This is a genomic window from Agrobacterium sp. S7/73, assembly GCF_019355535.1.
Classification (GTDB): domain Bacteria; phylum Pseudomonadota; class Alphaproteobacteria; order Rhizobiales; family Rhizobiaceae; genus Agrobacterium; species Agrobacterium tumefaciens.
Genome location: NZ_CP072138.1, coordinates 115,343 through 339,232, shown reverse-complemented (window position 1 = coordinate 339,232; position 223,890 = coordinate 115,343). Strand labels below are relative to the sequence as shown.

Genomic DNA, 223,890 nt, shown 5'->3' with positions numbered 1-223,890 from the left:
ATGTGCATCAAATGTATCGTCTGAGTCTGACAGTGTGAGGACAAGTGGCCCATCCGCGAGCGCGAACTGGATCGATGTCAGTGTTTTTGGCACCGAAAACGGTGAGGCAGAGCCACCATCCTTGTAGAGTTTTTCCATCGCCTCAGAGACGACCGGCTTCGAAGATAATCGATTGTCGCTAAAGAGAGCGTTCACGATCTTGGCGACGCCAAGAATCTCCACCGCCGCCGGATTGTCCGAACTATCACCAATGTTCCAAAACTCTTGGTCCAGATTGAGTGACAAAATGGTGGCGTCAGCAAGACTGTCTGTCTTGCCCCCCGTAGCGGTTAGAAAATCGACAACACCATCTTTTGGTTGAAGCGCGCCACCCTCATAGTTGTGATAGTTCACCTTGTCGAATGCTAGCGTTGCAGCAAATTGCACGATAATCTCCGAGATGCCCCGGGCAGAGGCCTCAAGAAGACCGGATTTTTTATCCGAAGCGACTACTGAACCGAGTGCGTCTGCGTCATTGAACAGGGCGCGGATCGCAGAGTTGCCGAAAACGTAACCAAAATTCGCCTCATCCTCAGCGGAGTTTCTGTCCAGGACCGAGTAGGCGATGGCGGTCAGCATCTTATCCGCGGCGCTGTAGTGGCCTCCACTATCTTCCGGCAGGAATTTCGCTGCCAAAGCGATTTCATTACTGAACAGCGACGTCAGCAGATCGTTGGCAACAGAAGACCACGCAAGGTGTGATTTTTCCTGAGCGTATTTAAGCGTGACAAGCAATGCCTGGCTGTGGCGCGAAGTATCAAATATTGGGAGAGCATCCCAATTGTGGGTGTCCAGCATTGTTTTGGGAATAAACTGCTCTGCGCCCGTTTGCCCTGCTGCAATCCCGGCACCCAAAGAACTGAACAGCGGACTTCCCGTGATAAAAGCGAGAACGTTAAACAGGTTCATCGCGATCGAGCCATCACGAAGTCCAACATTCACTTCGCCTTCGACAAAGTATCCCGTAAAACTCCCAAAGCTGGGAATATGCATTTCCATAAGTTCGAGCAGTTCGGGTGTTACCGTATCAATATCTGGATCAAACAGGCCGGTGCGCCGCGCCAACTCTGTGGCAATCGCCGCCATAGCTCCCTCGCCAAACGGCATATGATCGAAACCGACACCAGTAGCACCGGAGATAAACGACACAAACCCCGCGAGACCACCGCCCAGCGAATGTCCCGTGAGGATTGGCTGCGCCCCCGTATCGTCAAACGCAGAGTGCTCCATTACCTGCTTGTAAAAATCCAGTGCCAGGGTTGCCTGAGAGCCCGCGCCATAACCGCCCCCGAGGGTCCATCCGTTCCAGAGGTCGTTCTCACTGTCTAAAATGTTCTTGTTGTCCGTGCCCCGGTAAGAAATTACCGTTTCCGTACCCCATTTATAGGCGATCGCGTAAAAACCGGCATCTACACCTGGAGTGCCTGTAAGGGTATCACTTTGTAGAGTCACTGTGGCGGTGCCAATTGACGATCCGACACCGCCTAACCCGCCATCCACCACGCCTCTGTTGTAACCACGATTGTATGCGTCCATAGACAGGATCGCCAAAAATAATTCATCAGAAAACGGTTTTAGGGAGGTCATTAATTTTTCTCCGTATCGAAGCTGCCCGCGCTCAGCGAATTGGCAAAGCGGTTAATTGCGTAAATTGTCTCAAAACGATTGCTATCGAGCATCTTGTCGTAATATTCGTTCAACCAAGGCAGGACCTTTTCGACCTTACCTTTCGTCACCCGATCTCGGGTAATCGATAAGGTGATTGAGGTCAGTGAAGTGCCTTGACCGAAAAAATCTTTCAGATCGTCGGGATTTACTTTCTTCACCGTCTTCGGATCGTTGATATCAGTGAAAGCCACCAACAACGGATAGTCGGATCTAGTGAGCGTGGCCGTTGCCGGTTTTGACATGCGTTCCAATTTCGGAGCAACGTCGAGAGGAGCTTCTCCTGGGAAAAAAAGCCCATAGGGTCTCCGCAGATCCGTCAGCAGGACAAATAAATACTTACCCGGCACGACCTCCAAAACAACTGCTTCACCTTGAAGCTTGAAAAATGCGCCACTGGCTTCTCGAGGTATAAACGGTCCACCCTTACTGTGCTCCAAGCTGGCCTTCATCACGCTCGACGCAGATTTAGCCCCTGCCGGGGTCTCAACCGTAACCGTCAGCTTTTGATGCCACGACCAACTGTCATCGCAACCGCCAAGCAACAACAGAACGAATAAAAACGGAATTTTCCATAGAATTCCAAATAGCTGCATCGGATAACAGTTCCGCAGAATAAATGCTGGCCAAGGAAACTCGGCCTCCGAGCCAAACTTCAGATCAAAATAAATGTGGCATTCCCGCAGATTTAAAGTCGCGTGCGAACACGAAGAGGCATTCAGAAATCAGTTGACGGGCTGATCGGCTGGGAGCGTGTTTTTGTCATCAGGTGTTGCAATAAGGCTGCGTAAAACGTCGCTATCAACCAGACGTCCGATAATAGGATGAACCTTTATCTGGTTCTGCTTGGCAATTGTGTTGAAATTCGACAGCACGGAGGTAGCAAGCTCTCGCGTCGGTGCGATAACATCCAGCAACCACACGATTTCACCACTGTTCCAATCAGCAGGCTTTAAGCGTACTGGAAAAACCCCCGCCTTAATCTGCTCTACGATCTTTGCATCAACATCTGCACTCACGCTTGCCCAAATTGCGATAGCGTTTGGTGCCAAAACCGCCTGCTCAGCTCCATCTTCCATTTTTTTCGATACAATTACGATGCGGTCGTGGCTGATCGGATCGATGACCAAATGACCGAGGTCGGCGAGGCTCTGGCTGCGATAGCGGGGAACGGAACTAAGTCCGAATACGACTTGCCCAAAAACAGAAAAAATTTGCCCTTTTGCTTGTGAAAGTTTTTGGATCACATCGTCGTTTATTGCATCGGATGTAGCCTTCTGCTGAGACTCGTCCTTAAAAAAAACCGTCATACTGCCCCCGCAATACCGCCCACAAAGCGTTGATACCCTTCACAACTTCGGAAGTTATCAGATCAAATTTCGATTTCAAGTTGTATGTTTATCACCAAGCGGGATTGCAATGACGGTTGTTGATTGAGGCGATCCAAGTATGGAAGCGTCCAACTGTGCGCGCTTTGGATAAATATTTAAAAGCGGCTGGAGAAGCTCCTAATTTCTCCCGCCCTTTCAGCATCTCTTCGCGCCGGGCGACCACTAGGGACCAGAACAAGATTAGTGCGAAATCGTACGTTTGGCCGCAAAAGTGATGCTCGAGATCAATTTTTCGCCCCAAAACGGGGTCGTAGATAGCATTTCACCCTAAAACTTCATATTCAGCGCATGCGTCAAACCACGGAAAACATACGCGAATTTCGGTTAGCGTACGATTTCGCACTAATCTTGTTCTGCCCCCGATCATGCACGCCTGCGGACACGACGGTCATACGGCCATGCTTCTCGGTGCTGCGAAGCTTTTGGCCGAGGAAGGCGGTTTCGATGGTACCGTCCGCTTCATCTTCCAGCCTGCGGAGGAATGGGGAAAAGGTGCGCTGTCAATGATGTCGGATGGCCTCTTCGAAAAGTTCCCGTTCGATGAGATCTATGGCATCCACAACATGCCGGGTCTGCCTGTGGGCGTGTTCGAAACGAAACCCGATGCCATCATGTCGGCCGAGGACAATTTCGAAATCACGCTCAGGGGCATCGGCGGTCATGCTGCCCGACCGCATTCAGGCAATGAGGTGCTTGTTGCCGCCTGCGCACTTGTTACCAACCTCCAGACGATCGTCGCACGCCGTCTCGACCCTGCCGATATCGCAGTGGTGTCGGTCACCGAACTCATCACCGACGGGACGAGGAACGCGCTTCCAGGAACTGCACGCATCCTTGGTGATGCCCGAAGCTTCCGAAATGAGGTAAGCGCCGACATCGAGAAGCAGATGCGTATTATCGCGCAAGGTACCGCCCTCACCTACAATGTCGAGGCGCATGTCGACTATACGCGGGAATTTATTCCGCTCGTCAACGATGTCGCGTTGGCAAAAGAAGCGATTGACGTGGCGCGAGATCTCGTTGGTGCCGCCAAAGTTCGGGTCAGCGCGAAGCCGATGACGGCGTCGGAAGACTTCGCCCAGTTCCTTACCAGGGTGCCGGGGTGCTTCATATTCCTTGGTAATGGAGAGAAGTCTGCGCCGCTGCACAATCCGAACTATGATTTCAATGACGATGGACTGGTTCACGGCTTGCGGTTTCACGCGGGGATCGTGCAGCGGCGTTTGGCTATGTCTAATGGAGCGGAGACAAACCCTGGAGCCGCCGGAACGTAAACCGTTATCATCATCCGTCCAGGTGGCAGCAGTCCGTCATTTCAAGTCTTGAAGAGAACCGTACCTTGGCGTTGACCACAAGTATTTTCAGCCATTTGGCGATCCAGTGGCACCCACGATTTTCTGGCACTTTACGAACAGAATGTCCAGACCTCGGCAGGTCCGAGGACAGAGCAAGCCGGTCGGCTGTTGTTTTAGCCATGCGGCGTCGAGGTGGCGCTCGCCATCCCTCACCCTGCTGCTATCCGCGCGAGAGTTCATCGACTTGCGCCTGCGTAAGGGGCGAGACGTTAAGGCCTCTGACCAACAGATAGAGCCTTGCAGTCTCTTCCAACTCTTCAGCTGCATATTGCGCGTCGAGCAACGATTTTCCAGATACAACCGGCCCGTGATTGGCAAGGAGCACGGCACGCGCATGACTGATCTTGAGTTGGACGGCCGCTGCTAACCTCGTATCGCCCGGTGGGAAATAATCGACAATCGGAAGCCTTCCGACACGCATGACATAATAGGCGGTAAGCGGCGGAAGAGCGTCGGCGCGATTGATTTCCGGCAGGATGCTGAGTGCAACCGCGTGAGTTGAATGAAGATGAACGACAGCATTGGCGGCCTTACGATTGCAGTAGACGCACTGATGCAGAAAGGCTTCTTTTGTCGGCTTGTCGCCCTCGAGATGAACGCCTTCTGCAGAAAATCTAGAGATGCGGTTGGCATCAAGCGTTCCCAACGATGCGTTCGTCGGGGTCATGAGAACCTCCCCGGACGATAGCCGGACGCTGATGTTTCCGGTCGAGCCTGGAGAAAGACCACGATCGAAAAGCGATCTGCCAACCGATGCAATCTCGTCCCGGACTTTCGTCTCTTCAGATATGATGGCGATCACTGGCACATTCTCCTGGCTTTTTCAAAGAAGTCCGGCGCGCCGAAATTTCCGGACTTCAAGGCAAGCGCCGGTCCTCCAGCGTCTGGCGCTCTCGTCCACGGCACACCCGGATCAATCTCGGGCCCAATCTCCAGGGCGCTCACAGACAGAGCTGCGGAAACCGCTCCTGAGGTTTCTCCACCGGCCACGATAAATCTGCTGAAACCAGCCGATCGTAAGATGGCTGCCAGTTCACCGAGGAAGTCTTCGACCAATGCCCCGGCCTCGTCGCGGCCCAACACCTCCTGGGCCTTGAGAACATCCGCAGGATCGGAACTGGAGTAGATGACGGGTGGCCAACCCTGCGACGCCTCTGCCCATTCCGCAACAGAAGCCACGTCAAGTGTGCCAGAAGCGATTGCGATCGGATCGATTTTGGTTGCTGGATAGCCAAGCCCGATAACGTGGTTCACTTGGGCTCGGGTCGCAACCGAGCAGGAGCCGGCAAGAACCACCGTTCGGCCTTGCGGCCAAACGAATTCTGCACTTCTGCGTTCGCCATGAATTGCTGCAGCATGGTTACGAGCAAGCGCTCCACCAATCCCGGCGGCGCCAGTTACCAGCATTCGGTCACTGCAGGCTTTGCCAATTGCGTTCAAATCCTCCGCTGTCGCTGCATCGGCAATCAAGATGCGGAGGTTCTGTTTCGCCGCTTCCCTTATCCGTGCCGCCACCCTCTCCTGCCCCGCTCGGACATCGGCAGTCGCGAGGAGGCCAACAGAAAAGGCCGTCTGCCTCTGCAGTACCCTGATGAGGTTAGAATCCGTCATCGGGGTGAGAGGATGATCTCTCATCGAACTCTCGGACAATAACTTGTCCCCGACAAACAGATGTCCTTGAAACACCGTCCGGCCATTTTCCGGAAAAGTTGGGCAGGCGATCGTGATGGTCTCTCCCAGTTCCTCAAGCAGCGCTTCGATAACCGGCCCGATATTGCCGGCGTCCGTCGAGTCAAAGGTGGAGCAGTATTTAAAAACGACTTGTTGGACGTCGCGAGCTCGCAGCCATGTCACGGCACGCCTTGACAGCAAGACGGCTTCGGAAGCCGGGATCGTCCTCGACTTCAAGGCGATGACGACGGCATCCGCGTTCTGCTCGAAAGGGCCATCGTCTGGAATTCCATTGACCTGCACAGTGCGCAAGCCCTCTCGGGCGAATGCGAGTGCAATGTCAGTTGCTCCTGTCAAATCATCGGCAATTGCGCCTAACAGCATTGTTATCTCCTCAACGTGGGTTAGCCTGCGAGCGCTTCCCGCATCGCTAGCACCGACGCCTCGGGTGCGCTCAAGACCGGAGTGGCTGTTTGTGAACGCAGAAGGTCCGCAGCACGAGACGTGGAAAAATGTGCAAGCATGATTGCGTCAAAGCCGGAAAGACTGGCGCCTTTCTCGGCAACCAGCCGATTATGCGTTCCCGCATCGCCCCTTCTCAAAGCGGCCATGGCGTCCGGAAGCACAAAGGTCTCAAGCGTCGCTGAGGAGCCTTGTGCCCTCGCCTGCTCGGCAAACTCCTGCTCCATCGTTACCACCGCCGGTGCGAAGGTCGCGATCATCGCGATCCGTTGCCCTTGCCTGATGGCTGCATCAAACATCGGTGCATTCGGCTTCAATACCGGAATTGAGATCTCCGACGCTGCCTGCTCGATTGCAGGGCCGAAGGCTGAGCAAGTAACCAGGATGCCATCCGCCGAAAGGCTGGCACCATAGTGGCACAATGAAACGAACCGGCTTTGCAGATTAGGCCTCAATTCATCAGCCTTTGCCCGATCGATTGTGAGTGCGTCATCAAGCAGGTTTACGGCTTCAGCCTCTGGCCATAGCTTGCGAAACGCTGCATGGATTGGGTCAACGGCGACCATTGTCGCGTGGAGCAACACGATTCGAGAGCGTTGAGCCATCACATGGATCCCCCGTAGTTGCGCATCCAACCGAAGCTCTCTTCGGTAGACGTCGATGGATGATATTCGCAACCCACATGGCCGCTGTAGCCGACATCGTTGAGAACCTGGAACACCCTTGCAAAATCAACGATTGAAGAACCGGGCTCATGTCGCCCGGGATAGTCAGCGATCTGGACATGACCCATCATCGCATGGTGCTTTTTGATGAACGCCAGTGGTTCTGTGCCAAGGCTGATTGCATGATAGACGTCCATCAGAAGCTTAACATTGGATCGGCTTGTCGCTTTGATGGCTTCGATTGCAATGTCAGGGTCGGCAATGAAATAATTCGCAATCGATCCCGGCCCTATGGGTTCGACGATGACGTCGATATCGTAAGCCCTTGCGGCATCCGCCGCATATGCCAGGTTCTCCAAATATTCAGCCCACAGGACAGATCTTGTCGCCCCCGCAGGCACGACTCCAGCCATCGCATGCACCATCTTGCATCCAATTTCGCTGGCATAATCCAGAGTTGGAGCTATGTTTTCCCGAAACTGGGCGCGCTTCTCAGGAAGCGACGCAAAGCCCTTCTCCCCTTTAGAGGCGTCGCCTGCCGGAAAGCCGGTCTGCACATAATGAAGACCGGCATCGTCCAGATATTTTCGGACAGTCGCCGCTGGCGTTTCGAACGGGCTCGGATGCTCCACGGCTGTAAAACCACGTTTACGGGCGGCAGCAAACCGTGCACCAAATGGCAACTCGCCGAATAGAAACCCGATGTGGGCACTGAACCGCAGGGTCCAGGGATTATCCTCGCTCATGCTCTGTCTCCCTTGCGAAGTAAGCGAGTTTGGCCGGCGACAGGCCGGCCAAACGTCTCATGCATGGGCGGCAACGATGCTCTTGAGGTCATCGATGATCGCAACGTGGTCGGCGACTGGCAGCCTGTCGATGGTCATCTGCAACTGACCGAGCCGGTCGACACGGCTGTCGTCGATCGCCTGTCCTATATTGACGGCCGCCGCAAGGACCTCGGTCTCGAACGTGCCATTGAAGTGTTTCAGCAGTTGAGGACCAATATCTTTCCGGATAGCGGAGAGAGCCGCCAGAAGACCATAAGCTCCCCAGTTCGCGACGCCTGACACGATCAGGAAATCCGAACCGGTCTTGGCGGCAATGAGCGAACCGTTGGGGATGTCCTTCTCGACGATATCGAGGGGAAGGACGCCCATGCCGATTTCATTGCCGCCGTCACCGATGCCGATCGTCTTCCATGGCGCCTGCCACCCGTGATCTTCGAAAAGATAGTCCAAAGGTGCGGTATCGCCAGAGATATCCCAACCGTGTTCGCGGTGCGGCTTTCCATCGGAGCCCAGCGAGCAACGCTCGATGGCGATAAGGTGTGTAAGCGGCGTCTCGGATTGCTCGATGTTCTTGCGAAGATTGCGCACAGCGGTCGCATCAACGGAAACCACCTCCAGTCCGACCTCGTGGGGTAGCACTTTCGTGACCGCCCAAACCGCCTTCGCACATGGTGCGTCGGTGATCACTGTCACCTTGATTCCGGCCTCGGTGAGCCCTGCAGCGAGTTGGGCCATCCCATTCAGGCCGTCCGTCTCGGGAGATGGCGGTTCCGCATGCCGAACGAAGAAGCCACAAATGATCCCCACATGCGGAGCGGGATGCTCACCAATCGACCTGGCTGCCTTTTCAATATTACCGTTGGCGAATGCGACCAGTCGCGAGATATCGCGACGGACCATGCGGCCAACAGATGCTTCCACTGCTTCAAAAACCGACGACATGGAACCTCCATTTGCATTAATATATCTCACATATATTATCATGAAATAAGCTCGTCAATCTTTGAGGTGCAAAAAACGATAGGGTCTCCACCTCGACAAATTGCCCGCAAAACTGCATGTTCGCGATCAGACTTGCAAAACACGCCGCAAAGGCGGTGGAGCGTTGGATACTTGGGATATTTTTTAAAGGTGCACCCGTGACTCAGAATGAAGAAGTGAAGCTCGCATCACAAACAGATGCCGCTCTCGATCTTATTCGATCGCATATCATCGATATGGGACTGGAGCCTGGAAGCAGGATCGACGAGCGAATTCTCGTGGATCGGTTTCAGCTCGGCCGCACACCGGCGAGAGAGGCGATCAATCGCCTGGTGGCTGAAGGCTTCGTCAAAATCATGCCGCAGCGGGGTGGAACCTATGTCCGCAAGCTCGATATGGACGAGATGGGCGAGGTCATCGTAGCGCATCAGCTCGCCGAATCCGTAGCCGGGCAGATGTGCAAACTTGACGATCCAACGCTTCTGCCAGACCTTCGGGCCATTCAGCGCCGTTATACAGAAAGCGTTAAAAACAGGGAGTTCCTAGCGATTACGCAGCTCAATCAGGAATTTCACTTGCGCATTCATAAGACCATTGGCAACGGCCTGTTCTACGACTTCGCAGAAAGCACTCACCGACACGTCCGCAGGCTGAACGTCTACATCTACAAAGCAGAGGTTGCCGATCCGGACTATCAATCCGGGCAGTTTGCCGCCAACCTCGACCAACACAACCAGATCATCGAAGCTATAGAAAGACGCGACAGGGCCGAGCTGATAACATTCCTGCCGGAACACGCTCGATACACCCAGCGCCGCCTTCTCCGACTGCTTGAGAACAAGACGGTGGGCTCTCTTACCCTTGATGTCGAAGACATAGAGTAAGCGTACGCCTCCACAAACTGTGGCTTACACACGTCAGATATGGCTCCGTCGATAATCTCGTCGGGGCCATATATATTTTGTATCAGACGGCGGTGAGAAGGACCTGTCCTTTGACTGCATTGCGCCGAAAAAAGCAGCATAGAGTGTTTATTTCATGGGCCTTGTGCGCATTCTGACGCCAATTTGGTCACGAACCCAATCTGCTGAAAAAACATTCTTGACAGCATAATATACGTGATGGATATTTGCTCATCAGCCAACCCAATACGGGCACTCTATTGGAGGGGACAGTGGCAATTCCTAAGATCAGATTGATGAGCACTCTTGGCGTCCTCGCTCCCCTCCGGGAGAGGATTCTTCCCGAGTACGAACGAAGCCGAGGCATCTCTCTCGACGTCATTTTCAACCCTACAAACGTCCTGGCTGATCGCGTTGATGCCGGAGAACGGGCCGACGTTATCATCGCTATATCTGACATGGTGAGAGGGCTAGCCAACAACGGCATCCTTTCGATGGGAAGCATTCGCGATCTCGCGTCGACGACCGTTGGCCTGGCGAAAATTGCCGGCTCGCCGGACGTTACCATCAACTCAGAGCAGGAGTTCATCTCGTGCATGCTTACCGCAAGATCGGTCGTCTTTTCCCAAACAGGCGCCAGCGGTGTTTTCTTCCGCACCTTGATCGAACGGCTCGGCATTGCCGAACAGGTGCTCGCAAAAGCCAAGATTATCCCGCAAGGCCTGACGGCCGAGCATATTCTAACGGGTGAGGTTGAATTCGCTGTTCAGCAAATGAGCGAACTGCTTGCCGTGTCCGGCGTAGACGTCATCGGGCCTTTTCCGGCTGAGCTCAATCATACAACGATCTTCACGGCCTCAGCCTTTGCTGAGCAGCAGGACTCTGAAGTTGTCGCCGATTTCCTTGAGTTCATAACAAGCAATTTCGCTCGGAAATCATATCTGGCCGGGGGTCTTGATGTGCCCGGGGGCGTAGTTGGCGCAGGAGCAGTTTAATGGGAGAACTCGACTTTTCGTTTCTCAACGAGTACATGGGCCAGATACTCGGCGGCATCGTTTCAACGTTGCTGATGACGGTCCTCGCACTCATCCCCGGAGCAATTCTCGGCGTCGTCTGCGCGTTGGCGCGGGTCCATGGTTCACGTAATGCTGATCGAATTGCCGGCTTTTACGTCGAGATTATCCGCAACACGCCATCTCTGATTCAGGCATTCTGGCTGTTTTTTGGTCTCGCGTCGCTTGGTATCCGTCTGAGCCCATTCACAGCGGCAGTCATCGCGTTGATCGTGAACTTCGGAGCTTATACCGGTGAGATCATCCGAGCCGGCCTCGAAGCAACTCCAAAGGGTCAGATCGAAGCTGCGGACTGTCTTGCTCTGTCCCCACTGCAGCGCATCCTTTACATCGAGCTGCCGCAGGCTTTCGAGCGCGTCTATCCGGCGCTGGTTGGACAGTCCATCCTGATGATGCTTTCGACCGCGATCATGTACCAGATCTCCGCCCAGGAATTGACCGGTGTTGCCTGGCTCATCCAGTCGTTCACGTTTCGCAGCTTCGAAATCTATCTCGTCGTCGCGGTCATCTACATCATCATAACGGCGCTGATGCGCGGCCTTCTCAACGGCGCAGGCCTTCTCGCCTTTGCCCGCCTGAGAAGGCTTCGGACACCATTGTGAGGACGCCATGCTCGGTTTGACCATACAACAATACGGCGCGCTCCTGAATGGCGCAGGGTGGACCATTGTCCTTTCATTACTCGGCTTTCTGGGCGGCACCATTCTAGGCTTTCCGCTGGCGCTGCTATTGATCTCAAAGTCAACGATCTCCCGTTTGATCTCATCGATTGTCATCATCATCGTGCAAGGCATTCCCCTTCCAATCTTGATGTTTGCAGTCTATTTCGGCGCTGGTTTGACAGGGTATGACCCTGCAACACTGACAGCCGCGGGACTTTCCATGGCGATCTACTCTGCAGCATTTCTCGCGGAAATCTGGAAAGGAAGCCTGCGGGCTGTGCCGAGCACGCAGTGGGAGGCCGCCGACTGCCTCGCTTTGACCAAGACGGATATCCTCTTCCGCATCATAATACCCCAGGCCATACGCATCGCCACACCTCCGACCATCGGCTTCTTCGTTCAGGTCGTGAAGAATACTTCTTATGCAATCGTGCTGGCTTTCGCGGAGCTCACCTACACGGCCCGCGTGGTTAACAATACGAGCAATGAACCCTTTGTGATCTTCACAATTGCGGGGGTGATCTACTTCGTCATCTGCTTCCCGCTTTCGATTCTCAGCCGGCGCCTTGAACGGGCGACCGGGAAATACAGAAAGGCGTCTTCGTGATGGCTGCCGCAATCGTATCCTTCAAGGAAGTTCACAAGAAATTTGGCGATCTTGAAGTGCTGAAAGGCATTTCGCTCGATATCGATGAAGGCAAGGTCGTCGCAATCCTCGGGCGATCAGGCTCAGGAAAGAGCACCGCCTTGCGCTGTATAAACGGCCTCGAAAAGATCAATGGCGGAGCGCTTTCGGTCTGTGGCTTTGAGATCGATGACAAACAGATCGATCTTCGCAAGCTGCGGCAGGACGTCGGAATCGTCTTCCAGAGCTACAACCTTTTCCCGCATCTGACGGTCGCCGAGAATGTTACAATAGCGCCCCGTCGTGTCCTTGGTGTACCTAAGCACAAGTGCCGCGAATTGGCAGAAGAGGTTCTGTCGAAAGTGGGCCTCGGCGAAAAGATCGACAACTACCCGGAGCAGCTTTCCGGTGGCCAGCAGCAGCGTGTCGCCATTGCGCGATCACTCGCGATGCGACCCCGCGTGCTGTTGCTCGACGAGGTCACGTCCGCGCTTGACCCTGAGCTGACCGGAGAGGTCCTTCGCGTTATCGAGAACCTCGCAAAAGAAAAAATGACGATGATCCTCGTCACGCACGAAATGGCATTTGCCCGCAAAGTCGCAGACCAGATCGTGTTCATGCATCACGGCAAGATTTGGGAGGTGGGAGATCGCTCGCTTCTTGATTTGCCCCAGACGCCCGAACTCAAGCAGTTCGTTGCCAGCGGTCTTTGATCGCGAAACCAACACTAATCACAACAAAAAGGAGAACAGCATGCTCAGCTCGCATTTCGCTATCGGAATTTTGACTGCCGTAATGACTGCGGCAACCTCTTTTTCGGCTTCGGCCGCAAGTCTCGAAGAGATCAAAAGCCGCGGCAGCATCATCGTCGGCATCGACTTTTCGCACCCTCCCTTCGCCGGCGTGAATGCAAAAAATGAGCAGGAAGGTTCGGATCTCGAAACGGCACAGCTCCTCGCGAAGGATCTCGGCGTGAAACTGGAGACAGTCAACGTTTCAGGACCGAACCGAATTCCATTCCTCCTCAGCAACAAGGTCGACATAGTCGTCGCCGCGATCTCCATTACCAAGGATCGCCTCAAGGTGATCGACATCTCGACACCTTATGGTGTTGTGCCGCTTAACATTTCCGCGCCGAAGGAGGAGAATGTCAAAGGGCCGGCGGACCTCGCCGGCAAATCAGTTGCGGTTGCCAGCGGCGTGACAGCCGACATCGAACTTGTACGTTCGACGAAGGACGTTCCCGGCGTTGAGATCGTGCGCTATGCGGACGAGTCCACCACCCGGACGGCAATCCTTACCGGCCAGCAGAAATATCTGGCGTCCACATTGTCGGACCTTGGCGAAATCAAGAAGCAGAAGGCCGATCTCGACCTGGAGCTCAAGTTCACGCTCAAGACCTACCCGATGGGTATCGGCATCAAAAAGAACTCACCTGAGCTCCTGGATTGGACCAACAAATGGGTCGAGGCCAATGTCCAGAACGGCAAGCTGAACGACATATTCGTGAAGTGGTTCGGTCAGCCTCTCCCCGCCGATATGAAAAGCCTCGATATCAACTAACCCCCAAAGGAGGCTCGCAGATGAGCAATCAATCGAACCACCAACCCAGCACACGGGTCAAACCCGTGGTCGTTCACAACGGAGTTGCCCACGTCAGTGGGCAACTGCCACGAGAGAATGGCGTCCTGGCGTTGCGTGGAAAAGTCGGAGCCGAGGTCAGTGTTGTGCAAGCGCAGTCAGCCGCTGCACTGTCAATCAATGCCTGCCTGGAACAGCTCCGGAATGCGATCGGTCCAGAAGGACGAATAGAGCGCATCATCAAGATTACAGGATTTGTTGCGTCAGCACCGGGGTTTAACCAGCAAGGAGCGGTCATCGATGCCGCTTCTGATATTCTGCTGGACCAGTTCGGCCCAAGCGGCGCCCATGCAAGAAGCGCCGTTGGCGTCGCCGAACTTCCTCACGGTGCCCCGGTGGAAATCGAAATGATCGCGGCCGTCACGATCTGACCAGCGACCGGTATCCCGATAATTGGAAAACAAGCATGCGTAAGGGAGAACACCCATGACAGCTTACCTGGACCAGAACGGTCAGAAACTTCCGCCGAGGTTCGTGAACTCAGACGGCATCCGTTTTCACCATCTGCGCACCGGTACAGGCCCGACCGTTGTATTGATCGCTGGATTTCCGCAGAGCGTTTATGCGTGGCGTCGGGTCATCCCGCTCCTCGCGAAGGATTTCGATGTGATCGCTCTGGACCTTCCGGGCCAAGGTGACTCTGACAAGCCGATCGGCGGTTATGACACGGCAACCACAGCCAAAAGGGTCAACGCCTTCCTCAAGACGATTGGCGTCGGACGTCACTTTCTGGTGGGACACGATGTCGGATCCTGGGTCGCCTATCCATACGCGCACGAGTTTGCCAGCGATCTGGACGGTATCGTCTTCCTCGATGCAAACATCCCCGGGGTGACATTGCAGCCCTACATCAATGTCGCCGACCCGGACTACTGGCGGAACTGGCACTTCCTGTTCAATATCATTGAGGACCTTCCGGAGGCGCTGTTGAAAGACAGGGAACGGATCCTCATTGAGTGGTTTTTCAACAAGAAGACAGCAAACGCAATGGCGACCTTCAGCAAGGACGATATCGACGAGTATGTGCGCGCCTACAGCAGCCTTGGCGGCATGCGAGGCATGCTCGGTTACTATCGAGCCGTCATCCAGGACATGGAATACAACAAGCGGCTATTCGCGACGAAAATCTCTGTGCCGGTCCTCGCGCTGGGTGGGGATGTAGGGAGCGCTCCGGGAATATTCGAGGCTATGAAACCGCTTGCCGAGAACATCCAAGGGGGCGTGATCGCCAATAGTGGGCACTATATTCCCGAGGAACAGCCGGAAGAACTTGTGTCAGCCTTGCAGGAATTTTTCTCGAACATACAGGCTCGCTGATGTCTTCCCTGAGGTTTAGGGGCTACTGCTGGACATTGAAATTGCTCTTGAGCAGCAATAGCCCCCACCTCCCGGATGCTGCACATCATCACTCGATGTCTGGATCGACACGAACCTGCAACAAGCCTTCTGTCGGTATATACACGATCATCGAAAGGTTGGTGGACCCCTCAACGGTCAATGCAGCATGTCGATAGGTCTGAGGACCGTGGACAGGGTGGCGGATCGTTTTCAGGCCCTCGCCAATCGGAAGGACTTCCTGTCGCTCCCACATTTGCCGAAATTCAACGCTCAGCGACTTGAGATCCGCCACGAGTGCTTCAAACATCGGATCTTCGTTTGCGCGGGCATAATCCAGGCGAAATTTGGCGACGGTTCGACGTGCATCGCCCTCCCAATCGAGCATCGACTGTCGCATGTCCGGTGACGTGAATACCAGTTGCAAAAGATTGACGTGACCAAGGTCGGACTTGGTAAAGTCAGGAAATATCTCCCCCGCTAAAGGGTTCCACGCCAGGACATCCCACCTGTTGTTCTTAATATAGGCGGGGTGCGGGAGCGTATTCAGCAAGGCAGTAACGGTTTCAGGAATACCCTGCGGAGGCTGACTGATTGCGGGGGGAAGCCGATGCTGCGCCAGCATGAAAAGATGACTGCGCTCCGCTGAGGAGAGCCGAAAGGCACGAGAGATCCTCTCAAGGAAATCTGACGAAACGCTGATGTCTCTTCCCTGCTCGAACCACGTGTACCAGGTTACACCGACCCCTGCCAGATAAGCCACTTCCTCACGCCGTAAACCGGGCGTTCGTCGCCTTGGCGACGTAGGTAAGCCCACGTCCGCTGGCTTGCTTCTCGACCGAAGGCTACGGACGAACCCAGCCAGTGCCAGCCTATGGTCGACGCGATCCAACTTTCCCATCTGTCACCTTTGGTAATAGGATAAAATGCTATCTGGTACATATATAACTATCACATATCCTGTCTCAGTTAACATTCAAAGGATGCAAGATGAGTAGGATTGCCGGCAAAGTGGTGGTTATAACCGGAGCGAGCAGCGGAATTGGCGCGGCGACGGCGCGATATTTGGCTAAGGAAGGAGCAAAAGTCGTCGCAGCCGCCAGGCGAAAAGACGAACTTGACGCCTTGGTCGCCGAACTGATTGAAAATGGCGGTCAGGCGCTAGCCGTTCAGGCAGATGTTACCCGTCGCGAAGACGTATCCCGTCTGGTCGATGGTGCCAAAGCCCATTACGGCACTGTTGATGTTTTTATCAACAATGCGGGTATTGGCCCGATCTCTCCGCTCGATGATCTGCGCGTAGATGAATGGGAACGGATGGTCGACGTGAACGTCAAGGGCGTCCTGTTCGGGATCGCGGCCTCACTACCCGTCTTTCGCGCGCAGCGCTCCGGCCATTTCATCGCAGTCGCGTCGACTGCTGGTATGAAAACTGTGCCAACGCAAACAGTTTATTCTGGGACGAAATTTGCAGTCAGAGCAATTTGTGAAGGCTTGAGGCAGGAAGCTGGTCCTGACTTAAGAGTTACGGTAATTTCACCGGGAGCGGTCAACACGCCGTTCGTTGAAGATATAGCCAACATGGACGTTCGGGCGAAATATATCGGCTTGAGAGATGACATGGCGATAGAACCTTCGGCCATAGCCCGCGCCATCGGATTTGCCATCGAGCAACCAAGCGAGGTTGACATCGGCGAGATAGTCGTTCGCCCCACGGCACAGAGTTAGCACTAAACCTCTCAGTTAATCGACGCATTTGCTCGTACAGGCCCTAACTCCGGCGACCATGCTGTCGCCGGAACGCGCACGACACCGCGAAGTTGTGCGGCATGAATGATATTGCGCTTGCAATTGATTGCTACCTAGTTAGCCAAAAAAATTGCCAGCGGGCGGCCTATGTCTCACCTTGAGATCCCATCAGGGGTGAGTAGCGGCCTGCACCATGGCAGAGTGAGGTCGCTAGAAAACTCTCTGGAGGCCAATCATGCCGATAACAGCAGATCAAACTCAATCGCAGATCACTACTCCCGTCGATCTTGGCGCAATATTCGTCTCGTTGGAATTGAGTAAATCGACCTGGCTGGTGACAACTCTGTCCCCTGGCAGCGAGAAGATGTCTCGCCACTCCGTTACTGGAGGGGATATTGCCGGCTTGTTTGCATGCTTTGCAGCGCTTCGTCAGAAAGCCACTCGGCGAAAGAACATAGTTTACCCACTGGTGGTGATCCAGGAGGCCGGGCTGGATGGCTTCTGGCTGGGACGAGTGCTCAGCAAGGAGGCTTGGATCGAGAGCCACATTGTAGAAGCCGCATCAATTGCCATGCCGCGCCGGCATCGCCGGGCGAAGACCGACCGTATCGACGGCGAAACGCTGATCCGCGCATTGATGGCATGGAAACGTGGCGAACCTCGCGCGTGCTCAATGGTCAAACTTCTCTCACCCGAGGAAGACGACAATCGACGGATTGGACGGGAGCGGAAAACTCTGATTGCGGAACGTGTCTTCCACGTCAACCGCATAAAGGGGCTGCTCTTCACGCAAGGAATTCGGGATTACCAACCTGTCAATCGAGATCGCCGCCAACGCCTGGAAGAACTTCGGACTGGCGATGGTCGGCCACTCTCAAAGCATTTGAAAGGGGAAATCTGCAGAGAACTCGATCGCCTCGAATTGTTGCTCACACAAATCAAGGCTGTTGAAGCCGAGCGAGATGCCTTGATTGTTCAGGAGACGCCGGAAACGCCGAAAGAGGCGGCCGCGCTTTTAGGCATTAAAGGAATAGGCCCAGAGTTCGCTACGGTACTTTACACGGAAGGCTTGTTCCGACACTTCGACAATCGGCGGCAAATCGCATCCTATGCGGGCCTTGCGCCCTCCCCTTGGCAAAGCGGCAACGTCAATCGTGAACAAGGGGTCTCGAAAGCGGGAAATCCGCGATTGCGGGCAACGATGGTCGAACTCGCCTGGCTATGGCTGCGACACCAACCGAAATCGACTTTAACGCTATGGTTTAAGGAACGCATCGCTCGGAACGCCGGCCGTTTAAAGACGCCGATGATCGTTGCGCTCGCGCGTAAGCTGCTCGTGGCCCTCTGGAAGTATGTGAGCTCCGGCGTCGTCATCGAAGGTGCCATCATGAAAACCGCCTGAAAGACAAACTGCTGCGAAACACAGTTTCTAATCCTCAGGGCCTGATCAGCCCTGACGGATCCAGGTGAACGGACCGGGTATCCTTTTGGCTTCAAACGCCGACCTTGAGTTTGGTCCCGTTCTCCTGCGACGATCAAAGCCTTGGTTCCGGATCCCGGCGGCTTTAAGTCCGGGCGGCACTTCGCCGCGTGGGTGGGACTGACCCCCAGGCCTCATTCCAGCGGAGGCAAAGAGCGATTGGGTAGAATCTCGAAAATGGGGAATCCCGAACTCCGTGTTCTCCTGGTCCTCGGAGCGACAGCCGTTCTGCGGATTGCCCGGAACGATGAAAAGGCACGACCTTGGTTAAAAGCACTGCTTGCCAGACGTCCATTCAAGGTGGCCGCTGTCGCGTTGGCCAACAAAATGGCTCGCATCATCTGGGCCCTCTTGAATAAGGGCGGATTTTACGATCCTCCGGAACCATCCCCAAATTTAGCGACAATCTGAAGAGTATCAGGACTTACAACTGATCTGACCGGCGTCGGCCGACAGATGCAAGGTGCAACAGCAAACGATGAAGCCATGGGACGAAATTCCGGAACGAGCGAAGCCGCCAACCTCAGTGCACTCCAAAGTGCGTGGATGTGATTCAGCTCCTCGTTTCGCGGATCTCATCGAGGCCAGCGGTCATGCACCGCCCTCACAGGCCGTACATATGAACGCACCGTCCTCGTGGGTGAAATCAACTGGAAGCCTCTTGCACCGCGGGCCGTTCCACATATGAGGTTGTATAGGCCCGAGAACCGGGCCGGTAATTGCTATGGGCTCAGACCGTGGATCCGCCTACGAAGGAGAAATTCGATGCCACTCGAATGAACAATTGACAAAAATCCTGATGTGATAGGATACGAACCTACGACCCGTGAAACATGAAGACATTAGCTGCACTCAACAGGTCGTAGATTTCCGCACCAAATGGTGCTATACGAGCTACTCATTTACGGGGGCTGGAACATGCGATCAACCATAAATATCGACGACAATCTTATGGAACGGGCCAAGTCCCTCACGGGCACCAAGGAAACAGCAGCTCTCGTGCGGCAAGCGCTGGAGACACTCGTGCGTGTGGAATCCGGCAAACGGCTGATCGCGCTTGGCGGCTCTATGCCTGAGGCTGAAGCGTCGCCTCGCCGACGGAGCGACGTGGCAAAGTGATCCTGGTAGACACCTCGATCTGGATAGATCATTTTCGATACGATGACTCAGAACTACGAAAAATCATCAATGATGACCAGCTGCTCTGCCACCCATTCGTTGTAGGCGAATTGGCGCTCGGCAGCTTAAGAGAGCGGGCTGCAGTTTTAGAATTCCTAGCAGCTCAACGCGAGGCGCTAATCGCGACCCATGCAGAAGTAATGACGATCATTGATCGTCATTCGATATTCAGCATGGGGATTGGTTACACAGATGCGCATTTACTTACTTCAACGTTGCTCGACCGGCGATCAAGCTTGTGGACAAGAGATAAGCGCCTAGCGGCCGCAGCGCAAAAAGTTGGTGCGGCACTTTACCCGCACGCGCACGCCTCTCATTAGAACAATAACACAAGGACCGCTCAGCAATATTGAGGCTCTTGAACCGATATGAACGGGCGACCAGGAATTGGTTCAGAAGGCCTTGTTTGCCAAGATATTAGATGCTCACCTGAAAGAAATTAAAAAGGAAGGCCCGTGACTCCAGAGGCCGTCTTCAACGCCGAACCTCAACGGCAGCGCTTGTAAAGCACTGGCTTGCCCGTCCCGAACCCTTCGGGATTGTAGATCATCTGATCCTTGTCGGCCGCATATTCGAAGTTGTCGACGTTCCCCTCCTCCACATAATGGATCGCCCCGTAGCCACGTGGGCTTTCTTTGGGTGCAAAGTACACCGCATCGGGCTTATTCCCCTTGTACTGGAGCGTGCCAGCGGTGATGGTCACCGTCAGACCGCTGCATTTACCGCCTTCAGCCCACACTCCCTGCGCTGCTTTTGGAACTTTTGCGTCCTCTGCGAAAGCATCGCTCGAGACGAAGACCAGGTTGAGCAGTCCGGCGATGATGAAGATGCGTGGCATGTTCTACTCCTGTGTAAGGTGGGATGGATGAATACGACCTGATATCAAGGTCAGGTCGGGATGGGACGTATCGGTCGGCGCTGGGCACGTGATCAATATTCGTCAAGTGCTTCGAGCACCAGTTCCGCGGTCAGGCCGCTGCTATACTGCTGCTGCCCGGTGATCAGCCGTCCATCGCGGATGGCGAACGGCTCATTGGCACTGCGGCAGAGGAAGCTCGTGCCTTCGATGCGTGCCGCCGCGCTCTGGATAGTGTAGTCGTTCAGCGTCATGCCGAAGGCGCTGTTGACCTCTTCTTCCTCCTCGTCGGTGAAGCCCGTCCATTTCTTGCCGTCGGCCAACAGCTTGCCGTCGGACAGGCGGGTCCAGAGCAACAGCGAGGAGCCGTGGCAGATCAGCGTGACGATCTTGCCTTTCTCATAGAAGGACGCGATCAGCGCGTGCAGCTCGGTGTCGTCCCTGAAGGTCAGCAGCGGACCGCCGCCGCCGGCGACCCAGACCGCGTCATAGTCGTCCACCGACACGGCGCTGATCGGCAGAGTGTTCTTCAGCATCGCTCCGAACCTGGCGTGGTTCACGAAGCCGAGGCTGATGAGATCGTCGGCATAGGTGCCGCCGGGCGTGCGCGGGTCGCTATGGGTGTCGAACATCACCTCACCGCCTTTCGGCGAGGCGAGATCGACCTGGTGCCCGGCCTCGGTGAACATCAGGAAGGCGCGCGTCATTTCCTCGGCGAAGAATCCGACCGGAAAGCCCTTGAGCTCAGCCGTGTTGGAGACAATCGACAGGATGCGTCGCGGCTTGCGCTTCACGCCGATCCGGGTTTCGATTTTCAGGTCCGATGCTGGCACGTGCTGATTGCTCCTTGTTGTTGGTGTCGTAGCCTGGAGCATCCAGTTGAGCTCCTTGCGGCGAGGCGTGGATGGCGAGGCCTCACCCCTGGAAGCCGCCTCCCTTGAGATAGGCGTTCTCTTCAGCGGTAGTGGTCCGGCCGAGAATGGGATTGCGATGCGGAAAGCGGCCGAAGCGGCGGATGATGTCGCGATGGCCCTCGGCATGTTCCAGCCAGGGCTGGCCCAATCCGGTGTTGAGGCGGACCGACATCTCCTGATCGGCCATCTCCTCCGAATGCGCGAAGGGCAGGCAGAAGAACAGCCGCAGATCCGGCTCGACACGCGCCATATGCCTTGCGTCGAGCACCTGCCGGGCAAAGTGGCGGGCGAGCGGATCGGTGGCGAACATATGCGCAGTGCCCCGAAAGGCGTTGCGCGGAAACTGATCGGTCAGGATCAACAGCGCCAGTGCTCCATGCGGCGTCTTCGTCCAGTCATCATGCTGGCGCGCAGCGACGGCCATGTGCAGAGCGAGGAAGCGGTCACGGAACTTCTCGTCGAATGCTGCGTCCTTTTCGAACCAATGCCCGAAGGACATTTTCCAGAACGCCACGACATCGTCGGCCGTGCCTTGCCGACCGGCATCAGGCCGCCAGCCTCCGAACGCTCGCATTGCCCCGGTCCTCAATGTGTCGCCTGCGGCCTGGCTGTCTTGCGGCGCTTGCGCACCAGCCGCCCTTCCCAGAAGCCCGTCGCCAACATGACGATCGTCGTCAGCCAGCCCATGGTCAGCAGATCGACAAATGGCGCGACGGGAAAGAGCGCCAGAAGTGCTGCGACGCCCGCCATGTGCGAAACCGGTAGCACGCCGTAGACGACCTTCTTGTAGACGGCGCTGCCGAGCAGATAGATCGCCGGGCCGCCCGACAGCATCAGCGCATAGGCGACTTTGAGCCCGTCGTGGGGATGGGCGAGCACCAGATCGTTGCCGACCGCGGTCGCAATAATCCCCGCGACGAGGATGGCGTGAACGTAGTGGAAATACGCACCGATCCGGCCGGGATCGTCAGAATGCGTGATGGCGTCGGTCGCATCCTTGCTCGATGTGCCGAAATAGAGCCACCACATGGCGAGCGTGCCGAGGAAGGTTGCGAGCAACGCCGAGAGGATGGATACGTCCCAGCTTTCCGCGCGCGCCATGGTGGCGCCGGTCGCCAACAGCGTCTCGCCGAGCGCCACGATGCAGAAAAGCTGGCAACGTTCCGCGAGATGTGCACCTTCGATCGTCCAGTCGCTCGTCTTCGAGCGCCCGAGGCCCGGTATCGGGAATCCGAACATCGGCGAAACATATTCGCAGAGGACGGCTATAGCCCAGAACGCCATGCGTGCCTCATGCTCGACGAAGGCGCCGGCGATCCAGAAGATGGCGGCGATCGACACCCAGCCCAGCATGCGCCGGTAGTTGGCCGAAAGCGGATGATCCGAGCCCAACTCCCAGACAATATAGGCCGTGCGCCCGACCTGGATCGCCACATAGGCGAGCGCGAAGACCCAGCCGCGTTCGCCGAAGGCGCCGGGGATCGCCGAGGCCATGAGGAGGCCGGCCAGCATGACAGCGAAGATCAGGCCGCGAATGCGCGGTGTTTCCGGGTCGAACCAGTTGGTGACCCAGCAGGTATATTGCCAGCCGAGCCAGACCCCGAACCAGAGGATCAGCGTCTCGATGACGCCGGTGAGGTTCAGATTGGTCAGCAGTTCGTGGCTGAGCTGCGTCACCGCAAAGACGTAGACGAGATCGAAGAACAGCTCCTCAAAGGTGACGCGCGCATGATGACCGTCGCGGCGCCTCAGAAGCGGATGACTGTGCGGAGTATTGCTGTTGCCAGACGTGTTGGTCATGCGTTTATCCATCCTCAGGAGCGTGAAATCTGCCAGATCACCACGACCGCCAGGATCGCGGGCACAGTGAAGACGACAAGGAGGATCGGCAACTCGTCGCGCACCGAGTAGCCAGCGTAGCTGACACCAACCCAGAGATTGGCGATCGATACAACGAGCCAGGCGGGAATGAAGAGTTTCGCCGCCATTGCAAGACCGGTGGCATCACCACCCCAGAGCTTTCCAAACAGCAGGAACACGCCGAGCTGAACGACGCCTCCCGCAATAACCATCAGCATGTGCATTTCGTTTCCCCTATCCGTTGGTCGTCATCATCACACAGGTGCATTCGCCGCCGTTGCCTCCGGTGGACGCAATGGCATCGCTGCCGCTGCAGCATCTGTCGCCGTCGCTGTTCCGGAACGGACGGTGACGGCGTTGGAAGCAAGCGAGAGCCCTGCGGCCTTGAAGGCAGAAAGCAGCCGCTTCATGCCCTCGCGCTTCAGGATACTCGGATTGCCAGGGCGGGACGTGAATTTGAACCGAACGACCATTGATGTTTCCGTGACAGTCTGAATCCCCTGCATTTTGAGGGGGACCAGGAACTCAGGCCCAAACTCCGGATCTTCCAGCATGGCGAGCCCGACCTTCTTGGCCGTCTTGCGGATCAGCTCCGCATCTGCGTCCCGCTCGAAGCGCAGTTCGAATTTGATCGTGCCCCAGTCGCGGCTGTAATTCGTCACCGAACCGATCTGGCCGAACGGGATGGTGTGGACAGGACCATTGTGGTGGCGCAGTCGAATGGAGCGGAGCGAAATGTGCTCCACGGTGCCCATGAGCCCCCCGGTGTCTATGTACTCGCCAATGCGAAACGCATCGTCGGCAATGAAGAAGATGCCGGACACCACATCCTTGACCAGCGTTTGCGAGCCGAACGACAACGCCAGGCCGAGAACACCAAAACCGGCAAGCAGCGGCGCGACGTTGATGCCGGTTGACGACAGCACCAGAAGAGCAGCTATTGCGAGAACCGCGCCCAGCGTCAGATTGCGGATAACGGGCATGACCGTGGACATGCGGCTGGCCGGTTGCTTGTGCGCATCGTCCTCCTCCTGTCCGGGAAGGGCAATGGCAGCCGTCGGTGCGATCGTATCAAAATACCGCCAGAGGCCGCTACACAGCGTCCAGCTTGCGACGACTGCGAGGCCGAGACGTTCAAGCCAGACGAACCAGCCTGTCACAACAGCCGTTTCGCCGGACATCAGCGGTTGCCAGAGAGCGACGATCAGATGCAACCCGATGAGCCAGACCGCACCTGAAACAGCGGTGCGAAGTCCCCACAGGAGGGTGGAATGCAGTCCGGCCTCACGGTTGCGGGCAAAATGTCCGAGAAGCGACCATGAACCCAGCGCGATGACCGGAACAGCGATCAGAACGATCTGCGTTGTTCCCGCCGCAAAGCTCCACGCCGCGCTGTTGGGCGTTCCGGCAACCAGAAAGCCAGCGAGCCAGATCGCCAGCGCCGAAATCGCGTAGAAGTCCGGCAGGATATATCCGGCCATCCGCCGGACAGCACCCGCATCGGTTCCGGTAAACGCATCTCTGATATCGCGCCGTCCGGCGATAAACCACCAGAGTTTCAGCAAGGTCAGAACGGTCGTCCCGATCAGGAACCAGCCTTCGATGGCACCCTTGTCCAGGGCGCGTGCATCGGCGAGCCTGACAGTTTCACCAACGAGCGAGCCGATGGCGCCATATGCGATCAACATTGCAAGATGCCATTGCCGCCGCGCAATTCTGATGAGCGGCTCGCCATCAGAAAGCGGTGCGAGGAAGACTCTCCCAGATGCAGCGTAAAGCGCCGTCACCGTAGCGATCGTCACCAGACCTGCCGCAATCTGAAAGGACAATGTTCCCTCTTCCAGCAAAAGGCGGAGACCAACATTGGAAACTGAGACCAGTATCCCCACGGACACCAGATCCAATGCAAAACGGGTGATGGCGACCTTCATTCGTCCGGGAAGCGCCAGCCGGTCATCGCGCCGCTGGAATTTTCCCGGAAAGATGCGTCGGAACGAAAAGGCACCGAGTACGCCCGCCGCTATGGCGAGGACAGCAATCCCCACGACGGTAAAGCCATTTCGTCCTTCGCCAGCGAGCGCCTTTTCCGTATCTGAAAAAACCTCTTCGATCCCTGACAACCCATTGAGAGCCAGCTTCGCTCCCCGGACGAAAGCGCGCGAAACCCCGGCCAGAGGCCCAGCCTCCGGTTCCATATCGGCCGTCGAAACCGGGACGGCAGCCTCGGAAGCTTGAGCTTCCTTTGCATCTTGCCATACGACAGCAACGGGTCGCCCGGTTTGCGCGGCAGCGCCGAGCAACCGGCCGATCTCCGCATCGCTCTGACCCTGCCGCAGAATAACCGTGATCGGTGGTTCCTGCGCGGACGCGCCCGTCACAGCAACCAGAAGCGCGATTATCCCAGCGCAGGCTACAAAGATAGCCCTCCAGCGTGGATCTCGCCGTTGCGGGCGAAACATCCCTTGACGTTCGCCGGATAAATACCCGGCCGCTGCAACAGTAAGTACTCCTCCCTTGCTCATGAAACCACGCTCATATTTTTGGCGATGTCCTTGTGGGCATTGGGAGGGAAGACGATCCGCCAGACACAGCTCGTGGTCGAGTTTCTGAGGAGCTGCACGCAATCGGCCGCGAATAGCGATTGGAAACGGTTTTTCATTGCGGACTCCATCGAAACGAGCGGTGGCGAACGGATGCGGCCGGGACCAGTCCCGGCCGCAACGCGAATTACTTGGTAGTGTAGCCGCCGTTGACGAGGATGGTCTGGCCGGTCATCCACCAACCGTCCGAGACGAGGAAGCGGATGAACGGGACGATGTCGTCGATGTCGGTCAAGCCGGTCTTCGAGAAATTCGATAGCGCAGCCGCCGTCTTGTGATAGGCGACCGCATCGGCGCCCTCGGCCGGATAGAAGAACGGCGTGTCCATTGGACCCGGACCGATCGCCGTCACCGAGATGCCGCGCTCGCCGAACTCTTTGGATGCCGCCCGCGTAAAATGTTCCACCGGCGCCTTGGTACCGGCATAGGCCGCGTAGAACGGGGTAAAGGCACCCAGCAGCGATGTCACGACGTTGCAGATCTTGCCGTTGTCGTTGAGATGCTTGCCTGCTTCCTTGATGAAGAAGAAGGCAGACTTCGAGTTCACCGCAGTCATCTCGTCATATTCAGCTTCCGAGATCTCGACCATCGGCTTCTTCAGCACTTTGCCGACCGTGTTTATGGCGATGTCGATGCCGCCCATCGCCGCCTTGGCGTCTGCAAACAGCTTTTCGTTCGCGCCGGCTGTGGTGAGGTCGGCCTGGAAGGCAAATGCTTCCGCGCCGGCGGCCTTGATCGCAGCCACCGTTTCGTCAGCGGCCGGTTTCGTGGCGCTGGTGTTGTAGTGGACAGCCACCGCCTTGGCGCCCGCTCCGGCGAGATCGCGCGCGATCAGCCCGCCGAGGTTCTTCGCGCCGCCGGCGATGAGAACCGTTTTTCCCTTGATGCTATGATCGGTCATTTGTGTTGCCTCCTTCGGGCTTGCCTTGCGGTCACCTGCGCGACCGCTTCCTGAAATGCACAATATCGTCTATAGATTCGTCATAAAGTCATTCATTCTGACATCACCTGTCAGAGATTCCGACCAATCAAACAGACAAAAGCCCTTGGACCGTATCGATCTCTTCCGCGTATTTGCTCGCGTTGTCGAATGCGCCAGCTTCACCCGCGCCGCCGATACGCTCGGGCTGCCACGTTCGTCCGTCTCGGCCGCCGTGATCGAACTCGAAGCGCGTGTTGGCGCCCGCCTGCTTCACCGCACCACTCGAAAAGTTTCTCCTACCCAGGACGGCAAAGCCTTCTATGAACGCTGCCTGCGGTTGATTGCCGATGTCGATGAAACGGAGGGGCTGTTCCGGCAGACGTCTGTCGGTCCAACGGGCAAACTGCGGATCGACGTGCCGGGCCGGATCGGTCGGCTGATCATCGCGCCTGCCCTGCCGGAGTTCCTGGATCGTCATCCCCAACTCGACATCGAACTTCGCGTCACCGACCGGGCCGTCAACCTCGTGGAGGACAGCATCGACTGCGTGCTGCGTGTCGGACCACTCGGGGACTCCGGCCTGATCGCACGCAAGATCGGTGACCTGCCGCTGATCAATGTCGCCAGTCCCGGCTACCTCGCTCAATACGGCACGCCGAGCGCGCCGGACGATCTCGGGGAACACCTCGCCGTCAACTATGCGTCACCATCGACCGGCCGAGTCGAAGACTGGGAATGGATCGAGGATGGCGAGATGCGAACGCGGCCGATGCGCAGCCGAGTCACCGTCAACAGCGCCGAAGCCTATATTGCCTGCTGCCTCGCCGGCCTCGGGCTTATCCAGATCCCGGCTTACGACGTCGGGGGCCATATTGAGGCTAACGAGCTCGTCGAGGTAATGCCGCTACATCGGGCAGAGCCCATGCCGATGACGCTGCTCTATCCGAACCGTCAGCATCTTTCCCGGAGGCTTCAGGTTTTTGCCGATTGGCTTGAGCTGCTCTTGAAGCGGGAGCTCCTGTAATCAACGCAGGGTAAGAGCTGGTAGGAGCCGAACGGGCAGCACGGCAGATGAGGTTCTCTTTTTGTGGAACGGGTGCAGCTTCGAGGTATACGAATTCGTCGCCACGGAATGGCTCGACTGGTTTAATCTTCGAGGCTCATGGAGGCCGGCGGGGAACCGTGCCGGCAGCCGAAACCGCGTGGATCTTGTGACTGCTGGACGAACCAGACATGGCTGCGTAACCTAAACCGAGCTGTCTCCGGCAAAACCGGCATCTCATCATGTATGCTCGATCGAAAAAAGGGACAGAAATGGAAGCTCTGCCAACTCATGCTGAATATTTTGGGCATGTGCGCACGATTATTGGCATGGTACTCGGCCTGAGCCTTGCCAGGCTGGTCAACGGTATGACACGCTTCGTGCAGCACCCGGGGACTATCAAGGTCTATCTCGTCCACCTTGGCTGGGTCATATTCCTCTTCATTACGATCGTGCATTTTTGGTGGTACGAGTTTCACTTGTCCCTGGTCCCCGTCTGGACCTTTCCGCTGTACGCCTTCTTGATTTTCTACACGATGGTGTTTGCAGCGCTCACTGCCCTGTTGTTTCCCGATCAGATGACTGACTACAAGGGGTTCGAGGACTATTTCGAACAGCGGAAATGCTGGTTCTTTGGGCTCATCGCTTTCTCCTCCCTTCTCGATGCCGGGGATACACTGATCAAGGGAACCGATTACCTGCGATCACTTGGCCTTGAATATCCGATCCGTCAGGCGGCGTTCGTCCTTTTGTCCATCGCCGCAATGTTCATCAACTCCAGGCGGGTGCAGTTGGGCTTGGTACTTGCTGCAATAACTTATCAAATTAGCTGGATAGTTAGGCTTTATGATATTCTCTGACGAACGAGTCACCAGCGTCGGTCAAGTCGCCTTGAGTTTTCACTTGAAGAACTGAACACCTTTATGAGGTCTGACCTGCCACTGAACTTTCATCCAGTGGCGATTAGAGCCCCGGCGGTTTTGAATACGCCAAGTGGCGCGGTGTGAGCAACCGGCGGAAACGCGAAGCTTTCATTTTGCGCAGCGTTGGAGCCGGTTGCGGCGATGGACCCGGCATAGTCGGCCGGGGTCTGATATCCGAGCGATGAGTGCGGCCGGAAATTGTTGTAATCTTCGGCCCATTCAGCGATGGCGCTTCGGGCATGATCGAGGCCGAAGAACAGGCTTTCGTTGAGCAATTCGTCACGCATTCGCCCGTTGATGGGGAAGACGGCCCCGCTCCGAACCGGTTGGTCGTATAGTGACGAGCCAACTCAAACAGGAGCCTTTGATATGATTGCCAGCACAATAGGCCTCGATCTGGCCAAGCATAACTTTCACGTCCATGCGGTGGATGCCGGGGGCTCAGTGGTTAAAACCGCCGCGCTCCGCCGAAGCGAGATGATCAAGTTCTTTCAGGATGCCAAGCCATGCCTTGTTGGTATGGAAGCTTGCGCCACAGCGCATCATTGGGCTCGCGAGTTGATGAAGCTCGGCCACGAAGTTAGATTAATCCCTCCTTCGTACGTTAAGCCGTATGTGCGGCGTGGCGCGAAGAATGACGCCGCCGACGCCGCAGCCATCTGTGAGGCTGTCCGTCGGCCTCACATGCGCTTCGTTCCGATCAAATCTGTTTAGCGGCAATCTCGATGAGAATCAGCGTCATTCAGGATGCTTCTACACCTGCCACGTATGGAACGCCACGGGTTGGAAAAGTCTGTTAAAAACGGACCAGCACTTGCTGGGCATGGTGCCGAAGCGGTCCGCGATGCGATCGCCGATACCATCATGGAACTACCGACGCACCTGCGCCGATCCTTGACTTGGGATCAGGGTGCCGAGATGGCTCAGCACGCACAGCTTCGGATCGACACTGGCCTCGATATCTACTTCTGCGACCCTCAGAGCCCCTGGCAGCGCGGGAGCAACGAAAACACCAACGGTCTGCTGCGACAATACTTTCCCAAGGGTACGGACCTGAGCAGGCATGGGGCAAATGAACTCAGAGCTGTCGCACATGCGCTCAACAGCAGGCCCCGCAAGACGCTGGACTGGCGCACCCCTGCAGAGGCTCTCGACGGACTGCTCAAATCAGATATCATCGAGGGTGTTGCTGTGACCGGTTGAATCTGCCTTGAACGCCTCTGTCCGAGTGATGCACGAGGCCGCCGCCATGAGCGGGACGCCGATCATGAAGCGCCTGCTCAAGGGCATCGAGGACAAAACTTGCATGTGCCGTCCGGCTCACCCGCCAGCCAACGATGCGACGAGCGAAGACGTCGATGACAAAGGCCACGTAGACGAAACCCTGCCAGGTGGCGACATAGGTGAAATCCGAAACCCACAACCTGTTTGGCGCAGGGGCTTTGAACTGGCGATTCACCCGGTCGAGCGGGCTCGGGGCCGACTTGTCCGGGAATGTCGTGCGGACCGGCTTTCCCCGAATGATGCCCTGCAGGCTCATTGACCTCATAAGCCTGGCGACACTGCAGCGGGCGACGTCAAAGCCTTCACGCTTCAATTGCCGCCAGACCTTGCGAACGCCATAGACGCGGAAGTTCTGTTCGAAGACACGCCGTATCTCGATCTTCAGGCCGATATCGCTGCGGGCGCGGATCGACAGGCGATCCACGTCCAGACGTTTGGCGACATTCTCGTAGTAGGTTGACGGGGCGATCGGCAGCAGTCTGCAGATCGGCTCGACCCCAAACACACCACGGTGTTCGTCGATGAACGAAATCATCGCTTGAAGGGGCGGTCGAGCTCCGCCATGGCGAAATAGGCCGAAGCTTTGCGCAAAATCTCGTTGGCCTGACGAAGCTCGCGGTTCTCCCGCTCGAGAGCCTTCATCTTCTCGGCGACATCGCTCGGCAGGCCTGCTCGTTTGCCGCTGTCGACCTCGGTCTTCTGATGGCCCTATTTTTTTGCCTGCTAGTCGACCGACTTGTGGAAGCCGCATCAAGAACCATCTAGTTTCGAGGCGGGTACAGATAAAACACTCGCTGGAATCAACTGAGATCGCAGCCGCTTACAACCTGGTATCGTCGCCACTTGCCAGTGGACAGCGGTCGCGTTATTCCATCTACGGAATATCGCTTGAAATATTCCACAGATGGAATACATTTGGAGCATCGATGAGTTGGAGCGTTGAATATACCGATGAGTTTGGTGAGTGGTACGCGACGTTGGTCGAAGCCATTCAGGACGATATTGTAAGGGTGGTCGGGCTTCTCGAAGCCAAAGGACCACAACTCCCCTTCCCGTACTCATCCGGCATCGAAGGCTCCAGGCACGAACATATGCGGGAATTGCGGATTCAGAGCGCCGGTGAACCCTACCGGGTATTCTACGCTTTCGATCCGCGTCGCACCGCTATTTTGCTGGTCGGTGGAAATAAAACCGGCGACGACCGCTTTTACGAGATCATGATTCCGGTCGCTGATCGCCTATATGACAATTACCTGATCGAGATCGGGAAGGAAGGGTTGATATGACTGGACATCGCTCGTTTAACGACCTGCGCAAGAGTATGGCGCCTGAACGTCGCGCCCGCAATGATGAAGCAACCAAGGCAATTCTCGAGGAAATGGCGTTGCATGAGCTGCGTCAAGCGCGTGAAAAGACCCAGCAGGATGTAGCACGCGCACTCCACGTGAAGCAGCCAGCTGTAGCAAAGCTGGAGCAGCGTGCCGATATTTATGTCAGCAACCTGCGACGTTACATCGAAGCTCTTGGCGGGACGCTGGAGATCACAGCAAAGTTCCCCGACGCCTCAGTCAGCATCAAGAATTTCAGCGAATTGGCCACCGAAAAATAACATTTTCGCCTTGAAAGGTTTCGAACAGACGGCCAGTCAATTTCATTCATCTATTCATAGAAACGAGGATCCGGCGGGCAGTTTCAGGCATTCATCTGTAAATGCCTCGGGAAGGCCAGACTCTCCTGAAGTGAGGCTTAGGCTGCGGCTAGCATTTCCCTCATTGTCGCGATGACGCGGCCGTGATCGTACGGTTTGCTGAAAAATTTTCCCTCAACCGGTAAAAGCCTGTCGCTCAATTGACGGTGGCCAGAAGCCACGATGATCTTGACCGGAGGCCATCTGTCGCGAACAGCAGCAGCCAGCTTCAGGCCGTCCATGCTGCCCGGCATGTCGATATCGGTGAACATCAATCGGATCTCCGGATGGGCGTTGAGAAGGTCGATGGCCTCGTCGGCATTTGAGGCCTCGATCACAATGAACCCCTCGTCCTCGAGCGACATAACTATATCCAGCCGGACGAGGGACTCGTCCTCAACAACAATCACCGTGGTCCCCTTTTGCGTCATCCTTCACACTCTCTGCAATTGACGCTCGCGCATGTGTCTTTTTTTAATATGTGAACCTGATGAACGCGCAGAAAGACAGATCGATCCAAAGAGAACTGTTTTATCTCTCAAGGTGTTATGGAAGGGCGATTTCAATCCATGATTGACGGATCTCGGAAACTGTTGTCGTGCTATAACGCAAGTCAGCGACCCGCTCACCGACAAACGAAAGCCACCTGGCGCGAAGATAATTTCCGGAACCGTGCCGAATAGTGATCCCAGGGCGGAGCGCACATATCGCGTACCATAACCCTGCCGCGTCGGTTCTTGGACAGACGGTCCCCCGACTTCCGTCCAGCTCAGAGAGAGCTCGGAATTGCAATTTGTGGCAAAAGACCACAGAAGTTCAACGTGCCCATCCGGGTGCGAAAGCGCGCCATATTATATGGCGTTCGTGATCAGCTCGTGCAGGTACAGTGCGATCGTTGTGCCGGCGTCCCGGCTAGGCTGCCGTCGACAGTATCTACACCGGGCTGATGTTGCGGGGAACCGACGAGTGGACCGAGGTTTTCGTCAAAGAGAAGGCGAGCAATTTCGTCACAAGCCTCATGACATCGTTCACATACGATCGGGTCTAAAGCGCTGTAGCGCCCGCGAATAACCTCGGCGGCCTGTTTTCTGTCTGACGAGAATATTGCGCGTGCCAGCGCCATTGTTTTCGGACCAGGAGTGTTGAGGGATGTGGTCCGCGAGCCGAGTGTTCTCCATCCAACCCATGGCCTGAGCGTAATCCAATCCCCGATCCGTCACCCGGACGGTCTGTTGAGCTAACACCATGTAGCAAATGGGATTTACGCTCGAAACTGCCAAAAAATTTGTCGAGAAATGCGTTGACTTGCTGATCGGAAGCTTTCAAATAAATAGCGGGCGAGAGGGCTTTCAATGCACAATCACGGTCCGGCCACCCCCAATCACGGCTCGATGGCTGACATTATTCGCAACCACGACTGGGCAAGCACCAGTCTCGGACCCATGTCGTCGTGGCCGCCGCAATTGAAGTGTGCGGTTGACATTGCCATTCCGTCGGGTGCCCAGATCGTTATGTTTTGCGGTCATGATTTCACTGCCATCTATAATGATGCCTACGCCCCGACCATCGGCGCCAAACACCCGAACGCGCTAGGGAGACCGGCGAAAGAAAACTGGGCCGAGCTTTGGGACGACCTGGAACCGCTTTTGCTGAAAGTTCGAGAAGGTGGCGAGACCGTTGTTGCCAAGGACAGGCCGTTTTATATCGAGCGGCATGGCGTACCGGAGACAGTCTACTTCGACATTTCCTACTCACCCGTTTCTGACGAACAGGGCCAGGTGCTTGCCGTGCTTTGCATCGTCAACGAAACGACGGAACGGGTTGGGTACGAGGCGAAGCTCAAGCGCCTGGCGTCAATCATCGCCTCGTCGGAAGATGCAATTCTCGGAATCGACCTCGCCATGACGGTTACCGATTGGAATAGCGGCGCCGAAAAGCTCTATGGATTTTGCGCCGACGAAATCGTGGGTCGGTCGGTCACCCTTCTCGTTCCAGATGACCGTATCGACGAGGAGGCTCGCATCATCGCCCGCATCAAGGCAGGAGAGCGAGTGGAAACCCATGAGACCGTCCGGCGACATAGCAGCGGACGGCTCCTGGACGTGTCTTTGACTGTTTCACCAATCTATGACGCAGACGGCAGGATCGTCGGGGCTTCAAAGATTGCCCGCGATATCACAGCCCGAAAAGAAGCTGAGCGCGTTCAGGACCTTCTGATCGGCGAACTGAACCATCGTGTCAAGAATATCCTTGCGACGGTCGCCGCGATTGCTCGTCAAACTTTTGCCGGCGTGCCGGACATCGAACCAGCAAGGACAGCCTTTGACGCCCGCTTGCAAAGCCTGGCCAGAGCGCACGACCTGCTGACGAGAGGAAGTTGGGAAGCTGCCAGCCTTCGCGCGGCGGTTACCGAGGCGCTGTCTCCCTATCCGCCCGAACAGTTCGAGTTCAGTGGGCCCGATGTCGACGTCTCGCCCAAGGCCGTTGTCGCCCTAACGCTGATATTGCACGAGCTTGCCACGAATGCCGCAAAATACGGTGCCTTGGCAGTGAGCTCCGGAAAGGTGACAGTGTTATGGGACGTCTCGGCCACAGAGGCGCAACTCACTCTGTCGTGGAAAGAAACCGGGGGGCCACAAGTCCAGCCTCCGAGCCGCAAAGGCTTCGGATCCCGGTTGATCGAAGCCCTGTCATCTGGTCATCTTCGGGGTCACGCCGATCTCAACTATGATGTTTTGGGCGTCCACTGCATGATCGCCGCACCGCTCGACACGGAATGGAGCGACCAAGACCATATTCATTAGCAGATTTGACGCTATGGCACTTGCCCCGTCAGGATCGTCGCAATCGCTTGATGCGCTCGACAAGCTGTTGGGGGTGATAGGGATGATCCAGCGGACCGTCTTCGCAAAGGTCGCCCGCGATCTTGGCCGTTCTCTCGGCCGAGTGTGTCACCACCACCTTGAGATTTGGTCGAATTTCTCTGGCTTTAGCGGAAAGCTGAAACCCGGACTCATCCCGTAAAGCAATGTCTGTCACCAAAATCTCGATACCTTGATGGGACATGGCAGTGATTGCCTCTGCAGCATCAGTCGCTTCAATGACCCTGTATCCACAGTCCCTCAAATATTGGCCGACCGTCGAGCGCTGGAGAGGATCGGCATCGACCAGAAGGATCGTTTCGGATGCTATCGCCTCAGTCATCGATGTTGCCTGCCAGCGGAGATAACGCGCTTACGATGTTCGGAACAGGCTTTTGCAGAAACAGGTCAAACAGATTTCGGTCATCATCGGATGGTCGATACTGTCCTGACATGACGGCAACCTTGATGTGCCGATAGGACTGTTTCACCATCCTTGCCAGGTCGAGGCCCGTGTGGGAACCGGGCATATGAACATCGGTCAGCACCATTTCGAACTGTTGAGCGCGCCAGAACGGCAAGAGCGTCGTCCGCCGTTCCCGTTTCTACGACCTCCCAGCCTTGCTCACGAAGCGTGTCTGCGATGTCCATCCGGATAAGGATTTCATCCTCGGCGATCAACACGCGCCGTCTTGATTCCGAAGCTTGGGGGAGGTTCAAATTGTCTGCTGAAATCACCATCGCCCCTTTTGCGCGCGAATGTGTCGCGATTGGACATACACGCAAGGGTGCGAAATTGTTCCCTTGCCGCTTTATTTGATCATCGCAAAGCAGCGACGTAAGATTTCAGTACCCTAGTGATTACCCGACAAGTGGGTCCCTGAACTGGGAGGCGCGTTTCCTTCGACCGAGGAAGAATGTCACCGAGCCAACGCGAAACATCTTCGGCTCAGCGCCCATCAAGTTCGACAAGGGCTGACTGGACCTCGTCGATCGGGACAGGCTCTGGCGTTCCGGGCAATTGCCGAAGCGCCGGCTCCGAGTCGACCGCATAGAAATCAGATGCCCATGCGGCAAGGATGGTCCGTTTATCATCGATCGACAGAGATGACGCTTTCACAACATCGATCGGCCGTCGAAGCTGCATGCCTCGCATCAGAACCGTCGGCCCCATTGTCACTGCACTGTCGACCACCTGCTGCAACCGGATGTCTCTCACTGAGACCACCTCAATGCACGTGGGGACCGCGGTCGCCCCGCATGTGAGAAGCCGCGATCGCGGGCGTCTCAGGGGCGAGAATCTCATGTTTTTCCGCGAAGGCTGCGAACAGGCCGCGCGCGGTCTCCGCTTCGATCTCGCCGCGAAGCGCCGCCTGGCATGCTTTCATGGCAACGGTGTGTACCGTGTCTCTGAACGAGGCCGGCCACTCGACAAGGTGTCGGTAGGCGTCCATGACACTGTGAACTTCCGCCGGGAAGCCCAGGCCAACAAGAATGGTGACAGGTTTTCTGAACATATCGGGTTTCATTGCTCTCTCCTTTCCAACCCCGAATGTTGACGGGCGCCGTACCAGGGGCACCCTGATTTTGCGGATCATTGTAGATATCAAGCCGCCTTTTGCTCCTCGATCTGCGCTGGAGCGACCGAGGTCAAAACGGGTGTGCTCTGGATCGTGATCTTCCGCGGTTTCAAAGCCTCAGGGATCTCACGGATCAGCTCGATCGACAGGAGCCCGTTGTTCAGATCCGCCCCATTCACGCGGACATGGTCGGCAAGCTCGAAGCGGTGCTCGAACGGACGCCCGGCAATGCCACGATGCAGGTAGCCATCCGTTGGAGTCTCCTGCTTCTTGCCGGTGACAGTCAGCAGATTGGACTGGAAGGTGATGTCGAGATCGTCCTGGGAAAAGCCAGCCACCGCAATGGAAATCCGGTAGCTGTCATTGCCGGTCTTGACGATGTCATAGGGCGGCCAGTCGCTGATCGAGCGCGCGCGCTGGGCGTTTTCCAGAAGATTGAAGACCCGGTCGAAGCCGACGCTGGCCCGGAAGAGAGGTGCGTAGTCGTAAGATGTTGCCATAGCCATATCCTCCTTGAAGCAACATGGGTATAGAAGCGCCGAAAGCGGCCCTTCCAGCGAGGCCAGCCCTTCGTCAGCGGCTGGCGGCATTCGATTTGGTTTTAAGGAATTTCGGATTCAAGAGCCGCGACAGAAAAAATTCACACCCTTTTCGAAGCCGTACCAGTGCTTCAACATTCTATCGCGCGGCAAGGTCAAAGTGGCGTTTTTACCACTCGCTCGCTATTGGCGCCGTGAACGCATGATCTCCAGGTACCGATGAGAAGAGCCCCCATCTACGACATAGCGATCGCCTTTGGCCAGGCGCTTGCATGATTGGTGCGAAGCCTGAGAAGTCCATCCGCCTGGTGCCTCGATTTAATGGATTGACCGACTGAGAATCCGATGAGGGTAGGCAGCTTTGAACTGCGATATCATGGCGCAGGCCTGCTGCAGGACACGCTCGGCCGCCTCCGGATTGTCACGTGCAAGTTCGTCTGCATTGACCCGTATTGCTTCTGCCATGTTCGCAGACATCACGGCAAAGCGTCCTTCGCCATAGACGAGCGCTTCCTGTGAGGCGGTCTCAAGCCACCGGGCGAAATCCACGATGATCTCCTCCCTTTCCGGGACGCTCGCACTCTTGATGATTTTGATGTTCTCTTCCATTCGGGTCTCACTCCATACAGACGTGGTCAAGCGACCGGGCTCGTCAAGCCCCGATCGCCGGGTGAGCTAGGAAGTGGCAAAATCAGATTCAAGCCTCAGTGCAGCTTGAATTCACCATCGACACACCGCCATTCGTTCGGCCCGATCAGCCGCTGATGACTGTAGCGAACCGAATGCAGCGGCCCATCCAGGGACGACTGCCAGAAATCGAGGAATTTGCGCATTTCAGGGAAATCCGGAGCGAGGTCGTAGTCCTGCCAGACATAGGTCTGGAGGACGGTTTCGAAGTCGGGAATGCGATAGAGGATATGCGCTGTGGTAAGGCCATAACCGTTGAGCTGCCGCTCAAGATCCGACGAAAACTGCATGCTTCATCTCCTTTTCATGACAGGCATAAGAATGACGCAGCTCTGCTGCGGCATCAATCATTTTTCAACTTCGAATGCCGTTTATTGTTCCTTTACAGCATGTTAGCAGCCGCCGGACGCGAGTGCTAATTTTTCTGCGGAACCCTCTTGAAATCGGAAAATCTCGAAAATAAATTTTTCGCGCGAAACGCTCAAGGAGGTTTCGCATCCTGCCGGATGCGGCAATCCGATCCGGCCAGGAGAGCTAAGTCACCATTGTTTGTCCATGGAGGAAAACATGTCGTTTAGACCGCTACATGATCGCATTCTCGTCCGCCGGGTCGAATCCGAAGAAAAGACCAAGGGCGGGATTATCATCCCTGATACCGCCAAGGAAAAGCCGCAGGAAGGTGAAGTCATCGCCGTCGGCTCCGGCGCCCGGAACGACGTTGGCCAGGTCCAGGCGCTCGACGTCAAGGCCGGCGATCGCATCCTGTTTGGCAAATGGTCCGGTACCGAGATCAAGATCAACGGCGAAGACCTGCTGATCATGAAGGAAAGTGACGTGATGGGTATCATCGAAGCCCAGGCCGAGCAGAAGCGGGCCGCGTAAGGCCGCGCGTACATCAGTCAAAAAGCTGCCTATTGAAGGAGTGAACAAATGGCTGCGAAAGAAGTCAAATTCAACACCGATGCCCGTGAACGCATGCTGCGTGGGGTCGACGTTCTCGCCAACGCCGTGAAGGTCACGCTTGGCCCCAAGGGCCGCAACGTCGTAATCGACAAGTCGTTCGGCGCGCCGCGCATTACCAAGGACGGTGTGTCGGTTGCCAAGGAAATCGAGCTGGAAGACAAGTTCGAGAACATGGGCGCCCAGATGCTGCGCGAAGTGGCATCGAAGACCAATGACCTTGCCGGCGACGGCACCACCACGGCGACTGTTCTTGCCCAGGCGATCGTCAAAGAAGGTGCCAAGGCTGTTGCCTCCGGCATGAACCCGATGGACCTGAAGCGCGGGATCGACATTGCCGTCGATGCGGTGGTCAAGGAACTGAAGGCCAACGCCCGCAAGATCACCAGCAACTCCGAAATCGCCCAGGTCGGAACCATCTCGGCCAATGGCGACGAGGAGATCGGCAAGTATCTGGCCGAAGCGATGGAAAAGGTCGGCAACGAAGGCGTCATCACTGTCGAGGAAGCCAAGACCGCCGAAACCGAACTCGAAGTCGTCGAAGGCATGCAGTTTGACCGCGGTTATCTAAGCCCCTATTTCGTCACCAACCAGGACAAGATGCGGGTCGAACTCGAAGAGCCGTATATCCTCGTCCATGAGAAAAAGCTCTCCAATCTCCAGGCAATGCTGCCGGTGCTGGAAGCCGTGGTGAAGTCCGGCAAGCCTCTGCTGATAATTGCTGAAGACGTCGAAGGCGAAGCGCTCGCGACCCTCGTCGTCAACAAGCTTCGTGGCGGCCTGAAGATCGCCGCCGTCAAGGCTCCTGGCTTCGGCGACCGCCGCAAGGCCATGCTGGAAGACATCGCCATCCTCACCGGCGGCACGGTGATTTCCGAAGACGTCGGCATCAAGCTCGAAAATGTCACTCTCGAGATGCTTGGTCGCGCCAAGAAGGTAGCGATCGAGAAGGAAAACACCACCATCATCGATGGGGTCGGCTCCAAGGGCGAGATCGATAGCCGCGTCGCGCAAATCCGCGCCCAGATCGAGGAGACCACCTCAGACTACGACCGTGAAAAGCTGCAGGAACGTCTTGCCAAGCTCGCCGGCGGCGTTGCTGTCATCCGTGTCGGCGGATCGACCGAAGTCGAGGTGAAGGAGAAGAAAGATCGCGTCGATGACGCCCTACATGCGACCCGTGCCGCTGTCGAGGAAGGAATCCTGCCGGGCGGCGGTGTTGCCCTGCTGCGCGCGGTGAAGGCCTTGGACGGTCTGCCGACAGCCAACGACGATCAGCGGGTTGGGATCGACATCGTCCGCCGGGCGATCGAGGCGCCCGTTCGCCAGATCGCCGAGAATGCAGGGGCCGAAGGTTCGATCGTCGTCGGCAAGCTGCGCGAAAAGACTGACCTTTCCTTCGGCTGGAACGCCCAGACAGGTGAGTATGGTGATCTCTACGCTCAGGGCGTCATTGACCCGGCCAAGGTGGTGCGAACCGCACTGCAGGACGCTGCCTCGGTCGCCGGCCTGCTGGTCACGACAGAAGCGATGATCGCAGAGAAGCCGAAGAAGGACGCCGCTCCAGCCCTGCCCACCGGCCCGGGCATGGACTTCTAAAAAGACGAGCGCGGCCCGTCCCATCCACCGGGGCGGGCCATTTCTGGAGGATAAAATGACGTCTGGACCGATTTCGAAGGAAAGTGCGCGTCGGTGTGCTGGCGTGGTCAAGGAGGTCGCTCGTGCAAAGGGTCTCGTCAAAGACCCGGCCGCGATCGTTTAAAAGAAGGGCGCCGCCGAGAGCATCTTTCCTGCTTGCCGAGCGGTCACAGGAAGGACGCCATTTAAGCCGCTCCAGCAATCAGACCACCTTCAGCATGGTCTGGACGCCACGATTGAGAGAATTCGCTACAGTGCAGATCGACCAGGCTTTATCGATCAAGGTTTTTGGATCGGACCCATCCAATGTCGTGCATTTCACGGAAAGGACGGCGCTGGTGGCGACAAGAGGCACACCGTCCAGTTCCAGGTTTACCGTCACGGCTATTTCTCCGATCTCGACGCCGAGATCATGGGCAACATATCGAAGGTCGTTACAGTAGCAACCGCCGACCGCCAAAGCGAGTAACTGCCCTCCGTTGAAGCCGAGGCCCGAACCACCGGCCTTGCCTTCCGGCCTATCGACCACGATGGTATGGCCTCCGGCCCAACCAACTGCGGCTTCCGTCCCCACGACATTCCGCAATTCGACGATCGACTGAACCATGCCTTCACTCCCTTCGTATGGTTTCATCGCAGGCTCATGGGGTAAGCGGACCATGTCGAGCAGGATCATCATTGACCGGTGCTGCTGTCGCGACCTTCCTTATCGTCTTGAACCCCAGGAGCTTGAAACCGGTCATATTTCGGGGATACTCTCAGCAATCGTCCACCAACCTTGTTCATCAGGCAATGTTCGAAGCAAACGCTGTACAGCTCAGAGTTTCCATCGATGAGATGGAGCCGGACATCTGGCGCCGTCTTATCCTGCCGGTCCATTGGAACCTGGAGCAACTTCATTTAGGCATTCAGGCCGCATTCAATTGGTGGAACTATCATCTCTATGAGTTCCGAATTGGTGGCCTGCGGTACGGCGAAGTTGAGATACTGACAGAGGATGCGACCGACGACGATCCTCGGGTCTTCGATCGAAGAGAGGTTCGATTGCTGGACTTCGAGCAAGGTTCTGTCTTCAGCTACCACTACGATTTCGGTGATGGCTGGCGGCACACCGTCGCCGTCGAGGAGTTCCTGACGCTCGCTACCTCACCCAGGAACGGGACCTGCGTCGCCGGCGAGAGAGCGCGACCGCCCGAGGATGTTGGTGGGGTTTCAGGATATGAGCGGTTCCTGGAGACCATCGCCGACCGAGAGGATCCTGAATACGCCGAAACCATTCGGTGGTGCGGCGGCTATTTTGATCCGGAATGGTTCAACCTATCGATCGTGGACAAGGATGTTCGCAATGCTCTGCGCTCGAATGCCAAAAGGCGGTTGTATCAACCGAAGCCCAAAGCCTTCCCGATGAAATGAGTTGGCTAAATTCAAGGTGCGCCTTGAAAAGAATCGACCGTTAATCCTGGTACCGCAAAGCTCTCGCCTTCAAAAGTTACCATGTGCACCAGCGGGTGTCTGCTAGTTCAACGACGTTGGGTCCATATTCCGGCGCCTGACTTAGTTCTTGCCGGAGCCCGGTTCGGCCATCTTTGCATGTTGATGGGCCAGCATGCTCGCCGGCGTTACGTTGGCGACTGCGGCTTGCAACTTGTTCTTCCAACCGCTGACAACGTCGCCTTCGCCATCCATCATCGCGTCATAGCCAACCTTGGCAACGTCGGCCGGGTCATCCTTCTTTGCCTGAGCGACGGAAGTGTCCGTCATGTTAGCCCGTTGAAAAAACTCAGTCTCCGTCGGACCCGGCATCAGACAGCTAACCGTAATGCCGCTGTCTTTCAGCTCTTCGCGCAACGCGAAGGAGAAGCTGTTGATGAAAGCCTTGGTACCATTGTAGACGGCCTGATAAGATCCGGGCATGAAGCCGGCAATCGAACCGGTGAGCAGAATGCGGCCTTGACCGCAGCTGCGCATCAAATTTCCGACCTGCTGGACGAGGTAGATGGTGCCGACAATGTTTGTGTCTACGACCTTTCGGGCCTCAGCGAAGTCCTGATCGAGGAAGCCCTTACCAAGCCCCCTGCCGGCGTTGGCCATCAGCAGGTCAACGGAGCGGCCAGATGCCTCGATGTTTTCGAGAAGGCGGTCGACGCCTTCCTCCGTTGACAGGTCGGTCTCGATGGCATCCACCGAAGTGCCGAATTCCCTGAGGCTGGCTGCAGCCTGTTTGAGGCGGGGCTCATCGGCTGCAATGATCAGATCATAGCCATCCTTGGCGGCACATTTGGCTAGTTCGTACCCAATACCCGTCGATGCACCCGTGACGACGGCAAGGCCTTTTCCCGTTTCAATCGCCATGCTGTATCTCCTTACGGTTTGAGAACGACTTTGACGCAGCCGTCCTTCTTTTCGAGGAAGGTCTTGTACAGGTCCGGTCCGTCTTCCAGGCTTCCCGTATGCGTGATGATGAAGGAGGGGTCGATTTCACCGTTCTGAATTCGGTCCATCAGGATCGGCAGATAGTGCTGGACCGGTGTCTGGGCCATTTTGAACGTCAGGCCGCGATTGATCGCCGATCCCATCGGGATCTTGTCCAGGAAACCGCCGTAGACGCCGACGATCGAGACTGTGCCGAAATTTCGGCAGCAATGGATCGCTTGGCGCAGGACGTGCGGGCGGTCCGTGCCCATGAAGGTTGCGACTTTGATGCGGTCGATCCGGGCATCCCAGCTCGCGGATGGATCAGATTCGGTTCCAACGGCATCGATGCAGGCATCAGCCCCGCGGCCATTGGTCAGTTCCATGATCCGATCATAAATATCCTTGTCCATATAATCGAGGGTGATGGCTCCCGACTTTTCAGCAAGCGCCAGCCTCTCTGGAACAGTGTCGATCGCAATAACCCGCTCCGCCCCCAGAATGAATGCGGACTTGATTGCCATCTGGCCAACGGGGCCACAGCCCCAGATAGCGATCGTGTCGCCCGGCTGGATGTTGCAGAAATCGGCGGCCATATAACCTGTCGGGAAAATGTCGGAGAGGAAAAGAACCTGCTCATCGGTCAAGCCGTCCGGCACCTTGATGGGACCGACGTCGGCGTAGGGAACCCTTAGATATTCGGCCTGGCCGCCGCTGAACCCGCCCAAAAGATGAGTATATCCGAGCAGGCCAGCGGGCGAATTGCCCCACATTTTGGTGACCTTTTCCGGTTTTGGATTCGAGCGTTCGCAGCCGGAGAAAAAACCGCGTTTGCAGAAAAAGCACTCGCCGCAGGCGATCGTAAAGGGCACGACCACCCGGTCGCCGACCTTCAGCTTCTTGTTGTCCTTGCCGACTTCGATGACCTCGCCCATGGTTTCGTGACCCATGATGTCACCACTGTGCATGTCGGGCATGACGCCATTGTAGAGATGAAGGTCCGATCCGCAGATCGCGCAGGCCGTGACCTTGATGATGGCATCGCGACCGTCCTCAATCCGGGGGTCGGGGACGCTGTCGCAGCGGATATCATGCTTGCCATGCCAGGTCAGTGCTTTCATCTATTTGCTCCAAGGTCGTGTCTTCTTTGTACGAGCGTCTTGGCTGCAAACGACAGGTCATAAAATTTGTTCCTTGACGATGTGGCCTGTACCGAAGCGCACGGAAGACCACAATTCTCGCAAAAGACCCAACCTGCGGACATGGCGAAGGAACTTTGACGGTCGAGATGTCGTTTTCTTTGCTTCATCGAAGCAAGAGGAGATGTTCCATGCCTCAGGGTGACAAATCCGCATATACCGACAAGCAGAAGCGCAAGGCCGAGCATATCGAGGAAGGCTACGAGGACCGAGGTGTTTCCGAAAAGGAAGCCGAACGCCGAGCCTGGGCCACCGTCAACAAGGAAAGCGGCGGCGGCAAGAAGTCAGGCTCAGGCCGCGGCCAAGCTGAAAACCACGCCTCTTCCGAAAAGGGCGGTCGCAAGGGCGGCGCGGCTGCCGCGTCGCGCACCAAGGAAGAGCGCTCGGCCTCCGCCAAGAAAGCTGCAGCCACGCGCAAGCGCAACGAGCAGCATGCGCATCATTGATGGGACACGGCGTCACGACAGTGGCGCCGTTTCTTCTATGGAGGAACGTTCATGCCGAAGAAGAAATCCAAACAGAAGTGGTCGCAGGATGTCACCGACAACAGCGATGCGATGGACCTGAAAGGCGGCGTCTTCAAACAGCGCAGCGCCAAGAAGATCGCCGACTCACTGAAGGCATCTGCCGAACACAGCGACTGCCGCAAGGCCAGCCCTTTCCAGTCCGCTATGTCGATGCTGACTTTTTATATCAATCGTGCTGGCAAGCAGCGTTCGAAGTCGAGGTTGGCGACGCTCGAAAGGGCCAAGGACGAGTTGCGCAAGGATTTTGGCAAGGATCCGACACACTGATCATCGGGCGGCATCGCCAATAGCCCGGCTACCGCCAAGCGATCCGCCGACAGATGAATCGGCGCATTGCCTGGCGATTCGTTTCAAAACTTATTCTCGAGCTTAGAGGAGACCGATTATGCAAGCAGTCCGTATCCATCGCTTCGGCGGCCCGGAAGTCATGGCAATCGAGGAAATCGATCGGCCAACGCCTGCCGCCGATGAAGTCGTCATCAAGGTGTTTGCTGCAAGCGTCAATCCGGTTGACGCGAAGGCTCGGCCTGCCGACGCAATGCCGCCAAGTCCTTCGCTTGTCCAAACGGCGCGACGAACGCCGGCGGCAGGCGGGCTACCGGCTTTGCGGACCCTGCAACCACCAACTATTCCTCTTCTCCCGGATACTGCGATTGTTGCAGCAAACCGGCGAGGTGTGCAGCGTTTCGCGCAAGCATCGATACCATCGTCTGAACGGCTTCGGGCGTCTCTTTCAGATCGACAAAGTTCGTTGAACCCATCGCCTCGCCGACCCAATAGGCCACCGCGTTCGCTGGGATGGTGAAGCCGACGTCGTTAAGCGCCTGGAACAACTCTGCTGAGACATGATGAGCACCATCCTCGTTTCCGACCACTGCGACGGCCGCGACCTTGCCATAAGAAACCATCCGGTCTTGATCGTCGGTCTTTTCCAGGAAAGCGTCCATCCGTTCGAGCGCCCGCTTGCACACACTTGCAGGCTGACCGAGCCAGATCGGTGTTCCCGTCAGCAAGATATCGGCTTCGAGCACTTTTGCACGGATCGCAGGCCATCCGTCTCCCTCGCCTTCATCCGACGTCACGCCCGGCTTGATGTTGTGGTCAGCCAGCCGGATCGTTTCGGTTTCAACGCCGTACTTCTTGAATTCCTCTCTTCACGCCAGCAGGGCCGTTCTTGGGAAATTTAAACCCAATTCTTGACGGAAATACTGAGGGCACGAGTGAAAGTTCCGCTCGGCGTTCGCCCGCCAGCCTAGTACGATGCGCGCGCCCGTTCCTTATGAGCTGGTCTTGCGCGCTTTTCGCTCGGCGTGCGTCCTCTTCAGGATGGCTTGCGAACGCTTGGCCGATTTTTCACAACGAAGATGAAGTGCTTCGAGTTCAGCGTCGGTCAACTTCTCAATCCCGATGAATTCATTCTCGGCGTCAGAGGAGAGTATGATCTCGTCGAGCTTGGTCTGAAGGGCAGTCCCATCCCGATTTTGGGTGTTCTGGATTAAGAACACCATTAGAAATGTGATAATGGTTGTGCCGGTATTGATCACCAGCTGCCACGTTTCCGAAAACCCGAAAAATGGCCCGGATACTGCCCAGATAACCACAGCGGCGACACAGAGAATAAAGGCGATCGGACTACCGGTTGCCCGGGCCGTTGCATTAGCGAATTTTGCAAACAGGCGATCCATGAACACTCCTCCGACGATCAAGGTAAACACGTGGTCGATACGACCTGGCGAAGTCGGCCGAGGTCGCCAACAGATTCCCGCCGCAGCGCCCCTACTTCTCAGAACTCGGCGTCTCGCAACAGAGGTCAGCCACAACGGCGGCGGGACCTGGCCGGTAATAAGCACCATTCAGGACGCTCGTAGAGACGCGTTTTAAAGCTGGCACTTGAGACATGGTCAACCTGTAAAGTTGGCTTGATCAACCGACCCCTTTGCTGAGGGTGACAACCGTCCCGACCAATACACATGCGACGAGGCTGGCTCGTCACAGCCGTGGCAAAGAAACACACCCTTCGCTCTCACAACGCAAACCACGATGAAGGAAATCCGATCAACTGCCTGTTTCGGAATGCGGCGCCGCAACGGGCTTGGATTCAGGCGATCCCCGGAAACGCAGGAATATCGAAAGCACCACGATCACCGCCGTCGACAGGAATTCCGATTGCCAGTTCTGAAATGATTCGAACCAGAACTGCGTGCTGCCGAGATGCTCGATCATCGATTGCGCCGGCTGGCCGTGCATGCCGGCTTCCGCGTTTTCGGCTACAGCACTGTAGCGGAGGTGAAGAATGAAACTTGCGAGGAATAGCAAGGCGAGCGCTATGCCCAGAGAATAGGAATAGAACGTCCGCATCGTGCGTCCCGCTCGCACGGCCCAGGGAGCGTCCGACTTCTGACTTTGGATCGCCGGATCCTCGTCCTGGGACGCGGGGTGGTCGGGATCCTTCGATTCCGCAGAACCACGCTGAAACAGGACCGCCGTCAACATCACATATGCTGACATCTGCAGGAACTCGCTCTCCCAGTTTTCGAAGATTGCCGAGAGGAAATGTCCAGACAGCGCGTAGCTCGCAAGCGAGAGTGGCACGCCGCCGTGCTGGATGACTTCCTCGTTGTTAACCTGCCATCCCGTCAAGAGCATCCCGGTTACGGTCGCGATGGTCAGCACCAACAGAACGATCGTCAGCCCATTGTCTTTCAGTACCCGCATTCATTGTGCCTCCCACTACGCTTGACGTCGTGAAAACGTCATGACCGGAAGTAGGGTTCCAGGACGGCGCTCCGTGAGCATCAACAGGCTAAATCTGTTGCTCCTAGCTGCGCTGAGAATCGAACTTGCGGAACCCAGAACGCCCTTCAGGGTTTATCGCGCAGTCCCCAAAAGGAGATTGTATGATGGAAGACACTCGATACCCTACGCCGCCATATCCTGAACAGCAGCAGGAGCCGCCAGGCAAGACTGCGGAAATGGAACCTGTCCCCGATCATGGTGAGAAGTCCTACAAGGGTGACGGCAAGCTCACAGGCAAAGTCGCCCTCATCACCGGAGCCGACTCCGGGATTGGCAAGGCCGTCGCTATCGCGTTTGCCCGCGAAGGCGCCGACATCGTCGTTTCCTACCTGAACGAGGATGACGACGCCCGCGATACCGCAAAGTGGATCGAGGAAGCGGGACGCAAGGCTCTTGTCGTTCCGGGCGACATCAAGTCCGAGGAACATTGCAAGGATCTCGTACAGCGCGCCGTTAACGAACTTGGTGGCATAGACATCCTCGTCAACAACGCAGCTTTCCAGCGGACCTATGGCGACATCGCCGACATCACGGCCGAGGAATGGGACGAAACCTTCCGCACCAATATCTACGCACCATTCTTTCTGTCCAAGGCGGCCGCTCCTCACATGAAGCCCGGCAGCTCGATCATTAACACGACCTCGATCCAGTCGCGGCAGCCGTCGCCTCAGCTTCTCGCATACGCGTCCACGAAAGGCGCGATTTCGAACTTCACGGCGGGTCTCGCCGAGATGCTTGCGGAAAAAGGCATCCGCGTGAATGCGGTCGCGCCGGGGCCGATCTGGACGCCGCTCATCCCTTCGACGATGCCAGCGGAAAAGGCTGCCAAGTTCGGGGAAAATACCCTTATCGGCCGGGCCGGACAGCCAGGAGAACTGGCGGGTGCCTACGTCCTGCTCGCTTCCGATCTGGGAAGCTACATGACGGGAGCCGTCATTCCGGTAACCGGCGGCGAGATCATGAGCTGATACGCACCTGGCCGGCGGCCAACTGGGTCGGCCGTCACTGTCAACATCTTGGTAGTGTGGCATAACAGGACTATCTCCTAGGCTTGCAGTAAGGTCCGACCAAGCCAAAGGATAATAGCCTTGTGATGTCGAGCACTCCGGCCTGGATGGCTGCCTCAACCACTTGGTGCATAGGAAGCCACAATGACGTTCATCAATGACAACCCGCAGGGTGCGTTCTCCGACACTCGCCGCGACTGCTGGCTTATCCAGATTTTGCTGCCCCAACGAGATGATGCTGGGGCGCCGTTCGAGGCCAATGTCTATGAACAAGTTCGCCACCGCCTAACACAGAAGTTTGGGGGAATGACCTTCTATCGACACGCTCCAGCCGAGGGGACATGGCAGGCAAGCTCCAACACCGAACATGATGAGATCGTTCTCGCCGAAATTATGGTAGCTGATCTAGATGAAGACTGGTGGTCTGCTTACAGGAGCGAACTCGAGAAGCGGTTCCATCAGAGCGAAATTGTCGTCCGAGCGATCCCGATCCGGCGGCTATAGCTGAGTTGTTTCTGTCCGTTGACGCATGAACAGCACCAGATCCAAGGTGAACGTCCGCAGCCACATGACGAGGAAAAGCCTGTGGTCGACTTCTTCAATGACTTCTCTGAACGGCTCGTACCTACCTCGCATGGCGAGATCCGTGTGCGGCATGGCGGGTCCGGCTTTCCCATCCTCCTTCTGCACGGGCATCCGAGAACGCATACTACTTGGTTCAGGGTGGCTCCCCAACTCGCGCACCAGTTCTCCGTCGTTTGTGCAGACATGCCCGGGTTCGGGCGGAGCTATCAGCCCGTAACTCTGGCGGGTAGTTCGGGGAAGGCGAAGGCGGCTGCATTACACGAGTGTATGGCTATGCTCGGCCATGACAGGTTTGGTGTCGCTGGCCACGACCGTGGCTCATATCGCGCGTTCCGACTGGCGATGGATTTCCCCGAAAGCGTCTCCGGCCTTGTCGTCATGGACGGTGTTCCGATCTACGAGGCTCTGAACCGCGCAGACTGGCGCTTCGCCAAGAGTTGGTGGCACTGGTTCTTCTTTGCGCAAAGCGACAAGGCAGAAGCTGCGATCCAGGGCAATCCAGACCTCTGGTATCCCGCGGAAGCAGCCGTTGGTGCCGAAAATAAGCTGGATTATCTCGCTGCCACCCGAAATCCTGACGTGGTGCGGGGCATGCTTGCTGATTATCGCGCAGGGCTTGAGTTCGACTACGATGATGACAAACGCGACAAGGTTGCAGGGCGACAGCTACAATGTCCTTTAGGAGTTCTTTGGTCACTGCGGGACGACATGGAAAACCTTTACGGCGACCCTGTTAGTCCTTGGTCGGAGTGGAGCGACCAGATCATGCTGCGGCATAGTATCGAAAGTGGACATCACATGGCCGAAGAAGCCCCTAATGACGTTGCCGACCAGATCGCGGCCTTCTTCGCGAAATTATGAAATAGAGCTTGAACTTGATGGGGCCGAGCTACCGGACGCGACCCAACATTCGATCGCGTTGACGCAGATTGGTCTGCAAGCTCCGGCTTCTCCAAGGTCTTGGTGAGAATCGAAGGCGCGGCACGGCAAAGTATCCCAGCATGCGGCGCACCGTCGCGGTTGAGGACTTCCTGACGCTTCTACGCCCTAACGCGGGAGCTGCGTCGCCGGCGAAAGAGCGCGACCGCCCGAAGGTGTTGGTGGGTTTTCAGGATATGAACGGTTCATGGACACCATCGCCGACCGGGAGGATCCTGAATACGCCGAAACCATTCGGTGGTGCGGCGGCTATTTTGATCCGGAATGGTTCGACCTGTCGATCGTGGACTAGGATGTTCGCAATGCTCTGCGCTCGAATGCCAAAAGGCGGTTGTATCAACCGAAGCCCAAAGCCTTCCCGATGAAATGAGTTGGCTAAATTCAAGGTGCGCCTTGAGCGGATACGAACCTACGCCCCGCTCACTCTTCGCCACCACATCTATTATTTATCAAGAACTTACAGATCCGGGTGACGGTTGACGTCCTTGTAGAGCAGGTAGCGGAAACGGCCCGGGCCGCCGGCATAGCAAGCCTGCGGGCAGTAGGCGCGCAGCCACATGTAATCGCCGGCTTCGACCTCGACCCAGTCCTCGTTCAGCCGGTAGACGGCCTTGCCTTCCAGCACATAGAGCCCGTGCTCCATAATATGGGTTTCCATGAACGGAATGCTGGCGCCTGGCTCGAACGTCACGATATTCAGATGGAAATCATAACGAACATCGTTCGGATCGAGAAAGCGGGTCGTGCCCCAGAACTCGTTGGTATCTGGCATCCAGTCGAGCGTGCATTCGTCCTCATGGATGAAGACCGCCGGCGGTGCCTTAAGACCTTCGACGATCTTGAACACTTTGCGTACCCAGTGGAAACGAAGCGGCGCAGCACTGTCATTTTTCAGCATCCATTGACCGCCAGCCGGGATATAAGCAAAGGAGCCGGTGCGTAGCGGCCGGTCCTTGCCGTCGTAAGTAATCGTGCCTTCGCCCTCGACCACGAAGATCGCGGCCTGCGCGCGGGCATCCGGCTCCGGCTTCATGCTGCCGCCGCCTGGCGCCACTTCCACGATATATTGCGCGAAGGTCTCGGCAAAGCCGCTCAAGGGGCGCGAGATGATCCAGGCGCGCGTCTTTTCCCAATGCGGCAGGACACTGGTGACGATGTCGCTCATCACGGTCTTCGGGATTACCGCATAGGCGGTGGTGAACACGGCCTTGCTGGTAAGCGTCTGCGTCTGTGGCGGCAAGCCGCCGACCTGCGAGAAATACCGGCCATTTGTCATTCGGCAGCTGCCTTTGAACCGCCCTGACGGTTTTCCCATTCCTGTGGCGTCAACGTCTTTATGTCGAACTGATCGCGGGTGCGGGTATAGGTATGTCCGCCCATACGACCGACGGCATCCATGAGTTGCTGGTCGATATGCAGGTTCGACGCGTTGACGGCATCACTGCGAACGAACACGCCGACGACTTCACCAAGAATGATCTCGCGTGCCGGACCGACCTGAAGCGTTGTGTGGCGACGGCATTCCAGGGCGGCAGGCGCGGCCAGAATGCGCGGGCTTTTCACCATCTGGCCCGGTACGGTTGCAAGGCCTGCTTCTTCCATCTCGTCCACTTCAGGGCCGAACTTGATGGCGCAGACTTCCATCTGGTCGACCAGCGCATTGTCGCAGATGTGGACGGTGAACTCGCCGGTCTCGCGGATATTGCGGGCGGTGTCCTTGAAGCGCATGTCGGAATAATTCTCGACGCCGATCGCGACGACTGCCGGATCATGGGTCAGCACATTGAAGAAACTGAAGGGTCCGGCGTTCGGTTGCCCGTCCTTGCTGACGGTCGTCTCCAGCGCGATCGGCCGTGGGATGACTGTGCCGATCAAGATCTTGTAGCGTTCGCGCTCGGTGAGCTTGGCGAAATCGAAATGGGTATGGTCGATCATTTCAGGCCTCAACAGCGATACGGTGGGTTTCAAGCGGGGTGTGGCGCGACAGGTTCTCGAACCCGTCTCTGGTGACGACATACATGTCGCCGACATTACAGCCGGCCGACAGCGGTTCCAGCCACTGCGTGTGCAGCACGAACACCATGCCCTCCTCCATACGGTCATAGTTGTGGGAAGAGATGTTGAAGCTGTTTTGCCCGCCGGCCATGCCGACGGAATGACCGAGATTGGGGTTATGCGGCCCATGGGTCGCCGGATAGACATGCATCAAGGTGCGGCCCTGGGCTTCCCAGTCGATGTTCTTCACATACTGACGCGGGATCAGGCGAGCGCTGCCATCGTCCATCGGAGCCCAGTTATAGGGCATGGTGCGCGCCTCAGGGGAAGACAGCATGCCGCGCTCGATCATCGGCTCGAAAGCGGCATTGTTGACGTCTCGCATCAACGCACCCGGCCGGATCAGCTTTTCGGCGCGCTTGACGCCCTCGGTGCAGGCGGCCAGCACCTCTTCCTGCCGCTTGGTGATCTCGCCGACGGCAATCATGCGGGCGGTTTGTGCGGTATAGCCGCGATAGGTGATGTTGGACACATAGAGATTGATCAGGTTTCCCGGTCGCACGACATGGCCGTATGGCTTGCCGCAATGGGTGCCGAATTCGTTGATACCGATCTGGTAACCGTCACCTGTCTCGCCGCCGAAGGAGAGTTGCGCCTGGGTGAAGGCAGCATAGATCTCGTAGTCAGTGACGCCCGGTTTTGCCACATGATAGGCTGCCTGCGTGGCGATGCTGACCAGTTGAGCGGCAGCGCGGAACATGTCGATCTCGCGCGGCGAGCGCACCTTCTGCATCCGGTCGAGAATGGCGTTGTCGGCAACGAATTTCACCTTCGGCATCAACTCATCTAGCCCCGCCCAGAAGGTCAGTGAGGTCCGGTCGCCGATTCGCCCGATCTGCGCCTTGGAAAGCCCCATTCCGGCCAGCAGTTCGGCGCATTTTTCCGCCGTCTTGATGACGCTGTCGCCCGGACGATCCGCATATTCACGACCGATCGGGCCGATCTGCCAGATATCCTCGACCAGCACCGGCTCGCCGCCCGGTGGCAGAAGCACGGACTGGGTGAAGAAGGACAGAAGCGTCAGCGGCTTGTCGGCGTCCGTCGGGATGATCAACACGCCCTCGCGCATCCAGTCGCAGATATAACGCAGATAATGGTTGGACGTGTGGAACCAGCCCACCCCACCGGTATGGACGATCAGCGCATCATGTCCGGCCTCGACCGCCTGACGGCGGATACGGCGCAGCCGATCCTCAAATTCCTTGACCGGGAGTGGCAGCGGGGCGGCAAAATCGAAATCCGGCTGGAAATCGGCAAGCAGCGATCCGACGCGGTAGGCTCCTGCCTTGGTGGCATTCATGTTCATTGGGGGTATTCCTTCCAGGATTATTTTTGCATCAGGCTTGTCGTGAGGGCGCCAGCACCCGCCTTGCCACCAGCATCACCACCAGGGTCAGGCCGATCAGCAGCCCCGACATGGCGGCGACGCGCACATCAAGCGATTCCTCGATCAGCGCGAACATCCTGAGCGGCAGGACTGTCGTCTGCGCATCGGCGAGGAAGAGCGAGACGGAAACGTTGTCGAGCGACTGGATGAAGACGAGGAATGCGCCGGCGAGAATGCCGGGGGTCAGCAAGGGCAGGATCACGCGCCTGAGCGTCGTTACCCAGGTCGCCCCCATCACCGTCGAGGCTTCAGCCAGCGAGGGATTGATGCCTTGCGCAACGACAGAGGCGGCGCGATACATCAGCGGCCCGAACACCACGACATGGCCAACGACGGTGAGCCAGAGCGACGGCTGAAAGCCGACGAAATTGGCGACGATCAGAGCTGCGAGACCATAAACGAGGCTCGGCAGCACCAGCGGGGCGAGAAGCAGCGGTTCGATCGTGTTGACTGAACGGCGCCGCATCCGTGCCATGCCGATCGTGGCGGGCACGGCAACGAGCAACGAGCCGAGGACCGCAAGGCCCGCGATCTTCAGCGAATTGCCGGCCGCGATATGTTCCGTCCCGGAGCGGAGCGGGTCGAGCAGCGCCTCGTACCAGCGTAGCGAGAACCCTTCCGGTGGATATTTCAGCGTCTGCCCTGAAGTAAACGACATGGTGATCGCGATGACGATCGGGGCGACCAGATAGATGAGGCTCAAGCCGCCGAAACCGAAGACGAATACCTTGTAGAGAAAAGCGGGGAGCGGGTTTTCGGATTGGTTACGCATGGCCGACGAGCCTCCGGTGACGAGAAATCATGGTCATGGCGACAAGCAGGATGCCGGTCGACAACAGGAGCACCACGGCGATCGCCGAGGCCATCGGCCAGTCGAACAGCGTACCAACCTCGCGGTAGATCAGTTGCGGTACATAGACATTGCGAGCACCGCCGATGACGGCCTGGGTGACGAAGGACGCGCTGGTGCTGGCGAAGACAAGGACCCATCCCGCCAAAAGGCCGGGCAGCATCATCGGCAACAGAACCGTGACGAGAATGCGCCAGGGGCCGGCACCCGAAACCTGCGCGGCCTCGGTATAGGTGACCGGGATGCGCGACAAGATGGCGACCAGCGGCAGGATGATCAGCGGCAGGTCGATCTGACACATGGCCATTACGAGGCCAAGTTCGGTGGACATCAGCGAGAACGGACGCTCGGCAAGTCCAAGCGCCACGAATGTCTCGCTGATCGGTCCCTGCCGCCCGAGGATGACGATCCAGGCAAAGGTGCGCACCACATTGCTCGTCAGCATCGGGATCAGCGTCAGGAAAATGATGATCTGGCGGGCGGTCCTGCCGCTGTGCCAATAGAAAAGCGCAATCGGAATACCGAGCAAAGTCGTGCTGGCGATGGTCTGGAGACCGAGCTTGGCGGTATTGACCAGAACACGGTAATTGAACGCATCGCCGAAAAAGCGCGCGTAATTGTGGAGAGACAGGCCGTCGGGCCCTAGGAAGCTGAACCCGACGAGAACGGCGAGCGGCGTCGCAAAGAACGCCACCGACAGCAGAAGCATCGGGATAACGTATGGGAAGCCGCTCGCTTTCATGGCTCTACCTCAACCGGCGACGAGGGCGTCGAACTGGCGGATCCATTCCGCACGGTTCTTGTTGATCGCGGCCCAGTCCGGATAGACGAGCGAGGCCAGCTGTTCGCGCTTTACATAGGCTTCGATGCCTGGCGTCAGTTCTACGTCCTTGTTGGTCGGGAACATTTCGCGTGGCGGCATCTTCAACTGGTCCTGCGCAGCCTTGGAGATCGCGGCATCCATATAGGCATAGGCTGCATCGACATTCTTGGCACCCTTGGTCAGATGGATATTGACGGGCGCTGCCGGCGAGCCGGTTTCAGGCTGAACGAACTCCGCCTTGAGCCCAAGAGCCTTGAGCTTGGCGACATTGCCCGTCGAGCACATGAAGACGGCGATCTCGCCCTGCTGGAACAGTGTCATCTGGTGGTTGGTGCTGGCAACGACACCCTTGATGTGTTCCGGATGGTCTTTGAACAGCTTGAAGACGGCATCCATGTCGGTCGGGCCGGAGCCAAAAATCTTGGCGATCTCGGTATAGGCCATCACGCCGGTATTGGAGGCAAAGCCGGTCCACGAAACGAGGCCTTTGTAGGCCGGGTTTTCGAAGAGATCGCGATAACCTTTGGGTGCCGGAACGAGATCGGGGTTGTAGGCAATGCCGTTGACTTCGACCGTCACGGTCGGGCCGTACTCGCCCTGGAATGCCGGATCGAGCATGCCCCAGTTCTTCAGCTTCGACGGGTCGATCTTCTGGATAAGGTCGTTCTCGACGGCGACAGCCATCTGGCCGGGCGACATCAGCAGCGTGTCGTAAGGCGGGTTGCCGGGGCTTGCCATGACCTTGGCAAGCTGATCCTGCGCCATGGCCGGGGCAACTGTCAGATCGAAACCGGCCGCCTTGACGAGCGGCGTCAGCACGCTGCGATAACCGTCTTCCCAATTAGCCGGAAAGGTCGCGGCAACAGCAGTGCCACCGGCCGCGCGGGCAGCAAAAGGAACGGTCGCGGCTGCAGCCGCACCGGCGGCAAGCAGTCCGAAATGACGTCGTGTGATGTTGAAGTCTTGCATCTGTTCACCTCTGTTGTTGTTATTCACGGAATGCTTCCGGTTCGCTCGGAAAGGCGTGACACCTCATGGTGTCGATCTCGGCAAAGAGCTGTGCTCCCGGCTCGGGAATGAAGGTCGAAGGTCCGCGGACCTCCGAGGCACGAAGGTTGGTCCCGTCTTCGAGAAGGAGATCATGGACAAGGGTGGGTCCAAGCGGCACTGACACGGTCAGCCTCGCCGGCAGCGCCGATGCGCTCGGCGTCGCAGACAGGCGAACGTCCTCCGGACGGAAGGTAATCGTGACCGTGGAGCCCGTGGTAAAATTCAGGCGGCGCGGCAGAACGAGAGCCTTGCCATTGGTAAGCGCGATCGTGGTTGCCTCAGCCTCCAGGCGGTCCACTTTCCCATGCAGCACATTGGCCTGTCCGATGAACGTATTGACGAACAACGTTTTCGGCCGGTCATATACGGCCATCGGCGTGTCGATCTGTTCGACATTGCCTTTGTTCATCAGCACGAGACGGCCGGCGAGGCTCTGCGCCTCTTCCTGGTCATGGGTAACGATCAGCGTGGTAATGCCGAGCGTCTTCTGCAGATGAAGCAGTTCGACCTGCAGGTCGAAACGCAGCGCCCGGTCCAAGGCACCGAAGGGCTCGTCGAGAAGCAGAAGCGAAGGGCGGCCTGCGATCGCGCGGGCCACCGCCACGCGCTGCTGCTGGCCGCCGGAAAGCTCGCGCGGCAGCCGGTTGCCAAAACCCTTCAACTGCACAAGCGAGAGCATTTCTTCCACCCGCTCACGACGCTCGGTGCGCGCCACCTTTTGGCAGGCGAGCGGATAGGCGATGTTCTCGGCCACCGTCAGGTGTGGGAACAGCGCGTAGTTCTGGAACACCATGCCGATACCACGCGCACGGGCCGAGACATTGGCAAGATCCTGGCCGCCAAGCTGGATCAACCCGCTTTTCGGCTGGATTAGGCCCGCAATGGCGCGCAGCACCGTCGACTTGCCGCACCCGCTCGGCCCCAGAAGCGCAACGATCTCGCCCGCCTTTATATCGAAAGAAATGTCGCTGATCGCATTCTGCCCGCCATAACTATGGGTCAGGCCACGAACGCTTAGCTCTCTGCCTTCTGCTGCATTCGAAGCCTGCGGCATGAATATCCCCTCGGGTTGCGCCTGACCTGACGAGAGCATCGCGCTCGCCGGCATCAGGCGGAGATGTGATCGATCGGCAAATTTGAGTTCGCTCTGGGTCATGGCAAAGGATTTGCAAGCAACGTGCCAACTCTACAATGAGCGCGGTCGAACATGGATCAACCAATTGATTAACATATTAAATTTTTGGTTTATCTAGTTTCGTATATCCATAATTACGGATCGGCGGCATAACGTAACAATCTATAAATTGTGCATCATTAGCGGCCGAACGATGATTTGATGTGCACCGATTTCGGCTTGTCAGCGTAGAAATCGGGCCGTTTCACCGCTTTGCGCCACTTGCGCGGATGTGCCATCGATCTCGGGTATGCAAAGGATGAAGAGTAAAATCAGTAAATTAGCTAGCGCCAACCGAGTCCGGTCGGCGCTGCGGTAGCTTAAAGGTCATTTTTTCATCAAAGTATGTTCGCACGGATATGCGAAAATTGGTTCGAATTCACTGGAATATTTTAGATGAGAAAATATCACATGAAAAACAACAGCATACAGATGCTAGATCCAAGGTGGCATGGTGATTGCATCGAACTATCCTGAAAATTCACGACGTAGAAATGTGAAAAGGGGTTCCGCATGCATAGCTTCAAGAAAACTCTCACAGCCGGTCTTGCAGGCATCGCGTTCGCGCTCATCGCATCGACTGCACAGGCCGCGGAAGGCGCGCCCGTCAAGATGGTGCCGGATGCGGACGTGGCCAAGCTTCCGGGCATCGCCTTTAATCAGAAACTGGCCGACAGCCTGCCTGCCGCCATCAAGGGCAAGAAGGTCATCAAGGTTGCGACGGACCTGACGCCGCCGATCAGTTTTCAGGATGAAGCCGGCAAGCTCGTCGGCATCGATGCGGACCTTGCCGCGGCGCTGGGCGTCATTCTCGGCGTCGATATGCAGATGACCAATGTCGGCGCGGGCGCGGCAATCGTTCCGGCCGTGTTGTCCAAGCGTTTCGACATGACGCTCTCCGGCATCAATGACGACGTGGAGCTGGAAAAGCAGGTCGATGTGATTGACTACATGTATGATGCGACGACCATCATGACGACCAAGGGCAATCCCCTCGGAATCAAGAGCATGGAAGACCTCTGCGGCAAGAAGGTTGCCGTGCCGGTCGGCACTTTTCAGAACAGGCTGGTCGTCGCCGCATCGGCAAAATGCACGACGGCGCCGATCGAGATCATGTCCATCCCGAAAATGCCGGACGTCCTGCAGGCGGTGCGCACGGGCCGCGCCGATGCAACCGTCAACGGCTACGCAACCAGCGTCTACACGACCGAAAAGCAAACCGGCAAGGGTGTCGGCCTGCAGGCGCTACCGGATGTACGACTTGCCGTCGGTTATCTCGGCATGTTGGTCTCCAAAGACAATCCGGAACTGCGCGATACGGTGGTCGCCTCACTCCAACATATGGTCGATAGCGGCGCCTATCAGGCGATCATGGAAAAATGGAGCCTCGGCCCGCTCGCCGTGAAGACCGTCAAGTTCAACGACGCTGCCTCGATGCCGGTGGACTGAGCAATGTCTTTCGCCCAACAGTCTCTCAGCATGCCAATGGCTCCTCCGATCGGCAAGACAGTCCGGTTCGGGCAGCTCGTGACTGGTGCCGTCGCGATCATCGCGCTGGCTCTCATGCTTCTGGTCATTGGGCGGAATCAAAGCGTTCAATGGAGTGAAATCCCGCGCTACATGATCGACCCCGTCATTCTCGACGGCGTCGTCCTCACGCTCGAACTAACGGCCGGCGCCATGGTCGCCGGCATCGTTATCGGTTGCCTCGTCGCCATCATGGCGACCAGCCAGAACGTTGTTCTGAAGGCGATCGCCGTCGCCTTCGTCTGGTGGTTTCGCGGCGTACCGCTGATCGTCCAGATCTTCTTCTGGTTCAACATCGCGCTCTTCATTCCTGAGATCGGCTTCGGTTCTTGGTCCGTCTCGGTCAACGACATTGTGACACCCGCCCTTGCAGGCTTTCTGGCGCTCGGCCTGCACGAGGCGGCTAATATGAGCGAGATCATCCGTAGCGGTCTGACAGCCGTGGATCGGGGACAGCGCGAAGCCGCATCCTCTTTGGGCCTCAGACCCCTCCAGACCCTGCGGACTGTCGTCCTCCCGCAGGCAATCCGTCTCATCGTCCCGCCGACCGGCAACCAGGCGATCGGCATGCTGAAGGCGAGTGCCATCGTGTCGGTTATCGGCATGCAGGATCTGCTGACACAGGCACAGGCTATCTATGCCCGCAACTTCCTGGTCATTGAACTCCTCTGCGTCGCATCACTCTGGTACCTCGGCATCACCACAATCGCCTCGGTGGGCCAGCATTATCTGGAACGGAAACTGGCACCGAAAGGCCGCTCCAACAGCAATGAGAAGTGACCATCCGCAGGCCTAAGCGCCGGCGGCAGCTTCAAGAAAATCTAACAAGCAGGGATCGCCATCGCAGCGCATCCCGTCAGGAAACACTAAGGAGACCATCATGAGACTGGGTATCGATAGCCAAAAACTTCCCGAGTTCCTGAAGCGCGGGCCGCTGGCAAGCCTCGACCATGTCAAGGAGCTTGGTCTTGGTGGCCTGTTCTTCCCGACCGTTCTCGACATGAGCCCGACGCTCGACAAGGGTGCGCTTCGCGACATCCGGGCGAAAGCCGACGAGCTTGGGCTTTACCTCGAAAGCGGTGTCGGCAAGATCAATCCCTATTGCAGCGCCGAGGCTCCGGAATTCCGGGCGATCGGCGACGGCGACATCATTCTGGGCTTCACCCGGATGATCGAGGCGAGCGCCGCGATCGGATGCCTCGAACTGTGGATCTCACCGGGCAATTTCAAATCGGAATACCGTGGCAGGTTGGCCAATGACCGCTTTCGCACCGATGTCACCTGGGACGAGCAGTTGCTGGCCATCGAAAAGATCTTGTTGAAGCTTGCTCCCGTCGCGCGCGCCAATGGCGTCCACCTCAACATGGAAACCCATGATGAAATCACCTCTTTTGAAATCCTCCGGCTGATCGAGAAAGTTGGCGATGACTGTATCGGCGTCGTGTTCGACACGGCCAACGGCCTGCAGCGTGGGGAACATCCGGTGTTTGCGGCAAAGCGCGTCGCGCCTTACGTCCGCCAGACGCATATCAAAGACGCCTATGTCGGCCGAGCATTCGGAGGTCTCGATTTCCAGACCCGACCGGTCGGCAAGGGTATCGTGGATTTTCCCACGATCCTTCCCATCCTTGCCAAGGCAAATCCGGATCTAAACCTTTCGCTGGAAGTCGCAGCCTCTGTCGAAGACAAGCCGCGCAAGGCGAACCCGCGCCAATGCATCCAGATCGATGACCCGATCTGGCGCGCCGCGCATCCGGACCTGAACGCCGAAGAACTGGAGGTCTACATGGCTACGGTGGACACCTTCGAAGCGCGCGTGAAATCCGGCGAGATCCCGGATTGGGAAGCGTATGAGGCGAGCCAGTACGGCTATCCGACCTACGAGCGCCAATCCTACGGCTATGGTGAGACAGTGACCTTCATCAAGAACTCGGCTCGTTACATCGAGAGGCTATGCGCGGAGAAGGGCATCGCGCTTTCCCCGTCGACTGCCAAGCGCCACGCTGCATAAACCGGCACTCACCCAGTCTGTGGCGGTACTAGCCGCCATAGACATCTGATAACCTCTTGACCGGGTGGATTTCTGGCAGACGGCGATATACGCAACAATATTTCTATGAACATAATTAGATCGAGCGGCTTGGGCCGCCATGCATCTGGAGTACCACATGAAAAGGACGCGCCGTCAAACGACGAAGGCAGCGCCGAAGGCCAACGCCTCGGCTGATGCGGCTGAAAGCGCCAATGACGACGTCTCCGAGCGGATTCGCACAACGCTCGCCAATGCCATAGGCGAAGGCGCTCTGAAGCCGGGGACGAAAATCCTCGAAGATGCGATCGCCGACCACTTTGGCGTAAGCCGCACCGTCGTTCGCGGCGCCCTCGGCGTCTTGGAGAGTGATCATCTGCTGGAGCGCAAGCGAAACCGCGGCACCTTCGTCGCCGAACCAGGCATCGAAGAAGCAAAGGCCCTGTTTGAGTCACGGCGCAAGATCGAACACGCGATCCTCGAGCTCGCCATGGCCCGTGCCACCACTGAACAACTGGACGCGCTCGAAAAACTGACCGACGAGGAAGAGCATATCCACCATCACGGCGATGAGAAGTCGAAGACGGTGCTCTCCGGCAAGTTCCACATCGTTCTGGCCGAACTCGGCGGCAACGCGGTTATGACCGAAATGCTCTCGAAGATCGTCGCTCGCCTGTCTCTGGTCATGGCCCTTTATGAGGAAGAAAAACAGGACGATTGCGGCGCTGACCACCACCGCCAGATCGTTACGGCGCTGAAGGCCCAAGATCTGGCAAAAGCACAGCAGTTAATGGACCACCACCTCGCCGATATAGAAGGTCGGGTGCGCTTGACCGAGGGCCAGGGTGATCGTCATACCTTCTTGGCTGTGCTGGAGAACTTTTCCTGACCATTCAGGTCTTGACAGGATCTGAACTCACGACAACCGACAAAATGAAGATATTATCCAGCGAAATCAACTTATTGGAGCAACCATTAAACCATCGGACGAATGACTGCGCAATTGGCCAGTTTCCTTCGAAAAGATCCAGCAATCGCTATCCGCCTATCAAGCATTTGGATGGGGTAATCGGTGGCGACAAGCGGATGCAGACAGTAATAACATTTGTCGCGATTGATGAATCGCGGTCAATATCCGACCTGCACACCTTTCCAGAAAGCCACCCGGTCTTTGATCTCATTGGCGGCCGGTTTGGGTTCGACATAGAACCAGGCTGCGTCCGCGTTTTTCTGGCCGTCGACCTCCAGCGTATAGTAGCTGGCTTGCCCTTTCCACGGACAGCTCGACTTGGTCTCGCTCGACCTCAAATATTCATTTTTGACAGAGCCAATCGGAAAATAGTGGTTGCCCTCAACGATGACCGTATCGTCGCTCTCAGCAATTATCGCCCCGTTCCATGTCGCTTTCATAACCGAAATCTCCTCTGTGTGGGTCCAAATATAGGAACGTACCAAAATCGTAGCCGCCTCCGACAGTCAAGGTGCCAGAGTTTGTATTGATCTGAACTGCGATCAGCAGAAAACGATTGGTGTTCGATCTAGACGCACGGACCTTCGTCCGTATCAGCCTAAATGATGTAAAAATGGGGAACTGCTTCGTCTTCCAATGCGAGACATCGGCAAAGGCACAGCGCTCGATGTGTCGGCCAGGTGGTCATCGATTGCATCAGATGCAACGCGCGGACTAAATTTGGGGCGGAGTTTCATGCCGCCATGACCAAGGCGCTGCCAACGGGCCGGTACGCGACTTCGAGGTTTCCAATTTCTGTCAATTTCTGATTGACAAATACAAAGAATTTTAAAGTACACTTGATATTCACTTTGAACTCGTGCGATAATGTCTATTATGAATGAACATTTGCCGTCAAAGCTAAAGCATCTCATACAATCGGTTCCGCCGGGCTTCCTCGTCGATTCGGCTTGGACAGCACGCCATGCGATCTCACGGCAATCCGTATCGGCTTATATCAAGCAGGGTTGGCTTGAGCGGATCGCGACAGGCGTCTACCGACGACCATTTTCGGCAAGAGAGACGGTGCAAGCCCTCACGGGCTGGAAAATTCCCTTGTTATCCGCGCAGTGGATCATGGGACATGTTTTCCACGTAGGAGGTTGGACCGCACTTGGGTTGCGCGGACATTCCCACTACCTGCAGCTCGGCGGCGATACACGCGTCTACCTCTACGGCTCCGATATACCTGATTGGCTGATGAAGTTGCCAACCGATGCCAGGTTTGTCCGGCGAGGTCATGGACTGTTCACCGACGAGAACAACGGCGTCGAGGACAGCGAATTCAGCCTCTCCGATAATCCAGATGAGGAACTGGCCATGAGCCCGTGGCGCTGGCCTATCAAAATGTCGTCTGCGGAACGGGCGATACTGGAGGTTCTCGATGAACTTCCGAAGAACGAAAGCTTTCACAACATCGACATGGTATTTGAAGGAATGGTCAATCTGCGCCCGAAAATGTTGACGACGCTGTTGACCCGGTGCCGCAGTGTAAAGGTGAAACGCCTTTTCTTCGTCTATGCCGACAAGCACGCGCATGCGTGGCTCAAGCATATCGACAAATCGCAAATCGATATGGGACGCGGCGACCGGTCACTTGTCCCCGGCGGCCGGCTTCACCCGATTTATCGCGTAACGGTCCCTGCAGACCTGTTGCCAAAGGAGATTATCGATGGCGCGTGATCGCTATATGCGGCAGGTCGAGCTGCTCGTTCGGACGTTGCCCTATATCGCGCGGCAGGATGTCTTCGCCCTCAAGGGGGGAACGGCCATCAACCTGTTCTACAGGGATATGCCTCGTTTGTCGGTCGATATCGACCTCACCTACCTTCCCATCCAGGATCGGGAAACGACGCTCAGCGGTATCGACGCCGCGCTTGACCGCATTCGCGAGGACCTGCTGAAAAATCTGCGCGGCGTCGACGTCCAGCGTATCGCCGGTGGCGGCAACAATGACACGCGGGTGCTCGTGAGGCAGGGCACCACCGAAATCAAGATCGAGACCTCGCCGGTCGCGCGTGGAACGGTGCATCCTCCGGAACTGCGGACGGTCACGGATGGCGTGGCCGAGGCGTTCGGCTTTGCCGAAATGCAGGTCGTGTCATTCGAGGATCTATTTGGTGGCAAGCTTCATGCCGCCGTGGACCGCCAGCACCCGCGCGATCTCTTCGACGTGAAGCTGCTCTACGATAACGAAGGGCTCACCGATGCGTTGTTTCGGACCTTCCTCATCTACGTCGCAAGCTCGGGCCGCCCGCCGCATGAGTTGATCAGGCCGTCATTGTCCGAAATCGATGACGCCTTCGTGAAAGAATTCGAAGGCATGACCATCGAACCCGTCAGCCTGATCGAACTGAAAAACGCACGGGCACAGCTGACAGATGACCTTCGAACCCGCCTCGATGATAAAGCGATGCGGTTCCTGCTTACTCTCCATGATACGGAGCCGGATTTCGACGCAATCGGGTTGCCACAGGCAGCGGCACTACCGGCAGTACGATGGAAATTGATCAACCTTGCCAAGCTAAAACAGCAAAACCCCGATAAACACGCCATCCAACGTGCGGAGATTGAAAATATGTTTGCGTAAGCTTCCGCAGGCACGTGCGGCCGGCAGTCATTTGCCGAACGTTGAGGTACAACGGTTAGGCGCTTCCTTGAAGCGTAGGAGCGGAACGGAACGCTTGAAGCGCGGGGATTGCATCGCCTTTCGCAAAGGCTTCCAATCCCACAGGTCCGCGATAACCCAACGATTTCCGAAGGACGATGGAGAAGCCTGGACATGATGAACTCCAACTGTTTTATCAGACGAGACCAACCCTGACGGCGGCGGCTTTCAACGCATCGAGGCCGAGCGACTGGTACTGGAAGGAATTGCGAACGGCTGGATCCTGCTCGGCTTCGATGACGATCCAGCCGTCGTAGCCGGCATCTTTCAGGATTTTTAGCAGCGGTTCGAACTCCACCCCGCCCTCCTCGTCTCGCGGTACGGTGAACACGCCGGCCCGAACTCCGTCCATGAAGCTCATCGCATCGTCGCGCACCCGCTGCATCACGACAGGGCGAACGCTCTTTGCATGGAAATGGCCCACACGATCAATATGGCGGGTGAGCACCGGGGCCGGACACGGCCGTTCTTTAATACTGTTATTCGAAGTGCTCCCCGATCATCTCTTCGCTCTTAATCCAAAGGGCCTTGGCCCGCTCGGCATCGAGCGCATAGGCGCAGACATCTTCGCTGATGCGGCTTGCCGGGTTCTCCGTTACGGTCGCGACACGGCAATTGTGGCAATAGAGACCACCGACCTCGTCAGCAGCGGCAACAAAGCCAGCCCATAACGAGGTGGCGGCTCCCTGCGGGATCGACTTCAATTCGAAAGGCGACTTACCTTGGGCTGCGAGTTCCTTGTTGACCTTGTCGATCATCGCCTCAAACGCTCCGTCTCCCAAGTGGCGGGTGAGCTCCGTGCGGATACCGCCTGGATGTACCGCCGTTGCGCGAACCCCGCGCGCCTTGTGCCGTCGGTCGAATTCGACAGCGAACAGAATATTGGCAGTCTTGGAGCGCCCGTAAGCAATCCAGGGATCGTAAGCCGTGTGTTCAAAATTTGGATCTTCAAGATCGACATCGGCGTAGCGGTGGCCGGACGATGCCAGGTTCACCAACCGCCCGCCGGGTGCAATCAGGGACGCGATGCGATTGACGAAGGTGAAATGGCCGAGATGGTTGGTGCCAAACTGCGTCTCGAACCCATCGGCCGTATGACCGAAGGGAGCCGCCATGACACCGGCATTGGCAATGACGACATCGAAGGTACGACCATCCTTGAGCAGAGCGTCCGCGCAGGCGCGCACGCTTGCCAGCGATGCCAGATCGAACTGGATCAGTTCGAGGCTACCGCCATTGGCAGCCTCGGCAAGGACAGTCGCCGTTGCGCTTTCGGCCTTGGCCAGATCGCGGGCAGCGCCTACGACATTTGCTCCGTGGGCTACCAGCGCCCGCGCAGTTTCGACGCCAAGCCCAGCGGATACACCGGTGACGAGCACGCGTCTGCCGCTAAGGTCGATGCCGGAAAGCACGTCTTCGGTGGTGGATTTGGCTCCGAAACCATTTGTCATCGAATAATCTCCTTGTGTTTTGCACATTTAGGCAGTGGTGTTGGACAGACGACTGATCGAGTTACGGATGAGTTGGCGCGCTCGGCGCGGTCGCGGATGGGTATCAGAAACCTCAAAATGCGGGGGCGTACAGCCAGCCGACACGTCGTGGCTTGTTGTTTAACATGCGGGATCACCGATGTTTTCAGTGCGCTCCCGACTGCCAGCATCGTGCTGGCGTTACGCGAACTGTGGCAACTCGTCGTGTATCTCGTACCACTCGGCTTTCGAGGCGACAAAATAATGTGCTGTCGGCGACGTCGGCAGCGGCGTATCGAGCGTCCCCAGCCGTAAGCGGACGACATCTGGCATCTCGTCGCGGCGACTTATGATCGCCGACCCGCAATTGGAACAGAAGAAGCGATGAACGCCTGGCGAAGAATCGAACGCCTTCAGCGCAGCTTCGCCCTCAATGATCACGAAGTCACTGGCTACAACAGACGCATTGGTCGCAAACGCGGTTGCGCTTGCTTTGCGACAACGTGAACAGTGGCAATAGATTGCTTTACCAAGCTCTCCACGAACTTCGTATTTTACCGTGCTGCAGAGGCAACTGCCTTTATACATAGTAGCTCCTATGGCCGAGGTAGCGCTTTGCGCATATTTGGCAGGACGGAAGTTGATTGCGTTGCTGTTGTTTTCCACGCAGAACTGAGCCGGTTAGGCAGATAATTTCCACTGAGAATTGAGCCATGTGACCTTCCCCCGAACGCGGTCAGCGACGGGGGCAACGGAGTGATCCACATGGGACTTTTAAACATCATCCGGCGAATGAAGCTGCGCGAGAAGCAGTCGATCCGCGAGATCAGTCGGCATACTGGTTTGTGGATGGCATGGGAAAGCGTGGCACGCAGCCATTGTCCAATTTTCAGGATGTCCGGCATGACTGTCTCAGTCTCTTTCCGATTTCGACGCCACAGCCATCTCGTTCTCTAGCAACAACCTAGCGGCATCGCGATTGGCTTCGACAATTCCCTCGCTCGGAATGGATTGAGCTATGACGAAAGATCCCTGAACCAGCGATAGGACCTGGATAACGGCTCGCTCAGGTTTCTTCAAACCCAGCGGCTCAATGAGCCGCGTAACTAATTCATGTAATTCTTTGTAATAGTCGGCAATGGTCGCCTGTACTTCCGGTGTGTTTGCCTCGGGTCCAAATTCTGCCAGCCCTCTCGAAAACGAACAACCACGGAATGTAGGCGCACGGAGAGGTTCATCAATTGCATCGAAGATTGTAAGCACGCGCTCTATGGCTGACAGGCCAGGCTTTTCCGCCGCCGCTGCAAACATCTCAAAACCAATGGTTTTTTTATCACGGAGATACGTCGCGATCAGGGAGGCCTTTGACGGGAAGTGCTTGTAAAAAGTCATCTTCGCCACGTCACTCTCTGCAATGATGCGATCTATCCCGACAGAGTGAACGCTGAGCCGATAAAACAGATCTGAGGCAGTCTTTAATATCCGCTCTCTTGGGGGAAGGCCCTCGAGCGACTGGCGCTCCAACTCCACGATTTCAGGCATGCTGCCCTTTTGCATTTGGCATCTCCTATTCATCATCTCAAGGTGGACAGACTATTCTGTATTTTTCCCTATTGCAAGTACATACAGGTCTGTATATTGAAGGGACGTCATATTCAAAAAAGAGAGTTTTGCGATGAGCGGGAAAGTTGTGGTTGTGACGGGTGCGAGCAGCGGCTTCGGGAACCTTACGGTGCTCGAGTTGGCAAGACGGGGGCATACGGTGGTTGCGACCATGCGAGACGTCGAGGGGCGAAACGCTCGGGTGCGCAAGGATCTCATTGACGCTGCGGCAACTGAAGGACATGTACTGCACGTTCTGGAGATGGATGTTGCCGACGACGTTTCCGTCAATTCAACGATCGATAAGGTCGTGAGAGAGCACGGAAAGATCGATGTCCTCGTCAACAATGCCGGATTGATGCCTGTCGGGATCACCGAAGCCTACACGGTTGCTGACATCGAACGGCTGTTTGCGGTCAATTTCTTTGGCGCCGTACGCGCGGACCGGGCCGTTCTTCCTCATATGCGGGCTGCTGGCAGCGGGCTCCTTGTCCACGTCACATCCCTGATGGGCCGGGTGGTGTTCCCCTTTTTTGGAACCTACTCAGCAAGCAAGTTCGCGCTGGAGGCACTTGCCGAGGCATATCGTTACGAGCTGAAGGGCTTTGGTATTGACTCCGTCATTGTCGAGCCCGGGCCATTCCCGAGCAACCTCATCTCTTCGAGCCCTGAGCCATCGGACCATGCTGTTATTGCATCCTACGGTGAGATCGCGGCAATCCCAGGCCAAATCAAGGCGCACGCTAACGACGGAGACGATGCCAACCCACCCCGTCCTCAGCGCGTTGCCGTTTCCATCGCAGAGTTGATCGAAGCGACTGAACGACGCCCGTTGCGAACCGTCGTTATGCCTGAAGGCCTGGACTTTGGTATCCATCAACTGAATGAGGCGGTCCGCCCCATTCAGAACAGTATGCTCACCTCGTTCGGCATGTCGGACATGCTCTGACCACGGTGGCCTGCGGCTCTCGCCGCCCTTCGGAACACCCTTCAAAAATTTCGCAAATCCCGCGAATGAACAGGAACAAGGAAAAATCATGAAAATCGGAATTATCGGAGCAGGAATGGTCGGCGCAAATCTCGCACGGATCTTGGCAAAGGCCGGCCATGACGTGAAGCTGGCCAACTCGAAGGGACCGGAAACCCTCAAAGGCATCGTTGACGGCACGGCAATTGCTGCTGTCACGCGTGACGAAGCGGTCAAGGATGTGGAGGTAATTATCCTTTCCGTACCATTTGATCGAAATCCGGAACTCGCACCTGTGCTTGCCGCTGTTCCCGCAGGCGTCATCGTCGTCGATACGTCCAACTACTATCCAATGCGGGACGGCATGATTAAAGAGGTACAAGAAGGAAAACTGGAAACCGTCTGGGCCAGCGAGCAGATCGGAAAGCCTCTCGTGAAAGCCTGGAACGCGCTCCTGTCTTTCACTCTCGCCGACTGCGGCGCGAAACGTGGCGCGGCTTCCAGATTGGCCATACCGATCGCTGGAGATGATGCCGCTGCTAAAGCTGTGGTATCGGGTCTCGTTAATGACACTGGCTTCGATGTCGTGGATGCCGGCCCGCTATCGGATTCCTGGCGTTTCCAGCCGGGAAGCCCCGCCTATTGCACGGAACTCGATGCAGCCGGTCTGACGAAAGCACTTTCGTCTGTCGACAAGACCCGCCTTCCTCACAACCTTGAACTCATCACGCAAGGGATTGTCGATGGAAGCGTTGCATTCGAACGCGAAGCCATGGTCGCCAGCATTCGCAAAATCACAAGCTGAACGTAAGCCATAGAACCGAGCGTTCTATAACGGCAAACAACATATAAGACCGCAGAGGCGCAGAGTGTTTCCGCCTCTGCTTAGGCGCCATACGAGAGGTAGGTCGCAAACATGGGGTCGCATGTTAACGGTCGTTTCATGACACCCATTTCGTCGCTGACTACATCCCATTCCCGGCAGGGAGCTGTCGATCAACTTGATGAGGCGGCAATACAATTGTGGGTCGCCTCATGATGTCGCAAATGGACGTGGTGCTCAGCCAATCCTCGCGTATGCCGCATGTCATCGGTAATTGTTTGCGGCGCCGATTGTTAATGCGGGAGTCGCGTGCCACTCCCCCAGAGACTTCATTACTCGGCGAGTTCGCGCATGACCTTGATCAGGTCGGATTTGCCTTCGAAGCCGATGCCCGGCAGTTCCGGCATTGTGATGTGGCCGTCGATAACCTTGACGCCGTCCGGGAAGCCGCCATAGGGCTGGAAGAGATCCGGATAGCTCTCGTTACCGCCCAGCCCAAGGCCGGCGGCAATATTGAGCGACATCTGGTGGCCGCCGTGGGGGATACAACGCGACGGTGACCAACCGAACTGGCGCAGCACGTCCAGCGTGCGCAGGTACTCGACGAGACCGTAGGACAGGGCGCAGTCAAACTGCAGGAAGTCGCGGTCAGAACGCATGCCGCCGTAGCGCAGCAGGTTACGGGCATCCTGATGGGAGAAGAGGTTCTCTCCGGTCGCCATCGGGGCATCGTAGAATTCCGAGATCGCCGCCTGCAGAGCATAGTCGAGGGGATCGCCGATTTCCTCGTACCAGAACAGAGGGTAATCGCGTAGCATCTTGGCGTAGGCGATCCCGTTCTCCAGATCGAAGCGACCGTTGGCGTCGACGGCCAGACGTGCCTCGGAACCGATCTCTTCCAGCACGGACTCGATACGGCCCCGGTCTTCGTCAATCGAGGCTCCCCCGATCTTCATCTTGACGACATTGTAGCCTCGGTCGAGATAGCTTCGCATCTCCTTGCGCAGCGCGCTATTGTCCTTGCCGGGATAATAGTAGCCGCCTGCCGCGTAAACGAAGACCTTCGAGTTCGCTTCACGGCCCTTCATATCGGCCAACATGCGGAACAGAGGTTTGCCTTCGACCTTCGCGACCGCATCCCAGATCGCCATATCGAGCGTTCCGACGGCGACCGAGCGCTCTCCATGACCGCCGGGCTTTTCATTCATCATCATAGTCGACCAGATCTTGTGCGGATCGAGGTTGGTGCCCTCATCGTTGATCAGGCTGTTCGGGTCTGCCTGCAGGATGCGGTCCTTGAACCGCTCGCGGATCAAGCCGCCCTGGCCATAACGGCCGTTCGAGTTGAAACCATAGCCAACGACCCGACGGCCGTCCTTCACAACATCGGTGACAACGGCGACGAGGCTCGCCGTCATCTTCGAGAAGTCGATATAGGCGTTGCGGATGGGCGAAGCGATTGGTTTGGTGACTTCGCAGACGTCGATGATACGCATTTTAACCTCTGTTTTAGTTTAAAATAGATAGCGAATGGTGGCGCTCCGCCGCAACTTCGTAGCGATCAGACGACCGGACTGTTGCCTCCTTGGTAGCCAGCCGCGGCTGCAAATTCCAATGCTCTGACGATTTATATTGATGCCATTTCGGCATTGCCATTTGCAACAAGGCGGCCGAAGACTTTGCTGAGAACTTCAGATTACTCGAGGTTAATGGCTCTGTTCACCTTCACGGGATCGCATATTCCAATGCAAATTCAGCTTCATGGCTCTGTTGCTGGCACATTCAGTGCTACAGCAATGCATATTACCCGAGAGTGTCCGCAACGGCCTTTCCGCACGTTACGGTATCCGCGTCTCCGCCGAGATCGCGCGTCCGAAGCCGCTCGTCTGCCAGAACGGTCTCGATCCCCGCCATGACCGCGGCGCTGGCTTCGTGCTCTCCCAGATGTTCAAGCATCATCGCTGCCGACCATATCTGGCCGATCGGGTTCGCAATCCCGACCCCGGCAATGTCAGGGGCCGATCCGTGGACGGGCTCGAACAAGGAGGGGAATTTCCGCTCCGGGTTGATATTTCCCGAAGGCGCGATGCCGATCGTGCCGGTGCAAGCCGGCCCCAGGTCCGAGAGGATGTCACCAAACAAGTTCGACGCGACAACGACGTCGAAGCGGTCCGGGTTCAGCACGAAATGGGCGCAGAGAATATCGATATGATATTTGTCCCAGGCGATATCCGGATAGGACTTCGCCATCTCTTCCACCCGCTCATCCCAATAGGGCATCGAGATGGAGATGCCGTTCGACTTGGTCGCGGAGGTGAGCCGTTTCCGCGGCCGGGTCTGGGCGAGATCGAAGGCGAACTTCAGGATCCGATCGACGCCGATCCTCGTCATTACCGTTTCCTGGAGAACCGTTTCCCGCTCCGTGCCCGGAAAGATGCGCCCGCCGACCGAAGAATATTCGCCCTCAGTGTTCTCGCGCACGACGTAGAAGTCGATATCGCCGGGTCCTCTGCCGGCGAGCGGTGAGGTCACGCCGGGCATCAGCCGCACAGGCCTCAGACTGACATACTGGTCGAATTCCCGCCGGAACTGGATGAGCGAGCCCCAGAGCGAGATATGATCTGGGACGACCTCCGGCCAGCCGACCGCCCCGAAGAAAATGGCGTCATAACCGCCGATCTGCGCCTTCCAGTCCTCCGGCATCATTTGGCCGTGCTTCATGTAGTAATCGCAGGAGGCGAAGTCGAAGGTGTCTATCCGGAGTTCGAAGCCGAATTTCTTCGATGCCGCTTCGAGAACCCTGATGCCTTCGGGAACGACCTCCTTGCCGATTCCGTCACCGGCGATGGAGGCAATCTTGTGTACGCGGTTGGTTCTGTTTTCCAAGGCTATGCTCCTGTTCGATCAGTCTTCCTCGACGAAGACCTGATTGCGACGTCTCGCGATGTTGGGGAGAAAGGCGACGACCAGCACGATGAGTGCAACCGTCAGGAGACCTGCGCTGATTGGCCGGGTGACGAAGACGGAGATGTCGCCGTGAGAAATCGTCATCGCCCGTCGCAAATGCTCTTCCAGCAGGGGCCCGAGCACGAAGCCCAGCAGCATGGGCGCAGGCTCGAAATCCAGTTTCGACAAAGCGTAGCCGAACACGCCGAACGCCGCCATCACGTAGAGATCGAACGTGTTGGAGTTCACGCTGTAAACGCCGATCGAGGCGAAGGCGAGGATCGCCGGAAAAAGCACCGTGTAGGGAACCGTCAGGAGCTTCACCCACAGACCGATCAACGGCAGGTTGAGGATTACGAGAAGCAGGTTGCCGATCCACATCGAGGCGATGAGGCCCCAGAACAGGACGGGTTGCTCAGTCGCGACCTGCGGGCCGGGCACGATACCCTGGATGATCATGGCGCCGATCATCAGCGCCATGACGGGATTGGCAGGCACGCCGAGGGTCAGCATCGGTATGAACGACGTCTGCGCCCCGGCGTTGTTGGCGGCCTCTGGTCCCGCCACACCCTCGATCGCGCCATTGCCGAAGCGCTCCGGCGTCTTGGAGATTTTCTTCTCCAGAGCATAGGATGCGAAGGACGCCAGGATGGCACCGCCTCCCGGAAGAACGCCAAGCGCAGATCCCAACAGCGTGCCGCGGCATGCCGGCCCGATCATCGCCTTGAAATCTGCACGGCTCGGCCAGAGGCCTGCAACGCGGCTGACGACGGCGGTTCGCTCGATCGTCGTTTCGAGATTGCGCAGGATTTCGGCAATGCCGAAGAGGCCAACGGCGACGGCGACGAAGTTCAGACCGTCCGCCAGTTCCGGTCGGCCAAGCGTGAAACGCATCGCCCCCGTATTAATGTCCGTTCCGACAAGCCCAAAAACGAGGCCCATTGAGACCATTGCGATCGTCTTCAGCACCGATCCGCGCGCCAGAACGATGGAGGCAGCGAGCCCGAGCACCATCAGACCGAAATACTCCGGCGACCCGAACTTCAGCGCGATCATTGTCAAGGGCGGCGCAAGAGCGGCCACGATGACGGTCGCGATGGTGCCGGCAAAGAAGGAACTGAGAGCCGCAGCTGCAAGCGCCGGCCCTGCCCTGCCCTGCCGGGCCATCTGGTATCCATCTAGAGCTGTCACGGCCGACGAGGATTCGCCCGGCAGATTGATCAGGATCGCGGTCGTCGAGCCGCCATACTGCGCGCCGTAGTAGATGCCCGCAAGCATGATCAGGGATGTCTCGGGCGAAAGAGACAAGGTGATCGGCAGCAGCATGGCAATCGTCGCCGTCGGGCCGATGCCCGGGAGAACGCCGACCAGCGTTCCGAGCAGTGTGCCAACGAAACAGAAGAGAATATTGTAGGGCGTCAGAGCCGCGCTTAGGCCCATCCCTAGATTTCCGATAAGGTCCATCATAGCTTAAGCTCCCAACCAAGGGCCGATAAGACGGACGGGAAGCCCGAGGCCATAATAGAACACAGCCAGACAGAAGACGGTGATGCCGAGCGTGATGGCGAGAACGACGAGCCGTCTCTGCCCGGTCGCCGCGGTTGCCGCAGACAATGAAGTGAGCGCCACTGCCGGCACAAACCCCAGTCCTCTAACAGTCAGGCCGAACAGGATAGGCGCAACGATAATGGCGATGAGAGCCCGCAAGGGTGCGATCTGCGGGTGAAAGGCTTCAGTGTCCCTCAGAGCCTTGATTCCGATAACGACGCCGATCACGGTAATGACGATCGACAGGATCAGAGGGAAATAGCCGGGGCCCATTCTGAGCGCGGATCCGACATCCATTGTAAATATGGATGAAATGCCGAACCCGATCCCGACAGCCAGCAGCGTGCCGGAGGCGACAATATTCTTGATATCCATAGAAGCCCTCCGTTCGACTGCGGGCTTTACTCCGCAGCCGAACCATCATCGTTAATCTGCGAACTGTCCGGCAGCTTTGATGATGGGATCCCATCGCTTGATTTCGCTATCGAGCTTGGTACGGAGCGCGGCTTGGGTCGCCTGCTCTTTGGTTGCAGGCATAGTGGCGATCTGCGCGAAGCGTTCTTTCAAGGTAGCGTCTTCCATTGCGGCCTGGAGTGCCGTCGTCAGCTTGTCCAGGACGTTTTTCGGAGTGCCCTTGGGGGCGTATACGCCATGCCAGACGCCGACTTTGAATTCGGGCAACCCGGCCTCTGTGGTCGTTGGCACATCGGGCAGCGTTTCAGCACGCGCCTCACTGGTGATTGCGTATGCCTTCACCTGTTTTTGCGTGATCGGACCAACAGTGTTCGTCGCCTGGTCACAGGTCATATCGATCTGGCCGCCCAGCAGGTCGGTCATGATCGGGCCATTTCCCTTGTAGGGAACGGTCGTCATTTGCGTACCGATGGTTGACATGAACAACGTGCCGCACAGGTGGGACGCGGCTCCAATTCCGGCATGGGCATAGGTTACCTTGTTACCGTTCTGCTTGATGTAGGCGACGAGTTCCTGAAACGTCGAAGCCGGGAACTCGTTGCGCGCGATCACCGTCATCGCAGCGTCGCTGACGAGGCCAATCGGCTCAAAGGCTTCCGTGGGTTTATAGGGCAACTGCCGATAAAGTGCGGGAGCCGTGGCCATCCCGATGTGGTGGACGAGGATCGTATAACCGTCTGGATCCGCGTCTGCCACACGCCGGGCGCCAATCGTTCCACCCGCGCCCGCAACATTCTCGACGACGATCTGCTTGCCGAGCGACTTTGACATCGCGTCTGCGGTAAGCCGGGCGATGGTATCGGTCGGTCCGCCCGCTGCGTATGGGACCACCATGAATATATTGCGTTCGGGGTAGTCTGCAGCAAAAACCGGGGTGACGGATAGTGTAAATACAGCTATGATCGAAAGTAACTTCATTGTCTTCCTCCCATTTGCCGTCGTCTCCAACAACGGCTGTCCTCAAGGCGACATTCGCGAACAAGCGATTGACGGTCCAATGCCGTTTCGGCTTCAAATGATGCCGTAAGTGATGAGGATGAGATGGATACTGCCTGGCTTTTAGATCTGCGAGCACTCGCCGACACTCTCAATTTTTCGAGGGCTGCGGAGATGCGCAACATTACCCAGCCCGCTTTCGGTCGACGGATAAAGGCCTTTGAGGACTGGAGCGGGTCCGTTCTGGTCGACCGATCGACGCACCGCATCAGGATTACGCCTGCCGGTGAAATCATGCTGGATGCCGCAAATGATATTCTTCAAAGGATAGAGAGGGCAGTCCAGGACTTGAGCCAGGAACGGTCAGCCACTGCGACCCTCACCTTTGCGGCCACGCACGCCTTGTCGTTCACCTTTTTTCCAGGTTGGGTTCAGAGTCTGGGGTCTTCGGTGGCGATTGTCCCGATCCGGCTCCTTTCGGATAATATGAACGAGTGTGAAAGGATGATGGCGGAAGGCCGAGCGCAGTTTCTGCTCTGCCATTTCCATCCAAACAGCGAAATCCGCTTGCATGAATCGGATTTCAGGCACGTGGAACTCGCCACGGACGTTCTTCTTCCAGTCGCGAGCAAAGGTGAGGATGGCTTGCCGATCCATAGATTACCCGGCACGTCTGAGGCTCCCGTTCCTCACGTGTCATTCGACGAGAAGTCAGGCATGGGTCGGATACTTGCCGCCAACCTGCCACACACCGAATTGCATCTCGTTCGCGTGTTCACATCTCATTTGGCCATGGTTTTGAAAGCGCTGGCACTCGAGGGCAAAGGCGTCGCCTGGATACCACGCAGCCTTGCCAATTCCGAGTTGGAGCCACAAGGAAAGCTTGCGATCGCGGGTGACGAGACGTGGGTGGTCCCGGTCAAGATCGTGCTGATCCGACCCAGGAACCGGATGACTGAATTGGCCGAGAAATTCTGGACAACGGTCGAAAGCGCGTCGAAACGAAAGCCAGTTTGATGAAGGACGCTTCGCTCGAAGTTGGGACGATCCGCAAGTCTTTGGGAGAGTACGACGATCTGGAAACTCGAAGCCCTTTCGAAGATTCCGTCGCGGTCAAATTACACATCGTTAATTTTACGCTTTACCGAAATTCAGTTAGGGGAGGAACGATTAGAGTCGGGTTCCGTGTATCCCAAACAGCAAGAGCCGCAAAAAGCGGCCCTCGCGCCGCAGGATCAAGCGCATTGTTCCTTCCTGTGTTTTGAACTTTGAGGAATCCAGCACTTATTCAAGGAGAATTGACCATGAGGCATGCCCCCCTACTCATCGGCACATTAATGTTAGGAGTATCGATGCTGACGACCAGCCTTGCCCAGGCCGATGATAAAACGTCGCTTCCCGGCTACGCAGAGGGTGCGCAGGTCGTTCGCGTCGAGAAAACACAAGGCCAGATCGATCAAATCAGTGGTGTAGTGTTTACGCAGATCAAGCAGGTTCGTGCCGTTACTCAGCTTGAAATGTCCTTGCTTGTGCCGCGAACAAAAGATCTGAAACCGGCAATCGTCTATTTCCCGGGCGGCGGTTTCATCTCAGCTGATCATGAAAAGTTCATTGATCTTCGCATGGCGCTCGCTCAGGCGGGTTTCGTGGTCGCAGCCGCGCAGTACCGGACGGTCCCGAACAAATATCCGGCGCTTGTCGAGGACGGCAAGGCGGCGATCCGCTACCTCCGTGAACATGCCGACGAATATGGCATCGACCCGACCCGCATCGGTGTGCTCGGCGATTCCGCCGGCGGATACGTATCGCAGATGATGGGCATGACGAGCGGCGAAAAGGGCTTCGACAAGGGTCAGTTTCTCGATAAATCCTCCGACGTTCAGGCAGCTGTGACAATGTACGGCATCTCCAATCTGCTTGAAATCGGCGACGGGTTTCCGGAAGCGATCGCCAAGGTGCATACGTCTCCTGCTGTGACTGAAGCGCTGCTAGTGAATGGCACGGCTTTTGCGGATTTTCCCGGCGCATCGATCGGTAGCAATCCCGAAAAGGCGTTGCAAGCAAGCCCCATGGGTCATGTTGCCGGCAACAAGCCACCGTTCCTCATCATGCATGGAAGCGCCGATACGCTCGTGTCGCCTCGTCAAAGCGTGCAGCTCTACGAAGCATTGAAGAGCAAGGGCGACAAGGTCGAATACGTTCTCGTAGAGGGTGCCGGTCATGGCGATCTCACCTGGTATCAGCCGCCGATCATCGATCGGGTGGTCGACTGGTTCACGGCTACATTGGGTGGTCCGATCAAGAGTAATAAAAGCGAACCGGCTTCCAACGCTGGCAATCTTTAGAGGCCTCGCCACAGCGGCCTTAAGTTTGCGGTCGCGCATGGACAGCCTTTGATCAGCCGTTGATCCAGCATTTACGGCGCATGCGCGACTCGAGCAATCATCCGACATTTTAAGCCGACATGGAGCACCGGCGTCATGTCGACCCCGTGACGCAGCGCTTGAAGCGTCATGTCAGGTTCTCAACGGCCGCTTCGGCCAACGCGAATAGAAAGTTGCCCCAAACTGCCAGTTGCTACTTTGGTTGTAGCCAGCCATCTCGCAGGACATCGCGGAGCACGTGTCGTGTATCCTCCTTCGCGACCATAGACCCGCTTGCCCAGGCAATTGCCAATGCGCCCAGAAAGACGTCCCTGCCGGTCACTGTTCTTCGTGCTGATCCCTCTTGCTGTGCAGCATTCAGTATTCGTTCGGTCGTCGCAATGACCGTGTCGCAAGTCGGGGTAAGGGGCGAGTCTTTGCTGCAAGCAGCCCGGAGCGGCTCGGCCAAGCCTTCATAAGCCACCATCCAGTCTCCCAACGCATCAATCCAGCGCTCCAGTACGCGCGCTGGATTCGACTCCTGTTCTTCGATCTCGACGCGACGAATGTCCAGTGCCTCATAGTGATCGACGAGCAGCGCGGCCAGTAAAGCGTCCTTGTTCGGGAAATGGCGATAGAGCGTGCCCGGTCCCACCCCTGCCAGCTTCGCCACAGCATCCATGGAAACATCAACACCATCGCTACCGAAGGCCTGTCGCGCCACATTGAGAATATGCGCTCTGTTCTGCTGTACGTCTCTCCCGCGCCGCGGCGGTTTTGGCAAATCTTGCATTCTGACTTTCGACCCTTGAACATCGGAGAGCCTCTCCGTATATGCAGATAATATCGGAGACACTCTCCACATATATGTTCTGTCGGGCCGCTTTAACAGATGGTTTCCGTCAGGGAAAAGAGAATACGATGAGCAAACAGATGATAATTGGCATGCATCTGGGCAACGGATACGGGAACCTGCCGGGAGCCTGGCGTGCCACGACGGTCGATCCCAGGAGTTACACCAGTTTCGATGCGAAGGTACGACACGCCCAGGCGGCCGAACGCGGAAAGCTTCAGTTCCTCTTCCTGCCGGATGGTCCGACACATGTCGGCGACATCGAGAACGAGCCACCCAATTTCAATCTCGACGTCATTGTCACCCTGGCGGCTGTCGCGTGCGCGACCGACCGGATCGCCCTTGTCGCAACGGGATCGACCACGTTTAACGAACCCTTCAACCTCGCCCGCCAGTTCAAGGCGCTGGACGTCTTGAGCCATGGACGGACGGGTTGGAACGCCGTCACGTCAAGTGGAGAAGATGTCGCAGCGAATTACGGCCGTCGCCTGCCGTCCAGCAAAGACCGGTACGGAAGGGCGCATGAGACAGTGCAGCTCGTCCAGGCACTCTGGGGCAGCTGGGGTCAGGATGCCTGGTTACACGATCAGGCAGCTGGACGTTTCGCAAACGCCGAACAGATTGCTCCCATCAAAATGGGCGGCTCGTTCGTCGCCTCGCGTGGGCCCTTGTACATCCCCCCGTCCGAACAGGGACAACCGGTCATCTTCCACGCTGGCGGCAGTCCAAACGCCCTTGAACTCGCCGGTCGTTATGCCAACGGCGTCATTGGTGCCACATTCACAATCGAAGACGCACGTCGGCAGCGCACAGCGTTTCGTGACGCGGCTGAACGTGCTGGGCGCAGCCCGGACGAGATCAAATTTTTTGCCGGCCTTATGACGACGATCGCCAGCGATCGACGGGAAGGGCTCGATCGCCGGATCGCGTTAAGCGAGAGGACATTTCCTCAACGCGCGGCATATCTCGGGCAGATGCTTGGCCTGCGCCTCGATCCTTCCCGGCTCGACGTGCCGTTATCGCCGGACCAACTGGCCAAAGCTCGCCCATCACCGGGTGATCCGCGCTCAGAGCACGCGCTTAAAATCGCACGCGAAGGCTGGACACTTCGCGACGTGCTTGCCCACGGCGTGATCGATTATCACCCTGTTATTGTCGGCCCCGCAGTTGAGGCTGCCGACCACATGCAGGAATGGTTCGAGGCAGACGCTGTCGATGGCTTCTGGGTGTCGCCGGACATCTACGAGGACGGAATCGACGCTTTCGTTGACGGCGTCGTGCCTATCCTCCAGGAGCGCGGGCTGTTTCACCGGGACTATGAAGGTGCCACGCTTCGCGATCATCTCGGCGCTCCCGCCCAGTACGGGGTCGATCCACGCGTAATTCAATGACCTCAATCCACCATCGATGAGCAAACAACAACTGGAAGGAAATCACATGAAAATCGGTATCATCGGCGCAGGAAACATTGGCGCCACGATCGCACGAAAGCTGGCAGCAGCTGGACATACCGTCAAGCTGGCGGGTTCTAAGGGTCCTGACGACATCCGCGACAAGGCGGGGGAAGTGGGTGCTGTCCCAGTCGCAGCGCAGGACGCGGTCAAGGATGTCGAGGCGGTCATCCTCTCGATCCCGTTCGCGGAGATCCCCAAGGTAGCCGGCATCTTCGCGGACGTGCCGTCGAACGTGGTCGTGATCGACACCGGCAACTATTATCCCTTCCGCGACGGGAACATCGCGGAGGTCGATGGCGGCAAGCCGGAAAGCGTTTGGTCGAGCGAGCAACTGGGCCGACCTGTGGTCAAGGCGTTCAATGCGCTTCTCGCCGAAACGCTGGCGAATGGCGGCACTGCGGCGGGCACGACAGGCCGGATTGCGATCCCCGTCGCGGGCGACGACGCGCAGGCAAAGGCGATCGCGCGGCAACTGGTCGACGAGGCCGGTTTCGACACGCTGGATGCCGGCGGTCTGGCTCACTCCTGGCGTCAGCAGCCGGGCACGCCGGCCTACTGCACCGAACTGACGTTGCCCGAACTCAGAGACGCACTTTCCAAAGCCGACAAGGAGCGTGCACCGAAGGACCGTGACGCGCTCATCAAGAGCTTCATGGCGGAGACCTCACCCCTCAGCCACCAGCAGATCGTCACCCGCAATCGCGAAGTCACTGCTCCAAAGTAATCGCCAACGCGGATCGGGGTGCAGCGAGCACTGCTGCCTCCCGATTGTGTCCAAAAGGAAGGAAGAGATATGAGAATCGGAATTCTAGGCTCCGGCCACATCGGCAGAACTCTTGCTCGAAAGCTGGCCGCAGCCGGCCATGAGGTAAAAGTCGCCAACTCGCGCGGACCCGACACGGTCGATGCAGATGCTCTCTCCACAGGCGCCCAGGCGGTCACCAGGGAGGAGGCCATCATCGGCATCGAGGTTTTGATCCTCTCTATCCCCTTCATCGGCATCCCCGCGATCGCGCCGCTGGTCGCCGACCTTCCCGCCGAAACGGTTGTCATCGACACGTCGAACTATATCCCCGCGCGCGACGACAGGATCGCTGAGATCGAGAACGGGATGGCCGACAGCGTATGGGTGACGGCGCAACTCGGCCGTCCGATCGCCAAGGCGTGGAACTCAATCTATTCGGTCACGCTGGCGGAAAAGGGCAGACCCGCCGGCGACCCCGACCGGATCGCGGCCCCGGTCGCGGCCGATCGCCCCCGCGACCGCGACGTGACGATGGCGCTGGTCGAGGACACCGGCTTCGACGGCTATGATGCCGGGCCGATCGCGGAATCGTGGCGGCAGCAAACCGGCTCGCCATCCTATTGCACCGAGGTCACGCTCGCCGAACTGCCGGACGCGCTGGCATCGGCGGATCTCGCCCGATCGCGCAGGCGGTCGGACCTGGCCTCCAAGGTTTACCTCGAGCGCTTCGAAGCCGGTCACAACCCCGGCCGGGACTTCATCGTCCAGCTCTCGCGGCTGCTGTACGCGGTTTGAATGGGCCCGGGAACGCGGCAGGACCACGGGGTGAACGCCAGTGCGGCGATGCCGCACCCTCATAGGTGATCGAAAAGGAACGAGACGAATGAACAAAATTCTGGAAGGCAAGGTCGCCCTCATCACGGGTGCAGGATCCGGTATTGCTGCTGCGGCAGCAAGGCTGTTTCACAGGGAGGGCGCCTGCGTAGTGCTTGCGGATGTCAGTGGGAAAGAGGTGGAACTTGCCGCCGGACTTGGCGAGCGCGCGGTGGCTTGCCGGGCCGACGTCAGCAAGAGTAGCGATGTCCAGGCGATGATCGACATGGCCATCACCGAGTTCGGGCAACTGGACATTCTGTGCAACGTCGCAGGTATTACAGGCCCACAGGGTTCGCTGGAAGATGCGCGCGAGGACGACTTTGACAAAGTCATTGCGGTCAACATCCGCGGCTTGCTGCTTTCCATGAAATACGCACTTCCCCATCTCGTCGCGGGGAATGGCGGTGTCATCGTCAATATCTCGTCCGCCACGGCGCTCGTTGGAATGCCGGGCCTTGCCGTCTATTCAGCGACGAAGGGCGCTATTATCGCCGCAACCCGCGTCATCGCCGCCGAATATGCGAGCAAGGGCGTTCGCGCCAATGTGATCTGCCCAGGTGGGATCGAGACACCGATCTATCTGGAGCATCTGGCCAAGGACCCGGCGTCGGTGAACAAGACCGTAAGCCTCATCCCGGCAGGGCGCGTCGGGAAGCCCGAGGAAATCGCACAGGCCATGCTGTTCCTCGCGTCGGACGCATCCTCCTACATGACCGGTGCAGTCGTTCCCGTCGATGGCGGCCAGACGGCCGTCTGAACACCGGGCCACTCTAACGCCTGCCTATACATCTCGTGTTTACCGCGACGCCCCGCCGAGACCGCTCGCTCCCAGTGCGGGCGTTCTCGGATGCTGGAACATGCAGAATTACGAATCACCACTCTCGAAGGAAAGAAAAGATTTATGAAAATCAGCATCATCGGAACTGGGTTGATCGGAGCCAATCTCGCGAAGAAATGGGTGGCCGCAGGTCACTCTGTCCGTATCGCGAACGACTTCGATCCTGGTGCACTTGACAATCTGGTTCGCGAGACCGGTGCGCAGGCTGTGCCAGTAGCGGACGCTGTGCAGGATGTCGAGGTGATCGTCACCACGATCCCGCTCCACGCCATACCCTCGCTGCCCGACGGCCTTTTCGACGCCGTACCCGACGACGTCATTCTCGTCGATACCTCGAACTATTTCCCGGGACGCGACAGAACCATCCCTGCCATCGAGGAAGGCATGGTGGAAAGCCAGTGGGTTGAGCAGCAGATGGGGCGTCCGATCATCAAGGCGTTTAACAATCAGCTGGCCTACACCCAGGCGCATGAGGGAAAGCCGGCGGGCACGCCTGGCCGCATTGCGATGTCGGTTTACGGCGAGGATGTGGACGCTAAAACGAAGGTCGTCGGCTTGATCGACGATCTGGGCTTCGACGGAATTGACGCGGGTCCCATGGCAGAATCCTGGCGGCAGCAGCCTGGAACGCCTGCTTACTGCACCGAACTGACTGCATCAGAGTTGAAGGCGGCGCTAAGCAGGGCTGTCAAGCGTAGATCACCCAAACTTAGGGATCTCTCACTCAAGCATCTTGAGGCCTTTGGCGAGGGGTTTCTAACATCCCTTGGAAAGGGCGAATACACCCTCGGGTACACAAGCAAAGACGTTGTGGAATTGTATCGCAGGCTCGAGTCGCAAGACATCTGAAATAGGATTTGAAACCGTGCTCGGTAGAGGAGATGCTCGGGGGAAATGGATCTGCCAGTCATGACCTCGATCATCCGACCGTCGCTTGTGTTGACCATACTAGCAGCCGTGGCGATCTTCAGTCTCCGGATGTCCGTGATTACGGCACTTCTGATCTCGGCGGGCCTTGGCGTCGCGGGGACGTTCGCGGCTGCATGACTCGCATAAGAGACCCGCGTTTGTTGCCTTTATGAGATCCGAACTCGTGACCTGTGCCTTCCGGTTAATCTTACCAGCACACACCAATATTCGAATGAACCTACTGCTCACGATCTCGGAAGCATAATCTTCCTAGAATCTACAAGCCGGCTTCAGCTTCGGCCATCAGAAACGAGCCGAGAAGTTGAGCAGTCGTAATCCACAGGCGAGTACGTTGCTCCTCGCTGTTGGCGGGCGCGATGGGCGTCAACGATCCGGCATTTTTAACGGAGACGTAAAGGCCAGTTTTGACGCCAAATTCAGGATCGGTCGCGAGCCGCGCGATGATCCCAGCACCGCGGGCTGGATTTCCGATCCCCAGCCAGTTCAAGACCCAGGCGAGCGAGCCCGAGAATCCGAGCTCGCGACCGAGACTTGTTACGTTGAACCCTGGATCCAGACAGTTGACTGTTACCCCCGTACCGTCGAGCTGTCGTGCAAGCTCGATCGATAACATGATATCCAGCAGCTTGGTGCGACCGTATATCTTTGAGGATCCACGGGTCGTGAACGGTGCGGTATCCAGGAGATCCTTCTCGATGTTCAGTGCGCCGCTCCGACGTGACGCCTCCGAGGCAACGGTGACGATACGAGCAGGAGCCGATCTCACCAGAGTGTCTCGCAGTACCGATGACAGAAGCCATGGCGCAAAATAGTTCACGGCCATCATTTCGGCAAAACCGTCCTTTGTGATGCGCTGCTTGAACGCATGCAGACCCGCATTGTTGATCAGCACGTCGATACGCGGATGCCGGTCGGCGATGGCTCTGCCGACCGCAACCACGGTTCGAAGATCGGAGAAGTCCGCGTAGAACACATCGACGGCTGCGCCTGGTGCGGCGGCCTCGATCAGCGCGCGCGTGGCGTTCGCCTTCGATTGGCTTCTCGCCGTCAGGATAAGATCGGCACCCCGGCGCGCCAGCTCGATTGCTGCGAGCTGACCGATACCGTCAGTGGCACCTGTTATGAGAACTTTCGTACGCTGAGGCATTTGCAAGACCGCGCTTGGTTGATATATATCCACTATGTGCATTTAGTTGACATATGTCCACCATATATGCTGAGGTGATTATGGAAAAGGCGCGCGTCGAACACCTAAGGGAGCTTGGACTCGAGCTCAATGCGCTGCTCGCTGCCTCACGCGCGATAACCGCCGCATCGGCGGAACGGTTCCACCCGAAGCTTCAGCCGGCTGCCTACCAGATTGCCACGATCCTGTCGGCGCGGGATGCTGCAACAGGCAGACAGCTTTCGGAACAGCTCGATATGGACAAGAGTGCGGTCAGCAGGCTGTTGAAGTCACTCTGCGACCTGGGGCTGGCAGAATCAGTGACCGACCCCGACGACCGACGTTCGGCGATCTATCGGTTGACGCAGGAAGGACGATTGAGGCTTGAGGCATCCATCGAGGTGAAGGCCGGAGCGTTCCACTCACGCACTGATGGATGGAGCGAAGCCGAGCTTATCCAGTTCACAGGATTGCTCCGGAAATTCAATCGACCCGAACAAGCGACCGACGTGGCCGTCAAACGGACCGAGGTAGCGGGACTTCGAGCCCAACCTTGATCCGATCCATTGCCACGAATGTCCGGAAACGCTTGACGTTATTGTTGCCGAAAAACAGCCGACGGGTCAGCGCCTCATAATCCGCCATCGACGGGACGATAACGACCAGCAAAAAATCCGCCTCGCCAGTCACGTAGAAGCATTGCTGGATCTCAGGCGTAGCCGCGAACGCCTGCTTGGCGCTTTCAATCTGCTCGGATGTTTCGCTGATCACCTCCACTTCCACGAAGATTGTGATCGGATGTCCTAAGACTGCGGGATCAACGACGGCAACATTGGCGGTGATAATTCCGGCTTCAGTCATTTTCTTGATCCGGCGCTGAACGGCAGGAGCGGAAAGGTTGACCGCCTCACCAATCGTTCTTTGCGGCGTCAGATTATTCTTCTGAAGGATGCCGAGGATTTTGCGGTCGAAATCATCAAGGGTCACGAGATAGTCGTCTCCAGCAGTGCGCAAACGAAACAAACTTGCAAATCAAGCCGCGATATTCAGCGCTCAGTGCGCGTCCAATGCAATATGGTTTCGCGACGTATATCGGAGCCAATCATGTTTTTGCCAAACACACTTTCGGAATACAGATCTCCACTTGATGCTCCTGACGCCAAAACGCTCGGCAAAGACGCCGCCAGGGAGGTCGAACGATATCTGACATACCGCGAAGACAATGCTGCCACACCGCTGGTCGCGCTCCCAGGTCTTGCCGCCGAGCTAGGCGTGTCGAGCATCAACGTGAAGGATGAGGGTTTCCGTCTCGGCCTTGGCAGCTTCAAGGCATTGGGTGGTTCTTATGCCGTAATAAGGGTTGTCCTCGAAGAGGCCTCCAGGCAGCTGTCGCGGCAGATCGACATCACCGAACTTCACTCCCCCGAAGTCAGAGCCATCGCGAGCACCATGACCGTCACCTGCGCCACCGATGGCAACCACGGGCGATCCGTGGCCCAGGGAGCAAAAATCGTCGGCGCACGGGCCGCGATATTCGTTCACGCCGGCGTCAGCGACGAACGGGTCGCGGCCATTGCCCGGTTCGGAGCGGACATGATCCGGGTCGAGGGCTCGTACGATGACTCCGTCAGGGAGGCAGCCAGGGTTTCTGCCAAAGAGAACTGGACCGTCGTATCTGACACGTCATGGCCCGGCTATGAGCGCATTCCCGGCCTCGTCATGCAAGGCTATACCGCACTCGTCCGCGAGGCGCTCAGACACCTCGCCGAACCTCCAACCCATGTCTTCGTGCAGTCTGGCGTCGGCGGCATTGCCGCTGCGGTGGCTGGCTATCTTTCGATAGCCATGGGTGAGAAGCGGCCGATGTTCATCGTTGTCGATCCGAAAAGAGCGGCCTGCATTGTCGAGAGCGCAAGGGTGGGACATCCGGTTGTCGTTCCACATGGGGAGTCCACCGTGATGGCGATGCTCGAATGCTACGAACCATCGCTGGTCGCCTGGCGTATTCTTTCGCGCGCCGCTGACGCCTTCATGACGGTGGACGAGCAGGATGCGATCGATGTCATGAGGAGATTGGCCCGCCCCGCTCGTGGGGATCATGCAATCGTCGCAGGCGAGAGCGGCGGTGTTGGACTGGCTGGACTGATCAAGGCTCTTGCGGATCAGGGTATCAAGCAGACACTCAAACTCGGCGACCGGTCTCGTATTCTCCTCATCAACACCGAAGGGGCAACCGATCCTGTCAGGTACGAAGAACTCGTTGGCGAGACACCCGCATCGGTTCTGGCGAGAGCAGCGAAGGCGAAGGTATGACTGGAGAAGCAAAGGCAGCACCAGTGAGTGACATAGGCCAGTTGATCGCAGAAATGACGGCGTGGCGCCAGCACCTCCATGCCCACCCGGAGTTCGGTTTCGAGGAGCGCGCCACTGCCGCCTTCGTCGCCTCCAAACTCAGGGAATTTGGCCTCGATGATGTAACGGAGAACATTGGTGGCACCGGCGTCGTCGGCACTTTGAAGCGGGGAAGCGGTAATCGTGTCGTCGCCCTGCGGGCCGATATGGATGCGTTGCGGATTACCGAGAATGGCAGCGCGGACTACAAATCCACAAACGAGGGGATCATGCACGCCTGCGGACACGACGGTCATACGGCCATGCTTCTCGGTGCTGCGAAGCTTTTGGCCGAGGAAGGCGGTTTCGATGGTACCGTCCGCTTCATCTTCCAGCCTGCGGAGGAATGGGGAAAAGGTGCGCTGTCAATGATGTCGGATGGCCTCTTCGAAAAGTTCCCGTTCGATGAGATCTATGGCATCCACAACATGCCGGGTCTGCCTGTGGGCGTGTTCGAAACGAAACCCGATGCCATCATGTCGGCCGAGGACAATTTCGAAATCACGCTCAGGGGCATCGGCGGTCATGCTGCCCGACCGCATTCAGGCAATGAGGTGCTTGTTGCCGCCTGCGCACTTGTTACCAACCTCCAGACGATCGTCGCACGCCGTCTCGACCCTGCCGATATCGCAGTGGTGTCGGTCACCGAACTCATCACCGACGGGACGAGGAACGCGCTTCCAGGAACTGCACGCATCCTTGGTGATGCCCGAAGCTTCCGAAATGAGGTAAGCGCCGACATCGAGAAGCAGATGCGTATTATCGCGCAAGGTACCGCCCTCACCTACAATGTCGAGGCGCATGTCGACTATACGCGGGAATTTATTCCGCTCGTCAACGATGTCACCCTAGCAAATGAAGTGATTGACGTAGCGCGAGATCTCTTTGGTGCCGCCAAAGTTCGGGTCAGCTCGAAACCGATGACGGCGTCGGAAGACTTCGCCCAGTTCCTCACCAAAGTTCCGGGGTGCTTCGTATTTCTTGGCAACGGAGAGAAGTCTGCGCCGCTTCACAATCCGAACTATGATTTCAGTGATGAGGGGCTGGTTCACGGCTTGCGGTTTCACGCGGGGATAGCGCGGCGTCGTTTGGCCATGTCTAATGGAGCGGAGACAACCCCTGGAGCCGCCGAAACGTAAACCGCTATCACCATCCGTCGAGGTGGCAGCAGTCCGTCATTTCAAGTCTTGAAGAGAACCGTACCTTGGCGTTGACCACAAGTATTTTCAGCCACCTCCCAGATGCTGCGCATCATCCCTCGACGTCTGGATCGACACGAACCTGCAATAAAGCATCTGTCGGCATATACACAATGCTCGCGCCGGTTACGTGCCCCTAGGATAAATCCAAGGCGGTCGCCTTGGATTTTGATGTCTCGATCATCTCGCGGGCATGCGCAACCGAGAGCGTTCGTTTGAGGCTGATCATTTCGGTATCCGATTTTCGGGTGGCCGACCGCCGTCTGTTGGCGGCCATCCACGATGCTGAATGATCAGGCTGCCCGGACACGGGTCTGGCGCAGGGCGGTGAGCAGCGCTTCGGCGGCCTCACCGGAAGATCCCGGGTTCTGGCCGGTGATGAGCTGGCCATCCACGACCGTATGAACACCCCAGTCCTTCACCTTGGAGAACACGGCTCCTTGGGCGATGAGCACGTCCTCGACCAGGAAAGGGACCACCTTGGTCAGCCCAACGCCTTCTTCTTCGGTATTGGTGAAACCTGTGAGGTAGCGTCCCTGAGCAAACGGCGAGCCATTAGCATTCTTGACATGGCGCAGTACACCCGGAGCGTGGCAGACCAACGCGATGGTCTTGCCGGCGGCGATGAAGGATTCGATGAGCGCGATGGAATTCTTGTCTTCAGCCAGATCCCACATCGGGCCGTGACCGCCGGGATAAAACACCGTGTCGAAATTCTTCTGGTCGACGCTGTCGAGGCGCACCGTCTGGGCGAGCTGCGCGTTGGCGTCGGCGTCTGCCTTGAAACGAGCCGTCAGCGCGGTCTGAAACATCGGTTCGTCGCTCTTTGGGTCGAGCGGCGGCTGGCCGCCCTTGGGCGAAGCAAGCGTGATCTCGGCGCCTGCGTCCTTGAAGACGTAATAGGGAGCTGCCAGTTCCTCCAGCCAGAACCCGGTCTTGCGGCCGGTGTCGCCGAGCGTATCGTGGGAAGTCAGTACCATCAGAATTTTCATCGTCTTATCCTTTGTTGGTCGCGGCCGGACCGGCCTGGATTTTCGATCAGCGCTGCTGGCCTTTCGATGAAGTGATCATGTCAGCTGGAGAGATATTTGAGAAATTTACTTGTTGGATTTTAGATATTCACGTGCGATTACATCTGGATGAAATACGATCTGAACCTTCTGCCCGTCTTCCTTGCTCTCATGGAGGAGCGGAGCGTCACCCGCGCTGCCAGCCGTCTTGGCATCACGCAGCCTGCGCTGTCGAATTCGCTTAATCGGCTTCGCGACATGCTGAAAGATCCGCTGTTCATCCGCGAGCGCTACGGCATTAGACCGACACAGCTTGCCGAGGAGATTGCGCCGACGATCGAGGCCGCATTGGCGCAGCTCGACGATCTCATCGTCCATCAGCAGGATTTCGATCCGGCAAGCGCGGAGCGGCTGTTCCTGATCGCTCCGAACAGCTACGTCGAACTGGTGTTGATGCCAGCGCTGGTGGCAAGGCTGCGAGAGCAAGCTCCGGGGATCAAACTTCGCATGACCCCATTCGGCAACGATCTGGCGGATACTGGCGTGATCTCAGGGACGACTGCAATAGTGCTGGGCAGGGTCATCGATCCGCCTGACAACCTGGTCGTCCAGCATCTGATGGACGACGGCCTTGCCTGTATCGTCCGTCGCGACCATCCGGACGTCGGCGCCAGCCTGACGCGAGACCTTTACGAGAGCCTGAAACACGTCAACGTCCTACCGCCAGGCCGAATTCGCGCAGGCGTGTTCCAGGCCTTAGGGCAACAGAACCTCAAGCGCGACGTTGCCGTCTCCGTCACGCATTTCCTGTCAGTTCCCGAGATGGTCGCGGTCACTGACTACTGCGCAACCCTTCCCCGGCTGATCTGTCGCAGCCTCGAGCGCGATCCTCGGCTCAAGGTCGTTGAAGCACCTGTCGACCTCGGAACGTTCCCGGTCGAGATGGCTTGGCACGTGCGCTATCGCCACGATCCAGCACATCGATGGCTCAGGGGCGTCGTCAGCGAACTCGCCAAAGACCTGGTAGTGACATAGAAAGCGACGCTGCGTTTCACTAAAGAGCGCGATAGCGTTCACCTTGAACGGAATCGAACCGTAAGCACTGTTCGTTGGGAACAGCATTGCGGCACGATCCCAACTGGTGCGCGGATTTGACCCGTCATCGGGGACCGATATACTCCCCTTCGACTCTTACGGCCAGTATGCAACACCAATCGTGCGAAGCGGCAAGAATGCACCCCGCGCTATGTCACCGCGATTCGTTGAACAAAATCCAGAAAAGCCCGCACCTTGGCCGGCGGCATGTGGCGTGACGGATGATAGGCGTAAAGTGGAAACCGCTCGCCCGACCATTCCGTGAGGATCGTCGTGAGCGCCCCGCTCTCAAGCCACTCGTCGAGGCCGATGGCAAAACTCTGGAATATGCCTTGCCCTGCGAGACAGGCCGCGACCGCAGCGGAGGGATCGTCCATGACCACCCGCCCGGCCACCTTGATCTCGATGGCGCCGTTATCCCCCTGGAATTCCCAGGTGAACGGTCGCCCGGTCTGCGGGTCGCGAAAGAGAATACAATCGTGGCGCATCAGGTCGTGGGGCGTGACTGGAACTCCGTGACGGTCGAGATAGCATGGGGCGGCACAGGTCAGCACCGGTACGTCCAGCAGTTTGCGCGCGATCAGCGAGGATTCGTCCGGCGGGCCAAAACGCACGGCGACATCAGCGCCGCTCATCATCTCTTCGCGGTAGTTGCTGGTCGTCAGATCGAGAGTCAGGGCGGGATAGAGCGCTAGAAACTCACCGATCCTCGGCGCCAGCACCATGCGCGCAAACCAGGGATCGATCGAAACCCTGATCCGCCCGCCGACGAACGCCGCCGAACCGGCTGCTTCGGAGGCCGCCTCCTCCAGCCCAGCCAGCAACGGCATGATCCTGGCATGGAAGCGGACGCCCTCTTCCGTCAGCGTAACCTTACGCGGGCTGCGGTCGAACAACCTGACGCCGACGCGTTGCTCGAGTCGCGCTACCGCACGACTGACCCCCGATGGCGTGAGGCCGAGAACATCCGCAGCCCGCACAAAATTGCCCGCTTCCATCACCGCCCCGAAAACGCCGACCCCGGTCAGCAGCCGCGTGTCGAAACTCATGCACCCTCTCCGCCGCAAGGTCAGACTTCGCCGACCGTCTCGCCATGATGATTTGACGTCATCTTAGCTTCGATTTTAATGCGCGTGAATCATCTTTCTTCGTCCCGTAAATAGTTCCTCAGCGCCCGGACGGCGCCAGCGGCATGCCGGAACCGTGGAAATCTCCGGCCTTGCAGAGAAGGACTTCATCCATGAATGCGATCTCACGCAGAAGCCTGTTGGCACGCGGCGGCCTCTTGCTGGCAGCCGGCACAGCCGCTGCGAATACGCCGGTTCATGCGCTGGCAGCCAAACCGCAAGCGCGGTCCGGAAAGTTCAAACCGATCGACATGGCGATGGAGCAGGCCGTTCGCGACGGGACCGTCGCCGGAGTCGTCGCCACAGCCGCGGGACCGGACGGCATGATCTACGAAGGGACCTTCGGAAAGGCCAATACCGTGACCGGAGCGACAATGCGCGCCGATACGGTGTTCTGGCTGTTATCGATGACGAAGGCCTTCACCGCCACGGCCTGCATGCAACTCATCGAGCAGGGTAAGATTGATCCCGAGGACGATGCGGCGAAACATTTGCCGGAACTCGCCAATCCCATGGTGTTGGAGGGTTTCGACGGCGATGGCCAGCCGCGCCTGCGCCCGGCCAAGCGGGCCATCAAGGTGCGGCACCTGCTCACCCACACCTCCGGCTATACCTATTCGATCTGGAGCGATGCGCTGACCCGCTATCAGCAGGTTACAGGAATGCCGGACATAGCAACCTGCAAAAACGGTGCTTTCCTGGCACCGCTCGAGTTCGATCCCGGCGATCGCTGGCAATACGGCATCAGCATGGACTGGATCGGAAAGCTGGTGGAGGCGGTCAGCGACCAGTCGCTGGAGGTCTATTTCCGCGAAAACATCTTCGATCCGCTCGGCATGACCGATTCAGGCTTCCTGATCGGCAGCAAGCAGAAGGCCAGGGTCGCCACCTTCCACAACAGGAACGCGCACGGCGGACTGACGGCCGCGCCCTTCGAGATGCCACAACGGCCGGAATTCTTCATGGGCGGCGGCGGCGCCTTCAGCACGCCACGCGACTACATGGCCTTCCTGCGGATGCTGTTGAACGGCGGCTCCCATAAGGGCGAGCGCGTGCTGAAGCCGGAAACGGTCGCGTCGATGATGCGAAACCAAATCGGCGACCTCGACGTGCGCGCCATGACGACGGCCCAACCCGCCTATTCGCAGAGCTTCGACCAGTTTCCCGGTGAACCCCACAAATGGGGATACTCGTTCGACATCAATACGCTGCCCGGTCCGAACGGTCGGTCGGTCGGCAGCATTTCCTGGGCTGGCCTGCTCAACTGCTATTTCTGGCTCGACCCGGCCCGGCAGGTGACCGGCGCCATCTTCATCCAGCTTCTCCCATTCTACGACGAAAAGGTCGTGAAACTCTACGGCACATTCGAGCGCGGCCTCTACGACGGCCTCGCCTGATCCATTCCCGACCTCAAAACCAGGAGACATATCATGTATGCGATTACAGGAATTACCGGCAAGGTCGGCGGCGCGCTGGCGAAAGCCCTGATCGAAGCTGGAGAACCGGTCCGTGCGGTGCTGCGCGATCCCGCCAAGGCGGAAATCTGGCGCAAGCGCGGTTGCGAAATCGCCTTTGCCGACATGGGCGACGCAACAAAGCTCGCCAACGCGTTCAAGGGCGCCAAGGGCGTCTTCATCCTGCCGCCGTCGGAGTTCGATCCGGCGCCCGGCTATCCGGAAGCGGCAAAGCAGAATGAGGCGCTGACGACCGCTCTCCTTGCTGCCCGCCCGGAAAGGGTCGTCTGCCTCTCGACCATCGGCGCCGACGCGGAAGTCGACAATCTGTTGAGCCAGCGGACGATGCTGGAAAAAGCCCTCGGCGACCTCGATCTTCACGTCACCTTCCTGCGGCCCGGCTGGTTCATGGAAAATGCGGCCTGGGACGTCGCCTCGGCCCGCGACGAAGGCGTGCTCCACAGCTTCCTCCAGCCTGCCGACAAGACCTTCGCCATGGTGGCGACACAGGATATCGGCCGGCTTGCCGCAGATCTGATCCGTGAGCAGTGGATCGGCAAGCGGGTGGTGGAACTGGAAGGCCCGGCACGGGTCTCCCCCAACGATCTCGCCAATGCCTTCGCGTCGGTGCTCGGGCATCCGGTTCGGGTGCAGATCGTCCTGCGGGAAAGCTGGGAGGGCCTGTTCCGTGCACAGGGCACGCATAACCCGCAGCCGCGCATGCGTATGCTCGACGGTTTCAACGAAGGCTGGATCGACTTCAAAGCCGACGGCGGAAACCGTGTCAGGGGCAAGACGTCGCTTGCGCAGGTGATCGAAGCGCTGGTCCGGCAAGCAGCGGCGAGCGAGACCGCGTGAACGCGCCGGGAGAACGGGCGGCGGACGGCTTCTGCCTCTGCCGTCGCGTCCCTCGCAACTCGAAAGGTTTGATCATGGAAACGATTGAGACTCACGGTGTCGCTATACCCCGGTTAGGACTGGGGACTTTCAGGATGCCGGGCGATGCCGCCCGACCGGTGATCGAAAGTGCGCTTGAACTCGGCTTTCGCCACGTCGATACCGCCGCCATGTATGACAATGAAGCCTCCGTCGGCGCGGCGCTCACGGCCTCCGGCATAAACCGCGCTGACCTCTTCGTCACCACCAAGGTCTGGCACGACAAGCTCTCCCCCGATGCCCTTCGACGGTCCTTCGACACGAGCCTCGGCAAGCTTCGCCTCGACCATATCGATCTCTTCCTCGTGCATTGGCCAGCAGCGAACATGAACATGAGCGCAACGCTGGACGCGATCACCAAACTGAAGGAGGAAGGGCTGGCGCGGGCCATCGGCGTCTGCAACTTCAACCTGCCCATGATCCGGCATGCGGTCGAGGATATCGGCACCCCCATCGCCGTTCATCAAGTGGAATATCATCCGTTCCTGTCGTGGAGTTGCCCCTTAAAAACCGGACAAGATCAGGTTTGTGTTTGACGGTTTAAGAACTCACGAGGCGAGCAATACCCCAATGCCTTATGCGGGTGAAGGGTGTTGTAGTGTTCGAACCATGAGGGCAGTTGCGCGATGACGGTCATGGCGTCTGGCAAGGGGTTGACCGAGACGTAATCGCGCTTGAAGGTTTTGACGAAGGCTTCGGCCATTCCGTTGGACTGGGGGCTGCGAACGGGCGTTGAACACGGCTCCATGCCGATATCGATGAGCAGCGACCTGGTATCCTTTGCGATGAAGCAGGAGCCGTTGTCCGTCAGCCATTCGATTGGCTTTGGAAGGGTGTTGATGAGACCAAAGCGGTTCTCAACAGCCGTGATGACAAGGTTCTGGACGTCCTCGCTCTTGATGCCCTCGGTGGTCGCGACATGGGCGATGGCCTCGCGATCACAGCAATCGAGAGCGAAGGCAACGCGCACCTTCTCCTTATTGTCGCATCCGATTTCGAAGCCGTCTGAACACCATCGCAGGTTCGATTGCTCAACAGACACGCGACCATCGTGACGGCGCGTATCGATTGCACCGGTGTGGCGCTGAAGGAGCATGCCGTGAACCTTCATCACGCGGTAGACGCGCTTGGCATTCGGCCAGGGACGGTTTTCGCTGCGGGCTTTACGGCGCAGGATCGCGTGGACCCGGCGATATCCGTAGGTCGGCATGTCATCGATGATCGTCTTGATCTCATCCATCAGTTCCTGATCGGCGAGCGGCGGCCGCCCCCGGGTTCTGGAAGGACGTTGCCTCACACGTTCCGCTATGTTGGATCGGGCGACACCCAAGGTCTCGCACACCGCCGTCATCGCGAACCGTCCTTCGGCAACGAGAGCGAGCGCAACAGGTGTTTTTTTGACCCTGATGCGATCTCAAGCGCTTCCTTCAGGATTTCGCCTTCCATCGTCTTTTTGCCGAGGAGGCGCTGCAACTCTTTCACCTGGTTCTGAAGTGCCCTGTATTCGGATGCCGGGACGACCTCTTCCTGCGATGCCGTCGCCGTCAATGCACCCTGCGCCGCTAGTTTGCGCCAAGCAAACAACTGGTTTGGCTGAATGCCGTGCCGTCGGGCAACGATGCTGACCGTGACATCAGGCTCGTAGGTCTCCTGGACTATCGCAAGCTTCTCCGCTGTCGACCAGCGACGGCGGCGCTCAGGGCCGGACAACACTTCTATCTTAGGTATGTGACTGGTCATAATGGGCACATTACTCCTAACACTTAACAAGTGGGAGATCGTGTCCGGGGATTTAGGGGGCCACTACATGTCGCAGACGCCGATGCTGGACTACCTTCGCCGCAAGGGTATTCCGATGACCGCCTATGCGCCGCTTGCGCAAGGCCGGGCGGCAAAGGATCCCGTTCTCGCTAGGATCGGTGAGAAGCACAGCGCCACCGCAGCCCAGATCGCCATAGCCTGGCTTCTGGATCAGGAAAACGTCATCGCTATCCCCAAAGCCGCTCGCCCCTCCAGCCAGCGAGCCAATCTCGATGCACTCAACATTCACCTCGACGAGAAGGACCGCGCGGCTATCGCGGCTCTGCCGAAGGACGTACGCTACGTTGATCCTCCTTTTGCTCCAGACTGGGAGGCTGCAACGCTCTGAAATGGGGGGGTCCTTAATCTCGGGCTACGCTCAGGATACCTCTCGATCTAGCCGAGCAACGTGCGCTGGTTGGAGCCAAGACTATTGGCAGGAACGACCGAAATGGGGCGTGCATAGCTGCCTAAGCCTTCGCAGATTGTAATGCTGTCGCCTTGATGAGATTCGCACTTACGACCAATATGTTATAAATTCGGCGAAGTGGTTGGTTAGAAAGAATCTCCCGCCCAATCTTCATGGCCGTGCCGTATGCGGATGACGAATACGCTCCCGTCTTCAATGATGCGGTACACGACAGGGTGAGCCTTGAAAGGATGGATCCTGACAGGAGGAGAAATCTCATGGCGTTCGCGTGCCATTCTTGGGTTGGTGGCGATGAGTTCGAGCAAGGCAAAAAGCTCATCGTGATATTGTCTGGCGACTAGTGCTCCGAAGATGCGGATGCCTTCTTCTGCAATGGAAATAATATCGTCTTCCGCTTGGACAGATAGGCTAAATGGCATTAAGCGCGTCCGCGGCTGATGTCAGCTCGAGAAGTGGCTAAAGCAAACAACTCTTCCGTTGAACGGCTCCCAACTCCGCTTCTGATCCCGTCGTCGACAAATCGCTGCATCTCGGCAATCTTGTCCGTACGCGCTTGGTCTCTGCGGATCAGGTCCCGGACATAATCGCTCGCATTCGAGTACCGACCTGTCTTTGCTTGTGCTTATATGCTCAGCGTGGAGGGGTTCGTTGGCGACAAATAGGTTCCATCATCGCTTTACGGCAACACATTTCACCTCAGCGAGGAGCCCCTGGTGCGCGAGCTCAGAGACACCTATCCGGGTCCACGCATAGGTTCCCTTCGGAAACACCTCGTTTTTGACAGTCCGGAACACGTCCATGTGCTTGGACATTTCGACGTGATAGCTTGTCATTTCCACGATGTCATCGAACGTACATTGAGCGGCTTCGAGGACAATTCGTAAATTGTCCCACATAGCTCTGAATTGCTCTGAAGGATCGCGAATAATATTGAGATCCTTGGTCCGCCCAACTTGGCCGACGACGTAGATTGTGTCTCCGACTTTAACCGCGGGAGCATAGCCGGCTCGGCTGACGATCTCCTGCATCTCGTCGGGTATAATGATCTCTCGATCCATAGTGGTCCTCGCAATCTTTGCTGGTTGCTAGCGGCACTGATACAAGCGTCGCGAAGTTTCAAGCACCGTTGGATGAAAAAGTACAAACGCCAGCGATGTCGGACAGTCCTTGACTTCGCCCGCCGGCACGGCTCTTTCCCGGGCGCCGGTACGTGTCTCAAAAATGCTGCATCACGTCCCGGACGTGACGCAGCTAGCAAGTTGATCGAGACACGCGCCTTTTGCATAATGCATGCCGCCGCTATTTGGCAGCTTTGGCTGCTTCCTCGATAACCTTTGCGACTGCAGCCGCCTGAGAGATGTAGATAGCGTGGCTGCCCTCTACCTCTGTCACCGTTGAACCGGCACGCTTGTACATCCAGCGCTCCAGGTCGGGGTTTATCGTCATATCGTCCTTCGCTACAATTGCGTAGCTGGGCTTCTCGTGCCAAGCTGCGGCCGAAACCGGTGTATCGGTGGCGACGACGGCGACAGGCATTTGCGACCGGGCCATGAACTCGGCTTGATCCTTGGGCAGATCTGCCCCGAAATCCGCAGCGAACTTTGACCGGTCTATAAGAAGGAACCCATCCTTCGACGGCTTAATATCCTTGGTGGGTGACGGCATAGACTGGAGCAATTGTGCTGTGCTTTCACCTTTTTCAGGTTGGAGCGCTGCGACATAAACAAGTGCCTTGACCTTAGGATCATCACCTGCTGCCGTGATGATCGTGCCTCCGTAGCTGTGACCGACGAGAACGACATCTCCGTCCTGCTGATCGACCACGCGCATCGTGGCTGCAATGTCCTGGTCGAGGCTTGTCAGTGGCTGCTGGACAATGCTGACATTGTAGCCGTCGCGGGTCAGGATGTCATAAACGCCGCGCCAGCCCGAACCATCCACGAGCGCGCCATGGACAAGGACGATGTTGCGCGCGTCCGCTAAGGCTGGGGCTGTTACGGCTACGGAAGACAAAAGCGCGGCAACGAGGCAAACGGCCACTTTACTGAAGTTCGACATGGTCGGTAGTTCCTTGAGTTTTGTGCGTGGATTAACTGAGGCTTTGAAATCGCCTGAAGGACATGTCTCTCCTCTATCCAGGGAGAGACGGTGGTGATAGCTTGCGCTTACTGCTTGACGACAATTGGCGCCTTGATCGGCACACGCTCATAGAGGTCGATAATGTCCTGGTTGAGCAGGCGCACACAGCCTGACGAAACGGCCTTGCCAATCGAGCGCCATTGCGGATTGCCGTGCAGACGATAGAGCGTGTCCCGGCCGCCGGCGAAGATGTAGAGCGCTCGCGCACCGAGCGGATTTTTCAGGCCCGGCTCCATGCCACCATTCTCGATCGAATACTTCGCCAGTTCCGGCTGACGCGCGACCATCTCGTTCGGCGGCTTCCAGCGGGGCCATTTCTGACGCCACTGAATGATGCCGTTGCCCTGCCAGGCAAAGCCATCGCGCCCGATCCCGACACCATACCGCATCGCGGTCCCACCCGGCTGGACGAGATAGAGAAAGCGTGAGGGGGTATCGACGACGACGGTGCCAGGCGCCTCGCCAGTTGGGTCGAGGACCTGCTGGCGATAGTAGCGCGAATCAATCTGTTTGTAGGGAACCGCCGGGATCAGAAAGCCGCCATCCTCGATAGGACCGTACATGACAGCCAATTCGGCATCTGTCGGTACAGCTGCGATGTGGACAGGGCCGATCGGATCCGGGAGCGGCGTCGACTGTCGCCCCACCATCCAACCGGTGCCAGCGGTGGAGGCGCACCCCGCCAGAGCGGAGGCCGCAGCCATCGCCGAAAGCGACAGGAGGCTGCGGCGGGATAACGTGGTATCGAAGCTCACGCTCATTTCTCGTCCTGCCACCTGCGCAGATCCGTTTGGTCATGATAGGCCATGCGATCGGGCGTTGTGATAAACTCAATCATCGTGCCCCACGGCGTGCGGCAATAGCAGACCTTGTTTCCGTCCCCTTTTTCGGTTGCGTACGGAATAGCGCGTGGCGCCGTAAGGGGGGTTCCGCCGGCCTTCTCAAAGCGCTCTACCGATGCGTCGATGTCGTCGGTATAGACACCAAAATGGGTAATGCCGAAGTCGCTCGGTGTAACCGGTTGCGCTTGCTTGGGACCGTGCATTTCGAAGAGCTCGATGTCAGGCCCGGTACCGATCTTGACCATCGCCTGCGCACGCACGACCGTTCCGGGGTAAGCACCAGTGGCCCGCTCGAACTCGGGTCCCTCCCTGGCCGGATCCTGCGGCCCGAACGATTGGTAGATCACCTGGCCGCCAAAAGCTTCCACCAGGAACGATTTTGCTGCCTCGATATCGGGCACTGTGATGCCGATGTGATTGACGCCACGAATTTGAGGTGCAGTCATGACAGTTTTCCTTTCTCGTTGAATCGATGAACGCGATCGGGCTCAATGTGCCCGGATCGCAGAGTTCACTTGGCCTTGAGGAAATCGATGAGAGCAGCGGCCACTTCACCCGGGCGCTCGTCCGCCACATAGTGACTACAGCGGGCAATCGAGCCGCCCGTAACATCTGTGGCGAACTCATTGAGCATCGGGACCATATGAGCACCGAAACGCTGCTCCCCGCCGAGACCTAAAACCGGAATCCGGAGCGGTCGCTTCTTGTATTCCAGCGCGGCCGCATGGTCGGCGGTCAGTGTGCGGTACCATTCCATGCCACCGCGCGTGCGGCCAGGGAGGGCCATGGCTTTCGCATAGATGTCGATGTCTTCAGGATTAAAGGTGCTGTGATCGTAAAACCGCTCCGCCATGAAGGCCGAAACATAGTCATATTCGCGGCCATAAATCAGGCGTTCCGGCAGATCCCGATTAGCATGGAACGCGAAGTGCCAGATCTTTGCCGTCGTCGCCTCCCACTGGCTCCAGCCAGGAAGCGGAACATCGAGGACAGCAAGGTGAGTAACCGAATCTCGATAGATAGCGGCCTGCGGCAATGCGACCATTCCGCCAATGTCATGGCCACACACGGCATAGCGATTATGCCCAAGGGCGAGCATTACTTCGTGCGCGTCGCGCGCCATCGTCGCCTTGTCATAGCCGTCAAGCGGGCAGTCGGAAAAACCCGCACCGCGCAGATCAATCGCCACCACGCTAAAATTTTCGACCAGCAGCGGCATGACGTGGTGCCATTCCCACCAGGTTTCCGGCCAACCGTGAAGCAGGAGGATCGGCGGGCCGGAGCCCCCCGTGACGGCATTGATCTTGATGCCATTGACCGGCACCAGCTGCTGGGCAAACCCTTCCAATGTTGGGATCATAACTCTTTCCCGTCGATGTTGATGTTAAAGAGAGCTAACGATCAGCTCAGGGTTGATCAAAATCGGTCGCGATCGAGATGTCGCGCCAGGTGTCGATATCACGGCGAAACGAAGCCAACTTCCGCTCAGCGATCGAATGCGCGACCGGGCCGAGCGGCATATGAAGCGGAGCGTCATCCGCATCGACCGCCTTCAGGATCGCTGCAACCGCCTTGTCGGGATCGCCTGCCTGGTTGCCGTTATTGGTTTCGCGATAATGCCTGCGCGAACTTGCGGCGTATTCCGGCATCTCGTTGGCCGCCATCGTGATCGAACGGCCGAGGAAATCGGTGCGAAACGGGCCAGGCTCGACGATCAGCACACGGACGCCGAACGGCTTCAGCTCACCGGCGAGCGCCTCGGAAACCCCTTCAACCGCAAACTTGGCGGCATTGTAGTATGCTGCGCCGCCACTGCCCGCGATCCCTGCGCCAGAAGACATGTTGACGATCACTCCGCCCGAACGTCGCAGTGCAGGCAAGGCTGCCCTGGTTGTTTCGATCAGACCGAAAACGTTCACCTCGAACATCGGTCGATATTCTTCGGGCGTGCCCTCCTCGAGCGCCCCAAACAGTCCGTAGCCGGCATTGTTCACCAGCACATCAAAACCGCCAAATGTCTCGACGGCCTTTGCGACCGCGGTATTGGCCGCCGTCGCATCTGTCACGTCGAGCGGCAAGGTGATCATTCGGCCGTCGAATGGCCGAGCCATTTCTTCGATCGAGTTGACGTTTCGGGCAGTAGCGATAACCTGATCGCCTCGCTGTGCCGCGGCGAGCGCAAGCCGCTGGCCGAAGCCGCTTGAGCAGCCTGTGATGAACCATGTTTTCATAACGTTTCTCCGCTTGGTTTCGAACATGACTTGAATCTAGATGTTTAGATCTGTACTTGAAGTGACAGTTTTGTATTTTCACCGTTCACTTTTGTAAGGGCTTGGGCCGTGGAATGGAGCGACGTAAAAATCTTCCTTGCGATTGCGCGATCCGGCACGCTCGGCGGTGCTGCGCGTGCTCTTCATACAAGCCATCCGACCGTCGGCAGACGGCTGCGTGCCCTTGAGGATGCCATCGGCCACACACTCTTCCAGCGGACCGCGGACGGTCTCGTGTTGACCGAGGAGGGCCATGGGATCATCGCCCTGGCAGAGCAGATGGAAGAAGGCGCGCTGGCCATGGAGCGCCGGCTCGCCGGGCAGGAGCAAAACCTCAAAGGCAATCTGCGCATCTCATCGGCAGACTGGTTCGGGGCCTATGTCCTGCCTCCCATCGTGGCGGATTTCTCGAAAGCCTACCCCAATGTAGACGTCGAGATCCTGACGGGCACTCGCCTGTTCAACCTCGCCCAAAGAGAGGCCGACGTTGCCTTTCGCATCGTTCCGTTCGACACTGCCGATGTCATTCAGCGGCGGCTCTTCAGGCTCGAATACGGCGTCTACATCGCCGAGGAGTCGCCTGACCCTAAATATGGCGACGGGACTGGTTTCCGTCTGATCACCCACGAGACTTCGACAGGGCAATTTCCCGACATAGCCTGGCTCGCCGAGAGTTTTCCGAACGCGAGACCTGTGCTGCGATCAAACAACCGAAACGTCCAGGGGCGAATGTGCAGGCAAGGCGTTGGGATCGCCGTCCTGCCCCGCGCAGTAGGCAATCAAATCCCGGGTATCCGCAGACTAGAACTACCCAAGCACCCGCCGGCGCGAGACATCTGGATGGGATATCACCGCGACCTGCGACGTCTTCAGCGTCTTCGGGCGTTTATCTCGGCCGTCTCGGACCACATCACAAATGCCCCTGCATGGTAAGCCGCGCGAAGAAGATCGATTCTCCCCGCCGATCCCCGGCTGCGGTAGGACAGCCGCCACAGACAACTTACTTGCTGGCCGCAATCTCCCTGTGCCGCTCCACCACAGCGCCCACGATCATTGTCATCAGCCCTTCGACGAAGTGCCGACTGAGGCCAACGTCATTGGCGATACTCATCACTCGATCCAATTGGCGTCGCTCTCGCTCATTATCGACCGCCGGCAACGCCTGTTCGGCTTTCAAGTGGCCGACATGCTCGGTACAGCGAAAGCGTTCGGCCAGAATATAGAGGAGAGCGGAATCCAAATTGTCGATGGTCCTCCGGTAGGAAGCGAGTTGCTGTGCCACATCATCTGTCATCATTTGAATATCTTCCAAGTCGTTTCGTAGGCGCGAGGTAGAGCTTATGAGATGGGATGCATACTGCGACGCGACAGGGCGATCGTCAGCCAAATTGCCGAAACCAGGAAGTAGAATGCGCCGACGCCAGCGTAGCCCGCAACCGTGGCGATAGAAGGCTCCTGAGGCCTTTGCGCCTGAAAGATGAAGAGAGCACCGGCCACAGAGGATTGGGCTCCGCTCAAAATCATCACCCACTGACCTCCACTCGTTCTCCAGCGCCGCACGGCAGTTCCAAGCTGCAACAGGCCTGAAAAGATCGCCCATAGACCGAAAGCGCCGAGAACCCAGTTCATGTTCATTGTCAGCGCCAGGATCACGGCTATCGTCATAACCGAGCTCGCGGCGACGTTGATCGCTTGGCTCCGGTTGGCGGCAAGACCGCCGCTCCTCGCGGCATCGATAACGTTGGCGACTGCATCCCAAGCGGGGTAAATGATCAGCAGAGCGGCAGCCACCGCAAAGGAATGTTGTCCGGCCGTCAACGCAGTCGCGACCCACAGCGATGAGAAGGCCGCTCTGGTAAAGTAATACTGCTTGAGCCACTGGTCGTTGCCGCGCGCGGCACGGGAGGTCTGGTTGTTCGACATCGTTTTCTTTCACTTTCTGAACTAGTTGTTTAATGGTTCGCGCAAGCGTCGTCAGATGAAGGCGAAACGCTTGCCCAAGAGGGTGTTCTCCTCCCATTCAGTACGGCGGATCCGATCGCTTTGCCGGAGAGTTTCCCGGCTGACATTTCGGGACTATCGAGGTCCTGGCCGTCGCGAGAAGAAACCGTCGTCCCGCCGCCGTGGGCAACCCTTGATGCCCATGCCTTTCCGAAGGCTCATGGATTGTTTTCCTGTGGTTCACCATTTCGATTACCTCAGATGCCGGCGTACCACTCGTAGCCACGGTCTTCCCAATAGCCGCCGTTCCCACCCCACAGCCCGGCGAAGCTGTCGACCAGTTCGATGCGCATGATGTACTTGGCCTGTTTGTACCCCAGTTGCCGCTCGACCCTGAGACGCAAGGGCGCGCCGTGACCGACGCTAAGGTCCTCGCCGTTCATCTCGTAGGCGAGGATGGTTTGCGGATGAACCGCGTCGATGAGATCAATGCTCTCATAGTAACGACCGCTTCCGTCGAGCGTCTTTTCGAGTTCGTCGGCACAATGCAATACGACGTAGCGCGCCGTTGGCTTGACCCCGGTGAGGCGCAACAAGTGGGAGAGCGGGACGCCTTTCCATTTACCGATCGCACTCCAGCCTTCGACGCAGTCATGGCGGGTAATCTGGGTGCGGGAAGGAAGCGCCTTCAGATCAGCGAGTGAAAACGTCTGAGGTCGTTCAACAAGACCGTCGATCTTCAGTCGCCAGTTTGCGAACTTGCCTTCCAGCAGCTCCGCATATTCATCGCTGTCGGGAGCACTCGTTCCATTGACACGGAAGGAAGGGGAAATGTCCTTTTCGTCAAACTCGCGCGCCAGTGCATCGCGCCCCTGAAGCAGTCTTTGGGCTTTCATGGTCAGATGCTCAGCTGAGCGAAGGACTTTTGCGACGTCTGCGTTCTGGTCCAAGAGGTCGCAACCCGAGAGAGTAAGGGCGCTGGCCCCGAGCGTGCCGCCGATGAGAAAGCGGCGTCGGGTGAAAAGCTTGCTCATGATTTCTGGCCTTTCTCCTGGATCGCATAGCGTCCGGTGATCATCGAGCGGATGTTGTTCCAAGTCCCGGAAAGGACCACCATTGCCACGTGCACGATGACGAAGATGACAAGCGCCGACGCTGTGATGAAATGGATCGTGCGCGCGGACTGGCGTCCGCCGAAAATATCGACAAGGGACGGCAGAGCGGCATCGACGCCCGGCGACATTGTCAAACCTGTGAGCACCATCAGCGGCAGCAGAACGACAATGACCGCCAGATAAGTGAGCTTTTGAAGCGCGTTGTAGTGCCTGGCCTCCTCCCCTTCTGGAAAGCGGAGCCGAGCGTGGTCGAGGATTTCGCGGCCGAGGTGGCGCGGCGAGATCTCATGGGGCTTTGGCGCCAGGTCTTTGCGGAAATGTCCGCTGAGCACGCTGAAGCCGAGATAGACAATGCCGTTGATCACAAGCAGCCAGGCGAAGAAGAAATGCCAGCGACGTCCGGCGGCAAGATCCTGGAATGAAGGGATGGTTGCCCAGGAGGGAAAAGCGCGTGAGACCTGTTCGCCATCAGCCTGAGAAACGCCAAGCACGCCCGTCGTGGGGATCTTCAACCCGGCAACACGTACGAAACCGCGCGGCTGACGGCCGCCGTCATCGGAGCCTATTGTCAGGATGGCGGGATCGCCGTTCGCGCCATAATGACCCCAATAAAGCTCTGGGTGGGCATTGAAGATCTGCAGCCCGCTCAAAAGAAGGAAACTCAGGCAAAGCACGTTCAGCCAGTGCGTGAGCCGAGTCACAACGGAGTGGCGGCGGATAAAGATCGTCCGAGGGTATTGAACATTGTCATTGGAAGCGTCTGCGCTCATCTCAGCGTCTTTCATCTGTGCATTAGCGGCTGCACACCAAGCAGCGTCGATCTGTAGTCACTGGCCGAAGCAGTAAGGCGGCTGGTCCGGCCAGTGACGGCGTGGTCTTCACATGGGTGGAACCACGCCATTCTTGCCGACGACCACCTGATGGGCGATAGGGCCTGTTGCAGTCTTTTCGGCGGTGATGAAGACAACGGCGCCAGGAACGAGATCATCATTGGTGGCCGCGGCGATGGTCACGACAGGTGTCCCATCCGGAATAGCGATCTTCTTTTCCTTGCCATGATAGGTCACGGTGACAGTCCGGCCATCGACGCCTTTAACGGCATCCGCGACCGTCGCATTGGTCATCCTGCTGTCGGGCTTCAGATCCCAACCGTAGCTCCCCTCGCCTGTGCCTTTCATTGCCGGCGGGAAAATCAGGACCTCAAGCGCACCATCGCCGCCGTCGGCCTTTGGCAATGATGCGATACCCACAAAATCGCCCGGCTTGATGTCGGTGACCTCTGCGTTGGCAACGCTGGCGACTTTCCAGTCGTTGGCTAGGGCGACGTCGACGGTCTCGCCTTCGCGCGTCTTCACTCTGAGCGTTGACGCCTGGTAGTCGACGATGCTGCCGCGGACATGGATCGGCGCGGCTTTCTTATCTTCGGCAGATGCGGGTGCCGAAAGGACAGTTACAGAAAGGATGCTGGTCAGCCCGAGGGCCAAGGCTGGGAAAGTATTTCTCATTTTTATCTTCCTACTAGTTGGTAGTTTCGATTGACGCGATTGACCCGAGTAGCCTTGCCACGCAGGATTAGTGAGAAACCGTCGGCGCGAGACGATTGAGGGCAGGTTCGAGTATCATTGAGAACACTTCCGGCTTCCCATTGGCTCTCGCCGAAAGCATTGCCCCGTAGACGGTTGCCAGAAATGTTTCGGCTTCGACATGCGGCGCACTGGTAAGACTCAGTTCGCCCTGCTTGGAACCTCGCTCCATGACCGAAGCCAGCCACGAGGAGATGAAGCGAAAAAAGTTCGTAACCTCGGTTGCGACTTCCGTGGGGAGGGATGGCAGTTCACTGGCAAGCATAGCACAGACACAGTAGGGTCTGCTGGCATCCTCAATGCATGCAGCCCAGTGGTTTGCATAAGCCTTGAGGATGTCCAGAGCATTCGGAACCTTCTGCTCAAGGACTGCCACGCTTGCCTGGCCATCCTCCCGATAACGCTTGACCAGCTCACGCACCAGATCGACCTTGCTGGGAAAATGATGATGAATGCTTGCTTTGCGGATACCGACAATCTCCGAGATATCGGCGTAGCTGAAGCCATTGTAGCCGCCGCTTATCAGAAGGTGTCGGGTGGACGCCAGAATATCGTCCGAGGTGGTCGAAAGATTGCTCATGCAGCTTGTCTACCTTCTAGTAGGCAGATCGTCAACAGCAAATTTTGGGTGTGCGTTAGCCGTCCGTGGAGACAGTCACGCCCTTCCAAGCTTCGATTTCCTGGGTCAGGCGTTCGATCCGCGCCGTTACATGTTTGAGCGCATCGCTGCCAAGGAGAAGTTGCGGCGGGGGATTGTCAGATTCGATGAGGGTCAGCACCGCGTCGGCGAGCTTTTGCGGATTTCCAAGTTGCTTGCCGCTCACTGCCTGACGCGCCTCGCGGATCGGGTCAAACAGGGTATCATAGTCAGCAATGGAACGCTCTGTGCGGACCATGGAACGGCCTGCCCAGTCCGTCCGAAAAGAGCCGGGGCAAAGGGTTGTTACGTGCACACCGAACGGCTTCATTTCCGAACGCATGACCTCTGAAATACCCTGCAACGCGAACTTGCTGCCGCAGTAATAGGCGATGCCGGGCATGGTGATCATGCCGCCCATCGACGTGACGTTGACGATAAAGCCGCTTCGGCGCTCACGGAACCTTGGCAGAAACGCCTTGGCGACTGCAACGGCGCCAAACACGTTCACGTCGAACTGGCGGCGCATCTCTTCAAGTGGCGATTCCTCGAGCACGCCCTCGTGACCGTATCCGGCATTGTTGATCAGCACGTCGACTGGCCCGTGTTCGCCCTCCGCTTGCTGAACGACGTCAGGGATGCGATCGAATTCGGTTACGTCGCAGAGGACCGGGCGCAGTTCCGGGAGGGTCTTTGCCAGCGCTTCGCGCGAGGCTTCGGAGCGGACGGTCCCGATGACGGTGTGACCGGCTTCGATTGCGGCAGTGGCGATCGCCAATCCAAAGCCCGAGTTCGCCCCTGTTATGAAAAACGTTTTGCTCGACATGTCTGAAACTCCTTGATTACCCGTTGATGTGACAGATAATCTGGAGACAACGCGGGTTCGATTGCGAATCCTCTTAGAGTTTTGCCAATTCCTATGAACTGTAAAATGCCGCCCTCTACACATGACCAGTGTGCCGCCTTGGCCGGACAACTCGCTCCTCGTCTTGGCTACAACCAGACCGGGCTCGGTTGTATTCGTATCCTACGCACGGAAGCAGTGCTGAATGACATTCCGGTTCTTTATAAGCCGGGTGCCGTGTTCGTATTGCAGGGGAGCAAACACGGCATTCTGGACGGGGAAATCTACCTCTACGACGAAGACCACTATCTTGCCGTTTCGGTGCCCGTCCCCTTCCGGATGACATCTACAGCCAGTGCACGGCGGCCACTGCTCGCGGTCTATTTAGAGTTCGATATGCAGATGGCGGCCGAGATCGCCACGCAGCTCGAAAATCTCGCCGGTCCTGCAAGCGTCAAGCCAAAAGGGCTCTTCTCGAGCAGGATGGATAGCAGTATCGAAGACGTCCTGCTGCGCTTGCTGACGGTGCTTGGCAGTCCGGTTGAGGTCGCCGTCCTTGGCGGCTCCATCCTGCGTGAGCTGCATTACCGGGTCATGTCAGGGCCGCAAGGCGGCGCAGTGATCGCCGCCCTGCAGCGGAAAGGGACGTCGGGAAAACTGGTCGAGAGCCTGGCATGGCTGCGCAAAAACTACGGCTCTGAAATCACCGTCGCGGACCTTGCCAGAGCGGTGGGCATGAGCGTTCCTTCCTACCATGTCCATTTCAAGGAGCTGACAGGCTCAAGTCCGATGCAATATGTGAAGGCGATGCGGCTCCATGAAGCGAGACTGATGATCGCCCGCCAGACTGGAACAATTGCAGAGGTGGCGGCGTCAGTGGGCTATGTCAGCCCGGCGCAATTCAGCCGCGACTTCAGACGGCATTTCGGGCGTACCGCATCGGAAGAAGCGAAGTGGGTCCGGCATCACCTGGGCGAACAGGTTTGACCATTGCCCCTCATCGTTCTCACAATCGATCGACCGTCAGAACACAACATGTCATTGTACAGCAGCTTGAAGGGCGGCTTTGCAATGAATGAGGGTCGTGTCGAAGACGGGAACGCCTACGTTATCCTGGTTTAACAGCATACCCACCTCGGTACAGCCAAGGATAAGACAGTCGCAGCCTTTGTCGACCAGACGCTGCGCAATCCTTTCATAGGTCAAGCGGCTCTCCTCGCGAACGATGTCGCGGCACAGCTCTTCATAGATAATACGATGGGTTTCAGCTCGATCATCAGCTTCAGGGATCGTTGGCGACAGCCCCTGAGCGATGAGGCGGTCGGTGTAGAAGGTCTGCTCCATGGTGAAGGCGGTTGCCATCAAACCCGGTCTCCGGAAACCGCGGTCGAGGATAGCGGTTGCAGTTGCGTCCGCGATGTGCACGAAGGGAATCGACACCCCGCCCACGATCTTGTCCGCCACCTTGTGCATGGTGTTTGTCGCAAGGATGAGGAGGTCGGCGCCGCCGCGCTGCAGCGCGATAGCATGTTCATTGAGGATTCGGCCCGCGGCGTCCCAGTCAGAGGATGCCTGCAACTTTTCGATTTCGTCGAAGTCGACAGACCTTATGAGAAGCTCGGGAGAATGAAGTCCTCCCAGGCTCTCGCGGGTAAGCCTGCAGAGTTCTCGGTAATAAATCTGGGTTGACGTCGCGGACATTCCGCCAAGTATGCCGATGGTCTTCAAATGTTTCTCCATGTTCATACGTTAGGTCTGTTACCGCTCAACGGGCGCTTGCGCAGAAACCAGGCCACCCATATTTGCTACCTTGGTACGATTGCAACTCAGGAAAACCACCAACGGAGTGGAGAAATTCCTGGATGATGGCCGCCGCCCGCTTCGCCAAATTTACGCGCACAGTGCAGCGGAGGGAACTCCGCAGTCCATGCGCGCCGAAATTCCGCGTTATCACCTGCAGGACAGAGCGGCGAGGCACCGCCTCGTATCAATGCTCAGGCACTGATGCCGCCATCGACCAGAATGCCTGAGCCGGTGATGTAGGCTGCACCGGGCCCCGCGAGAAAGGCGACGGCCTCAGCGACTTCTCTGGTTTTACCATATCGAGCAATCGACAGGTTTGGCAGAATGGCGGCTGCAAGTGCGCCATCGGCAGGGTTCATGTCAGTATCAATCGGACCTGGTCGAACCAGATTGACGATAATTTCCCGAGAGCCCAGCTCACGTGCGAGACCGCGCGTGAAGCTTTCCAGCGCAGACTTGGTCGCGGCATAGACCGCGATCCCCGCGAACGGGACAGCCAGACCCGCATTGCTGCCGGTACTGATGATGCGACCTCCGTTGGGGATGTATTTCAGCGCTGCCTGGGTGATCAGAAAGACGCCGCGAACATTGACGTTCAGCTGAAGATCAATCTCCTCAAGTGGCTGCGTGGAGAAATCACTTGCGAAAAGGACACCGGCATTATTGACCAGAATATCAAGGCCGCCGAGCTCAGCGACAGTTTGTTCGACGGTAGCCATCGCGGCTGCTATGTTCGCGGCATCGGCATGGATGGCGATCGCATTTCGACCCATGGCGCGGATCTTGGCAACGAGAGCTTCCGCTTTCTCGACCGACTTCTCATAGGTGATCGCAACGTCGGCACCATCCACGGCCAGTTTTAGCGCAATTGCCGCACCGATACCGCGTGCCGCACCTGTGACCAGCGCGCGCTTGCCGGAAAGAGGTAGTGTGGAGATGTTGTTCATGGAGAGTACCTCTGAATGTCTCTGTTTTGCTCTGGAATTTCACGCCGTTTCCGCGCGATCGGCTGATGATGCGCTGCTATGGGGCCGCTCATCGACGCAACGGTTGTGTCGATGTCAGGCTGACGGAAAGCCATCCCGCGACGAGAAGACAAATGGCAATTGCAACGGCTGCAACGCTGTATGCTCGGCCAATGGATTGAACGTCTGTGGCCGACCCCAAGATCGAGAAGAACAACCCGCCAACGATTGCGGCTGCCAACGCACCGCCAATCTGAAACATCGAATTGACCAGACCAGAGGCCAATCCTGACTGCGTCCGGTCCACCCTTTGCACGATGCTCTTCACGAGGTTTGGAAGGGCGATCCCCTGCCCCGCACCGATAAGAAAAAGCGCAGCAAAGAGGAATTGCGGAAGGCCATTCGAAATCAAGGCCGCCGTTCCAAACAACCCTGCAGCTTGCAGCACCATGCCGGCGCCTGCGGAAAATCTTCCGAAGACGCGGAGGATGCGCTCACTTGCAAAAGGACCAAGGACGAAGCCGACGGCCGCAGGAAGGATCGCCAGCCCGGCCTCGAAAGGCGTCAGGCCAAGGCCACCCTGCTGATAGACCGAGAATATCAGCCAGAAGGCCGCAAGCGCGTAGAAGAACAATGCAGCCAGTAGCCCGCGCATTAGTCCACGGTTTTGCAGCAGGCTAGGTGCAAGAATCGGATCTCTCCCCGTCGACTCCAGGTGTTTCTCATGCCGCCAGAACAGGAGGAAAAACGGGAGGGACATGGCAAGCATCAGGATTAGCCAGATCGGCCACCCCTGCTCCCGCCCCTCGATCAGCGGCGCAATCAGCGCAGATAGCGCAATCGCGATCAACAATGCTCCGCCAAGATCCAGTTTGCTTGGGCGCTCAGATCGGGTTTCCCGCAACATGATGAAGGCCGACGGCGCAGCGACCGCGATAACCGGCAGGTTGATGAGGAAGATGGCTCTCCATCCAAGTCCAAGGATATCAAGCGCAATCAACGCACCACCGAGAAACAGACCAACCATCGATGCCACCCCGAATGTCAGGGCATAAAAGCTGAGGGCTTTTGATTTTTCGTGGTCTGGGAAAATCGCATTGATGGAAGCCAAGGCTTGCGGCGCCATGATTGCCGCTGCAAACCCCTGAAGGATACGGCCGGCGACCAACGCGGCTGGAGACCAGGCAAACCCGCATAAGGCAGATGCGGCTGCAAACCCGACCATTCCAGCCAGAAAGACATTTCGTCGACCATAGAGATCTCCAAGCCTGCCCCCAGTGATCAGCATCACAGCATAGGTGGTGGCGTAACCGGAGATAATCAGTTGCATCGTTGACGCAGAGGCCCTGAAATCCTCCCGGATCGAGGGCAGCGCCACATTGACGATGAAGAAGTCGAGCGGTGGCAAAAAGGCGCCGGTCAAAAGGATGACCAGTGCCATCCATCGACGTGGATCGAGTTTGTCATCGGGATTGCTGGTGTCTCTCATAAGTCTCTCCACATCGACCAAAAAATCGATCGACGGTTTGCAATGTTAAGTATTTGGGACTATTTGGTTCCAAATTTGGGTCAGCCAAGTGCCTTCAGTGCCAGTTCGACCATGGCCCTCGTCTCAGCGCGATCCGCTCCTGCCTTGGCCAGGACCCGCATGCCCTGAATCTGACACACGAGGAACCTGGCGAGCGTTCGTTCATCCAGCCCTGGATCGATTTCGCCCAAGGCCTGGGCCCTTATGATCGCCGCCGCATAAAGATCTTGCAACCGTCTGAACAGCTGGAAAATACGTGGTGCGACCTCTTTATCCTCTGGCAGCATTTCGACAGCTGCAAAGATGACAAAACATCCACGCAGACCTTCCGTTCCCGATGCTTGATCCACTTGTTGAGAAAAAGCTTCTAAAATTGCAGCTTTAGGCGACGGATTGGAATGCAGCGTTTCACCGACCGAGCGAACGGCGTCCTCGATGTAAGCGTCGAGGGCACGCAGATAGACGCCTCGCTTGTCGACGAAAGCCTTATAAAAGCTGCCCCTGGAAAGCTCCATACCGTCAAGCAGGTCGGGAAGTGATGCATCGTGATATCCACGATCCCAAAATACTTGCATTGCTTTTCGAACTGCTTCATCGAGTTCAAATTCTCGAGGGCGACCAACGGACGCGGATATTTGAGTGCGCTTGACCATGAAGTCAATATGGAACCATTCAGTCCACAATACAAGCGATATTTTCGGAATGTTGCGCCAAGCGTTCGGCACCCAAGTTAGTTATCGACGCCGATCAACAGGATAATCCCGAGAGAATTCCCTGACGGCCATCAAAATCGGGACAAGCCCGTGGCCTGCTGAACTCAGCGAGTATTCGACTCGAGGAGGCTGCTCTTGAAAGTCGTGTCGGCTTATGAGGCCGTCATTTTCCAGTTCCCTGAGATGTTGCGTTAGCATCTTCTGGGATATCCCAGGTATGTCTCTCATGAACTGCGATGCCCGCAATGATGGTTCGGCGAACAATCGGAAAAGGATCGGCAGTTTCCAACGTCCTGTGATCATCCGAAGCACCCTGCTGACATGAGAGACAGATCCGTCGGCTCCGAGGCATGTCGCCCTGTCCTCGACAGGCACTTTAAAGTGCGTAATTGCCTGTTTCATCAACGAACCTCATATCTGCAGGAGACGATAACACGGATGGAATATCATGGACTTACAACTCCAAAACAAGGTTGCACTGGTCACGGGAAGCAGTAAGGGGATTGGCGAGGGCGTGGCCAGAGGCCTCGCAAAGGAAGGGGCAACCGTTCTTGTCCACGGTCGCGACAGAATGAAAACAGAGGAGGTCGCCCATGATATCATATCCTCTGGAGGTCATGCTTTCGCGGTATTCGGCGATCTGACAGTGCCGGATCAGGTTGATCGTCTGGTTCGTGATTCAAAGGCTGCAGCAGGCTCGATCGACATCCTGGTCAACAATGCCGGCGGATCTGCCCCGGCGGAGGATTGGACCTCGACAAGCTCTGAAACGTGGGCCGCTGTCTATGACAGGAATGTGCTCGCATCTGTGAGGATCATCGCGCTCGTTCTGCCCACAATGAAAGCGTCGCGGTGGGGTCGGATTATAAACATCTCAAGCCTGGCGGCCCTGATGCCGCCTGCAAGTCGACCGGACTACTCTGCCGCCAAAGCAGCCATGATCGCGATGACGGCGTCGCTCGCAAAAGACGTTGCTGCACACGGCATCACCGCAAACACCGTTTCGCCTGGAACGGTGCATAGCATCAGTTTGGATACCGCATTCCGTAAGAAAGCCATTGAGAGGGGGATGGCCATTGACGCCCCCTGGAATGACATAGAGAGAGAAATCCTGCCAATGTTTGCTCAGGTGCCCCTTGGAAGGGTCGGAACCCTTGAGGAGATTGCGGATGCGATTGCATTTCTCTCGAGCCCCCGTGCCGGCTATATCACAGGAGCAAACCTCCGACTTGACGGAGGAATGTGGCCAGGGATGTAGCAGGACAACAGAGGGGCGGCGCCAAACCTGTGTGGGTTTCCGGCCTTAGTTCCAGTTTGCCATGACGAACCGGTGGATTTCCGCTTCGAGTTCCTGGTCTTCCGGTGTCCCACCCATGAAGCCACCATGGGGCATGGCTTCAAAGACGTGCAATTCTGTTTCTACGCCAGCTTTTCGCAAGGCTCGATGCATCCTCACCGTGTTCGATAGGAACAGGTCACGCGTGCCGGTCTGCAAAAATGTCGGCGGAAGGCCCGCCAAATCGCCGAAGAGCGGCGATAGATAGGGATTGGAAAGATCTGCACCACCAGCATAGAGCAGGTTGTTTGATCTGAGCGGGCGCGGCAACACGAGATCAATCATCTGGTTTGTTTGGAAACTGTCGCCCGATTCGGTGAGGTCAACCTGTGGCGAAAGCAAGACTAATCTGCCGGGCATTGGCATGCCTTCATCTCTCGCCCGCAGCAGCATGGCGGTCGCCAGATTGCCGCCTGCCGATCGACCCAAGATGACCACCTTGTCGGGCGAATGACCAGTCAAGACATGGCGATACGTGGCCAGGCAGTCATCAAGAGCGGCCGGATAGGGATGCTCAGGCGGCATCCGGTAATCGACGCCGTAGCATCGAACGACATGCTGGTGCGCCTGGCGACGCGCACTGACACGGCAGGCCTCACCGCCTCCGAACACCAATGCGCCGCCATGCAGGTCGATCAGTGCGCCACGATCATCAAATTGCCCGTGCGGCGTCGAGACATGGATCGTTGCTTGTTCGACTACAATTGTCTCGACTGTGGAGTGCAAACTCCCCGCAAGATCTTTTGCCGCGGCGGCGTAATGCGCATCTACTGCGGCTTTTATATTCATCCAGCCGGAGAAGTCCTCCGGAGAGGGCATTTCATACTGCGCATTGATGGGACTGCCGTCCTTGTCGACCAGGCGCGACAGTGACGCTTGCGCTTCGACGCTAATGGACTGTGGGGGGTGAATTGTCCGTGAAGGGATGGCTGCGCTGCGTGTGAAATCGCTCATTTCTTGCTCTGTCATTGGTCGAATATCGACATGTCTGTGTTTCGGCATGGAATATTGACGGTTCTGGCGGGGTGGGATGCGGACGAAACTTGGACCACCAGGAGGTAGTTCATGTATTCTTATTCCGACAGACCTCGATCCTAAACCGAAAAATGGCGTCCTAGCCCCTCAACCCCTACAACAATGTGGAGTAGCAATCGCCACCCGATCACGTCTAGAATATCCGTTCAGAAGAATCGATGGTGAGGCTATGAAAACGGATATCGGACATCTTCCGCAGACGAAGCAGCGCGAACTGGAAAGGGTCGTCCGGATCATCCACGAAGAGTTCGCCGGCATTGTGGAGCGCTCGAAGTCCGAAGCCAAGAAAGACGGGCGGATTTATAAAATCATCCTGTTCGGTTCTTACGCTCGTGGCACCTGGGTGGACGAGCCGCACACATCGAAAGGCTACCGATCAGATTTCGACATCCTCGTCATCGTCAGCAACAAGGAACTGGCTGACCCGAAATACTGGGACAAGGCGACCGACCGGCTAATGTGGGACAAGGAGATTGAAACACCCGTCGGTCTGATAATGCATGGCGCCCGCGAGATCAGCAACTTCTTGCATGACGGCCAGGCCTTCTTCGTGGATATCGCTCGCGAGGGTATTGTTCTCTACGAATTCGATGACAGGCCATTGGCTGAGCCAAAGCCGCTCAGCCCTGAAAATGCGCTCAGAGTGGCCGAAGAGCATTTTAGTATCCAGCTTAACAGCGCCAAATTCTTTCGTGAGCTCGCGCTATATTCGATCACCCACAATCAAGCTAATCACGCCGCATTCAATTTCCATCAGGCGGTCGAAACGGCCTACAACTGCTATCTCCTGACACTGACCAACTATTCGCCTGCGTCTCACAACCTTAAATTCCTGCGCGGGCTTTCGGAGGATCGGGATCGCCGCCTTGTCGACATATGGCCGAGGGACCATCAGCGGTTTACCGCATGGTACAACATTCTCAATGAGGCCTACGTCAAAGCGCGCTATTCGAAGCGTTTCGAAATTTCCGAAGAGGCACTCGCCTGGCTTCAGGAGCGAACCGCAGAACTTCACGACCTTATCGAGGCGCTCTGCCGCGAGCACATAAACAAACTGCAGCAGGTAGCGAAGTCCTGACGGCGGTGATGCAACGGCTGCCGGGACCGCACAACCGCCTGGTTTTGGCCGGTTTCGCTCTTGAATGGAGTCGAACCACCGGCATGCTATTATTTCGGATGCGTGCCGGCAGATAGTCGGGGCAAATCAAGCATCTGGTTCATTCATAATGTTCGGAGCGGGCGCCGTGTGGGGACTATCCGATTACAGAGTGCCGAACGGCGAACGCAGACATTTGGTGCTGCTGTCCGAGTTCGGCCCGAAGCAGACTTACGCTCGCTTGCCTCGAAAGGTGAAGTCGCGGTAGCCGATCGCGGTCGGAGCGAGCCTAGATTGCTTATCCTTCACCTGGGTCTTGGCGTGACGGGATCGCAGAATGGCAGCGTGCTTGCGCGCCGGATCGCTTGCGCCAGGCGGTCGTTCGTTTCCCCCACGGTGGGGACCTGTCCATATTTCACCGCGCCTCGGCTGATGGTCTCATCGACGATGCGCATTGCTGCGGCGACCGTGGCGGCGCAGAGCATGACGTCATAATCCTGCGGCGAAAGGTCGAGTCGACTGGCTATGACCTCAGCCATCGTCTCCTCCGTGTTTCGCGTCGACATGTGCCACGGGCCGAGAAGCGCTGGCTCCTCATCGAGACGAGCGATGAGATGGATGACGAGCCCGGTGTCCTTTATTTCCTGTTCGTCCATCTTGCTCATGTCGTAGGTCGCCTCCAGAAACTGCTCTACCGAGGTGTCGCTTGGCCAGCTACGAAGCCTCGCCGCAAGGCGCTGTGACGCAAGCGCGAAAAGCGGTTCGACGCAGCTTTCCTTGGTGCGGAAATAACGCCAGAGCGTCCGTTTCGAGATCCCTGCAGCCTCGGCGATCTCGTCGCCTGTCGTGTCGGCAACGCCTTTTTGAAGAAACAAGCGGGCGGCACTTCGCGCCACTTCAATATGGGCATTTTCCGCTATCGTTCTGCTCATCCATCGCCCCCCGATATCGCTATTGGTACAAATATAAGTGATATTCAATGACTTATCCATAGGAAAGCCGATCAAGTCGGCCCGCTCCACTTCCCTGCGCAAGGTCACAATAATGACACTTAGTGCCATTATTAATTTTTGCATGAACGATATTCATCCTGTCTTTATCGGAGTTGCAAATGCGAACCCCTACAGCCGCCATCGCCCTTCTTCTCGCTTGCGTGGATGCTCATTCCGCTGACCCTATGGCCGGCGAGGTGCCGAAACCCTCCTATCCGGAAACTAGGCGTGTTGATGTGACCGAACAGCATTTCGGTCGGACGATCGTCGACCCCTATCGTTGGCTGGAAAACAAGGCGTCCGAGGATTCCGATGTTCAATCCTGGATCAAGGCGCAGAACGTCGTGACGCGATCCTATCTCGACGCGCTTCCAGGGCGCGACCACTTGCGCAAGCGGATGACTGAGTTGCTGGATTACGATCGCTACACCGTTCCGCGCAAGCGGGGAGACCGCTACTTCTTCAATGTCATCAAGGGCAATGAGAACCAGCCATCGCTCTATGTGCGAGAAGGTGTCTTCGGGGACAGCCGTGTTCTCATCGATCCGAAAATCTTGTCGGAAGACGGGAACGAGGCGCTGGGCGGATGGAGCGCGTCAGACGATGGTCGCCTCGTGGCATTCGCGACGCAGAAAGGTGGTACCGACTGGCGGACCATACGGGTGCTTGATGTCGACACCGGCAAGATACGTGACGATGTCGTTGAATGGGGACGTTTTACGGGCATCACCTGGGCGCCCGATGGATCGGGCTTCTTCTACTCCCGCGTTCCAAAGCCAGAGGGTGATGCGGGTCTTGCTGTTGTCGCCAACCACGCCGTCTATTTCCACCGCATTGGAACGGACCAGACAGATGATCGGCTGATCTATGCCACTCCAGAGCGCCCCGAACTGTTGCACGGGGCGGACAGAGTTTCGGGCGGGCGCTACCTCACCATCTCATCGACGCCAGGGACCAATGAAAGCGCCCTGACCGTTGTCGATCTTGCCTCCGAGAAATGGACGCCGCGCACTGTCATCACGGACATGGATTCGGCTTGGTTTGTGATCGGCAATCATGGGCAAAGGTTGTTGCTCGCCACGACGCAAGGGGCCGAGCGCGTGCGCATCGTCTCGCTCGATCTTGCCCAGGACAATCCCAAGCCAAAGGAGGTTATCGCCGAGGCTGCCGATGGCGCGGTCGTGGACAGCGCGGTTCTTGCCGGAGACAGATTGCTGGTGAATTATCGGATCGACGTCAAGTCAGACGTGCGACGCTTCACCCTCGATGGACGGCCGGATGGCACCGTGAAGCTGCCAGGTCCCGGAAGCGCCCGATTTCTGGAAGGCAATGCCGGGCAGGCCTTCTTCGTCTTTACCAGCTACGACGCGCCAATCTCGATCTATCACTACGACCTGGCCTCCAGGGCAGTGACACCCTGGGCGGAGCCGAAAGTGCCCATCGACCTCAGCAACGTCCGTGTGGAGCAACGCTTCTATCGTTCAAAGGACAACACGGAAGTGCCGATGTTCATAATCCGGCGCAAGGATGTGACCCGACCGGCGCCCACCCTTCTCTATGGCTATGGAGGGTTCGGCATCAGTCAGACTCCTTTTTACAACCCCTTGCAACTTTCGTGGGTGGAGCAGGGCGGGGTGCTGGCGATCGCCAATATCCGCGGGGGCGGAGAATATGGCCAGGCCTGGCACCGCGCGGGTCAACTTAAAAACAAGCAGAACGCCTTCGACGACTTCATTGCCGCCGCCGAGTTTTTGAAGCGATCAGGCATCACAACACCGAAGGGACTGGCCATCCAGGGCGAATCCGCCGGTGGCCTGCTTGTCGGCGCGGTCACCAACCAGCGCCCGGACCTGTTCGATGTTGCGCTGCCGGGGGTGGGGGTCATGGATATGCTCCGCTATGACAAGTTTACCGGCGGGGCGCTGTGGAGAGGCGAATATGGCGACCCCGCGGACGAGGCATCTTTTCGCAACCTCCTGACCTACTCGCCCTATCACACGATCAGGACGGGCCAGAACTATCCCGCGATCCTCGCCACCACGGCGGATGCCGACGATCGCGTCGTTCCCGCTCACACCTTCAAATACATCGCAGCGCTGCAGGCGGCCGACCTCGGTCCCAAGCCGCGCCTGGTGCGCATCGAAACGCGTGCAGGGCATGGGAGCGGGCTGCCGGTCGACAAGCTGATCGCGCAGACTGCCGACCTTTATTCATTTGCCGCCTATTGGACAGGCTTGACACTCAAGCCCGCGAAATGACCGATCAACTGGAGAAGGACAAGATGACGATACCCAACACATCCATGCTCAAGGCGCTCGCCACGACCTGTGGAGGCGGATTTCTATTACTGATCGTTGCAGGATGCACATCCCCTCAAGACCAGCACTTTGAGGACAGTCGTGCCTGCCACGGCTCGCGGCACTATGCCGGGTGCATGAACCAGCAACAATTCGATAGCGATCGTCAACAACTGATGAACCAGGAAAGAGCCCTGATCAATGCGCAGCAGGCGCGTGAAAATCTCAGAATGCTCCGGGAGATCAGACGAAAGCGGGGCGAATACTAGAAGTTCTGCTTTACAAACGAGGAAAATGCTCGGGACAACCGGAATGTTACAAGAGGGAAGGAAAGACCAAATGGCGATAGACGAGAAGCCGAACAGGTTTGGCACGGCCGAGGGCGCACGCAAGCTTGCACTCGATACGGTTATCCGGGCTCTGGTAGAGCATGCAAGCCAGACGGATTCAGGTCTCAGGGACCGAGCAATGGCGGGGATCGAGGACTACATCACGCGCCTCAATCCCCAATCGGAGCTGGAGCTCGACTTTGCCGAAAGAACGCGAGGCTTTGCAGCCAAGCTTGTTCAGCCGCCGGGATCGTGATCGACCAATTGTGAGACCTTACTGGCGTTTTCGGGTAGTAAAACGGCAACATCGCTTTCCATCGAGCCAGTTAGCGCGGCGTTGGTGCGGGGATCAGCAAGCACGCGGAAGTCTGTCTTTGATAGGCCGGTTATTTGGCTGCTGCCGTTAAGACTTGGCAACGAACGGATTTCGGGCGTCCACAGGCAAGCATTCGGTTGAGGGTGGCCACGCCGATCGCGGCTTCAGTCTGTTGAGCGAGGAATGATCGAGCGCGGAGCCGCGGACCGATCACGCCCTTGTATCGACCCATCGCGGTTTCAACCAAAGCTCTTTTGCCATAGCTGGTGGATGCCTGCCATTTCAGCCGACCAGCTGCCTGCATGGATGCGATGTGATCGTGTCTCTGGCAGGACTCCCGTGCGTTGGGCGTTTCAACCGCATTCGAGCGCGGTGGAACGACTACCCTTGCGCCTGGGCTGTGACGCAGGACAACGTCATAGGTGGGAGCGCCATCATAGGCTCCATCCGCAGTGAACTGGCTGATCTCATCGCCGATCTGATCCAGCAATTGCTCCAGTTGCGAGGCATCCCCTGTTTCCTGATCTGTCAGACAATGTGCAAGGATTTCGCCGCTGTCGGCGTCAACGGCCAAGTGCAGTTTTCGCCAGCCACGCCGGGTCTTTACGCCATGCTTTTCTTCCAGCCATTGGCCGGCGCCATAGACCTTGAGCCCAGTACTGTCGACCAGAACATGAATGGGTCCGTCCGCCACATGCGGCCGGTCGTTGCCTCTGCCCGATGGCTTCCAGGTTCTGGCGCGTCGGCTCAGCGTGGTGTGATCGGGCACAGGCAAATTCAATCCCATCATGTCCAGCACCGAACTCAGCAGGCCTTCGCTCTGGCGCAAACGCAGCCCAAACACCATGCCCAGCATCAGAGTAGTTTCGATCGCCAGATCCGAATAGAGAGGCTGGCCACCACGCGTCTTGCGACGTGGGGCTGCCCAGCCCGCCAGAGCATCCGGCGTTATCCAAAGATCCATGCTGCCACGGCGGCGAAGGCCCGCCTCATACTCCGCCCAGTTCGTCACTTTGAACTTCATCTTACCGATGTGATGGCGGCGGGAGGCGTTATGTTTGTGCGGCATGCTGGATCAATCAAGCTGGTTTCGACCGCAATCGGATAAGCAGAAATCGTTGAATTATAATTCATGCACCAACGCTACGTCGAACAGATGGCTCCAATCGGCGTCGGTGATGTCGCCGAAGGCCTTGCTCTCGTAGATGCCGAGATTGTTGACGAGGATATCGGTCGACGGTTCGGCCTTCGCGATGATCGCCGCACCCGAGGCGATGGCGGCGTCCGCAAGAATTCCGGAGATATCCGATCCGCCCGATGCCTTGACGGAAGCGATCGCGCTGTCGAGCTTGGCGCGGTTCCGGCCCGTGATGACGACGCGCGCTCCTTCTGTGGCGAGCGTACGGGCGATTTCGAGGCCAATGCCGGCAGTGGCACCGGTCACGAGGGCAGTCTTTCCGTTCAGTTGAAGGTCCATTGCGTGTCTCCAGATTGATGCTGAAGACAATTTATGATTTGAAAGTCGGACGTACTATTGCCCACAGAAGACATGCACCTGTGAATGAGGATCATCAATGCCGCGCATCCTGATGGAACGTTCGGGAGAAATGGAAGTGTTTACCCGCGTCGTTCAGGACGGAGGATTCTCCGCCGCGGCTCGCAACCTCGACATCACGCCATCGGCGGTCAGCAAGTTGATCGCACGCCTGGAAACGAGGCTCGGAACTCGCCTGCTGGTGCGAACCACCCGTGCCCTGACACTCACGGAAGAAGGCGAGGCCTATCATCATGCCGCGCTTCGGATTCTGCAGGAACTGAACGAGGCGGACCAGGAAGCAGCAGGTGGCGCAGTCCGTGGGCGGCTGCGGATCAACACCACAATACCGTTCGGCACGATGTTCGTTGCACCGGCCATCCCGGAATTCATCGCCCGAAATCCTGACCTGATCGTTGACCTCTCCTTCACCGACGGGATTGTCGATCTGGTGGCGGAAAAGACCGATGTCGCCATTCGCATGGGCAATCTGCCGGACAGCGGCCTGATCGCCCGCAAACTGGGGCAGAGCAGGCGCGTGATCTGCGCTTCACCCGACTATCTGACGCGCAGGGGTTCGCCTGAAACGCCGGCGGATCTTGGACAACACGACTGCCTGACGTTCAACTTCCGACGCGCACGGCCCTCCTGGCCGTTTCGCGCAGACGGTCGAGACGTCGCTCAGCCGGTCCAAGGCAGTATCGTCGTCAACAACGGCGAGACCATGAAGCAGATGGTGCTGGCTGGCGCCGGCATTGCCCGGGTGGGCCTGTTTCACGTCGCGGACGACATTGCGGCGGGACGGTTGGTCCCGTTGCTCGAAGACTTCAATCCAGGCGATCTTGAACTGGTACATGCCGTCTATGTCGGCGGAGGTCCCCTGCCCCACCGCGTTCGTGCCTTCATCGAACATATGGTCGTGACACTGGGTGATTCAGCGCAACTGAAAGGGACGTCCTGACCCGGACGGAATATGGGAAAGGCGAATGCCAAACCTTTCGCCTTTTCCTATTCCATCAATCGCGATACTCTGGCGCCTGCCGGTCGAGGACCCGCCGGATGCTCTCCAGATGCATCCTGGCACTTTCCGGGTCCCCTTCGCGCATCTGCCGCGCCGCTTCAGCCGCGACAGCAGGCACGACCGGCAGAAGTTTGCGGCCCGAGCCCATTGCCTTCAACTGAACTTCGGCAGCACGCTCGAGATAGTAGAGATCGTCCCAGGCTTCGGCGATGTTGGGTGCACAGACCATGACGCCATGGTTTTTCATGAACAGGATGTCCTTGTCGCCGAGGACGGAGGCGATCCTATCGCCTTCGCTTTCGTCCAGAGCAAGACCATTATAGTTCTCGTCAACAGCCACGCGGCCATAGAACTTGAGTGCCGTCTGGCCTGCCCAGACCAATGGCTCACCCTCCACCATGCTGAGAGCGGTTGCATTCGGCATATGAGTGTGAAACGCAGCCCCCACCCGAGGTGCCATCTTGTGCAGGCGCGCATGGATGTAAAAAGCGGTTGCTTCCGGAACGCCATCCCCGGCAACCACATTGCCCTCGAAATCGCAGATCAGCAATGAAGAGGCAGTCGCCTCCAGAAACGCCCATCCGAGGCGGTTGACGATGAAGAGGTCGGGATGGCCGGGCACGACGGCCGAGAAATGATTGCAGATTCCCTCTTCAAGACCCAGGCGAGCAGCCATGCGAAGGCAGGCGGCAAGATCGACACGTGCCTGCCATATCTCGTCAGTATCCAGCGGGAGATTGTGCCGAAGAGTCTGGTTTGTCTTCGAAACATTCAGCTCATGCGCCATGTTGGTCTCCTTATCGCTCCATCCAGCCTGCTGCGGCAAGGATGGCTGGTACCTTGTCGAGCGTCGGGACGATTTCATTCGGGTGATAGTCAGCGAGTGGTTTGCGGCCCGTGCCACGATCGATCCAGACAGTACGAAAGCCAAGCTCACGCGCTGCGGCAAGATCAAGATGCGGGCTGGCGCAGATATGCACCAGATCCTCCATGCTGATGCCGAGGCTTTCCCAGGCATGATGGAAGATCTGGCTGGATGGCTTATAGGCACCGGCCTGTTCCGCAGTGATGACGCGGTCGATGTGGCCACCAAGTTGGGCCACGTTTCCAGCAATGATGGCATCATCAGTATTGGAGATGATCGCCAGGCGGAAACCTGCATCTTTCAACTTTCCAAGGGTTGTCACGACCTCCGGAAACGGCGGCATCTGGCCGATCGATGAGGTCAGGATTTCGGCATCCGCTACCTCAAACGGTAGGCCGAATTCAATCATCGCCCGTTCCAGCGCAAGCGCGCTGACCTCGGCAAACGTGCGGTGCGGACGCTCCTCCTCCAGCGCATGCTCATGGTGGTCGTAGATCGAGATGAAGGCCTTCTGGTCGATATCGCCACCTTTTGCGGACAGTATTCTGTCCATTGCAGCAAGCAGCCCTTCGTCCCACTGAATCAGGGTTCCATAGCAATCAAAGGTCAGCCAGGTCGGCTTGGGTCCAGTCAGGGTCATGTGTCTTCTCCTTGATTTTCCCGAGCTTGACAAAACCTGGATGGATTGAGAAATTAAATCTTCTCATCATCATCATCGAGAAATCAAATGGGCTTCGGCTTCGATCTGGATCTTCTGAAAACCTTTGCTGCAGTCGTCGATTGCAGCGGCTTTACCAAGGCGGCCGAACGGGTACACCTGACGCAATCGACGGTGAGCCAGCAGATCAAGAAGCTGGAGGTCAATTTGGGCACCTCGTTGCTGCGTCGGGACAAGTCGACCGGAACTGTTGAAACGACTGAGGCCGGCGAGTTGCTGCTGAGCTATGCGCGTAAATTACTCGCCGTGGCGGATGAGGCCGCCGAGGTCATGCGGAGGCCTTCAGCTCCGCGCACTGTCCGTCTTGGCGTGCCGGAAGATTTTGCCGGGCGGCGGCTTATCGATCTGCTGTCGGGATTTTCTGCGGCGTCTCCACATATCAGGCTCGACACGGTCAGCGGCTGGAGCACCGAGCTTCGACGCCTGCTGGATATGGGCGAGATCGATCTGGCGCTGATCAAGCGCGAGCCTGGCGATGGGGCATGTCTGGCGAGTTGGAAGGAGGAGCTGATCTGGGTGGAAAGCACCACCCGTCCAGTCGAGACGGATCCGGTCCCACTTGCGGTGTTTCCCGTCGGCTGCATTTACCGGGATCGTGCCATCCGTGCGATCGAGCGCAGTGGTCGCCGCTGGCGGATCGCCTATACTAGCCAGGGTCTGATGGGTGTGCAGGCAGCGGTCGCTTCCGGTCTCGGGATCAGTCTGTTGCCTTCCGATGCGGTGCTTCCCGAACACCGGAAGCTCGGCCCGCTGGATGGGTTTGGTGATCAGCCCGCGTCCGAGATGGCGCTGGTGAAAGGACGGGCGAGCCTCTCTGCAGAAGCCCAGTCCGTCGGCCAATTTCTGGCGGATAGCCTCGGGTCGTAGTCTTCTCAAAGGTGCGCTTTGACCTCGCCAACGTCTCAGGTAAGACGAAGCGCTGCCTTCAAGCCTGCGATCTGGAGATCGAGCCCAAACGCAAAACGTTGATCGGCATTGGCTCCGGCAATCTCACGCATCGCTATTGCAGCCAGAGGAAATCTTGCTGCCCGGGAGTTCTCCTCCTGACCTGCTGGTTCCTTTTTGCCCCCAAGACTCTGTTCCTCGATAACGAAGCCAATCACAAAATAGACCAGTGTGAATGCACCCCAGCTTGCGCTGCGGTCGTCAGTACCGGCTTGCTGGAGAGAGCCGATCAGAAGCGAGCCGACGCGCAGCACGTTATCGGATAAGGGATAGGTGCCGGCGAAAACACGTGCCGCATCGCGGCGCGACAGCAGGGCGTCGCGCACTTCGGAGGCCACGCGCCCAAGCCTCGCGTCCCATGCCTCGCCTTCCGGATTGCTTACGGCGACCGGCTCCATCAGCGCATCCGCCATTCCCTCGAGCAAGGCATCCTTGTTGGCAAAATGCCAGTAGAGCGACGGCGCCTGAATGTTCAAGGCGTCTGCCAGCTTACGCATCGTCAACCCCTCCATGCCGACCTCATCGAGCAGCTTGAGAGCCGTCGCGATGACTTCGGTTTTCACAATGCGCATGTCCGTCTCCAGTATTACTGTTGACTCTCTAACACTGTTAGGCAAATCTAGCAACGTTAGATTGGAGCGCTTCTGATGAAAATGGATTATGATGTTGTTGTTGTCGGCGCAGGCCCTGTCGGCCTGTGGCTGGCATGCGAACTGAAGCTTGCCGGTGTGGATGTCGCCGTTCTCGAGCGGCGAACGGAGCGGACGGCGCAGTCGCGTGCGCTCACCATCCATGGGCGTTCACTGGAGGTATTTGCCCTGCGTGGCCTTGCCGATCGCTTCCTGAGCGCCGGCAAGCCGATCCCGACCGGCCACTATGGGGTCCTCGATACGCGGCTGGATTTCTCACCCTTCGACACCCGCTTCCCTTACACGCTGTTTATTCCGCAGGCCGTGACCGAGGAGCGTCTGGAAGAACGTGCGATTGAACTAGGTGTCGTCATCGTGCGGGGCGTGACAGCAACCGGAATTCTGGACGACGGAAACCGCGTGCACATCTCTACCGACGGCGGAGAGTTTTTCGGCTCCTATGTGGTGGGAGCGGATGGCGCTCGCAGCATCGTGCGGGAACAGGCTGGCATCTCATATGAGGGAGCAGAAGCCCGCAATTCACTCATGCTCGCAGACGTAGTTCTTGCCTCGCCACCGGCAAAACCCGTCGTGTCGGTCACCAATGAGCATGGCTCGGTGATGATCGCGCCTCTCGGTGACGGCAAACACCACCGCATCGTGCTCGTGGATCCGCAGAGGACCCATGTGCCGCGAACCGAACCGGTCACTCTGGAAGAGGTAGCGGGACCGACCGCGCGCATTATCGGCGAGGACTATCAGCCTCGCGACCCGATCTGGCTTTCGCGTTTCGCCGATGAGACGCGCCTTGCCGGAACCTATCGCAAGGGCCGCATCCTGCTCGCCGGCGATGCCGCCCATATCCACGCCCCCATGGGCGGACAGGGCATGAATGTCGGACTGCAGGACGCATTGAACCTCGGCTGGAAACTGGCCGCAGTCGTGAAGGGCGAAGCGTCCGACAAACTGCTTGATACCTATGACGAGGAACGGCGTCCGATAGGACAAATTCTCTACACCAATACCCTGGGGCAGGTCGCGCTCGTCACCCGGTTCGATCCGGCGACCCTTGCCTTGCGCGAGACGCTGAACGAACTCCTGAAAATTCCCGCGGTCAATCATCGTCTTGCCGGCGAGCTTTCCGGCTTTGACGTCGCCTATGGCCACTATGCAAAGGCGGCCGTTGCTGCCGGACGATTGGCAGCAGGAGTGCGCGTTCCCGATATCGAACTTGTCGGCAAGGACGGCGCATCGATGTCGCTCTACAGCCTGCTGGTCGAAGGACGTTGGCTTCACATTTCCTTCAAACCAGGCGCATCGGTTGCCGGCCCGGAATGGTTGCGATCCAGCAGCGTCAAATCCCTGTCGGCAAATCCATCCGACCATGCGGCCCTTCGCGGCGTCCGGGCGCTGTTGGTCAGGCCCGACGGTTATGCCGCGGCTATCGATCAGGAATAAGGGAGAGCATCGATGGAGACTCTTAACCCTTCCTCCCTGACCGATGCCTTCTCGCACCTGATCGCACAAATCGCCATAACCCCGCCCGGCGCGCGTCTTGCCGCCGTCTCGGGCCAGGTCGCGGTCGACAGGGCAGGTCAACTCATTGGTGGAAACGATCACTCCGCCCAGGCAAGGCAATGCTTCGGGAATGTCCTCGACGCCCTCGCGGCCATAAAAGCGCATCCGAAAGACATCTTGCAAATGAGGCTCTACGTGGTCCGGCATACTCCGGATCTCGTTCCGGCGCTCTTCGGTGCGGGCTCAGACATATTCGGCGACAAATGGCCCGTTTGTGCAAGTACCTGGATCGGTGTTGAAGCACTTGCCATGCCCGAATGGCTTGTCGAAATAGAGGTTCTGGTCGCCCTGCCATAACGCATAAGGCATTCTGAGACGCGGAGCGTCCGGGACGCCGGACGCCTGCGTCTCATTCCATGAACGCCGGGCAGATCGTGCGACCACCACGCCTTGAAGGGATAAGACCCAACAACCCGCCTCTCGACAACGGAAATCACTGAAAATTTCTACTTTTCACCTTCAACGTATCGATATGCCCATTCCATCAGAGCATTCCGAAGGTGCATGAAGTAGGCTTTAGCCTTAGGAGCGTGGCAACGTGTGTCCATCGTCGCATCCTCATTTAAGCTCCTGCACTCCTGCTGTTATCGGTTTTACTAACCGCTTATCACCAGCCCGTGTAATCGAATGGTCTTAACAACTTACGCGGAGGCACGCCGTGCCGGCGCGCCGGCGCGTAGTCCTTCCATAACAAAGTCCATCAGCCAACCCAACCGGGGTTTCCACTCATCGTTGAAGTTGATCTGCCAAATACCGGCAATGGCCAGAAAAAAGTCATCAGCGGTGATGCCGGGGCGAATCGTGCCCGCCTTCTCATTTGCATCAAGTAAGGACTGGGCTGCAGCGACCACCGGGGCATAACTCTCCTTTCCTGCACAGTCCCCCAAACTCGACATCTCGCGTATTGCATCGGCCAGGCCAGCCTTGGTCATGGCGTACTCGGCAAGACGAGCCATCCACTCACGCAAAGCTAGGTCAGGCGGGCGGCTCTGAAGCAGATGTTCGGCGTATTTTGCAACCTGCAACATCTCATAGCGATAGACCTCCATCACCAGTGCCTCTCGCGTCGGAAAGTGTCGATAGAAGGTCCCTTGTCCTACGCCAGCCTTCCTAGCGATCACGCTTAGGGGAACGTCTGCAGAATAAGGCAGCTCCGCCAACGCGACCTCCAAGATGCGCTCGCGGTTCAGTAATGCGTCAGCACGCGAACGACGCTCAACCTTTTGTGACTCTTCCATTTCTGCTCCTTCTCGAAGCGTATCTTGCTAAGTGGACAACTGTCCGTTAATATCACGGCTTGCGGACAATTGTCCGTTTCAATTTTACCCGCCCCAACAATCTGGAGAAGCACATGAAGCGGTCTGGCAATACCATCCTTATCACCGGTTCCACCGCGGGCATAGGACTTGGTCTAGCGCTGCGATTTCACGAGGCGGGCAACAAGGTTGTCGTCGCCGGGCGGCGCAAAGCGTTGCTGGAGCAGATCGCGGCCAATCATCCGGGCATCGAGGCTATTGAGCTCGATGTAGCCGATGCTACGTCCATTGCCCGGGCAAGTGAGTTATTAGCCGCGCGTTATCCCGACCTAAATGTCGTGATTAACAACGCGGGCATCATGCTGCGCGAAGATGCGATGACTCCCGGTTCACTTAGGGCTGCAGAAGAGACCGTCGCGATCAACCTCTTAGGCACCATTCGGATGAGCTACGCTTTCTTGCCGCAACTTGCAAAACAGAAAGACAGTGTCCTCATCAATGTCAGCTCAGCATTGGCATTTGTTCCATTCCCCATAGCGATGACATATAGCGCCACCAAGGCAGCGGTTCACTCGTTCACCGAAGGCTTGCGCGTGCAACTCGCCAACACCTCCGTACGCGTGGTTGAACTGGCGCCGCCTGGTGTACAAACGACGTTGTTCGGCGATGAAATCGACGAGCATGCTATGCCTCTGGAAGACTTCCTCAACGAGACGCTCGAGCTTTTGCATGGTGAACCCACACCCCGGGAAATAATTGTGGAGCGGGCCAAATATCTCCGCAATGCCGAAGCTGCTGGTAACTACGAAGCAGCCTTGGCAATGCTGTCCGCCTGGCAGGACCCGAGTTAAAGCATTGGGTAATGGAGCTGGTCACTGCAAGCAATAAAATTGACCACACCGACCGGTGGCTGGTCCGGCTGAGGTGCCGGGCCTCGCGAAGTTTCGCGAACGGCTCACGGATCAGTTCACCCAAACGGCAAGATGCCGCGAACAGGGGCAGTCGGGAATCGCCATGACTAGGCAAATGATCATTGGGATGGTTTTGAATGCCGGTTACGGCACGCAACCTGGCGCATGGCGGATGCCGGGTGTGGACCCGAGGAATTACACGAGTTTCGACAGTCAGGTGCGGTACGCTCAAGCTGCTGAACGGGGTAAGTTTCAATTCCTGTTCGCCCCGGATTTTCCTGCGTGGCAAAACGCTCTCGAGAATGAGGCTCCGTTGAATATCAACGAACCGCTTTTGACGTTCGCTGCCGTGGCGCGCGAGACCCAGCGGATCGGGTTGGTTGCCACCGGGTCCTCTACGTTCAACGAACCCTTCAATTTGGCTCGACAATTCAAAGCGCTCGACCTGATGAGCCACGGCCGAGTCGGATGGAATGCCGTACCCTCCAGCGATTCTAATGTCGCAGCCCTCTACGGACAAGCCCTGCCCCCACGACACGAGAAGTATGAACGACTGCATGAATTCATTCAGCTTGTACAGGCATTATGGGGCAGCTGGGGATTGGACGCGTGGCTGCACGATAAAGTATCCGGCCGGTTCGCTGATTCCAACAAGCTCCGTCCGATCAATCTGAAAGGGCGCCATGTGGCCGCTGGCGGACTGCTTCCGCTCCCGCCTTCGGAACAGGGCCAGCCGGTGATTTTCCAAGCCGGCGGCGGCGCTCAGGGGATGGAGGTTGCGGGCCGCTATGCCAGCGGCGTGATCGGCGCCGTCTTCACAATCGAGGATGCACGCGCTCAGCGAAGCGCCCTTCGGAACGCCGCCGAAAAAGCTGGGAGGAACCCTGACGAAGTCAAGTTCTTCGCTGGTTTGATGACGACAATCGCGCCTAATCGACGCGAAGGCTTGGACCGACGAATTGCGCTGAGCTGGCAGACGTTTCCGCAACGCGTCCTGTATCTAGGTCAAATGTTGGGCCTGCGGCTCGACCCACGCCATCTGGACGCACCGCTTACATCGGAGCAATTGGCCTCCGCTCGTCCGTCGCCCGGCGACCCTCGTTCGGCGCACGCCCTCAAGATCGCACGTGAAGGCTGGATCCTGCGCGACGTTCTCGCCCATGGCGTGATCGATTATCACCCAGCGATCGTCGGCCCGGCCGTTGAAGCCGCCGATCATATGCAGGAATGGTTCGAAGCCGGCGCCGCTGATGGCTTCTGGCTGTCGCCTGACGTGTTTGAGGACGGAATCGATGCGTTCGTCGACGGCGTGGTTCCGATACTCCAGGAGCGCGGACTTTTTCATTGGGATTATGAGGGCACGACGCTGCGAGATCATCTCGACGCGCCCGCTCAATACGGGCTCGACCCGCGGGTCATTGGCTGAAAGATCTTTCCGGAGCTAGGAGGCGCATGACTACCTAAAAAGAATCCTCGAAATGCAATAGCGATGACTTCATCGCGCTGTTCATGGAGAACCAAAGTGTCCGAACCCGCACTTTTTCACGACGTTGTTCGTAATCGCCATTCCGTCCGCAGTTTCCTACCCTTGCCTGTGCCCGACGCGCTGATCCGGGCGGTGGTCGAAGATGCGCAGCATGCGCCGTCGAACTGCAACACGCAACCATGGCAGGTCCACATCGTTTCCGGTGCAAAGCGCGATGCGCTGAGCAGGGCAATCCTTGCCGATGACGATGCCGGCCGCTACACGCCCGATTTCGGCTTTGCCATCGATGACTATCCAGGCGCCTACTGGCAGCGGGCCCGGGATCAGGGCGCGGCGTACTATCAGGCGCTTGGTGTCTCGCGCGAAGCGTACGAGGAGCGGCGCACCGTGGCGCGGTTCAATCTTGGATTTTTCGGGGCGCCGCATGTCGCCCTGCTTTTCATGCCCGATGTGGGCGACAACGTGCGCGTCGCCGGTGACGTCGGCATGTATGGGCAGACATTCCTGCTGTCACTGACCGCCCATGGACTCGGCGGGATCCCGCAGACGATGCTTGGCCTTTATGCCGGGACGATCCGGCATGTGCTGGGCATCAATCCTGCGTCGAAACTGCTATTCGGCATGTCGTTCGGCTATCCCGATGCCGACGCCGCCGCCAACCGCTACCGGATCGGCAAGGCCGCCATCGAGGAAAGCACCACCTTTCACGCCTAAGCCCGGCGCCGAGCGTCGATAAGCACTGAAAACGGAGAAGTTATCATGAAAATAGGAATTCTAGGGACGGGCAATATCGGAAAGACGCTCGTCCGCGAACTGGCAAAAGCCGGCCATGACATCAAGATCGCAAATTCACGGGGCCCGGAATCCATCGAGACCGAAATAGTGGCTTCCGGTGCCAGGCCCGTCACGGCCGAGGAAGCAATGAGGGATGTCGATGTGATCATTCTATCGATTCCGTTTGCAAAGCACTCAGACATCAAATCGCTTCTAACCGAGGTCCCAACGGACACGGTAGTGATCGACACTGCCAACTATTACCCCATCCGAGACAACAAGATCGACGCCATCGAGGCTGGTCAGGTGGAAAGCCTGTGGGTCGCCGAGGAACTGGGCCGACCGATCGCTAAGGCGTGGAACGCCGTCGGAGCGCGGGCCTTTTCGGAACTCGGGAAGCCGCCGGGCAGCCCCGACCGTATCGCGATTCCCGTCGCCGCGGACCGGGACATTGACCGGGACGTGGCCATGCGTCTGGTCGATGAAACCGGTTTTGACCCGTTCGACGCCGGATCGCTTGCAGATTCTTGGCGTCAACAGCCTGGTTCCCCGGTTTACTGCACCAGTCTGAAAAGGGAACAAATGGCAACCGCCTTGGCATCAGCCGAAAAGGAGCGTCTTTCCCAGCGCCGCGACCTGGTTTCCCAGATCGTGCAGGAGCGTTTCGGCATGGCTCAGCTCTCGAATTCGGACGCCGATTTCCTCACAAAGCTTAACCGGATCGTCTACATGTAAGTGAAGACGCCGGCTGTCCTTAGGGAGCCGGCGTTCACCCGCCTCTTTCGGGCGGACTATCGCCTGTGAGATTCGTCCGTGTAGGCCAGGTGATGAAGCCCACCGCAGCGCGCTGAATTTGTCCGGCCCAGTGCGGCAGGCTCTGCAGCAGGCACAGGCGGCCGTGTTGATGGCGGACGCATTCGATCCGGCCGCCGAGCAACGCACATTCCGGTTGGGACTTTCCAGCGAGGTGGAACTGCTATTGCTTCCCTATCTGACGGCGCGGTTGCGGGATATCGCGCCGGGCATCCGTATTCTCGCCCGCGGTGGTGATGCGCAGGAGGTCGACGCGATGCTGGATGCGGGCGTCATCGATATTTCCCTGGGGTGCAGTTACCTGCCGGACACACGGCACCATAGCGAGCCGCTGTATCAGTCCAGCGTATTGTGCTGTTTCAATCCCCAATTTCTGAAGCTCGCCAATCCGGTGGATCTTGATGCCTATATGGCCGCACAACATGCGGTGATCTCGCAGACGGACAGCCTGCATGGCTGCGTCAAGGATGCGCTGGAGCATGCAGGTGCAGAACTGGAAGTCGTGGCGGCAGCTCCCGATTTCATGTCGATATTGGCCACCGCGCGTTCATCTGCGGTGATTGCCACCGTATCTTCGCGCATTGCGCTTCGTAATGGCCCGCTATTGGGACTTGAGGTCAGCCCGGTGCCATTGGCGCTTTCTTTTCCACCCGTGGCAATGGTCTGGCCGCTTCAGATGGACAGCGATCTTGGCTGCGCATGGTTGCGGCAGCAAATCCGTGAGGCGATGCTGAGGACGAACGAAAGCAACGTCGCGGATATTGCAGCCTGATGTCTCGTAAGTGATCCGTGTGTGTTCCGGGGCCTCGCCTTGAAAGGATGTGAACCAACGACCCCTTCATCGGAACAGTGCTAACGCCCTGAAATCAGCGGGGACGTCGGCTTTTCTTCTGCGGTGCGAATGATACGTGGCAGTTTTCGAGTTCCCAGCCGTAGTGTAGAAGATGCCAAAAAGCGGACGTTGGTTCATGTAGTTCAGAGAGCCATTGCGGCGGGCATCATCGCGACTCTAGGTCAATAGAAACGGTCATAGTCGCCGCCGAAATCACCCAGCTCGGCCAACTCGGCCAGCACGGTAATGGTTAGTTTGAGCAAGCGGCGCATGCGGGCCGGATCGTCCCACTGGTCATGACCGTGTTTGCCGCCATGGAAAAGATTGTTCCGCACGGCTTTCGCGTAGGCCACGACCTTGTCGAGGTCGGCAGTGTTCGGGGAAAAGGAGAGATCCTCGAAGCCATGTTCCGGGTCGCCGACGATCTGGCGCCGGGGCTTTTCTGCAAGGAGCGCATGCGCGGCAGATGATGCGATGTAAGCGGCGCGATGGACTTTAACGAACTTGTCCCAACTGGGATCGGCACGCGCACCGATGACCTCGTTCTTCAGGAAACGCTTTTCCTTCAGCGCGAACTCGAAGCGGGAAAACCAGTAGAAGAAGTCAAAGGCCAGATCGCGCATGTCCTGACCGATGTCATCGTGGCGCATCGCTCTTTCGGCTCCTTATTAAGGCACCTGCCAGATCACATTCCAAGGTAGGTAAATGGATGCGGCCATGGACCTTATGATCAGATGCATCGCCGATCGTTGCAAGAAATATTATTTTATGCAATATATGCAAAATGCGTGGTCGACCAAAACGAGAAGATGCATCAGAGCTTTGCGCTGCCATCGAGCAGAAACGGCTTCACTTGAACTTGTCGATGCGACAGGTCGCGCGCGAAATTAACGTTCATCCTTCGAGTCTTGGCAGAGCCTTGCACGCAAACGCGATGTCCGGAGACATGGCGGCAGCAGCGACGCATTTTCTAGAAAGCTACACTCCATCATGGCCTGCTACAAGAAAACGGGAACTGAAACACGCGTTGCATTTATTGCATGAATTAAATCGGGTGGCGCCGGGGCTGCAAGCAGCACTTGAAAATTTGCTCGACGGCAGCGACGCTGTAAAATAGGAGGAAGGCATGACGGCCACCAAGCATTTAATAGGAATGATCCAGAGCCACGCATCCGGAGACGATGATCGTTTCCTGGCGATCGCGGAGACCATTGCCTCAGATGCTGATCGTTCGGGTCACGTGAGAGTGGCCGGCGAGATTCGAAGTGTGGTCGAGCGTGTTCGCCGCGATAAAAGTTCTTCGTCCGCAAAGGCTCCGATTCCCCTCGCCTCTCCACGCGGCGAACTGGCCGGACTGGTGCGCGCGAGCTATCCCGAGACCGGTTTGCCCGACCTCGTTCTGGGTCCCGACCTGACACGTCGGATCAAAGGGATCGTACGCGAACACAAAGAGCGTCATCTGCTCGAAGCACGGGAGCTCAGCCCGCGCAGAAAATTCCTGTTCTCGGGCCCTCCGGGCACCGGCAAGGGAATGACGGCCGCGGCCATCGCGGGTGAACTAGGACTTCCATTGTTCACGATTCTTCTGGATGGCGTTATTACGAAGTTTATGGGCGAAACGGCGTCCAAGCTGCGTCTGGTTTTCGATTCCATGAGCGCCAGTCGAGGGGTGTACTTTTTCGATGAAGTTGATGCGCTCGCATCCCGCAGAGATTCGGAGAACGACGTCGGCGAGGCACGCCGGATGCTTAATTCGTTTCTGCAGTTTCTTGAGGACGATAAGTCGGGCAGCGTTATAGTCGCTGCGACCAATCATAAGACTTTGCTGGACCCGGCGATTTTCCGACGTTTTCACGCGGCGTTCTCCTACGCGCGACCAAATGCCGATGAAGCTCAGAGGGTACTTTGCAATCACCTGAGACAATTTGACGTAAAGAAGGTCCATTGGACCAAATTGATGTCCGAGATTGATGGCCTCAGTCAAGCCGATCTCGTAGCCGTCGCTGATGACGCCTCACGGGATGCCGTGCTTGATCACGATGGGCGGATGTCGACCGAAATCCTCTCCCAAGCAATCAAGGATCGAAAAGCGTTGCACAACGAGTAAGCGAGTGTTGACATTGCGTTGCTACCATCGCATCTCTTTGAAAACTAACGCTCAAGATGGTTAAGATGGCTCTTTTACCTCACTTGCTTGCCCGTAATATCGGTGTCGCTTCGCAGGAATACCGCGCTGTGGGCAGGGGTGGGAATAAAGAGCCGAAATCAGTCGAAAACAGGCGCGAGCATGCGCAAGCGCTGAAGGAGAACCTTCGCGCCCTGGGTTCAGAACTAGATGAAATTCGCAAAGAACAAGGGACGGCAGGCGTTCCTGCAAAGCTCCGAGGTATGGCGATCACGGTAGAAAGCCGTGAGGACGTTCCTCTTTTCGTGAGCCATTCCGCGCGTTCAACCACCAGGGGACTTAAACTCCTTACCCATCAGGCAAACCTATCCAAGGAAAACCTGGGCAATGAGCCCGGCGTTGAGCTAGCAAACTTCTTCGTGTCGAAATCTTCGCTAAAGTCACTGTCAGAAGCACTGACCAAATACGAAGAGTGGGACGACAATGGATACGCTGATCTCCTTGGTGACAACGATGAAGAAGACACACGCCGCCCGACAAATTTCAAGCTCTTTGAAAGCGCCGCGTTAATTCGGCCCGCAAACCTTCGCGACTTCTGGACCGATAACATCGACAGTTTCCCACGAAAAAAGGATCAAGTTAAGTGGGAGGTCTGGACCAGAAATGACTATGAAGACGCCTTCCGATCAGTCTTAGGATCCCTGGATATCGATATCCAAAGCAATCGTACGATGTTCATAGAGACAGCAGTTCGGAACCTGATTGCCACTCCTGAAGATATGTTGAGTTTGATGCGCAGAAGCGGTGCGGTCGTCGAGCTACGCAGCGCTTCTTCGTTTGTTTCCGACTACATGACGGCCACACCAGAAGGTCAACATGACTTAATCGGTTCACTTGCTGGGCGGGTAGTGCCTGCACCAGCCTCGGCACCTCGCGTTGCCGTCCTTGACACAGGAGTTAATGCTGCCAACCCACTGCTAACGGCCTCCCTGCCGAGATCTAGATGCTATTCTGTCAGCGACGACTGGGCCATTTCCGACCATAATGGCCACGGGACGAAGATGGCGGGAGTTGCACTGTTTCGCGATCTAGGTGATGTACCATCTGGACGTGGCCAAATAGCTCTTTCAACTGCATTGGAATCGGTCGTTGTAACCGCCCCTTTAGGTGGACAAGACGTCCCAGCACACGACGCTATTAGTAGAGCCGTTGAACTCGTAGAAAGTGAGCCGGCTGCGCGAGTATTTTGCCTCGCACAGACTGCAGTGGGCGAACCCGAAGATGGACGGCCTTCATCCACCTCCGCAGCATTGGACAGATTGGCCTACGGAGATGGCATCTCTTCCCGTCTTTTTTGCGTGGCAGTCGGTAACGTTGATACCACAGATGACGAACCTTATCAGGTCGCCGACTACATCGACAGGAACCGTCGACACGGAATTCAGTCACCAGCTCAAGCTTTGAATGCGCTGTCGGTTGGCGCCTTCACAGAAAAAACCAATGGACGCGCGTCGTTGGTCGCCTCGCGCGGCGATCTTTCGCCGACATCGCGCACCTCACAAGAATGGCTTGTTCGCGGTGCTCGCAAGCCGGACATCGTGATGGAGGGTGGTAACCACGAAATCGACGACGATGAAATCTTCTCCAGCCCGTCCCCACTGAACCTCGTTCTAACAACTTCTCGGGATGTGAGGTCCAATCCTCTGGCTATGACCGGCCAGACCAGCGCCGGTACCGCTGCGGCCGCTCACCTTGCCGCCCGACTGATGGCACGCTACCCTAGCTTAAGGATGGAGACGATCCGCGGTATGCTAGTTCATTCTGCTGAGTGGACACCAGCGATGTTGAATCAGCTTGGCGAGCTCAGAGGTTCGCACCTGACGACTGATCCCTGGGGAACAATGCTCAGCAGATATGGTTGGGGTACTCCGAACGAAGAGAGGTTGTTCGCGAGTACCGAAAGCGAAATGACCTTGATTATCGAGGACAACCTTGATCCTTACGAGATTGGTGACAGCAACCAACTTCGTTTGAAGGAGATGAAGTATTTCAAACTGCCGTGGCCAAGTTCGGAGTTGGCGGCGTTGAATCAAACCGATGTCGAAATGCGCTGTACTCTCTCCTACTTTGTGGAGCCCGATCCACATGCGATCGCTCGCAATCGGTATGATAGATACCCGTCACACCGGCTGAAGTTCGACCTTCGTCGATTTGGCGAGAGTGACGTCAAAGCCCAATCACGATTCAACGCTCTTGAAGAGGACGCAGGCTTTGGGGGAACCGACGATGGCTGGATAGCCGGAAAGCGTCTTAGCGGCACGGGTACGCTTCAGCATGACATATGGAAGGGGCCAGCCTACGAACTGGCTGAGCGAGATGGAATTTCGGTTGCACCGGTGAAGGGCTGGTGGGCGGATCTGCGTCAGAGTGGACGCTTCCAACGTCAGGTTCACTTCTCTCTGATCGTGTCTATTCGTGTCCCAGACGGCGCTGCAAACATCTATCAGCCCGTGCGCGCCGCCATCCGGAATCTAGTCACGGTGTAGTTCTGCGAAGTGTATCCTTGGATGCTCTGGCCATCACATCGCCATACAGCACATACGCAAAAGGGGTCGATGAGCTATTTTTTGAGGCCGCTCTCGACTTGCGCAACGCTTCAGCAATAGTCTCACCCTTCAGCAAAAATTGCTCAATCGTGTCCGTCACGAGATTGCTCGCGTGCTGATCCGCCACGCGCCATAAGGGTGTCAACACGCCCCCGAACCCACGTGCAGTGAGCGCGGTCGCCCACCCCGTCGGCATGTTCAATTCAACAATCTCAGTTCCCATTTCGCAGGCATTCAACACAACGAGACTGCGGTCACGCTGTCCCAACTTAACCCGGCCTTGGTCGATTTCTTCCAATGTCACTTTCTCGCCGTCCGACATCTCCAACAGGGCGGAACTTTCTGATTTTGCGCAAGCGCCGTGCCCGGCGAAGTGAACTAGTCTGATTTTAGTTTCGGGAGGCGTCTCAAGAAGTGCCAAAAGCCCCGCTCGGGTGGCGTTTTGCTCTATTGCACTAACGTTCTCACAAAGCCACTGGAGCTCCTTCCGAGCGAACGGCAGATCCCTAGGGCCGTAACTAGGTACGAAACTTACTACATCCCCGTCAGCAAATACTGAGGCTGGCGAGGACTTGTAAGTTTGAGGCCACCGGGCGATTGGGTGGGTTATGAATAGATGTTCTCCTGGTATATCGTTGACCTCAGGGCACATAATCTCCCAAGGCACGAAGCGCTCATCGGTGAAGAACTGTATCGGAAAATCACAGCCGTGTTCCTTCACAAGGTCTAGGTAATGCTTTCGGAAATTCGGTGGTGTCGCCCCCCAGACTTTTTCACCAATTCCCTGCATGACCCTACCATGGTCACCTGGTCGTAGAGTCGGACAGGTGTGAAGAAGCTTCTCCGCAAAGCTTCGAGCGTCGCCGATGTTGAAATGATCGCTGGTAACTTGCCTGCCCACACCCTGGATGCCGGACATTGTGACCCAAGTGTAACTACCCGCGTCGGCATTGCTTTGTCGAAAGATAGCGACCACAAGAGTTGACGCTTCTGCGGCTGAATCTATTGACGACGGCGCTGAAAAATTCAGCGCCTCTGCAGGATCATCCGAAGTGGCCGGGGCCGTGGGGGCTGTCCACTCTCTTTCCGTAGTCGCCAATTGGAACGTGCGCCTCGCAAATCCGCATTGGCGTTTTTGGTAGAGAAGTTGAATATTCAACTGCACCGAGCCAGTTTTAGTGGCGCTGTCGGCGACCTTTGCACGTATGAGAGCAGGCTGGCACCCCTTGCCACGTCGGAGCTTCACGGAAGCAATATCGTCCTCGTCATCGAGGACCAGTTCGGCCGAATGAATTAGGACGTCTACGCTAAACTTGGACCAATTCGCACTGACGTTGGTAATTTGCGTAGGTTCTTCAGCCGTAAACTCATCGGGCTCCTCATTGAGGTAGACAGCGATAACTACGTCTTCGCCGACGCGCAATTCCCCCGCGATCGACACATGCGGGTACCGCAATAGGGTGATTGGCACATCACCGCCATCGAATGCGACCGCACTCTGCAAACGCTCAAACGCGGCATCGTTAGGGTCACGTTCGGCCGAGCGAAATGGCGCTTTAACCACCAATTCCTCGTTCACCCGTTGAACTTTTGGATGCCGGCTAACCAGGTCCAAAAGATGAGCCTTAGCTTTTTCGGAGGCTATCTCGCCTTTGACTTCAGCGACGCCGCCGGAAAAGTTGATGACTAGAGATATTAAAGAGTTCTCATAGCGCCCATTGAACGCGTCCACTAGATACTGCCAGTCTGTGTCCGGCAGCGTTATATCGGGCTCCCCGTAGTTGGGCTCTCTTCCTGTGGGATCGGACATCAGCCGCTCACTCCGTCCGTGTCAACCACCGCGAACACGTCACCTACAGGTTCAAGCCCCGCTTCTTCGATAGTCACCCTGTATAAACCGGGGTTCAAATGGATTGAGCACGTATACATCTCGTCCATGGGATACATATCCACGCGGATTGGCTGAGCTTCGACATCTGCTCGTCTGAACTCAGCAGTTAGCTTTTGACGATACTGTTTTATGGTGGCTTGAACGACCACGGGCTCGCCGGCGGAGTAGAGATCGCTCACATCCAGACCGATGCCGGATGAGTCGCCAGGACCACGGAACAGAGAGAGGTCTATTGAGCTTCCGGACAACACGCCTTTCAAATGCATCATACACGGGCGAGCATTAGGAAGAAATGCGTGGGTGTTGGCAAAGAATACCCCATTTCCATCTGTGAGCTGCGCAGAGACGCGGGGAACCGTTCCATCGCCGCCCAGATTTTTGCCGCTGTGTGCGCGCAGCATTTGAACCTTACCTTCAGGCATCAACCGCGCGGATTGGTAGGTGGGTTGATCGATCCCAACGATCGACGAAACCGAGAACTGCGAACGTTGGTAGTCAGGGCTCAGGAGATTTTTTTCATGTGCATCATTGATCTCGTCGTGAAACCGTCGTGCCTGCAATGCACGATTTATATCCAGATTCGGTAAGATGACCTCAGTTACGCGTCTCAGTCCCTCTTCATGATCCTTGATCGATGGGTATATCGGTAGCAGCTGATACAAAGATTGAAATGATCGAAATGCTCGGCTGGCGTCCGCGAGTACAACCGGCCCAACAGATTTTGTAAGGCCATTACAAATTCCATTGACGGCATCCAATGATCCGCGATGAGGAGTTCCTAGCGTGATCAAGTTTTTGGTCGTCTTCCAACCTTCCAGGCATTCCACGTAGTACCGGGAAACCAATCCTCCCATGGAATGTGCAACAAGAATTACCCTAGCTTCGCTGCTGCCGCTTTCCTTTCGCCAGGACGCAAGCTTCTCATCACAAAAACGTGCTAGCTTTTTCGCTGAAACGCGATTGTCGCGTCGCCAGTCGTAGGCAAATTCATAGTAATTCCTGTTCTTCACCAGCCCGAGGCCACCCTGAAGAAAGTTTGAAACGATCGAGTAACCGTCCAGCTTGATGAGACCTGGCACGATCGTGACATTAGAAATTAGCTCCGAAGCGACGATCCCGTCATCTAGATCCTCGTCGCCGCTATCATCGCCGTTGATTTCAAGCAGGTCCAATCCGTTGTTTACGACGGAGTTCCAGAAGACTGTAGGCGAATAACCCCACAACACCTGTCGGTCCTTCATAAGAACCGAGCCAGTGATGCCAGGCAAAAATATAACAAGGTCTGGGTGCATTTTGCTCACGCTAAAAATCGGTTCCCCATGTTTATTCTGTTTGCTTGATACCGTAAAAACAACCAGCTGTTGTCAAAAAAGCGATCAAAACCAGAACAAAAGCGGTGAAGTTTTTACGTCCTGTCTCAGGGATGTTCTTGGCGGGTTCCAAAGTGCATCCGAGCGGAGATCGCCGGGTAGCTGGCAGTGTTCGCTTTAGATCACGCCCCACGCCCGAACTTCTCACCCTCCCCGTCATTCCCTCAAGCCCAGTTAAAGAAGATCCACCGCGTCGCCTGCGGCGTGACGTCGAGCGCTTTCGCCACCATCCCGGCCGACACAAACGGCTTCGGCATCACCAATTCCATCAATTTCAGGCAGTTTCGAGGATGTCCGCCGCCCTCCAGCTTCCGCTCGAACATTTTTCGCGCGAGCACCAGCCGGTCACGTTCTTTCATGCCGATCTCGGCGGCCGCCAAAAAACTGTGAGCGATGGCGAGCAGCCGGGTTTCCTGGTCGCGATGCCGACGCCGATCCACCTGATGGCTTTGAGGCCACCGTTGTCAATCAGTCTGCCGTCATCAAGCGTTCGATGAAGGTGGTGATCGAGATCGGTCGTGCAATAACATGCGCGGTTAAGATCGACGACAAGCCGCACGATGATGATGCGTCGATCACCGTCGAACCCGATCTCGATATGGGACAGTTTTTTGAAGCCAGTGACGATGAGCCACAATTTATTGCTGTGAAAAACCAAGCTTGGCCAATATCATGGCGTCAGCGGAGCGCAGTTTGCGTAGGGGGGTCTATGGCGGTTGTTCGCAAACTTGAGATCAGAAACTTCAGGTCTATTAGACAGTTGGACTGGTCGCCAACCGACGGGATGAACTGCCTCATCGGAGCCGGCGATGCCGGCAAGAGCAGCATCCTCGATGCAATCGACTTTTGCCTCGGTGCCAGGCGCTCATTGACGCTCAGCGACTCCGACTTCCACAATCTCGATGTTGAGAATGAGATCTCCATCACGCTTGTTCTAGGACGATTGGGCGAAAGTTTACGTAACTACGAGGCATATGGCGACTTCCTCTCTGGCTTACGGTCCGATGGGCGCGTCGAAGAGGAGCCAGGACATGGTCTCGAAACGGTTTTGCGGCTTAACCTCACCGTATCCGGCGACCTTGAACCTCGGTGGCGCTTGTTGTCCAAGCGGGCACTGGATAGGGGTGTCGACAGAGGGTTAAATTGGGCAGACCGTCTGGCACTTTCCCCTACGCGGCTAGGAGACTGGGCTGAAAATAACTTGGCGTGGCGGCGGGGATCAGTTCTTAATCGCTTAAGTGAGGAGAAGCCCGATGCTTCCAAAGCGCTCTCAAATGCAGCGAGAGAGGCCCGAAAGACGTTTGGCGCAGAAGCTGAAAAGCAGCTCGGGGGAGCATTGGCGATCGTCAACAAGGCTGCACGGGAGCTGGGAGTACCCGTCGGCTCGTCCGCAAAGGCTCTGCTTGACACCCACTCGGTTTCCGTCAGCGGGGGGACGATCGCCCTCCACAACGATATGGGCGTGCCTCTTCGGGGCCTAGGTCTCGGTTCCACAAGGCTCCTGATTGCTGGACTTCAGCGTGAGGTCGCAGAGAAATCTTCGATCCTCCTTGTCGACGAAGTTGAACATGGCCTCGAACCGCATCGTATCATGCGTCTGATCGGATCGCTCGGGGCTAAAACAATACCGACGCCACAGCAGGTTTTCGCGACTTCCCATTCTCCAGTGGTTCTTAAAGAACTGGGTCATCACCAGTTGTTTGTGCTTAGGAAAAACAGGGATGGCTCGCATCATCCGTATGCGATTCCAGCAGACACTCAAGGAACACTACGCGCGTTCCCGGAAGCGTTTCTTGCCCCGTCGGTTTTGCTATGTGAGGGTGCAACGGAGGTCGGCTTTATTCGCGGTTTTGATCAATACTGTGTTGCACAAGGTCAAACATCGATGCAGGCCGCCGGGCTTGCTCTAGTTGACTGTGGAGGTGGCCATGCCGATCGCCCATATCAACGTGCCAAGGCGCTCATCGCACTGGGATACCGCACGGCAGTATTTCGCGATGACGACGTGAAACCCTCGCAAGCTTTTCAGACCGAAGTGGCGTCTCTCGGTGGCAGGACTTTCACATGGTACGATGGGCAAGATATCGAAAGCGCGATTGTGTTCAACGTCAACGATCACATCCTTTTGCAGATGGTGGATTATGCTATTTCTATCCACGGTAACGATCCGATCGCGGCACATGTTTCTTCTGCATCCAACGGGTCAGACAACCTTCAAAACATCCGCAACGTCCTTTTTTCACAGCAACATTTGAGCTCTCCTGCACAGCGAAACATCCTCGCTCGTGCGTGTGGTGGAAAAAACGCCTGGTTTAAATCGGTCACACACATGGAGCATGTCGCGCTCCACATCCTTGCCCCGAACCAGGGGGGTATCAGCCCGGCACTAACAATCAAAATCAACGACTTGCTAGGTTGGGCACAAACGAGCCATGGATGAGCGAAGTATTCTCAATTGCCAGAGAGGTAGTCTCGCAGCGCCAGCGGGATGCGGCAAGACGCATATCATTGCGACCAGCCTTCTTGCCCACGGTTCCGCCAAGCCGGTTCTGATACTCACGCACACGAATGCTGGCGTCGCAGCTCTCCGTTCACGTCTGGACGCAGCCGGAGTCCCCCGTGCTAGATATCGAATCACGACGATAGACGGCTGGGCATTACGGCTTGTTGGGACGTTTCCCGGACGCAGCGGCCAAGACCCCCAAATTCTTTCCCTGAAATTCCCGGCAAATGACTATCCTGCAGTGAGGCAAGGTACCCTCAACGTCTTGGAGGGTGGTCACCTGACCGATGTTTTGCACGCGACCTATTCGAGGGTAATCGTCGACGAGTATCAAGATTGCATTACTCAGCAGCATCAAATGGTTTGCCGACTGGCTGATATTTTGCCCACCTGTGTACTCGGCGACGACATGCAAGCGATCTTCGGGTGGGGGACAAACGTACTGGTCGGATGGGCCGAGGTTGAACGTGCTTTTCCCCCACTACCCCCGATGAGCACCCCTTGGCGCTGGAACAATGCAGGATGTTCGGCTTTCGGCCAATGGCTCCTGTGGGTTCGAGGGGCACTGACACGGGGAGAGCCTGTCGATCTGCGGCTCGCGCCGAGTGAGGTATCATGGGTGCCAATTACGGGGCCGGATGACGTTCAGGCCCTCACGGGTGCCGCATACTCGTCGTCGCCAGTCAATGGCGGAGGTGCGTTGATTGTCTGCGATAGCCGTGTCCCGCGGAGGCACAGGGATATTGCGAGCAGGGTGAAAGGAGCGGTCGTCGTTGAAAATGCAGATCTGTCCGATTTCATAAGGTTCGCGGAATACTTTGACTTCGCCGCCCCGGGAGCTGCGAATGCTTTGATCGATTTTGCCGGTGAGATGCTTACCGGTGTTGGGCCAGCACAATTCAAGCAGCGTCTCACCACATTGCTCGCAGGCCGATCCCATAAGGCGCCAACAGATGCCGAAACGGCTGCCGTCTCTTTTTCGAACAATCCGAACCCAAAGTCGGCTGTAGATTTCCTTGTAGAGATCAATCGACAAGCGGGGGTATCGCAGCTTCGACCAGCAATCTTGCGAGCGTGTATTCGAGCTCTTAACGCCTCCAGATCAGCTGCGGAATTTCATGATATGGCGGTGCGCGCTCGCGAGCAGTCAAGAGTTCTCGGAAGAAGTGTTCCCAACCGAGCCGTCGGCAGCACTCTTTTGTTAAAGGGTCTCGAGGCCGACGTATCCATCGTAATCGACACCGACGCGCTCGATGCTCGTAATCTCTACGTCGCGATGACACGTGGCTCACGACGTCTTGTGATCTGTTCGACCAACCCTATTCTCACCCGTTTTATGTAGCAGGATACAGCTTATCGATCGCATGGCATCGCATCCAGGCAGATTGAATAGGACGACAATGACAGTTCCGATACAGCTCGTGACCGCAGTTGAAAATCTCTGGCGAATGACGCCGCCCGGACCGGCTAATCTTACAAAAGCGCCGGCTTTCATCAAACTCACGGAGGTGTGCGGCGAAATTTACGGTTTCCCGCATGCCGACTCCGCACTTTCGAATGCGCTACGGTCACTAGGAGCCCCGTTCAATCTTCCAAAAGACAATCGAGATAGGGCGCTCGATCCGGAATTGGCTGCGCTCAAACTGCATGAAGCAATGACAAACCAAATGGTTCGCCGCCGGCACTTGTGTCCTCTCGATTTGTGCGATCAACTTCCGTCAATCCGGTTCGGAAACAGCGTGGTTGGAGAATTTAGCGAACCAGAACTGGCGGAGTTTTTGGACGTGGCCAGGCTCGCGCGGTTCTATCCCACCTATAAACCGCCGGTGCGCCAACTGGCACAATTTCGCTGGCTGGTCGTCGAGGAGAATGTCGCAGTTGATCCAAGGCCGGAAGCGCGGGCCCTGCCCATCCTATTTGTCGATCTAAGCCAAGACTTCGGCGAGATCGATCCCCATATCGGACGCTTTCCGCCAGTTGTCGAGGCTGCGATTTTTTTTCTTCTGCTTGCACCATGGGAAGATTGGGCGGTGTACTCCGAAGTAAACTGGCGCGCCTTCCGTCTTCCGTGGCTTCATACCGTTGACGATGATCTTTTTGTGAGGCCGATGGCGCCCCCAAGCCCCGACACCCTCTCCGTGCAGCCAGATATCGCTTACGACCAATATGGCGATGAGGTCGAAATAGAGCGGCCGACCGTCAACAACTTGGAAGACGAGGCACGGACTGATTTCAACCAACTGAACGAGAGCTTCTGGCAAAGTGTCCTGGACGCCCGCGCTGGCGCCTTGTTCGAGACGCCGATCGTGCATTTCATCGTGCGAGCTTTCCTGGCTGACGGTATGGATGAAGTCATGGCGCATATGACCGCCATTGAGGCGGGGCTAGGATTGGAGATGGATCATAGGAGAGGGCTACGCCCCAAACCGGATGCCCACAGGAACGTCTCCGCTTCTGATAGAACTGCAGCACGTTTGGCTGCTCTCCTGAGCGACGCAGCCACAGCTGTTGCTTATCGCGAGCTGTTTGAGCTCCGCAGCAGCTTCGTTCATGGAAGGGCCGGCCTTGCTTCGCTTGAGCGCCAGGCGTCTCGCACGGAAAATGGCGGAGGCGCTCGTAGCTCAATCGGCGATGAAACCCGGTTTGCGTGTCCATGTTCTCAGCGACCTGCTAGATCGAGGGGCGCCACTTCTGTGATTTCTTTACCTTCAAGTGCAGGAAGACCATCAGTAAAGCGGCGACTGCAATGTTTATAGAAACCTCGGGAGTCGTCACTGCCCAGTTTACAGCACTCCCCATGCCCGAAACCTCCCCCTCCCCGTCATCTCTCTGAGGCCCAGCTCCAGAACAATCCGCCGCGCCGCCTGCGGCGTGACCTCGAGCGTCTTGGCCACCATCCCAGCCGACACGAGCGGCCTTGCCATCACCAGCTCGACCAGCTCCGGCAGTTTTGAAGACGTTCGTCTCCCCGTTAATTTGCGTTCCATCATCTGCCGAGCCAATGCCAGCCTGTCATGCTCTTTCATTCCGATCTCGGCGGCCGCCAAAAATCCGTGGGCGATTGCCAGCAACCGGGTCTCCCGATCACGATGGCGGCGCCGATCGACGGGGATGGTTTTCAGACCGAGATTTATGGCGGCCAGATGGGCACCTGACGTAACGCCGGCCTGGCGCACGATCGCGGCGGCAAACAGCCGGCCGAGCCAGGGCGCGTGCTGAAGGACGGAAAGCTCATTCCAGGCATCGAGGGCAACAATCGCCCGCAGCACCGCCGGCAGGTTTTCTGCCTGCCGCAGCACGCCGCGCCATTCATCGAGCCGGGCATCCTCGTCCCAGTCGAGATCATAGATCATCGGATCCTTGTCCTGGCCGCTGCGACGGCTTGGCCGTGTGGCACTCTCAATCGCGGCTTCCGATCGGGCCAGCACCGCATCGATGGCGGCATAATCGACGCCAGGGATATTTTCGACGTGATCACTGTCCTCCGCCTCCCCTTCCGGATCGATCGCCACCGCGCGGCGGACGGCAGGTGCCGTCCCGGTCTCCTCAGAGCTTGTTGACGTGATCTCGGAGGTTCTTCTGAGCGTGCGGACGCCGTCGGCGGACAGCGCCCAGTCTGAGCGTTGCCCGGCGATGCGCCGGCGGGTGCGCAAGACGTCGCGGGCGATGGTCAGTTCGTGGGTTGGCGTTCGAATATCTCTGACATGGTCATGGAGCACGAGGTCTTCGAGATGCACAAGTTCGCCGTCGATCCAGAGTGAGGCGCAGGCGTCGGCGAAATGGGTGCGCTCGATCCATCCCAGCCCGACCGGTGAACGGGCGATCCGCTCGTCCAGGCGCGCGAGAGCAATACCGGCGTCGAAAGCCGGCCCCATCAGCCCCATCAAGGGTGCCATGCTGATTTCTGCGAAATCGTAAACCATTGAAATCATGGTAAATGATTTGCTAAAGGAACTCTATATGAATATTAAAGTTCCTCACATCATATGATTGGCGGTTGGGCTTCTCACCATCGATAATAATCAAGTATCGATAGTGATGGATTTTGCGTCCTAGATTGGATAAGGTGGGGTCAAACGTCACCCGCAGCGACCTGAACGGGATGGAAATGACTGGCGACAGAGAGGCGGGAGGACTTTCCTCCGCCACACCGCAACTATTCGCTTCGGGCCGTCGCGCGATGACGTTGCGCACGCGCCTGCTCAACAAACCGGCGCTTGACCTCATCAAACAGGGCCGGTGGCAAGGGCCTGTAGTAGCCCGTTTCGCTATCGACCGGCCTGACGTCGGGTCCCGGCCAGACAAACCGATTGCTTTCCGTCACAACGATCCAGGAGCGTTCGTCGTCAAGACCCAGACGCCGCTTGGTGGCAGCCGGGATTTCGACGGCGTCTTGCGGGTCGGATGGCGGCGAACGCGTGACAGGCAAAACTCTCACGGCCGGCGTTCCGTCTTCCAGTGTAGCGACGATCGCCAGGACAAGCACCGGACGGTCCTTGTCTGCCTCCTCCCGTCCTTCAAGATGCTGCCAATGCCAGAGATACGAATATCGGAAGAGCCAGCCGACCTTTGGTTCAGTCGGCAGCATGCTTTTCCGTCAACAGTTCGGCATTGAGATGATCAAGGCCCGGCTCCATCCGCGAAGCTTCAATGGCTGCGAGTTCATCGTCACCAAGGGCTGCCGAGAGTTCAACCCGGCGATCCCGTTTCGCCAGCCGGAGATAATCCTCATAAGCTATCAATACCGTGCGCGGGCGGCCGTTCTTGGTGATGATCACCGGCTCACGGACAGCGGCATCCTGATAGGCCCCGAAATTTTTCGACACCGCCGCAGCGGTTACTGTGGATGTCATAACAAAACTCCCTTGTTCCGTAATATACGGGATTCACGGAATATATGCAAACAACTCGTTCTACGGATTATGCAAAGATGAAGCTAACGTCACCGACCCTGGCTGCAACTGACGAGTCAGTGCTGAAGCGCGCCGAGGAACTGGATGCTCTGGACGCCATCCTTCCGTTTGACCGTCGCGACCAGCTTGCTGAACTTCTGACCGACGAGGACGTCGCCACGCTGAAACATCTCGCCAGCGAGGGCATGGGCGACAACACCATGCGGGCACTGGCGTCGGATATCGCCTACCTTGAAGCGTGGTGTTCTGTGGCTACCGGCACCCCCCTGCCCTGGCCGGCGCCTGAAAGCCTGCTCCTGAAATTCGTTGCCCACCATCTGTGGAATCCGATCGAACGCGAAACCAATCCCGATCATGGCATGCCCGAAGACGTCTCGATCACACTGCGTGCCAAGGGCCTCCTGAGAAGTAGCGGCCCGCATGCGCCCGCGACCGTTCGCCGCCGGTTGACCAGCTGGTCGATCCTCACACGCTGGCGTGGCCTGACTGGATCGTTTTCGGCGCCATCGCTGAAGAGTGCCCTCCGCCTTGCGGTCCGTGCCAGCAATCGTCCTCGGCAGAGGAAAAGCAGGAAGGCCGTCACCGGCGACATTCTCGCAAAGTTGCTGGCAGTATGCGCCGGTGACAGGCTGGTCGACCTGCGTGACCGGGCGCTTCTGCTGATGGCTTTCGCATCCGGTGGTCGTCGGCGTTCCGAAGTGGCGGGACTGCACGTCGAGGATCTGGTAGACGAGGAACCCGTTCGTGCCAATCCTGCCGATGAGTCCTCCCCTCTCCTCCCCTGCCTGACGATCCATCTCGGCCGTACCAAGACCACATCGGCCGATGACGACGAGCATGTCGTGCTGATCGGTCGACCGGTAACGGCGCTCAAGCATTGGCTGGGTGAGGCAAAGATCGAGGCAGGACCGGTTTTCCGTCGTATCGACCAGTGGGGCAATCTCGATCGGCGGGCGATGACACCCCAATCGGTCAATCTGATCCTGAAAACCCGCATCAAACAAGCCGGACTCGACCCCGCACAGTTTTCTGCCCATGGGCTTCGTTCCGGCTACCTCACCGAAGCTGCCAACCGCGGCATTCCACTGCCTGAAGCCATGCAGCAATCCATGCACAAATCAGTCGTTCAAGCTTCCGGCTATTATAACAACAGTGAGCGAAAGATGGGACGGGCGGCGCGTCTGGTTCTGTAGTCAACAACAAAGCTCCATCTCCTAAACCGGTCCTTTGCTCTGGCCCCTTGCATCAAAGTTCGTTACGGCGCGGCGGTTGTGAGCTGCTGCAACAGCTTGACGAAGCGGCTAGTCCTGACGGCCTTCGCGTTCTGGGCCAGGTCTACCGTTTGCACGACGACCAGCTGCTTTGACGGCACAATGGCAATCGCTTGGCCGCCGTAACCGGAGGCGAGCGCCGCGCCGGGACCGAATACATTGGGATTCAACGTCCACCACAGATAGCCGTATCCCATGCTCCCGCGATCGGTCATGGAGTATGTAGTGGTGGATGCTTTGACCCATGCCGCTGGAATGACCTGCCGGCCGCTCCAGCGCCCTCCGTCGAGATAGAGCTGGCCAAACCGGGCTGCGTCTCTGGCACTGAGGCGAAACGGATAGGCGGGATGTTTAGACTGGCGTTCGGTCACATATCCACCGTCCCGCGCCTTGAAATCTTCCATGCCAATGGGTTCAGCGATGCGGTCCGCGAAGCTTTGAAAAATATCCTCGCCGGTCTGCTGGCGATAAATCGTTCCCAGTGCGTTGAAATCCCAGTTGTTGTAGAACCAGAAGGTACCGGGCGCATCGCTTCCCCGCTCCGGGCGCTTCTGGCGAATGTCGGCGGTTTCGTAAGCTGCGGCATGATAGATGCCCGATCGCGCCATGAGCAGATCGCGGACAGTGGCCTGCTTTTCTGCCCCGGTCAGGACTGGAGGTTTGTCGTCAATGCCGAGATCGGCAAGAGTGCTGCCGAGATCGATGCGACCTTCTGAAACCGCAATACCGTAAAGTGCGCCGAGCAGGCTTTTGCGCACGGAAGCGACACTCACTTTGCGTGACACTTCACCCCAACTAGCAATCACCTCGCCCTTCTGCACGACCATAACCGCCGTCGGCTTCAAGCTGGCGGCATAGTCCTCCGCCGCCTTCAGCTGTTCGACGGACCAGCCTGCAGGCGCAGGGTCAACGCTTTTCCAGGGCTGCGCATTCGCCTCACCACCAAAGGCGATCGTGACAACGGAAATGAAAGCAAAAACAATCGGACGCATGAAATGACCTTGGGACTGTGAAATGTTCTACCCAGCATGACAGTTTAGTTCTCACACCACCTCGAATGTCATGAGTTCTGCAACGGCAATGCCGTCTCGACCAACCGCATCCAGTAGGCCATGCCATAAGGAATCGCTGCGTCGTTGAAATCATAGTTGGGGTCATGCAGCCCGGCCGTGCTTCCGTTACCTAGAAGCGCGATGTTGCCGGGCCGCTGTTCAAGCATGAAAGCGAAGTCTTCTGAGCCCATAAGCTGCGAGTGGTCGGGATCCACGCCCATCAACGCACTCGCGACCTCAACAGCCAGCGCGGTTTCCGACGGAGAATTGACGACTACCGGATACAGGTTTCTGAAGGTGACCGTCGCCGTCGCTCCGTAGGACGACGCGATACCCTCCGAGATGTCGACAATGCGACGAGCCATGGTGTCTCGCACCTCCGGCTCAAACCAGCGTGCCAAGCCACGCAGCTCACTCGATTCAACGAAGGTACTACCCGGTTTTCCGCCTTGAAACGATCCGAAGGAGATCACTCCGCTCTTCAGCGGATGGACGTTCCGAGCGATGATGGTCTGCAGGGCGATAAGGATGTTAGCGGCGGGAAGCAGCGCATCAACGCCAGCCTGAGGGCTGGCGGCATGCGCACTTTTCCCATCGACTGTTATCTTGAAACTCGCCACGGCCGCACCGAACGGGCCTGTGCGGGTGGCGAAACGGCCAACGTCCAGACCCGGTTCGTTATGAAGGGCAAACACCCGCTCAATGCCCCAGCGCGTCATCAGGCCGTCATCGCACATTGCTTTAGCACCGCCCTGCCCCTCCTCCGCCGGCTGGAAAATCACAACGGCTGTGCCATCAAAGTTGCGTGTTCCGCCAAAGCTTTTGCAGCACCCAACAGCATCGCCGTGTGCCCATCGTGTCCGCAAGCATGCATCCGGCCCTCGGTGGTGGAGGCGTAAGGCAATCCGGTCGTCTCCTGAATGGGCAGTGCATCCATATCGGCACGCAGACCGATCACCTTACCGGAAGCGTCATTCCGGCCCCGAATAACGCCAACAACGCCGCTCCGGCCAATACCTTCGGCAACCTCATCGCAGCCAAAAACCCGCAGCTTGTCGGCTACGAAGGAGGCGGTACGAGGAAGCTCGTAGCCCAGCTCCGGGTTGGCGTGGAGATCACGACGCCAGGCGATGATTTCATCGTGCATAAACGCGGTCCAATGTTTGTGTCACTGGACCGCATGCTACTGCTGCGGAGCGCATAAATCTCCTACTTCGGGAAGATTTATGCGACAGCTTTGGGACGGCCAGAGCCCATCATCTCAATCAGTCTCTTGAGTCGCTCCACCACGTCACTGGTCTCCAAGAGTTGCTGCTTCTGCTCGATACCGGCCGAGAGTAACGTGGCAACTGTGTCGGCCAATTGGCTTGCGTCACCGACCGAAGGCAGGCTGAAACGGGCCTTGGATCCTGGTGGAAGTGCGGAAAAGTCCACCTCGGCATAGGACTGGTACGCATCGAGAACCGCGCTCGACAGATCAGCTGCCTCCTTCGATTGCGCGCCCTGCTCCCCGACGGCTTTGACTTTCGCCTCCAGGAACTCGCCATCGATGATGCCCACGATGCCTGCTCGCTGAAGTCCGCAGACGGTAACCTTGAGAGCTCCGTCCACCTGTGTCTGACGATCAACCACGTTTGCCATAACGCCAACCGAATGGAGGGCATCAGCGGTGCTTGGACGATCGTATGTGCCACTCCTCTGGGCGACCACGAGAACGCGACGGTCGCCGGCGAGAGCCTGTTCCACGGCCTGCCGGGTTTTGTCGCGCGCCACGAAAATCCGCGAAACCATGTGCGGAAAGAGGACCATATCTCGCATGGGGACGACGGGAATTTTCGCGTCGGCCGAGATACGCGTGTTAGCCTGCGCCGAGGTCGCAGGTATTTCAGTTGACTGGATCCTCGCGGCCAATACGTTCCAGTCTCTAAAGCCAAGAATTCGGGCAACAAGCTCCTGGCTTTCGCTGGTGGACAGTGCGAGGGATTTGGCGCTGAGCGCTTCACGTAGCGTTTTCGCCATAGCTTTGGCATCGCGGAAATCACGCATGAGATGATCCTTTGCAAAAACGAACGGAGAGCGTCAGGAGCTTGCGTTGCTGACCCGTTCGTCCGGGCAAAGGGAGCCATAAGTGGCTCGATACATTCACCGTACCCCAAAGGGGCGTAAGCAGCAGGCTGTATCTACCGATCGTTAATTCTGCGCAGAAGGTTTGTTCTCTGTCAACGCCAGCTTGGGCGAAACCGCCGCTGTTCTCTCGCGGGAATTCTGGACGACTCACCGGTCGGGACTTGGCTCATCGGCAATTCACTCGGCGAGGTGTCGTAGGAGGACGTCGGAGCTTGTAGATCAAAAAGGAGTGGGTCCGAGGCGGCGCGCGGAACTTCATCCTAAGATCGGTGAAGGAAGATATGCGCGCAGCATCGTGACAATGAGCCCGTGAGGTTCGCGAACACACAAGCATTGCGGCGGCCGTGAGCATAGAGAATGCCGAATTGCGCCATCGCGAAAGCCATGACGAAATGCGCTAGAGCCGATAGCACCAGCTTTGAGGCTATCGTCTCCCTCTGCAGCGCCGTCTCCAACACAAATCCGAACACCCGAGAAACAGCGACTCTGGCATTTGGGTGATGGATCTGACGTCGACAGCGCATCATTCTATCCTTGCTTAAGGGCTGCGAGGCGCTCCTTCGTCGCTTTAGCTCCCGTTTCGAAACCTTAAGCTGTCCAGCACATTTTCGTAATTCTAACATCATGCATTCAAATCTCCTATGACAGAAGACACTATTGCAGCTGAGCGTACGGCCGATTGATCGACACGGTCTGGTGCCGAATTCCTTTGAGATGGTTTCTGAAATCACAAGCCGAAATCGAGATCTGAAAGCCGGCACCGAAGATGAGACCCGCGATCAGCACGCGCCCTGAACGCAGGTTGGAGGGACGAAGTGTGACGCTCGGGTCGCTCATTTGACAGCCGTGCAGAATGCGCCTTCCCCTTGTAGAAACAAACAGTTACAGGCTGAGAGAACTCACTTCGAGGAGGCCGCACCGCGCGTTAAGGTTCTGTTAACCAAAAAGAGTTTGCCGAACAGGTAGAATCGCACGTATTAATAACGCTTATTGGAAAGCATCAGAGCTAAAAGCGTTATTCTGGATTTGGCTGAATGAACATGGCAATCAACATCGAGGCGTCTGATTTTGATCAGGAGATTCTCCAGCAAGGAGAACTGATCTCTGACAATCTGAACATGCTTCGATTGGAGCAATATCCACCGGATGCTGAAAAAGGTCTACGCTCCTTTTCGCTGGCCGAAGTTGCGGACTATCTTGGCGTCACGCAAAATCACATCAAGAAGCTACACCTCGAAGGAAAGGGTCCGGTTCCCGCAACGACCTCATCGGGACGCAGGACTTACACCGCAGAGCAAATGCTCGAACTTCGTCATTTCCTTGACAAGAACGGCCGCAGCGACTTTAAGCGTTACGTTCCCCATAGAAGGCCAGGGGAGCCATTGCAGATTGTCTCGGTCGTCAATTTCAAGGGCGGCTCTGGCAAGACGACGACCACGGCTCATCTCGCGCAGTATCTCGCACTCACGGGTCATCGTGTTCTTGCTATCGACCTCGACCCTCAGGCGTCGCTGACCGCGCTTCACGGTATCCAGCCCGAGCTCGACAAAAATCCGTCATTGTTCGAGACGCTGCGCTATGACGATCAGCGCAAGTCGATTACCGAGATTATCCAGCCGACAAATTTTCCTGGTCTGGACATTGTCCCGGCCAATCTCGAGCTTCAAGAATACGAGTACCAAACGCCGCTCGCAGCTTCGAACAGGTCCTCTCCGGAGGGACGGCTGTTCTTCACGCGTATCTCCAACGCCCTAAAGGAAGTCGAAGATCGCTACGATGTGGTAGTCATCGACTGCCCGCCGCAGCTCGGCTACCTCACGCTGACTGCACTGACCGCGTCGACGTCAGTTCTAATCACTGTGCACCCGCAGATGCTGGACATCATGTCGATGAGCCAGTTCCTACTTATGCTCGGCGGCATTCTGGAATCGATCAAGGGTGCCGGTGCCCGGGTAAAATTGAACTGGTTCCGCTACCTCGTGACGCGCTATGAACCGACCGACGGCCCCCAGGCTCAAATGGTCGGGTTCATGCAAGCGATGTTTTCGAAGCGAATGCTGCAGAACCATATGCTGAAATCCACCGCAATCAGCGATGCCGGGATCACGAAGCAGACCCTTTATGAGGTAGAGAAGAACCAATTCACCCGGACAACATACGATCGGGCGCTTGACTGCCTGAACGCCGTCAATGGTGAAATCACCGGGCTCATCCATAAAGCTTGGGGTCGCAAATGAATGCAGTTTTTGACAGCCGTGCAAATTCACGAAATCTTTCGCTAAATCACGGACTTGAAACAGCACGCGGAGGGAAATGATGGCCAGAAACCATTCTTTGGCAAAATTCGTACAGCCGTCCGCGGAAGAACATCAAAAAACTGCGGACACTCGCGCAGAGTATACCCGCCGGGGTGCTTCGCGCTCGATGATGCAGTCCCTCGACGAACTGGCCGAGACGTCAATCCGCATGCTCGAAGGCGAGACGGTGGTCTCACTCGATCCTGAGCTGCTCGAAGGCTCATTTGTTGCCGACCGCATCGGCGACGACCAAGAAGACTATGTTCAGCTTCGCGAAGCAATCCGACAGTCGGGTCAGTCGACACCGATCCTCGTTCGCCCCCACCCCGATGCCGAAGGACGGTACATGATCGTCTTCGGGCATCGCCGTGCACGAGCCGCGCGAGACCTTCAGATTCAAGTGCGGGCAGTAATCAAGCCTCTCGAGGACCTCGCCCACGTAATCGCTCAGGGCCAAGAAAACACCGCGCGATCCGACCTGACCTTCATAGAGAAGGCGCTCTTTGCCAAGAAGCTTCTTGCTAACGGCATGAGCAAGGATGTCGTGAAGATCGCCCTGACAATCGACGACACGCTTCTTTCGAGAATGCTCGCGGTTGCCGACGCCGTTCCCGAGGCTGTCCTTGACGCTGTCGGCGCCGCAAAAGGCGTAGGACGCGATCGCTGGGAGGAATTGAAAAAGCTCGTTCTGATACCAGCCAATGCTCAGAAAGCGTGCGAATTCGTGGGTGCGAGTGATTTTCGCCAAACGGCAGAAGGGGAGCGTTTCAATGTTCTTCTGGCCGAACTAAAAGCCGCAAAGACGCTGAAGAAAAAACAGACCGCATCTCCGTCAGTTCGACAGTTTGACGTCGCCGCCAAATCCGTTGCCGTGACGACCAAATCGTCCGGGAAAACATTTACGCTCGCGCTGACATCGAAAGATGCGTCCAAATTCGGAGCATTTCTGTCCGAACAGTTGGAGTCGCTTTACCAGGCATTCCAGCGAGAAACACAGACTAAACCAGGAGATTAACCGCAAAAGAAAAAGGCCCCCGTAACGTTGCCGTCGTGGAAGCCTTCCTCTGTATGTCGCAATCAGAGAATCGCATTTTCACGAATCCTCGTCAAGAGTGTTGGCACCGAATTTGGTGAGCGGATTTCTTTTGCCTTTTGAAAGGTGAAGAAATGGAACGTGGACATGGGACGACGCCCTTTGGGCGGCGGTCGATGACGTTCGCCTTATTGGCAAGGCAGCGACAAATCGACGAGGCACCACCGGAAACCAGGCGCAACAAGTGGAAACTCTTCAGGGCTGTCTGCGAAGCCCGAAAGGAATTGAACGTGTCGGACCGCTCTCTATCGGTTCTCGACGCTCTCCTGTCGTTCTACCCATCGGATGATCTTGCCCTCGAGGACGGTTTGATCGTCTTTCCGTCGAACGCACAGCTTTCAATACGCGCAAGGGGAATGACACCAGCGACGTTGCGACGGCATCTGGCCGCTCTTGTCAACGCTGGCCTCATCCTTCGCAAAGATAGTGCCAACGGCAAGCGCTTTGCCCGGCGGAGCAGGGCAGGGGAGATCAATGAAGCTTTCGGCTTCAATTTGGCCCCGCTGTTGTCCCGCGCAAAAGAGATTGAAGACATCGCGGCCAAGATAACCGCCGACCGGGAGCTTTTCCACGCGACACGGGAACGGATCAGCCTCTGCCGCCGCGACATAACCAAACTAATCCAGCTGGCAATAGACGGATGTGTAGAAGGCGAATGGAGCCAACTTCACGACCGATTCCGCGCCTTCCTCGCGTCTTTGCCCCGTCAGCCGTCACTCGATGAACTCCAGTTCCTACTCAGCCGCTTGATAGACCTCCGCACGACTATCGTCAAGCTTTTGGAAGAACACGATAAAATGGAAAATATGTGCGCCAGAGAGTCTCAAAATGAGCGCCACATACAGGATTCACAAACACAATCCTGTTATGAATCTGAAGCAGAGCAAGAAGCACCAACTGCCGAAACTTTCAGCGAGCCGGCCACCACGCAATCCGCTAAAGAAAAGCACCGGGCCATCAAACAGACTCTGGTAGAACCGATCCAATCTTTAAAACCCGCTGTCGCCCTGGACACTGTGCTACGCGCCTGCGGTGAAATTCACCCATATGGGCCTGATGGATCGATCAGATCGTGGCGAGATCTGCTCGCAGCGACAGCCGTCCTGCGATCAATGCTTCAAATAAGCCCATCGGCCTTCCATCAAGCATGCCTTGTCATGGGGCCAGAAAATGCTGGCGCTGCCATAGCTTGTATCTTCGAAAAGGGAGGGCAGATTAATTCTGCAGGTGCATACCTGCGCGATCTCACCAGACGAGCGACGCAGCGCCAATTCACGATCAAACCAATGGTCTCGGCCCTGCTAAGGTCCAAGGCAGGCCAATCGTGAAATGAAGCAACCGCTGCCGCCAGGGACTAGGAGCAATCGGCATCAGCAGCTATGCGGAGCGGTTGCGAACAACTGGTTCGTCATGCGTCAAGCACGGATAATGGGACGGACAGGCTTAAATTCGTATGGCTGATATCGCAATGGCATGTGGACCAGCAGCGCGATATTCGGTATCCGCAGGACTTGTTGCGATGCTGAAACAGCGCCGAAGACACCCAAGGCCTCTCAAAGTGAAAAAAGTTCAACGCAGCTTTACCGTCGAGTACAGATCGGGTCGGCGAAAACTCAACCCCAAACCGAATTCGATCTGGGGAGACATGGATCTCAAGTCCGTTGCACAGGATCTGCAGGACGAGGCAATGCCATTCCTTCCGGAGACTTCCGAGGTCAGCAGAACCGGAACGTCTTTCGCAAGAAAACAACAGGCCGCGGCGTTGTTGACACCGCCAATTGAGCAAGAGACAAATGCATGGGCTTTACAGGAGACCACAATGGCCGACGAAAACGATACGATGACTGATGCTGACACGCCGGCCGCAGCGGCGCTGGATGTGGTGAAGAAGGAACGCAAACCTCGCGCCAAGAAGGCCGCCAGCGAAACGGTCTCAGCGGCAGTTTCGGCGCAACCGGCAGCGGCATCGAATGCCGCAGCGGTCAAGCCGAAGAGAGGACGCAAGGCAGCAAAGTCCGACGAGGCTGCGACTAGCGCCAAACGTGCGCCTGTCAAACGCGCTACGAAGGCCGTGCAGGCGGCTACCACTCCGTCGGTGGCAGCAGTTGACGAGTTTGCGGATCTTCTGCAGCTGGAAGAGGAAAACCAAAGATTGCGCAAGCTGCTGGCCGAGAAGCTGCGTGCGGAAAACGCTGATCTGCGAAAGCGGCTCAACCTCGCTTGATCGGCAGCAGCCTATCGAGCGCCGGCCGCATTCACGAGGCTATATCGAAACGAACATGTTGGCGGCAGTTAAACCTCCCGCCAGCGCTTTCGCCGACTGCCTCCGTGCGGGGTAGAATACGAGGTCGAATAAATGGCGTCTCCGTGGAAACTTCTTGCTCGGCTGGTGTCACCGCGACGTCAGCAGCGCCAGGAACATGGCTCGACCGATGATGTGAAGCCGGACATGTTGGCCATCGCCAACCCTACTGAAACGGCTGGCGATATCGGATTGAACACCGCAGCGCCTCCGGTCGACGAAAAGCCGGTCGCCGACGAACAATCGGAGGCGGTGTCAGCGGACCCGGATCATTCCGACGAAACCGCAAGCAGTATCCATGGCACGGCCGATAGCGAGGACGCTAGGCGCGCGGAGGCGGCTGATCCGGCCTTGTCCGATGAGCCCGGTACGGTCGCACGCGAAGCACCAAAACCCTCCCAGACTGGCGAAGGTGTTACGCGAAAGCGCAGGAAACTGACCAAGTCAGGGGAGCCGGTTGAAGCTGTTTTGCCGCCCTCTACAGCCGCTCCCTCCGATTCTGACGACACGATCAGCCTTGACGAAGAAATCAAGCTGCTCCGGAACCAACTCGCGCGCAAGCTTCAGCTGCAAAATGCACAACTCAAGAGGATGCTGGAGCGGTTCGAGCGCTGAACGTATCATTCAATAAATGGGCGACTCTTCGTTTGCTCGCGAGAGTGTCACACTGCCCCCTTTCCAATAGCGTTCGGCTGCTGACATTCACCGTGACCCGAGGGTGTTCGTGACTCCCCCGGCGTCGATGCGCTTCGACCTGCAGCTAAGCCAGAGTTCCTCGTATGGGTTTCCGGAGCCGTGGGATGTGCTTAGCTCACCAGCCTGATTGCCGTCACAGCTCAGACAATGCTCTGTGCTCGGCCGCAGCTGCCTTCAGCTTTTCGATTGTTCGGTTTCCCTCGCGAAACAGGTTGAGCATCACAGCTGCCGCAAGCTCGACATCCGGATTGTCCTTTGCAAAACCGCGTTGCGCCCTCCATTCCTCCAGCACAACGTCCAAAATTTCCAGCTCGTCCGGCCCAAAGGTCGTTTCCAGAAACTGATGCATACTCGAATGACCTCTTCACAAGTGACAGCCGCAATGTGGGGAGGGAACGGCGCGGATCAAGGGCGAATTCGCATGGGGAGCGGTTGCAGAGAGGAAGAGGAGGGAAGGGGAGCTGTGACGGATTGAGAGGGTTGGAGAGAGGCTCCGGCCGGTCCGTCACGGAGAAACGGACATGGCACAAGCCATCCAGAAAATCACCCTCAGTGCAGCCCGGGATATTCCCTTCAACAAGCTGGTGCTCAGCCAGCAGAACGTCCGCAAGATCAAGGCGGGCGTCTCGATCGAGGACCTGGCGGAAGATATCGCCCATCGCGGTCTGCTGACCAGCCTCAATGTCCGCCCAGAACTCGACGGCGATGGCAACGAGACCGGCATCTATCGCATCCCCGCCGGCGGGCGCCGTTATCGTGCCCTCGAACGCCTGGTAGCGCAGAAGCGGCTGGCCAAAACCGCCGGTGTTCCCTGCATCGTCAGCAAGGGCGAGACGCTGGAGGTCGAGGATTCGCTCGCCGAGAACGTTCAGCGCGTCAGCCTTCATCCGCTCGATCAGTTCCGCGCATTCCAAACTCTCCGGGAGCAGGGGCTTGGCGAGGAGGAGATCGCGGCGCGCTTCTTCGTCTCGGTTGCCACCGTCAAGCAGCGCCTGCGGCTGGCCTCCGTCTCGCCGCGGCTTCTCGATCTTTATGCCGAAGACGAGATGACGCTCGAGCAGATCATGGCCTTCTCGATCACCAACGACCATGTTCGCCAGGAGCAGGTCTGGGATACGGTGTCGCGTTCGCATAGCCGTGAACCTTATTATGTTCGCCGGCTGCTGACAGAGACCGCCATCCGCGCTAGCGACCGCCGCGCCGTCTATGTCGGTATCGAGGCCTATGAAGCGGCCGGTGGCGTGACCATGCGCGATCTGTTCGACCAGGATCAGGGCGGCTGGCTGCAGGATCCGGCACTGCTCGAGCAACTCGTGATGGAGAAGCTGAAGGCTGACGCCGAGGCGGTCCGCGTGAGCGAAGGCTGGAAGTGGGTCGAAGCCGCTTTTGATTTCCCCTACGGTCACACGTCCGGTCTGCGCCGCTTTTATGGCGAGCAGGCCGAAATGACAGAAGACGAACTGGCCCGCTATGATGCCACCCGCGCCGAATACGACAAGCTCGACGCAGAATATGCGGAGGCAGACGAGTACTCGGAAGCGACCGAACAGAAACTGGAGGAGCTTGGAAGCGAACTCGATCAGCTCATTGACAGGCCATATGTGTTCGATCCGGAGCAGGTCGCCCGCGGGGGTGTTTTTGTGTCGCTCGGCGCCGGTGGCGAGCTCAAGATTGAGCGGGGCTTCGTGCGACCTGAGGATGAACCGAAGGATGAGGCCGATCCGTCAGCTGATGCCAACGGTGGTGCCGATTATGGCAGTAGTCTTCCGGCAACCGGGGACGCCGACGGCGAGAGCACCCAACCGGACGACGAGGACGAAACGATCAAGCCGCTTCCCGATCGCCTGATCCTCGATCTGACGGCGACGCGCACAATTGCTTTGCGCAATGCGCTCGCGAACGATCCTGTGATCGCCTTCCTCGCGGTCCTGCATGCTTTCGTCCTGAAGACCTTCTACCTCTACGGCTCGGATTCATGCTTGGAGGTGACGCTGCAAAGCGCCCGCTTCAGCCAGACGCCGGGGCTCGGCGACACGGTCTGGGCGAAGGAGATCGATCAGCGGCACGAAGGCTGGGGACAGGATCTGCCTAAGGATCCGAACGATCTCTGGGATTTCCTGATCACGCTCGACGAGGTCAGCCGGCAGGCGTTGTTTGCGCATTGCGCCTCGCTTTCGGTCAACGCGGTGATCGAACCCTGGAACAAGCGCACCCGCGCGATTGCGCATGCCGATCAGCTGGCCCGCTCGATCGGTTTCGACATGGTCGAAGCCGGCTGGACACCGACTGCCGACAACTATCTCGGCCGTGTCACCAAGGCGCACATTCTGCAGGCGGTCCGGGAGGCCAAGGGCGATCAGGCGGCAGAGCTGATCGGCCACCTCAAGAAGACCGACATGGCCCGCGAGGCCGAACGGTTAATGGCCGGTAGTGGTTGGCGTCCGGAGCCTCTCCGTCTCGTTACAGATGTCGCTTCCGTCGGCGACGCGACGTGCGAAAACGCAGAGATTCTGAGCGGTGATGCAGCCGGGAGCGGCAATTCCGATCTCCCAGCGTTCCTGACTGATAACGGGGGCTGCGACTGACGAAGTCAACGAAGAACGGCATCTCGACGCCGCCGAATAACTGTCTTCCCAGTTCAACCAACGGCCCGGCTCCGAAAGGAGACCGGGCCGCTTCCATATTCAGGAGCATTTCAATGCCCGACTTTACGATCGAATCCACCTATCACCTGCCGGTTTTTCGGCATGGAACTTATGCGGCTGACACGCTCGAGGCCGCCTGCCGGGCCGCCGTCGACGACGACAATTGGGATCTCGCCGAGAAAGACTACGATTCCTCCGGCGAGGTTCATATCACCGGCGTCTGGGAAGGCGCCGATAGCGCCTACAACGGGCCGTCAGTCCCGGTGCCCTCGCAATTCGATGAAGCTGTCCAGCGGCGTGCACGTCATTTCGAGATCCTGCTCGGCCTGTTGAAGATCTTCTTCGACGACGCGCGAGCAGCACGGCCTCCGTCGCCCGACTGGCTTGCCCGCTCGGCCTGGGAGATAGCGCGTGGTGAGGCCATCCTTGGCAACGCTCCGGATCCCGATGAGCCTGTGGGTCCGCCAAAGGCGACCCATGTTCTCGGCCGGCTGCAGGAAGAGCAGGTTCGTAATGCGATCGCCGCCGTACTGGAGGTCGATGACAATTTCCGAGCGCTTTCGCCGGCGGCCGTAACCGACGACGAGATCCGCACCGCCTGCCTCACGATCGCGACGACGATGGATGTCTCGGACTTCGTCGGCAATGCCGAATTCCAGGCAGCGCTTGCGGCGATCCGGGCAGCGCATCAGCGCCTCCATCCTGCCTGATCGACCATCAGCCATTTCACTTCCCCAACCCAGCCCGGTCACAGCGCCGGGCGCTTGTTTTTTCAGGAGACTCCCATGAACACTTTAACACACGATGCCCGGTCCGCTTCCTCGGGCTTCAGGGTCGACATCTCCCGCGGCGAACGCATCGGCCGCGTCTCTTCGGAATGGTTTTCGCGCCCCGATGACGAACGCTTCCTGTCGCTGACTGATTTGTACGATACCGTCCGGTCCCGAGCCGAGCGGGCCTATGCCCGAACGATCGAAAGCGCTGCGATCCGCGTCGAGGCCACACGCGACAATGCCGAGCGGCTTGAGGTTCTCGTTCCAGGTCAGCGTCAGGCGATCGCGCCGACCCATTGGAGTTACGGCCAGCTTTGCAGCCTGGTCGGCGCCCCCGCCACCTATATGCGGCAACTGCCGGCGCCGCTCGCCGCGATCAATCTGCAGCATGGTCTGCTCAATCACCGTGCCGAGCTCATCAAGACGCTCGAGATGGACGACGGTCGCCTGGAACTGCGGGCCGTCACCGGACCGGAATATGGCCGCATCTGGGATCACGAACTGGTCTCGGCGGTCATGAAGATCGCCGGAAATGGCACTGGCGACACCATGTGGAAAGTACCTGGTGTGCTGGATTGGGCGACGATGACCCACAATCCGTTCGTCGACATCACCAAGGACACGACCACCCTCTATGCCAGCGACCGGGACGTCTTCCTGTTCCTGGTCGACGATACCCATCCGATCGAAGCCGGGCGATTGCCGAACGGCGAGCCTGATCTCTACTTCCGCGGGTTTTACGCCTGGAACTCCGAGGTCGGATCGAAGACGCTCGGCATCGCCTCCTTTTATTTGCGGGCGGTCTGCGCCAACAGAAATTTGTGGGGCACGGAGAATTTCGAGGAGATCACCATCCGGCACTCGAAGTTCGCCGCCCAGCGCTTTGCGCATGAGGCGGCACCCGCGCTGACCAGCTTCGCCAATTCCTCGCCGGCGCCATTCATCGCCGGCATCAAGGCGGCGCGCGAGCGGATCGTCGCGCGCAAGGACGACGACCGCGAAACCTTCCTGCGTCGGCGAGGCCTCTCGAAAGGCGAGACCGTCAAGGTCATCGAGATGGTTCTGTCGGAGGAGGGGAGGCCGCCGGAATCGATCTTCGATTTCGTGCAGGGCATCACCGCGCTGGCGCGCACGAAAACCAACCAGGACACGCGCCTCGAACTCGAACGCAAAGCGAAGAAGCTGCTGGAGAGCGCCTCCTGACATGTTCATGCGCGCTTGGCTCGGGCCCCCCGCATCCGCGAATCGCATCGTTGTCATCCGAGAGCCGGTCAGACGCCGGGTCTCTTTCTGTCTGGAGCACCCCAATGGCTATCCCCGATCATGCCCGCACAAACTTCGACACGCTGCTGCGCGCCGCGTCCGATGGCAATCTTGCTCTCATGGAATGCCTCGATGCCGCCACACGCGAGCCGCGTTACGTGCTCTGCGCCGTCGGCCGCAGTGACGGCGAATACGTCTTCACGCCGTTCGGCCATCTTGCCGACTGCAATCCATACGACGCCTACCTGCCGCCCGATCCCGACGATCCCACCAGTTTCATTGTTAGCCCGGCAACCTGAGCACTGATGATCGCCGACAATTTCGGCCGGCGATTCCCGATTCTTCCCTGGCTGCCCAGATTTTCGCTCCTCCGACCCTTCGGCAGGGCGCTGGGCTCGGCCGTTCTTTCCTCACTCCTGGAGCATCCTTCGATGAATATCATCTCACATTCTCAAACCGTTTCCGCCTCTCCGCGCCTTGAGACCAAAACCGGCGCTGAGGCACTTCTCAAAGCCGCCGAACAAATCGCCTCTCGTCTGGAGCATGGTAAAGCCGTCACTTCGGGCGACCTGCGACAGCTCATGATGGAGGCTCTTGGCGGGAGCGACGCCGAGGGCCTCTGGCTCTGGAAGGACGCCTACGAAGCAGCAGAGGCCGCTCAGGTCCTGTTCCTGCGCAAATTCCGCTCAATTGTCTCCCGGGGCCAATCGCCTCGATCGACGCTCGCGATGTTGACGAGGCTGGCAACCCTTGTGCCGACCCACAGCCGACGGTCCGAGGAGAGCCAGGCTCTGCAGCAATTCTCGACACCGATCCCGCTTGCCTATGTCGCTTCCCGTGCTGCTGGCATCACGGCCGCTGACACGGTTCTCGAACCGTCGGCTGGAACCGGTCTGCTGGCGATCTTTGCGGAGCTCGCGGGCGCGCGCCTGGCGCTTAACGACTATGCGGCTGTCCGGCGCTCGCTGTTGGCGCAGCTTTTTCCTCGCGTTCCGGTATCGCAACACGACGCCGCGCGTATCGACGATTACCTCGAGCGTTCCGTCCGACCAACGGTCGTACTGATGAACCCGCCATTCTCCGCCGGTGTTCATGTCGAAGGTCGTGTCGCCGACGCCGCCTGGCGGCATCTGACCTCCTCCTTCGCTCGCCTTGCCCCCGGCGGTCGGTTGGTCGCGATCACGGGGTCCAGTCTTTCTCCCGATAATTCCGTATGGCGCGATGCTTTCGTTCGCCTTCAGGGGCAGGGGACGCTGCTGTTCACTGCGGCGATCGACGGCAGCATCTACGCCCGGCATGGCACGACGATGGAAACGCGCCTGATCGTCATCGACAAGATCCCGGCCGACGATCCGTCGAAGCTCGCAACGTCGAGAGGCACCGCGTCCGATCTGGAAACGCTACTGACCTGGATCCATGACCTCCCAACGCGTGCGCCCCTGACGACGCTGAACTTCAATGGAGCACCCCGCAGCCGTATCCTGCGCGCGGACACAACGCGTCGAGCAGCAAGCGCCACGTTGCATCGCCACGAGGTCGGAGGGCGGGCTCAGCCTGCAGCAACGGTGCGTCCCATACCTGCCGATGATGAAATCATCGAACTGTCATACGAGCTGCGGGACGCTCAGCCCAAGGATGAGACCAATGGCGCTGAGGGCATCTACGAGGCCTATCGGCTGCAATCGATCCACATCCCCAATGCAAAACCGCATCCCGACAGGCTGGTCGAATCCGTTGCCATGGCATCCGTCGCGCCGCCGAAGCCGAGTTATCGCCCGCACCTGCCGAAGCGCATCGTCACCAGCGGGGATCTATCCGACGCTCAGCTGGAGAGCGTTGTCTATGCGGGGGAAGCTCATTCCGGCTATCTCACCGGACACTGGAGCGTCGATGCATCCTTTGACAATCTTAAGGCGGTCGCATCGGATGCAGAACATGCTGTCCGGTTCCGTCGCGGCTGGTTCCTCGGCGACGGAACAGGCGCCGGCAAGGGCCGCCAGGCGGCCGGCATCATTTTGGACAACTGGCTGAAGGGCCGCCGGCGGCATGTCTGGATCTCAAAATCCGACAAGCTGATCGAGGACGCCCAGCGCGACTGGAGCGCGTTGGGCCAAGAAAAGCTGCTGGTGACACCGCTGTCGCGTTTTCGGCAGGCCAAGCCGATCAGGCTGGAGGAGGGCATCCTCTTCACGACCTTTGCGACGCTGCGCAGCGACGAGCGTGAGGGTAAGCGATCGCGCGTGCAGCAGATCGTCGACTGGCTCGGTCAAGAGGCGGGAAGCGGCGAAGCCGCGACTGGGAATGCAATAAGCTTCGATGGCATTATCATCTTCGATGAAGGCCACGCCATGGCCAATGCCGCCGGCGGCAAGACCGAGCGTGGCGATAAGGTGGCATCGCAACAGGGCAGGGCAGGGCTCCGCCTGCAGCGTGCCCTGCCGGATGCCCGTGTCGTCTATGTCTCGGCAACCGGCGCATCGGAAGTGGAGTCGCTTGCCTATGCCGAGCGCCTCGGTCTTTGGGGTAGCAGCGACTTTCCCTTCCCGACCCGTTCCGAGTTCATCGCGGCGATCGAGGATGGCGGTGTGGCGGCGATGGAAGTGCTCGCCCGCGACCTCAAGGCCATGGGGCTTTATGCCTCGCGTTCGCTCTCCTTCGAAGGCGTCGAATACGAGGTCCTCGAACACGAGCTGACCGAGGAACAGGTCCGCATCTACGACGCCTATGCCGAGGCGTTCCAGGTGATCCACAATCATCTCGATGCTGCGATGGAGGCGTCCGGAATAACCGGCAAAACTGGAACGTTGAACAAAAACGCCAAGGCGGCTGCTCGCTCGGCATTCGAAAGCTCGAAGCAGCGTTTCTTCAATCACCTTCTGACCTCGATGAAGACGCCGGCCCTGCTCAAGGCAACCGCTGCAGATCTGGACGATGGTCATGCTGCCATCATCCAGCTCGTCTCGACGGGAGCGGCTTTGACAGAGCGCCGGTTGGCGCAGGTCCCGACCGAGGAATGGGGCGATCTGCAGGTCGACGTAACGCCGCGGGAATATGTCATCGATTACCTCATGCACTCCTTCCCGGTGCAGCTCTTCGAGGAATTCTCCGACGCCGAGGGCAGTCTGAGTTCCCGCCCGGTCCACGACGCGGATGGTAACCCTGTCATCTGCCGGGAGGCCGAACGTCGGCGTGACGAGCTCGTTGAAACCTTAGGCAGCCTGCCGGCGATCCCGACGGCCCTTGACCAGATCGTCCAGCACTTCGGAACCGAGAAGGTAGCCGAGATCACCGGCCGCTCCCGCCGCATCGTCTCCCGCGAGGACAGCAGCTCTATTGCCCGCTATGCCGTGCAGAACCGGCCGGGCAGCGCCAATCTCGATGAGGCCCGCGCCTTCATGGATGACGAGAAGGGCATTCTTGTCTTCAGCGATGCCGGCGGAACCGGCAGATCCTATCACGCGGATCTTGCCGCCAAAAATCAGCGCCTGCGTCTTCACAACCTTCTGGAAGCGGGCTGGCGTGCCGACGTGGCGATCCAGGGGCTTGGGCGCAGCCATCGTACCAACCAGAAACAGCCGCCCCGGTTTCGGATGATCGCCACCAACGTCAAGGCGGAGCGGCGCTTCCTCTCGACCATCGCACGCCGTCTCGACACGCTCGGCGCCATCACCCGCGGTCAGCGCGAGACCGGCGGGCAGGGGATGTTCCGGTCCGAAGACAATCTCGAATCCCAATATGCCCGCGACGCCTTGCGGCAATTCTACGGGTTGTTGCATGCCGGCCGGATCGACGGCTGCTCGCTCGACATGTTTGAAACCATCACCGGCCTGTCGCTGACATCGGACGAGGGCGGATTGAAGGACGAGCTGCCGCCGATCCAGACCTTCCTCAATCGCATGCTGGCGCTGACGATCGCCATGCAAAATGTGCTGTTGGAGGCCTTCGAGCAGCTGTTGGCCGCTCGTATCGAAGGCGCGATTGCCGCCGGCATTTATGATAAAGGACTTGAGACAATTACCGCCGATAGCATGACGGTCACCGACCGCCGGCTAATCTACACCCATCCCGTCACCGGCGCGCAATCGCACCTCTTGACCATCGAACGACGGGATCGCAATGCATCGATGCGGCTCGAGGAGGTTCAGAGCCTTGTGCAGCAGGATCCTCGTGCCAAGCTGATGATCAATGGCAAGTCGGGCCGGCCGGCGGTGATGGTCCCGACCCGCTCGATCATGCTGGACGACGGCTCTATTCAGCCGCGCGTGTCGCTGATCCGGCCGATGGACGAGCTCCGCTTCGAAGTCCGGCAGCTCGAAGAGACGAGCTGGGAAGAAGCCGACGAAAGGGTCTTCTCAGATGCCTGGGATGCCGAGGTGGCTGCGGTGCCCGAATTCTCGACCTCGACGATGCATATCGTCAGTGGGCTGTTGCTGCCGATCTGGAAACTCCTGCCCCAGGATTTCTGCCGCGTGCGGCGTCTGCAGACAGATGACGGCGAACGGATCGTCGGCCGTGTTATCGCTCCGGATCGGCTGGCCGGGCTTTGCCGCAACTTCGGGATCGATCAAACCATGGTGATCTCGCCGGATCAGGCCTGGGCATCGCTGGTCGACGGATCCTCGATCGTCGGGCTCGCCGGCGATATGACGCTGCGGCGGGTGCGGGTGATGAACGACTACCGCGTCGAGCTCACCGGCTTCACCGACGGCATGCGCGACTGGTTGCGGTCGATCGGCCTGTTCTCCGAGATGATCAATTGGAAGCTGCGCTTCTTCGTGCCTGTCACAGACGAGGGTGCGGTGATCCTGTCGAAATTGATGCAGCGTCATCGCCTCATCGACATCGCGCGCCGGTCGTGACGGAGGTTTGTCATGGTCTCCGCCGCCGACCTGGCAGGCCATCTCGCGCAGCATGCCGAGGCGGTCTGCCGCCACTATCTCTCCGCCGGTCGCCGCGCAGGCAACTACTGGCTCGTCGGCGATGTCGCCAACAACAAGGGCCGGTCCCTCTATGTGCATCTGGTCGGCCAGCGCGTCGGCCGATGGACGGATGCGGCGACGGGCCAGTTTGGTGATCTGCTTGATCTGATCCGCGAGACCTGCGGCCTCGTCGATTTCCGCGACGTTGCCGAAGAGGCGCGCCAGTTCCTCAGCCTGCCTCGACCGCAGCCTGTATCGTCTTGCAGAAGGGATACCCGAAATTCTGCGACGGTCGAGCAGCCGGCGTCTGAGCGAGCCAGGCGTCTGTTTCGGATGACACAGCCGCTGGCTGACACATTGGCCGACTCCTATCTGCGCGAGCGCGGCATCCTGCGAGCATCCGCGCATACGGCGCTGCGGTTCCATCCGTCCTGCTACTATCGCGATCTCGTCACCGGCCACACGACAAGCTATCCGGCTCTGATCGCTGCCGTGACCGACACAGCTGGAGCGATAACCGGTGTGCATCGCAGCTGGCTCGATCCCGACGGCGCTGGCAAGGCCAAGGTAGACGATCCCCGTCGCGCGCTTGGCGGTCTTCTCGGCAATGCCGTCCGCTTTCGATTTCCGACCAACGATCTTGTGCCGGTCATGGCGGCAGGGGAGGGCCTCGAAACCATGCTGTCGCTATCGCATGTGATGCCCAGCATGCCGATGGTCGCCGCTTTGACGGCCAATCATCTCGCGGCCTTCAACTTTCCACCTGGATGCCGGCGCCTCTACATCGCCGCCGATGCGGATGCCGCCGGCCGGCACGGGATCGCGGGATTGAGCCGCAGGGCACAGGAAAGCGGGATCCTGCCGCTGGTTCTGTCGCCGGAGCTCGGCGACTTCAATGAGGATCTGCGCTGGCTGGGTTCCGACCGACTGACGGCGAGCCTTCGGGCTCAGTTGGTCCCTGAAGACGCGATGGCATGTCTGCCCGCATGAGGGCGGCGGGGCGGGGCAGGGGCGGAGCCGGCGAGGGCGGGAGGACGGTCCGCGGTGCCGGCTCCCCGAGTGGGCGCGCCCGCGGGTCTGCCGAGAGGCGACCCTTACCACGCGGGCCTCCGGCCTTCAGCGGGTCGGTCAGGTTTCTTCCCCTGCCAGACCGCGGCGCGGTCCGTCATTCCTCGCGGACCAAGAAACCCTCCCTCCGCCGCCCGGCGCTTCGCTGGGCCGCTTCGCTTCGCTTGCGGTTCCGGCCTCGACCCACGTGACCGGGTCCGCCGTCAGGCCGCGAGAGGCGCGGCCCACCAAACGGAGACCACCATGGACCTGATCCTTCACCCCGACGACACCTTCGAGCCCCACCACGCATCCTCCCCGACCGACCGCTTCATCTACGAGATGCAGATCTTCGGCTATCGTCCCTTCCAGGACGAGCCCGATCCGCGGCCATTGCCGGAGGAACCACAGGTCCAGTCGTCGATCACCGCCATTTTCGATGCCTTCGCCGAGATGCTCGGTGACACCCGCCTCGAGCCAGATCTCGAAGACCTGTTCTGGTCGATCCCCAATCTCTTCCATCGCGCCGGAGAGCGCATCCAGCGCGAACTCGATCGCAACGAGGAGGCACAGCGCACCGGCCAGCGCGAGCAGGACGGCTCGGAGGTGAAGAGCGTCGAACTCGAACGCCTCATCGCCGAAGGCATCACGCTTTTGGAGCGTAGAAATAGCTTCGAGTTCATGCGCGACTACGCGGCCGATCTGTTCGAGGCGCAGACCGGTTCGTCTTGGCGACCGCGCACCGGCTCCAAGGTCAACCACGCCAACATGACGGCGGCGATGATCGATAGCCGGGACTTTCTCTCCGCTCGACGCCACGCCGAGACCGAGGTGCTGATCCCGGCCGGCACCAAAATCGCATTTGCCGGGGGCATGGACTATAACGATCATGAGCGGATCTGGGCCAGGCTCGATCAGGCGCATGCCAAGCATCCCGACATGGTGCTGTTGCACGGCGGTTCGCCGAAGGGCGCCGAACGGATCGCCGCCTGCTGGGCTGAAGCCCGCAAGGTGACGCAGATCACCTTCAAGCCAAACTGGACCAGGCACGCCAAGGCCGCGCCGTTCCGGCGCAACGACGACATGCTCTCGGCCATGCCCGCGGGATTGATCGTCTTTCCCGGGAATGGGATCACCGGCAATCTTGCCGACAAGGCGCGTCGGCTCGGCATCCCGGTCTGGCAGGCTTCTGGAGACGGCGCATGAGCGCCGTTTCCGAAGATCGAAAAATATGGAAAACATGGGAAAATTGGATTATATGGAGAAAGGTACTGGAGATCGACAGCGATGAAGCAGTTCACGACAGGCGACTTGAATAAACAAATTGGCGATATCACCGATGCCGCGAGCCGCGAGCCGGTCATGCTCACCCGGCACAAGAAGCCGCGTTTCGTGCTGATGAGCTACGAACACTATGAGCGCATGCGCACCGGCGGTGATCCCCGCCGTGCCTATCATATCTCGGAGATGCCCGCCGAGCATGCGGAACTATTCAACGAGGCGCTCGATCGGCTGGCGCGCGGCGAAGGCTACGACGATGAGCCATGAATTCCGGCCCGGCGAGGTCATCTCCTATCCCTACCTTTGGGCCTGGCAGCAGCAGCGCGGCGAAACCGAGGGCCGCAAGCAGCGGCCTGTCTGCGTCGTCATCGCCATCCGAAGTGCCGCCGATGGCAACACGCATCTGGCCCTTCTCGCTATTACCACTCAACCGCCGCAGACGGGCCGGATCGCTCTGGAGATCCCCGAAATCGAGCGCAAGCGTGCGGGCTTGAGCGATCTTAAGCAGTGCTGGATCATGGCCGACGAATACAATTACGATATCGTCGAACGCTCCTGGTACATCGAGCCCGATCAGGACATCCTCGGCCGCTTCAGCAAACCGTTCATGGTGAAGATCGCCAGACTGTTTGCCGAGGCGCGTGGCCGAACCGGGCGGGTCAACAGACTCGATTGAGGCGACAAATCGAAGCGGTCATCGTTCGGGACATCTCCGGCGATCGGATCGTCGGCGCAATGCCGACTTGTTTCGGCAGGTTTCCCTTTCCTGATCATTACCGGCGCGAGAGCGACGCTCCGCAATCAAACCGCAGTTGTGATCTCACTTCACCCGAGCTGCAGTCGCACCAGAGCGCATGGCATATCAGGTGCCACACCGACCGAAGCCTTCTATGATAATGACGATGGGACTGGAACGGTGCTGATCGCTCGCGCCGTGTCCACCTGGTTGAAGGCCTGCATTCGTTGTCCCGGACACCCACCGACGCAAGCGACGAGCGCGGCACTCATCGGGTCCGCAAAGGTAGCCAAGGCGAGGTCTCCTGCCGACGTCGCAATCCAGGACCATTCCCGTTCTTTATGTCGCCTTTCTAAGGGACCGGCCGCCATCAGCGTCAACCCCGCAAGGGGGTTCCCCTTCGCTTAAGCTCCGGTGACGCCTGCGGCGCGGCCCCTTCTTCGGGCGCCATCGGGAATGGTCCCGATGCAACAAAGGAGACAATCTCATGGCTACCACGATCGCAACCCTTACCGAAAAGACCGACGGCACTCTCGAAGGCGTCTTCGCCACCATCCGGGTCAATGCCCCGATCGCCCTCATCCCGAACGCCAGCAAGGCGAGCGAAGAAGCCCCCGACTACCGCATCATCCATCGCAAGACCGGCTTTGAGATCGGCGCAGGCTGGAACCGCATCTCCCGCCAGACCGGCGAGGAATACATCTCCACGAAGCTCGAAGCGCCCGAGATCGGCGTGATCTTCGGTAACGTCGCCCCGGCGCCCGGTGGCGAACCCGGCAAGAAGGTCATCCTCTGGAACAGCCCGGCCTGAACCGGATCGCCGGCCCCGCAATCGGGGCCGGCATCCCCAATTCCAAAGGAGGCCGCCATGAGCCGCTACACGATTACCGTCACCAGGACCGCATCCCGCCATTCCGATCCGGATGCCATCATCGGCTACGACCGTCCGCTTCAGACGTTCTTCCTCCAAGCGTTTCCGGACGCCGAGGGCGAGGAACTTGAACTCTGGCTGGGTACGGATTACCGGGAGTTCGAAACACTGTCGCAACTGCGCAGCGCAGCAATCGCACGCAGTTTCGACTTCATCCCGTTGGCATCCGGCATTCTTCACAAGCTGCTGGATGACCATGCCCGCGAAGCCCTTCACGCAGTCAGCGACACGATCATCCAGGATGTTCTTGAGCGGACATCCGCCCGCTGACGCACACCGAAAACGAAAATAGCCCGGCACGGCGCCGGGCTATTTTTTTGCTTGGCCAGCAAGATTACTTGTTCAGCGCATCCTTCAGTGCCTTCGCCGGCGTAAAGGCCAGCTTCTTGGCCGCGGCAACCTTGATCGTTGCACCGGTACCCGGGTTGCGCGCCTCACGCTCCGGCGTGTGCTTGACCTTGAATTTTCCGAAGCCGGGTAGGCTAGTTTCGTTGCCGGCAACGGCAGCATCCGTGATCGAAGCGATCACCGCCTCGACGATTGACTTGGCCAGCACCTTGGTAAGGCTGTGTTCTGCCGCGATCTTGTCGGCAATTTCGTTGGTTGTGGTCATTTTCTTCTCCGCATTGTGTCAGATGCAGAATCCCTGCCATTGCCGACCGGACCTGTCATCGACACGCGGTGGCAAATCGTTCGCAAAACCCCGGATCTCCACAGATATTCACGTAGGCGGGCGACAGATGACCCGAAGACGGGCATCGAGCCCATCTCCGCGTTTGGGTGCGGTACGGAGAGGTAATGTCTGCTCAGTCCGTCCGAGGATGTCACGGGCGCATGACGGCCTCAAGGACGAGCGGTGCCCCCAATTTTGCCTGCGCTCCGGTTCCCTGCACTCCGACAAAATCGGCACCCCCACTCGCCGCCGCCGGCGGTCGCGTTCCGCGATCCCTGATCCCGCCACGCCCCCATGACCGCATGCATCGTCTTTCACAAACGTCAAGGAGACGACGACGATGCTTCTGGAACAACACATTGAAGAGCTGCGGGCCGAATTGCGAAATGCCGTATACCCCGGCGAACGCCGCGAGATCGAGGTCGAGCTGGAACTCGCCTGTGCCGAGCTGGCGGTGATCATGGCCGAACAGGAGGGTGTCATCGACGTCGAGCCGCCCTTCTGAGGCGGCTTTTGCCATGTCGCCGGGCCCGACGCGCCGGGTCGACCGACGCTTCACGCCCGAAGCTTCACTTGGCCATCAAGAGCTGTAAGATCATGCGGCGTTCCTTTGGAAAGGCGGCTGCCCGTGGACACCACTCCTGTTTCGATCCCATGCCATCGACACGAGGATGGCGTCGGCTTCCACGGTGCTCCTTGGCTAATGATCAGCCGGACTATCCTGGCGGATCTGCGGTTTCGGCCTATATCCGCGCGACCGTTTCTTTCGCAGAAGCTGAAGGAACAGCCTGACCGCCTCTTCCTCCCGCGCGAAATGATGCTCCCGCCTTTGGCCGGTGGCGCCGATACGACCCCATCGGCGGACGAGACAGGCCTCGCCGAACAGGTTGGGCTCGATCGACATGGCATAATACCGGGCCATATTTTTCTTGGCGTCGATGCGTTCGACATAAAGCTGGTAGCGTTGCGCAATCATGAAACGGAGAATCGGGTAAGACCGACTCGGCGTCCAACGACATATTTGAATCGGTCGGTCCCGATTGATTCATACTGATGATGGGTTGTCGCCGGATGATCCGGGCAAGCCGCCTGCGGCGGACGGTGCTATTCGCCGTCGCTCACGGAGCCCGCAAGCGGTCTCCGCCCATTCGGGTCACGCCCCTCTCGCGGCTTCCGCACCGGGCGCGAAGTTTCCGCGACCACGGCCGAGGATCGAGCGCATGGCCGGCTGAACGCCGGATACGGACACGGCGCCCGCCGGCGCCGTGGTCTATCTCTCTCTGACGTCGCATTGTGCACCCGCCACTCCGGCATCAAGGACTGCGCGGCCCCTCCGATTTTCAGCCGCCGTCCCTTCGGGCCATCGCCAGAAAATCGGTTCCTCCGCTTGCCGCCGCTGGCGGTCGCGTTCCGCGATCCCTGACCCCTCGCGGCTACGGTGCGGCCTCCTTTCGTCAGCGACAGAAAGGAGACACTGATATGTCCGATGACTGGTACTACGTCCATCAACTCGCAGTGCTTGCGGGTTTCAGGCTTATCGTCCTTGCCAATCGCATCGGCTGCGCGGACCAATTCTTATTGGAACTGCATGACAGGCTCGCCGAGGAGCTGGCATGTGCAACGGCGCGCGTTCGATCCATCATGGCGCTGGAGCGCCAGCTCGCCAATGACACGGACGAAGAAGGCCTCGCCACCGTCCAGCGTCATGGCGAAGAGGAATGCCTTGCGCGTTTCCGGATCGCGCTGCTCGATGATCTCGAAATCGACTTCGACACTCACGAGTACCGTGTGAACGGCGGCGAATGGCATAATGCGCTCTCCGCTGATTGCGACGGCATCGAGGTCAGCTATCCGCGCCTTGTAGCCCTCGCGGATGACGAGTTGGGCACGCTCGCCCCGATCGCGCGCTCCATTCGTAATGAGGCGGGCATCGCCATCAGCATCGCACGCGTCGTCTATGATTGACGCGAGACGAGAGGCGGCTCTTGCCGTCTCTCGTCTATTCTGCGAGCTTGACCGCTTACCGGCATCGAGCCAGCCCGGCGGTCTTGAGGGGAGAGACTTGCCGCCTCTCCCCTCAAACCCCCCTCTCCTTACGGTGCGGGTCGAGACCCGCCCGGCCTTTCGGGCCGCTAAATGGACGCTGCCGCGACTTCCCCAAACAACACGGAGAGGAGGATCACCTTACGCTGCGCCCTCATGCTTCAGGCATTCGCTTCAGGTGATTCTCCTCTCCTGCAGTGCGCTCGCCGTCTCATCGCTCGTGCGCCATCGACGTCCGTTCTCTTCGGTCACGGCCATCCCGGCGTCTCGCGACAACGGCTCGCTTCAGCATCTCTCACCAAACCGGTCTGTCCACCGCGCTATTCCTCCGGCGCGGATCACAGGCCTGAGCCTGTGATCGCTGTTGCTTTGTCTGATGACCCGCAACAGCTTGGGCGCTTCGGGCACGGCGGTCAGACCGGTTTGGTGAGAGATGGCAGGATAGGCTATTGGTATACCAATAGCCGTTTCGCCCGAAGGGCGATTGTCGCCAAGGCGATCGAGCACTGCCAAAAAACTGACTTTCCCACTCGGTCAGAACACGAAACAGGACATGGGATGGACAGGTGCCGGGCCGGTAGGAGGAGGGGCGTGGCTGGTTTGTGGCAGGGAGCGCCAGCGTCTCCGGCCGCAGCGGGAAGGGGCCTGCATTCTGGTGAATGAGAGATTCCGCAGATCAGGGTATAAGCCAATCGGCGAATAGGTGAATGGGCGGATGCGCCTATGCGCCTATGAGCAAATCAGTGCTTTCGTGTTTGCGCCAATGGGGCGTTTCGGCGAATGAGTGGTTTGGTGAATAGGCGAATGAGCGCCCAGGCGCATCTGCCAATCGGTGCTTGCGTTCATGCGCGAATAAGCATTTCCGTGTATGCGCGGATAGGTGAATAAGTGGATATGCGGGTGGTCGATCGAGAGGTTCGGCGCCTCGGCGTATGAGCGCATGGACGAATAGGCAGATCAGTGGACCTGCAATTGCGCGATTGGGTAAACGGGCGCGTCGGCAGAGCCGCATTTGACGACGCGACGATTGCTGACCGCGGTGCGGTTCGAGCAGTGCTTGCTGTCGGCAAGGGAAGCCGATGGCCGAACGGATGGTGAAGCCCTGCGGTTGCAGGATTGCAAGTCTGTTGGGGCGAGGGCAGAACCCGTCTGCTCTAGCGGCGCTTTCTGCGAAACGGGGTAATCAACCGGTCCGCGTTCTTCAACAGATCATCCGCCGGCTTTGTCGTCAGAATGACGGCGGCGAGAATGACTACCGACTGAACCGTCAGGATCACGACAAGGACTGCGATAATGACAACGAGAAAAAAGGGCATGGCATTCCAGAAGAGGGCGACAAGGAGCCAATAGAACGCAACCCATCCGATCGTTACGAGAACTTCCACATATCGCCTCATCAGGAATGGATCGGTTTTTCGGTTCCATGGAAGGGAGTAACGCGGCCCTTCGATTGCCTCCCGCTCTTTTCTTGCCGCGGCCTCGGCCCCGCGTTGTCTTTCCCGCTCGAGATAGGCTTCATATTCAGCCCTAGGACCGAGTAGGGCGCGCTGGTGCGCATATCGACGTATCCGCTTTCCAATGACCAGGGCGTCGGCAAGCGGCATGACGGTACGGCCAATCGTGCATAGCGCACCATTTCCGGTATCGCCAAGGCTGACGACGACCACGAGGACTCCCCAAATCACCGTGATGACCGAGAACAGGTTACGCCATACGATGATCGTGCTGGCATCGTAGATTTCCTCCCGGATAGCAAGCCCATGTCAGCACCACGTTCGCAACGATCAGAAGAGGCCACCCGAAGAGCAAGCCTGTGTATTTGTAGGTCAGTCTCTCCGGTGTTAGCCGGATCCGATTTCTCATATGTTCGTCGCTAATTTACGGGTCATTTTCGATCTGCCGTGCCCAAACGTTGGTTGTGGATCGCAGGTTGCCGCGGTTTTGGATGCAATGCGGCGGTCGGCTACCCTATTTCGGTGGCCGTCTTCGCGATTGCGTCGATTGCATCTGGCTGACAAAATTACACTAGAGTATAATAAATAGTCGACAAAGGTCGAAATTGTCGATCAAGATTTCTCATAGGTCTTCGGTCTCTGCTGACAGCGAAGCGAAATCAATCAGAAACCCCGGGTGCTCATCTGACAAGCTGTCGATCCCTACTGACGAAGGAAGGGTACAAGGTTCCGGTCTGCGTCGATTGCCCGGACTGCGGTGCGCAGACCCGCTCCGCCGGCATCGTTGTCGGGCCGTCGAGCTTGGTTGGGGCGGCCGGGGTTCTGGCTGATAGCGATGAACTGAACAAGCCATGGGCGCAGTTCGGTGCGTCTGCGTTTGTCGAGTCGTTCGGTGGTCGCACCGAGAATATCAAGCGCTTCGTCGTCGATCGTTTTCACAACGCGTTCGCCGTGCGGAGCGACCAGCTGGTGTCGATTTGTGAGCATTGCGAGGAGAGCCTTGTGCCGCACCTGATACGCTCGGCTGTCATGAATGGCTTCGTGCGTCTCGGACGGCGGCGGCTATTGGTCAACGAGCGCCTGCTGCTGTTTTCTGCGGCCGCGACGCTGACGGAATTTCATGGCGGCACCTTGATCGAAGACAGCGACCTGCCGCATCCGGATTACGTGATGATGCTCGTCTGCGACACGGAAAGCCGTGGCGGCGAAACGGGAACCCTCGAATTGTGGCACAGCATTGCGCGCAACGACTATGCGATCGTCGTCAAGGGACATGAGGGGCGCGAGATGTTTCGTGACAGTCTTAACGCCGATCTGGGGGAGGTTGTTGCGACCATTGCCGGCCTCGGGCTGGTGCTGACCGGGCTGCACATGGCGCAGGCCTCGTCACCCTATTGCAGGCTGGCCAGCGATCTCTTTCTCGTAGCCCTCGAACAGGCCGGATATCAGCAGGAAACCAGGAGGTGAACCGTGCGCATTTCGACAGCATTGTTGGGACCGTTGGCAATCGCAATCCCCCTGTCCGCATGTGGACAGCTAAAGCAGGCGCCGCGCCCCCTACCGCCCGCGCCGTTCGCCTATCTCAGCCTCACCGCCTGCAGGAACTATCCGGGCGATATCGTCGAGTGCCAGCTGGAACATGGCACCGAGTTCGGACGCAATCGTCTCGGCCCCGTGCAGCAGGTCTCACGTGATCTGGCGACAGGTTCTGGTGGCTATCGCTATCAGGTTTATACGTGCTGGCCGGCGCCCAGGGCTCAGCGGGAATTGCCGAATTTCACATGCCGAATCTATGGCAGCCGGTCCGGGGCCGAAGCCGGTTCGGTGCTGGTGAAAGGTGGTACAGCTGTACGGCTGGCGCGCATTCTCGGCGACCGTGAGCAGATCGAGTATCGATGGAAGCCTGACCCATGGTCGCGTCTACACGATTGAATCTCTTGCAAAATTTCTGGTGGGCGTTACCGGTGCTTTCGAAAATTATACTCCAGTGATATTTTGTGGTTGATTTTCAAGCCGCAATGCAGTTCAAAATCTTATACCGAAGTATAATTTTGGACTGGTTCGGATATGGATCACAGCCCGACATCTTCTGTGAAGAAACCACGACTCCGGCGACCGCGAAGCGTCGCCTGGCCTGCCGTGACATCCGCGCTTCTGGTCACCGGGTTCGCGACCAACGCCGCCGACAGCAGCCTCCCCGCAGGGACAGAAATTGTCGATCCGACCGACTTGTCTTCAGGTTCCGCCGATCGATGGCCGGAAAAGACGGCGTTGCTGCCGACAATCAACCTGGCCAGTTTCAACGAACGCTTCGGGGCAACCCCGGACGTGGGGATGATCACGGCAAAGCTGTCCCTGATCGATCCGGCAGGGGCGGAATTTGCCGACGACAATTCAAGCCTCCCGGGAGAAGCGGCCGGTAGGGCGAGAGCTCGGCGGGAACGCGCCGTGCTCTCGCCCATCAGCGCCTTCTCCTTCGATCCAGGCTCAGCCCGTCCGCTCATCGATCCGGCAACCGTACCGTCTGCCGATGTCGGACGGTCGTCAGGTGTACCGCGGCCCGACCTTCTTTCAGGCGTGCCAGAAGACTATGCGAAGCTCGCCGTGGCGATCGCGGCCGAGGAGGAGGTGGATCCGAACTGGGTTCTGTCGATCATGCGGGCGGAGAACGCCAGCTTCGATCCCGGGTTGGTCAGCCCTGCCGGAGCCGTCGGCCTGATGCAGGTGATGCCGAAGATCGGGGAAGCCTTCGGTGTAAAGGATCTGGCGGACCCCGAGCAGAATATCTGCGCCGGTGTCCGGTTCCTTCGTATCCTCATCGACAAATATCGCAACCCGGTGCTCATCGCGTCGGCCTACAACGCCGGCGAGCCCCGGGTCGATATCCATCGGTCCCTGCCGCTGATCCGGGAAACTGCGGACTATGTGACGCGTGTCGTAGGCTATTACACCGGCGCGGTGCCAATCTCCCCGACCCCAGGGGACGGACCGTCATCCCGGCCCGAGCCCGACCGTCCACGCCGCACAGGCCCTGCCGACCGGGCGAAATCCCCGATGCTTGTCTTCTCAGTACCGGACCCGCTCTCGCCGGACGCTCGCCTTCACCAAACGGAGAAGGCGGCCCAATTCGGCGGCGCAGTCAAAATCGTCAAGGAAGAGGTGGTTCAATGAACACGATCGCAGTGGCAGTCCTTTACGGCAGCATCGTCTGCCGTTCCCTGATCAAGCGCAGATGGATTGCCCACGTCTGGATGTTGCTGCTTGCGACCATGGTCGTGTTCGTCAGTCAATACGAACCGGCCGCCGCGCAGAGCCTGAAGGCCCTGGAACAGGGTGCCGACAGGCTGGTGCAGTTCTTTACCGGCTCGTTTGGCCGCTCGATTGGGGCGATCGCCTTTATCGGCATGTTCATGGCCGCAGCCTTTGGATTCTGGTCCTGGGGCGCTCTCCTTCGCGTTGCGGGATGCCTTGCCGGCATGTTTGCCGCCGCCGAGCTTGTCGACTTCGTTGCCGGCGGGGGGACGTGATCATGGCGACGCCCGGTAACAATGCCGAGAGAGGAGATGAGTATATCGATTCCTTCCCGGTCATTCTGGCCCTGACGCGCCCGCCGACGGTGATGGGAATCCCCTACACCTACTTCCTGGCGGAATGCTTCGTCTCGCTGATGGTGTTCATGGTGCTGGGATCGATCCTGTGGTTTCCCGTCTCCTTCGTCGTCCTGCACGGCATTCTCTATGTGCTGACGGTCAAGCTCGACCTCTGGTTTTTCGACATCGTCGGGCGCCTCAGCCTGTGCGGCGTCAATCCCCTCGGCCGCAGGTTGGGTGGGGGCATTCGGACCTACGGAGCTTGACCAATGGGTACCACGGCACGATCGCTGAAGGGAAGCTTGTCGAAGGGCTGGCAGATCTTTGCCGATCGCGGCATCTCGACCCATGTTCCTTTCTATGTCCCGATTGAAAACGGCATTATCCGGCTGAAGAACGATTGCCTGGTTTCGACTATCAAGTTGACGGGCTTCTCGTTCGAAACGGCTGATATCGAAACCATCAACATGCTACAGCGGCAGCGCAATGCCGCCTTCCGCGCCATTTCGTCGATCGGTAATTTCGCGCTCTACACCCATGTTATCAGGCGCAAGGTGACACCATCCTTGCCAGGCACATTTACCGATCCCTTCATCCAGCGCCTTGATGACGTCTATCAGGCGAGCATTTCCAGGAACGAGATGTTCGTCAACGACACCTATGTCTCGCTCGTCGTGCGCCCGTTGTTCAAAAAGGGTTCAGCGCTTTCCCGCATCATGGGCATCGGCGGCAATGTCGTACGCAAGGAGCAGTTCCGTTCGATGCGCGACAGGCTGGTCGAAGCCACCAAGGCGCTCGAAAAGTCGCTAGCCGCCTATGGCCCGAAGGTGCTGCGCGATGTGCAGCGTGTCCAGGTGGACCTTGGCAACGGAAAGACGATTTTTCGCGAATTTTCCGAAACCATGGTGCTCGACGAAACCACCCGGAAAATCTGGTTCTCAGAGCAATGCGAGTTCTTCTACACGCTGCTGAACGGCGGCCGGGTCCGGCCGATCCGGCTCGGCAACATTCCGATCGACGAGATGCTGCCGGCGCGGCGCACGTCGATCGGCAACCGCACCATCCATCTTGAGGGTGATACCGCCGGGGATGACCGCTATGCCGCAATGGTGTCGCTGAAGGAGTATCCACCCGAAACCGGCGCCGGCATGCTCGACTACATCTTGAAGCTGCCTTTCGAGATGGTCCTGACCCAGTCGATGTCCTTCATCGACGACATGGCAGCCCGCAGCCGGATCGAACGGCTCGACCGGCAGATGTCAAAGGCCGACGAGGGCGGCTCCAGCGTCCAGGCCAATCTCGATATTGCCCGCGACGAGCTGGCGAGGAAGCGCGTCGCTTTCGCTGAGCACCACCTGACCGTGATGCCGATTGCCAGGACGACGGCGCAACTCGACGATGGCGTCGCGCTTATTGGAAATGAATTGGGCGCGCTCGGAGCCTCCTATGTCCGTGAGGATTTGAACGCCGAGCCGGCCTATTGGTCGCAGCTTCCCGGCAATCAGGTCTATATCGCCCGGCGCGCCGTGATTTCGACCCTCAACTGCGCGGGCCTCAGCAGTTTCCATGCCTATCCCTATGGCAAGCCGGACGGCAATCACTGGGGACCGGCGATCACCATCTTCGAGACGACGTCGGGCACGCCGTTCTTCTTCAATTTCCACCAGGGCGACGTCGGACACACGACGGTGTTCGGGCCGACCGGCTCCGGCAAGACCGTGATCATGGCCTTCCTGATTTTGCAGGCCTACCGCGTCAGTCCGCAGCTGAAGACGATCGTCTTCGACAAGGATCGCGGCCTCGACATCATGGTGCGCGCCGCCGGCGGAACCTACATGACGCTCGAACCCGGCGAGCCATCGGGCTGGAATCCTTTGCTTCTCGACGACACCGAGGATAACCGGGTTTTCCTCTACGGCCTTTTGAGCTTCATGCTGAAGCCCTCAAGGGAAGGCGAGAGCCTGACGCCGCAGGAAGAGGCGATCATCCGCAACGCGATCAAGTCGGTCCTGAAGACGAAGGACCGGTCGTATCGCCGCCTGTCGTCGCTGCGCGCGCTTCTCGCCGGAAGCGAAAGGACCGAAGGAAGCCTGATTGCCCGGCTCGACAAATGGGTCGATCACGGCCCCTATGCCTGGCTGTTCGACAATGCCGAGGACAATCTCGATATCTCCCGGCCGATGATCGCCTTCGACATGACTTCGATCCTCGACGATCCGCCCGTGCGCACCGCAGCACTCCTTTACATGTTCCACCGGCTGGATGCGATCTATGACGGCAAGGCGCCGATCATCAACCTGATGGACGAGGCCTGGAAGCTGCTCGACGACGAGGAGTTCAAGCGCACGATGAAGGATTATTTCAAGACCATCAGAAAGAGAAATGGTCTGGTGATCTTCGGCACGCAGTCGGCCGATGACGTGGTGCAATCGAGCGTCAGCCGGACGATCATCGAGCAGACGTCCACCAACATCTTCTTTGCCAATCCGAAGGCCGACGAAAACTCTTACATGGATCATTTCGGCCTCTCCAGGGCCGAGTTCGATTGGGTGAAAAATGGCGACCCGAGTTCGCGCTTCATGCTGATCAAGCAGGCGAAGAGCAGCGTGATCGCGCGCGTCAACATGTCCCACATGCCCGAGTTCATCAAGGTCCTGTCCGGCCGGGAGGAGACCGTCCGCGAAGTCGAGATGCTGCTCGACGAATATGGCGACGATCCGAAGAACTGGCTGTCGAAATTCTGCGACTGGGAAGGGGGAGCGTCCGATGAAGACCGCAAGGCTTCCTGATCTGGCGACCGTCAGCGCGCTTGCGCTCGCCACCCTGTTCGCGCCCGCGCCTGTCTTCGCGCAGGTGCCGGTGATCGACAATGCCCGCCGGGACATCCAGCGCGCGACCGAGCACTGGTACAAAACCTATCAGGCGGACACGCAAGCGGTGAAGGGCGCGTCGGGCGGAACGACGGACAGCGTGGCGCCCGGGCAGGGTTCGGGTATGCCACTCGACTGCTCGACTGACGGCATGGCCAGCGATACCGTTCCCGCCGGGCCATCGAAGCGGACCCATAGCCAGCAGGAAGTCGCCCGCATGGTCGCGGACGAGGCGATCCGCCAGGGTGTCGATCCGAATTTCGCGCTGGCGATCGCCGAGCAGGAATCGCGCTTTCGCCAATCCGCACGCTCTCCGGTCGGCGCCACCGGCGTCATGCAGCTGATGCCGGGAACCGCCGCTGGTCTCGGCGTCAATCCCTACGACACGCGCGACAACATCCGCGGGGGCGTCAAATACATCAAGCAGCTGCAGGGGATGTTCGGCAATCGTTATGACCTGATTGCCGCCGGCTACAATGCCGGACCCCATCGCCAATCCCTGCAGAACGGCCGGATTCCCAACATTCCCGAGACCCAGGACTACGTCAAAAAGGTCTCCGCCTATTACAGCCGTAACAAGGCGCAGAACGGCGACCGCACACCGGCAGGCGGTGCTGCCGAGCCCGAAGCCGTGAGCGACAACCAGGGATGCGGCGAACAGCTGAAGAAGGCCGTCGATCGCAACACAGAGGCTCAAGTTCAGCGTGGCAAGGTGTGGAACGAGTTCGTCCGCAAATCGACCGAGGCGAACCGGCAATATCTCCAGCGGCTTCAGGCCGGGCTGCGCTCGTCGTCGGCGAACCTGCGCGGATCGGGCGGCGGCAATGCCAGGGAGCATGATGGGTCGCTGGTGATGGCTGAGGTGCAGTGCCCGTCGACGATCATCGACACCGGCAGCACCCGCTGCTTCGCCGTGCCGTCGACCGCCACCACGGATCAGATCCAGCGCTGGCTCGAGGATCTCCAGGAACTGGCGCGCGCCAATGGCACTGTCGCGACCTTCTCGGCGATGGACGATCCAACGCTCGGGCTGGTCACGGTCGTCGATGCCAGGCCGACGGCGAATTGAACAGGTAAAGAGAGGACAGGCAGATGAGAAAATTCGTTGTCGCAACAGCCATCAGCTTGGCTGCCATATCGCAGGCCGCTGCTCAGGTGCCGGTCAAGGATTCGGCCAATATCTCGATAAGCCAGGAGATCGAACGGCTTTCGAAGCAGATCCAGGAAGATACATCGGTCGTCAAGGACAACACGACCAAGACGCTGCAGGCGATCACCGGCGACCGGACGCAGGACGCCAGCCAGTTCGCAAAACTTGCGACCGGCAATGGATTCAGTATGGGGCAGGCCCCTGATTTCAACAGCATCCTGTCGGGAAACCAGGCGCTGTTCGGCGGGATCGGCGGCGAGTTCCAGAACACGGCGGCCAGGCTGATCAACGGGCTGAACCTGGTTAAGATGGTCGTCGATACGGTCAAGGGCGGTGAGATGTCCGGCGCAAACCAGGCCTATTCGCAAGGCATCAACGCGCTGACGACCATGACGGCGCTGACCGAGGCGATGAACAGCGCCACTAAGGACCGGCAGGATTCCTTCACGGCGGCAACGCAGCAGATCGGCACGGCGCACGACCTGAAGGGGGCGCTGGAGCAGAACACCCAGATGGTGCTTCAGGGCAACCAGACCGCCAATGAGGCCGTCGGCTCGCTCAACAACCAGGTCATGCTTTTGAATCAGCAATACAAGGCAGCACTCGCAACCTCGTCCCAGAATCTCAAAACCTTCGCGACGCTGCCCGACAGCGTCATGCGCGGCGGCGGGGCCGGCGGGCAGGGCGTCTCGGTTCGCGACCAGTTGCAGGCGTTCGAGGAGCAGAACCAGTGAGGGTTTTGCTCATGTTGATGCTCAGCGGTGCAGCGCTTTCCGGCTGCGGCGGCAAGGTCGAGCAACTGGCGAAATGCTCGGCTGACGAAAACCCCGTGCCCGCACTTGGCTACAACAGAGAACAGGCTCCGACGCCGCCGGAACAGGCGCTGGTGGCCGCGACCGATGATTGCGGCCCGATGCGGCCGGTCAATCCATTTTAAGGGGGCGAGATGGATCCAGTCAGCTACGCGGTCAATTTCTATGGCGATGCACTCAGCTATTTCGACAAGATCAACGAAGCGTCCATGGAAAGAGCCTGGGGGCTGTTTGCCGAAAACGGCAATCTGATCTCGACTATCCTGGCGCTGTTTCTCATCCTCTATTTTCTCTGGGGTGCACTGGGCCTCTCGAGCATCTCCTTGCAGGATATGGCTATCACCGCCTCGAAGCTTGCGCTCGCCTATGCGCTGGTCATGTCCTGGGCCACCTTCTACGACAATATCGGCCAGTTCGTGCTGTCGTCGCCGCAGGACCTTGGTGCGGCCATCTCCTCGGAGATGGGCGGGGGATCCGCCGGCTCCGATCTCGCCAGCCAGGTCGCCAGTATGGCGCGCAAGGTCTACGACTTTGCCATGCAGCTCTTCAATTCCTACGAATCCGGATGGCTGCCGAATGTCACCGGCGCCGTGGTGGTCTTTATCGTGCTCGTCTTCGGCCTCCTGCCGATGCTGCTCATTCTGACCGGTGTGACGCTGTTCGCGAAGATGATTACCGCCGTCATGCTGGCGATCGGGCCGATCGCCATTCTTTCCTATTTCTTCGGCATCTCCCGCTTCGTCTTCGACGCCTGGGTGAGGGGTATCGCCTACGGCATGTTCATGCTGCTCTTCACCTACATCATGGCCGGGCTGTCGTTCGGGTTCCTGATCGGCATGATGGATACGATCAATGGCGACATGGCGACGAGGGAAAACGCGCTCGCCATCGTGCTTGCCATGGTGCTCTACCTGGCGCTCATCTCCTATTTCATTTTCCAGGTTCCGGACTTCGCCCGCACCTTCGCCTACGGCACGATGACCTCGGCTGTTCCGGGCGGTGGTGGTGTCCCCGGGATCTATGGCGCCGCCCGTTCAGGGCTCGCATCCAGCAATTCCAGGGCCGGGCAAACCGCCGCCGCCGCACTTGGCCTGCTCGCCGGACCGAAAGGCGCGGTGGCGGCGAGTGGTCTTGCCGCGCGCGGCGCAATGGCTGGCACAATTGCCGGTACGGGCGCGCTCGGCCGAATGCTCACGAACCGCCGCCGCAACGGCGAGTGACCGGAACAATGGCGCAGATGACTTCAGGTTTTTGACGACCGAGATTTCGAGGACAGCACTTGGCATTGTTCAAAAGGCAATTGAAAGCCGCCCCGACCGATCATGTTTCTGGCCCACAGGAGATCTACGATCAGCATTTGTCCTGGGGCGAAAAGAACCGCTCGCTTCGGACCCTGGTCGGCCTGATCCTGCTGGTTTTCGCCGTGGCAGGCTGGGCCGTCGCCGGCGTGCTGTCGTTTTCGGTGGCACAGCTCTTTCCGCTTGTCCGAACCGAGGTCGTGCCGCTGATCGTCGACAGGAACACCGGCTACATGGAGACGGTGACCACGCTCGAAAAGGACCGCACAGGCGTCTCGGAGAACCAGGCCGTTCGCGCAGCCTTCGCCGGCAATTACGTGATCCGGCGCGAAACCTACGATCCCCGCTATCTGTCGGATAATTTCGACATGATCGCCCTTTGGTCCGAACCGGGCTCTCAAGCGTTCAAGGATTATGAGGCGTGGATGAACCCCTCCAATCCGCAGGGGCCGGTCAAGATGCTTGGCGCCACCGGCGAGATCCGCCCGGAAATCCTGTCGGTCAATCCGCTCAATCCCTCGACGATGGCTGTCCGCTTCGAGACGCGGGAACGGCAGCGCGGCGGCGAGGTCGTCAATCGCTGGTCGGCGACCGTGCGCTACCGGCAGATCAATCTGCCCGCCAGCAACAGGGTTCGTCTCTACAACCCACTCGGCTTCGTCGTCACCGAATATGCGAAGGTCCCCGAAACCATGCCGTCGGGGATTACTCCATGATGCGGCGGACGGCGGCGATATCCCTTTTGATGCTGCTCGCGCCGACGGTAGCCCACGCCGAACTGGTCGCCCGGCCGGGACGGCTTGACCCGAGAATCCGGTCGCTTCCCTATTCGGCGGAACAGGTGTTTCTGGTGACGGGCACCTACGGCCTGGTGACGACGATCCTCTTCGGAGCGGACGAGGAGATTACCCAGGTCGTGGCTGGCGACACCGTTTCCTGGCAGATCCTGACCTCGGCCGACCGGCGTTCTCTGACCTTGAAGCCGATGGAAAAGGACGCGGCGACCAATCTTTCGGTCGTGACGACGAAGCGAACCTATTCCTTCGATCTGCGCATCAACGACAGCAAGGCGATGCACAACCAGACTTTCAAGCTGCGGTTCATCTATCCCGAGGACGCCGGCCTCAAGGGAACGGCCGAACTCTGGAGGCAGGCGCAGGAGGCCGAGCGCAATCCGAACATCAAAAACATCCGTCGCGACAAGGTGAACTACGATTACGGCTTCAAGGGAAGCGACGGCGCCAAGCCGCTCTGGGTTTTCGATGACGGGTTGAAGACCTTCATGAAGTTCACCGGCGACGTTCCGGCAATCTTCATCGTCGATGGCAATCGGCGGGAGAGCCTCGTCAATTACCGTCGCGAAGCCGATTACATCGTCATCGACAAGGTCTCACGGCAGTGGACGCTGCGCTATGGGACAGAGCTCGAGACCTGCCTCTTTAATCTCCGGACCACGCCCGCCGATATCCCGGCGCCGATCGAAGGTGCGGTAGCGCCGAAACGGATCGGCGGCGGAGCCACGCATCAACAATCGACGTCACGATAGGAGACGCGCCATGTCCGATCCCAACTACCATTCGATCGACACCGATACCGCCATCGGCGGAGAGGTCAGGCGATCGGGAATAGGGCTGATGCGCCCGATCGCGGTTGTCGCCGGGATCGCCGGTGTTGGTGTCGTCCTCTACTTTCTACTTGCCGGCGGCGAGCAGGAACCGGCAATCGACACGACGCCACGTGAGGAGTTCCGGCCGGTGCAGACGCCGCGCAGCGAGGGCTTCCGGACGCCTTCGCCGCCACCGCTGCCCACGGTGGAGGTGCCTGTGGCTCCGCCGCCTCCACCCCCGCCGCCAGCCCCGCTCGTGCCGGCCGCCGTCCCGGTCGCACCGCCGGTGGAAGTGGATTGCTCCAGGGGCAACAATGCCGATCACCCCCGCTGCATCGAACTTGCGAGGGAGGCGAAACTGCTGGAGCGTGTACGGTCTTCGGCCATGGTTTTCGACCAGTCGGACCAGGCGAACGGTGCGGCGCGGGCATCCGCCGATGCCACAGGCGCGGGAGCCTTCGGTGGCGATGCTTCGTCGTCCGCTCAGGCATCGGCCGGTTCGGAAGGGGCAACTGTCGACAACGATCGCGCCTTTCTGAAGACAATCGGCGGGCAGGGGGTCGAGGTGTCGGTCGCGACAGAAAACCGCCGCGCGGACGCCTGGATTCCACAGGGCACGATGATCCGCGGGACGCTGGAGACGGCCATCAATTCCGACCTCGCCGGCATGGTCAAGGGAATTGTCCGCGCGGACGTCTATTCCTTTGACGGCCGCCGCATCCTCATCCCCGCCGGTTCCTCGCTGATCGGCGACTACAAGTCCGGCGTCGAACGCGGGCAGGAGCGGGTCCTGATCGTCTGGACCCGAATGATCCGCGGCGACGGCGTCTCGGTGCAGCTCGGCTCCTATGGCACCGACCGGCTTGGGCGTTCGGGCATGACCGGCATCGTCGACCGGAAATATTGGGAACGGTTCGGGCCGCCGGCACTGATGACGCTGATCGGCGGCGCGACGCAATACATCGCCCAGCTCGGCCAGAGGCAAGACCGCTACATCACCATCGTCAACGACAATGGCAGCGTCACCCGCATCCCGCAAGACAATGGCGAAACATCGCAGGATCGTGCCCGCGAGATTGCTGCCGAGACCATTGCCGCGGGGATTCAGCAACTGGGTAATGAAGCCTTTCAGGACAGCCGCAATATCCGGCCGACAATCCATATTCCGCAAGGGTCCGATATCAACGTCTTCGTGACGCGCGACCTCGACTTCGCCGGGCTTTATCCCGATCCGGTGCGCGAGGAATTCGAGCGGCTGCGCAAGGTAAGATACGGCAAATGAACGCACGTCCCGCGATTTCCGCCGAACAGCATTTTCTGGCCGAGGCGCTGGAGCCAATCCGCGTATTCCTCGACGATCCTGCCGTGGTCGAGATCTCTTGCCAGCGCAGCAACGAGATCTGGCTGGAAAAGATCGGCCAGCTTCGGATGGTGCGGCAGGAGATCGTTGGACTGGACCAGGAGGCGATCCGCCACATGGCGTCACGCGCCGCGTCCTTCACCAAGCAGACGATCAACGCCGAAAATCCGCTTCTGTCGGCGACGCTTGACGGCGGCGAGCGCGTCCAGTTCGTCTTGAACCCGACGTCGGCAACCGGGCACGCCTTCTCGATCCGCAAGCAGTTCATCCGCCACTTCGACCTCAACGACTATGAGAAGGCAGGCGCCTTCCGTTTCACCAAGGTGACGGGCGACGACTATATTGATGACGTCGACGTTGAGCTCTCGCGTCTGCTGCGGACCGGACAGGTGAGGCCATTCCTGGAGCTGGCCGCCGTCAATCACCGCAGCATGCTGATCTCGGGAGGTACCTCGACCGGCAAGACGACATTCCTCAATACGATGCTGACCGCCATCCCGAAGCATGAGCGCTTCATCCTGATGCAGGATACTGCCGAGCTGGAGCCGTTACAGGAAAATGTCGTTTCGCTGCTCGTCTCGAAAGGCGGCCAGGGGGAGGCGAGGGTGACGATGGCCGATCTCCTGGCCACCGCACTACGTCTTCGCCCCGACCGCATTTTCATGGGTGAGTTGCGCGGCGACGAGGCCTTCGACTTCCTCAACGCCATCAACACCGGCCATCCGGGCTCGATGTCGACCATCCACGCGAACTCGCCCCATCACGCCTTCAACAGGCTGTCGACGCTGGTGCTCAACAGCAATGTCCGCATGGAGCGCGACGACATCATCCGCTACATCCGCTCGATCGTCCCGATTGTGGTCCAGTTGAAGAAAAGTGATGCCGCCGGCGGCCGCGGCGTCAGCGAGATCTATTTTGCCGACGAGGTTGATGAACATGGCCAGCGCGTACACGGACGAAGAGACTGATCGCCCGAAATGGTCGGGCCTTCAGAAATTGTCTTTCCTGACATTGCCTGTCGCCCTCCTGGGCGCCGGCGCCGTGTGGCTCGTCTTTTTTACGCTGATCTACGATGCCTATCTCACGTCGTTCGGATCGGCGTCATATTTCGACTATGTGGGACAGGTGCGCTTCACCGAGGCCGCCCGCTACACCTGGTCGATCATTCACACCCGCAATACGGTTGGATTGTCACTTCTGGCATTTGCTCTTGCCTCGCCGTTCCTGTTTTTCCTGCTGTGCCTGTGGATGCTGAAGGCGGGCAGGGCGCTCTCGCGCAAGATCCTCTACCTCCTGCATGTGCGGTCGATGTTCAGCCTGATCGCGATGACGGCGCTCATCTTTACCGCCGCCTGGGCCGGCGCCGTTGTTTATGGTCTTGCCTTTTATCTTGTTGCAACCAGGGCCGGCGCGCATGCCGATATCGCCAGCTACTATGGCAATCATCTCGCCGCCATGTACCAGGTGCCATTCGGCGCGACCGACGCCACCGGCGCATATCAGCGGCCTTCGCGACAGACAGTTCTTGCAGCGCTCGCCGGTCTTGCCACCGCCGGCGCCTTGGTCGGGTTTCCGATTGGTGCTGCGATCCAGAAGCGCCAGCGGATGATCATGGGCAAGGCGCGGTTGGCGACCTTAAAGGATGCGGCCGATTTTCGCCTGCGCGACAAGCACGGCATCGTGCTCGGGCTGAAACAGGGGCTTTTGCTGCGCAATGACGGCGACCAGCATGTGATGCTCATCGGCTCGCCGGGGCAGGGCAAATCGCGCGGCTTCGTCATTCCATCCATGATGAGCTTCGAGGGCTCGCAGGTCGTGCTCGACATGAGCGGCGAACTGTTCGAGGAGACCTCCGGCTATCTGAAGAGCAAGGGTTACGAGACCTATCTGCTGGCCCCCGGCTCGAAATTCACGGACGGCTACAATCCGCTCGATCTGATCAGCGACGACCCGCATCAGCGAATTACTGACCTCCAGAAATTGACACAGATGCTGCTGCCGGAGCGCCTGCGGTCCGACTCCTCCGATTTCTGGGAAGAGAGCGCGAGAATTCTGTTCACCGCCATGCTTGGTTTCGTCCTCGAATGCCCGGACACGCGCAAGTCGCTGAGCGAACTCTACCGCATCCTCAATTCCATGTCGGACGAGCGGAAGGCAATCGTGCAACTGCTGGAAAACTACGAGACGGTCCTGTCCGACCAGACCCGCATGCAGCTCACCAAGTTTGCCGGCCGTCATGAGAAGCTGGGTGAGGGGATCGCGGCGGAGATCGTCGCCAAGCTCAACTTTCTGCAAAATCCCCTGGTCGAAGCGCTCACCTCGATCACCACCATCCCGATCGACAGCATTCGCCGGCGCAAGATCGTTATCTATATCCAGGCGGACTGGAATGCCATGCAGATCTATGAGCGGTTGATCTCGATGTTCATCCAGCAGATGGCCGACAAGCTCGTCCAGATGGGGTGGCTGCGCAATGGCGAACACGAGGTCATGATGATGCTCGACGAGTTCGGTAATGGCGGCCGTATCGATACGGTGCTGACGCTCGCGCCGCTGATCCGCAAGAACGGGGTCCGCTTCGTCTTCATCCTCCAGGACGGCGCCCAACTGGAGCGGTTGTACCAGCGATCGGGCCAGAAGATCCTCATGGGCGCCTCGACAATCAAGGTATTCATGAATTTCCAGAACCAGGACGATGCGACGGCGGTGTCGTTGGCGGCCGGAAAAACGACGGAATGGGTCGAGCAATCGTCCTATTCCCATCGCCATGGCCGCAGGCAGCGGTCGATTTCGAAGGTGCCGGTTTCGGTCGACCTCTTGCCGGTCAATACGCTGATGATGATGAAACCGGAAGAGGCGATCCTGCAGGTCACCGGCATGCCGCTGATGCGCATCATGAAACTGGACTCCGGCGGCGAACGCATGTTCGCGAAGGTACGGAAGTTCAAGATGGTGGGAAAGCCCTGTCTGAAGCCGGTCGAGTGGACGGTTGCCGACAGCGACAACTTCAATCCGGTGGCGCCGCCGGCGACGAAGGCCGCGAATCCAACCGATCGGCAGGGGGCCCCGGCGCCCGGATCTGACATCGATCTTGCGGCCATCGAACGGGCGAGGCGGCCACAGGAACTTCGTTTCATCGTCAAGGAGGGCGTTCGCCATGTCTATATTTCCTCCCTCGATGAACTGCGCCGCCGGCTGGATCTCGATGAGAAACGGGCTGCGGGTGTTACCGAAGAAGAGCTTCACAGCGAAGAGCCGCAGGCGGGACGCAAGCCTGCCTGCAACGCAGCCGGCTGGAAAGAGACGCGTGGCAAGGCGAGAGGTCCTCGCGCCAGGGCGGCCAATGACATGGATCTCGATATCGACGAGGAGAAGCTCAATCGAAATTCCTATTCGGGGTCGCCTGCACGACGGCGCAATCAGCAAGGCAATCGATCCGCTCCGGCCGAGAGTCCTCTCAACCGGGAGACCGGTTCGCCCGTTCTGCGGCGCCAGGAGGTGAAAGAGGCATTCGGAGATGATCTCCAGGCCTTGAACGAGGCGGTCTTCCGGCAGGCCGAAGAAAAGCCGATCGAGCCGACGGAATTGAACCCGGATGTCGAGCTGCTGATCGACACTCTCTCCAACCGTCTGACGGAGGACAGTTCGCGGGCCTGGCTGCGCGAATTCGCTGACCTAGCCCGCGATCCTCTGCGCGAAGGCGCGGATCAATCGGAAAACTAGCTGAGGGACGTGGAGCGGAGCGACCCGGCCATCGCCGATTTAACGCGCAGGACGAAACCGGGTCGTTGCGCCCGCCGATAAGGAGAATGATATCATGGCCAGGATTGAACACCTTGCAGATCGCCATCTTTCGGACGCGCGCAGTCTCGAACGGATCGTCGCCGCAGCCAGGGCCGATCCGGGCCTCTGGCTGATGGTGAAGGAGCGGGAAATGGAGATGCGCGCGATAAGGGCCGAACTCGAGCGCCTCGATGCTGACGCCGACGAGATTGATCGTCTGTTTCCGGACAGGCTGAAGCCGCGGTTGTCGGAACTTGCCGACCAACTCGTGTCGCGCATGTTCGGAAGCTGCCCGCCGGAGGTGTTGGTTCCCGTTGAGGAAGCCCTGCTTGATGCTGCGAAACGTGAGCTGGATGCGTCCAGACGGCGCGATGACTGATAATTGCTTGCGTGCTCGGTGGTATACCGATCACGCCACTCAAATCGGGAATGTTCCACGCGGACAGCAGCGCGATCTGCATACGGGCCATCTTGTCGAAGCTGGAGCACGACCAGAGGCGTCCGCGCGACAGCTGTTCCGTCCGAGGATCCGGCCGTTTTGTTCGCCCCCTATGCTGCTCATTTTTAGATACACATTGTGTATCTGGTTGTGTTATCGTGGCTTGGAAAGGAATCTACACATGGCCACAAAATCGTTGACGGACTCACATGCCAAGCCGGTCCACCTGCGTATCCGCGAGGACGTGCGCAAGGTGATCGATCGCGCCGCCAGCATTCGCGGCAAGAGCCGCACGGATTTCATGATCGATGCGGCTTACCGCGCTGCGGAAGACGCCTTGCTCGACCAAACTCTTGTGCGGGTTGATGAGGACAGCTATCGCCACTTCCTCTCCGTCCTCGATCAGCCGCCGAATGGGGAAGGTTTCGAGCGGTTGATGAACGCGCCCAAGCCTTGGCAGTCCTGATGCTTTCCGCTCCGGCGCTTCTTGAGGAGGCGCATGACCTTGACCTGTTCCAGAGCGGAAACGATACGCTCGATGAATGGCTGCGCCGCCGCGCGCGACCCAATCAGGTCAGCGGTGCGTCCCGGACCTATGTCGTCGCCGAGGGGCAGCGCGTCGTCGGCTATTATTGCCTTGCGTCTGGCGCGCTCGATCTGGCCGATGCGCCGGGATCGGTTCGGCGAAACATGCCAGATCCAATTCCCATGGCGGTTCTTGGTCGGCTTGCCATCGATCGCGGTTGGCAGGGCAGGGGATTGGGCGCGGCGCTTTTGCAGGATGCCGTCCTTCGCACATCGCAGGCGGCGTCCATCATGGGCATTCGCGGCCTTCTTGTGCATGCGATTTCCGAAGACGCCAAAGCCTTTTACGAGCACTATGGTTTCCTATGCTCTCCCAATCAACCCATGACGCTGGTGCTCTCGCTTAAGATCAGGACCGGATAGGGGCGGGCAGCCCGATTAATTTGGCGATTGGTTGAAGAATTTCCAGTCGCATTTGTATTGGCTATGCATGACGTATCTGATCGATCACCCAGTCCTGCAGGCGTTTGGCGGTGCTTGAAGCGTTCGCCTCCGCGAGATCCTCGGGAAAGATGCCGAAAATCGGCCCGAGATGCTTCATTCGCTGCACGGTCTTGTCTTTGGCTTCTCGATATTTCTCGATTTCCATGCCGAAAGCCTCGATGATGAGCGTTACGGGCTTACGCTCCTTGTAGGTTGCTTCGATCACGAAGTCCGGCCGGCATGGTCCGAGCAGCGTTTCCGACGCAAAAAGCGGCTTGGTAATCTTGATGCGAAGTTCTGGGGCGGCATCGAACAGAGACTGCTGCAGCCAGAACAACAGATGCGAAACCTCCCGCTCGAAACCGGATTCCACCGGAAACAGCGTGTCGCCATTGTAGACCGGCTGCGCATAGGCCTGGATTGCCCGCACCGGTCCTTCGTCGTCGTCCTGAAAGTCGACATTCAGCAACGTCAGGAAGGGGCCGCGACGTGCTGGATCTCCTCGAAGCGGCTGCCGCACTTTGCCAACTACGTCGATGGGGCGCGATGACGACGCCGGCATGATCGCCTGTGGCGAAACGCTTGTCGAAAGCAGCAGCATGAAACCCGTGCGGCGAAGCGTTGCCGGCCAATCCGGGCGCGACGTCTCGAGCAACCGCTGCCATCGGCTGTCGGGCTCCCGGTAATCCGCCGCCCAGGTCGACAGCAAGGCGTTGAGCGTCCAGGTCCGCAGCACCCTGAGCTCTTTCGCGGCGGCACGGAGTTTCGAGAGCTGATCTCGCAGCGCAAGATTGGCATCTTCCTGCAGCGGCCGGATCACGTTCATGTCGGCATCATCGAGCAGGCGCCACAGGATACCGCCAAGTCTGGAGGGCCGGTCGTTCCGCTCTAAGGAGCGTGCGGGGTCGCGGTCCACGACATCCGCAAGGCGGTCGGGAATGGCCGGCAGCGCGTCGATGTAACTGCGGTCGGATTTTCGCACCGGCCGGATGTGATAGCTTTGATCGACGAGCGCCGGCGTGGCATCCCTGTCGACATGGAAGGGGCAGATGTGTGCATGGTTCGGCCGCTCCTCGTGCCGAAGCGGGTCCGCGTCCTTCGGTGTCAGCCGCCGCAGGGTGAATGTGCGCTCCTGCTGGATCGGAGCGAGCAATGGCTGGAACCGGCCGGTGAGGCAATCGCATTCGATCCAGCCATTCATCACCCTAGCCTGCCTGATCGCCGCAAGGGCGATCGCCTTTTCCTCGTTGGACGCCGCATCGCCATACCAGGCACGCAGCGCGGCCGCCTCGGTTGCGGTGAGCTCGGCCAGCCCGTTACCTGGACTGTTGCGGACGACTATACGCATGCGATCCGCGAGTGGTCAGCTTGCGGGTCGTTGTGTGGACCGCAAGCATTCACCAGTCCTCTTGCACCACCTGATCGTAGCGGTATAGGTGTAAGCAGCGTAACGAAGTTGTGAACTGCCCAAAACGAAAGATAGACAACAATCGGTTTACGCTTGGTCGTGTCGGTTTCCAGTCGGTATCGGGTATTGGATGAACAAGGAAATATCGAAGGTCTTGCGAACACGTCGCGGCGACAAGCACTGCCGTGTGTCCGAGCGCGTGTCTGCCTGTCATAGCTCGCTGGCGTCTTCGGCGAGGGATGGCGATCGATGCCCCGTTTGAAACGCAATATTCCGGTCGAGCCGGTCGACATTTCGTCATTGAACTCGCTGTCGTTCCAGGAAAGGCTCGCCATTGGCTTGGAGCGATTGAAGGCCGAGCGCAAGTTGACGAACAAGGAATTGGCCGAGCAGCTTGGGGTGACTGAAGCATATATGTCACAGGTGACCCGCGCCATGCGTGACGTCAAGCTGTCTACCCTCGACAAGATGCAGCGCGAATGGAACGTCGTTATCGAGGATTTGCTCAAGATCACCGAAGACGATCTCCATCGGGTCGCGGTCTGGAAAGCGCGCCGCAGACAAAAGAAAGCCGCGACGACGCCCTGATCCTTACGAGCGCCATGGCTGCGGCGGGCGAGCGCTAGTGGTTCAGATTGAACCAGAATCGTTCCTTCGCACCGTTGTCATTCGGAACATCGAAAAACCAGGGATCGGCGCGTCGCGGCCTCGGAGTGGCGACCTGCTGGATGCAGTCCTCGCCGTCCCGACCGAAACGCCGGTTGATCGTCAACCCGGCCGACCGGGCATCGCCATCGCGCTGGCCCGACGCCCGGCAGACGTCGACCCGCCTAATGCACTGGTCGGGTTCACCACGCCAGCCGCGGTCGTCTTGCGAGCTGTAGCCGACGGTCGTTCCCGCAGGGCAGTCCTCGTAAATCTCGCGCCCGGGCCTTCCCGCCTTGGCTTCATGGCAAATGGGCCACGAGAACCCGGGCTTCGACATGGCCGCGATGAGCCTTGTCATTGGCGGAACGCAATAGGGGACGCCATGCCAGGACGGATTCTTTGATGCCGCGCACAGCAGGACCTGGCATCCCCAGGAGGCATCCTCGGCTTTTGCTGCCGCCGGCAGCCCGGCGCCCACAGCGATCAAACCTGCGGCACAGATCACGATCGATTTCACTGTTTGCCTCCTTTGCATCTCCTATTGAACTTGCGTCCAGGTGCCGTCGATCTTTGCAAAAGATAGGACACCGGGTTGTTTCGTCCCTGCGAACGAGCCGCTCGTCGTGCTGATAATGCCGGTACAGGTGACGCCGGGTACGGCCTGGCGCGGTTTGCATTCCGAAATCCGGATCGAGCGGCCCGATCTTGCGATCGCGGCACTCGCCTCCTCGTCGCTTGGAACCTCTACTTGTGATCTTTGCTGGGCCTCTTTTTTCAGACGGGCGATCTCTTGTTCGAACTCCTCAGTCTGACCGCTTCGTACCAGCTCACTGATGGCGTATCCGCCGCCCGTTCCGACGAAGAGAGCGATTGCTGCAGGGATCAGCGCTCCATTGTGAGGCTTGCTCATCGGCGACCTCAATATCCCTCGATTCCGAGGCGCTTCAGGATGGCGATCGGATCGGTTTCGCAAACCTTCTTCCATTCACGATGCTGGGCGCAGGCATAGGCATATTGGCTGAGGTCTGCCGAGGAGAGGTCCGCAAGCCTGGTGCCGACTGCCTTCCATTGCTGCACCTCGGCGGAATCGCAACCGGCGCCGCCCGCGCCGCAAAAATCGGGATCGCGCCGTTCGATCTGCGTTTGGGTGGCGCCGTCTTGCGCACTGGCCGCAAGAGGGACAAAGCCGAAAAGCAGCGTCGCAATTCCCAAGGATTTGAAAAAGCGTTTCATTCAACCTCCGTGCGCGTCCGTGAGGGACAGCGAATTGTTTGGGACGACAGGCAGGGGCAGGGGCAGGGGAAGGGGAAGGCCACCTTGGGACTCTGGTGAACGTCTGTCGGGATTCTCTTCACGCACCGTGGATGTGTAGAGCCAAGGAGGATCCAAGTCGGATGACGACCAGACGCCGAAACCAAGCCCTCGGGCCTTTCTCTCGATATCGAAATAAGCGGAGACATGAGGTTCATTGCGATAATTGAAGGCGTAGCCGATGCCTTCGGCAATCGCCGTCGCTGCCAGGTTGGATTCGCCAACAAAACAATGGGCGATCAGGGTCCTGTTGTTGTCGCGAGCGATCGGTGCGCAATTGACGTCCTGGCCCAGTGTTCGAAGGATCATCCAGGCGCGCGAGACCTGTCCTGCCGGCCACGTCACACCTTCGCTCGTCGCCGCCTGGTCCGGGCGAGGGGCTTCGTATCCAGCGAGCCGCACGACCAGACGGCTGTTGATGAATTCGAATGTGGTGCCATCGATGACCTGCACCTTGCCGTAAATCTGGCGTGGCACGTCGTTTGGGCGGCCTTGCGCCAGCGATGCCGTCGAGGTCGCGGCGAGCAATGCCATCGAGAGAGTGACAAGTTTCATCGCGATGTCTCCGCCTGCTGCATGAGGACGGTGACGGGATGTGGCAAGTCCGAATAGGCCCACAGGCCTGCGCGTACTGCCCGCGCACTGTCCTCGGCAACCCGATAGCCGGGAACGATCAATTGGCCGGCGCCATCGACCGCGGCAAATCCCCATCCTTGAGCGATCATGTAGGTTGCCAGATCGTAGCGATGCTGGCCCGCTGTCGTCTGGCATGCGACCACCGTATTGTTCTGGTCGATCTCCTGTATGCGCGCGCAGACCGGTCTCGTGTCCCGGACCAACGCCTGCGTCATGATCACGTTGAGCTCTCCGCAGTCCCGGACAGCCTCGCCGGAAAGCCTGATGCTGGTGCCGCGCAGGCACGCTTGCAGTCCATAAAGCCGATAGCGCCGGCCGCCGGAGACCCAGCTATCGCCGGTCTCGAATTGAGCCTGGGCCGGGAACGGCACGAATTCCGATGACGCAGTGCCCTTGTCGCCGGCTACTGCACGTTCGGCTGCCGACGCCTGGACAGGAACGATCCGGGGAGAGACGCCACGTGGAAACTGGGCACCGGCAAGCATCGGCACCAAGGTGATGCTTGCATACAGGCCGGAAACTGCGATCGTGGAAATCAGCATGAGCCCTCCGATCCGCATCAGTGTAATGTTGGATTGGCGCGATAGCGCTCACCATATGGATGTGCGAACCAGGCGTTTGCCCAGATTCCGCTTCTTGTATTCCTTGCCGTTTCTTCGGCCCGCGCATATTCCGGAAAGATTGGGCGACCGGCGCTGTCACGGGAGGCGAACGCCATTCCCTCGCGGATGAGCGCTTCTGAAAGCGATCGCACCCCTCCATCCTCCATGAAAAAACACTCCGCAAAGCGCACGGTCGGTCTGCCAGGCTTTCGCCCCAGTTCATGGCAGGGGAAGGCGCTGCCGGCGCTTGCCTTTGCCTTGCCGATGGTTGCCGTCATCCCCGCAAGCGAAATCATGGCGCATGTCGCCGGCACGCCGCGATACTTTATTGGATCGGTCGAAAGGCAACCCTGAACCCCGGCAAGCTTGATAATCGTTCCGTCGGCGGCGAAAAAGGCGCTGCCGCTCAACGCCGCTTCTGGACTGACGCTCTTCAGATCGAGCCGCGTCGCAATCGACGACGTATCGAGCGGCGCTTGCGGCACTGCAATGAGGTCTCGCCCCTGCGCATAGGCGTCCTGATAATAGCTGATGAAGCTCGCGGCGGTGTCCGCCCGCGCGGTCATCGGCTGAACGATCAAAAAACCGACAAGAGTGCAAAAGAGGGGGCGACCGGGTCGCCATGCGCCGTTCTTCATGCTCGCATCCGTCACTAGTTGACTTGTTCGAGAATGCACAAAATTATACTGAAGTGCAAGTCTGGAAATCTCGCAAGGATTGAGGTAAGGTCTTCTCGATGCTCAATTTGCATGTGGAGACAAGCAGATGGTGGTGTATCGAAAGGCGCTGAGGGTCATCACCTTTCCGTTTCGGGTGGTGTGGTTTCTGATCCTGGTCGCGAATTTCTTGCTGGTGACGGCTGTCTGCTTGTTCCTTGCGGCCTTTGCCGGCTACGCAATCGCGCTGGCGGTTTCGTATGTGCTTTTGCCGACCGAATGGACGCAGGCGCTGTGGCAGTGGGCGGCCGATCTCTATGACCGGTATTTCTGGTTCAAGGCTGCGACGATTACCTTCTTTCTTGTGCTTGTCCTGCCAATCCTGCGGTTTTGGCCGGGGAGGGATCCGATCGCCGAGGCGGCTCACGAGCGCGAAATGATGCTGAATGACGAGTTGATCGCGGCGAGGCGGCGCGGACTGCTCTAAGGGAAATATCGGGTCTGAAAGCAGGCGCTGGTCCAAGGGCTGCCAGTAGCGGCGCCCCAGGTCCTGCGCGCGCGGCGGACCGTTATCTAGTGAGATCCTCGCGATCTACTCGTTCGTCCCGGCGCTGGCTTTGACCAAATAGATTGAGGAATTCCATGACAGTCAAACCCCTCTCGCTTGCTATTTCGACCTTCAAGGGCGGTGCCGGGAAATCGACTTTGAACGTCAATCTTGCCGCGGAGTTTGCTCAACAGGGGCACCGGACCTTGCTGGTCGATTGTGACGAGCAGGAGTCGTCGACGCGCTGGTACAATGTTTCCATGAAACGCGGTCTGCTGCCGACCGACGGGACCCTGCTGCATCTGCGCGTTGCGCCGGGAGACCGGTTTCGGGAACGGCTCGAAAACGCACCGGAAGCGGATATACGCATCTACGATGTCGGCGGCTACGTGCATCAGCGCGCTGTCGAGGTCTACCACGAATGCGACGCCATCCTCATCCCGGTCATTCCCGAGCCTACCGCCGCGACGTCGGCCATCAAGGTGGCGACGATCTTGACGGAGATATCCAGGAAACGCGATCGGGGGCCGATCCCTTATGCGGCCATCTGGAACTACGTGGACATGATCGCCCTCAAGCACAACCGGTCCTTGCCGGAGGTTCACGCCATCCTGACGAGTGGGAGGATTCCCGTGGTCGAGACCGTCATCCGCAAAAGCAACCATTTCAGCGATGTCGGAGCCGGTTACGGCTCGCTCTATTCCAAGCTTGCCGGGATCGAGAACAATTCTTCTCTGACGCCGTCGGCGAGGCGGCGGGCTTCGGAAAGCGTGCTCGATGCAATCGACCTCGTGAAACGGATCAACAACGAGTTCATCGGCCTGCTGCAGGCGGAGGCGGCGTAAACGATGTCGAGGGAACGAACGTCGGCCGGAAACATTCTCGCACTTGCCCGATCGCGGGAAGAACAGGCAAAAGACATGGAAGAGGCCGCCACCTCGTATATGCCGACGAACATCGACCTCGAAACGCTGATGCCCGATGACGCTGTTCGAGAACAGAAGGAAACCGTACCTCCCGAGCCACAGCCGCCGGAAGCACGCGACCCTGGCAAACATCAGCGTGGTGAGCGATCGGCGTCCAAGAGCCAGGTTACGGCAGCAGGTGCGACCGCGAAGCGAAAGCGCGTATCGCTTTATCTCGATGATGACGTGTTGACGAAGATTTTCCGGGTCTCGCTGGAGCGCCACGAGCAATTGTCGTCGGCGACGCTGAGACTCATCCTTGAGGCTTTGAAGGCGAGGGGGCTCTAGATCGGATGAGAGAGCCGCCCATCATGTTCCGTCTGCCCGATCACGTGCTGAGCAATGTCGACGCTCTTGCCGGGCGGCTCGATGTCTCCGTCAACATCGTCGCCAAGCTGATCGTCACCAGGGAGATCATGCATGTTTCGGCGATGCTCGATGAACATGACCGGCAGCTGGCAAACATGCACCAGTTCCTGCGGGAAATTGCCTTTCGCAACGAGGCGTTTCTCACGGACCAGGGGGCACGAGCCGGGGGCGCCAGGGCGATTGAACAAAAGCTGGATGAGGTCATGGGCGCACTCGATGCGATCCGTGACGCCGCCTTCGTCCGGCCATCCTCTTATATCGTTGACCTGATCAGGAAACATGATGAACGAGCTGTCCAGAAGTCACTCGAGGTCTAGATCGGAAGCTCGCCGGTTGCCGAGCTATTTCGACCTGATCGAAGATGAGTTGCGTCGCCGGGGTGGCGGCGGAAGCGGAGGTGGAAAGCGGCCGTCGTTGCCGAAAGGGAAGAGAGCCGTTTCAAAGCAGCCAGGTGCTGCTTCGGCGCTCAGCCGCGCGACTGGCAACAACGCCGTCGTCGTCAAGGTCCTGTCATATGGTGCGGGCGCCGGTTCTGCGCGAAATGTGCTTTCCTACCAGAGCAGGGAGGAAAAGGCACACGATCAGGACGGCCGTGAAGTGTCCGACCTGAACGAAGCCGTGCGTTCCTGGGAAAGGGAGTTCTGCAGCCGTAAGGGCAGCAATGACGTTCTTCGTCTGACCTACGAGCTTGAAAACGCCAGCGGCGAAGACATAACCCGCGCCCTCGGTTCTCTCGCGGAAGATGGTTTCCATCAGGCTGGTGACACCGACCGGACCTACGCGTTCAGCGTGAGCGATGGCGTCAAGGGACAGACCCGTCTCCATTTCGCGCTCGTGATCGCGCACGAAAAGAAAGACAGGTCGGATCGAAGCAGCCACAACCGCCTTCCCGGGGAGACCGAGGCCGTGCATGTAATCGATGCGAGACTGTACGAGGCTCTGCGGAGGGAGGGGATCACGCCGATCTCGCGCTACCCGGCCGAATTTTCGTCCGGCCCCAAAGGTCTGGCCGCAACCCTGCACGCCATGCAGCGGAGGGGCGCAGAGGTGACGCTCTCGACCAAAACACACATTGAGGAGCGTCCCGGCAAGAGTGGACGCTACACGCAGGGCGCGGCGCGGCGCGAGGTCAGGACTACCGATCACAGGCAACTGACGGAGGAAGGAAAGATCGTTGGGGCACTCATACAGACCCGCCAGCCGCGGGACTTCATGCACCTGTTGCTGTCAGGACCAGCAAAGGTCAACCGCGATCAGTTCATCCTTGCCGGCCGTGATTTTCTGAAAGAGCAATTCGCCGGGCATCGCTATGCCTATGCCGTCCACAATCGCAACGATCTTGAGAAGCATCCGCACCTGCACGTGATCGTCGCACTGCGCAACGGCAGTGGCAAGACGCTCAATCCGAACATCCGCGACTTCACGGAATGGCGCGTCTGCTTCGCCGAGAAGGCGCGCGAGCGTGGCATCCCGATCAACCGCCAGAAACGGATCGAGCGTGCCGGCCCACCGCCCGTCAAGCGTTGGGAATGGGAAATGTTCCAGCGGATGGGAGCCACAGCCCCGAGCAACGTGGTCGATAAGGTTTTGGCCAAGGTTCGCGACACGCCGACGGCGCCTCGACTTGAGGACGCCAGAAGACGGCTCGAACAAAGCCGGCGCTCGGTCGGGCTGGTTATCAAGATGCTGGACGGAATAGCGAAAGACCGGTCTGCCCCCAGCACGGCACGCGAATTGAGCCAGGATCTATCGGTTGGACTGCAACGCGAATACCGGCGGCTGGAAGTGGCCGTTCATGCCGGCCGCGACCCCGCGCAGGAGAAAGGCGAAGAGTACATGCTGCGATCGACACCTATTAGCGCTGCTCAGGCGAAGACAGCGAAAGAAACGTTGGCGAACACCGCGTTGAGCCTTGCGGCAAAAATAGCCAATCCGTCCGATCGGCTGATCTTCGAGCAGGCGACGAAGATCATCGGAAAGGTCGTCGGGCTACAACTCGATTCGCGGGTTGAGAGAAACCGCGATCGTGCCGAGTCCGGGAAGGACAAGCGTGGCTCGGACAGCCTGGAAACAAAGTCGGCGGCAGGTCGCGACCACATCGCGGAGCAGGGCGTCATCAACAAGAGCTCGAACAACCGCTTGGTCGACCAATCGCGTATTGCCCGGTCCAATGCCGAGCATGACACGCGGCAGGCAGATCGCTCGGTTCGCGAACGGGAGAAGGCGCAACAGCGCGATCGTGAGACACCAAAGTCGATAAAGCTTCGCCCGCCCCAGGAAAAGGATCGGGACCGCAGTCGTTGACCTCTTTTTTGTCCACGATCCGGGCTGGCAGGCTCGGCCTCAGTATTCTTTCGATCTCGGTGTCAAACTATCTGGCGCCACGATTTTCGGGAGGGAGGGAAGTTCAGAATTCATCTGGAATTATTTGGTCGCGGTGACCGCCTTCCATGGGGGGGGGCCACTGGATGTAGGTGATGCCCGCCTCGACTGCTGCAAGCCGTCCTTCAGCGGTGCTGCAGACCAACATGGCTTCCTTCTTTTCAACGCCATACCACTCGATCGCTCGAAATACCGTATGCGCATCTGCCATTTCCGACCGATCATCCCGAGCCTGGCGGAAGGTGCCCCATGTCATCCAGAAGTCCGGCGCGACCTCCCGAACCTTCAATAGATCGTCGAGGATACAAGTCAGCGCGAGAAATTCTGGCGCGCCCTGGGTGCCGACCGTCATGCCTCTGGCGTCGGAAATGAAGCCGAAGCGGACGTCTTTTTGACGAAGTTGCTGTAGCATCTGGACAAAGATGGTGTTGATGTCTCCGAGCGTGAAATCTCTGGGAGGGATAGATCGTCTCAAAAGGATGCCATCTCTCTCGAAAATGACGAGGCCTCTCGAACCGATTTTTCGGAATGTGCACTCAATGGTATCCATCGGCAGACGATCCAAGCTGGGACACGTTCGTTATTCAGAAATATGAGTGTCCGAAGAGTCACATTTCTGACCAGTTGATTGCGACCCTCCAATATTCACGAGCGGAATAGATATGGCTGTCCAGAACATGCGCGAGTGTTTGGTGAGGAAGCTAATTTTAGCGGACGGGAAGAAAGGGGGCGGGCACTTCGCCATACGAGTATTCAGACGGAATAGCCGCAGGTCCGAAGCAGGAGACAAACAAATCCAGATTTCTCAGGCTGTTGCTTGCCGCAATCGAGTAGAAGTTTCCGCTGTTCCAGATGATATATGCGTATGAGAATACTTCTCTCAAAACGGAGCGCATTTCGTCGAGAGTGACTTCATTGAGGTTCATGGTTTCCAAAACATTTATCTTTTTGCGGTTTATTTCGGCCTCGCTGAAATATCGGACCTTAAAGCCGTGATCCTTTTGAAGTTCTCTCCTTCGATACTCTTCGACATCTTGGCTGCGGAACTTCTCAAGAAAAATCATCAATCCTTTTGCCTTGAGATTACGTCGGACAAAAGCGATCTGCTGCTGGCGGTTCGGCGAGTACATTTGAAATGTGGTATCTTCGAAGATAATATCAAAACCTGACGCAAAGTCCTGAAGCCCAGGTGTATGGCTGAGCGATTCCGGTGACAGTTTATTAAAGGGGCCAAGGAAGAATTGGGCATGCTTTGGGACGCCCCAAGCGTAGAAGCTTTCCTGGTTTTCGATGGTTGGGCTGCAGGACAGCGACAGGATTTGCCCGTCGGCAAGCTCGCTGATGGTTCGCGCCATCGTTCCTTCCGCCGTTCCCAAGCTATAGAGGGTTAGGGGAGACTGACGTGCGGACGAATATCGGAGTATGGCCGTCCCTAGTCTTATCTCCTCTTCATATCGGTAAGGAATGCTGCTCAGGTAATGCTGATCGAACGGTCCCTGTCTGACTGCGTGTAGCGCGGCAAACCGCTCAGTCTCGGGGTTGCGTTCCAAAAGCCGGAAATCAAGAGAGGGCCGGCGAATAGGAACTCCCGCCCGCCCTGCTGCAGTGGACGAAAAGAAATCGGCCAATTCGTTTAAGCGGGCTCCCCGCTCGCACTCTTCGTGAAACTGCGCGAAGTCTTGCATCTAATGCCTCTCGATAGCATTGCCAATCCAGTTCTGCAGGATCCGGTCAGTTGACGATTCCACGGAACCGTGAGACGCAAACCTGACTGCTGGGCTCAGCTATCGTGCGGGGCTAGGCGCAAACGTTCATTCAGAAATTTGATATGTTTTCAAGAATATGATGCATTTTTCTGCTTGCGATTAGATGTGTTTGCCTGACCTCTTTGGGTGGCTTACTCTTTTAGCTGAGTAACAAGTTTGTGCGGGAGATAATGGGATTGCCATTACTTAGCCACCGACGCATTTTGCCGGAAAATTCCGAAAGTGCGGTCGTCTCACAAAAGCAAGCGCAATGGGATGAATTCTGTGTCGGGCTCGTTCGAAGAAAAGGTGTCAGACGCCAGCAGATCGATTTCAAAAGCCACACGCATTCGCTTTTCCTTAACCTGGAAGGGGCAGCGAGATCCGGAGAGACATTTCTCGACGGTCGTCGGTATGCGTTCGCAGCGCGGCCACAAGGATCATTGGTCTACATCCCGCCCGGCGTCATGTGGCATGGATGGGATGAAGGCGACCAAAACGCGGCCTATCTCCTGATTTCCGCCGAAGAAAGATTTGCTGACAAAGTTTTTGGCGATGACCCAGTCCCCGCACTATTTGTCCCGAATATGTCGTTTCAGGACGTAGGGATTGAGCATGCGGCTCGAAAAATTTATTTGGAGCTTGCCCAGTTGGATTCCGCAAGTGGACTCATAGTTGAAGGGCAGCTCACCACTATCTTCGGGCACTTATTGCGGCGTTCAAGGCTCTTCGACAAACACCGCAAAGGCGGCCTCGCGCCTGCTGTGCTTAAACGCATCACTCAGCGTATTGACGCGGCGCTGGAGGAGAAAGTCAGCTTGGCAGCGATCGCGCAAGAGTTCGGGTATAGTGCGGCGCACTTGTCCCGCGCGTTCAAGCAGTCGACCGGTCTTTCTCCACAAGCTCATTTCAACAAGGTGCGCCTCGACCGGGCGAGCGAGTTGCTGCGTACAACAAGTAAATCGGTGACCGAGATCGCACATTCTTGCGGTTACTCCAGCGGCAGTCATCTCTCATCGAGCTTTCACAAGGCTTTTGGTATCTCTCCGATCGCGTACCGCGCTCTTTGGGCAGAATAAAAATATCAAAAACATGAAAGCCTGGATGCTTTTGGGGCCTTAGAATCTTGATGCTGCGGTTAAGGCAGACTCGAGGGAAGTCCATGAGCATGACGACACCGCGTACGTCACATTGTCATTATCTTTTATGCGTGACGGCTTCGGCGGTCGGACGCAACATATACTTCATCGTTGTCGCCTGGCTGATGATGAAATACACTGCGGATCCGTCCGCCATCGCGATGTTGCTCGCGGCCGGGAGTTGCGCCGAGTTCTTGACAACGAACCTTGGTGGGGTAGTCACTGATCGCTATCGGCCGCAACTGACCTGCCTAGTCTGTGACGGATTTCGTATCCTAACCATGGCAGCGGCGACTGCCGGAATAATGTTGGGTTACCCGGTCCAGTCGCTCGTCGCGTCTTGGGTGCTATATGCTGTATTGGACCGAACGTATCTCACTGCGCTGCAGGCCATGATACCCGGAATGGTGGATGCGGCGCGGCTCCTATCCTTCAATTCTACGGCATATGTGTGGATGCAGATCGGTAATTTCTGCGCCGCCGTCGCCGGAGGATTGCTGCTGGCCTTCACACCGGACTACCTGAGCCTCATGGCACCGCTGTCATGCTTTTTATTGTCGTTCGGCTCATCCTTTGCCAGAAGAGAGGTATATTTTGATCGGCCTGGGAATGCCGAGCCGGTCACCTTCCTGCGGCGCGAATTGTTTCCCGGGTTGCCGCAGCGAAGTCTTGTGCTTCCCTCTGTTGTTTACGCCTTCATTTACGCGGCCGGAATGATGGTAAGCGTTCTTGGTTCGGCTCTTGTGATGGGAGAATTTGGGAGAAGCGCCTTGGCCTTCGGCTTTGTGGAGGCCGGATGGGCTGCTGGGTCCGTCCTGGGATGTCTGTGGCTGCTGTGTCGGTCAGCGAAATCAGATGCCCTTTTGTGGCACCTTCTCGGGACAGGTGTGATCCTCACGAATTTCCTGGTGTTCCAGAATCTTTTTGCAGCGCTCCTTCAGATGATGGGACTTGGGCTAACCTACAACAGTGCACGGATTCTAATCGATGTTGAAATTCAGCGATCTTTTCCCATAAGCCAGCTTGGTCGGGCCAGGAGTCAGGTTCATACCGTGTGTATGGCAGTGTCTCTGTCGGTATACGGCGTCGTGGCGCTTATCGGAAATGCTTTGGCGCCGTCCGTCATTTTCGGCTGGTTTGGATTAGTAGCGCTGTTTACCGGAACTGTATTCTGGGCGTGCTTCCGGCGCGATCTGCTGGCTGTTAGGTAACAGGGCCGTAGATTGTAAAAACGTGAGCCTTGCCCACATAAGTATAACAACTTGCGGGAGCCGCTCGCCGGCGGACACGTGGTACATCTTGTGCGTACTCGATCTTGATAAATTGTGCTAGCGGCACTAGTTAGATTTTAAGGCAGTACGCGCTGCCTCGGGGCTTGATAACCCCTACGTGCGGTTGATGCTGGCCGAGACAGCATCACACTCCTTGACCTTTGGTCGGGGAGCCTGTGGCGTATGTCCAGGTTCGCCCGAACTAAAGGCCACAGGGCCGTCACGTACGGTTATCAACTCCCCGCCACGGGTTAAGTGAGTTCTTCAAGCGGGGGCGCACCGCTTGAACTCTTACCTCGGGAGTTCATATGGCGACGTCTACCCCACTGAAGGCGACAGAACCGAATGTTCCACCAGCTTATTCTCACGTTGACGCGCATGTGGGCAGGCAAATCCGCGTTTGGAGACTATTGGCCAGAAAGTCGCGAACCGAACTGGCTGCGGCCGTAGGTGTCAGCCGCCAGCAAATTCAAAAATATGAGACGGGTCGAAACTGTGTGCGAGCCTCGACACTTTACGCGATTGCCGGCGCGTTGAACGTAACTGTTGGCCAACTGTTCGATGGTCTTCCTCCGACAAAGGATCTCGGATCGCTCTTCGCTACAGAAGAAGTAACAGATCCGCCGAGCGAAGTGCGATTCCTGCTGGGCCACCTGATGCGGCTGTCGCCGCGTCTTCGTGGACGAGTAGCGGCGCTCATTCATGCGCTCGCACGAGATGAAGAGCGTAGCGACGGAGCTGGTAGCAGATTCTTTCCTCTGAGAAATCGCGCCTGCCAGTAATCAATCTCACAGGAGCAGAGAAGTCCTTAATCTCCGGCTGCGATGTACGGGCAACCAACTGGCGCGCTCGTTCCGTCAGAATCTGAATGAACTCGGACGTGTAGGCCCGACACTGTACGCTAGGTGCCTCACGCAGGCAGTCCGTTCTCCGAAAACAAAAATGAACGTCTTGGCAGTGACGACACACTTTTGGTTGTCGGTTCATTGTGTTCCGGGCGTGACCATGCCACGCCAATTTCGAGCATCTGGACAGGTGTTTTTATCCTTGACGCGGTACAAAAAACTAGCGAGCGCGCGTCTTATCCTCTATCCTAAGCGGTGAGGCAGCACGTACTGCCTTGGGGCGTGGAAACCCCTACGAGCGACTGATGTTGGTCGATTCAACATCATACTCTCTGACCTTTTCGGTCGGGGAGCCTGTGGCGTATGTCCAGGTTCCCCGGAACTAAAGGCCACAGGGCTGTCTCGTACAGTTTCCAACTCCCCGATCATTCGGAGGTTTAGTGAGTCATTCGCGGGGACGTACCGCGGTAACTCATTTCGGAGACTGGCCGTTGAAACTTCAACCCCATGTTTTTAAACAGGGTCAATGCCGGGTAACTTCTCATCAGCAGAGAACCTGGCGCACTGCCCGGGTCGACTTGGTCCGACGAACAGGGCTTGACAAGGAAGAGACGGCGATGGTCTCTGACCACCATCTGTTGCTTCTTAACCTACGTGGCAATTCAGAGCGCGGCGACTATTTTCTCGACAACAGGAGGGCCGGTTTCGTTGCGCGAAAGCCTGGCGCGATCCTGTTCATTCCAGCAGGTTGCAGTTGGCATGGCTGGGAAATTGGCGCGTCCACGGCGGCTTACTTGTCTATAATGGTTCAACCGGCACAACTTACCAGCCTTACGGCCTCGCCTATCACCTTGCCGACGTTGTCGCCGGATCTTGGCTTCGAAGATCAGGTCATCATGAATGCTGCCCGCGGGATAGGCGCTGAAATCTGCGAACGGAACTCCTTGAGCGGAATGTTGATCGAAGCTTACGTGGCAACGATTTTCGTACAAATGATGCGTCGGCAGGAGCGCTTTCAAAATTTCTTCAAAGGCGGACTGGCTGCGGCGGATTTGAGCCGCGTGGTTCAAAAGATCGAGGAGCGGCTGGCTGAAAATGTGACCCTGAGCCAGCTTGCGGCAGTCGCAGGCATAAGTGTTCCGCACTTTTGTCGTGCGTTCAAACGAAGCTTCGGCTGCCCGCCCTATGAATTTATCATCAGGCGGCGTATCGAGCGTGCCAAGGAACATCTCCGTCATTCCGAAATGACCATCACCGATATTGCCCTAGCATGTGGCTTTTCAACATCGAGCCATTTCGCAAACAGTTTTCGCCGGCAGGTCGGCACGACTCCGCAAATGTACAGGGCGGCCTGGTCGAACAAGGCTTTTGGTTGAATTTGCGATAAAATCGCGCACGATCATCAACATTCTGCAAGTTTTGCTCGGTACACCTCGACATTCTCGGTTTGGTAAGCAGCCGAGGACAAGCCATTGCATCCATACCAGCTCCCAGCGCAACATCCGCCTATCTGTATTGAGAAATCAGCCGCTCTGAAGGTTGTGGACCTCAAGAAGAGCTACGGGCACTTCGAAATTCTCAAAGGGATCTCCCTGACCGCCAACGCCGGCGACGTTATTTCAATCCTTGGGGCCAGCGGCTCGGGAAAAAGCACCTTCCTGAGATGCCTGAACTTTTTAGAAGAGCCGACAGACGGGCAGGTTTGGCTGTCGGGGCATCGTGTCGAGATGCGCCCAGGCATGGCTGGTCGAAAAGCGATCAACGCGCTGCGCGCCAGGCTTGGTATGGTCTTTCAGAACTTCAATCTCTGGTCCCACAAAACGGTTTTGGAAAACATCACGGAGGCTCCGATCCATGTCAGGGGCTTGACCAAGGCAGATGCCCGTCAAAGCGCGGAGGAACTGCTTGCAAAGGTTGGGCTTGCAGACAAGCGGAATTCCTATCCCGCCCATCTGTCCGGCGGGCAGCAGCAACGCGTAGCGATTGCCCGCGCCTTGGCTATGGAGCCCGAGATCCTTCTCTTTGACGAGCCGACATCCGCATTGGATCCGGAGCTTGTGGGCGAGGTGCTTAAGGTCATTCAGTCTCTTGCTGGTGAGGGTCGCACGATGTTGATCGTGACGCACGAACTTACCTTCGCGCGGCAAGTGTCGACCCGTACGATTTTCTTGCAGGAGGGTTCGATCGATGAAGAAGGCCCACCGGACGTTGTCTTTGGCAGCCCTTCTTCATCTTCGCTGAGACGGTTTTTATCCTCCCACATTGGAGGGCGATGAGATGCTTTCCGTCCACGGATTCGGTGAACAGATGCTGACCGGCGCCATCACAACCCTTCAAGTGGCATTCGCAAGTCTTGCTTTCGGCATCGTCGTTGGATGGTGCGGCGCCTTGGCGAAGCGCAGCCAAAGCAGGAGCGTCCGGTGGGTGGCGAATGGTTACACCACTGTTATCAGGGGTGTTCCCGAGCTGCTGCTCATTCTCATGTTGTATTATGGAGGCACTGTCGCGCTCACGGCGTTGTTTGGTCGATACGTTGAAATTGATGCGTTCTCGGCCGGTGTTCTCGCTCTGACGGTCGTGTTCGGTGCTTATGCAACCGAGGTACTCCGGGCGGCTATTCAGGCAGTGCCCGCGGGTCAAATTGAGGCAGCTCGCGCACTGGGGTTCTCAAATCTGTCCGTGTGGCGTCTTGTGATCATGCCGCAGATGTGGCGGCATGCTCTGCCCGGTCTTGGAAATCTATGGCTGACGTTATTGAAAGATTCGGCGCTAATTTCGGTTGTCGGGCTCGAAGACCTGATGCGGAAGGCGAGCATCGCCGCTGGCGCCACACACGATCCCCTGAAGTTCTATTCTGTGGCTGCGTGCCTTTATCTCATGTTCACCTCGATTTCGCTCGCGGCACTTGCTGCCCTGGAGCGTCGAACTGACCGCGGGCTGTGCATCTCCCCCAAAGGAGGTTTCTGATGGATGTGACGTTGATTGTGCAGACACTTCCGCAGCTTTTGAATGGCCTAGCTCTCACTGTTCTCCTGACGATAGCGTCGGTTGTCGCAGGGTCATTCATTGCGATCCCCCTGGCTCTCGCCGGGGCATCAGGTGGCAGAGTAATTTCCCTGCCGGTTCGGGCGTACGCATTCGTGTTTCGCGGCACGCCACTACTGGTGCAACTATTTCTGGTCTACTACGGCCTTGGCCAGTTGGAATGGGTGCGGGCAAGTGTGGCTTGGCCCATGCTCCGCGATCCGTTCTGGTGCGCGCTCGTTGCGTTTTCGCTGAACAATTCCGCCTACACAACAGAGATTCTACGCGGCGGCCTTCGCGCCGTACCACCAGGCGAAATTGAAGCAGCCAAGGCGTTGGGAATGCCGCTTCTCCTTCGTATCCGACGAATCATACTGCCGATCGCTTTCCGGCTTTCGCTGTCGGCCTATGGGAACGAGGTCATTCTGATGCTGAAAGCCAGCTCGCTAGCAAGCACCATCACCATTATGGAGTTGACAGGGGCCGCCAGAAAGATCGTTGCTCAGACATTCGCGCCCTACGAAGTCTTCGTAGCCGCCGCTCTTCTCTATCTCACCGTGACCTTTCTCTTCACAAGTGCCTTTGGCCTGATCGAGCTTCGCTTGTCGAAACATCATCGCCGTATTGACAAGCAGAGGAAGGCCGCCGAACCGGCGCGGCTGTCAAGGGAGTTGGCATAATGAGTATCACGGCTTTCCCACGTCCGCCTGTCAGCATCTCGTCGGCAGAATTACGCGGGAATTGGTATGAGATCGATCTAGAGGCCATTCGTCACAATTACCGGCAAATTCGGGCGCATCTTCACGAACACGTGGCGGTCTACGCATGCCTGAAACGCAATGCCTATGGCTGCGGAGCAGGTCTTGTTGCAAAGGCCTTGGCTGCCGAAAATGTGTACGGATTCGCCGTCGCGTCGTTGCTTGACGCGATTGCCATCCGTCGCGAAGGGATTTCGAATCCGGTACTCCTTTACCCCGGCGCTCTGCCTGTCGCAGCTGCCACGATAGAAGCGCTTGACCTGATTGTTACCGTATCGAGCATCGCGGAGTTAAGGCAATGGCGCACGAGCGTGTCAAATCTGCGGATATTCATCAAAGTTGATCTGGGTTTCTTTCGCGCTGGGGCAACGCCAGCGCAGTTGGTCGATTTGCTCGCTGAGGCCGCTCAGGACCGAACAGTTCGGGTTGAAGGCATCTACGCCCACTTGAGTGAACTGCCCGGCTCCGGTCCAGAACTCGCTCACAGCCAACGAACGAAGATGAACGACATTCTAAGACAAATGCGGTCGCTGGGCATCAGCGTTCCGGTCGTCATGATGTCAAGCACTGAGGGAGTTTTGAACTACCCGGACATGGACTTTGATGCAGTCGATCCCGGAGCACTGTTTGTCGGTATTTCTGACGTCGAGAAGCCCGTTCGTGACCTGCACCTGCGACCGGCGTTGACGGCGATCTCGACAACACTCATTTCCGTTAAACGTCTCGATCAATCTCTCGATCCACCCGACAGCATTTCGTGGATACGCCCGAACATGGTTCTGGGCGTGATTGGAATGGGATGGGGGGATGGTCTGCCCAGAGCTCTGCCGGAGCGGGCGGTCGGGCTGGTACGCGGCAAACGCGCAAAACTTCTTCCGCCGTCCCATCTTGAGCATATCCGCATCGACCTTAGTCATATCCCGGAGGCCCGCTTTGGGGATCAGGTAGTCCTGCTAGGACGCCAGGGCGCCGAACAGATCAGCATTGAGGAGCTCGCGAGCACCCGAGGCACCGACGCGATTGGGATTTATGGCGACCTTCGTGACCACATCCCACGCCTCTACATCTAAACCGAAAAGCAAAGAAGGGGAATAATATGAAAGTCTCGCAACTGCTGTGCTTCTTGCCGATTCTTGCGGTACTTGTTGGTCACGCAAACGCCCAAGAATCGAAGACAGTTACTATTGCTACCGAGGGGGCTTTCCCTCCCTGGAATTCCGTCAACTCCTCTGGCGAGGTTGAAGGCTTTGACGTGGATGTTGGGAAGGCGTTGTGCGAGCGGGCGGAAATCTCTTGCCGGTTTGTCGCTCAGGCCTGGGACGGGATCATTCCGGGACTGACGGTCGGCAAATATGATGCGGTCATGGCCGGAATGTCGATCACTGAAAAAAGAAAGAAAGTCATAGCTTTCTCCGAACCTTACGCGCTGACCTCCAACTATTTCGTTGTCGCGAACTCAGCTAGCCTTCCCGCGATGGACCCGGCTACCGTAGTCGATCTTTCCTCGGATGATTCCGCAAACAGACTGCTTCTCGAGACTCTGAGGTCGAACTTGAAGGGCCGAGTATTGGGTGTGCAAGGGGCAACGAATGCTGAGGCATTTGTGAGGGAGGTGCTCGGGGACAACGTCGAGATCAGGACCTATGACAAGCAGGATAATCTGAACCTAGATCTGCTTGCCGGCCGGATTGATGGCGGACTGGCGGATTATTCGGTTTGGAAAGCATTCCTTGACGCTGACGGCGGGAAGGTCGCATCGCTCTATGGTCCCCGGATTTCGGGTGGCGTCTTTGGCCCAGGTGTCGGTATCGGCCTTCGGAAAAATGACAGCAATCTAATAAGCCTCTTCAACCGAGCAATCCTGGCGATGAAGCAAGATGGGACATTAAAGTCTGTCAGCATCAAGTGGTTCGGCATTGACATGGTCTCAACGCCATAAAGGCTTGGACATAGCGAATTTTACTGGGGGCTGGTTGCCGATGACCTGCCACTGAAGTTTCATCCGGCTGCGATTAGAGCCTCGGCGGCGTTTGAACCGCCCCAGGTTTCTGGACCATCTGAGGCTAGAGTTTTCCGGCTTCATTCAGGGAGGCGGGCTGGTTGAGCCTCCTGATTTCATCAGCGAGATCGGTACCTTATTGCCGATCGCACCATGCGGCCGAAACTCATTATAGTCTATACGCCAATCCTCCATCTTTTCGCGGGCATCCGCAAGGGTCAGGAACCAGTGCTGATTCAGACATTCGGCGCGGAAGCGGCCATTGAACGCTTCAATGAACGCATTGTCGGTCGGCTTGCCCGGGCGTGAGAAGTCCAAGGTGACGCCTTTGGCGTAGGCCCAAAGGTCAAGATCGCGAGACACGAACTCAGTCCCCTGATCGACACGGATCGTCTTCGGGTAGCCAACTTTCCGGCATACCCGTTCCAAGGTTTGCACGACATCTTCACCTCGATAGCTGTGACGTGGATCAAGCACCGGCACATAGCGCGAGAAGGTGTCGACCACCGTGAGCACCCGCAGTTTCTTGCCGGTCGCGAGTTGGTCGTGAACGAAGTCCATCGCCCAGACATCGTTCGGTCCAACGGCCATTTGCCGATCTTCCCGCAGCTTGGCTTTGACCCGTCGCTTCGGCGTCTTGTTACGCAGTTGCAGGCCCAAGTCTCTGTAAATGCGATAGGTTCGCTTGATGTTGGTCCCCCAACCCTCGCGCTCCAACAATACATGCACGCGACGATAGCCGTAGCGAACACGTATCTCGCAGATCTCACGAATACGACGTTCCAGACCGGCCTGATCGGCACGGCGAGAGGTGTAATGGTAGGTCGACCGATCGAAGTTCAGTGCCCCACAGGCACGCCGGATCGAGATCATCCAATCCCGGCACATGCCTTTCACCATCTCGCGTTTCCGAGCAGGCCTTAGAGCTTTCGCCGAATGACATCCTGCAACATCTCACGGTCCAGCGTCAGGTCCGCGACGATCTTCTTCAACCGCGCATTCTCGTCCTCGAGCTGCTTCAGCTTCTTCATCTCCGGCGGCAGCATGCCCGCGTATTTTTTCTTCCAGTTGAAATAGGTCGCCTGGCTGATCCCCGCCTTCCGGCAGATCTCCGCAACCGACACTCCTTCATCACCCTGCTTCAGAATGAACGCCTTCTGTGCGTCCGAAAACTGTGATGCTTTCATCGTCTTCCGTTCCTTTCCCAGCCAGGAAAATGCACCGGAAAACTCTAACCAAAAACGGTCCAGTTTGAAGGGTTCAGATCAGCGCGATGGCACTTTGTTCGAAACATAAGATGAGGTAAAACCTGTTGCCAGCGGTGAAGCCGGATAGCTGATCCGAGGGCGGTGTCCTGAGAGGGAACGCAGGGACGAATGATCTGCGAAGGTTAGCGGATGGGCCAGAGAGCCCGCATCGAGTCAATGCAACATTCGACCTTGTGAAACCCGATACAGCACGATCGCTGCTTGCAGCCATCAGTGCGGACAGATCTTTGAAACCCTCAAGGGAAACACCGCCAAGCTCTGCAAATTACAGATCCGCGCCTTAGCTAAAGCGATCGCCCAGAAAGCGGAAGTTGCGCTTTCTGGGCGATCCACAGGCACGTTCCACAGGGCTGGCTATGCAGTGGCCGTCTTGCTTGCGCGATTGAAAATCTTGTTCACGACCACGAAAAACACCGGAACAAAAATTACGGCAAGTACTGTACCTGTCACTGTTCCAAAGAATGTTGCATAGCCGATTGCATGCCTGGCACCAGCCCCCGCTCCACTTGAGATGATGAGCGGTACAACCCCAAGACCGAACGCCAGAGACGTCATCAGAATTGGGCGGAAACGAAGCTTTGCTGCTTCAAGAACAGCGTCGACGGCATTTCCCCCAGTGTGTGCCATTCGCTCCCGCGCAAATTCTACAATCATGATGCCGTTCTTGCCTGTCAGGCCGACGACGGTCAAAAGTCCGACCTGAAAGTAAACGCCGTTTGTCTGATCGCCAATCACAGCGCCCAGGAGTGCTCCAAGAACGCCAACGGGCATCGCAAGCAAGACTGCAATAGGGATTGTCCAGCTTTCGTAAAGAGCGGCAAGGCACAAGGCGACCCCGCGTATCTTCAGATCCTCTACGATCCGGATCAGGTGGGAGAGTGACCGGCCCAGACGGTCGAGCTTCCAAACGACCAGCACGTCACCTTCGCACAATTCTGTAAGGCAAGCCTTCAGGCCCGGCCGATCGTCGCGCGCGCCCGAAGCACGATCCTGATGCAGGTGACGCTGATCGACCCCGGCCGCAAGCAGAGCATCGCGCTGCAAGGCAACCGACTGCCGCTCATCACCGCTCGATACCCGCATGTAACCGATCAACATGCACGACAAACCTCAAATTCCGAGTTGCCGCACAGTCTCACATTCGTTGCCCAAGGCCCTGCCAATCTCGGTGCGGTTGCAAGCATACTGGCTGAGGAAGCTGTTGATCTGCCGGATGGAGTTCGAGTGATAGGCCAGCTCTACCTGGATCAGATCGGGATGCTCAGCGAAAAGATCGACGAACTAAGCCTGAATCTTCGCGAGGCCACGAAGTCGAATGAGGACATGCGACGTCTCTGCACTGTTCCTGGCGTGGGCCCTGTGACCGCCGGCGCGATCCTTGCCTTCGCACCCGATCTTCGTGCTTTCAAGAGCGGCCGAAACTTTGCCGCCTGGCTCGGCCTCGTTCCAAGACAGCACTCGACGGGTGGAAAGACCCGTCTGGGCGGTGTCAGCAAAATGGGGCAAACAGATATTCGCAGATTACTGATCGTTGGGGCCATGAGCCTTATTCGATGGATCGTCCGCAAAGGCGTGTTTCCAGATAATTGGCTCGGCCACATTCTCGGGCGGAAACCGAGAATGGTTGCCGCCGTCGCACTCGCCAACAAGATGGCGCGCATCATATGGGCGATGATGACAAGAGAGCAGAATTACAGGATGGCGTGATCCGCTGCCTCCTTTGGGCGGCAATGCGGAAAATGCCTGGGGTGATGAGCCCCGGTGAGAAGATCGACTGACGGAACGATGCGGAAAGGACTTCAATGTTCACAATGGGGTAAGCCAGTCCCGGGGCTCGAGCCAACCAAGCTCTCTGAACCGATGTGGACCCTGTTTTTCGAACTGCATCCCGGCCCGTGGCTACTTCAGGCCACATTATGAGGCCTGACACACGACCGATAGAATTCCTCGTCCGCAGACAGTCGTTAGAAAATTCTTCTTGCCAAACCGGGGGCATCCACACACGACCCCAATACGCAATTCGTTTCTTAGCGACTGACAACAACATGTATCTCATTGAGACACGCTTAGGCGTTGATTAACGAAAAACTCAATGCAACACAAACATGACAATTTTACTCCTGTTAATTTCTCATTGTTGGTGCAATGATGAAATGCAACGTAAACATGTATTTTTCGTGCTTGTACGGTTGATAGTCAGGAGACGCGCATGAAGCCAAATCTTTCTGAATTTATTGGAAATACCCCCTTGGTTGAGCTGGAACTACCTTTTTCTAGCGACAAGCTTCGTATCTTTGCGAAGCTGGAAATGTTCAACCCAGGTGGAAGCATCAAAGATCGTCCCGCCCTGCATATGGTAAGCCAAGCTATCCAGTCCGGGAAAATCAATCAAAGCGTGCATCTTATCGAGAGCTCGTCTGGCAATCTGGCGATCGCGATGGCGATGATCGCGCAACAGATGAAGCTCAAGTTCACGGCGGTTATTGACCCCAATATCACCAGTACCAATCGAGCCCTGATAGAATCGTATGGAGCGTTCACAGAACTTGTCACGGAGACAGACGAGGAGGGTGGTTATCTTCATACCAGAATTCGGCGCGTTCAGACGTTGCTGCGAGAGGTGCCAAATTCGGTCTGGCTCAACCAGTATGCCAATCCCGATAACCCTGCTGCCCACTACCATGGCGCTGGAGCGGAAATCGTCGGCGAAATGCCTGTCGAACCGACGCATGCCTTCATATGCGTCAGCACCTGCGGTACTATCATGGGCCTTACCCGTCGGCTGCGCGAGGCCTGGCCGAAAATCCGGATCATCGCCGTGGACATTGCAGGTTCCGTCATTTTCGGTCCTTCGCGCGATCGCAGGCGCATTCCAGGGATCGGGGCCAGTCGTGTTCCTGAGCAACTGGAGCTCAGTGAGATAGATGAAGTCGTTCTCGTCAACGATTTCGAATCTGTCGAGGCATGCCGTCTCCTTGTTCGGGAAGAGGGCCTGCTCGCCGGAGGATCTTCGGGTTCGGTTATTGCGGCAATTCAGAAACTGGCTCCGCAGTTACCGAGTAACGCAGTTGTCGTGACCGTCCTGCCGGATCGGGGTGAGCGCTATCTTGACAGTGTCTACAATCCGGATTGGTTGCCCGCACGAGAACGGGTTCATCGCCCCCTTGAATCATCCCACGTCGTCCTGAGACGGGATCCGGTTCTCTTACAAAACGCCTCCTGACCGGCGGCATCTGCGTCCTAAATCTACCAGGAGACCAAAATGAACATGATTGAAACCATCCGGTCACGGGAGGGCGTCAGCGCTCGTCTTCGCTTCCTGTCACGACGGGATATTGCTGCGGTTGGCGGCGACCGCTCGGATCTTTATATGGAAGCCGTCGAAGAAGGCTTCCGCCTCCACGCCAAAGGTGACTACGCTCAACCTTTGAAACCTTATCTCCGCAACCCGAACTCCGGGCACATCGCCGATCGCATCATCGCCATGCCAGCCTGGATTGGCGGCGGAGATCCCATTTCCGGGCTGAAATGGATCGGCTCGAAACACGATAATCCATCTCGGCGCTCCATTGATCGGGCAAGTGCTGTGATTGTGCTAAACGACAATGAAACGCATTTCCCGATTGCCGTCCTGGAAGCGGCCCGCATCAGCGCGCTGCGTACCGCTGCGGTAACCGGGGTCGCTGCCAGGCATCTGGCGCGGCCGAATTTCACCGACGTGACGGTCATCGGTTGCGGACCAATCGGGCGTACGCAAATCCAGATGTTCTGCGAGCAATTCGCGAATGTCAGGCGAATCCATATCTTTGATCGTCAGCCTGAGGCAATGGCCGGATTGACCGAGTGGTTGGCCGAAGCTTTTCCTGTGGTGCAGGCCGTTCCGCATCCCGACGCACGCTCCGCGGTCGAGGCGGCCAACGTCGTCGTCACCGCGACGGTCACCGATCAGCCTTATCTCAGGTTCGAATGGCTTAGACCGGGTACATTTCTTTCCAATATCTCCATCATGGATGTTGAAAAGGAGGTCTTCTTACGCGCGGACAAGGTGGTCGTGGACGACTGGGACCAGTGTAATCGTGAAAAGAAGATCATCAACCAGCTTGTCGAGGAAGGCTCTTTCTCTCGCAAAAAGCTGCATGCCGAAATCGGGGAAATCGTCAGCGGCCACAAACCGGGCAGGGAAAATGATCACGAGATCATCCTTCTCAATCCGATGGGGATGGCGATCGACGATATCGTCTGCGCCCGCGCCATTCTGCGTCGGGCGGAGGTTGCCGATGCAGGGATACTGGTGGATCTATTTTGATGAACTACATAGCCCAGATTCCCAAACACAAAGAGGATCGCAATGCGATCCTCGACGATCTCCTCGATCTGCTCTGGACGGAAGATGTCGCCGGTTTGCGCAGCCACGCTCTTTCATCGCGGCAAGATCGTCATGCCACAGTTGCTATCGGCGGGAAGGAAATCACAATCCGCCTGCAACCCGATCGCTGGCGCGGCGGGTGGCGGCCGCTGAGCATTGAGCATGCGCAGACGTGCAACACCCTCGATCCCTGCGAGTTGCTCTGGCTGGTCCTGAACGCTCTTCCGGAAGTTGGTGTGCCGGTCCTTGACAGGACGATGAGGCAACTCAGCCAAAGTGAGAAGAATGCAGATCTCGTTCAGGCCACAGGTTCGTCCCTTTCAAATGCGGGCAGGCAGGCCGGTGCGCTGGAGAACGATCTCCTATGGGAGCGAATGGCAGCGTGGCGGGATCGCCCCTTCCATCCCCTGGCACATTGCCGCGGTCGCTGGGGAGCCCGAGAGATCGAGGACTATGGCGCCGAATTTGGCAGGTATTTCCCGTTGCGCTGGTGCGCCGTGGAGAAAAGTCATGTTTTTGCGTCGCCGCGTGTTGAGAGGGGTGGGCCTTCCGCCGCCCTTCTGGACGCCACCCAGTTGGCCCTGCTTGGTCTGGAACTGGCCCGTCTGGGAATAGACACGACACACGAAGCCTTACCACTCCATCCTTGGCAAGCCGACCATATCGTTCCGCGAGAATTTTCTGAGGAACTCGCCGATGGACGGATCACCATGCTGGATTTTCAAGGCCCCCTGGTTGCTGCGACGTCGTCGCTGCGGAGCGTCACGATTCCAGGCAAGCCCGGATGCCATCTGAAGCTCCCTCTTGATGTAGAAACCCTGGGTGTTCGCAGGTTGCTGAGCGCCCAGTCCCTTTGCAATGGCCTGAAGGGGGCGGACCTCCTGACCCTGGCGCTGGCAACCCGGCCCGGTCTTGGCCGGGTAGCGCGGCTTGCCGACGAAACGCAGTTCTGGACTTTCTCCGAATTGTCGGGAGATGTCCTGGAACCCAGGACCGCTTATCTTGGCTGTGCGGTCCGCATCTTCCCGATCATCGACGGTGCGAGTCTCATCCCCCTTGCCGCGTTTGCAGTTGCGCCAGCCGGCGGAATTCCTCCCGCTATCGAAGCCGTTCTGCAAGCCCGTCGCGACAATACGCTCGAGGGTTTCGTCATCGAACTCTTCGACCTCCTGACCGGGTTTGCAATTGAAGCGCTCGCCAGCGGCTTCATTCCCGAAATGCACGGGCAAAACGTGCTCGTGGAGATTTCGAACGGACGGCCCTCGGGAGTGATCCTACGCGATCACGATACAGTGCGGTGCCATGCCGCAGGTCTTGCAGAGTGCGGACTTCCGGTTCCCGATTACATCATTAAAGATCCACGCCGTGCAACCATGTTACTATCGCAGCCCGAAGACCTCATTGCATACGGTCAAACCCTGCTGTTCGACGTGGCCTTGCGTGCGATTTGTACGGAGCTGGACCGGACCGGTGCACTCGAACTCTCAAAATCACGCCGCCTGCTGCGCACGAGCGTAGAGCATCATCTCAAGCACATCGAAATGCCGTCCGAGATGCGGGATCGGCTGAGATTTAGCTTGCTCGAGCAGCCTGACTGGCCATTCAAGCAGATACTGACCCCATTGCTCGCGATGACAGAGCTCGGACTTGGCATGCCGAGCCGCCTGGGTCTCGCCGGCAATCCGCTTCGCGATTTCGAGTGAACCGATGATCGCAACCAGATTCAAGCGGGCATCCTGGTGGCTTGTGCTCGCCGTACAGTTTGCGACCGTCGCTGCGCCTCTGGCCGTGCTGCCGTTCCTGTCCCTGCACCTCCAGCGACTATCGGGGGCAGGGACCAAAGATATTGCACTCTGGGCCGCGGCGATCGCGGCCGCCCCCGCGGTCGGTGCAATTTTGTCTACGCCCGTCTGGGCTCACTTCGCCTCCTCCTATCCCCTCGGCAGACTGATGGGTCTGTCATGCCTGCTGAATGCGCTCAGCGCTTTCCTCCAGGCGCAGGCAGGCACTGTGGTGCTTTTTGCGCTAGGCCGCGGCATCCAGGGACTGACCGGGATCGGTGTCCTTCTGCTTCTTGCGGTTGAGCATAACCGTACGACCGGCCGAAAAGGCTATTCGGGTTTGCAGCAGGCATTGGCTGCAGGCTGCATAGCCGGACCCCTCCTGGGAGGATGGGCATTTGAGCATGATGCGCTTCAGGGTCTTTTGATGGGGTTTGGCATATTGCTTGTCGCCCTGAGCATTTTATGCGGACGTGCGTTCCATGATGCAGGACTTGTCGAGGATGACACGCGCTCCCCTGCTCTTAACGGGCGGCTGCCACCAACTGCCAGCCGTACGCTTGTCCTTTCCGGTCTTCTTGCAACCGCCGGCGCTTTCGGCTTCATGCCGTTTTTCGCCGACTGGGCGCTGGAGCGGGAAAGCGCGGTTCTGACGGCAAGCCTGGTCGGTTTGCTTCATGCCGGAAGCTGGGCAGCGGCATTTGTCGTGCTTCCGCTGTGGGGACGCTGGATCGATGCGGGCCGGGAAAGAGCGGTCATGCGCCTGTCCACCGCGGGCTCCCTGGTTGCGCTTCTCTCATTGCTTGCAGGATCGACCATTGTTTCGATCTTCATGTCGCGGATCGCTCACGGAGCCTTCAACGCGGGCCTGGCTCCGTCGCTTTTTTCTTCTCTTGGACGCTCCAGGCATCGCGTCCTCAATCTTGCGGCGGGGCGCACCGCCATTACTCTTGGCCAGGTCATCGGTCCGGCGATCTGCGGGCTCGCCGTATTTGCTGCCGGGAACGACGGCGCATTGCTCGCTGCGGCTCTACTTACTCTTCTCGCATCAATTCTTCTCTACCTACAGCCGGAGGCTAGACGCCATGACGTTGAATGACATGACGATCAGACTTGCAATGCACCGTGAGCGCAACAGGCTTCTCAACACGTGGTTACGGGAGTTTCGGCCCGACCTTCTCCAGACGATCCGCGTCGGGAACGAGGTCGAAATCGCCGCTGGCGATGTGGTGATCACCGCGAAATGCGAGCATTTCTCGCCGGCTGGTTTTCATCGCTTCGGCGAGCGGGTTACCGTCAACGACCAGAGCGGATTGCGAGTGATTGAAGACGCCTCCGAGCTCGCTGCCATTCTTTTGAAGACGCAGCGAGGCGCATCGAGCGAAGACATCGAAGATATCCTTTATCGGATCGGCCGCTCTTCGTTAGCAAGCCGCGAGCATGCGATCTTTCTGTCGACCGCAAAGGCCGGCATCTCTGCGGTCGCACTGGAGCAATCGCTGTGGTTTGGGCATCCGTTTCATCCGCTTGCGAAAAGCGTAGGTGGTTTCACGAAAGCCGACACGGAAAAATATGCGCCTGAGCGCGCAACCCGCTTCCAGCTTCGCTGGCTGCTG

The 223,890-nt window shown here is 58.0% G+C and carries 229 protein-coding genes, 17 pseudogenes and 1 other annotated feature (2 of these 247 only partly in view); of the genes and pseudogenes, 135 read left to right on the top strand and 111 right to left on the bottom strand.

Features of this window, described 5'->3' with window-relative positions:
* The 3 genes from J5276_RS30570 to J5276_RS26190 all read right to left on the bottom strand — a co-directional run.
* Positions 1-1,626, bottom strand: the 5' end (the start) of a protein-coding gene (locus J5276_RS30570) for a calcium-binding protein (protein WP_247750006.1). It extends 14,109 nt beyond the left edge of the window; 1,626 of the gene's 15,735 nt are visible here — the first part of the coding sequence; it begins with the start codon at positions 1,624-1,626; its stop codon lies off the left edge, out of view.
* Entirely contained in the window at positions 1,626-2,300 is a 675-nt protein-coding gene (locus J5276_RS26195) for a hypothetical protein (protein WP_174066466.1), read from the bottom strand. Before J5276_RS26195 ends, J5276_RS30570 begins: the two co-directional genes overlap by 1 nt.
* Positions 2,301-2,429: 129 nt before the next feature.
* Positions 2,430-3,014, bottom strand: a complete 585-nt coding sequence (locus tag J5276_RS26190; RefSeq protein WP_174066464.1) for a toxin-activating lysine-acyltransferase — start codon at positions 3,012-3,014, stop codon at positions 2,430-2,432.
* A 443-nt stretch (positions 3,015-3,457) separates the two neighbouring features.
* On the opposite strand from J5276_RS26190, the pseudogene J5276_RS26185 reads away from it, so the two are divergent.
* A pseudogene (locus tag J5276_RS26185) lies at positions 3,458-4,369 on the top strand (amidohydrolase); the annotation flags it as partial.
* Positions 4,370-4,610: 241 nt separating this feature from the next.
* Here the strand turns inward: J5276_RS26185 and otnC are convergent.
* The 5 genes from otnC to J5276_RS26160 are packed head-to-tail and all read right to left on the bottom strand — an operon-like array spanning position 4,611 to position 8,978.
* Positions 4,611-5,252: a 3-oxo-tetronate 4-phosphate decarboxylase gene (otnC, locus tag J5276_RS26180; protein WP_174066577.1), complete on the bottom strand. Its 642-nt coding sequence runs from the start codon at positions 5,250-5,252 to the stop codon at positions 4,611-4,613.
* The gene (gene otnK, locus J5276_RS26175; protein ID WP_174066462.1) at positions 5,249-6,505 is read right to left on the bottom strand and encodes a 3-oxo-tetronate kinase; all 1,257 of its coding nucleotides are present in this window, start codon (positions 6,503-6,505) and stop codon (positions 5,249-5,251) included. The genes otnC and otnK overlap by 4 nt, the downstream gene beginning before the upstream one ends.
* Positions 6,506-6,525: 20 nt before the next feature.
* Positions 6,526-7,218, bottom strand: coding sequence for an arylsulfatase (locus J5276_RS26170; protein WP_336510452.1), 693 nt, complete (start codon positions 7,216-7,218; stop codon positions 6,526-6,528).
* Entirely contained in the window at positions 7,188-7,994 is an 807-nt protein-coding gene (locus tag J5276_RS26165) for a hydroxypyruvate isomerase family protein (protein WP_174066460.1), read from the bottom strand. Before J5276_RS26165 ends, J5276_RS26170 begins: the two co-directional genes overlap by 31 nt.
* 57 nt (positions 7,995-8,051) lie before the next feature.
* Positions 8,052-8,978 (bottom strand): glutamate cyclase domain-containing protein, encoded by a 927-nt coding sequence (locus J5276_RS26160; protein WP_174066458.1) that lies wholly within the window; start codon positions 8,976-8,978, stop codon positions 8,052-8,054.
* Between the two features lie 197 nt (positions 8,979-9,175).
* Here J5276_RS26160 and J5276_RS26155 point away from each other — a divergent pair, with 197 nt between their 5' ends.
* From J5276_RS26155 to J5276_RS26120, 8 genes are all read left to right on the top strand, one after another.
* Entirely contained in the window at positions 9,176-9,901 is a 726-nt protein-coding gene (locus J5276_RS26155) for a GntR family transcriptional regulator (protein WP_162697302.1), read from the top strand.
* A 290-nt stretch (positions 9,902-10,191) separates the two neighbouring features.
* Complete coding sequence (locus J5276_RS26150) at positions 10,192-10,914, top strand: substrate-binding domain-containing protein (RefSeq protein WP_174066456.1); 723 nt, start codon at positions 10,192-10,194, stop codon at positions 10,912-10,914.
* Complete coding sequence (locus tag J5276_RS26145) at positions 10,914-11,594, top strand: amino acid ABC transporter permease (RefSeq protein ID WP_174066454.1); 681 nt, start codon at positions 10,914-10,916, stop codon at positions 11,592-11,594. The genes J5276_RS26150 and J5276_RS26145 overlap by 1 nt, the downstream gene beginning before the upstream one ends.
* A gap of 7 nt (positions 11,595-11,601) precedes the next feature.
* Positions 11,602-12,261 carry an amino acid ABC transporter permease gene (locus tag J5276_RS26140; protein WP_174066452.1) on the top strand — a complete coding sequence of 220 codons (660 nt, stop codon included), beginning with the start codon at positions 11,602-11,604 and terminating at the stop codon, positions 12,259-12,261.
* On the top strand, positions 12,261-12,992 hold the full coding sequence (locus tag J5276_RS26135) for an amino acid ABC transporter ATP-binding protein (protein WP_112651882.1): 732 nt from the start codon (positions 12,261-12,263) through the stop codon (positions 12,990-12,992). The genes J5276_RS26140 and J5276_RS26135 overlap by 1 nt, the downstream gene beginning before the upstream one ends.
* A gap of 40 nt (positions 12,993-13,032) precedes the next feature.
* Complete coding sequence (locus tag J5276_RS26130; protein ID WP_112651880.1) at positions 13,033-13,842, top strand: transporter substrate-binding domain-containing protein; 810 nt, start codon at positions 13,033-13,035, stop codon at positions 13,840-13,842.
* A 20-nt stretch (positions 13,843-13,862) separates the two neighbouring features.
* Positions 13,863-14,291, top strand: coding sequence for a RidA family protein (locus tag J5276_RS26125; RefSeq protein WP_112651878.1), 429 nt, complete (start codon positions 13,863-13,865; stop codon positions 14,289-14,291).
* Positions 14,292-14,346: 55 nt separating this feature from the next.
* The gene (locus J5276_RS26120) at positions 14,347-15,237 is read left to right on the top strand and encodes an alpha/beta fold hydrolase (protein ID WP_112651876.1); all 891 of its coding nucleotides are present in this window, start codon (positions 14,347-14,349) and stop codon (positions 15,235-15,237) included.
* Between the two features lie 88 nt (positions 15,238-15,325).
* Here the strand turns inward: J5276_RS26120 and J5276_RS26115 are convergent, their stop codons facing one another.
* Positions 15,326-16,156 (bottom strand): helix-turn-helix transcriptional regulator, encoded by an 831-nt coding sequence (locus J5276_RS26115; protein WP_112651874.1) that lies wholly within the window; start codon positions 16,154-16,156, stop codon positions 15,326-15,328.
* Positions 16,157-16,245: 89 nt separating this feature from the next.
* On the opposite strand from J5276_RS26115, the gene J5276_RS26110 reads away from it, so the two are divergent.
* The 5 genes and pseudogenes from J5276_RS26110 (at position 16,246) to J5276_RS26090 (ending at position 19,983) form a co-directional block, all read left to right on the top strand.
* The gene (locus J5276_RS26110) at positions 16,246-16,983 is read left to right on the top strand and encodes an SDR family oxidoreductase (RefSeq protein ID WP_112651872.1); all 738 of its coding nucleotides are present in this window, start codon (positions 16,246-16,248) and stop codon (positions 16,981-16,983) included.
* A gap of 256 nt (positions 16,984-17,239) precedes the next feature.
* Complete coding sequence (locus J5276_RS26105; RefSeq protein ID WP_025591801.1) at positions 17,240-18,406, top strand: IS110 family transposase; 1,167 nt, start codon at positions 17,240-17,242, stop codon at positions 18,404-18,406.
* 126 nt (positions 18,407-18,532) lie between these two features.
* A pseudogene (locus J5276_RS26100) lies at positions 18,533-18,895 on the top strand (transposase); the annotation flags it as partial.
* Between the two features lie 507 nt (positions 18,896-19,402).
* Complete coding sequence (locus J5276_RS26095) at positions 19,403-19,603, top strand: type II toxin-antitoxin system VapB family antitoxin (RefSeq protein WP_013637280.1); 201 nt, start codon at positions 19,403-19,405, stop codon at positions 19,601-19,603.
* On the top strand, positions 19,600-19,983 hold the full coding sequence (locus J5276_RS26090; protein ID WP_112651992.1) for a type II toxin-antitoxin system VapC family toxin: 384 nt from the start codon (positions 19,600-19,602) through the stop codon (positions 19,981-19,983). The genes J5276_RS26095 and J5276_RS26090 overlap by 4 nt, the downstream gene beginning before the upstream one ends.
* A 167-nt stretch (positions 19,984-20,150) precedes the next feature.
* Here J5276_RS26090 and J5276_RS26085 read toward each other — a convergent pair whose 3' ends face one another.
* The 7 genes from J5276_RS26085 to J5276_RS26055 form a co-directional block, all read right to left on the bottom strand.
* Positions 20,151-20,501 (bottom strand): hypothetical protein, encoded by a 351-nt coding sequence (locus tag J5276_RS26085; RefSeq protein ID WP_112651994.1) that lies wholly within the window; start codon positions 20,499-20,501, stop codon positions 20,151-20,153.
* A gap of 92 nt (positions 20,502-20,593) precedes the next feature.
* The gene (locus tag J5276_RS26080; protein ID WP_035201237.1) at positions 20,594-21,352 is read right to left on the bottom strand and encodes a type 1 glutamine amidotransferase domain-containing protein; all 759 of its coding nucleotides are present in this window, start codon (positions 21,350-21,352) and stop codon (positions 20,594-20,596) included.
* Between the two features lie 82 nt (positions 21,353-21,434).
* Positions 21,435-22,007, bottom strand: coding sequence for a DUF924 family protein (locus J5276_RS26075; RefSeq protein ID WP_112651996.1), 573 nt, complete (start codon positions 22,005-22,007; stop codon positions 21,435-21,437).
* An 11-nt stretch (positions 22,008-22,018) separates the two neighbouring features.
* Positions 22,019-23,233 carry a low temperature requirement protein A gene (locus J5276_RS26070; RefSeq protein ID WP_112652008.1) on the bottom strand — a complete coding sequence of 405 codons (1,215 nt, stop codon included), beginning with the start codon at positions 23,231-23,233 and terminating at the stop codon, positions 22,019-22,021.
* Positions 23,234-23,247: 14 nt separating this feature from the next.
* Positions 23,248-23,517, bottom strand: a complete 270-nt coding sequence (locus tag J5276_RS26065) for a hypothetical protein (protein ID WP_112651998.1) — start codon at positions 23,515-23,517, stop codon at positions 23,248-23,250.
* 30 nt (positions 23,518-23,547) lie between these two features.
* Entirely contained in the window at positions 23,548-25,815 is a 2,268-nt protein-coding gene (locus J5276_RS26060; protein ID WP_209159903.1) for a mechanosensitive ion channel family protein, read from the bottom strand.
* A 205-nt stretch (positions 25,816-26,020) separates the two neighbouring features.
* Positions 26,021-26,794, bottom strand: coding sequence for an SDR family oxidoreductase (locus J5276_RS26055; RefSeq protein ID WP_112652002.1), 774 nt, complete (start codon positions 26,792-26,794; stop codon positions 26,021-26,023).
* Between the two features lie 145 nt (positions 26,795-26,939).
* Between J5276_RS26055 and J5276_RS26050 the strand changes: the two genes are divergently transcribed.
* Together J5276_RS26050 and J5276_RS26045 are read left to right on the top strand one after the other, a co-directional pair.
* On the top strand, positions 26,940-27,839 hold the full coding sequence (locus J5276_RS26050) for a LysR family transcriptional regulator (RefSeq protein WP_112652004.1): 900 nt from the start codon (positions 26,940-26,942) through the stop codon (positions 27,837-27,839).
* Between the two features lie 290 nt (positions 27,840-28,129).
* Positions 28,130-28,717, top strand: coding sequence for a hypothetical protein (locus tag J5276_RS26045; protein ID WP_174066925.1), 588 nt, complete (start codon positions 28,130-28,132; stop codon positions 28,715-28,717).
* An 89-nt stretch (positions 28,718-28,806) separates the two neighbouring features.
* Here J5276_RS26045 and J5276_RS26040 read toward each other — a convergent pair.
* Positions 28,807-29,088: pseudogene (locus J5276_RS26040) on the bottom strand (transposase); the annotation flags it as partial.
* A gap of 61 nt (positions 29,089-29,149) precedes the next feature.
* Here J5276_RS26040 and J5276_RS26035 point away from each other — a divergent pair.
* A pseudogene (locus J5276_RS26035) lies at positions 29,150-29,488 on the top strand (transposase); the annotation flags it as partial.
* A gap of 33 nt (positions 29,489-29,521) precedes the next feature.
* Positions 29,522-29,983 (top strand): annotated as a pseudogene (locus tag J5276_RS26030) (IS30 family transposase); the annotation flags it as partial.
* Between the two features lie 7 nt (positions 29,984-29,990).
* Here J5276_RS26030 and J5276_RS26025 read toward each other — a convergent pair.
* Positions 29,991-30,766, bottom strand: a pseudogene (locus J5276_RS26025) (IS3 family transposase); the annotation flags it as partial.
* Positions 30,525-30,641 (bottom strand) — a sequence feature (AL1L pseudoknot). (Overlaps the previous pseudogene by 117 nt.)
* A gap of 224 nt (positions 30,767-30,990) precedes the next feature.
* Here J5276_RS26025 and J5276_RS26020 point away from each other — a divergent pair.
* The gene (locus tag J5276_RS26020; protein ID WP_112651097.1) at positions 30,991-31,350 is read left to right on the top strand and encodes a type II toxin-antitoxin system RelE/ParE family toxin; all 360 of its coding nucleotides are present in this window, start codon (positions 30,991-30,993) and stop codon (positions 31,348-31,350) included.
* Positions 31,347-31,673, top strand: a complete 327-nt coding sequence (locus tag J5276_RS26015; protein WP_013637255.1) for an XRE family transcriptional regulator — start codon at positions 31,347-31,349, stop codon at positions 31,671-31,673. The genes J5276_RS26020 and J5276_RS26015 overlap by 4 nt, the downstream gene beginning before the upstream one ends.
* 137 nt (positions 31,674-31,810) lie before the next feature.
* Here the strand turns inward: J5276_RS26015 and J5276_RS26010 are convergent, their stop codons facing one another.
* Positions 31,811-32,182, bottom strand: coding sequence for a response regulator (locus J5276_RS26010; protein ID WP_020808303.1), 372 nt, complete (start codon positions 32,180-32,182; stop codon positions 31,811-31,813).
* A gap of 162 nt (positions 32,183-32,344) precedes the next feature.
* A pseudogene (locus J5276_RS30840) lies at positions 32,345-32,659 on the bottom strand (sensor histidine kinase); the annotation flags it as partial.
* A gap of 444 nt (positions 32,660-33,103) precedes the next feature.
* On the opposite strand from J5276_RS30840, the gene J5276_RS26005 reads away from it, so the two are divergent.
* Entirely contained in the window at positions 33,104-34,555 is a 1,452-nt protein-coding gene (locus J5276_RS26005) for a sensor histidine kinase (RefSeq protein ID WP_112651093.1), read from the top strand.
* 28 nt (positions 34,556-34,583) lie between these two features.
* Here the strand turns inward: J5276_RS26005 and J5276_RS26000 are convergent, their stop codons facing one another.
* The 7 genes from J5276_RS26000 to J5276_RS25970 form a co-directional block, all read right to left on the bottom strand.
* Positions 34,584-34,955, bottom strand: a complete 372-nt coding sequence (locus tag J5276_RS26000) for a response regulator (protein WP_174066929.1) — start codon at positions 34,953-34,955, stop codon at positions 34,584-34,586.
* Complete coding sequence (locus J5276_RS30565) at positions 34,948-35,163, bottom strand: hypothetical protein (protein ID WP_255610414.1); 216 nt, start codon at positions 35,161-35,163, stop codon at positions 34,948-34,950. The genes J5276_RS26000 and J5276_RS30565 overlap by 8 nt, the downstream gene beginning before the upstream one ends.
* A 398-nt stretch (positions 35,164-35,561) precedes the next feature.
* Entirely contained in the window at positions 35,562-35,786 is a 225-nt protein-coding gene (locus J5276_RS25990; protein WP_112651127.1) for a hypothetical protein, read from the bottom strand.
* 55 nt (positions 35,787-35,841) lie between these two features.
* Positions 35,842-36,141 (bottom strand): DUF982 domain-containing protein, encoded by a 300-nt coding sequence (locus tag J5276_RS25985; RefSeq protein WP_013637247.1) that lies wholly within the window; start codon positions 36,139-36,141, stop codon positions 35,842-35,844.
* 77 nt (positions 36,142-36,218) lie between these two features.
* Positions 36,219-36,692 (bottom strand): Hsp20 family protein, encoded by a 474-nt coding sequence (locus J5276_RS25980; protein WP_112651089.1) that lies wholly within the window; start codon positions 36,690-36,692, stop codon positions 36,219-36,221.
* Positions 36,693-37,049: 357 nt separating this feature from the next.
* Positions 37,050-37,340: a hypothetical protein gene (locus tag J5276_RS25975; RefSeq protein WP_020808296.1), complete on the bottom strand. Its 291-nt coding sequence runs from the start codon at positions 37,338-37,340 to the stop codon at positions 37,050-37,052.
* 95 nt (positions 37,341-37,435) lie between these two features.
* Positions 37,436-37,708, bottom strand: a complete 273-nt coding sequence (locus J5276_RS25970) for an usg protein (RefSeq protein WP_013637244.1) — start codon at positions 37,706-37,708, stop codon at positions 37,436-37,438.
* Positions 37,709-37,985: 277 nt separating this feature from the next.
* Between J5276_RS25970 and groES the strand changes: the two genes are divergently transcribed.
* Both groES and groL read left to right on the top strand, forming a co-directional pair.
* Entirely contained in the window at positions 37,986-38,300 is a 315-nt protein-coding gene (gene groES / locus J5276_RS25965) for a co-chaperone GroES (protein WP_013637243.1), read from the top strand.
* A gap of 48 nt (positions 38,301-38,348) precedes the next feature.
* The gene (gene groL, locus J5276_RS25960) at positions 38,349-39,977 is read left to right on the top strand and encodes a chaperonin GroEL (protein ID WP_112651087.1); all 1,629 of its coding nucleotides are present in this window, start codon (positions 38,349-38,351) and stop codon (positions 39,975-39,977) included.
* 241 nt (positions 39,978-40,218) lie between these two features.
* Here the strand turns inward: groL and J5276_RS25955 are convergent, their stop codons facing one another.
* Positions 40,219-40,623, bottom strand: coding sequence for an OsmC family protein (locus J5276_RS25955; protein ID WP_020808292.1), 405 nt, complete (start codon positions 40,621-40,623; stop codon positions 40,219-40,221).
* 185 nt (positions 40,624-40,808) lie between these two features.
* Between J5276_RS25955 and J5276_RS25950 the strand changes: the two genes are divergently transcribed.
* Complete coding sequence (locus J5276_RS25950) at positions 40,809-41,429, top strand: plasmid pRiA4b ORF-3 family protein (RefSeq protein ID WP_174066948.1); 621 nt, start codon at positions 40,809-40,811, stop codon at positions 41,427-41,429.
* Between the two features lie 141 nt (positions 41,430-41,570).
* Here J5276_RS25950 and J5276_RS25945 read toward each other — a convergent pair whose 3' ends face one another.
* Positions 41,571-42,368, bottom strand: a complete 798-nt coding sequence (locus J5276_RS25945) for an SDR family oxidoreductase (RefSeq protein ID WP_112651085.1) — start codon at positions 42,366-42,368, stop codon at positions 41,571-41,573.
* Between the two features lie 11 nt (positions 42,369-42,379).
* On the bottom strand, positions 42,380-43,549 hold the full coding sequence (locus J5276_RS25940) for a zinc-dependent alcohol dehydrogenase (RefSeq protein ID WP_112651083.1): 1,170 nt from the start codon (positions 43,547-43,549) through the stop codon (positions 42,380-42,382).
* A 209-nt stretch (positions 43,550-43,758) separates the two neighbouring features.
* Here J5276_RS25940 and J5276_RS25935 point away from each other — a divergent pair, with 209 nt between their 5' ends.
* Both J5276_RS25935 and J5276_RS25930 read left to right on the top strand, forming a co-directional pair.
* Positions 43,759-44,073: a plasmid stabilization protein gene (locus tag J5276_RS25935; RefSeq protein WP_174066930.1), complete on the top strand. Its 315-nt coding sequence runs from the start codon at positions 43,759-43,761 to the stop codon at positions 44,071-44,073.
* A 51-nt stretch (positions 44,074-44,124) separates the two neighbouring features.
* Positions 44,125-44,421 (top strand): DUF3175 domain-containing protein, encoded by a 297-nt coding sequence (locus J5276_RS25930; RefSeq protein ID WP_209159901.1) that lies wholly within the window; start codon positions 44,125-44,127, stop codon positions 44,419-44,421.
* Positions 44,422-44,780: 359 nt separating this feature from the next.
* On the opposite strand, the pseudogene J5276_RS25925 reads toward J5276_RS25930, so the two are convergent.
* The 3 genes and pseudogenes from J5276_RS25925 to J5276_RS25915 form a co-directional block, all read right to left on the bottom strand.
* Positions 44,781-45,284, bottom strand: a pseudogene (locus J5276_RS25925) (flavodoxin family protein); the annotation flags it as partial.
* Positions 45,285-45,431: 147 nt separating this feature from the next.
* On the bottom strand, positions 45,432-45,839 hold the full coding sequence (locus tag J5276_RS25920; RefSeq protein WP_013637201.1) for a low affinity iron permease family protein: 408 nt from the start codon (positions 45,837-45,839) through the stop codon (positions 45,432-45,434).
* Positions 45,840-46,209: 370 nt separating this feature from the next.
* Positions 46,210-46,869, bottom strand: coding sequence for a DUF6766 family protein (locus tag J5276_RS25915; RefSeq protein WP_173998450.1), 660 nt, complete (start codon positions 46,867-46,869; stop codon positions 46,210-46,212).
* Positions 46,870-47,051: 182 nt separating this feature from the next.
* Here J5276_RS25915 and J5276_RS25910 point away from each other — a divergent pair, with 182 nt between their 5' ends.
* The 4 genes and pseudogenes from J5276_RS25910 to J5276_RS25895 all read left to right on the top strand — a co-directional run.
* Positions 47,052-47,918 (top strand): SDR family oxidoreductase, encoded by an 867-nt coding sequence (locus J5276_RS25910; protein ID WP_013637199.1) that lies wholly within the window; start codon positions 47,052-47,054, stop codon positions 47,916-47,918.
* A 183-nt stretch (positions 47,919-48,101) separates the two neighbouring features.
* Positions 48,102-48,461 carry a hypothetical protein gene (locus J5276_RS25905; RefSeq protein ID WP_013637198.1) on the top strand — a complete coding sequence of 120 codons (360 nt, stop codon included), beginning with the start codon at positions 48,102-48,104 and terminating at the stop codon, positions 48,459-48,461.
* A gap of 81 nt (positions 48,462-48,542) precedes the next feature.
* Complete coding sequence (locus tag J5276_RS25900; protein WP_013637197.1) at positions 48,543-49,403, top strand: alpha/beta fold hydrolase; 861 nt, start codon at positions 48,543-48,545, stop codon at positions 49,401-49,403.
* Positions 49,404-49,546: 143 nt separating this feature from the next.
* Positions 49,547-49,851, top strand: a pseudogene (locus J5276_RS25895) (plasmid pRiA4b ORF-3 family protein); the annotation flags it as partial.
* Between the two features lie 87 nt (positions 49,852-49,938).
* On the opposite strand, the gene J5276_RS25890 reads toward J5276_RS25895, so the two are convergent.
* Genes J5276_RS25890 through J5276_RS25860 form a run of 7 tightly spaced genes read right to left on the bottom strand, consistent with a single transcriptional unit; the run spans position 49,939 to position 56,802 of the window.
* Entirely contained in the window at positions 49,939-50,757 is an 819-nt protein-coding gene (locus J5276_RS25890) for a bifunctional allantoicase/(S)-ureidoglycine aminohydrolase (protein WP_173998446.1), read from the bottom strand.
* Complete coding sequence (locus tag J5276_RS25885) at positions 50,754-51,416, bottom strand: flavin reductase family protein (RefSeq protein WP_209159900.1); 663 nt, start codon at positions 51,414-51,416, stop codon at positions 50,754-50,756. The genes J5276_RS25890 and J5276_RS25885 overlap by 4 nt, the downstream gene beginning before the upstream one ends.
* A 1-nt stretch (position 51,417) precedes the next feature.
* Complete coding sequence (locus J5276_RS25880) at positions 51,418-52,842, bottom strand: Xaa-Pro peptidase family protein (protein WP_209159899.1); 1,425 nt, start codon at positions 52,840-52,842, stop codon at positions 51,418-51,420.
* Positions 52,843-52,873: 31 nt separating this feature from the next.
* Entirely contained in the window at positions 52,874-53,695 is an 822-nt protein-coding gene (locus J5276_RS25875) for an ABC transporter permease (RefSeq protein WP_173998440.1), read from the bottom strand.
* Positions 53,688-54,515, bottom strand: coding sequence for an ABC transporter permease (locus tag J5276_RS25870; RefSeq protein WP_209159898.1), 828 nt, complete (start codon positions 54,513-54,515; stop codon positions 53,688-53,690). Before J5276_RS25870 ends, J5276_RS25875 begins: the two co-directional genes overlap by 8 nt.
* A gap of 9 nt (positions 54,516-54,524) precedes the next feature.
* Positions 54,525-55,565 (bottom strand): extracellular solute-binding protein, encoded by a 1,041-nt coding sequence (locus tag J5276_RS25865; RefSeq protein WP_209159897.1) that lies wholly within the window; start codon positions 55,563-55,565, stop codon positions 54,525-54,527.
* Between the two features lie 19 nt (positions 55,566-55,584).
* Entirely contained in the window at positions 55,585-56,802 is a 1,218-nt protein-coding gene (locus tag J5276_RS25860) for an ABC transporter ATP-binding protein (protein WP_209159896.1), read from the bottom strand.
* 531 nt (positions 56,803-57,333) lie between these two features.
* Here J5276_RS25860 and J5276_RS25855 point away from each other — a divergent pair.
* The 4 genes from J5276_RS25855 (at position 57,334) to J5276_RS25840 (ending at position 61,265) form a co-directional block, all read left to right on the top strand.
* Complete coding sequence (locus J5276_RS25855; RefSeq protein WP_173998436.1) at positions 57,334-58,269, top strand: ABC transporter substrate-binding protein; 936 nt, start codon at positions 57,334-57,336, stop codon at positions 58,267-58,269.
* A 3-nt stretch (positions 58,270-58,272) separates the two neighbouring features.
* Positions 58,273-59,127 (top strand): amino acid ABC transporter permease, encoded by an 855-nt coding sequence (locus tag J5276_RS25850; protein WP_173998435.1) that lies wholly within the window; start codon positions 58,273-58,275, stop codon positions 59,125-59,127.
* Positions 59,128-59,227: 100 nt separating this feature from the next.
* Positions 59,228-60,358, top strand: a complete 1,131-nt coding sequence (locus tag J5276_RS25845) for a sugar phosphate isomerase/epimerase family protein (protein ID WP_173998434.1) — start codon at positions 59,228-59,230, stop codon at positions 60,356-60,358.
* 157 nt (positions 60,359-60,515) lie between these two features.
* Positions 60,516-61,265, top strand: a complete 750-nt coding sequence (locus J5276_RS25840) for a GntR family transcriptional regulator (RefSeq protein WP_173998535.1) — start codon at positions 60,516-60,518, stop codon at positions 61,263-61,265.
* Between the two features lie 239 nt (positions 61,266-61,504).
* On the opposite strand, the gene J5276_RS25835 is transcribed toward J5276_RS25840, so the two are convergent.
* Entirely contained in the window at positions 61,505-61,786 is a 282-nt protein-coding gene (locus J5276_RS25835; RefSeq protein WP_209159895.1) for a DUF427 domain-containing protein, read from the bottom strand.
* 436 nt (positions 61,787-62,222) lie between these two features.
* Between J5276_RS25835 and J5276_RS25830 the strand changes: the two genes are divergently transcribed.
* On the top strand, positions 62,223-63,068 hold the full coding sequence (locus J5276_RS25830) for a type IV toxin-antitoxin system AbiEi family antitoxin domain-containing protein (protein ID WP_209159894.1): 846 nt from the start codon (positions 62,223-62,225) through the stop codon (positions 63,066-63,068).
* On the top strand, positions 63,058-63,975 hold the full coding sequence (locus J5276_RS25825; protein ID WP_173998431.1) for a nucleotidyl transferase AbiEii/AbiGii toxin family protein: 918 nt from the start codon (positions 63,058-63,060) through the stop codon (positions 63,973-63,975). Before J5276_RS25830 ends, J5276_RS25825 begins: the two co-directional genes overlap by 11 nt.
* A 214-nt stretch (positions 63,976-64,189) precedes the next feature.
* Here J5276_RS25825 and J5276_RS25820 read toward each other — a convergent pair whose 3' ends face one another.
* From J5276_RS25820 to J5276_RS25805, 4 genes are all read right to left on the bottom strand, one after another.
* Complete coding sequence (locus J5276_RS25820; protein WP_370647644.1) at positions 64,190-64,477, bottom strand: hypothetical protein; 288 nt, start codon at positions 64,475-64,477, stop codon at positions 64,190-64,192.
* A 55-nt stretch (positions 64,478-64,532) separates the two neighbouring features.
* A complete protein-coding gene (locus J5276_RS25815; protein WP_209159892.1) occupies positions 64,533-65,504 on the bottom strand; it encodes an SDR family NAD(P)-dependent oxidoreductase in 972 nt (323 codons plus the stop codon).
* A 219-nt stretch (positions 65,505-65,723) separates the two neighbouring features.
* Positions 65,724-66,110, bottom strand: a complete 387-nt coding sequence (locus tag J5276_RS25810; RefSeq protein ID WP_110802728.1) for a GFA family protein — start codon at positions 66,108-66,110, stop codon at positions 65,724-65,726.
* 324 nt (positions 66,111-66,434) lie between these two features.
* Positions 66,435-67,079, bottom strand: a complete 645-nt coding sequence (locus J5276_RS25805; RefSeq protein WP_110802706.1) for a TetR/AcrR family transcriptional regulator — start codon at positions 67,077-67,079, stop codon at positions 66,435-66,437.
* Positions 67,080-67,197: 118 nt separating this feature from the next.
* On the opposite strand from J5276_RS25805, the gene J5276_RS25800 reads away from it, so the two are divergent.
* Positions 67,198-68,073: an SDR family oxidoreductase gene (locus J5276_RS25800; RefSeq protein WP_209159891.1), complete on the top strand. Its 876-nt coding sequence runs from the start codon at positions 67,198-67,200 to the stop codon at positions 68,071-68,073.
* Between the two features lie 88 nt (positions 68,074-68,161).
* Positions 68,162-68,896, top strand: coding sequence for an NADPH-dependent F420 reductase (locus J5276_RS25795; protein WP_209159890.1), 735 nt, complete (start codon positions 68,162-68,164; stop codon positions 68,894-68,896).
* 350 nt (positions 68,897-69,246) lie between these two features.
* Here J5276_RS25795 and J5276_RS25790 read toward each other — a convergent pair whose 3' ends face one another.
* The 5 genes from J5276_RS25790 to J5276_RS25770 all read right to left on the bottom strand — a co-directional run bounded on the left by J5276_RS25790 (position 69,247) and on the right by J5276_RS25770 (position 74,800).
* Positions 69,247-70,410: a mandelate racemase/muconate lactonizing enzyme family protein gene (locus J5276_RS25790; RefSeq protein WP_173998427.1), complete on the bottom strand. Its 1,164-nt coding sequence runs from the start codon at positions 70,408-70,410 to the stop codon at positions 69,247-69,249.
* 307 nt (positions 70,411-70,717) lie between these two features.
* Positions 70,718-71,800 (bottom strand): tartrate dehydrogenase, encoded by a 1,083-nt coding sequence (locus tag J5276_RS25785; protein WP_209159889.1) that lies wholly within the window; start codon positions 71,798-71,800, stop codon positions 70,718-70,720.
* 18 nt (positions 71,801-71,818) lie between these two features.
* Complete coding sequence (locus tag J5276_RS25780) at positions 71,819-73,324, bottom strand: tripartite tricarboxylate transporter permease (RefSeq protein WP_209159904.1); 1,506 nt, start codon at positions 73,322-73,324, stop codon at positions 71,819-71,821.
* Between the two features lie 6 nt (positions 73,325-73,330).
* Entirely contained in the window at positions 73,331-73,783 is a 453-nt protein-coding gene (locus J5276_RS25775; protein WP_173998420.1) for a tripartite tricarboxylate transporter TctB family protein, read from the bottom strand.
* A gap of 51 nt (positions 73,784-73,834) precedes the next feature.
* Positions 73,835-74,800 carry a tripartite tricarboxylate transporter substrate-binding protein gene (locus J5276_RS25770; RefSeq protein ID WP_173998417.1) on the bottom strand — a complete coding sequence of 322 codons (966 nt, stop codon included), beginning with the start codon at positions 74,798-74,800 and terminating at the stop codon, positions 73,835-73,837.
* Between the two features lie 123 nt (positions 74,801-74,923).
* Here J5276_RS25770 and J5276_RS25765 point away from each other — a divergent pair, with 123 nt between their 5' ends.
* On the top strand, positions 74,924-75,835 hold the full coding sequence (locus tag J5276_RS25765) for a LysR substrate-binding domain-containing protein (protein WP_173998415.1): 912 nt from the start codon (positions 74,924-74,926) through the stop codon (positions 75,833-75,835).
* 335 nt (positions 75,836-76,170) lie between these two features.
* Positions 76,171-77,163, top strand: a complete 993-nt coding sequence (locus J5276_RS25760; protein ID WP_209159888.1) for an alpha/beta hydrolase — start codon at positions 76,171-76,173, stop codon at positions 77,161-77,163.
* Between the two features lie 232 nt (positions 77,164-77,395).
* Here J5276_RS25760 and J5276_RS25755 read toward each other — a convergent pair whose 3' ends face one another.
* Positions 77,396-77,974 carry a TetR/AcrR family transcriptional regulator gene (locus J5276_RS25755; RefSeq protein WP_173998412.1) on the bottom strand — a complete coding sequence of 193 codons (579 nt, stop codon included), beginning with the start codon at positions 77,972-77,974 and terminating at the stop codon, positions 77,396-77,398.
* 128 nt (positions 77,975-78,102) lie between these two features.
* Here J5276_RS25755 and J5276_RS25750 point away from each other — a divergent pair, with 128 nt between their 5' ends.
* From J5276_RS25750 to J5276_RS25725, 6 genes are all read left to right on the top strand, one after another.
* Complete coding sequence (locus J5276_RS25750; RefSeq protein WP_173998533.1) at positions 78,103-79,425, top strand: NtaA/DmoA family FMN-dependent monooxygenase; 1,323 nt, start codon at positions 78,103-78,105, stop codon at positions 79,423-79,425.
* A 46-nt stretch (positions 79,426-79,471) separates the two neighbouring features.
* On the top strand, positions 79,472-80,212 hold the full coding sequence (locus J5276_RS25745; protein ID WP_173998410.1) for an NADPH-dependent F420 reductase: 741 nt from the start codon (positions 79,472-79,474) through the stop codon (positions 80,210-80,212).
* 69 nt (positions 80,213-80,281) lie between these two features.
* On the top strand, positions 80,282-81,028 hold the full coding sequence (locus J5276_RS25740) for an NADPH-dependent F420 reductase (RefSeq protein WP_173998408.1): 747 nt from the start codon (positions 80,282-80,284) through the stop codon (positions 81,026-81,028).
* 88 nt (positions 81,029-81,116) lie between these two features.
* A complete protein-coding gene (locus J5276_RS25735) occupies positions 81,117-81,866 on the top strand; it encodes an SDR family NAD(P)-dependent oxidoreductase (protein ID WP_173998406.1) in 750 nt (249 codons plus the stop codon).
* Positions 81,867-81,956: 90 nt separating this feature from the next.
* On the top strand, positions 81,957-82,796 hold the full coding sequence (locus J5276_RS25730; RefSeq protein WP_236776496.1) for an NADPH-dependent F420 reductase: 840 nt from the start codon (positions 81,957-81,959) through the stop codon (positions 82,794-82,796).
* A gap of 45 nt (positions 82,797-82,841) precedes the next feature.
* Positions 82,842-82,994: a hypothetical protein gene (locus tag J5276_RS25725; protein WP_173998403.1), complete on the top strand. Its 153-nt coding sequence runs from the start codon at positions 82,842-82,844 to the stop codon at positions 82,992-82,994.
* A gap of 139 nt (positions 82,995-83,133) precedes the next feature.
* On the opposite strand, the gene J5276_RS25720 is transcribed toward J5276_RS25725, so the two are convergent.
* Complete coding sequence (locus J5276_RS25720; RefSeq protein WP_173998401.1) at positions 83,134-84,024, bottom strand: SDR family NAD(P)-dependent oxidoreductase; 891 nt, start codon at positions 84,022-84,024, stop codon at positions 83,134-83,136.
* Between the two features lie 80 nt (positions 84,025-84,104).
* Here J5276_RS25720 and J5276_RS25715 point away from each other — a divergent pair, with 80 nt between their 5' ends.
* A complete protein-coding gene (locus tag J5276_RS25715; RefSeq protein ID WP_173998399.1) occupies positions 84,105-84,599 on the top strand; it encodes a MarR family winged helix-turn-helix transcriptional regulator in 495 nt (164 codons plus the stop codon).
* On the opposite strand, the gene J5276_RS25710 is transcribed toward J5276_RS25715, so the two are convergent.
* A complete protein-coding gene (locus tag J5276_RS25710; protein WP_209159887.1) occupies positions 84,559-85,029 on the bottom strand; it encodes an Lrp/AsnC family transcriptional regulator in 471 nt (156 codons plus the stop codon). The two genes, J5276_RS25715 and J5276_RS25710, sit on opposite strands and share 41 nt — an antisense overlap.
* A gap of 117 nt (positions 85,030-85,146) precedes the next feature.
* On the opposite strand from J5276_RS25710, the gene J5276_RS25705 reads away from it, so the two are divergent.
* The 3 genes from J5276_RS25705 (at position 85,147) to J5276_RS30560 (ending at position 87,925) form a co-directional block, all read left to right on the top strand.
* A complete protein-coding gene (locus J5276_RS25705; protein ID WP_173998394.1) occupies positions 85,147-86,355 on the top strand; it encodes a diaminopropionate ammonia-lyase in 1,209 nt (402 codons plus the stop codon).
* Entirely contained in the window at positions 86,352-87,572 is a 1,221-nt protein-coding gene (locus J5276_RS25700; RefSeq protein WP_209159886.1) for a M20 aminoacylase family protein, read from the top strand. Before J5276_RS25705 ends, J5276_RS25700 begins: the two co-directional genes overlap by 4 nt.
* A gap of 221 nt (positions 87,573-87,793) precedes the next feature.
* Positions 87,794-87,925 carry a hypothetical protein gene (locus tag J5276_RS30560; RefSeq protein WP_255610409.1) on the top strand — a complete coding sequence of 44 codons (132 nt, stop codon included), beginning with the start codon at positions 87,794-87,796 and terminating at the stop codon, positions 87,923-87,925.
* Here J5276_RS30560 and J5276_RS25695 read toward each other — a convergent pair whose 3' ends face one another.
* Positions 87,926-88,624, bottom strand: coding sequence for a type 1 glutamine amidotransferase domain-containing protein (locus J5276_RS25695; RefSeq protein ID WP_173998390.1), 699 nt, complete (start codon positions 88,622-88,624; stop codon positions 87,926-87,928).
* A gap of 147 nt (positions 88,625-88,771) precedes the next feature.
* Between J5276_RS25695 and J5276_RS25690 the strand changes: the two genes are divergently transcribed.
* Positions 88,772-89,677 carry a LysR substrate-binding domain-containing protein gene (locus tag J5276_RS25690; protein ID WP_173998388.1) on the top strand — a complete coding sequence of 302 codons (906 nt, stop codon included), beginning with the start codon at positions 88,772-88,774 and terminating at the stop codon, positions 89,675-89,677.
* Between the two features lie 209 nt (positions 89,678-89,886).
* Here J5276_RS25690 and J5276_RS25685 read toward each other — a convergent pair whose 3' ends face one another.
* Positions 89,887-90,786, bottom strand: coding sequence for a LysR family transcriptional regulator (locus J5276_RS25685; protein ID WP_209159885.1), 900 nt, complete (start codon positions 90,784-90,786; stop codon positions 89,887-89,889).
* Positions 90,787-90,977: 191 nt separating this feature from the next.
* On the opposite strand from J5276_RS25685, the gene J5276_RS25680 reads away from it, so the two are divergent.
* From J5276_RS25680 to J5276_RS25670, 3 genes are all read left to right on the top strand, one after another.
* Positions 90,978-92,261 carry a serine hydrolase gene (locus tag J5276_RS25680; protein WP_209159884.1) on the top strand — a complete coding sequence of 428 codons (1,284 nt, stop codon included), beginning with the start codon at positions 90,978-90,980 and terminating at the stop codon, positions 92,259-92,261.
* A gap of 33 nt (positions 92,262-92,294) precedes the next feature.
* Entirely contained in the window at positions 92,295-93,176 is an 882-nt protein-coding gene (locus J5276_RS25675) for an NmrA family NAD(P)-binding protein (RefSeq protein WP_209159883.1), read from the top strand.
* Positions 93,177-93,310: 134 nt separating this feature from the next.
* A complete protein-coding gene (locus tag J5276_RS25670) occupies positions 93,311-93,790 on the top strand; it encodes an aldo/keto reductase (protein WP_247750005.1) in 480 nt (159 codons plus the stop codon).
* On the opposite strand, the gene J5276_RS25665 is transcribed toward J5276_RS25670, so the two are convergent.
* A protein-coding gene (locus J5276_RS25665; protein ID WP_111784165.1) for an IS3 family transposase occupies positions 93,775-94,994 on the bottom strand; the annotation gives its coding sequence in 2 pieces (ribosomal slippage) (positions 93,775-94,655 and positions 94,655-94,994; 1,221 coding nt in all). The genes J5276_RS25670 and J5276_RS25665 overlap by 16 nt on opposite strands.
* 64 nt (positions 94,995-95,058) lie before the next feature.
* On the opposite strand from J5276_RS25665, the pseudogene J5276_RS25660 reads away from it, so the two are divergent.
* Positions 95,059-95,403: pseudogene (locus tag J5276_RS25660) on the top strand (aldo/keto reductase); the annotation flags it as partial.
* A gap of 206 nt (positions 95,404-95,609) precedes the next feature.
* Here J5276_RS25660 and J5276_RS25655 read toward each other — a convergent pair.
* The 8 genes and pseudogenes from J5276_RS25655 to J5276_RS25625 form a co-directional block, all read right to left on the bottom strand.
* Positions 95,610-95,903, bottom strand: coding sequence for a type II toxin-antitoxin system RelE/ParE family toxin (locus J5276_RS25655; RefSeq protein ID WP_219256756.1), 294 nt, complete (start codon positions 95,901-95,903; stop codon positions 95,610-95,612).
* Positions 95,903-96,106: pseudogene (locus tag J5276_RS30555) on the bottom strand (type II toxin-antitoxin system ParD family antitoxin); the annotation flags it as partial. The pseudogene J5276_RS30555 and the gene J5276_RS25655, both read right to left, overlap by 1 nt.
* 46 nt (positions 96,107-96,152) lie before the next feature.
* The gene (locus J5276_RS25650; protein WP_013637179.1) at positions 96,153-96,542 is read right to left on the bottom strand and encodes a RidA family protein; all 390 of its coding nucleotides are present in this window, start codon (positions 96,540-96,542) and stop codon (positions 96,153-96,155) included.
* A gap of 241 nt (positions 96,543-96,783) precedes the next feature.
* Complete coding sequence (locus tag J5276_RS25645) at positions 96,784-97,542, bottom strand: alpha/beta fold hydrolase (RefSeq protein ID WP_080850525.1); 759 nt, start codon at positions 97,540-97,542, stop codon at positions 96,784-96,786.
* A 107-nt stretch (positions 97,543-97,649) separates the two neighbouring features.
* A complete protein-coding gene (locus tag J5276_RS25640) occupies positions 97,650-98,384 on the bottom strand; it encodes a L,D-transpeptidase (protein WP_247749998.1) in 735 nt (244 codons plus the stop codon).
* Positions 98,381-98,911, bottom strand: a complete 531-nt coding sequence (locus tag J5276_RS25635) for a VOC family protein (protein ID WP_209159873.1) — start codon at positions 98,909-98,911, stop codon at positions 98,381-98,383. Before J5276_RS25635 ends, J5276_RS25640 begins: the two co-directional genes overlap by 4 nt.
* Before the next feature lie 65 nt (positions 98,912-98,976).
* On the bottom strand, positions 98,977-99,825 hold the full coding sequence (locus J5276_RS25630; protein WP_013637175.1) for an alpha/beta fold hydrolase: 849 nt from the start codon (positions 99,823-99,825) through the stop codon (positions 98,977-98,979).
* 46 nt (positions 99,826-99,871) lie between these two features.
* On the bottom strand, positions 99,872-100,696 hold the full coding sequence (locus J5276_RS25625; RefSeq protein WP_209159872.1) for an oxidoreductase: 825 nt from the start codon (positions 100,694-100,696) through the stop codon (positions 99,872-99,874).
* A gap of 108 nt (positions 100,697-100,804) precedes the next feature.
* Between J5276_RS25625 and J5276_RS25620 the strand changes: the two genes are divergently transcribed.
* Entirely contained in the window at positions 100,805-101,668 is an 864-nt protein-coding gene (locus J5276_RS25620) for a LysR family transcriptional regulator (RefSeq protein ID WP_209159871.1), read from the top strand.
* A 67-nt stretch (positions 101,669-101,735) separates the two neighbouring features.
* Here the strand turns inward: J5276_RS25620 and J5276_RS25615 are convergent, their stop codons facing one another.
* The 7 genes from J5276_RS25615 to J5276_RS25585 all read right to left on the bottom strand — a co-directional run bounded on the left by J5276_RS25615 (position 101,736) and on the right by J5276_RS25585 (position 106,837).
* On the bottom strand, positions 101,736-102,032 hold the full coding sequence (locus tag J5276_RS25615) for a chorismate mutase (protein ID WP_022557133.1): 297 nt from the start codon (positions 102,030-102,032) through the stop codon (positions 101,736-101,738).
* Positions 102,033-102,073: 41 nt separating this feature from the next.
* On the bottom strand, positions 102,074-102,658 hold the full coding sequence (locus J5276_RS25610) for a DUF308 domain-containing protein (protein ID WP_020808324.1): 585 nt from the start codon (positions 102,656-102,658) through the stop codon (positions 102,074-102,076).
* A 275-nt stretch (positions 102,659-102,933) separates the two neighbouring features.
* A complete protein-coding gene (locus J5276_RS25605) occupies positions 102,934-103,710 on the bottom strand; it encodes a molybdopterin-binding protein (RefSeq protein ID WP_209159870.1) in 777 nt (258 codons plus the stop codon).
* A complete protein-coding gene (locus tag J5276_RS25600) occupies positions 103,707-104,561 on the bottom strand; it encodes a cytochrome b/b6 domain-containing protein (RefSeq protein WP_209159869.1) in 855 nt (284 codons plus the stop codon). Before J5276_RS25600 ends, J5276_RS25605 begins: the two co-directional genes overlap by 4 nt.
* A gap of 108 nt (positions 104,562-104,669) precedes the next feature.
* A complete protein-coding gene (locus J5276_RS25595; protein ID WP_112651037.1) occupies positions 104,670-105,296 on the bottom strand; it encodes a hypothetical protein in 627 nt (208 codons plus the stop codon).
* Between the two features lie 67 nt (positions 105,297-105,363).
* Positions 105,364-105,954 carry a TetR/AcrR family transcriptional regulator gene (locus J5276_RS25590; RefSeq protein ID WP_112651035.1) on the bottom strand — a complete coding sequence of 197 codons (591 nt, stop codon included), beginning with the start codon at positions 105,952-105,954 and terminating at the stop codon, positions 105,364-105,366.
* 55 nt (positions 105,955-106,009) lie between these two features.
* A complete protein-coding gene (locus J5276_RS25585) occupies positions 106,010-106,837 on the bottom strand; it encodes an oxidoreductase (protein ID WP_112651117.1) in 828 nt (275 codons plus the stop codon).
* 93 nt (positions 106,838-106,930) lie between these two features.
* On the opposite strand from J5276_RS25585, the gene J5276_RS25580 reads away from it, so the two are divergent.
* Positions 106,931-107,842: an AraC family transcriptional regulator gene (locus J5276_RS25580; RefSeq protein WP_209159868.1), complete on the top strand. Its 912-nt coding sequence runs from the start codon at positions 106,931-106,933 to the stop codon at positions 107,840-107,842.
* A 51-nt stretch (positions 107,843-107,893) separates the two neighbouring features.
* Here J5276_RS25580 and J5276_RS25575 read toward each other — a convergent pair whose 3' ends face one another.
* From J5276_RS25575 to J5276_RS25555, 5 genes are all read right to left on the bottom strand, one after another.
* Positions 107,894-108,583 carry an aspartate/glutamate racemase family protein gene (locus tag J5276_RS25575; protein ID WP_112153591.1) on the bottom strand — a complete coding sequence of 230 codons (690 nt, stop codon included), beginning with the start codon at positions 108,581-108,583 and terminating at the stop codon, positions 107,894-107,896.
* A gap of 266 nt (positions 108,584-108,849) precedes the next feature.
* Positions 108,850-109,605, bottom strand: coding sequence for an SDR family oxidoreductase (locus tag J5276_RS25570; protein WP_209159867.1), 756 nt, complete (start codon positions 109,603-109,605; stop codon positions 108,850-108,852).
* An 88-nt stretch (positions 109,606-109,693) separates the two neighbouring features.
* Positions 109,694-111,112: an MFS transporter gene (locus tag J5276_RS25565; RefSeq protein ID WP_209159866.1), complete on the bottom strand. Its 1,419-nt coding sequence runs from the start codon at positions 111,110-111,112 to the stop codon at positions 109,694-109,696.
* Between the two features lie 80 nt (positions 111,113-111,192).
* The gene (locus tag J5276_RS25560) at positions 111,193-111,726 is read right to left on the bottom strand and encodes a TetR/AcrR family transcriptional regulator (RefSeq protein ID WP_209159880.1); all 534 of its coding nucleotides are present in this window, start codon (positions 111,724-111,726) and stop codon (positions 111,193-111,195) included.
* 159 nt (positions 111,727-111,885) lie between these two features.
* Positions 111,886-112,266, bottom strand: a complete 381-nt coding sequence (locus J5276_RS25555; RefSeq protein WP_112651025.1) for a helix-turn-helix domain-containing protein — start codon at positions 112,264-112,266, stop codon at positions 111,886-111,888.
* A gap of 46 nt (positions 112,267-112,312) precedes the next feature.
* Here J5276_RS25555 and J5276_RS25550 point away from each other — a divergent pair, with 46 nt between their 5' ends.
* Positions 112,313-113,122, top strand: a complete 810-nt coding sequence (locus J5276_RS25550; RefSeq protein ID WP_209159865.1) for an SDR family NAD(P)-dependent oxidoreductase — start codon at positions 112,313-112,315, stop codon at positions 113,120-113,122.
* Between the two features lie 45 nt (positions 113,123-113,167).
* Here the strand turns inward: J5276_RS25550 and J5276_RS25545 are convergent, their stop codons facing one another.
* Positions 113,168-114,154, bottom strand: a complete 987-nt coding sequence (locus tag J5276_RS25545; protein WP_209159879.1) for an alpha/beta hydrolase — start codon at positions 114,152-114,154, stop codon at positions 113,168-113,170.
* A 250-nt stretch (positions 114,155-114,404) separates the two neighbouring features.
* Here J5276_RS25545 and J5276_RS25540 point away from each other — a divergent pair, with 250 nt between their 5' ends.
* Entirely contained in the window at positions 114,405-115,313 is a 909-nt protein-coding gene (locus J5276_RS25540; RefSeq protein ID WP_209159864.1) for a nucleotidyltransferase and HEPN domain-containing protein, read from the top strand.
* A 323-nt stretch (positions 115,314-115,636) separates the two neighbouring features.
* Here J5276_RS25540 and J5276_RS25535 read toward each other — a convergent pair whose 3' ends face one another.
* Positions 115,637-116,263, bottom strand: a complete 627-nt coding sequence (locus J5276_RS25535; protein WP_192939909.1) for a TetR/AcrR family transcriptional regulator — start codon at positions 116,261-116,263, stop codon at positions 115,637-115,639.
* A 179-nt stretch (positions 116,264-116,442) separates the two neighbouring features.
* Between J5276_RS25535 and J5276_RS25530 the strand changes: the two genes are divergently transcribed.
* The 3 genes from J5276_RS25530 (at position 116,443) to J5276_RS25520 (ending at position 119,205) form a co-directional block, all read left to right on the top strand.
* Positions 116,443-118,581 carry a prolyl oligopeptidase family protein gene (locus J5276_RS25530; protein WP_219256755.1) on the top strand — a complete coding sequence of 713 codons (2,139 nt, stop codon included), beginning with the start codon at positions 116,443-116,445 and terminating at the stop codon, positions 118,579-118,581.
* Complete coding sequence (locus J5276_RS25525; RefSeq protein ID WP_209159863.1) at positions 118,578-118,889, top strand: hypothetical protein; 312 nt, start codon at positions 118,578-118,580, stop codon at positions 118,887-118,889. Before J5276_RS25530 ends, J5276_RS25525 begins: the two co-directional genes overlap by 4 nt.
* 70 nt (positions 118,890-118,959) lie before the next feature.
* Positions 118,960-119,205 carry a hypothetical protein gene (locus J5276_RS25520; protein ID WP_209159862.1) on the top strand — a complete coding sequence of 82 codons (246 nt, stop codon included), beginning with the start codon at positions 118,960-118,962 and terminating at the stop codon, positions 119,203-119,205.
* A gap of 130 nt (positions 119,206-119,335) precedes the next feature.
* Here the strand turns inward: J5276_RS25520 and J5276_RS25515 are convergent, their stop codons facing one another.
* Positions 119,336-120,334 carry an IS5 family transposase gene (locus J5276_RS25515; RefSeq protein WP_209159861.1) on the bottom strand — a complete coding sequence of 333 codons (999 nt, stop codon included), beginning with the start codon at positions 120,332-120,334 and terminating at the stop codon, positions 119,336-119,338.
* A gap of 75 nt (positions 120,335-120,409) precedes the next feature.
* Positions 120,410-120,742 (bottom strand): annotated as a pseudogene (locus J5276_RS25510) (SDR family NAD(P)-dependent oxidoreductase); the annotation flags it as partial.
* A gap of 97 nt (positions 120,743-120,839) precedes the next feature.
* Here J5276_RS25510 and J5276_RS25505 point away from each other — a divergent pair.
* Positions 120,840-121,760, top strand: a complete 921-nt coding sequence (locus J5276_RS25505; RefSeq protein ID WP_209159860.1) for a LysR substrate-binding domain-containing protein — start codon at positions 120,840-120,842, stop codon at positions 121,758-121,760.
* 55 nt (positions 121,761-121,815) lie between these two features.
* Here J5276_RS25505 and J5276_RS25500 read toward each other — a convergent pair whose 3' ends face one another.
* Positions 121,816-122,607 (bottom strand): aldolase, encoded by a 792-nt coding sequence (locus tag J5276_RS25500; protein ID WP_209159859.1) that lies wholly within the window; start codon positions 122,605-122,607, stop codon positions 121,816-121,818.
* Positions 122,608-122,617: 10 nt separating this feature from the next.
* Complete coding sequence (locus J5276_RS25495) at positions 122,618-123,325, bottom strand: haloacid dehalogenase type II (RefSeq protein ID WP_209159858.1); 708 nt, start codon at positions 123,323-123,325, stop codon at positions 122,618-122,620.
* An 87-nt stretch (positions 123,326-123,412) separates the two neighbouring features.
* On the opposite strand from J5276_RS25495, the gene J5276_RS25490 reads away from it, so the two are divergent.
* Positions 123,413-124,270, top strand: coding sequence for a LysR substrate-binding domain-containing protein (locus J5276_RS25490; RefSeq protein ID WP_209159857.1), 858 nt, complete (start codon positions 123,413-123,415; stop codon positions 124,268-124,270).
* Positions 124,271-124,305: 35 nt separating this feature from the next.
* Here J5276_RS25490 and J5276_RS25485 read toward each other — a convergent pair whose 3' ends face one another.
* Positions 124,306-124,920, bottom strand: a complete 615-nt coding sequence (locus J5276_RS25485) for a TetR/AcrR family transcriptional regulator C-terminal domain-containing protein (protein ID WP_209159856.1) — start codon at positions 124,918-124,920, stop codon at positions 124,306-124,308.
* 75 nt (positions 124,921-124,995) lie between these two features.
* Here J5276_RS25485 and J5276_RS25480 point away from each other — a divergent pair, with 75 nt between their 5' ends.
* Positions 124,996-126,435, top strand: coding sequence for an FAD-dependent oxidoreductase (locus J5276_RS25480; protein WP_209159855.1), 1,440 nt, complete (start codon positions 124,996-124,998; stop codon positions 126,433-126,435).
* Between the two features lie 12 nt (positions 126,436-126,447).
* Positions 126,448-126,852 (top strand): RidA family protein, encoded by a 405-nt coding sequence (locus J5276_RS25475; RefSeq protein WP_209159854.1) that lies wholly within the window; start codon positions 126,448-126,450, stop codon positions 126,850-126,852.
* A gap of 344 nt (positions 126,853-127,196) precedes the next feature.
* Here J5276_RS25475 and J5276_RS25470 read toward each other — a convergent pair whose 3' ends face one another.
* Positions 127,197-127,793: a TetR/AcrR family transcriptional regulator gene (locus tag J5276_RS25470; protein ID WP_209159853.1), complete on the bottom strand. Its 597-nt coding sequence runs from the start codon at positions 127,791-127,793 to the stop codon at positions 127,197-127,199.
* Between the two features lie 113 nt (positions 127,794-127,906).
* Between J5276_RS25470 and J5276_RS25465 the strand changes: the two genes are divergently transcribed.
* The 5 genes and pseudogenes from J5276_RS25465 to J5276_RS25445 form a co-directional block, all read left to right on the top strand.
* Entirely contained in the window at positions 127,907-128,662 is a 756-nt protein-coding gene (locus J5276_RS25465) for an SDR family oxidoreductase (protein ID WP_209159852.1), read from the top strand.
* A 175-nt stretch (positions 128,663-128,837) separates the two neighbouring features.
* Entirely contained in the window at positions 128,838-130,148 is a 1,311-nt protein-coding gene (locus J5276_RS25460) for an NtaA/DmoA family FMN-dependent monooxygenase (RefSeq protein WP_247749996.1), read from the top strand.
* A 63-nt stretch (positions 130,149-130,211) separates the two neighbouring features.
* Positions 130,212-130,922 (top strand): nitroreductase, encoded by a 711-nt coding sequence (locus J5276_RS25455; RefSeq protein WP_209159850.1) that lies wholly within the window; start codon positions 130,212-130,214, stop codon positions 130,920-130,922.
* Between the two features lie 45 nt (positions 130,923-130,967).
* The gene (locus J5276_RS25450) at positions 130,968-131,717 is read left to right on the top strand and encodes an NADPH-dependent F420 reductase (RefSeq protein WP_209159849.1); all 750 of its coding nucleotides are present in this window, start codon (positions 130,968-130,970) and stop codon (positions 131,715-131,717) included.
* Positions 131,718-131,788: 71 nt separating this feature from the next.
* Positions 131,789-132,567, top strand: a pseudogene (locus J5276_RS25445) (LysR substrate-binding domain-containing protein); the annotation flags it as partial.
* A 242-nt stretch (positions 132,568-132,809) separates the two neighbouring features.
* Here J5276_RS25445 and J5276_RS25440 read toward each other — a convergent pair.
* A complete protein-coding gene (locus J5276_RS25440) occupies positions 132,810-133,250 on the bottom strand; it encodes a hypothetical protein (protein ID WP_209159848.1) in 441 nt (146 codons plus the stop codon).
* A 323-nt stretch (positions 133,251-133,573) separates the two neighbouring features.
* Here J5276_RS25440 and J5276_RS25435 point away from each other — a divergent pair, with 323 nt between their 5' ends.
* The 3 genes from J5276_RS25435 (at position 133,574) to J5276_RS25425 (ending at position 137,298) form a co-directional block, all read left to right on the top strand.
* Positions 133,574-133,744 carry a hypothetical protein gene (locus J5276_RS25435; RefSeq protein ID WP_209159847.1) on the top strand — a complete coding sequence of 57 codons (171 nt, stop codon included), beginning with the start codon at positions 133,574-133,576 and terminating at the stop codon, positions 133,742-133,744.
* 9 nt (positions 133,745-133,753) lie between these two features.
* Positions 133,754-134,734, top strand: coding sequence for an AAA family ATPase (locus J5276_RS25430; RefSeq protein ID WP_209159846.1), 981 nt, complete (start codon positions 133,754-133,756; stop codon positions 134,732-134,734).
* A 65-nt stretch (positions 134,735-134,799) separates the two neighbouring features.
* Entirely contained in the window at positions 134,800-137,298 is a 2,499-nt protein-coding gene (locus J5276_RS25425; RefSeq protein WP_209159845.1) for a S8 family peptidase, read from the top strand.
* Here J5276_RS25425 and J5276_RS25420 read toward each other — a convergent pair.
* The 3 genes and pseudogenes from J5276_RS25420 to J5276_RS25410 form a co-directional block, all read right to left on the bottom strand.
* The gene (locus tag J5276_RS25420; protein ID WP_209159844.1) at positions 137,288-139,168 is read right to left on the bottom strand and encodes a CHAT domain-containing protein; all 1,881 of its coding nucleotides are present in this window, start codon (positions 139,166-139,168) and stop codon (positions 137,288-137,290) included. The two genes, J5276_RS25425 and J5276_RS25420, sit on opposite strands and share 11 nt — an antisense overlap.
* Positions 139,168-140,541 carry a hypothetical protein gene (locus J5276_RS25415; RefSeq protein ID WP_247750003.1) on the bottom strand — a complete coding sequence of 458 codons (1,374 nt, stop codon included), beginning with the start codon at positions 140,539-140,541 and terminating at the stop codon, positions 139,168-139,170. Before J5276_RS25415 ends, J5276_RS25420 begins: the two co-directional genes overlap by 1 nt.
* Before the next feature lie 195 nt (positions 140,542-140,736).
* Positions 140,737-141,059: pseudogene (locus tag J5276_RS25410) on the bottom strand (helix-turn-helix domain-containing protein); the annotation flags it as partial.
* 53 nt (positions 141,060-141,112) lie between these two features.
* Here J5276_RS25410 and J5276_RS25405 point away from each other — a divergent pair.
* Genes J5276_RS25405 through J5276_RS25395 form a run of 3 tightly spaced genes read left to right on the top strand, consistent with a single transcriptional unit; the run spans position 141,113 to position 145,878 of the window.
* Entirely contained in the window at positions 141,113-143,059 is a 1,947-nt protein-coding gene (locus J5276_RS25405) for an ATP-dependent endonuclease (protein ID WP_209159842.1), read from the top strand.
* The gene (locus J5276_RS25400; protein WP_209159841.1) at positions 143,052-144,464 is read left to right on the top strand and encodes a UvrD-helicase domain-containing protein; all 1,413 of its coding nucleotides are present in this window, start codon (positions 143,052-143,054) and stop codon (positions 144,462-144,464) included. Before J5276_RS25405 ends, J5276_RS25400 begins: the two co-directional genes overlap by 8 nt.
* Before the next feature lie 58 nt (positions 144,465-144,522).
* Positions 144,523-145,878: a hypothetical protein gene (locus tag J5276_RS25395; RefSeq protein ID WP_209159840.1), complete on the top strand. Its 1,356-nt coding sequence runs from the start codon at positions 144,523-144,525 to the stop codon at positions 145,876-145,878.
* Between the two features lie 27 nt (positions 145,879-145,905).
* Here the strand turns inward: J5276_RS25395 and J5276_RS25390 are convergent, their stop codons facing one another.
* From J5276_RS25390 to J5276_RS25380, 3 genes are all read right to left on the bottom strand, one after another.
* Positions 145,906-147,054 carry an RHE_PE00001 family protein gene (locus tag J5276_RS25390; RefSeq protein WP_209159839.1) on the bottom strand — a complete coding sequence of 383 codons (1,149 nt, stop codon included), beginning with the start codon at positions 147,052-147,054 and terminating at the stop codon, positions 145,906-145,908.
* A gap of 224 nt (positions 147,055-147,278) precedes the next feature.
* Complete coding sequence (locus J5276_RS25385; RefSeq protein WP_209159838.1) at positions 147,279-147,710, bottom strand: plasmid maintenance toxin (PemK-like); 432 nt, start codon at positions 147,708-147,710, stop codon at positions 147,279-147,281.
* Complete coding sequence (locus J5276_RS25380) at positions 147,697-147,975, bottom strand: type II toxin-antitoxin system Phd/YefM family antitoxin (protein WP_006312295.1); 279 nt, start codon at positions 147,973-147,975, stop codon at positions 147,697-147,699. Before J5276_RS25380 ends, J5276_RS25385 begins: the two co-directional genes overlap by 14 nt.
* A gap of 77 nt (positions 147,976-148,052) precedes the next feature.
* Between J5276_RS25380 and J5276_RS25375 the strand changes: the two genes are divergently transcribed.
* A complete protein-coding gene (locus J5276_RS25375) occupies positions 148,053-149,228 on the top strand; it encodes a site-specific integrase (RefSeq protein WP_209159837.1) in 1,176 nt (391 codons plus the stop codon).
* 62 nt (positions 149,229-149,290) lie between these two features.
* Here the strand turns inward: J5276_RS25375 and J5276_RS25370 are convergent, their stop codons facing one another.
* The 3 genes and pseudogenes from J5276_RS25370 to J5276_RS25360 form a co-directional block, all read right to left on the bottom strand.
* Positions 149,291-150,298, bottom strand: a complete 1,008-nt coding sequence (locus J5276_RS25370; RefSeq protein ID WP_209159836.1) for a serine hydrolase — start codon at positions 150,296-150,298, stop codon at positions 149,291-149,293.
* A 68-nt stretch (positions 150,299-150,366) separates the two neighbouring features.
* Positions 150,367-151,505, bottom strand: a pseudogene (locus tag J5276_RS25365) (amidohydrolase).
* 77 nt (positions 151,506-151,582) lie between these two features.
* A complete protein-coding gene (locus J5276_RS25360) occupies positions 151,583-152,404 on the bottom strand; it encodes an LON peptidase substrate-binding domain-containing protein (RefSeq protein WP_209159835.1) in 822 nt (273 codons plus the stop codon).
* Between the two features lie 1,115 nt (positions 152,405-153,519).
* Between J5276_RS25360 and repA the strand changes: the two genes are divergently transcribed.
* The 5 genes from repA (at position 153,520) to J5276_RS25335 (ending at position 158,792) form a co-directional block, all read left to right on the top strand.
* Positions 153,520-154,722, top strand: coding sequence for a plasmid partitioning protein RepA (gene repA / locus J5276_RS25355; RefSeq protein WP_209159834.1), 1,203 nt, complete (start codon positions 153,520-153,522; stop codon positions 154,720-154,722).
* Positions 154,723-154,801: 79 nt separating this feature from the next.
* Positions 154,802-155,797 (top strand): plasmid partitioning protein RepB, encoded by a 996-nt coding sequence (gene repB / locus J5276_RS25350; protein ID WP_209159877.1) that lies wholly within the window; start codon positions 154,802-154,804, stop codon positions 155,795-155,797.
* Positions 155,798-155,949: 152 nt separating this feature from the next.
* Positions 155,950-157,203, top strand: coding sequence for a plasmid replication protein RepC (repC, locus tag J5276_RS25345; protein WP_209159833.1), 1,254 nt, complete (start codon positions 155,950-155,952; stop codon positions 157,201-157,203).
* A gap of 230 nt (positions 157,204-157,433) precedes the next feature.
* Positions 157,434-158,099, top strand: a complete 666-nt coding sequence (locus tag J5276_RS25340; RefSeq protein WP_209159876.1) for a transcriptional regulator — start codon at positions 157,434-157,436, stop codon at positions 158,097-158,099.
* Positions 158,100-158,231: 132 nt separating this feature from the next.
* Entirely contained in the window at positions 158,232-158,792 is a 561-nt protein-coding gene (locus tag J5276_RS25335; RefSeq protein ID WP_209159832.1) for a hypothetical protein, read from the top strand.
* A 214-nt stretch (positions 158,793-159,006) separates the two neighbouring features.
* Here J5276_RS25335 and J5276_RS25330 read toward each other — a convergent pair whose 3' ends face one another.
* Positions 159,007-159,222, bottom strand: coding sequence for a hypothetical protein (locus tag J5276_RS25330; RefSeq protein WP_209159831.1), 216 nt, complete (start codon positions 159,220-159,222; stop codon positions 159,007-159,009).
* A gap of 172 nt (positions 159,223-159,394) precedes the next feature.
* Here J5276_RS25330 and J5276_RS25325 point away from each other — a divergent pair, with 172 nt between their 5' ends.
* The 11 genes from J5276_RS25325 (at position 159,395) to J5276_RS25275 (ending at position 172,738) form a co-directional block, all read left to right on the top strand.
* Entirely contained in the window at positions 159,395-161,458 is a 2,064-nt protein-coding gene (locus J5276_RS25325; RefSeq protein ID WP_370647643.1) for a ParB/RepB/Spo0J family partition protein, read from the top strand.
* 113 nt (positions 161,459-161,571) lie between these two features.
* Positions 161,572-162,228: a hypothetical protein gene (locus tag J5276_RS25320; protein ID WP_209159830.1), complete on the top strand. Its 657-nt coding sequence runs from the start codon at positions 161,572-161,574 to the stop codon at positions 162,226-162,228.
* A 75-nt stretch (positions 162,229-162,303) separates the two neighbouring features.
* Entirely contained in the window at positions 162,304-163,494 is a 1,191-nt protein-coding gene (locus tag J5276_RS25315; RefSeq protein ID WP_209159829.1) for a DUF932 domain-containing protein, read from the top strand.
* A gap of 104 nt (positions 163,495-163,598) precedes the next feature.
* Positions 163,599-163,853, top strand: a complete 255-nt coding sequence (locus J5276_RS25310) for a DUF6117 family protein (RefSeq protein WP_209159828.1) — start codon at positions 163,599-163,601, stop codon at positions 163,851-163,853.
* Between the two features lie 132 nt (positions 163,854-163,985).
* A complete protein-coding gene (locus J5276_RS25305) occupies positions 163,986-168,413 on the top strand; it encodes a bifunctional class I SAM-dependent methyltransferase/DEAD/DEAH box helicase (RefSeq protein ID WP_209159827.1) in 4,428 nt (1,475 codons plus the stop codon).
* Between the two features lie 12 nt (positions 168,414-168,425).
* Positions 168,426-169,463, top strand: coding sequence for a toprim domain-containing protein (locus tag J5276_RS25300; RefSeq protein ID WP_209159826.1), 1,038 nt, complete (start codon positions 168,426-168,428; stop codon positions 169,461-169,463).
* A 321-nt stretch (positions 169,464-169,784) separates the two neighbouring features.
* Positions 169,785-170,726, top strand: a complete 942-nt coding sequence (locus J5276_RS25295) for a DUF2493 domain-containing protein (protein WP_209159825.1) — start codon at positions 169,785-169,787, stop codon at positions 170,724-170,726.
* An 81-nt stretch (positions 170,727-170,807) separates the two neighbouring features.
* Entirely contained in the window at positions 170,808-171,068 is a 261-nt protein-coding gene (locus J5276_RS25290) for a type II toxin-antitoxin system Phd/YefM family antitoxin (RefSeq protein ID WP_209159824.1), read from the top strand.
* Positions 171,058-171,477: a hypothetical protein gene (locus tag J5276_RS25285; RefSeq protein ID WP_209159823.1), complete on the top strand. Its 420-nt coding sequence runs from the start codon at positions 171,058-171,060 to the stop codon at positions 171,475-171,477. The genes J5276_RS25290 and J5276_RS25285 overlap by 11 nt, the downstream gene beginning before the upstream one ends.
* Positions 171,478-172,024: 547 nt before the next feature.
* Entirely contained in the window at positions 172,025-172,348 is a 324-nt protein-coding gene (locus J5276_RS25280; RefSeq protein WP_037115718.1) for a DUF736 family protein, read from the top strand.
* Between the two features lie 57 nt (positions 172,349-172,405).
* Positions 172,406-172,738 carry a hypothetical protein gene (locus J5276_RS25275; protein WP_209159822.1) on the top strand — a complete coding sequence of 111 codons (333 nt, stop codon included), beginning with the start codon at positions 172,406-172,408 and terminating at the stop codon, positions 172,736-172,738.
* Positions 172,739-172,802: 64 nt separating this feature from the next.
* Here J5276_RS25275 and J5276_RS25270 read toward each other — a convergent pair whose 3' ends face one another.
* Positions 172,803-173,081 (bottom strand): HU family DNA-binding protein, encoded by a 279-nt coding sequence (locus J5276_RS25270; protein ID WP_209159821.1) that lies wholly within the window; start codon positions 173,079-173,081, stop codon positions 172,803-172,805.
* 400 nt (positions 173,082-173,481) lie between these two features.
* On the opposite strand from J5276_RS25270, the gene J5276_RS25265 reads away from it, so the two are divergent.
* Positions 173,482-173,646, top strand: coding sequence for a hypothetical protein (locus J5276_RS25265; RefSeq protein WP_209159820.1), 165 nt, complete (start codon positions 173,482-173,484; stop codon positions 173,644-173,646).
* A gap of 195 nt (positions 173,647-173,841) precedes the next feature.
* Here J5276_RS25265 and J5276_RS25260 read toward each other — a convergent pair whose 3' ends face one another.
* Positions 173,842-174,117 (bottom strand): WGR domain-containing protein, encoded by a 276-nt coding sequence (locus tag J5276_RS25260; protein WP_209159819.1) that lies wholly within the window; start codon positions 174,115-174,117, stop codon positions 173,842-173,844.
* 503 nt (positions 174,118-174,620) lie between these two features.
* Here J5276_RS25260 and J5276_RS25255 point away from each other — a divergent pair.
* Entirely contained in the window at positions 174,621-175,106 is a 486-nt protein-coding gene (locus J5276_RS25255; RefSeq protein WP_209159818.1) for a hypothetical protein, read from the top strand.
* A gap of 1,232 nt (positions 175,107-176,338) precedes the next feature.
* Here J5276_RS25255 and J5276_RS25250 read toward each other — a convergent pair.
* The gene (locus J5276_RS25250; protein ID WP_209159817.1) at positions 176,339-176,851 is read right to left on the bottom strand and encodes a hypothetical protein; all 513 of its coding nucleotides are present in this window, start codon (positions 176,849-176,851) and stop codon (positions 176,339-176,341) included.
* A gap of 489 nt (positions 176,852-177,340) precedes the next feature.
* Positions 177,341-177,577, bottom strand: coding sequence for a hypothetical protein (locus tag J5276_RS30550; RefSeq protein WP_247749993.1), 237 nt, complete (start codon positions 177,575-177,577; stop codon positions 177,341-177,343).
* Between the two features lie 63 nt (positions 177,578-177,640).
* Here J5276_RS30550 and J5276_RS30545 point away from each other — a divergent pair, with 63 nt between their 5' ends.
* From J5276_RS30545 to J5276_RS25160, 18 genes are all read left to right on the top strand, one after another.
* Positions 177,641-178,105 carry a hypothetical protein gene (locus tag J5276_RS30545; protein WP_229002288.1) on the top strand — a complete coding sequence of 155 codons (465 nt, stop codon included), beginning with the start codon at positions 177,641-177,643 and terminating at the stop codon, positions 178,103-178,105.
* A 3-nt stretch (positions 178,106-178,108) separates the two neighbouring features.
* Complete coding sequence (locus J5276_RS25240; RefSeq protein ID WP_209159816.1) at positions 178,109-178,570, top strand: hypothetical protein; 462 nt, start codon at positions 178,109-178,111, stop codon at positions 178,568-178,570.
* A gap of 207 nt (positions 178,571-178,777) precedes the next feature.
* Positions 178,778-179,809: a lytic transglycosylase domain-containing protein gene (locus J5276_RS25235; protein ID WP_255610402.1), complete on the top strand. Its 1,032-nt coding sequence runs from the start codon at positions 178,778-178,780 to the stop codon at positions 179,807-179,809.
* Positions 179,806-180,165, top strand: a complete 360-nt coding sequence (locus tag J5276_RS25230; RefSeq protein WP_209159814.1) for a TrbC/VirB2 family protein — start codon at positions 179,806-179,808, stop codon at positions 180,163-180,165. Before J5276_RS25235 ends, J5276_RS25230 begins: the two co-directional genes overlap by 4 nt.
* A 2-nt stretch (positions 180,166-180,167) precedes the next feature.
* Complete coding sequence (locus J5276_RS25225; RefSeq protein ID WP_209159813.1) at positions 180,168-180,494, top strand: VirB3 family type IV secretion system protein; 327 nt, start codon at positions 180,168-180,170, stop codon at positions 180,492-180,494.
* Between the two features lie 3 nt (positions 180,495-180,497).
* On the top strand, positions 180,498-183,017 hold the full coding sequence (locus tag J5276_RS25220; protein ID WP_209159812.1) for a VirB4 family type IV secretion/conjugal transfer ATPase: 2,520 nt from the start codon (positions 180,498-180,500) through the stop codon (positions 183,015-183,017).
* Positions 182,995-184,167, top strand: a complete 1,173-nt coding sequence (locus tag J5276_RS25215; RefSeq protein WP_209159811.1) for a lytic transglycosylase domain-containing protein — start codon at positions 182,995-182,997, stop codon at positions 184,165-184,167. The genes J5276_RS25220 and J5276_RS25215 overlap by 23 nt, the downstream gene beginning before the upstream one ends.
* A 23-nt stretch (positions 184,168-184,190) precedes the next feature.
* Complete coding sequence (locus J5276_RS25210) at positions 184,191-184,982, top strand: conjugal transfer protein (RefSeq protein WP_209159810.1); 792 nt, start codon at positions 184,191-184,193, stop codon at positions 184,980-184,982.
* Complete coding sequence (locus tag J5276_RS25205) at positions 184,979-185,185, top strand: hypothetical protein (RefSeq protein WP_209159809.1); 207 nt, start codon at positions 184,979-184,981, stop codon at positions 185,183-185,185. Before J5276_RS25210 ends, J5276_RS25205 begins: the two co-directional genes overlap by 4 nt.
* A 9-nt stretch (positions 185,186-185,194) precedes the next feature.
* Positions 185,195-186,280 (top strand): type IV secretion system protein, encoded by a 1,086-nt coding sequence (locus tag J5276_RS25200; protein WP_209159808.1) that lies wholly within the window; start codon positions 185,195-185,197, stop codon positions 186,278-186,280.
* 59 nt (positions 186,281-186,339) lie between these two features.
* A complete protein-coding gene (locus tag J5276_RS25195) occupies positions 186,340-187,074 on the top strand; it encodes a virB8 family protein (RefSeq protein WP_209159807.1) in 735 nt (244 codons plus the stop codon).
* Positions 187,071-187,904, top strand: coding sequence for a TrbG/VirB9 family P-type conjugative transfer protein (locus J5276_RS25190; protein WP_209159806.1), 834 nt, complete (start codon positions 187,071-187,073; stop codon positions 187,902-187,904). Before J5276_RS25195 ends, J5276_RS25190 begins: the two co-directional genes overlap by 4 nt.
* Positions 187,905-187,914: 10 nt before the next feature.
* On the top strand, positions 187,915-189,246 hold the full coding sequence (gene virB10, locus J5276_RS25185; protein WP_209159805.1) for a type IV secretion system protein VirB10: 1,332 nt from the start codon (positions 187,915-187,917) through the stop codon (positions 189,244-189,246).
* A complete protein-coding gene (gene virB11 / locus J5276_RS25180; protein WP_209159804.1) occupies positions 189,243-190,292 on the top strand; it encodes a P-type DNA transfer ATPase VirB11 in 1,050 nt (349 codons plus the stop codon). Before virB10 ends, virB11 begins: the two co-directional genes overlap by 4 nt.
* Complete coding sequence (locus tag J5276_RS25175; protein WP_209159803.1) at positions 190,261-193,047, top strand: type IV secretory system conjugative DNA transfer family protein; 2,787 nt, start codon at positions 190,261-190,263, stop codon at positions 193,045-193,047. Before virB11 ends, J5276_RS25175 begins: the two co-directional genes overlap by 32 nt.
* A 94-nt stretch (positions 193,048-193,141) precedes the next feature.
* Entirely contained in the window at positions 193,142-193,486 is a 345-nt protein-coding gene (locus tag J5276_RS25170) for a hypothetical protein (protein ID WP_209159802.1), read from the top strand.
* Positions 193,487-193,727: 241 nt separating this feature from the next.
* The gene (locus tag J5276_RS25165) at positions 193,728-194,012 is read left to right on the top strand and encodes a DUF1778 domain-containing protein (protein WP_209159801.1); all 285 of its coding nucleotides are present in this window, start codon (positions 193,728-193,730) and stop codon (positions 194,010-194,012) included.
* The gene (locus J5276_RS25160; protein WP_209159800.1) at positions 194,012-194,494 is read left to right on the top strand and encodes a GNAT family N-acetyltransferase; all 483 of its coding nucleotides are present in this window, start codon (positions 194,012-194,014) and stop codon (positions 194,492-194,494) included. The genes J5276_RS25165 and J5276_RS25160 overlap by 1 nt, the downstream gene beginning before the upstream one ends.
* Positions 194,495-194,555: 61 nt before the next feature.
* Here the strand turns inward: J5276_RS25160 and J5276_RS25155 are convergent, their stop codons facing one another.
* Positions 194,556-195,902 carry a hypothetical protein gene (locus J5276_RS25155; protein WP_209159799.1) on the bottom strand — a complete coding sequence of 449 codons (1,347 nt, stop codon included), beginning with the start codon at positions 195,900-195,902 and terminating at the stop codon, positions 194,556-194,558.
* 309 nt (positions 195,903-196,211) lie between these two features.
* Between J5276_RS25155 and J5276_RS25150 the strand changes: the two genes are divergently transcribed.
* Positions 196,212-196,550 carry a helix-turn-helix domain-containing protein gene (locus J5276_RS25150; protein WP_209159798.1) on the top strand — a complete coding sequence of 113 codons (339 nt, stop codon included), beginning with the start codon at positions 196,212-196,214 and terminating at the stop codon, positions 196,548-196,550.
* Positions 196,551-196,584: 34 nt separating this feature from the next.
* Here J5276_RS25150 and J5276_RS25145 read toward each other — a convergent pair whose 3' ends face one another.
* The 6 genes from J5276_RS25145 to J5276_RS25120 are packed head-to-tail and all read right to left on the bottom strand — an operon-like array spanning position 196,585 to position 199,797.
* A complete protein-coding gene (locus J5276_RS25145) occupies positions 196,585-197,145 on the bottom strand; it encodes a hypothetical protein (RefSeq protein ID WP_370647642.1) in 561 nt (186 codons plus the stop codon).
* Between the two features lie 3 nt (positions 197,146-197,148).
* On the bottom strand, positions 197,149-197,520 hold the full coding sequence (locus J5276_RS25140) for a hypothetical protein (RefSeq protein ID WP_209159796.1): 372 nt from the start codon (positions 197,518-197,520) through the stop codon (positions 197,149-197,151).
* Between the two features lie 8 nt (positions 197,521-197,528).
* Complete coding sequence (locus J5276_RS25135; RefSeq protein ID WP_209159795.1) at positions 197,529-197,843, bottom strand: hypothetical protein; 315 nt, start codon at positions 197,841-197,843, stop codon at positions 197,529-197,531.
* Positions 197,844-198,476: a thermonuclease family protein gene (locus tag J5276_RS25130; protein ID WP_209159794.1), complete on the bottom strand. Its 633-nt coding sequence runs from the start codon at positions 198,474-198,476 to the stop codon at positions 197,844-197,846.
* Positions 198,473-199,099, bottom strand: a complete 627-nt coding sequence (locus tag J5276_RS25125) for a thermonuclease family protein (RefSeq protein WP_209159793.1) — start codon at positions 199,097-199,099, stop codon at positions 198,473-198,475. The genes J5276_RS25130 and J5276_RS25125 overlap by 4 nt, the downstream gene beginning before the upstream one ends.
* Positions 199,100-199,116: 17 nt before the next feature.
* Positions 199,117-199,797: a thermonuclease family protein gene (locus tag J5276_RS25120; protein WP_209159792.1), complete on the bottom strand. Its 681-nt coding sequence runs from the start codon at positions 199,795-199,797 to the stop codon at positions 199,117-199,119.
* Positions 199,798-199,924: 127 nt separating this feature from the next.
* Between J5276_RS25120 and J5276_RS25115 the strand changes: the two genes are divergently transcribed.
* The 5 genes from J5276_RS25115 to J5276_RS25095 all read left to right on the top strand — a co-directional run bounded on the left by J5276_RS25115 (position 199,925) and on the right by J5276_RS25095 (position 204,000).
* The gene (locus J5276_RS25115) at positions 199,925-200,302 is read left to right on the top strand and encodes a hypothetical protein (protein ID WP_209159791.1); all 378 of its coding nucleotides are present in this window, start codon (positions 199,925-199,927) and stop codon (positions 200,300-200,302) included.
* Positions 200,303-200,457: 155 nt separating this feature from the next.
* Complete coding sequence (locus tag J5276_RS25110) at positions 200,458-201,207, top strand: ParA family protein (RefSeq protein ID WP_209159790.1); 750 nt, start codon at positions 200,458-200,460, stop codon at positions 201,205-201,207.
* 3 nt (positions 201,208-201,210) lie between these two features.
* Positions 201,211-201,615 (top strand): hypothetical protein, encoded by a 405-nt coding sequence (locus J5276_RS25105; RefSeq protein ID WP_209159789.1) that lies wholly within the window; start codon positions 201,211-201,213, stop codon positions 201,613-201,615.
* A 5-nt stretch (positions 201,616-201,620) separates the two neighbouring features.
* Positions 201,621-202,013: a hypothetical protein gene (locus J5276_RS25100; RefSeq protein ID WP_209159788.1), complete on the top strand. Its 393-nt coding sequence runs from the start codon at positions 201,621-201,623 to the stop codon at positions 202,011-202,013.
* Between the two features lie 280 nt (positions 202,014-202,293).
* Positions 202,294-204,000 carry a relaxase/mobilization nuclease domain-containing protein gene (locus tag J5276_RS25095; protein ID WP_229002285.1) on the top strand — a complete coding sequence of 569 codons (1,707 nt, stop codon included), beginning with the start codon at positions 202,294-202,296 and terminating at the stop codon, positions 203,998-204,000.
* Positions 204,001-204,103: 103 nt separating this feature from the next.
* Here the strand turns inward: J5276_RS25095 and J5276_RS25090 are convergent, their stop codons facing one another.
* Together J5276_RS25090 and J5276_RS25085 are read right to left on the bottom strand one after the other, a co-directional pair.
* Positions 204,104-204,643 carry a hypothetical protein gene (locus J5276_RS25090; RefSeq protein WP_219256753.1) on the bottom strand — a complete coding sequence of 180 codons (540 nt, stop codon included), beginning with the start codon at positions 204,641-204,643 and terminating at the stop codon, positions 204,104-204,106.
* A gap of 142 nt (positions 204,644-204,785) precedes the next feature.
* Positions 204,786-205,763, bottom strand: a complete 978-nt coding sequence (locus tag J5276_RS25085; protein WP_209159785.1) for a class I SAM-dependent methyltransferase — start codon at positions 205,761-205,763, stop codon at positions 204,786-204,788.
* 257 nt (positions 205,764-206,020) lie between these two features.
* Here J5276_RS25085 and J5276_RS25080 point away from each other — a divergent pair, with 257 nt between their 5' ends.
* From J5276_RS25080 to J5276_RS25040, 9 genes are all read left to right on the top strand, one after another.
* Complete coding sequence (locus J5276_RS25080) at positions 206,021-206,902, top strand: AraC family transcriptional regulator (protein WP_209159784.1); 882 nt, start codon at positions 206,021-206,023, stop codon at positions 206,900-206,902.
* Positions 206,903-206,985: 83 nt separating this feature from the next.
* Positions 206,986-208,173: an MFS transporter gene (locus J5276_RS25075; RefSeq protein ID WP_209159783.1), complete on the top strand. Its 1,188-nt coding sequence runs from the start codon at positions 206,986-206,988 to the stop codon at positions 208,171-208,173.
* A 368-nt stretch (positions 208,174-208,541) separates the two neighbouring features.
* The gene (locus tag J5276_RS25070; protein ID WP_229002284.1) at positions 208,542-209,015 is read left to right on the top strand and encodes a helix-turn-helix domain-containing protein; all 474 of its coding nucleotides are present in this window, start codon (positions 208,542-208,544) and stop codon (positions 209,013-209,015) included.
* Positions 209,016-209,569: 554 nt separating this feature from the next.
* The gene (locus J5276_RS25065; protein WP_209159782.1) at positions 209,570-210,454 is read left to right on the top strand and encodes a helix-turn-helix domain-containing protein; all 885 of its coding nucleotides are present in this window, start codon (positions 209,570-209,572) and stop codon (positions 210,452-210,454) included.
* A 138-nt stretch (positions 210,455-210,592) separates the two neighbouring features.
* Positions 210,593-211,354 carry an ABC transporter ATP-binding protein gene (locus J5276_RS25060; RefSeq protein WP_209159874.1) on the top strand — a complete coding sequence of 254 codons (762 nt, stop codon included), beginning with the start codon at positions 210,593-210,595 and terminating at the stop codon, positions 211,352-211,354.
* 1 nt (position 211,355) lies between these two features.
* Complete coding sequence (locus J5276_RS25055; RefSeq protein ID WP_209159781.1) at positions 211,356-212,045, top strand: ABC transporter permease; 690 nt, start codon at positions 211,356-211,358, stop codon at positions 212,043-212,045.
* On the top strand, positions 212,045-212,782 hold the full coding sequence (locus J5276_RS25050; protein ID WP_209159780.1) for an ABC transporter permease: 738 nt from the start codon (positions 212,045-212,047) through the stop codon (positions 212,780-212,782). Before J5276_RS25055 ends, J5276_RS25050 begins: the two co-directional genes overlap by 1 nt.
* Positions 212,782-213,930: an alanine racemase gene (gene alr / locus J5276_RS25045; RefSeq protein ID WP_209159779.1), complete on the top strand. Its 1,149-nt coding sequence runs from the start codon at positions 212,782-212,784 to the stop codon at positions 213,928-213,930. Before J5276_RS25050 ends, alr begins: the two co-directional genes overlap by 1 nt.
* Positions 213,931-213,956: 26 nt before the next feature.
* Positions 213,957-214,799, top strand: coding sequence for a transporter substrate-binding domain-containing protein (locus J5276_RS25040; RefSeq protein ID WP_209159778.1), 843 nt, complete (start codon positions 213,957-213,959; stop codon positions 214,797-214,799).
* 144 nt (positions 214,800-214,943) lie between these two features.
* On the opposite strand, the gene J5276_RS25035 is transcribed toward J5276_RS25040, so the two are convergent.
* The 3 genes and pseudogenes from J5276_RS25035 to J5276_RS30535 form a co-directional block, all read right to left on the bottom strand.
* Positions 214,944-216,046 (bottom strand): IS3 family transposase gene (locus tag J5276_RS25035; protein ID WP_104679491.1). Its coding sequence is split into 2 segments (ribosomal slippage): positions 214,944-215,785 and positions 215,785-216,046, totalling 1,104 coding nucleotides; the frame shifts between segments, so codons are not numbered across the junction.
* Positions 216,047-216,481: 435 nt separating this feature from the next.
* A pseudogene (locus tag J5276_RS30540) lies at positions 216,482-216,976 on the bottom strand (efflux RND transporter permease subunit); the annotation flags it as partial.
* Between the two features lie 24 nt (positions 216,977-217,000).
* Positions 217,001-217,210, bottom strand: a pseudogene (locus J5276_RS30535) (recombinase family protein); the annotation flags it as partial.
* On the opposite strand from J5276_RS30535, the gene J5276_RS25025 reads away from it, so the two are divergent.
* The 6 genes from J5276_RS25025 to J5276_RS25000 all read left to right on the top strand — a co-directional run.
* Positions 217,121-217,834 (top strand): IS110 family transposase, encoded by a 714-nt coding sequence (locus J5276_RS25025; RefSeq protein ID WP_247750051.1) that lies wholly within the window; start codon positions 217,121-217,123, stop codon positions 217,832-217,834. The pseudogene J5276_RS30535 and the gene J5276_RS25025 overlap by 90 nt on opposite strands.
* A 502-nt stretch (positions 217,835-218,336) precedes the next feature.
* A complete protein-coding gene (gene sbnA, locus J5276_RS25020) occupies positions 218,337-219,350 on the top strand; it encodes a 2,3-diaminopropionate biosynthesis protein SbnA (protein WP_209160445.1) in 1,014 nt (337 codons plus the stop codon).
* Positions 219,351-219,389: 39 nt separating this feature from the next.
* On the top strand, positions 219,390-220,433 hold the full coding sequence (gene sbnB / locus J5276_RS25015) for a 2,3-diaminopropionate biosynthesis protein SbnB (protein ID WP_209160443.1): 1,044 nt from the start codon (positions 219,390-219,392) through the stop codon (positions 220,431-220,433).
* On the top strand, positions 220,433-222,196 hold the full coding sequence (locus J5276_RS25010; RefSeq protein ID WP_209160441.1) for an IucA/IucC family protein: 1,764 nt from the start codon (positions 220,433-220,435) through the stop codon (positions 222,194-222,196). Before sbnB ends, J5276_RS25010 begins: the two co-directional genes overlap by 1 nt.
* Positions 222,197-222,200: 4 nt before the next feature.
* Positions 222,201-223,373 (top strand): MFS transporter, encoded by a 1,173-nt coding sequence (locus J5276_RS25005; protein ID WP_209160439.1) that lies wholly within the window; start codon positions 222,201-222,203, stop codon positions 223,371-223,373.
* A protein-coding gene (locus J5276_RS25000; protein ID WP_209160437.1) for an IucA/IucC family siderophore biosynthesis protein crosses the window boundary here: on the top strand, positions 223,360-223,890 show its 5' portion. The gene runs 1,188 nt beyond the window's last position; only the first 531 of its 1,719 coding nucleotides appear in the window; its start codon is at positions 223,360-223,362; its stop codon lies beyond the right edge, outside the window. Before J5276_RS25005 ends, J5276_RS25000 begins: the two co-directional genes overlap by 14 nt.

What these genes read in the sequence shown, in the direction of transcription:
- J5276_RS25640 (WP_247749998.1), bottom strand. Translation starts at nt 98,384, where the DNA reads ATGAGCGTGAGCTTCGATACCACGTTATCCCGCCGCAGCCTCCTGTCG.
- J5276_RS26070 (WP_112652008.1), bottom strand. Translation starts at nt 23,233, where the DNA reads ATGACCAACACGTCTGGCAACAGCAATACTCCGCACAGTCATCCGCTT.
- J5276_RS25630 (WP_013637175.1), bottom strand. Translation starts at nt 99,825, where the DNA reads ATGATCCCAACATTGGAAGGGTTTGCCCAGCAGCTGGTGCCGGTCAAT.
- J5276_RS25310 (WP_209159828.1), top strand. Translation starts at nt 163,599, where the DNA reads ATGGCTATCCCCGATCATGCCCGCACAAACTTCGACACGCTGCTGCGC.
- J5276_RS25870 (WP_209159898.1), bottom strand. Translation starts at nt 54,515, where the DNA reads ATGAAAGCGAGCGGCTTCCCATACGTTATCCCGATGCTTCTGCTGTCG.
- J5276_RS25130 (WP_209159794.1), bottom strand. Translation starts at nt 198,476, where the DNA reads ATGAAACTTGTCACTCTCTCGATGGCATTGCTCGCCGCGACCTCGACG.
- J5276_RS25795 (WP_209159890.1), top strand. Translation starts at nt 68,162, where the DNA reads ATGAAAATCGGAATTATCGGAGCAGGAATGGTCGGCGCAAATCTCGCA.
- J5276_RS25230 (WP_209159814.1), top strand. Translation starts at nt 179,806, where the DNA reads ATGAACACGATCGCAGTGGCAGTCCTTTACGGCAGCATCGTCTGCCGT.
- J5276_RS25905 (WP_013637198.1), top strand. Translation starts at nt 48,102, where the DNA reads ATGACGTTCATCAATGACAACCCGCAGGGTGCGTTCTCCGACACTCGC.
- J5276_RS25525 (WP_209159863.1), top strand. Translation starts at nt 118,578, where the DNA reads ATGACCGATCAACTGGAGAAGGACAAGATGACGATACCCAACACATCC.
- J5276_RS25650 (WP_013637179.1), bottom strand. Translation starts at nt 96,542, where the DNA reads ATGGATCGAGAGATCATTATACCCGACGAGATGCAGGAGATCGTCAGC.
- J5276_RS25800 (WP_209159891.1), top strand. Translation starts at nt 67,198, where the DNA reads ATGAGCGGGAAAGTTGTGGTTGTGACGGGTGCGAGCAGCGGCTTCGGG.
- J5276_RS25560 (WP_209159880.1), bottom strand. Translation starts at nt 111,726, where the DNA reads ATGCAAGTATTTTGGGATCGTGGATATCACGATGCATCACTTCCCGAC.
- J5276_RS25280 (WP_037115718.1), top strand. Translation starts at nt 172,025, where the DNA reads ATGGCTACCACGATCGCAACCCTTACCGAAAAGACCGACGGCACTCTC.
- virB11 (WP_209159804.1), top strand. Translation starts at nt 189,243, where the DNA reads ATGAACGCACGTCCCGCGATTTCCGCCGAACAGCATTTTCTGGCCGAG.
- J5276_RS25680 (WP_209159884.1), top strand. Translation starts at nt 90,978, where the DNA reads ATGAATGCGATCTCACGCAGAAGCCTGTTGGCACGCGGCGGCCTCTTG.
- otnK (WP_174066462.1), bottom strand. Translation starts at nt 6,505, where the DNA reads ATGCTGTTAGGCGCAATTGCCGATGATTTGACAGGAGCAACTGACATT.
- J5276_RS26015 (WP_013637255.1), top strand. Translation starts at nt 31,347, where the DNA reads ATGACTGGACATCGCTCGTTTAACGACCTGCGCAAGAGTATGGCGCCT.
- J5276_RS25485 (WP_209159856.1), bottom strand. Translation starts at nt 124,920, where the DNA reads ATGCGCATTGTGAAAACCGAAGTCATCGCGACGGCTCTCAAGCTGCTC.
- J5276_RS25910 (WP_013637199.1), top strand. Translation starts at nt 47,052, where the DNA reads ATGATGGAAGACACTCGATACCCTACGCCGCCATATCCTGAACAGCAG.
- repA (WP_209159834.1), top strand. Translation starts at nt 153,520, where the DNA reads ATGAACATGGCAATCAACATCGAGGCGTCTGATTTTGATCAGGAGATT.
- J5276_RS26085 (WP_112651994.1), bottom strand. Translation starts at nt 20,501, where the DNA reads ATGCCACGCATCTTCATCATCGCCGGACTGCTCAACCTGGTCTTCGTC.
- J5276_RS25835 (WP_209159895.1), bottom strand. Translation starts at nt 61,786, where the DNA reads ATGAAAGCGACATGGAACGGGGCGATAATTGCTGAGAGCGACGATACG.
- J5276_RS26160 (WP_174066458.1), bottom strand. Translation starts at nt 8,978, where the DNA reads ATGTCGTCGGTTTTTGAAGCAGTGGAAGCATCTGTTGGCCGCATGGTC.
- J5276_RS25600 (WP_209159869.1), bottom strand. Translation starts at nt 104,561, where the DNA reads ATGAGCGCAGACGCTTCCAATGACAATGTTCAATACCCTCGGACGATC.
- J5276_RS25425 (WP_209159845.1), top strand. Translation starts at nt 134,800, where the DNA reads ATGGCTCTTTTACCTCACTTGCTTGCCCGTAATATCGGTGTCGCTTCG.
- J5276_RS26105 (WP_025591801.1), top strand. Translation starts at nt 17,240, where the DNA reads ATGCCGATAACAGCAGATCAAACTCAATCGCAGATCACTACTCCCGTC.
- J5276_RS25190 (WP_209159806.1), top strand. Translation starts at nt 187,071, where the DNA reads ATGATGCGGCGGACGGCGGCGATATCCCTTTTGATGCTGCTCGCGCCG.
- J5276_RS25845 (WP_173998434.1), top strand. Translation starts at nt 59,228, where the DNA reads ATGAGACTGGGTATCGATAGCCAAAAACTTCCCGAGTTCCTGAAGCGC.
- J5276_RS25810 (WP_110802728.1), bottom strand. Translation starts at nt 66,110, where the DNA reads ATGTATAAAGGCAGTTGCCTCTGCAGCACGGTAAAATACGAAGTTCGT.
- J5276_RS25645 (WP_080850525.1), bottom strand. Translation starts at nt 97,542, where the DNA reads ATGTCGAACTTCAGTAAAGTGGCCGTTTGCCTCGTTGCCGCGCTTTTG.
- J5276_RS25405 (WP_209159842.1), top strand. Translation starts at nt 141,113, where the DNA reads ATGAAGGTGGTGATCGAGATCGGTCGTGCAATAACATGCGCGGTTAAG.
- repB (WP_209159877.1), top strand. Translation starts at nt 154,802, where the DNA reads ATGGCCAGAAACCATTCTTTGGCAAAATTCGTACAGCCGTCCGCGGAA.
- repC (WP_209159833.1), top strand. Translation starts at nt 155,950, where the DNA reads ATGGAACGTGGACATGGGACGACGCCCTTTGGGCGGCGGTCGATGACG.
- J5276_RS25670 (WP_247750005.1), top strand. Translation starts at nt 93,311, where the DNA reads ATGCCGGGCGATGCCGCCCGACCGGTGATCGAAAGTGCGCTTGAACTC.
- J5276_RS26120 (WP_112651876.1), top strand. Translation starts at nt 14,347, where the DNA reads ATGACAGCTTACCTGGACCAGAACGGTCAGAAACTTCCGCCGAGGTTC.
- J5276_RS25775 (WP_173998420.1), bottom strand. Translation starts at nt 73,783, where the DNA reads ATGGATATCAAGAATATTGTCGCCTCCGGCACGCTGCTGGCTGTCGGG.
- J5276_RS25955 (WP_020808292.1), bottom strand. Translation starts at nt 40,623, where the DNA reads ATGGTTCAGTCGATCGTCGAATTGCGGAATGTCGTGGGGACGGAAGCC.
- J5276_RS26060 (WP_209159903.1), bottom strand. Translation starts at nt 25,815, where the DNA reads ATGAGCAAGGGAGGAGTACTTACTGTTGCAGCGGCCGGGTATTTATCC.
- J5276_RS25635 (WP_209159873.1), bottom strand. Translation starts at nt 98,911, where the DNA reads ATGACTGCACCTCAAATTCGTGGCGTCAATCACATCGGCATCACAGTG.
- J5276_RS26110 (WP_112651872.1), top strand. Translation starts at nt 16,246, where the DNA reads ATGAGTAGGATTGCCGGCAAAGTGGTGGTTATAACCGGAGCGAGCAGC.
- J5276_RS25860 (WP_209159896.1), bottom strand. Translation starts at nt 56,802, where the DNA reads ATGACCCAGAGCGAACTCAAATTTGCCGATCGATCACATCTCCGCCTG.
- J5276_RS25375 (WP_209159837.1), top strand. Translation starts at nt 148,053, where the DNA reads ATGAAGCTAACGTCACCGACCCTGGCTGCAACTGACGAGTCAGTGCTG.
- J5276_RS25815 (WP_209159892.1), bottom strand. Translation starts at nt 65,504, where the DNA reads ATGACAAATGGTTTCGGAGCCAAATCCACCACCGAAGACGTGCTTTCC.
- J5276_RS25500 (WP_209159859.1), bottom strand. Translation starts at nt 122,607, where the DNA reads ATGGCGCATGAGCTGAATGTTTCGAAGACAAACCAGACTCTTCGGCAC.
- groES (WP_013637243.1), top strand. Translation starts at nt 37,986, where the DNA reads ATGTCGTTTAGACCGCTACATGATCGCATTCTCGTCCGCCGGGTCGAA.
- J5276_RS25155 (WP_209159799.1), bottom strand. Translation starts at nt 195,902, where the DNA reads ATGCGTATAGTCGTCCGCAACAGTCCAGGTAACGGGCTGGCCGAGCTC.
- J5276_RS25490 (WP_209159857.1), top strand. Translation starts at nt 123,413, where the DNA reads ATGGGCTTCGGCTTCGATCTGGATCTTCTGAAAACCTTTGCTGCAGTC.
- J5276_RS25720 (WP_173998401.1), bottom strand. Translation starts at nt 84,024, where the DNA reads ATGCCTCAGCGTACGAAAGTTCTCATAACAGGTGCCACTGACGGTATC.
- J5276_RS25830 (WP_209159894.1), top strand. Translation starts at nt 62,223, where the DNA reads ATGAATGAACATTTGCCGTCAAAGCTAAAGCATCTCATACAATCGGTT.
- J5276_RS25985 (WP_013637247.1), bottom strand. Translation starts at nt 36,141, where the DNA reads ATGAAACCCGATATGTTCAGAAAACCTGTCACCATTCTTGTTGGCCTG.
- J5276_RS25695 (WP_173998390.1), bottom strand. Translation starts at nt 88,624, where the DNA reads ATGAAAATTCTGATGGTACTGACTTCCCACGATACGCTCGGCGACACC.
- J5276_RS25565 (WP_209159866.1), bottom strand. Translation starts at nt 111,112, where the DNA reads ATGAGAGACACCAGCAATCCCGATGACAAACTCGATCCACGTCGATGG.
- J5276_RS25755 (WP_173998412.1), bottom strand. Translation starts at nt 77,974, where the DNA reads ATGCAAGATTTGCCAAAACCGCCGCGGCGCGGGAGAGACGTACAGCAG.
- J5276_RS25920 (WP_013637201.1), bottom strand. Translation starts at nt 45,839, where the DNA reads ATGGATCGCCTGTTTGCAAAATTCGCTAATGCAACGGCCCGGGCAACC.
- J5276_RS25550 (WP_209159865.1), top strand. Translation starts at nt 112,313, where the DNA reads ATGGACTTACAACTCCAAAACAAGGTTGCACTGGTCACGGGAAGCAGT.
- J5276_RS25780 (WP_209159904.1), bottom strand. Translation starts at nt 73,324, where the DNA reads ATGGACCTTATCGGAAATCTAGGGATGGGCCTAAGCGCGGCTCTGACG.
- J5276_RS25040 (WP_209159778.1), top strand. Translation starts at nt 213,957, where the DNA reads ATGAAAGTCTCGCAACTGCTGTGCTTCTTGCCGATTCTTGCGGTACTT.
- J5276_RS25875 (WP_173998440.1), bottom strand. Translation starts at nt 53,695, where the DNA reads ATGCGTAACCAATCCGAAAACCCGCTCCCCGCTTTTCTCTACAAGGTA.
- J5276_RS25555 (WP_112651025.1), bottom strand. Translation starts at nt 112,266, where the DNA reads ATGAAACAGGCAATTACGCACTTTAAAGTGCCTGTCGAGGACAGGGCG.
- J5276_RS25750 (WP_173998533.1), top strand. Translation starts at nt 78,103, where the DNA reads ATGAGCAAACAGATGATAATTGGCATGCATCTGGGCAACGGATACGGG.
- J5276_RS25945 (WP_112651085.1), bottom strand. Translation starts at nt 42,368, where the DNA reads ATGGCGATTGAAACGGGAAAAGGCCTTGCCGTCGTCACGGGTGCATCG.
- J5276_RS25220 (WP_209159812.1), top strand. Translation starts at nt 180,498, where the DNA reads ATGGGTACCACGGCACGATCGCTGAAGGGAAGCTTGTCGAAGGGCTGG.
- J5276_RS25460 (WP_247749996.1), top strand. Translation starts at nt 128,838, where the DNA reads ATGATCATTGGGATGGTTTTGAATGCCGGTTACGGCACGCAACCTGGC.
- J5276_RS25335 (WP_209159832.1), top strand. Translation starts at nt 158,232, where the DNA reads ATGGCGTCTCCGTGGAAACTTCTTGCTCGGCTGGTGTCACCGCGACGT.
- J5276_RS25855 (WP_173998436.1), top strand. Translation starts at nt 57,334, where the DNA reads ATGCATAGCTTCAAGAAAACTCTCACAGCCGGTCTTGCAGGCATCGCG.
- J5276_RS26195 (WP_174066466.1), bottom strand. Translation starts at nt 2,300, where the DNA reads ATGCAGCTATTTGGAATTCTATGGAAAATTCCGTTTTTATTCGTTCTG.
- J5276_RS25105 (WP_209159789.1), top strand. Translation starts at nt 201,211, where the DNA reads ATGTCGAGGGAACGAACGTCGGCCGGAAACATTCTCGCACTTGCCCGA.
- J5276_RS25880 (WP_209159899.1), bottom strand. Translation starts at nt 52,842, where the DNA reads ATGAACATGAATGCCACCAAGGCAGGAGCCTACCGCGTCGGATCGCTG.
- J5276_RS25585 (WP_112651117.1), bottom strand. Translation starts at nt 106,837, where the DNA reads ATGTCGAGCAAAACGTTTTTCATAACAGGGGCGAACTCGGGCTTTGGA.
- J5276_RS25435 (WP_209159847.1), top strand. Translation starts at nt 133,574, where the DNA reads ATGGCGGCAGCAGCGACGCATTTTCTAGAAAGCTACACTCCATCATGG.
- J5276_RS25590 (WP_112651035.1), bottom strand. Translation starts at nt 105,954, where the DNA reads ATGAGCAATCTTTCGACCACCTCGGACGATATTCTGGCGTCCACCCGA.
- J5276_RS25705 (WP_173998394.1), top strand. Translation starts at nt 85,147, where the DNA reads ATGTTTTTGCCAAACACACTTTCGGAATACAGATCTCCACTTGATGCT.
- J5276_RS25885 (WP_209159900.1), bottom strand. Translation starts at nt 51,416, where the DNA reads ATGATCGACCATACCCATTTCGATTTCGCCAAGCTCACCGAGCGCGAA.
- J5276_RS25790 (WP_173998427.1), bottom strand. Translation starts at nt 70,410, where the DNA reads ATGCGTATCATCGACGTCTGCGAAGTCACCAAACCAATCGCTTCGCCC.
- J5276_RS25655 (WP_219256756.1), bottom strand. Translation starts at nt 95,903, where the DNA reads ATGCCATTTAGCCTATCTGTCCAAGCGGAAGACGATATTATTTCCATT.
- J5276_RS25010 (WP_209160441.1), top strand. Translation starts at nt 220,433, where the DNA reads ATGAACTACATAGCCCAGATTCCCAAACACAAAGAGGATCGCAATGCG.
- J5276_RS25865 (WP_209159897.1), bottom strand. Translation starts at nt 55,565, where the DNA reads ATGCAAGACTTCAACATCACACGACGTCATTTCGGACTGCTTGCCGCC.
- J5276_RS25540 (WP_209159864.1), top strand. Translation starts at nt 114,405, where the DNA reads ATGAAAACGGATATCGGACATCTTCCGCAGACGAAGCAGCGCGAACTG.
- J5276_RS25935 (WP_174066930.1), top strand. Translation starts at nt 43,759, where the DNA reads ATGCCTCAGGGTGACAAATCCGCATATACCGACAAGCAGAAGCGCAAG.
- J5276_RS25150 (WP_209159798.1), top strand. Translation starts at nt 196,212, where the DNA reads ATGCCCCGTTTGAAACGCAATATTCCGGTCGAGCCGGTCGACATTTCG.
- J5276_RS26130 (WP_112651880.1), top strand. Translation starts at nt 13,033, where the DNA reads ATGCTCAGCTCGCATTTCGCTATCGGAATTTTGACTGCCGTAATGACT.
- J5276_RS25055 (WP_209159781.1), top strand. Translation starts at nt 211,356, where the DNA reads ATGCTTTCCGTCCACGGATTCGGTGAACAGATGCTGACCGGCGCCATC.
- J5276_RS25595 (WP_112651037.1), bottom strand. Translation starts at nt 105,296, where the DNA reads ATGAGAAATACTTTCCCAGCCTTGGCCCTCGGGCTGACCAGCATCCTT.
- J5276_RS25580 (WP_209159868.1), top strand. Translation starts at nt 106,931, where the DNA reads ATGAACTGTAAAATGCCGCCCTCTACACATGACCAGTGTGCCGCCTTG.
- J5276_RS25210 (WP_209159810.1), top strand. Translation starts at nt 184,191, where the DNA reads ATGAGAAAATTCGTTGTCGCAACAGCCATCAGCTTGGCTGCCATATCG.
- J5276_RS26135 (WP_112651882.1), top strand. Translation starts at nt 12,261, where the DNA reads ATGGCTGCCGCAATCGTATCCTTCAAGGAAGTTCACAAGAAATTTGGC.
- J5276_RS25615 (WP_022557133.1), bottom strand. Translation starts at nt 102,032, where the DNA reads ATGATGACAGATGATGTGGCACAGCAACTCGCTTCCTACCGGAGGACC.
- J5276_RS25735 (WP_173998406.1), top strand. Translation starts at nt 81,117, where the DNA reads ATGAACAAAATTCTGGAAGGCAAGGTCGCCCTCATCACGGGTGCAGGA.
- alr (WP_209159779.1), top strand. Translation starts at nt 212,782, where the DNA reads ATGAGTATCACGGCTTTCCCACGTCCGCCTGTCAGCATCTCGTCGGCA.
- J5276_RS25970 (WP_013637244.1), bottom strand. Translation starts at nt 37,708, where the DNA reads ATGCAGTTTTCGTCGGATCTTGAGCGGCAGCTCAACGGTTATGGCCTT.
- J5276_RS25300 (WP_209159826.1), top strand. Translation starts at nt 168,426, where the DNA reads ATGGTCTCCGCCGCCGACCTGGCAGGCCATCTCGCGCAGCATGCCGAG.
- J5276_RS25400 (WP_209159841.1), top strand. Translation starts at nt 143,052, where the DNA reads ATGGATGAGCGAAGTATTCTCAATTGCCAGAGAGGTAGTCTCGCAGCG.
- J5276_RS25940 (WP_112651083.1), bottom strand. Translation starts at nt 43,549, where the DNA reads ATGAAAGCACTGACCTGGCATGGCAAGCATGATATCCGCTGCGACAGC.
- J5276_RS25140 (WP_209159796.1), bottom strand. Translation starts at nt 197,520, where the DNA reads ATGAGCAAGCCTCACAATGGAGCGCTGATCCCTGCAGCAATCGCTCTC.
- groL (WP_112651087.1), top strand. Translation starts at nt 38,349, where the DNA reads ATGGCTGCGAAAGAAGTCAAATTCAACACCGATGCCCGTGAACGCATG.
- J5276_RS25990 (WP_112651127.1), bottom strand. Translation starts at nt 35,786, where the DNA reads ATGGGGCCGACGGTTCTGATGCGAGGCATGCAGCTTCGACGGCCGATC.
- J5276_RS25175 (WP_209159803.1), top strand. Translation starts at nt 190,261, where the DNA reads ATGGCCAGCGCGTACACGGACGAAGAGACTGATCGCCCGAAATGGTCG.
- J5276_RS25930 (WP_209159901.1), top strand. Translation starts at nt 44,125, where the DNA reads ATGCCGAAGAAGAAATCCAAACAGAAGTGGTCGCAGGATGTCACCGAC.
- J5276_RS25330 (WP_209159831.1), bottom strand. Translation starts at nt 159,222, where the DNA reads ATGCATCAGTTTCTGGAAACGACCTTTGGGCCGGACGAGCTGGAAATT.
- J5276_RS25520 (WP_209159862.1), top strand. Translation starts at nt 118,960, where the DNA reads ATGGCGATAGACGAGAAGCCGAACAGGTTTGGCACGGCCGAGGGCGCA.
- J5276_RS25745 (WP_173998410.1), top strand. Translation starts at nt 79,472, where the DNA reads ATGAAAATCGGTATCATCGGCGCAGGAAACATTGGCGCCACGATCGCA.
- J5276_RS25495 (WP_209159858.1), bottom strand. Translation starts at nt 123,325, where the DNA reads ATGACCCTGACTGGACCCAAGCCGACCTGGCTGACCTTTGATTGCTAT.
- J5276_RS30565 (WP_255610414.1), bottom strand. Translation starts at nt 35,163, where the DNA reads ATGGTGCTGACCGATGTTCATATGCCCGGTTCCCACACGGGCCTCGAC.
- J5276_RS25475 (WP_209159854.1), top strand. Translation starts at nt 126,448, where the DNA reads ATGGAGACTCTTAACCCTTCCTCCCTGACCGATGCCTTCTCGCACCTG.
- J5276_RS25290 (WP_209159824.1), top strand. Translation starts at nt 170,808, where the DNA reads ATGAAGCAGTTCACGACAGGCGACTTGAATAAACAAATTGGCGATATC.
- J5276_RS25420 (WP_209159844.1), bottom strand. Translation starts at nt 139,168, where the DNA reads ATGTCCGATCCCACAGGAAGAGAGCCCAACTACGGGGAGCCCGATATA.
- J5276_RS26000 (WP_174066929.1), bottom strand. Translation starts at nt 34,955, where the DNA reads ATGACTGAGGCGATAGCATCCGAAACGATCCTTCTGGTCGATGCCGAT.
- J5276_RS25005 (WP_209160439.1), top strand. Translation starts at nt 222,201, where the DNA reads ATGATCGCAACCAGATTCAAGCGGGCATCCTGGTGGCTTGTGCTCGCC.
- J5276_RS25385 (WP_209159838.1), bottom strand. Translation starts at nt 147,710, where the DNA reads ATGCTGCCGACTGAACCAAAGGTCGGCTGGCTCTTCCGATATTCGTAT.
- J5276_RS25075 (WP_209159783.1), top strand. Translation starts at nt 206,986, where the DNA reads ATGAGCATGACGACACCGCGTACGTCACATTGTCATTATCTTTTATGC.
- J5276_RS25025 (WP_247750051.1), top strand. Translation starts at nt 217,121, where the DNA reads ATGCAGGTGACGCTGATCGACCCCGGCCGCAAGCAGAGCATCGCGCTG.
- J5276_RS25770 (WP_173998417.1), bottom strand. Translation starts at nt 74,800, where the DNA reads ATGAAGTTACTTTCGATCATAGCTGTATTTACACTATCCGTCACCCCG.
- J5276_RS25050 (WP_209159780.1), top strand. Translation starts at nt 212,045, where the DNA reads ATGGATGTGACGTTGATTGTGCAGACACTTCCGCAGCTTTTGAATGGC.
- J5276_RS25850 (WP_173998435.1), top strand. Translation starts at nt 58,273, where the DNA reads ATGTCTTTCGCCCAACAGTCTCTCAGCATGCCAATGGCTCCTCCGATC.
- J5276_RS25690 (WP_173998388.1), top strand. Translation starts at nt 88,772, where the DNA reads ATGAAATACGATCTGAACCTTCTGCCCGTCTTCCTTGCTCTCATGGAG.
- J5276_RS26010 (WP_020808303.1), bottom strand. Translation starts at nt 32,182, where the DNA reads ATGACGCAAAAGGGGACCACGGTGATTGTTGTTGAGGACGAGTCCCTC.
- J5276_RS25450 (WP_209159849.1), top strand. Translation starts at nt 130,968, where the DNA reads ATGAAAATAGGAATTCTAGGGACGGGCAATATCGGAAAGACGCTCGTC.
- J5276_RS25975 (WP_020808296.1), bottom strand. Translation starts at nt 37,340, where the DNA reads ATGGAAGAGAACATCAAAATCATCAAGAGTGCGAGCGTCCCGGAAAGG.
- J5276_RS25545 (WP_209159879.1), bottom strand. Translation starts at nt 114,154, where the DNA reads ATGAGCGATTTCACACGCAGCGCAGCCATCCCTTCACGGACAATTCAC.
- J5276_RS25470 (WP_209159853.1), bottom strand. Translation starts at nt 127,793, where the DNA reads ATGGAAGAGTCACAAAAGGTTGAGCGTCGTTCGCGTGCTGACGCATTA.
- J5276_RS25110 (WP_209159790.1), top strand. Translation starts at nt 200,458, where the DNA reads ATGACAGTCAAACCCCTCTCGCTTGCTATTTCGACCTTCAAGGGCGGT.
- J5276_RS25380 (WP_006312295.1), bottom strand. Translation starts at nt 147,975, where the DNA reads ATGACATCCACAGTAACCGCTGCGGCGGTGTCGAAAAATTTCGGGGCC.
- J5276_RS25730 (WP_236776496.1), top strand. Translation starts at nt 81,957, where the DNA reads ATGCTGGAACATGCAGAATTACGAATCACCACTCTCGAAGGAAAGAAA.
- J5276_RS25120 (WP_209159792.1), bottom strand. Translation starts at nt 199,797, where the DNA reads ATGAAGAACGGCGCATGGCGACCCGGTCGCCCCCTCTTTTGCACTCTT.
- J5276_RS25135 (WP_209159795.1), bottom strand. Translation starts at nt 197,843, where the DNA reads ATGAAACGCTTTTTCAAATCCTTGGGAATTGCGACGCTGCTTTTCGGC.
- J5276_RS25890 (WP_173998446.1), bottom strand. Translation starts at nt 50,757, where the DNA reads ATGACAAATGGCCGGTATTTCTCGCAGGTCGGCGGCTTGCCGCCACAG.
- J5276_RS25685 (WP_209159885.1), bottom strand. Translation starts at nt 90,786, where the DNA reads ATGAGTTTCGACACGCGGCTGCTGACCGGGGTCGGCGTTTTCGGGGCG.
- J5276_RS25390 (WP_209159839.1), bottom strand. Translation starts at nt 147,054, where the DNA reads ATGATTTCAATGGTTTACGATTTCGCAGAAATCAGCATGGCACCCTTG.
- J5276_RS25825 (WP_173998431.1), top strand. Translation starts at nt 63,058, where the DNA reads ATGGCGCGTGATCGCTATATGCGGCAGGTCGAGCTGCTCGTTCGGACG.
- J5276_RS25440 (WP_209159848.1), bottom strand. Translation starts at nt 133,250, where the DNA reads ATGCGCGATCTGGCCTTTGACTTCTTCTACTGGTTTTCCCGCTTCGAG.
- J5276_RS25125 (WP_209159793.1), bottom strand. Translation starts at nt 199,099, where the DNA reads ATGCTGATTTCCACGATCGCAGTTTCCGGCCTGTATGCAAGCATCACC.
- J5276_RS26005 (WP_112651093.1), top strand. Translation starts at nt 33,104, where the DNA reads ATGCACAATCACGGTCCGGCCACCCCCAATCACGGCTCGATGGCTGAC.
- J5276_RS25270 (WP_209159821.1), bottom strand. Translation starts at nt 173,081, where the DNA reads ATGACCACAACCAACGAAATTGCCGACAAGATCGCGGCAGAACACAGC.
- J5276_RS25610 (WP_020808324.1), bottom strand. Translation starts at nt 102,658, where the DNA reads ATGTCGAACAACCAGACCTCCCGTGCCGCGCGCGGCAACGACCAGTGG.
- J5276_RS26115 (WP_112651874.1), bottom strand. Translation starts at nt 16,156, where the DNA reads ATGGGAAAGTTGGATCGCGTCGACCATAGGCTGGCACTGGCTGGGTTC.
- J5276_RS25515 (WP_209159861.1), bottom strand. Translation starts at nt 120,334, where the DNA reads ATGCCGCACAAACATAACGCCTCCCGCCGCCATCACATCGGTAAGATG.
- J5276_RS25315 (WP_209159829.1), top strand. Translation starts at nt 162,304, where the DNA reads ATGAACACTTTAACACACGATGCCCGGTCCGCTTCCTCGGGCTTCAGG.
- J5276_RS25285 (WP_209159823.1), top strand. Translation starts at nt 171,058, where the DNA reads ATGAGCCATGAATTCCGGCCCGGCGAGGTCATCTCCTATCCCTACCTT.
- J5276_RS25455 (WP_209159850.1), top strand. Translation starts at nt 130,212, where the DNA reads ATGACTTCATCGCGCTGTTCATGGAGAACCAAAGTGTCCGAACCCGCA.
- J5276_RS25200 (WP_209159808.1), top strand. Translation starts at nt 185,195, where the DNA reads ATGGATCCAGTCAGCTACGCGGTCAATTTCTATGGCGATGCACTCAGC.
- J5276_RS25480 (WP_209159855.1), top strand. Translation starts at nt 124,996, where the DNA reads ATGAAAATGGATTATGATGTTGTTGTTGTCGGCGCAGGCCCTGTCGGC.
- J5276_RS25715 (WP_173998399.1), top strand. Translation starts at nt 84,105, where the DNA reads ATGGAAAAGGCGCGCGTCGAACACCTAAGGGAGCTTGGACTCGAGCTC.
- J5276_RS25320 (WP_209159830.1), top strand. Translation starts at nt 161,572, where the DNA reads ATGCCCGACTTTACGATCGAATCCACCTATCACCTGCCGGTTTTTCGG.
- J5276_RS26125 (WP_112651878.1), top strand. Translation starts at nt 13,863, where the DNA reads ATGAGCAATCAATCGAACCACCAACCCAGCACACGGGTCAAACCCGTG.
- J5276_RS25370 (WP_209159836.1), bottom strand. Translation starts at nt 150,298, where the DNA reads ATGCGTCCGATTGTTTTTGCTTTCATTTCCGTTGTCACGATCGCCTTT.
- J5276_RS25535 (WP_192939909.1), bottom strand. Translation starts at nt 116,263, where the DNA reads ATGAGCAGAACGATAGCGGAAAATGCCCATATTGAAGTGGCGCGAAGT.
- J5276_RS26055 (WP_112652002.1), bottom strand. Translation starts at nt 26,794, where the DNA reads ATGACCGATCATAGCATCAAGGGAAAAACGGTTCTCATCGCCGGCGGC.
- J5276_RS25465 (WP_209159852.1), top strand. Translation starts at nt 127,907, where the DNA reads ATGAAGCGGTCTGGCAATACCATCCTTATCACCGGTTCCACCGCGGGC.
- J5276_RS25570 (WP_209159867.1), bottom strand. Translation starts at nt 109,605, where the DNA reads ATGAACAACATCTCCACACTACCTCTTTCCGGCAAGCGCGCGCTGGTC.
- sbnB (WP_209160443.1), top strand. Translation starts at nt 219,390, where the DNA reads ATGAACATGATTGAAACCATCCGGTCACGGGAGGGCGTCAGCGCTCGT.
- J5276_RS25415 (WP_247750003.1), bottom strand. Translation starts at nt 140,541, where the DNA reads ATGCACCCAGACCTTGTTATATTTTTGCCTGGCATCACTGGCTCGGTT.
- J5276_RS25115 (WP_209159791.1), top strand. Translation starts at nt 199,925, where the DNA reads ATGGTGGTGTATCGAAAGGCGCTGAGGGTCATCACCTTTCCGTTTCGG.
- J5276_RS25215 (WP_209159811.1), top strand. Translation starts at nt 182,995, where the DNA reads ATGAAGACCGCAAGGCTTCCTGATCTGGCGACCGTCAGCGCGCTTGCG.
- virB10 (WP_209159805.1), top strand. Translation starts at nt 187,915, where the DNA reads ATGTCCGATCCCAACTACCATTCGATCGACACCGATACCGCCATCGGC.
- J5276_RS25725 (WP_173998403.1), top strand. Translation starts at nt 82,842, where the DNA reads ATGGATCTGCCAGTCATGACCTCGATCATCCGACCGTCGCTTGTGTTG.
- J5276_RS25225 (WP_209159813.1), top strand. Translation starts at nt 180,168, where the DNA reads ATGGCGACGCCCGGTAACAATGCCGAGAGAGGAGATGAGTATATCGAT.
- sbnA (WP_209160445.1), top strand. Translation starts at nt 218,337, where the DNA reads ATGAAGCCAAATCTTTCTGAATTTATTGGAAATACCCCCTTGGTTGAG.
- J5276_RS25255 (WP_209159818.1), top strand. Translation starts at nt 174,621, where the DNA reads ATGTCCGATGACTGGTACTACGTCCATCAACTCGCAGTGCTTGCGGGT.
- J5276_RS25275 (WP_209159822.1), top strand. Translation starts at nt 172,406, where the DNA reads ATGAGCCGCTACACGATTACCGTCACCAGGACCGCATCCCGCCATTCC.
- J5276_RS25980 (WP_112651089.1), bottom strand. Translation starts at nt 36,692, where the DNA reads ATGGCAACATCTTACGACTACGCACCTCTCTTCCGGGCCAGCGTCGGC.
- J5276_RS25265 (WP_209159820.1), top strand. Translation starts at nt 173,482, where the DNA reads ATGCTTCTGGAACAACACATTGAAGAGCTGCGGGCCGAATTGCGAAAT.
- J5276_RS25625 (WP_209159872.1), bottom strand. Translation starts at nt 100,696, where the DNA reads ATGAAAACATGGTTCATCACAGGCTGCTCAAGCGGCTTCGGCCAGCGG.
- J5276_RS25260 (WP_209159819.1), bottom strand. Translation starts at nt 174,117, where the DNA reads ATGATTGCGCAACGCTACCAGCTTTATGTCGAACGCATCGACGCCAAG.
- J5276_RS25100 (WP_209159788.1), top strand. Translation starts at nt 201,621, where the DNA reads ATGAGAGAGCCGCCCATCATGTTCCGTCTGCCCGATCACGTGCTGAGC.
- J5276_RS25840 (WP_173998535.1), top strand. Translation starts at nt 60,516, where the DNA reads ATGAAAAGGACGCGCCGTCAAACGACGAAGGCAGCGCCGAAGGCCAAC.
- J5276_RS25950 (WP_174066948.1), top strand. Translation starts at nt 40,809, where the DNA reads ATGTTCGAAGCAAACGCTGTACAGCTCAGAGTTTCCATCGATGAGATG.
- J5276_RS25145 (WP_370647642.1), bottom strand. Translation starts at nt 197,145, where the DNA reads ATGCAAAGGAGGCAAACAGTGAAATCGATCGTGATCTGTGCCGCAGGT.
- J5276_RS26190 (WP_174066464.1), bottom strand. Translation starts at nt 3,014, where the DNA reads ATGACGGTTTTTTTTAAGGACGAGTCTCAGCAGAAGGCTACATCCGAT.
- J5276_RS25805 (WP_110802706.1), bottom strand. Translation starts at nt 67,079, where the DNA reads ATGCAAAAGGGCAGCATGCCTGAAATCGTGGAGTTGGAGCGCCAGTCG.
- J5276_RS25170 (WP_209159802.1), top strand. Translation starts at nt 193,142, where the DNA reads ATGGCCAGGATTGAACACCTTGCAGATCGCCATCTTTCGGACGCGCGC.
- J5276_RS26045 (WP_174066925.1), top strand. Translation starts at nt 28,130, where the DNA reads ATGGAAGCTCTGCCAACTCATGCTGAATATTTTGGGCATGTGCGCACG.
- J5276_RS25505 (WP_209159860.1), top strand. Translation starts at nt 120,840, where the DNA reads ATGCCGCGCATCCTGATGGAACGTTCGGGAGAAATGGAAGTGTTTACC.
- J5276_RS25675 (WP_209159883.1), top strand. Translation starts at nt 92,295, where the DNA reads ATGTATGCGATTACAGGAATTACCGGCAAGGTCGGCGGCGCGCTGGCG.
- J5276_RS25605 (WP_209159870.1), bottom strand. Translation starts at nt 103,710, where the DNA reads ATGAGCAAGCTTTTCACCCGACGCCGCTTTCTCATCGGCGGCACGCTC.
- J5276_RS25160 (WP_209159800.1), top strand. Translation starts at nt 194,012, where the DNA reads ATGCTTTCCGCTCCGGCGCTTCTTGAGGAGGCGCATGACCTTGACCTG.
- J5276_RS25295 (WP_209159825.1), top strand. Translation starts at nt 169,785, where the DNA reads ATGGACCTGATCCTTCACCCCGACGACACCTTCGAGCCCCACCACGCA.
- J5276_RS25740 (WP_173998408.1), top strand. Translation starts at nt 80,282, where the DNA reads ATGAGAATCGGAATTCTAGGCTCCGGCCACATCGGCAGAACTCTTGCT.
- J5276_RS25700 (WP_209159886.1), top strand. Translation starts at nt 86,352, where the DNA reads ATGACTGGAGAAGCAAAGGCAGCACCAGTGAGTGACATAGGCCAGTTG.
- J5276_RS25760 (WP_209159888.1), top strand. Translation starts at nt 76,171, where the DNA reads ATGCTGACGACCAGCCTTGCCCAGGCCGATGATAAAACGTCGCTTCCC.
- J5276_RS25165 (WP_209159801.1), top strand. Translation starts at nt 193,728, where the DNA reads ATGGCCACAAAATCGTTGACGGACTCACATGCCAAGCCGGTCCACCTG.
- J5276_RS25530 (WP_219256755.1), top strand. Translation starts at nt 116,443, where the DNA reads ATGCGAACCCCTACAGCCGCCATCGCCCTTCTTCTCGCTTGCGTGGAT.
- J5276_RS25070 (WP_229002284.1), top strand. Translation starts at nt 208,542, where the DNA reads ATGGCGACGTCTACCCCACTGAAGGCGACAGAACCGAATGTTCCACCA.
- J5276_RS25305 (WP_209159827.1), top strand. Translation starts at nt 163,986, where the DNA reads ATGAATATCATCTCACATTCTCAAACCGTTTCCGCCTCTCCGCGCCTT.
- J5276_RS26020 (WP_112651097.1), top strand. Translation starts at nt 30,991, where the DNA reads ATGAGTTGGAGCGTTGAATATACCGATGAGTTTGGTGAGTGGTACGCG.
- J5276_RS25430 (WP_209159846.1), top strand. Translation starts at nt 133,754, where the DNA reads ATGACGGCCACCAAGCATTTAATAGGAATGATCCAGAGCCACGCATCC.
- J5276_RS26165 (WP_174066460.1), bottom strand. Translation starts at nt 7,994, where the DNA reads ATGAGCGAGGATAATCCCTGGACCCTGCGGTTCAGTGCCCACATCGGG.
- J5276_RS25360 (WP_209159835.1), bottom strand. Translation starts at nt 152,404, where the DNA reads ATGCGTGATTTCCGCGATGCCAAAGCTATGGCGAAAACGCTACGTGAA.
- J5276_RS26145 (WP_174066454.1), top strand. Translation starts at nt 10,914, where the DNA reads ATGGGAGAACTCGACTTTTCGTTTCTCAACGAGTACATGGGCCAGATA.
- J5276_RS25915 (WP_173998450.1), bottom strand. Translation starts at nt 46,869, where the DNA reads ATGCGGGTACTGAAAGACAATGGGCTGACGATCGTTCTGTTGGTGCTG.
- J5276_RS25085 (WP_209159785.1), bottom strand. Translation starts at nt 205,763, where the DNA reads ATGCAAGACTTCGCGCAGTTTCACGAAGAGTGCGAGCGGGGAGCCCGC.
- J5276_RS25765 (WP_173998415.1), top strand. Translation starts at nt 74,924, where the DNA reads ATGGATACTGCCTGGCTTTTAGATCTGCGAGCACTCGCCGACACTCTC.
- J5276_RS26095 (WP_013637280.1), top strand. Translation starts at nt 19,403, where the DNA reads ATGCGATCAACCATAAATATCGACGACAATCTTATGGAACGGGCCAAG.
- J5276_RS25325 (WP_370647643.1), top strand. Translation starts at nt 159,395, where the DNA reads ATGGCACAAGCCATCCAGAAAATCACCCTCAGTGCAGCCCGGGATATT.
- J5276_RS26065 (WP_112651998.1), bottom strand. Translation starts at nt 23,517, where the DNA reads ATGCACATGCTGATGGTTATTGCGGGAGGCGTCGTTCAGCTCGGCGTG.
- J5276_RS25395 (WP_209159840.1), top strand. Translation starts at nt 144,523, where the DNA reads ATGACAGTTCCGATACAGCTCGTGACCGCAGTTGAAAATCTCTGGCGA.
- J5276_RS26140 (WP_174066452.1), top strand. Translation starts at nt 11,602, where the DNA reads ATGCTCGGTTTGACCATACAACAATACGGCGCGCTCCTGAATGGCGCA.
- J5276_RS26075 (WP_112651996.1), bottom strand. Translation starts at nt 22,007, where the DNA reads ATGCGAGCGTTCGGAGGCTGGCGGCCTGATGCCGGTCGGCAAGGCACG.